The sequence below is a fragment of the Pseudomonas sp. FP198 genome, from assembly GCF_030687895.1.
Taxonomy (GTDB): Bacteria; Pseudomonadota; Gammaproteobacteria; order Pseudomonadales; family Pseudomonadaceae; genus Aquipseudomonas.
In genome coordinates this window covers 3782853-4013538 of sequence record NZ_CP117452.1, presented here as the reverse complement: position 1 = coordinate 4013538, position 230686 = coordinate 3782853, and the positions used below count along the sequence as shown (strand labels likewise).

At 62.3% G+C, this 230686-nt stretch carries 174 protein-coding genes, 8 tRNA genes and 7 pseudogenes (2 of these 189 only partly in view); 114 read left to right on the top strand and 75 right to left on the bottom strand.

The features are described 5' to 3' along the window. Nucleotides 1–941 carry the 5' portion of an AraC family transcriptional regulator gene (locus PSH78_RS18115; RefSeq protein WP_305495957.1) on the bottom strand. Its footprint begins 7 nt before the window's first position, so the window shows 941 of its 948 coding nt (coding positions 1–941); the start codon lies at nucleotides 939–941; its stop codon lies off the left edge, out of view. Nucleotides 942–1140: 199 nt separating this feature from the next. Here PSH78_RS18115 and PSH78_RS18110 point away from each other — a divergent pair, with 199 nt between their 5' ends. Together PSH78_RS18110 and PSH78_RS18105 are read left to right on the top strand one after the other, a co-directional pair. Next, on the top strand, nucleotides 1141–1878 hold the full coding sequence (locus PSH78_RS18110) for an SDR family oxidoreductase (RefSeq protein WP_305495956.1): 738 nt from the start codon (nucleotides 1141–1143) through the stop codon (nucleotides 1876–1878). A gap of 27 nt (nucleotides 1879–1905) precedes the next feature. Next, complete coding sequence (locus PSH78_RS18105) at nucleotides 1906–2163, top strand: Atu4866 domain-containing protein (protein ID WP_305495954.1); 258 nt, start codon at nucleotides 1906–1908, stop codon at nucleotides 2161–2163. A gap of 46 nt (nucleotides 2164–2209) precedes the next feature. Here the strand turns inward: PSH78_RS18105 and inhA are convergent, their stop codons facing one another. Next, on the bottom strand, nucleotides 2210–2896 hold the full coding sequence (gene inhA / locus PSH78_RS18100; RefSeq protein WP_305495952.1) for an isonitrile hydratase: 687 nt from the start codon (nucleotides 2894–2896) through the stop codon (nucleotides 2210–2212). Between the two features lie 101 nt (nucleotides 2897–2997). On the opposite strand from inhA, the gene PSH78_RS18095 reads away from it, so the two are divergent. After that, on the top strand, nucleotides 2998–3990 hold the full coding sequence (locus PSH78_RS18095; RefSeq protein WP_305495950.1) for a GlxA family transcriptional regulator: 993 nt from the start codon (nucleotides 2998–3000) through the stop codon (nucleotides 3988–3990). On the opposite strand, the gene PSH78_RS18090 is transcribed toward PSH78_RS18095, so the two are convergent. Both PSH78_RS18090 and PSH78_RS18085 read right to left on the bottom strand, forming a co-directional pair. Beyond that, on the bottom strand, nucleotides 3959–4861 hold the full coding sequence (locus PSH78_RS18090) for an alpha/beta fold hydrolase (RefSeq protein ID WP_305495948.1): 903 nt from the start codon (nucleotides 4859–4861) through the stop codon (nucleotides 3959–3961). The genes PSH78_RS18095 and PSH78_RS18090 overlap by 32 nt on opposite strands. 28 nt (nucleotides 4862–4889) lie before the next feature. Then, nucleotides 4890–5267, bottom strand: a complete 378-nt coding sequence (locus PSH78_RS18085; RefSeq protein WP_305495946.1) for a hypothetical protein — start codon at nucleotides 5265–5267, stop codon at nucleotides 4890–4892. 582 nt (nucleotides 5268–5849) lie between these two features. Here PSH78_RS18085 and PSH78_RS18080 point away from each other — a divergent pair. Then, the gene (locus PSH78_RS18080; RefSeq protein WP_305495944.1) at nucleotides 5850–6146 is read left to right on the top strand and encodes a DUF6124 family protein; all 297 of its coding nucleotides are present in this window, start codon (nucleotides 5850–5852) and stop codon (nucleotides 6144–6146) included. 149 nt (nucleotides 6147–6295) lie between these two features. Here PSH78_RS18080 and PSH78_RS18075 read toward each other — a convergent pair whose 3' ends face one another. Together PSH78_RS18075 and PSH78_RS18070 are read right to left on the bottom strand one after the other, a co-directional pair. Beyond that, nucleotides 6296–8119 (bottom strand): glycoside hydrolase family 15 protein, encoded by a 1824-nt coding sequence (locus tag PSH78_RS18075; protein ID WP_305495942.1) that lies wholly within the window; start codon nucleotides 8117–8119, stop codon nucleotides 6296–6298. After that, entirely contained in the window at nucleotides 8112–8912 is an 801-nt protein-coding gene (locus PSH78_RS18070; protein ID WP_305495940.1) for an SDR family oxidoreductase, read from the bottom strand. The genes PSH78_RS18075 and PSH78_RS18070 overlap by 8 nt, the downstream gene beginning before the upstream one ends. 158 nt (nucleotides 8913–9070) lie before the next feature. Between PSH78_RS18070 and PSH78_RS18065 the strand changes: the two genes are divergently transcribed. After that, nucleotides 9071–10243 (top strand): MFS transporter, encoded by a 1173-nt coding sequence (locus PSH78_RS18065; protein ID WP_305495938.1) that lies wholly within the window; start codon nucleotides 9071–9073, stop codon nucleotides 10241–10243. Nucleotides 10244–10384: 141 nt separating this feature from the next. On the opposite strand, the gene PSH78_RS18060 is transcribed toward PSH78_RS18065, so the two are convergent. Together PSH78_RS18060 and tam are read right to left on the bottom strand one after the other, a co-directional pair. Beyond that, a complete protein-coding gene (locus tag PSH78_RS18060) occupies nucleotides 10385–11518 on the bottom strand; it encodes a cupin-like domain-containing protein (protein WP_305495936.1) in 1134 nt (377 codons plus the stop codon). 82 nt (nucleotides 11519–11600) lie between these two features. Further along, nucleotides 11601–12371, bottom strand: a complete 771-nt coding sequence (tam, locus tag PSH78_RS18055; RefSeq protein WP_305495934.1) for a trans-aconitate 2-methyltransferase — start codon at nucleotides 12369–12371, stop codon at nucleotides 11601–11603. A 132-nt stretch (nucleotides 12372–12503) separates the two neighbouring features. On the opposite strand from tam, the gene PSH78_RS18050 reads away from it, so the two are divergent. From PSH78_RS18050 to PSH78_RS18020, 7 genes are all read left to right on the top strand, one after another. Next, nucleotides 12504–13238: a thioesterase II family protein gene (locus tag PSH78_RS18050; RefSeq protein WP_305495932.1), complete on the top strand. Its 735-nt coding sequence runs from the start codon at nucleotides 12504–12506 to the stop codon at nucleotides 13236–13238. Between the two features lie 267 nt (nucleotides 13239–13505). Beyond that, nucleotides 13506–25952 carry a non-ribosomal peptide synthase/polyketide synthase gene (locus tag PSH78_RS18045; protein ID WP_305495930.1) on the top strand — a complete coding sequence of 4149 codons (12447 nt, stop codon included), beginning with the start codon at nucleotides 13506–13508 and terminating at the stop codon, nucleotides 25950–25952. Continuing rightward, nucleotides 25952–34936: a non-ribosomal peptide synthetase gene (locus PSH78_RS18040; RefSeq protein WP_305495928.1), complete on the top strand. Its 8985-nt coding sequence runs from the start codon at nucleotides 25952–25954 to the stop codon at nucleotides 34934–34936. The genes PSH78_RS18045 and PSH78_RS18040 overlap by 1 nt, the downstream gene beginning before the upstream one ends. Then, nucleotides 34933–35499 carry an AMP-binding protein gene (locus tag PSH78_RS18035; RefSeq protein ID WP_305495926.1) on the top strand — a complete coding sequence of 189 codons (567 nt, stop codon included), beginning with the start codon at nucleotides 34933–34935 and terminating at the stop codon, nucleotides 35497–35499. Before PSH78_RS18040 ends, PSH78_RS18035 begins: the two co-directional genes overlap by 4 nt. Further along, nucleotides 35493–39536, top strand: a complete 4044-nt coding sequence (locus PSH78_RS18030; RefSeq protein WP_305495924.1) for a condensation domain-containing protein — start codon at nucleotides 35493–35495, stop codon at nucleotides 39534–39536. Before PSH78_RS18035 ends, PSH78_RS18030 begins: the two co-directional genes overlap by 7 nt. Then, complete coding sequence (locus PSH78_RS18025; RefSeq protein ID WP_305495922.1) at nucleotides 39533–42739, top strand: amino acid adenylation domain-containing protein; 3207 nt, start codon at nucleotides 39533–39535, stop codon at nucleotides 42737–42739. The genes PSH78_RS18030 and PSH78_RS18025 overlap by 4 nt, the downstream gene beginning before the upstream one ends. A gap of 331 nt (nucleotides 42740–43070) precedes the next feature. Then, complete coding sequence (locus PSH78_RS18020; protein ID WP_305495920.1) at nucleotides 43071–45539, top strand: TonB-dependent receptor; 2469 nt, start codon at nucleotides 43071–43073, stop codon at nucleotides 45537–45539. 300 nt (nucleotides 45540–45839) lie between these two features. Here PSH78_RS18020 and PSH78_RS18015 read toward each other — a convergent pair whose 3' ends face one another. The 5 genes from PSH78_RS18015 to pvdM all read right to left on the bottom strand — a co-directional run bounded on the left by PSH78_RS18015 (nucleotide 45840) and on the right by pvdM (nucleotide 55546). Further along, the gene (locus PSH78_RS18015) at nucleotides 45840–49967 is read right to left on the bottom strand and encodes an amino acid adenylation domain-containing protein (RefSeq protein WP_305495918.1); all 4128 of its coding nucleotides are present in this window, start codon (nucleotides 49965–49967) and stop codon (nucleotides 45840–45842) included. Nucleotides 49968–50004: 37 nt separating this feature from the next. Next, on the bottom strand, nucleotides 50005–51663 hold the full coding sequence (locus tag PSH78_RS18010) for a cyclic peptide export ABC transporter (RefSeq protein ID WP_305495916.1): 1659 nt from the start codon (nucleotides 51661–51663) through the stop codon (nucleotides 50005–50007). A 339-nt stretch (nucleotides 51664–52002) separates the two neighbouring features. Beyond that, complete coding sequence (locus PSH78_RS18005; RefSeq protein WP_305495915.1) at nucleotides 52003–52878, bottom strand: formylglycine-generating enzyme family protein; 876 nt, start codon at nucleotides 52876–52878, stop codon at nucleotides 52003–52005. A 20-nt stretch (nucleotides 52879–52898) separates the two neighbouring features. Continuing rightward, a complete protein-coding gene (locus PSH78_RS18000) occupies nucleotides 52899–54179 on the bottom strand; it encodes an aminotransferase class V-fold PLP-dependent enzyme (protein WP_305495912.1) in 1281 nt (426 codons plus the stop codon). After that, nucleotides 54176–55546 carry a pyoverdine-tailoring dipeptidase-like protein PvdM gene (gene pvdM, locus PSH78_RS17995; RefSeq protein ID WP_305495911.1) on the bottom strand — a complete coding sequence of 457 codons (1371 nt, stop codon included), beginning with the start codon at nucleotides 55544–55546 and terminating at the stop codon, nucleotides 54176–54178. Before pvdM ends, PSH78_RS18000 begins: the two co-directional genes overlap by 4 nt. A gap of 325 nt (nucleotides 55547–55871) precedes the next feature. On the opposite strand from pvdM, the gene PSH78_RS17990 reads away from it, so the two are divergent. Beyond that, nucleotides 55872–57488, top strand: a complete 1617-nt coding sequence (locus PSH78_RS17990; RefSeq protein ID WP_305495910.1) for a PvdJ/PvdD/PvdP-like protein — start codon at nucleotides 55872–55874, stop codon at nucleotides 57486–57488. A 102-nt stretch (nucleotides 57489–57590) separates the two neighbouring features. Here PSH78_RS17990 and PSH78_RS17985 read toward each other — a convergent pair. Beyond that, nucleotides 57591–57797, bottom strand: a pseudogene (locus PSH78_RS17985) (DUF6124 family protein); the annotation flags it as partial. Nucleotides 57798–58319: 522 nt separating this feature from the next. On the opposite strand from PSH78_RS17985, the gene PSH78_RS17980 reads away from it, so the two are divergent. Genes PSH78_RS17980 through PSH78_RS17970 form a run of 3 tightly spaced genes read left to right on the top strand, consistent with a single transcriptional unit; the run spans nucleotide 58320 to nucleotide 59669 of the window. After that, nucleotides 58320–58727: a DUF6088 family protein gene (locus PSH78_RS17980; protein ID WP_305495906.1), complete on the top strand. Its 408-nt coding sequence runs from the start codon at nucleotides 58320–58322 to the stop codon at nucleotides 58725–58727. Then, entirely contained in the window at nucleotides 58708–59337 is a 630-nt protein-coding gene (locus PSH78_RS17975) for a nucleotidyl transferase AbiEii/AbiGii toxin family protein (RefSeq protein ID WP_305495904.1), read from the top strand. The genes PSH78_RS17980 and PSH78_RS17975 overlap by 20 nt, the downstream gene beginning before the upstream one ends. Continuing rightward, entirely contained in the window at nucleotides 59334–59669 is a 336-nt protein-coding gene (locus PSH78_RS17970) for a hypothetical protein (protein WP_305495903.1), read from the top strand. Before PSH78_RS17975 ends, PSH78_RS17970 begins: the two co-directional genes overlap by 4 nt. 50 nt (nucleotides 59670–59719) lie before the next feature. Here PSH78_RS17970 and PSH78_RS17965 read toward each other — a convergent pair whose 3' ends face one another. The 3 genes from PSH78_RS17965 to PSH78_RS17955 are packed head-to-tail and all read right to left on the bottom strand — an operon-like array spanning nucleotide 59720 to nucleotide 64244. Continuing rightward, nucleotides 59720–61114 (bottom strand): efflux transporter outer membrane subunit, encoded by a 1395-nt coding sequence (locus tag PSH78_RS17965; RefSeq protein ID WP_305495901.1) that lies wholly within the window; start codon nucleotides 61112–61114, stop codon nucleotides 59720–59722. Nucleotides 61115–61124: 10 nt separating this feature from the next. Further along, nucleotides 61125–63095 carry a MacB family efflux pump subunit gene (locus PSH78_RS17960; protein WP_305495900.1) on the bottom strand — a complete coding sequence of 657 codons (1971 nt, stop codon included), beginning with the start codon at nucleotides 63093–63095 and terminating at the stop codon, nucleotides 61125–61127. Next, the gene (locus PSH78_RS17955; protein ID WP_305495898.1) at nucleotides 63096–64244 is read right to left on the bottom strand and encodes an efflux RND transporter periplasmic adaptor subunit; all 1149 of its coding nucleotides are present in this window, start codon (nucleotides 64242–64244) and stop codon (nucleotides 63096–63098) included. Nucleotides 64245–64710: 466 nt separating this feature from the next. Between PSH78_RS17955 and PSH78_RS17950 the strand changes: the two genes are divergently transcribed. From PSH78_RS17950 to PSH78_RS17930, 5 genes are all read left to right on the top strand, one after another. Then, nucleotides 64711–65193, top strand: a complete 483-nt coding sequence (locus PSH78_RS17950) for a sigma-70 family RNA polymerase sigma factor (RefSeq protein WP_305495896.1) — start codon at nucleotides 64711–64713, stop codon at nucleotides 65191–65193. A gap of 142 nt (nucleotides 65194–65335) precedes the next feature. Beyond that, nucleotides 65336–66670 carry a lysine N(6)-hydroxylase/L-ornithine N(5)-oxygenase family protein gene (locus PSH78_RS17945; protein ID WP_305495894.1) on the top strand — a complete coding sequence of 445 codons (1335 nt, stop codon included), beginning with the start codon at nucleotides 65336–65338 and terminating at the stop codon, nucleotides 66668–66670. Between the two features lie 264 nt (nucleotides 66671–66934). Continuing rightward, nucleotides 66935–70579 (top strand): transporter substrate-binding domain-containing protein, encoded by a 3645-nt coding sequence (locus tag PSH78_RS17940; protein ID WP_305495892.1) that lies wholly within the window; start codon nucleotides 66935–66937, stop codon nucleotides 70577–70579. Between the two features lie 172 nt (nucleotides 70580–70751). Beyond that, a complete protein-coding gene (locus tag PSH78_RS17935) occupies nucleotides 70752–71156 on the top strand; it encodes a hypothetical protein (RefSeq protein WP_305495890.1) in 405 nt (134 codons plus the stop codon). 134 nt (nucleotides 71157–71290) lie between these two features. Then, nucleotides 71291–71905, top strand: coding sequence for a response regulator transcription factor (locus tag PSH78_RS17930; protein WP_305495889.1), 615 nt, complete (start codon nucleotides 71291–71293; stop codon nucleotides 71903–71905). Between the two features lie 30 nt (nucleotides 71906–71935). Here the strand turns inward: PSH78_RS17930 and PSH78_RS17925 are convergent, their stop codons facing one another. Then, the gene (locus PSH78_RS17925) at nucleotides 71936–72841 is read right to left on the bottom strand and encodes a LysR family transcriptional regulator (protein ID WP_305501314.1); all 906 of its coding nucleotides are present in this window, start codon (nucleotides 72839–72841) and stop codon (nucleotides 71936–71938) included. A 108-nt stretch (nucleotides 72842–72949) separates the two neighbouring features. On the opposite strand from PSH78_RS17925, the gene PSH78_RS17920 reads away from it, so the two are divergent. The 3 genes from PSH78_RS17920 to PSH78_RS17910 all read left to right on the top strand — a co-directional run bounded on the left by PSH78_RS17920 (nucleotide 72950) and on the right by PSH78_RS17910 (nucleotide 76192). Beyond that, nucleotides 72950–73816 (top strand): pirin family protein, encoded by an 867-nt coding sequence (locus PSH78_RS17920; protein ID WP_305495887.1) that lies wholly within the window; start codon nucleotides 72950–72952, stop codon nucleotides 73814–73816. Nucleotides 73817–74040: 224 nt separating this feature from the next. Then, nucleotides 74041–75483 carry a mechanosensitive ion channel family protein gene (locus tag PSH78_RS17915; protein ID WP_305495885.1) on the top strand — a complete coding sequence of 481 codons (1443 nt, stop codon included), beginning with the start codon at nucleotides 74041–74043 and terminating at the stop codon, nucleotides 75481–75483. Nucleotides 75484–75751: 268 nt separating this feature from the next. Next, complete coding sequence (locus PSH78_RS17910; protein ID WP_305495884.1) at nucleotides 75752–76192, top strand: carboxymuconolactone decarboxylase family protein; 441 nt, start codon at nucleotides 75752–75754, stop codon at nucleotides 76190–76192. Nucleotides 76193–76204: 12 nt separating this feature from the next. On the opposite strand, the gene PSH78_RS17905 is transcribed toward PSH78_RS17910, so the two are convergent. Then, nucleotides 76205–76969, bottom strand: coding sequence for a helix-turn-helix transcriptional regulator (locus tag PSH78_RS17905; RefSeq protein ID WP_305495883.1), 765 nt, complete (start codon nucleotides 76967–76969; stop codon nucleotides 76205–76207). Nucleotides 76970–77067: 98 nt separating this feature from the next. On the opposite strand from PSH78_RS17905, the gene PSH78_RS17900 reads away from it, so the two are divergent. The 6 genes from PSH78_RS17900 to PSH78_RS17875 all read left to right on the top strand — a co-directional run bounded on the left by PSH78_RS17900 (nucleotide 77068) and on the right by PSH78_RS17875 (nucleotide 84152). Next, on the top strand, nucleotides 77068–78225 hold the full coding sequence (locus tag PSH78_RS17900; RefSeq protein WP_305495881.1) for an MFS transporter: 1158 nt from the start codon (nucleotides 77068–77070) through the stop codon (nucleotides 78223–78225). 65 nt (nucleotides 78226–78290) lie between these two features. Then, the gene (locus PSH78_RS17895) at nucleotides 78291–78713 is read left to right on the top strand and encodes an HPF/RaiA family ribosome-associated protein (protein ID WP_305495880.1); all 423 of its coding nucleotides are present in this window, start codon (nucleotides 78291–78293) and stop codon (nucleotides 78711–78713) included. 12 nt (nucleotides 78714–78725) lie between these two features. Continuing rightward, complete coding sequence (locus PSH78_RS17890) at nucleotides 78726–79901, top strand: hypothetical protein (protein WP_305495878.1); 1176 nt, start codon at nucleotides 78726–78728, stop codon at nucleotides 79899–79901. Between the two features lie 203 nt (nucleotides 79902–80104). Further along, nucleotides 80105–80605 carry a sigma-70 family RNA polymerase sigma factor gene (locus PSH78_RS17885; protein WP_305495876.1) on the top strand — a complete coding sequence of 167 codons (501 nt, stop codon included), beginning with the start codon at nucleotides 80105–80107 and terminating at the stop codon, nucleotides 80603–80605. A 38-nt stretch (nucleotides 80606–80643) separates the two neighbouring features. Next, nucleotides 80644–81615: a FecR family protein gene (locus PSH78_RS17880; protein WP_305495874.1), complete on the top strand. Its 972-nt coding sequence runs from the start codon at nucleotides 80644–80646 to the stop codon at nucleotides 81613–81615. A 98-nt stretch (nucleotides 81616–81713) separates the two neighbouring features. Next, nucleotides 81714–84152, top strand: coding sequence for a TonB-dependent receptor (locus PSH78_RS17875; protein ID WP_305495872.1), 2439 nt, complete (start codon nucleotides 81714–81716; stop codon nucleotides 84150–84152). Between the two features lie 197 nt (nucleotides 84153–84349). Here PSH78_RS17875 and PSH78_RS17870 read toward each other — a convergent pair whose 3' ends face one another. Further along, nucleotides 84350–85501, bottom strand: coding sequence for an MFS transporter (locus tag PSH78_RS17870; RefSeq protein WP_305495870.1), 1152 nt, complete (start codon nucleotides 85499–85501; stop codon nucleotides 84350–84352). Nucleotides 85502–85739: 238 nt separating this feature from the next. On the opposite strand from PSH78_RS17870, the gene PSH78_RS17865 reads away from it, so the two are divergent. After that, on the top strand, nucleotides 85740–86903 hold the full coding sequence (locus PSH78_RS17865) for an SRPBCC family protein (protein ID WP_305495868.1): 1164 nt from the start codon (nucleotides 85740–85742) through the stop codon (nucleotides 86901–86903). A gap of 102 nt (nucleotides 86904–87005) precedes the next feature. Beyond that, on the top strand, nucleotides 87006–87998 hold the full coding sequence (locus PSH78_RS17860) for a diaminopimelate epimerase (RefSeq protein ID WP_305495867.1): 993 nt from the start codon (nucleotides 87006–87008) through the stop codon (nucleotides 87996–87998). Between the two features lie 185 nt (nucleotides 87999–88183). Here PSH78_RS17860 and codA read toward each other — a convergent pair whose 3' ends face one another. The 5 genes from codA to PSH78_RS17835 form a co-directional block, all read right to left on the bottom strand. Next, complete coding sequence (codA, locus tag PSH78_RS17855; RefSeq protein ID WP_305495865.1) at nucleotides 88184–89431, bottom strand: cytosine deaminase; 1248 nt, start codon at nucleotides 89429–89431, stop codon at nucleotides 88184–88186. Between the two features lie 12 nt (nucleotides 89432–89443). Further along, complete coding sequence (gene codB, locus PSH78_RS17850) at nucleotides 89444–90715, bottom strand: cytosine permease (RefSeq protein WP_305495863.1); 1272 nt, start codon at nucleotides 90713–90715, stop codon at nucleotides 89444–89446. Between the two features lie 276 nt (nucleotides 90716–90991). Beyond that, nucleotides 90992–91822 (bottom strand): alpha/beta fold hydrolase, encoded by an 831-nt coding sequence (locus PSH78_RS17845; protein ID WP_305495862.1) that lies wholly within the window; start codon nucleotides 91820–91822, stop codon nucleotides 90992–90994. Nucleotides 91823–91879: 57 nt separating this feature from the next. Further along, a complete protein-coding gene (queD, locus tag PSH78_RS17840; protein ID WP_025212792.1) occupies nucleotides 91880–92236 on the bottom strand; it encodes a 6-carboxytetrahydropterin synthase QueD in 357 nt (118 codons plus the stop codon). An 82-nt stretch (nucleotides 92237–92318) separates the two neighbouring features. Beyond that, the gene (locus tag PSH78_RS17835; protein WP_305495861.1) at nucleotides 92319–93398 is read right to left on the bottom strand and encodes a patatin-like phospholipase family protein; all 1080 of its coding nucleotides are present in this window, start codon (nucleotides 93396–93398) and stop codon (nucleotides 92319–92321) included. A 216-nt stretch (nucleotides 93399–93614) separates the two neighbouring features. Between PSH78_RS17835 and PSH78_RS17830 the strand changes: the two genes are divergently transcribed. The 8 genes and pseudogenes from PSH78_RS17830 (at nucleotide 93615) to PSH78_RS17800 (ending at nucleotide 101188) form a co-directional block, all read left to right on the top strand. After that, complete coding sequence (locus PSH78_RS17830) at nucleotides 93615–93923, top strand: PepSY domain-containing protein (RefSeq protein ID WP_305495859.1); 309 nt, start codon at nucleotides 93615–93617, stop codon at nucleotides 93921–93923. Beyond that, nucleotides 93923–94234, top strand: coding sequence for a PepSY domain-containing protein (locus PSH78_RS17825; RefSeq protein ID WP_305495858.1), 312 nt, complete (start codon nucleotides 93923–93925; stop codon nucleotides 94232–94234). The genes PSH78_RS17830 and PSH78_RS17825 overlap by 1 nt, the downstream gene beginning before the upstream one ends. Continuing rightward, nucleotides 94234–94902, top strand: a complete 669-nt coding sequence (locus PSH78_RS17820; RefSeq protein WP_305495857.1) for a response regulator transcription factor — start codon at nucleotides 94234–94236, stop codon at nucleotides 94900–94902. Before PSH78_RS17825 ends, PSH78_RS17820 begins: the two co-directional genes overlap by 1 nt. Beyond that, nucleotides 94899–96212 carry an ATP-binding protein gene (locus PSH78_RS17815; protein ID WP_305495855.1) on the top strand — a complete coding sequence of 438 codons (1314 nt, stop codon included), beginning with the start codon at nucleotides 94899–94901 and terminating at the stop codon, nucleotides 96210–96212. The genes PSH78_RS17820 and PSH78_RS17815 overlap by 4 nt, the downstream gene beginning before the upstream one ends. A gap of 245 nt (nucleotides 96213–96457) precedes the next feature. Next, the gene (locus PSH78_RS17810; RefSeq protein ID WP_305501313.1) at nucleotides 96458–97774 is read left to right on the top strand and encodes a Na+/H+ antiporter family protein; all 1317 of its coding nucleotides are present in this window, start codon (nucleotides 96458–96460) and stop codon (nucleotides 97772–97774) included. A 111-nt stretch (nucleotides 97775–97885) separates the two neighbouring features. Continuing rightward, nucleotides 97886–98776: pseudogene (locus tag PSH78_RS26710) on the top strand (cache domain-containing protein); the annotation flags it as partial. 84 nt (nucleotides 98777–98860) lie between these two features. Further along, entirely contained in the window at nucleotides 98861–99682 is an 822-nt protein-coding gene (locus PSH78_RS26705) for a methyl-accepting chemotaxis protein (protein WP_370871133.1), read from the top strand. Nucleotides 99683–100126: 444 nt separating this feature from the next. Continuing rightward, on the top strand, nucleotides 100127–101188 hold the full coding sequence (locus PSH78_RS17800; RefSeq protein ID WP_305495852.1) for an AI-2E family transporter: 1062 nt from the start codon (nucleotides 100127–100129) through the stop codon (nucleotides 101186–101188). On the opposite strand, the gene PSH78_RS17795 is transcribed toward PSH78_RS17800, so the two are convergent. From PSH78_RS17795 to PSH78_RS17785, 3 genes are all read right to left on the bottom strand, one after another. After that, nucleotides 101185–101367, bottom strand: coding sequence for a hypothetical protein (locus tag PSH78_RS17795; protein WP_305495849.1), 183 nt, complete (start codon nucleotides 101365–101367; stop codon nucleotides 101185–101187). The two genes, PSH78_RS17800 and PSH78_RS17795, sit on opposite strands and share 4 nt — an antisense overlap. Nucleotides 101368–101456: 89 nt before the next feature. Next, nucleotides 101457–101651, bottom strand: a complete 195-nt coding sequence (locus PSH78_RS17790) for a hypothetical protein (protein WP_305495847.1) — start codon at nucleotides 101649–101651, stop codon at nucleotides 101457–101459. Nucleotides 101652–101905: 254 nt separating this feature from the next. Beyond that, a tRNA-Asn gene (locus PSH78_RS17785) sits at nucleotides 101906–101981 on the bottom strand. A 233-nt stretch (nucleotides 101982–102214) separates the two neighbouring features. On the opposite strand from PSH78_RS17785, the gene PSH78_RS17780 reads away from it, so the two are divergent. Next, entirely contained in the window at nucleotides 102215–102442 is a 228-nt protein-coding gene (locus PSH78_RS17780) for a hypothetical protein (RefSeq protein WP_305495845.1), read from the top strand. A gap of 238 nt (nucleotides 102443–102680) precedes the next feature. Here PSH78_RS17780 and PSH78_RS17775 read toward each other — a convergent pair whose 3' ends face one another. Continuing rightward, complete coding sequence (locus PSH78_RS17775; RefSeq protein ID WP_305495843.1) at nucleotides 102681–103877, bottom strand: amino acid aminotransferase; 1197 nt, start codon at nucleotides 103875–103877, stop codon at nucleotides 102681–102683. A gap of 332 nt (nucleotides 103878–104209) precedes the next feature. On the opposite strand from PSH78_RS17775, the gene uvrB reads away from it, so the two are divergent. From uvrB to PSH78_RS17720, 11 genes are all read left to right on the top strand, one after another. Next, nucleotides 104210–106225, top strand: coding sequence for an excinuclease ABC subunit UvrB (uvrB, locus tag PSH78_RS17770; RefSeq protein WP_305495842.1), 2016 nt, complete (start codon nucleotides 104210–104212; stop codon nucleotides 106223–106225). 243 nt (nucleotides 106226–106468) lie between these two features. After that, a complete protein-coding gene (gene gltX / locus PSH78_RS17765) occupies nucleotides 106469–107950 on the top strand; it encodes a glutamate--tRNA ligase (RefSeq protein ID WP_305495840.1) in 1482 nt (493 codons plus the stop codon). 146 nt (nucleotides 107951–108096) lie between these two features. Continuing rightward, nucleotides 108097–108172, top strand: a tRNA-Ala gene (locus PSH78_RS17760). A gap of 78 nt (nucleotides 108173–108250) precedes the next feature. After that, nucleotides 108251–108326: transfer RNA gene (locus PSH78_RS17755), tRNA-Glu, on the top strand. A 56-nt stretch (nucleotides 108327–108382) separates the two neighbouring features. Further along, a tRNA-Ala gene (locus PSH78_RS17750) sits at nucleotides 108383–108458 on the top strand. 76 nt (nucleotides 108459–108534) lie between these two features. Then, nucleotides 108535–108610, top strand: a tRNA-Glu gene (locus PSH78_RS17745). A 179-nt stretch (nucleotides 108611–108789) separates the two neighbouring features. Next, nucleotides 108790–109329 (top strand): TetR/AcrR family transcriptional regulator, encoded by a 540-nt coding sequence (locus tag PSH78_RS17740; protein WP_305495839.1) that lies wholly within the window; start codon nucleotides 108790–108792, stop codon nucleotides 109327–109329. A gap of 27 nt (nucleotides 109330–109356) precedes the next feature. After that, entirely contained in the window at nucleotides 109357–110190 is an 834-nt protein-coding gene (locus PSH78_RS17735; protein ID WP_305495838.1) for an alpha/beta fold hydrolase, read from the top strand. A gap of 45 nt (nucleotides 110191–110235) precedes the next feature. After that, nucleotides 110236–110721 carry a thioesterase family protein gene (locus tag PSH78_RS17730; protein ID WP_305495837.1) on the top strand — a complete coding sequence of 162 codons (486 nt, stop codon included), beginning with the start codon at nucleotides 110236–110238 and terminating at the stop codon, nucleotides 110719–110721. 109 nt (nucleotides 110722–110830) lie between these two features. Then, a complete protein-coding gene (locus PSH78_RS17725; RefSeq protein WP_305495835.1) occupies nucleotides 110831–111790 on the top strand; it encodes a tRNA-dihydrouridine synthase in 960 nt (319 codons plus the stop codon). Nucleotides 111791–111907: 117 nt separating this feature from the next. After that, nucleotides 111908–112360 carry an Hsp20 family protein gene (locus PSH78_RS17720; protein WP_305495834.1) on the top strand — a complete coding sequence of 151 codons (453 nt, stop codon included), beginning with the start codon at nucleotides 111908–111910 and terminating at the stop codon, nucleotides 112358–112360. Nucleotides 112361–112584: 224 nt separating this feature from the next. Here the strand turns inward: PSH78_RS17720 and PSH78_RS17715 are convergent, their stop codons facing one another. Together PSH78_RS17715 and PSH78_RS17710 are read right to left on the bottom strand one after the other, a co-directional pair. Continuing rightward, nucleotides 112585–115863 carry an EAL domain-containing protein gene (locus PSH78_RS17715; protein WP_305495832.1) on the bottom strand — a complete coding sequence of 1093 codons (3279 nt, stop codon included), beginning with the start codon at nucleotides 115861–115863 and terminating at the stop codon, nucleotides 112585–112587. A gap of 67 nt (nucleotides 115864–115930) precedes the next feature. Continuing rightward, complete coding sequence (locus PSH78_RS17710; RefSeq protein ID WP_305495830.1) at nucleotides 115931–116821, bottom strand: LysR family transcriptional regulator; 891 nt, start codon at nucleotides 116819–116821, stop codon at nucleotides 115931–115933. Nucleotides 116822–117031: 210 nt separating this feature from the next. Here PSH78_RS17710 and PSH78_RS17705 point away from each other — a divergent pair, with 210 nt between their 5' ends. From PSH78_RS17705 to PSH78_RS17615, 19 genes and pseudogenes are all read left to right on the top strand, one after another. Beyond that, nucleotides 117032–121702 (top strand): dermonecrotic toxin domain-containing protein, encoded by a 4671-nt coding sequence (locus PSH78_RS17705; protein ID WP_305495828.1) that lies wholly within the window; start codon nucleotides 117032–117034, stop codon nucleotides 121700–121702. A gap of 293 nt (nucleotides 121703–121995) precedes the next feature. Further along, nucleotides 121996–123414, top strand: coding sequence for a 3-isopropylmalate dehydratase large subunit (gene leuC / locus PSH78_RS17700; protein ID WP_305495827.1), 1419 nt, complete (start codon nucleotides 121996–121998; stop codon nucleotides 123412–123414). 11 nt (nucleotides 123415–123425) lie between these two features. Further along, nucleotides 123426–124070: a 3-isopropylmalate dehydratase small subunit gene (leuD, locus tag PSH78_RS17695; protein WP_030142033.1), complete on the top strand. Its 645-nt coding sequence runs from the start codon at nucleotides 123426–123428 to the stop codon at nucleotides 124068–124070. Between the two features lie 147 nt (nucleotides 124071–124217). Further along, nucleotides 124218–124982: a class I SAM-dependent methyltransferase gene (locus tag PSH78_RS17690; protein WP_305495825.1), complete on the top strand. Its 765-nt coding sequence runs from the start codon at nucleotides 124218–124220 to the stop codon at nucleotides 124980–124982. Nucleotides 124983–125030: 48 nt separating this feature from the next. Next, nucleotides 125031–126111 (top strand): annotated as a pseudogene (gene leuB / locus PSH78_RS17685) (3-isopropylmalate dehydrogenase). Between the two features lie 54 nt (nucleotides 126112–126165). After that, nucleotides 126166–127278, top strand: coding sequence for an aspartate-semialdehyde dehydrogenase (gene asd, locus PSH78_RS17680; RefSeq protein ID WP_305495823.1), 1113 nt, complete (start codon nucleotides 126166–126168; stop codon nucleotides 127276–127278). Nucleotides 127279–127527: 249 nt separating this feature from the next. Further along, complete coding sequence (locus PSH78_RS17675) at nucleotides 127528–128538, top strand: aspartate-semialdehyde dehydrogenase (protein WP_305495821.1); 1011 nt, start codon at nucleotides 127528–127530, stop codon at nucleotides 128536–128538. A gap of 208 nt (nucleotides 128539–128746) precedes the next feature. Then, entirely contained in the window at nucleotides 128747–131329 is a 2583-nt protein-coding gene (locus PSH78_RS17670; protein ID WP_305495820.1) for a FimV/HubP family polar landmark protein, read from the top strand. A 284-nt stretch (nucleotides 131330–131613) separates the two neighbouring features. Then, nucleotides 131614–132438, top strand: a complete 825-nt coding sequence (gene truA / locus PSH78_RS17665) for a tRNA pseudouridine(38-40) synthase TruA (RefSeq protein WP_305501312.1) — start codon at nucleotides 131614–131616, stop codon at nucleotides 132436–132438. Between the two features lie 63 nt (nucleotides 132439–132501). Next, nucleotides 132502–133125 (top strand): phosphoribosylanthranilate isomerase, encoded by a 624-nt coding sequence (locus PSH78_RS17660; protein ID WP_305501311.1) that lies wholly within the window; start codon nucleotides 132502–132504, stop codon nucleotides 133123–133125. 265 nt (nucleotides 133126–133390) lie between these two features. Then, entirely contained in the window at nucleotides 133391–134311 is a 921-nt protein-coding gene (accD, locus tag PSH78_RS17655) for an acetyl-CoA carboxylase, carboxyltransferase subunit beta (RefSeq protein ID WP_305495819.1), read from the top strand. Next, nucleotides 134308–135615: a bifunctional tetrahydrofolate synthase/dihydrofolate synthase gene (folC, locus tag PSH78_RS17650; RefSeq protein ID WP_305495817.1), complete on the top strand. Its 1308-nt coding sequence runs from the start codon at nucleotides 134308–134310 to the stop codon at nucleotides 135613–135615. The genes accD and folC overlap by 4 nt, the downstream gene beginning before the upstream one ends. Next, nucleotides 135599–136267, top strand: a complete 669-nt coding sequence (locus tag PSH78_RS17645) for an SPOR domain-containing protein (protein WP_305495816.1) — start codon at nucleotides 135599–135601, stop codon at nucleotides 136265–136267. Before folC ends, PSH78_RS17645 begins: the two co-directional genes overlap by 17 nt. Before the next feature lie 89 nt (nucleotides 136268–136356). Next, a complete protein-coding gene (locus PSH78_RS17640) occupies nucleotides 136357–136917 on the top strand; it encodes a CvpA family protein (protein WP_039593931.1) in 561 nt (186 codons plus the stop codon). 41 nt (nucleotides 136918–136958) lie between these two features. Beyond that, nucleotides 136959–138464 carry an amidophosphoribosyltransferase gene (gene purF / locus PSH78_RS17635; protein WP_305495814.1) on the top strand — a complete coding sequence of 502 codons (1506 nt, stop codon included), beginning with the start codon at nucleotides 136959–136961 and terminating at the stop codon, nucleotides 138462–138464. A 57-nt stretch (nucleotides 138465–138521) separates the two neighbouring features. After that, nucleotides 138522–139733, top strand: coding sequence for an O-succinylhomoserine sulfhydrylase (locus tag PSH78_RS17630; protein WP_305495813.1), 1212 nt, complete (start codon nucleotides 138522–138524; stop codon nucleotides 139731–139733). Then, nucleotides 139730–140503, top strand: a complete 774-nt coding sequence (locus tag PSH78_RS17625; protein ID WP_305495812.1) for an SDR family oxidoreductase — start codon at nucleotides 139730–139732, stop codon at nucleotides 140501–140503. The genes PSH78_RS17630 and PSH78_RS17625 overlap by 4 nt, the downstream gene beginning before the upstream one ends. A gap of 168 nt (nucleotides 140504–140671) precedes the next feature. After that, nucleotides 140672–140747, top strand: a tRNA-Val gene (locus PSH78_RS17620). Nucleotides 140748–140805: 58 nt separating this feature from the next. Further along, a tRNA-Asp gene (locus tag PSH78_RS17615) sits at nucleotides 140806–140882 on the top strand. A 199-nt stretch (nucleotides 140883–141081) separates the two neighbouring features. Here the strand turns inward: PSH78_RS17615 and PSH78_RS17610 are convergent. Next, nucleotides 141082–142365, bottom strand: coding sequence for an FAD-binding oxidoreductase (locus PSH78_RS17610; RefSeq protein WP_305495811.1), 1284 nt, complete (start codon nucleotides 142363–142365; stop codon nucleotides 141082–141084). 183 nt (nucleotides 142366–142548) lie between these two features. On the opposite strand from PSH78_RS17610, the gene PSH78_RS17605 reads away from it, so the two are divergent. The 3 genes from PSH78_RS17605 (at nucleotide 142549) to PSH78_RS17595 (ending at nucleotide 143646) form a co-directional block, all read left to right on the top strand. Then, nucleotides 142549–142625 (top strand) — tRNA-Val (locus PSH78_RS17605). Between the two features lie 132 nt (nucleotides 142626–142757). Continuing rightward, entirely contained in the window at nucleotides 142758–143402 is a 645-nt protein-coding gene (locus PSH78_RS17600) for a hypothetical protein (RefSeq protein WP_305495810.1), read from the top strand. A gap of 28 nt (nucleotides 143403–143430) precedes the next feature. Then, nucleotides 143431–143646 (top strand): hypothetical protein, encoded by a 216-nt coding sequence (locus PSH78_RS17595; protein WP_305495808.1) that lies wholly within the window; start codon nucleotides 143431–143433, stop codon nucleotides 143644–143646. Between the two features lie 125 nt (nucleotides 143647–143771). Here the strand turns inward: PSH78_RS17595 and PSH78_RS17590 are convergent, their stop codons facing one another. Both PSH78_RS17590 and PSH78_RS17585 read right to left on the bottom strand, forming a co-directional pair. Next, nucleotides 143772–144080 carry an addiction module antidote protein gene (locus PSH78_RS17590; RefSeq protein ID WP_305495807.1) on the bottom strand — a complete coding sequence of 103 codons (309 nt, stop codon included), beginning with the start codon at nucleotides 144078–144080 and terminating at the stop codon, nucleotides 143772–143774. 2 nt (nucleotides 144081–144082) lie between these two features. Then, entirely contained in the window at nucleotides 144083–144376 is a 294-nt protein-coding gene (locus PSH78_RS17585) for a type II toxin-antitoxin system RelE/ParE family toxin (RefSeq protein ID WP_305495806.1), read from the bottom strand. A gap of 244 nt (nucleotides 144377–144620) precedes the next feature. On the opposite strand from PSH78_RS17585, the gene PSH78_RS17580 reads away from it, so the two are divergent. Continuing rightward, nucleotides 144621–145142: an AAA family ATPase gene (locus PSH78_RS17580; protein ID WP_305495804.1), complete on the top strand. Its 522-nt coding sequence runs from the start codon at nucleotides 144621–144623 to the stop codon at nucleotides 145140–145142. A gap of 57 nt (nucleotides 145143–145199) precedes the next feature. Here PSH78_RS17580 and PSH78_RS17575 read toward each other — a convergent pair whose 3' ends face one another. Beyond that, a complete protein-coding gene (locus tag PSH78_RS17575; RefSeq protein ID WP_305495802.1) occupies nucleotides 145200–145613 on the bottom strand; it encodes a cytochrome c in 414 nt (137 codons plus the stop codon). Nucleotides 145614–145878: 265 nt separating this feature from the next. On the opposite strand from PSH78_RS17575, the gene PSH78_RS17570 reads away from it, so the two are divergent. Both PSH78_RS17570 and PSH78_RS17565 read left to right on the top strand, forming a co-directional pair. Beyond that, nucleotides 145879–146403 carry a hypothetical protein gene (locus PSH78_RS17570; protein WP_305495801.1) on the top strand — a complete coding sequence of 175 codons (525 nt, stop codon included), beginning with the start codon at nucleotides 145879–145881 and terminating at the stop codon, nucleotides 146401–146403. 357 nt (nucleotides 146404–146760) lie between these two features. Then, entirely contained in the window at nucleotides 146761–147153 is a 393-nt protein-coding gene (locus PSH78_RS17565) for a hypothetical protein (protein ID WP_305495799.1), read from the top strand. A 100-nt stretch (nucleotides 147154–147253) separates the two neighbouring features. On the opposite strand, the gene PSH78_RS17560 is transcribed toward PSH78_RS17565, so the two are convergent. Both PSH78_RS17560 and PSH78_RS17555 read right to left on the bottom strand, forming a co-directional pair. After that, nucleotides 147254–147832 (bottom strand): hypothetical protein, encoded by a 579-nt coding sequence (locus PSH78_RS17560; protein ID WP_305495797.1) that lies wholly within the window; start codon nucleotides 147830–147832, stop codon nucleotides 147254–147256. A 65-nt stretch (nucleotides 147833–147897) separates the two neighbouring features. Next, nucleotides 147898–148149, bottom strand: coding sequence for a hypothetical protein (locus PSH78_RS17555; protein WP_305495795.1), 252 nt, complete (start codon nucleotides 148147–148149; stop codon nucleotides 147898–147900). A gap of 389 nt (nucleotides 148150–148538) precedes the next feature. Between PSH78_RS17555 and PSH78_RS17550 the strand changes: the two genes are divergently transcribed. The 5 genes from PSH78_RS17550 (at nucleotide 148539) to PSH78_RS17530 (ending at nucleotide 151335) form a co-directional block, all read left to right on the top strand. Continuing rightward, nucleotides 148539–148751 (top strand): hypothetical protein, encoded by a 213-nt coding sequence (locus PSH78_RS17550; protein WP_305495793.1) that lies wholly within the window; start codon nucleotides 148539–148541, stop codon nucleotides 148749–148751. Nucleotides 148752–148972: 221 nt separating this feature from the next. After that, nucleotides 148973–149500, top strand: coding sequence for a DUF2867 domain-containing protein (locus tag PSH78_RS17545; protein WP_305495791.1), 528 nt, complete (start codon nucleotides 148973–148975; stop codon nucleotides 149498–149500). A gap of 9 nt (nucleotides 149501–149509) precedes the next feature. Beyond that, on the top strand, nucleotides 149510–150418 hold the full coding sequence (locus PSH78_RS17540; RefSeq protein WP_305495790.1) for a hypothetical protein: 909 nt from the start codon (nucleotides 149510–149512) through the stop codon (nucleotides 150416–150418). A 423-nt stretch (nucleotides 150419–150841) separates the two neighbouring features. Then, nucleotides 150842–151072, top strand: coding sequence for a hypothetical protein (locus PSH78_RS17535; RefSeq protein WP_305495788.1), 231 nt, complete (start codon nucleotides 150842–150844; stop codon nucleotides 151070–151072). Between the two features lie 59 nt (nucleotides 151073–151131). Beyond that, entirely contained in the window at nucleotides 151132–151335 is a 204-nt protein-coding gene (locus tag PSH78_RS17530) for a hypothetical protein (protein ID WP_305495786.1), read from the top strand. A gap of 1155 nt (nucleotides 151336–152490) precedes the next feature. Here the strand turns inward: PSH78_RS17530 and PSH78_RS17525 are convergent. The 3 genes from PSH78_RS17525 to PSH78_RS17515 all read right to left on the bottom strand — a co-directional run bounded on the left by PSH78_RS17525 (nucleotide 152491) and on the right by PSH78_RS17515 (nucleotide 153688). Then, complete coding sequence (locus tag PSH78_RS17525) at nucleotides 152491–152667, bottom strand: DUF3606 domain-containing protein (protein ID WP_305495785.1); 177 nt, start codon at nucleotides 152665–152667, stop codon at nucleotides 152491–152493. 105 nt (nucleotides 152668–152772) lie between these two features. After that, on the bottom strand, nucleotides 152773–153201 hold the full coding sequence (locus PSH78_RS17520; protein WP_305495783.1) for a DUF2628 domain-containing protein: 429 nt from the start codon (nucleotides 153199–153201) through the stop codon (nucleotides 152773–152775). Between the two features lie 289 nt (nucleotides 153202–153490). Continuing rightward, the gene (locus PSH78_RS17515; RefSeq protein ID WP_305495781.1) at nucleotides 153491–153688 is read right to left on the bottom strand and encodes a hypothetical protein; all 198 of its coding nucleotides are present in this window, start codon (nucleotides 153686–153688) and stop codon (nucleotides 153491–153493) included. A 355-nt stretch (nucleotides 153689–154043) separates the two neighbouring features. On the opposite strand from PSH78_RS17515, the gene PSH78_RS17510 reads away from it, so the two are divergent. Further along, entirely contained in the window at nucleotides 154044–154577 is a 534-nt protein-coding gene (locus tag PSH78_RS17510) for an anti-virulence regulator CigR family protein (protein ID WP_305495779.1), read from the top strand. A gap of 203 nt (nucleotides 154578–154780) precedes the next feature. Here PSH78_RS17510 and PSH78_RS17505 read toward each other — a convergent pair whose 3' ends face one another. Then, nucleotides 154781–156652 (bottom strand): sigma-54-dependent Fis family transcriptional regulator, encoded by a 1872-nt coding sequence (locus PSH78_RS17505; protein ID WP_305495777.1) that lies wholly within the window; start codon nucleotides 156650–156652, stop codon nucleotides 154781–154783. A 421-nt stretch (nucleotides 156653–157073) separates the two neighbouring features. Between PSH78_RS17505 and PSH78_RS17500 the strand changes: the two genes are divergently transcribed. Genes PSH78_RS17500 through PSH78_RS17475 form a run of 6 tightly spaced genes read left to right on the top strand, consistent with a single transcriptional unit; the run spans nucleotide 157074 to nucleotide 163028 of the window. Then, a complete protein-coding gene (locus PSH78_RS17500) occupies nucleotides 157074–158168 on the top strand; it encodes an ABC transporter ATP-binding protein (RefSeq protein WP_305495775.1) in 1095 nt (364 codons plus the stop codon). Then, on the top strand, nucleotides 158168–159277 hold the full coding sequence (locus PSH78_RS17495; protein ID WP_305495773.1) for an ABC transporter ATP-binding protein: 1110 nt from the start codon (nucleotides 158168–158170) through the stop codon (nucleotides 159275–159277). The genes PSH78_RS17500 and PSH78_RS17495 overlap by 1 nt, the downstream gene beginning before the upstream one ends. Beyond that, a complete protein-coding gene (locus tag PSH78_RS17490; RefSeq protein ID WP_305495771.1) occupies nucleotides 159274–160140 on the top strand; it encodes a carbohydrate ABC transporter permease in 867 nt (288 codons plus the stop codon). Before PSH78_RS17495 ends, PSH78_RS17490 begins: the two co-directional genes overlap by 4 nt. 10 nt (nucleotides 160141–160150) lie before the next feature. After that, complete coding sequence (locus tag PSH78_RS17485) at nucleotides 160151–160951, top strand: carbohydrate ABC transporter permease (protein ID WP_305495769.1); 801 nt, start codon at nucleotides 160151–160153, stop codon at nucleotides 160949–160951. Between the two features lie 10 nt (nucleotides 160952–160961). Further along, complete coding sequence (locus tag PSH78_RS17480) at nucleotides 160962–161234, top strand: DUF2160 domain-containing protein (RefSeq protein WP_305495766.1); 273 nt, start codon at nucleotides 160962–160964, stop codon at nucleotides 161232–161234. 51 nt (nucleotides 161235–161285) lie between these two features. After that, nucleotides 161286–163028, top strand: coding sequence for an ABC transporter substrate-binding protein (locus PSH78_RS17475; RefSeq protein WP_305495764.1), 1743 nt, complete (start codon nucleotides 161286–161288; stop codon nucleotides 163026–163028). A 181-nt stretch (nucleotides 163029–163209) separates the two neighbouring features. On the opposite strand, the gene PSH78_RS17470 is transcribed toward PSH78_RS17475, so the two are convergent. Beyond that, entirely contained in the window at nucleotides 163210–164151 is a 942-nt protein-coding gene (locus PSH78_RS17470; protein WP_305495762.1) for an alpha/beta hydrolase, read from the bottom strand. 171 nt (nucleotides 164152–164322) lie between these two features. Between PSH78_RS17470 and PSH78_RS17465 the strand changes: the two genes are divergently transcribed. Continuing rightward, complete coding sequence (locus PSH78_RS17465) at nucleotides 164323–164550, top strand: hypothetical protein (protein WP_305495760.1); 228 nt, start codon at nucleotides 164323–164325, stop codon at nucleotides 164548–164550. Nucleotides 164551–164646: 96 nt separating this feature from the next. Then, the gene (locus PSH78_RS17460; RefSeq protein ID WP_305495758.1) at nucleotides 164647–165189 is read left to right on the top strand and encodes a hypothetical protein; all 543 of its coding nucleotides are present in this window, start codon (nucleotides 164647–164649) and stop codon (nucleotides 165187–165189) included. 127 nt (nucleotides 165190–165316) lie between these two features. Here the strand turns inward: PSH78_RS17460 and PSH78_RS17455 are convergent, their stop codons facing one another. The 16 genes and pseudogenes from PSH78_RS17455 to PSH78_RS17380 all read right to left on the bottom strand — a co-directional run bounded on the left by PSH78_RS17455 (nucleotide 165317) and on the right by PSH78_RS17380 (nucleotide 183508). After that, nucleotides 165317–166111, bottom strand: a complete 795-nt coding sequence (locus PSH78_RS17455; protein WP_305495756.1) for a ChbG/HpnK family deacetylase — start codon at nucleotides 166109–166111, stop codon at nucleotides 165317–165319. Beyond that, nucleotides 166083–167255, bottom strand: a complete 1173-nt coding sequence (locus tag PSH78_RS17450; protein ID WP_305495754.1) for a GNAT family N-acetyltransferase — start codon at nucleotides 167253–167255, stop codon at nucleotides 166083–166085. The genes PSH78_RS17455 and PSH78_RS17450 overlap by 29 nt, the downstream gene beginning before the upstream one ends. 5 nt (nucleotides 167256–167260) lie before the next feature. Continuing rightward, complete coding sequence (locus PSH78_RS17445; RefSeq protein WP_305495752.1) at nucleotides 167261–167950, bottom strand: N-acetyltransferase; 690 nt, start codon at nucleotides 167948–167950, stop codon at nucleotides 167261–167263. Beyond that, nucleotides 167947–169923: a hypothetical protein gene (locus PSH78_RS17440; RefSeq protein WP_370870958.1), complete on the bottom strand. Its 1977-nt coding sequence runs from the start codon at nucleotides 169921–169923 to the stop codon at nucleotides 167947–167949. The genes PSH78_RS17445 and PSH78_RS17440 overlap by 4 nt, the downstream gene beginning before the upstream one ends. Nucleotides 169924–170171: 248 nt before the next feature. Further along, nucleotides 170172–171476, bottom strand: a complete 1305-nt coding sequence (locus PSH78_RS17435; protein WP_305495748.1) for a lipopolysaccharide biosynthesis protein — start codon at nucleotides 171474–171476, stop codon at nucleotides 170172–170174. Further along, complete coding sequence (locus PSH78_RS17430; protein WP_305495746.1) at nucleotides 171473–172477, bottom strand: polysaccharide deacetylase family protein; 1005 nt, start codon at nucleotides 172475–172477, stop codon at nucleotides 171473–171475. The genes PSH78_RS17435 and PSH78_RS17430 overlap by 4 nt, the downstream gene beginning before the upstream one ends. Nucleotides 172478–172489: 12 nt before the next feature. After that, nucleotides 172490–173626, bottom strand: coding sequence for a glycosyltransferase (locus tag PSH78_RS17425; RefSeq protein WP_305495744.1), 1137 nt, complete (start codon nucleotides 173624–173626; stop codon nucleotides 172490–172492). Further along, complete coding sequence (locus PSH78_RS17420) at nucleotides 173619–174578, bottom strand: glycosyltransferase (protein WP_305495742.1); 960 nt, start codon at nucleotides 174576–174578, stop codon at nucleotides 173619–173621. The genes PSH78_RS17425 and PSH78_RS17420 overlap by 8 nt, the downstream gene beginning before the upstream one ends. After that, nucleotides 174578–175946 (bottom strand): annotated as a pseudogene (locus PSH78_RS17415) (O-antigen ligase family protein). Before PSH78_RS17415 ends, PSH78_RS17420 begins: the two are co-directional and overlap by 1 nt. Continuing rightward, a pseudogene (locus PSH78_RS17410) lies at nucleotides 175943–177046 on the bottom strand (glycosyltransferase family 4 protein). The pseudogenes PSH78_RS17415 and PSH78_RS17410 overlap by 4 nt, the downstream one beginning before the upstream one ends. Then, on the bottom strand, nucleotides 177043–178635 hold the full coding sequence (locus PSH78_RS17405; protein WP_305495741.1) for a Wzz/FepE/Etk N-terminal domain-containing protein: 1593 nt from the start codon (nucleotides 178633–178635) through the stop codon (nucleotides 177043–177045). The pseudogene PSH78_RS17410 and the gene PSH78_RS17405 overlap by 4 nt, the downstream one beginning before the upstream one ends. Nucleotides 178636–178652: 17 nt before the next feature. After that, nucleotides 178653–179675 carry a polysaccharide biosynthesis/export family protein gene (locus PSH78_RS17400; RefSeq protein ID WP_305495739.1) on the bottom strand — a complete coding sequence of 341 codons (1023 nt, stop codon included), beginning with the start codon at nucleotides 179673–179675 and terminating at the stop codon, nucleotides 178653–178655. A 20-nt stretch (nucleotides 179676–179695) separates the two neighbouring features. Continuing rightward, nucleotides 179696–180340 carry a CpsD/CapB family tyrosine-protein kinase gene (locus PSH78_RS17395; protein ID WP_305495737.1) on the bottom strand — a complete coding sequence of 215 codons (645 nt, stop codon included), beginning with the start codon at nucleotides 180338–180340 and terminating at the stop codon, nucleotides 179696–179698. Further along, nucleotides 180341–181087, bottom strand: coding sequence for a sugar transferase (locus PSH78_RS17390; RefSeq protein ID WP_305495735.1), 747 nt, complete (start codon nucleotides 181085–181087; stop codon nucleotides 180341–180343). It abuts the gene before it with no gap. Next, nucleotides 181074–182156: an NAD-dependent epimerase gene (locus PSH78_RS17385; RefSeq protein ID WP_305495733.1), complete on the bottom strand. Its 1083-nt coding sequence runs from the start codon at nucleotides 182154–182156 to the stop codon at nucleotides 181074–181076. Before PSH78_RS17385 ends, PSH78_RS17390 begins: the two co-directional genes overlap by 14 nt. Then, a complete protein-coding gene (locus PSH78_RS17380; protein ID WP_305495731.1) occupies nucleotides 182153–183508 on the bottom strand; it encodes a UDP-glucose/GDP-mannose dehydrogenase family protein in 1356 nt (451 codons plus the stop codon). The genes PSH78_RS17385 and PSH78_RS17380 overlap by 4 nt, the downstream gene beginning before the upstream one ends. Nucleotides 183509–183885: 377 nt before the next feature. Between PSH78_RS17380 and PSH78_RS17375 the strand changes: the two genes are divergently transcribed. The 6 genes from PSH78_RS17375 (at nucleotide 183886) to PSH78_RS17350 (ending at nucleotide 190717) form a co-directional block, all read left to right on the top strand. Continuing rightward, nucleotides 183886–185583, top strand: a complete 1698-nt coding sequence (locus tag PSH78_RS17375; RefSeq protein WP_305495729.1) for a sulfatase-like hydrolase/transferase — start codon at nucleotides 183886–183888, stop codon at nucleotides 185581–185583. 294 nt (nucleotides 185584–185877) lie between these two features. Next, entirely contained in the window at nucleotides 185878–186546 is a 669-nt protein-coding gene (locus PSH78_RS17370) for an ABC transporter ATP-binding protein (RefSeq protein WP_305495727.1), read from the top strand. After that, on the top strand, nucleotides 186543–189014 hold the full coding sequence (locus tag PSH78_RS17365) for an FtsX-like permease family protein (protein WP_305495725.1): 2472 nt from the start codon (nucleotides 186543–186545) through the stop codon (nucleotides 189012–189014). Before PSH78_RS17370 ends, PSH78_RS17365 begins: the two co-directional genes overlap by 4 nt. Continuing rightward, nucleotides 189004–190074, top strand: a complete 1071-nt coding sequence (locus tag PSH78_RS17360; protein ID WP_305495723.1) for a lipocalin-like domain-containing protein — start codon at nucleotides 189004–189006, stop codon at nucleotides 190072–190074. Before PSH78_RS17365 ends, PSH78_RS17360 begins: the two co-directional genes overlap by 11 nt. Nucleotides 190075–190139: 65 nt before the next feature. After that, a complete protein-coding gene (locus PSH78_RS17355) occupies nucleotides 190140–190382 on the top strand; it encodes a hypothetical protein (protein WP_305495721.1) in 243 nt (80 codons plus the stop codon). Nucleotides 190383–190546: 164 nt separating this feature from the next. Further along, nucleotides 190547–190717: a hypothetical protein gene (locus PSH78_RS17350; protein ID WP_305495719.1), complete on the top strand. Its 171-nt coding sequence runs from the start codon at nucleotides 190547–190549 to the stop codon at nucleotides 190715–190717. A gap of 175 nt (nucleotides 190718–190892) precedes the next feature. Here PSH78_RS17350 and PSH78_RS17345 read toward each other — a convergent pair whose 3' ends face one another. From PSH78_RS17345 to PSH78_RS17320, 6 genes are all read right to left on the bottom strand, one after another. Further along, complete coding sequence (locus PSH78_RS17345) at nucleotides 190893–191411, bottom strand: Hcp family type VI secretion system effector (protein WP_305495717.1); 519 nt, start codon at nucleotides 191409–191411, stop codon at nucleotides 190893–190895. Between the two features lie 300 nt (nucleotides 191412–191711). Beyond that, nucleotides 191712–193088, bottom strand: coding sequence for a VOC family protein (locus PSH78_RS17340; protein ID WP_370870956.1), 1377 nt, complete (start codon nucleotides 193086–193088; stop codon nucleotides 191712–191714). 88 nt (nucleotides 193089–193176) lie between these two features. Further along, nucleotides 193177–194397, bottom strand: coding sequence for a glycolate oxidase subunit GlcF (gene glcF, locus PSH78_RS17335; protein ID WP_305495715.1), 1221 nt, complete (start codon nucleotides 194395–194397; stop codon nucleotides 193177–193179). After that, nucleotides 194398–195456, bottom strand: coding sequence for a glycolate oxidase subunit GlcE (gene glcE, locus PSH78_RS17330; protein WP_305495714.1), 1059 nt, complete (start codon nucleotides 195454–195456; stop codon nucleotides 194398–194400). After that, entirely contained in the window at nucleotides 195456–196955 is a 1500-nt protein-coding gene (glcD, locus tag PSH78_RS17325; protein WP_305495713.1) for a glycolate oxidase subunit GlcD, read from the bottom strand. The genes glcE and glcD overlap by 1 nt, the downstream gene beginning before the upstream one ends. A gap of 157 nt (nucleotides 196956–197112) precedes the next feature. Beyond that, the gene (locus PSH78_RS17320; RefSeq protein WP_305495711.1) at nucleotides 197113–198042 is read right to left on the bottom strand and encodes an alpha/beta fold hydrolase; all 930 of its coding nucleotides are present in this window, start codon (nucleotides 198040–198042) and stop codon (nucleotides 197113–197115) included. 281 nt (nucleotides 198043–198323) lie between these two features. Between PSH78_RS17320 and PSH78_RS17315 the strand changes: the two genes are divergently transcribed. Next, complete coding sequence (locus PSH78_RS17315; protein WP_305495709.1) at nucleotides 198324–199562, top strand: M20/M25/M40 family metallo-hydrolase; 1239 nt, start codon at nucleotides 198324–198326, stop codon at nucleotides 199560–199562. 216 nt (nucleotides 199563–199778) lie between these two features. Here PSH78_RS17315 and PSH78_RS17310 read toward each other — a convergent pair whose 3' ends face one another. The 5 genes from PSH78_RS17310 to xthA form a co-directional block, all read right to left on the bottom strand. Further along, entirely contained in the window at nucleotides 199779–200057 is a 279-nt protein-coding gene (locus PSH78_RS17310; protein ID WP_305495707.1) for a DUF6124 family protein, read from the bottom strand. A gap of 539 nt (nucleotides 200058–200596) precedes the next feature. After that, nucleotides 200597–200875 (bottom strand): DUF6124 family protein, encoded by a 279-nt coding sequence (locus PSH78_RS17305; RefSeq protein ID WP_305495705.1) that lies wholly within the window; start codon nucleotides 200873–200875, stop codon nucleotides 200597–200599. Nucleotides 200876–201304: 429 nt separating this feature from the next. Beyond that, nucleotides 201305–202180 (bottom strand): RHS repeat-associated core domain-containing protein, encoded by an 876-nt coding sequence (locus tag PSH78_RS17300; RefSeq protein WP_305495703.1) that lies wholly within the window; start codon nucleotides 202178–202180, stop codon nucleotides 201305–201307. Between the two features lie 254 nt (nucleotides 202181–202434). Then, nucleotides 202435–203769, bottom strand: a complete 1335-nt coding sequence (locus PSH78_RS17295; RefSeq protein WP_305495701.1) for a phosphate ABC transporter substrate-binding/OmpA family protein — start codon at nucleotides 203767–203769, stop codon at nucleotides 202435–202437. A gap of 217 nt (nucleotides 203770–203986) precedes the next feature. Continuing rightward, nucleotides 203987–204799, bottom strand: a complete 813-nt coding sequence (xthA, locus tag PSH78_RS17290; protein ID WP_305495699.1) for an exodeoxyribonuclease III — start codon at nucleotides 204797–204799, stop codon at nucleotides 203987–203989. 177 nt (nucleotides 204800–204976) lie between these two features. On the opposite strand from xthA, the gene PSH78_RS17285 reads away from it, so the two are divergent. The 7 genes from PSH78_RS17285 to PSH78_RS17255 all read left to right on the top strand — a co-directional run bounded on the left by PSH78_RS17285 (nucleotide 204977) and on the right by PSH78_RS17255 (nucleotide 216182). Continuing rightward, entirely contained in the window at nucleotides 204977–205621 is a 645-nt protein-coding gene (locus PSH78_RS17285) for an N-acetyltransferase (protein WP_305495698.1), read from the top strand. 65 nt (nucleotides 205622–205686) lie between these two features. Then, nucleotides 205687–207414 (top strand): autotransporter assembly complex family protein, encoded by a 1728-nt coding sequence (locus tag PSH78_RS17280; protein ID WP_305495697.1) that lies wholly within the window; start codon nucleotides 205687–205689, stop codon nucleotides 207412–207414. After that, on the top strand, nucleotides 207411–211085 hold the full coding sequence (locus PSH78_RS17275; protein ID WP_305495696.1) for a translocation/assembly module TamB domain-containing protein: 3675 nt from the start codon (nucleotides 207411–207413) through the stop codon (nucleotides 211083–211085). Before PSH78_RS17280 ends, PSH78_RS17275 begins: the two co-directional genes overlap by 4 nt. A 223-nt stretch (nucleotides 211086–211308) precedes the next feature. Continuing rightward, a complete protein-coding gene (locus PSH78_RS17270; protein ID WP_305495695.1) occupies nucleotides 211309–211782 on the top strand; it encodes a MarR family winged helix-turn-helix transcriptional regulator in 474 nt (157 codons plus the stop codon). Beyond that, nucleotides 211779–213248 (top strand): efflux transporter outer membrane subunit, encoded by a 1470-nt coding sequence (locus PSH78_RS17265; RefSeq protein WP_305495693.1) that lies wholly within the window; start codon nucleotides 211779–211781, stop codon nucleotides 213246–213248. The genes PSH78_RS17270 and PSH78_RS17265 overlap by 4 nt, the downstream gene beginning before the upstream one ends. Before the next feature lie 15 nt (nucleotides 213249–213263). Further along, complete coding sequence (locus PSH78_RS17260; RefSeq protein ID WP_305495691.1) at nucleotides 213264–214460, top strand: HlyD family efflux transporter periplasmic adaptor subunit; 1197 nt, start codon at nucleotides 213264–213266, stop codon at nucleotides 214458–214460. 192 nt (nucleotides 214461–214652) lie between these two features. After that, the gene (locus tag PSH78_RS17255; RefSeq protein WP_305495689.1) at nucleotides 214653–216182 is read left to right on the top strand and encodes a DHA2 family efflux MFS transporter permease subunit; all 1530 of its coding nucleotides are present in this window, start codon (nucleotides 214653–214655) and stop codon (nucleotides 216180–216182) included. Between the two features lie 115 nt (nucleotides 216183–216297). On the opposite strand, the gene PSH78_RS17250 is transcribed toward PSH78_RS17255, so the two are convergent. Then, on the bottom strand, nucleotides 216298–217065 hold the full coding sequence (locus tag PSH78_RS17250) for a UDP-2,3-diacylglucosamine diphosphatase (protein ID WP_305495687.1): 768 nt from the start codon (nucleotides 217063–217065) through the stop codon (nucleotides 216298–216300). Beyond that, a complete protein-coding gene (locus PSH78_RS17245) occupies nucleotides 217062–217565 on the bottom strand; it encodes a peptidylprolyl isomerase (RefSeq protein WP_305495685.1) in 504 nt (167 codons plus the stop codon). Before PSH78_RS17245 ends, PSH78_RS17250 begins: the two co-directional genes overlap by 4 nt. Before the next feature lie 250 nt (nucleotides 217566–217815). Between PSH78_RS17245 and PSH78_RS17240 the strand changes: the two are divergent. Both PSH78_RS17240 and cysS read left to right on the top strand, forming a co-directional pair. After that, nucleotides 217816–219515, top strand: a pseudogene (locus tag PSH78_RS17240) (glutamine--tRNA ligase/YqeY domain fusion protein). Nucleotides 219516–219536: 21 nt separating this feature from the next. Continuing rightward, nucleotides 219537–220919, top strand: a complete 1383-nt coding sequence (gene cysS, locus PSH78_RS17235; RefSeq protein WP_305495683.1) for a cysteine--tRNA ligase — start codon at nucleotides 219537–219539, stop codon at nucleotides 220917–220919. Between the two features lie 373 nt (nucleotides 220920–221292). On the opposite strand, the gene csrA is transcribed toward cysS, so the two are convergent. Then, on the bottom strand, nucleotides 221293–221487 hold the full coding sequence (gene csrA, locus PSH78_RS17230; RefSeq protein ID WP_003179932.1) for a carbon storage regulator CsrA: 195 nt from the start codon (nucleotides 221485–221487) through the stop codon (nucleotides 221293–221295). 247 nt (nucleotides 221488–221734) lie between these two features. On the opposite strand from csrA, the gene PSH78_RS17225 reads away from it, so the two are divergent. Continuing rightward, nucleotides 221735–222100: an SPOR domain-containing protein gene (locus PSH78_RS17225; RefSeq protein ID WP_305495682.1), complete on the top strand. Its 366-nt coding sequence runs from the start codon at nucleotides 221735–221737 to the stop codon at nucleotides 222098–222100. 135 nt (nucleotides 222101–222235) lie between these two features. Here PSH78_RS17225 and PSH78_RS17220 read toward each other — a convergent pair whose 3' ends face one another. The 3 genes and pseudogenes from PSH78_RS17220 to PSH78_RS17210 all read right to left on the bottom strand — a co-directional run bounded on the left by PSH78_RS17220 (nucleotide 222236) and on the right by PSH78_RS17210 (nucleotide 224481). Next, nucleotides 222236–222925 (bottom strand): endonuclease I family protein, encoded by a 690-nt coding sequence (locus tag PSH78_RS17220; protein ID WP_305495680.1) that lies wholly within the window; start codon nucleotides 222923–222925, stop codon nucleotides 222236–222238. A 5-nt stretch (nucleotides 222926–222930) separates the two neighbouring features. After that, nucleotides 222931–223230: a DUF1654 domain-containing protein gene (locus PSH78_RS17215; protein WP_305495679.1), complete on the bottom strand. Its 300-nt coding sequence runs from the start codon at nucleotides 223228–223230 to the stop codon at nucleotides 222931–222933. 161 nt (nucleotides 223231–223391) lie between these two features. Further along, a pseudogene (locus PSH78_RS17210) lies at nucleotides 223392–224481 on the bottom strand (asparaginase). Between the two features lie 311 nt (nucleotides 224482–224792). On the opposite strand from PSH78_RS17210, the gene PSH78_RS17205 reads away from it, so the two are divergent. The 6 genes from PSH78_RS17205 to rbsK all read left to right on the top strand — a co-directional run. After that, nucleotides 224793–225239, top strand: coding sequence for a hypothetical protein (locus PSH78_RS17205; RefSeq protein WP_305495678.1), 447 nt, complete (start codon nucleotides 224793–224795; stop codon nucleotides 225237–225239). 135 nt (nucleotides 225240–225374) lie between these two features. Beyond that, on the top strand, nucleotides 225375–226334 hold the full coding sequence (locus PSH78_RS17200) for a sugar ABC transporter substrate-binding protein (RefSeq protein ID WP_305495677.1): 960 nt from the start codon (nucleotides 225375–225377) through the stop codon (nucleotides 226332–226334). Nucleotides 226335–226389: 55 nt separating this feature from the next. Beyond that, nucleotides 226390–227943 (top strand): sugar ABC transporter ATP-binding protein, encoded by a 1554-nt coding sequence (locus PSH78_RS17195; protein WP_305495676.1) that lies wholly within the window; start codon nucleotides 226390–226392, stop codon nucleotides 227941–227943. After that, nucleotides 227940–228917 (top strand): ABC transporter permease, encoded by a 978-nt coding sequence (locus PSH78_RS17190; protein WP_305495674.1) that lies wholly within the window; start codon nucleotides 227940–227942, stop codon nucleotides 228915–228917. The genes PSH78_RS17195 and PSH78_RS17190 overlap by 4 nt, the downstream gene beginning before the upstream one ends. A 3-nt stretch (nucleotides 228918–228920) precedes the next feature. After that, complete coding sequence (locus tag PSH78_RS17185; protein WP_305495672.1) at nucleotides 228921–229940, top strand: LacI family DNA-binding transcriptional regulator; 1020 nt, start codon at nucleotides 228921–228923, stop codon at nucleotides 229938–229940. 23 nt (nucleotides 229941–229963) lie between these two features. Next, nucleotides 229964–230686, top strand: partial view of a ribokinase gene (gene rbsK, locus PSH78_RS17180; RefSeq protein WP_305495670.1) — the 5' portion only. It continues 192 nt past the right edge of the window; only the first 723 of its 915 coding nucleotides appear in the window; its start codon is at nucleotides 229964–229966; its stop codon lies off the right edge, out of view.

Genomic DNA, 230686 nt, shown 5'->3' with positions numbered 1-230686 from the left:
CTGCTCGCTTGCAACGCCTGGGCGCGAAGACGAGCGACGTCCTTGCTCGGTGAGGCGCCGAACAGACGGCTGTATTCACGGCTGAACTGCGAGGGGCTCTCGTAGCCCATCTTGTAGCCGATTGACGAAACATCGCTGTTCTCCGCCAGCAGCAGTCGTCGGGCTTCCTGCAGACGCAACTGTTTCTGGTATTGCAGCGGGCTCATGGCGGTCACGGCCTTGAAGCGATGATGCAGCGCCGAAGGGCTGAGATTGATCATCTGCGCCAGGCTATCGATGCTCAGTGGTTCGGCGTAATGGGTGTTGAGCCACTCGATGGCGCGGCTGATGCGGTGGGTCTGGGTGTCAGGAATAGCGATTTCGTGCAGGCGTCTGCCCTGGGCGCCCCGCAACAGTCGATAGAAAATCTCTTTCTGGGCCAGCGGCGCGAGGGTGGCAATGTCGTCCGGGCTGTCGAGCAGTCGCAGCAAACGCAGCATTGCGTCGAGCAGCGGCTCGTCGATGCGGTCCAGGAACAATCCGCGATCGGCTCTTTCGCTCGGTACGCCAATTGGGCTGGCATCGGCGATCAACTGGCAGATCTGTGCCGGGTCGATGTCCAGGCGTATGCACAGGTACGGTTGCTCGGGGCTGGCCTCGATCACCTGGCCGGCCAGCGGCAGCGTCACCGAGACCACCAGATAATTGAGCGGGTCGTAAACGTAGCGCTCGTCAGACAGGGTGACTTCCTTGCGCCCCTGGACAATCACGCACAGGCCGGGCTTGTGCACAACGTGCAAGGCCTCGGTAGGTTGGTCGCTGCGGATCAGGTGCAAGGCCTCGATGGCCGTTGCGTGGACACCGTATTCCGGTGCGAAGCGCTTCATCAGGTTCGCCAGCTCGGCGCGACGCTGATCTACGCCGTTAATGGGTGTGATGGTGATGGATGTGGATACCGACATGCCGATCAATCTCCCTGACCAATTTAATGGATCGCGCTAGTAAAGCTGATTGCAGCCGTAACGACCAGAGGCGTTATCGTTACAGGATCGTGCAAATGCGCAGGAGAATCCGGCTAACCGAAGCGCCTGACTCCCTCCTAATCTGGACCTGTCAAAACGCTCCCACCGGGAGCCAACGCATCCAGACGAGGAAACCATCATGTCCGATATTCAAAACAAAGTAGTGGTCATCACTGGCGCCAGCAGCGGGATTGGTGAGGCGGCAGCACGATTGTTGGCGGCCCGCGGGGCTTGCGTGGTGCTTGGCGCCCGGCGCGTGGAGCGCTTGCAAGCGCTGGTGGAGGAACTTGAAGCCGCCGGCCACCGCGCTGCCTGCAAAGCCGTGGACGTGACCCGTCGCGACGACGTCCAGAGCCTGATCGATTTCGCCGTCGAGAAATTCGGCCGGCTCGACGTGATCATCAATAACGCCGGCGTCATGCCGCTCTCCAAGCTTGAAGCGCTGAAGGTCGAGGAATGGGACCGCATGATCGACGTCAACATCCGTGGCGTGCTCCACGGCATCGCCGCCGGGCTGCCGTTGATGCAGCGCCAGCGCAGCGGACAGTTCATCAACATCGCCTCCATCGGTGCGTACACCGTCAGCCCGACTGCCGCTGTGTACTGCGCGACCAAGTTTGCCGTACGGGCAATTTCCGAAGGTCTGCGCCAGGAGGTGGGTGGGGATGTCCGCGTGACGGTGATTTCCCCTGGCGTGACCGAATCGGAACTGGCCGAAAGCATTTCCGACGAAGGCGGACGGGCCGAGATGCGCGAGTTCCGCAGGATTGCCATTCCCGCCGAGGCCATCGCTCGGGCAATTGCCTATGCGATCGAGCAACCGGCGGACGTGGACGTCAGCGAACTGGTGGTGCGGCCGACGGCCAGCCCTTTCTAAAACCTGACGACCGACAGGAGACGTCCCATGAGAAAGGCATTTGGAGTTCAGGACAAATTTGTCGGCCTGTGGGTGACGGCCGATGGCGTGATTCGCCATCGGTTGCTTCCGGGCGGGCGCTACGACGAAGCACGTGGCACTCGCGAGAGTGCCTACGAGGGCGACTATTGGCTGCAGGACGACCATATCGAATACCACGACGATACGGGTTTCACCGCCGACGGTGATTTTCGCGATGGCGTGCTGTATCACGCCGGAATGGTCCTGTATCGCCGGAAAGAGTAGGTCATCCAGCCAGGCACCGGATTGCTGTGCCTGGCTGAACCTGCCGCTACGCTGATTCCAAGCGTGCCGCAGCCCGCTGGGTGATCTGCGAGCGCACGCGGAACGATTCCGCCGAACGCCGGTTGGCCTCTTCGAGCACCAGCGTCGGCGCGGTGTCCGGGGAACCTGCGGCGAACGGCGGAGCCGGTGCGTATTCAAGCTGCAGTTGGACCAGCTCGGCGGTGTCCTGGTCGAACAGCTCGGCCGCCAGGGTCAAGGCAAAATCGATTCCCGCGGTGATGCCGCCACCGGTAAGCAGGTTGCCGTCGCGGACCACACGGTCCTTGACCGGCGTCGCCCCCAGCGGCTGCAACAAACTGTGGAAGGCCCAGTGGGTGGTGGCGCGCTTGCCGCGCAACAATCCCGCCGCGCCGAGTACCAGCGCACCGGTGCACACCGAGGTGATGTATTTGGCATGAGTGGCCTGGCGCTTGATGAAGGCCAGGGTCTGCTCGTCTTCCATCAACGGACCGACGCCGCTACCACCGGGGACACAAATGACGTCGAGCTTCGGACAGTCCTCGAAGGTGGTGGTTGGCAGCAGGACCAAGCCCGTGCTGGAGGTAACCGGCGCCAGGTCTTTCCAGATCAGATGCACTTTCACATCTGGCAGCGAAGCCAGCACGTCAAAAGGCCCGGTGAGGTCCAACTGCTGAACCTGGGGGAATAACAGAAAACCGATCTGCAACGTCATGTCGCTTGCTCCTTTGGATGATTGCCCGAGGGGGTGGACGGTTTGACTTTAGACTCGTAGGATCTGGCGTATTCGCCAATAAGCCCTCGAATCACGCCAATATGCCAAACACAGCAAAAACCGTTCATGTGCTGGCCTTCGCCAACGTACAAGTGCTGGATGTCACCGGGCCTCTGCAGGTCTTCGCCTCGGCCAATGATCTGGCCCGCGGGCAAGGCTTGCCGGGGCCGTATGCGCCGACTGTCATTGCTGCGGTTGGCGGGGCGGTGATGTCGTCGGCGGGGTTGGCGCTGATGGCCGAACCACTGCCCAGCGAGGGCAGTGACACCTTGTTGATTGCCGGCGGTTGGGGCGTGTATGAAGCCGCGAAAGATCCTGCACTGGTGGCCTGGGTCAAGGACCAGGGAGCGCGTTCGCGAAGGGTCGCATCGGTGTGTACCGGGGCGTTTCTGCTGGCGGCCAGTGGCTGGCTGGACGGACGCCGGGTGGCGACCCATTGGACCCGTTGTGAACAACTTGCCCGGCAACATCCAGAACTGCAGGTCGAACCCAATCCGATTTTCATCAAGGATGGTTCGGTTTGGACCTCGGCTGGCGTCACGGCCGGCATCGACCTGGCGTTGGCGCTGGTCGAAGAGGACCTTGGCCGGGCGATGGCGCTGGAGGTTGCGCGGCATCTGGTGGTGTTCCTCAAGCGCCCCGGGGGACAGTCGCAGTTCAGCGCTACCTTGGCGTTACAGGAGCAGGGTGGTCGCTTCGATAAACTGCACGCCTGGATCGCCGAAAACCTCACCCGCGACCTGGGCTTGTCGAGCCTGGCCGCCGAGGCCGGTATGAGCGAGCGCAGTTTTGTCCGTCATTACCGCGCCGAGACCGGCCAGACCCCGGCCCGCGCGGTGGAACTGATCCGCGTGGAAACTGCCCGGCGCCTGCTTTGCGACAGTGCGGTGCCGATCAAGCGCGTCGCCCTGCAATGCGGCTTCGGCAGCGAAGAAACGTTGCGTCGCAGCTTTCTGCGGGGCATGGGCGTGACGCCCCAGGCGTATCGCGAGCGGTTTGCGCTCAGCCCTCAAGCAAATCCAGCAATGCCTTGAGCGTGGCTTCAGGTGCTTCCTGAGGAATGTTATGGCCGACGCCGGCCAGCACGCGGCGCTCGTAGCGTCCGGTGAAATGCACGGCATCTTCGTCGTGCTCGGGCGCAGGTCCCACGCCGTCATCGGCACCGCACAGGGAAATGCTCGGCACGCTGATGGCCGGTTGCGCCGCCAACTGTTCCTCCATCCATTCAAGCGTCGGATCTCCCGGCGCGTACATGAAGCGATGGCGATAGGAATGAATCACCACCTCGACAAAATCCGGGTTATCAAACGAAGGCGCGCTCAGCGGATACAGCTCCGCACCGCGCGCCCAGGTCGGCGACCACAGGCGCCAGAGCAATTGGCACAGCTCGCGTCGGTTCTGCTTCAGGCCTTCGACGCCTCGGTCGGTGTGGAAGTAATACTGATACCACAAGCGGTATTCGGTTTCCGGGTCCAGTGGCTGGGTCGATCGAGGAATATTCTGCAGGTTGTAGCCATCGCCGGTGACCAGGCAGCGAACGCGCTCAGGCCACAATGCGGCGACAATGCACGCGGCGCGGCCACCCCAGTCATAACCGCACAGCGCTGCCTGGGGAATGTCGAGTGTGTGCATCAGGTCCAGCAGGTCCTGGGCCAGTGCCGCTTGCTGGCCGGAGCGGGCAATCGCGGGATTGTTGAACCGGGTCGGGCCGTAGCCGCGCAGGTACGGCACGATGACTCGATAACCGCGTTGGGCCAAGGGCGGCGCAACCTCGTCAAAGGCGCGCGGGGCGTAGGGAAAACCGTGCAGCAGGATAATCGGCTCGCCGCTGGCGGGGCCGTGTTCTTCATAGGCGATGCGCAGCAGCGGCGTTACCGCGAAATTGATCTTGGGCGCAGATGTCATGTCGGTCTCCGGCTTCACTCGGTTGGGGTCAGGCGGGTTCCTGGTTCACATATTTGGCCCGGTCTGGCGTGAATGTCACGATCATGCTCGTACTGGAACAGGTCAGGGTACGTTCCTCGGCCAGGTCAATGTCCAGGTCTTCGCCGCGCAGGCCCTGCCATTGGGCCAGATACTTGAGGCAACCGAACTTCGCGGTCTTCTTCAGGCTGCGGCTGACTCCGCCTTTCCAGCCCAACACCGGCAACTCTCCGGCCAGGCAGCGTTGCGCCAGTTCAGGGAACCTCTGCGCCCGGTCGCGGCCGACTTCCCAGCATTTGATCAAGCCCTTGTCCGGGCCGGCCCAGAGTTCTTCGCGGGTCAGCCCGGTTCGGGGTTCGGTGGTGATGGGACGTTGGATATGCGTCATGGTCGGGTCCTTGAGTCGGGTTCTTATCGGGCAGCTCCGCTGCACCCGTGAGTGCGTCGATATTAGGAGAGGGGGACGGGGCTGGCAACCGGAAGTGGGGCGTGACCATCAAATCGGTACAGCTTTGGTGGCGAGGGGATTTATCCCCGCTGGGCTGCGCAGCAGCCCCAAGTCTGCATCTCGGTGTACCAGGCTAAACGCGTAAACTTCTCGAGGGGCTGCTGCGCAGCCCAGCGGGGATAAATCCCCTCGCCACAAGGGTGATGTGGTCCTACAAAAAATTTGGCGAATCAGAATTTTCCGACGAGTCGTGGCGGTTGGTGGTTCGGAAGCGGTGGGGATAGGCTTTGGTCGTCGCTGCAAAATCAGCGACCGGGCTTGGTCACCTGTTAAATGTCAGGCGCACTTTGCGCAACTGAGCATCTAGGCGTTTTTGTCGGTATGCTTTGCGGCGGGCTGTGCGCGGGGCACTCTTGAGTGCGCCGGGTGCCTGACTTCCCGGTTGACCAACCTGCGTATAGCCCACCACCCTCGTTTGGTCACGAGGTGGGGTGAGCTCAAAATCAAGTCAGGAGTTTCACAATGGTCAAGATCACCCCCAATCCCCCAGAAAAAGCCGAAAACCTGTCCGGCCATACCAAGCCCGACACCCAGGACGGCCAGATATTTTCCGTCGTTGCGGACATCAACACCGAATCCATACTGACCACCCTCAGCGAAACCCTGGCCTCGGCCAACGCCATGGCCAGCGATCTGGCGTTCGATCTGGAAGGCTCCCGCCGGCATGTGGCGCTGGGGCTTCAGCAGTTGATCGAGTTGGGAATACTGCTCGCCAATAGAGCGCTGGATAACATCCAACTGGCGCAGCCACCGCGTTAGCCGGAACACCGCAGGCCCCCTGTGGCGAGGGAGCTTGCTCCCGCTCGGCTGCGCAGCAGTCGTCGCTTTTCAATCCGGAATTTTTGGGGTCGCTGCGCAACCCAGCGGGAGCAAGCTCCCTCGCCACCGGGGGATAATCCAAATCCCCCTCACGGCTGCCAATGATTTTTCTCCCCGCTCAACTTGCGGTCCAGGAAACTTGCCGCGCTGATCAGCGCCAGATGGCTCAAGGCCTGGGGCAGGTTGCCCAGGTGATAACCATGGCTGTCGAATTCCTCGGCATACAGCCCCAGCGGATTGGCGTAGCGCAGCAGCTGTTCGAATTCCAGTTGGGCTTTTTCCACGCGGCCGGCGCGGGCCAGGCATTCGACGTACCAGAACGAGCAGGCGACGAATGAACCTTCGGTGCCGCTGAGGCCGTCGATGGAGCCGTCGTCGGTGCGGTAGCGATAGACCATGCCGTCGCGCACCAGATCTTTCTCGATGGCGTCCAGCGTCGACAACCAACGCGGGTCGCGGGCACTGACGAAGCGCACCAGCGGCATCAACAGCATCGAGCCGTCAAGGGCGGTGCTGCCCAGGCGCTGGACGAAATGCTGGTGTTCGTCGTTCCAGAAATTCGTCCAGATGTCTTCATAGATGGCCTGGCGGGTCTCGTCCCAACGGGCGAACGGTGCGGGCAGCGAACGTTTGCTCGCCAGGCGGATGGCCCGGTCCACCGCCACCCAGCACATCAGCCGCGAATGCAGGAAATGTTGCTCCTCGCCGCGCATTTCCCAGATGCCGACGTCCTTGTCCCGCCAGATTTCGCACACCTGGTCGACCACATCGACCGTGTGTTTCCAGCCTTGGTGGGAGATGGCTTCGCCGTATTTGTTGACCAGGTACACCGCATCCATCAACTCGCCGAAGATGTCCAATTGCACCTGCTGGTAGGCGAGGTTGCCGATGCGCACCGGTCGCGCGTTGCCGTAGCCGCTCAGGTGAGTCAGCTCGGTTTCCGGGAGCTCGAGCCGGCCGTCCAGGCCGTAAAGAATGTTGAGCTTGGTCGGTTGTTCGCGGCAGTCGCTGACCCGGCCGCGCAGCCAGCGCATATAGGCGTTGGCTTCGTCGACAAAGCCCAGGCGCATGAACGCGTAGACGGTGAACGAGGCGTCGCGGATCCAGGTGTAGCGGTAATCCCAGTTGCGTTCGCCGCCGCGTGTTTCCGGCAGGCCGAAGGTGGCGGCGGCGAGGATCGCGCCCTGTTTGCGCGAGGTCAGCAGCTTCAGCGCCAACGCCGAGCGGTTGACCATTTCCCGCCAGCGACCACGGTAGTTGGATTGGCCGATCCAGCCGCGCCAGAACGCCAGGGTTCGTTCCAGGCACAGGGCACTGGTGTCGTCCATCAGGCGCGGGTCGTCGATGCCCCCCAGGAGAAATTCGGCGGTCTGGCCTTGGCCCAGGGTGAACTCGGCCACCGCCGCCTGGCCATCCAGGGTCATGGGCTGGTCGGCGCACAGGCGCAGGCTCGGTTGCTGCGGGGCCTCGAAGATGACGTGGTCGCCGTCCTGGCGCGCGGTAGTCGCGGCGCGTGAATAATCATGGCGCACCGCGCAGCGCATGCGAAACGTCGCGCTGCCGACCGTCATGCGCACCCGGCGCAGCAAGACCGGCAGATCATCCTCGCTGTCGCCAATGGGCAGCAGATCGGTGATCTCCACCACCACGCCATCGCTCAGCCAGCGGGTCTGCAGGACATTGGTGTCGGGCAGGTAGATTTGCTGGCGACGGGCATCCGGCAAATCCGGAGCAAGCTGGAAGATGCCCGCTTCAGGGGTGTCGAGCAGCGAGCAGAAGATCGACGGGCTGTCGAATTCCGGCCAGCAGAAAAAATCCACGCTGCCCCGATCGTTGACCAGCGCCGCTGTGCGCATGTCACCGATGATGCCGTGGTTCTCGATCGGGCTCTGCGGTTCGTCATGATCAGCCATTGCCGCGGAACCCCGGATAGAGGCTCATCCCGCCATCGATGAACAGCGTGGTGCCCACCACATAATCGGACAGGTCCGACGCCAGCCAGACCACCGCGTTGGCGACATCCTCCACATTGCCGACCCGGCCGTAGGGGATCAGCTGCAACAGCTGCTGTTCCTTGTCGCCCTCCATGGCTTCACGGTTGATGGCCGTGCGGATGGCGCCGGGAGCGATGCTGTTGATGCGGATGCGCTGGTGACTGGTTTCCTGGGCCAGGGTCTGCATGAGCTGATCAATGCCGCCCTTGGACGCCGCATAGTTGACGTGGCCGGCCCAGGGGATGCGCTGGTGCACCGAACTCATGTGGATGATCTTGCCGGCGGCCCGCGACACACCCTGGCGAATGCCCTGGCGGTTGAAAATGCGCAAGGCCGCGCGGGCGCAAAGGAACTGGCCGGTGAGATTGACGCCGATGACGGTGTTCCAGTCGTCCAGGCTCATGTCGACGGCGGCGGCATCTTTTTGCAGGCCGGAGTTGGCGACCAGGATGTCCAGCGTGCCGAACGCGTCCACGGTCTGGGCGAATAGCCGCTCGACGTCCTGTTCCTTCGACACATCGGCACCAATGGCGATGGCTCGGCCACCGCTGTCGTTGATCTCGCAGGCCAGGTCTTCGGCCGGGCCTGCGCTGGAATGGTAATTGAGCACCACGGCGGCACCGGCCGCCGCCAGCGCCCGGGCCGCACCTGCGCCAATGCCGGAGCTGGCGCCGGTGACCAGGGCAACTTGTCGGGCAAGAGAAATCTGCATGGGATAGCACCTTGAACTGAGGGCCTTACTTGCTGACTGACGACAGGCGCGCAGAGTTCATTTACAGGCGCCAGTCTTCACATTTCACCGACAGTTTTGCGCTTTCCCCGGCACCGTCCTTTGTGGCAAGTTGCAGGCCCTTGTTGAGACGGCATCCCATGGCAAATCCTTATCGTGAACTGTTCAGCGCACCTGGCAGCCGTGGCTTCGTGCTGGCGGGAATGATCGCGCGCATGCCGATATCGATGACCGGGATCGGCGTGATCACCATGCTTGCGCAGCTCAAGGGCGGCTACGGATTGGCCGGCGCGGTGGCGGCGACGTTTGCCTTGGCGACGGCGTTCTGCGCGCCGCAGGTGTCGCGGCTGGTCGACCGTTTTGGCCAGGGGAGGGTGTTGCCATTAGCGGCGCTGCTGGGCGGTGGGGCGTTGCTGATGCTGTTGTTGTGCACGCGCTTGCAGGCGCCCCAGTGGACGCTGTTCCTGTTCGCCGCCCTGTCCGGTTGCATGCCCAGCATGTCGGCCATGGTGCGGGCGCGCTGGACCGAGGTGTATCGCGGCCAGCCGCAGCTGCGCACTGCCTATGCGCTGGAGTCAGTGTTGGACGAGGTCTGCTTCATCGTCGGACCGCCGCTGTCGGTGGGGTTGTGCGTGGTGGCGTTCCCGGAAGCGGGGCCGCTGGCCTCGGTGCTGCTGTTGGCGATCGGCGTGACGGCGTTTGTCCTGCAACGCGGCACCGAGCCGCCGGTGCACCCGCATCAGGCGCATCACCAGGGCTCGATCATCGGCTCAAGCGACGTGCTTTTGCTGCTGCTGTTGATGATCGCCATGGGCGTCATCGTCGGGGTAGTGGACGTGGTCAGCGTGGCGTTCGCCCAGCATCAGGGGCAACCGGCGGCGGCGAGCATCGTGCTGTCGGTCTATGCCATCGGCTCGTGCCTGGCCGGCTTGGCGTTCGGCGCGCTGCGTTCGAAGTTGCCTTTGCCGCGATTGTTCCTGTACGGCGGGGTGGCGACGGCGGTAACCACGCTGCCGCTGTTGTTGGCGAGCAATATCCTCGGGCTGTCGCTGGCGGTATTTGTCGCGGGGTTGTTCTTCGCGCCGACGCTGATCGTCGCCATGGCCTTGGTGGAACGCATCGTGCCGCCGGCGCGGCTCACCGAAGGCCTGACCTGGCTGGTGACCGGGCTGAGCATCGGCGTGGCCATCGGCGCGGCCGGCTCGGGTTGGCTGGTGGATACGTATGGCGCGCGCAGTGGTTTCTGGCTGGCGATTGCGGCTGGAGCAGTGGTGCTGGGGGCGGCGGTGCAGAGTTATCGCCAGCAAAAATAACGCACAGTCTTTTGTGGCGAGGGAGCTTGCTTTTGTGGCGAGGGAGCTTGCTCCCGCTCGACTGCGCAGCAGGCGCGAATTTGGGGCCGCTTCGCAGCCCAGCGGGAGCAAGCTCCCTCGCCACAAGGGCAATGCTGGACGCTACCAACCCCGCCCCGAATTCACCCAGAAATTCACTGACAGCGAAGTGGACACCGATTCCACCTGATGAAACCAGCCCTCCGGCAAAAACAGCAAATCCCCAGCCTCCAGCGTCACCCGCAGGAATGTCACGTCGCGGGCGTGGGGGAAACGTTCGTAGTCCGGCGCGTCCGGGTTGAAGTCGCAACCGTCCAGCCCGCCCTGGGGCGCGGTCGACCAGGTGCCCAGGGCCTCGCGGTGGTGGGGGGCGGCGAGGGTGAAGGTTTTCTGACCCCAGACCTGGGCGAACAGGTTGTCGGTGTCGTCGCGGTGCAGCGGTGTGAGGGTGCCCTTGGGGCCGATCCAGATGCGCGGCGGAATGAACAGTGACGGATCGAAATAGGGCGGGTATTTGATCAGCTCCATCAGCTGCGCCGGCAAGATGTTGTTGCCCATGTAGGCTGGCGGTTCGCCGTCCGCACCCTTGGTGACCGGGTTGTCGAGGGACTCGATGAAGTCGGCCATGGAGGTCGAGCGGAAATCCCGCTCGGTGGAAAAGGTTTTTTTCACGTAGTCGCCGTGGCGGGTGATGCCTTGCAGCTGGGCAAAATGAACCAGGGATTCTTCACGGCTGAGCTTGAACAAGGGCCAGTCCTGCAGCGCGTCGCTGATCACCAGCGGAATGCCATGGGGCAGGTAGCGTGCCTGGAAATCCCTCACCGACAGTTCGCTTCGCGGTCGCCGCTCGACGCTGCGTTGGGTCGGCAGGCTCGCGGTGAGGGTTTCGCTGAAGCGCGGCGGGGTCGGGTAGCGCTTGTTCATGTCGACCTTTTCCGTCGGGCGACTGCCATTGCGGGCGTGATCGATGATCTGCGGCAGCAACGTCGCCAGGCCCATGTTGCCACCGATCTTCAGGCGGCCGCTGGCGAACAGTTCCTCGACATTGGCCAGGCCGGCCATGATCCCGAGAAAGTCCTTTTCCGCGATTTCGATGGTCACGTCGGGGCTGCTGTGCCGACCAGCCTGAGTGTGGCTGCTGGCTTTGACCTCGGACCAGTACGCCTGATGCGGGCCGAACACGAATTGGAAGACGCCGTCGATACCAACGGCGCCGGCGTTGGCGAACAGTTTGCCCAGGATGGTTTGCAGGTCCACGGCGGTCACTCTTGTGGGTTTTGGTCTTAGCAGGTAACGAGGGCCCGGATCAGAAATTTAGCCCTCGCGCCTGACCATCGCCCTAGCGTGTCGCGACGATGAACACCCTCGGGAACGGCAGCAGGACCGAACCATCGTCCAGGGCCGGATAGGCCTGTTCGATGGCCTTGAGGTATTGCTGCAGATAGTCCTCGCGCTGCGCTTCGTCCAACGGCTCGAGGAACGGTCGCAGGCCGCTGCCCTTGAACCACTCCACGACCCCCGAGGCGCCACCGGCCAGCGGGTGATGATAGGTGGTGCGCCACACATCGACGCGGGTGCAGTGGGGTTTGAGGATCGAGTAATAAGTGCTGGCATCCTCGACCTCGGTCCGCGAATCCGCCGCGCCGGCCAGTTGGCGGGCCCAGGGGCCGCTGGCGGCGATGTCACGCATCAAGCGATGGGACGGTTGGTGCAGGGTGTCAGGCATCTGGACGGCCAGGCTGCCGCCAGGGGCGAGTTTGTCCACCAGCGACGGCAGCAGGGTGGCGTGGTCGGGCAGCCATTGCAGCACGGCGTTGGCGAAGATCACGTCGAAGGGGCCGCTTTCGTTCCAGCGCCCGATATCGGCGGTGTCGAATGTCACGCCGGGCAAGCGCTTACGGGCGGCTTCGACCATGTCGGCGGAACTGTCCAGGCCGCGCACCGTTGCGCCGGGAAAGTGATCGACCAGCAGCTCGGTGGAGTTGCCGGGGCCGCAGCCCAGGTCGATGACCTGACGCGCCTGTACCGGCGGGATGGCCGCCAGCAGATCGCGGGACGGGCGGGTGCGTTCCTGTTCGAACGCGACATACTGTTGGGCGGACCAGCTCATTGTGTTCTCCTTAAGGGCAGACCAGGCCATCGGGCGTGCAGTATAAGACGCATCTGGGTGAGGAGCCGGTGACTAATTCTCAACGGCCCGGCCTCGTTATTCCTTTTATACAAACGATCGGAGAAAACCGCAGTGACCCAACTGACCCTGCTGTGTCTGCCGTATTCCGGCGCCAGCGCGATGGTTTACAGCCGCTGGCGGCGCAAGGTGCCGCAGTGGCTGACGGTGCAGCCGGTGGAGTTGCCGGGGCGTGGGGCGCGTTTCGCCGAGCCGCTGCACACCGACATGGGGCCCTTGGCAAAGCAATTGGCGCGGGAGCTGGCCCCGACCCTCCAGGCCCCTTATGCCTTGTTCGGCCACAGCCTGGGCGCGCTGCTGGCCGGTGAAATCGCCCACGCCTTGCGTGAGCTGGGCTGCCCGGAGCCGGTGGCGCTGTTTGCCTCGGGCACCGCGGCGCCGACGATGCGCGCCGACTATGACCGGGGCTTCGCCGAGCCGAAAACCGATGCTGAACTGATCGACCAGCTGCGCACCCTCAACGGTACCAGCGAGGAGGTGCTGGCCAATGAAGAGCTGATGGCTTTGACCTTGCCGGTGCTGCGCGCGGACTTCCTGCTCTGTGGCCGCTACCAGCCAAGGCTTCGGTCTCCGCTCAACTGCCCCGTGCACGTGCTCGGCGGCACCGCCGACAAGGCCACCACCGAGCAGTTGATCGGCTGGAGCCGCGAAACCAGCGGCAGCTTCTCCGTGGATATGCTGGCTGGCGGGCACTTCTTCATCCATGAACACGAGGCCAGGGTACTGCGGCTGATCAAGGATCAGCTGAGCGTGCATCACCGGCGACACGGGTTGGCGATCAGCGCATAACCGATTCAATACCCGCTTTTTGTGGCGAGGGAGCTTGCTCCCGCTGGGCGGCGAAGCCGCCCCAAAAGAAATGGCGCATTAAGCCAGGCAGACCGCATCAGCCGGTTTACGACTGCTGCGCAGCCGAGCGGGAGCAAGCTCCCTCGCCACGGTTTTTCTTCATTCCTGACACTTGTTCCCAATCGCTAATTTTTCCGGTTTGCATTCGTTTCATAGGGACGACTTGCCTTTGTGCCTCTGTGCCCACTGATTCCGGATACCCCAGAAATGAATGCTGAAGACGCCTTGAAACTTGCTCGCCGGTTTATCGGGTTGCCCCTGGACAAGCGCCAGATGTTCCTGGCAGCGCTGGACAAGGAGGGCGTGGATTTCAGCCGCTTCCCCATTCCCCAAGGCGTCGAAGCCGATGACCGCCAGGCCCTGTCCTATGCCCAGCGCCGCATGTGGTTTCTCTGGCAACTGGACCCCGACAGCGGCGCCTACAACTTGCCCGGCGCGGTGCGGCTCAAGGGCGCGCTGAGCCTGTCGGCGCTGGAGCAGGCCTTCGCCAGCCTGGTGGCCCGCCATGAAACCCTGCGCACAGTGTTTCAGCGCCAGGCCGACGACAGCCTGGTGCAAGTACCTACCGATGCGCCGCTGGTGATCGAGCAACAGGACCTCAGCGGCTTGCCGGAAGGCGAGCGCGAGCAGGCAGTACGTCAAGCCGCCGAAGCACAATCGATGCGCCCCTTCGACTTGTCGCGCGGCCCTTTGCTGCGGGTCGAACTGCTCAAGCTTGATCAGCAGGAGCATGTGTTGCTGCTGACCTTGCATCACATTGTCTCCGACGGCTGGTCGATGAACGTGCTGATCGACGAGTTCATCCGCTGCTACGACGCCCACGAGGCAGGCGTGGCCCCGCAACTGGCCGACCTGCCGATCCAGTACAGCGACTATGCCCTGTGGCAGCGTCGCTGGCTGGAGGCCGGCGAGCAGGCGCGGCAGCTGGCGTACTGGCAGGCACAACTGGGCGCTGAACATCCGGTGCTGGAGTTGCCCACCGACCATTCCCGCCCGGCGATGCCCAGCTATCGCGGCAGCCGCTATGAATTCGCCATCGACGCCGGGTTGGCGGAGCAACTGCGCAGCACAGCCCAGCAGCAAGGCGTCACGCTGTTCATGCTGCTGCTCGGCGCGTTCAACGTGCTGCTGCATCGCTACAGCGGCCAGTCCGATATCCGCGTCGGCGTGCCGATTGCCAACCGCAACCGGGATGAGGTCGAAGGGCTGATCGGCTTCTTCGTCAACACCCAGGTACTGCGTACCGAACTGGACGGCCAGCTCCGTGTCGACGAGTTGCTGCGCCGGGTCAAGGAAACCGCGCTCGGCGCCCAGGCCCATCAGGACCTGCCGTTCGAGCGTCTGGTCGAAGCGCTCAAGCTGGAGCGCAGCCTCAGCCATACGCCGCTGTTCCAGGTGATGTACAACCATCAGCCGCACGTGGCGGACGTCACCACGATCCGCACGGCGTCCGGGCTGGAACTGGGCATGATCGAATGGCAGGCGCGCACCACCCAGTTCGACCTGACCCTGGATACCTATGAAAAAGCCGGCACGCTGCACGCGGCGCTGACCTACGCCAACGACCTGTTCGAGGCGCCGAGCATCGCGCGCATGGCCCGGCATTGGCTGCGATTGCTCACCGCGATGATCGCTGATCCGTCCCGGCGCATCGGCGAACTGCCGCTGCTCGACGCTGACGAACACGCCACCCTGGTCCACGGTTGGAACGCCACGGCGCAACGCTACCCGACCGAGCGCTGCATGCATCAATTGATTGAAGCCCAGGTCGCGCGCACCCCGGACGCACCGGCGCTGGTGTATGGCGAGCAAACCCTGAGCTACGCCGAACTCGATGCCCGCGCCAACCGACTGGCCCACCTGCTGCGTGAGCGCGGCGTGCGGCCGGACAGCCTGGTGGGGATCTGCGTCGAGCGCTCGCTGGAAATGGTGGTGGGCCTGCTGGCGATTCACAAGGCCGGCGGCGCCTATGTGCCGCTGGATCCTGAGTACCCGCAGGAGCGCCTGGCCTACATGATCGAGGACAGCGCCATCGGCTTGCTGCTGACCCAGCGCTCGCTGTCGGCGGCGCTGCCAACCGAAGGCGTCGAGGTGATCGAGCTCAACCAGCCGGCCGGCTGGCTCGACGGCTACAGCGACCATCGTCCCGACATCACGCTTGATCCGCTGAACCTGGCGTACGTGATCTACACCTCCGGCTCCACCGGCAAACCCAAGGGCGCTGGCAACAGTCACGCGGCATTGGTCAATCGCTTGTGCTGGATGCAGCAGGCCTATGGCCTGGACGGCAGCGACGCGGTGTTGCAGAAAACCCCGTTCAGCTTCGACGTGTCGGTGTGGGAATTCTTCTGGCCGCTGATGACCGGAGCCCGACTGGTAGTCGCCGCGCCGGGCGTGCACCGCGATCCGCTGCAACTGATCGAGACCATCAAGCGCCATGGCATCAGCACGCTGCACTTCGTGCCGTCGATGCTGCAAGCGTTCATTCATGAGTCGGGCGTGGAAAGCTGCCAAGGCTTGAAGCGCATCGTTTGCAGCGGTGAAGCGCTGCCGCTGGACGCGCAGCACCAGGTCTTCGCCAAGCTGCCGAACGCCGCGCTCTACAACCTGTACGGCCCGACCGAAGCGGCCATCGATGTGACCCACTGGACCTGTGTCGATGAAGGCGCTGATTGCGTGCCGATCGGTGTACCCATCGCCAACCTGCGTACCCATGTGCTCGACGCCGATCTGTCGCCGGTGCCGTGGGGCGTGGCGGGTGAGTTGTACCTGGGCGGGGCGGGGCTGGCGCGCAGTTATCACCAGCGTCCGGCGCTGACCGCCGAGCGTTTCGTGCCGTGCCCGTTCCATGCCGGCGCACGCCTGTACCGCACCGGTGACCGCGTGCGCCAGCGCGCCGACGGCGTGATCGAATACCTCGGCCGCCTCGATCACCAGGTCAAGTTGCGCGGCCTGCGCATCGAGCTCGGCGAAATCGAAACCCGCCTCATGCAGCACCCGCTGGTGCGCGAGGCCGTGGTGCTGGTCCAGGACGGCAAGCAGCTGGTGGGCTACCTGGTGCTGGAAACCAGCGAGCCGCACGAGCAGTGGCAGCAGGACCTGAAGGCTTGGCTGCTGGCGAGCCTGCCGGAATACATGGTGCCGACCTATCTGATGCCATTGGCCAGATTGCCCGTTACCGCCAACGGCAAGCTCGACCGCAAGGCCCTGCCACAACCGGACGCCGCGCCCCGACAAACATTCGTCGCCCCGCAGGATGCGCTGCAAATCGCCCTGGCCGAAATATGGCAGGACGTACTCGGCGTGGAGCGCGTCGGCCTCGAAGACAATTTCTTCGAGCTGGGCGGCGACTCGATCATTTCCATCCAGGTGGTGAGCCGCGCGCGGCAGGCCGGTATCCGCATTCATCCCCGTGATCTGTTCCAGTACCAGACCGTGCGCAGCCTGGCGCTGGTCGCCACTCGCGCCAGCCAGAGTGCCGTGGATCAGGCGCCAGTCACCGGCAATGCTGTGCTCGGGCCGATCCAGCGGCAGTTCTTCTCCCAGGCGATGCAGGCCCGTGACCACTGGAACCAGTCGCTGTTGCTGACCGCCCGCGAGCCGCTGGATGCACAGCGGCTCGACGCGGCGCTGACCTGCGTCATCAACCACCACGACGCCTTGCGCCTGCGCTTTGTCGAAGGCGCCGACGGTTGGCGGCAGGGCCACGGGCCGCTTGTGCAAAACGCCGATCTTTGGCAACGCGATGCCCGATCCGTTGAAGAGCTCAATGCATTGTGCGACGAGGCGCAACGCAGCCTGAACCTGCAGCACGGTCCGCTGCTGCGCGCCATGCTGGTGAACCTGGCCGACGGGAGCCAGCGGCTGGCGCTGATCATTCATCACCTGGTGGTGGACGGTGTGTCGTGGCGCGTGTTGCTGGAAGATCTGCAGCAAGCCTACGAACAACTGGCGGCGGGCGGCGCCGCCACGTTGCCGGCCAAGACCAGCGCGTTCCAGAGCTGGACCGCGCGGCTGAGTGCCGAAGCGTCGCGCTTCGACGATCAGTTGGCTTATTGGCAAGCCCAGCACCAGGGCGCGGCGGACATTCCTTGTGACCGTCCGCAAGGCGGCCTGCAAAATATCCACGGCGCGAAGATCGAATGGCGCCTGGACGCCGAGCTGACCCGGCAGTTGCTGCAACAGGCCCCAGCGGCCTATCGCACCCAGGTCAACGACCTGTTGCTGACCGCGCTGGCCCGCACCATCAGCCACTGGAGCGGGCAGCCGGGCACGCTGGTGGAACTGGAAGGCCATGGCCGCGAAGAGCTGTTCGACGACATCGACCTGACCCGCACGGTCGGTTGGCTGACCAGCCTGTTCCCGGTGAAGCTCACCGTTGCCGACGACCTCGACGGTTCGATCAAGACCGTCAAGGAGCAACTGCGCGGCGTGCCGGACAAAGGCCTGGGGTATGGCGTGCTGCGGCATCTGGCGGCGCCTTCGGTACAAGCGGCATTGGCCGGTCTGGCGCAACCGCGCATCACCTTCAATTACCTCGGCCAGTTCGACCGTCAGTTCGACGAAACGGCGCTGTTGCTGCCATCCGGTGAAGGCAGTGGAGTCGCCCAGGACCCGACCGCGCCGCTGGCCAACTGGCTGACCGTGGAAGGCCAGGTGCATGGCGGCGAGCTCGCGCTGAGCTGGGGGTTCAGCCGTGAAATGTTCGACAGCGCGACCGTGCAGCAACTGGCCGATCAATACGCCATCGAGCTCAAGACGCTGATTCGACATTGCGTCAGTCTGGCGACGCCGCAAGCGACGCCGTCGGACTTCCCGCTGGCGCAAATCAGCCAGGCGCAGCTCGACCATCTGCCGGTGGCGGCTGGCCAACTCGACGATATCTACCCGCTGTCCCCGATGCAGCAGGGCCTGTTGTTCCACACGCTGTACGAGCAGGCGGCGGGCGAATACGTCAACCAGCTGCGGGTGGACGTGCAGGGCCTGGATGCCGAGCGATTCCGTGCGGCGTGGCAGGCCACCGTCGCCGCGCAAGACATCCTGCGCAGCGGCTTCGTCTGGCAGGGCGAATTGCCGCAGCCGCTGCAGATTGTCCACAGACAGGTGCAGCTGCCGTTCACGGTGCTCGACTGGCGCGAGCGTACCGAGCAGAGCCAGACCCAAGCCCGGGCCCTTGCCGCCCTGGCTGACGCCGAACGCGCGCAAGGTTTCGATCTGAGCCAGGCACCGCTGTTGCGCCTGGTGCTGGTGCAGACCGGCGCCGAGCAGTGGCATCTGATCTACACCCATCACCACATCCTGATGGACGGCTGGAGCAATTCGCAGTTGCTCGGCGAGGTCATGCAGCGCTACAACGGCCACCCGCCGGGCCGCATCGCCGGACGTTATCGCGATTACATCGCCTGGCTGCAACGCCAGGACGGCCAGCTCAGCCAGGACTTCTGGAGCGAGCAACTGGCCGCGCTGCAGGAACCGACCCGGCTCGCCCGCGCGGCTTTGGGTGATGCTGGCCAGAGCGGCCATGGCGATCACTTCCTGACGCTCGATGCGCCGCGCACGAAGGCCCTGGAGACCTTCGCCCGCCGGCAGAAAGTCACCGTCAACACGCTGGTGCAAGCGGCGTGGCTGCTGTTGCTGCAACGCTATACCGGGCACCAGACCGTGGCATTTGGCGCGACCGTCGCCGGGCGGCCGGCGGATCTGCCCGGCATCGAACAACAGGTCGGCCTGTTCATCAACACCCTGCCGGTGATCGGCACGCCGCGCCCCGACCAGACGGTCGGCCAGTGGCTGCAAGCGGTGCAGGCGCAGAACCTGAGCCTGCGGGATTTCGAGCACACACCGTTGGCGGACATCCAGCGTTGGGCCGGGCAGGGTGGCGAGGCGCTGTTCGACAACCTCCTGGTGTTCGAGAACTACCCGATCGCCCAAGCCTTGCAGCAAGGCACCGACAGCGATGTCAACTTTGGCGACGTGGCCAATCTTGAGCAGACCCACTATGCCCTGAGCGTGGCGGTCACCCTCGGTGAACAACTGGCGCTGCATTACAGCTACGAGCGTCGACAGTTTGCCGACGAGGTCATCCACCAGATCAGCGCTCACCTGCTGCACCTGCTTGAGCAATTCAGCCAGGACGCCGAACGCAGCCTGGGCGAAATCGCCTTGGCCAGCGTCGCGGAACACGCGCGGCAACAGGCCGACAATCACCCGCAGCTGTATCCGGTGGACATCGCCGTGCATCAGCGGATCGCCGCGTTGGCGACCGAGCGCCCGCAACGCACGGCGGTGATCTTCAATGGCCGGCACTTCAGCTACGGCGAGATCGACCAACGCGCGAACCAGTTGGCCCATGCCTTGATCGCCCGTGGTGTCGGCGCCGAAACCCGCGTCGGCGTGGCCCTGCCGCGCAGCGAAAGCGTGATCGTCGCGTTGCTGGCGGTGCTCAAGGCCGGCGGCGCCTACGTGCCGTTGGACATCAGTTATCCCCGGGAGCGCCTGGCCTACCTGATGGAAGACGCCGGCCTGGCCTTGTTGATCAGTGACTCGTCGGTGGCGGCGCAATTGCCAGTGGCCGAATCGCTGCCGCTGTTGGAACTGGATCGGATCGATCCGCGCGAGCTGCCGGTCAGTGCGCCGCAGGTGCGACTCGACCCGCAGAACCTTGCCTACGTCATCTACACCTCCGGCTCCACCGGCAATCCCAAGGGCGTCAGCGTGGCCCACGGTCCGCTGGCGATGCACTGCCAGGCCATCGGCGAGCGTTATGAAATGCGCGACAGCGATTGCGAGTTCCATTTCATGTCGTTCGCTTTCGACGGGGCCCACGAGCGCTGGCTCACCAGCCTGACCCACGGCGCCTCGCTGCTGGTTCGCGATGACAGCCTGTGGACTCCCGAACAAACCTACAACGCCATGCGCGAGCACGGCGTGACGGTGGTCGCGTTCCCGCCGGTGTACCTGCAACAACTGGCCGAGCACGCCGAGCGTGAAGGCAACCCGCCGAAAGTGCGCATCTACTGCTTCGGCGGCGACGCGGTGGCCAACGCCAGCTTCGAACGGGTCAAGCGCGCCTTGCAGCCTGAGTACATCATCAACGGCTACGGCCCGACCGAAACCGTGGTCACGCCGTTGATCTGGAAGGCCGGCCGCGAGGTGGCTTGTGGCGCGGCCTACGCGCCGATTGGCAGCCGCATCGGCGACCGCAGTGCCTACGTGCTCGATGCCGACCTGAACCTGCTGCCCCAGGGCATGCCCGGTGAGCTGTACCTCGGCGGCAGCGGCCTGGCCCGGGGTTACCTGAACCGTCCGGGGCTGACCGCCGAGCGTTTTGTCGCCGACCCGTTCAGCGCCGGCGGCTTGCTGTACCGTACCGGCGACCTGGTGCGCCAGCGCGCCGACGGCACCTTCGATTACCTCGACCGTATCGACAACCAGGTGAAGATCCGTGGTTTCCGCATCGAGCTGGGCGAAATCGAAGCCAGCCTGCAAGCCCTCGACGGCGTGCGCGAAGCGGTGGTCGTGGCCCAGGAGGGTGCTGCCGGCAGCGGCAAGCGCCTGGTGGCCTACGTCGTCGCTGATCAACGGGTGCCGGATGACTTCGCAGAGAATTTGCGCGAACAACTCAAGGCGACCTTGCCGGCGCACATGGTCCCGGCCTATCTGCTGTTGCTCGAACGGCTGCCGCTGACCCCCAACGGCAAGCTCGATCGCAAGAACCTGCCCAAGCCCGACGCCAACCAATTGCAGCAAACCTACAAGGCACCGCGCAGCGCGCTGGAGCAGCAACTCGCGGCGATCTGGCAGGACGTGCTCAAGCTTGAGCGAGTGGGCCTGCGGGATAACTTCTTCGAACTGGGCGGCGATTCCATCGTCTCGATCCAGGTGGTCAGCCGCGCCCGGCAGGCCGGGATTCACTTGACGCCCAAGGACCTGTTCCAGCACCAGACGCTTGAGCTGCTGGCGACCGTGGCCCGCCAGGGCGAAGCCGCGCACGTCATCGACCAGGGCCCGGTGACGGGTGAGCTGGCGCTGCTGCCGGTGCAACGCTTGTTCTTCGAGCAAGCGATACCGCAACGTCATCACTGGAACCAGGCGGTGCTGCTCAAGCCGACCGAGCCTCTGGAGGCATCGACTCTGAACCAGGCGCTGAGCGCGCTGGTGTTGCATCACGATGGCCTGCGCTTGAGCTTCACGGAGCAAGGCGAAGGCTGGAGGGCGGCTTACCGTCCTGCGGACGTTCATTGTGAAGACCTGCTCTGGACCGTGGACGCACCTGACGCCTCGGCGTTGCAAAGCATCGCCAACGAAGCCCAGCGCAGCCTCGATCTGCAAGACGGGCCGCTGCTGCGGGCGGTACTGGCGATCTTGGGCGATGGCAGCCAACGTCTGTTGTTGGCGGTGCATCACCTGGTGGTCGATGGCGTGTCGTGGCGGATTTTGTTCGAGGATCTGCAACGCGCCTACCGACAGCTGTCCAGCGGCGCAGCGTTGCAGCTAGCGGACAAAACCACTTCAGCGCAGGTCTGGGCCGAGCGCCTGCAAGACCATGCCCGCAACCCGGCGCTGCAGCAGCAACTGGCCTTCTGGCAGGCCCAGCTCGAGGACATCGATGCGCGCTTGCCGATGGATAATCCACAAGGCGGCCAGCAGAACCGCCTCGCGCTGACCGTGCGTACGCGACTGAACGCCGCACTGACCCGACAACTGCTGCAAGACGCGCCCAAGGCCTATCGCACCCAGGTCAACGACTTGCTGCTGACGGCGCTGGCGCGGGTCATGGTGCGCTGGACCGGCGCCGACAGCGCGCTGATCCAGCTCGAAGGCCACGGCCGCGAAGCGCTGTTCGACGATGTCGACCTGACCCGCACCGTCGGCTGGTTTACCAGCCTGTACCCGGCCCGACTCACGCCGCAGGCCGACCTTGGGAACAGCCTCAAGCAGATCAAGGAACAACTGCGGGCGATTCCCGACAAAGGCCTCGGTTTTGGTGCCTTGGCGCATCTGGCGGATGACGCCACGCGGGCAAGTCTGGCGCGGCTGCCAGCGCCAGGCCTGACCTTCAACTACCTGGGCCAGTTCGACGCCAGCTTCGACGCAGCCGACGGCGCCTTGTTCGTGCCGGCCAACGAAGCGGCCGGCGATGAGCTGGACGCTGAAGCACCGTTGTCGAATGTGCTGGCGTTGAACGGCCAGGTGTTCAATGGCGAACTGAACCTGGGCTGGACCTTCAGCCGCGAGCAGTTCAACGAGGCGACCATCCAGGCCTTGGCCGACGAGTATGCGCTTGAGTTGCAGCAGCTCATCGAGCATTGCTGCCAGGGCGGACATCACGGCGTGACGCCATCGGACTTCCCCCTGGCGAGCCTGAGCCAGCAGCAACTGGACGGGCTGGCGCTGCCGATGGCGCAGATCGTCGACCTGTATCCATTGTCGCCGATGCAGCAAGGCATGCTGTTCCACGGCGTGTATGGCGACGCCACCGACGACTACATCAACCAATTGCGCCTGGACGTGGAAGGGCTGGACCCGCAGCGTTTCCGCCAGGCCTGGCAAGCGGCGGTGGATGCCCACGACATCCTGCGCACGCGGTTCGTCTGGCAAGGGGATTTGCCCGCGCCGGTGCAGGTGGTCAGCAAATACCTGGAGCTGCCTTACAGCGTGCAGGATCTGCGCGGCGATCCGTTGCCTGAGCAGGCCTTGCAGGCCCTGGCCGATGCCGAACGCGAGCAACTGGACCTGAGCGCGCCGGCGCTGATACGCCTGATGATCGTGCGCCTCGACGAGCAGCGTTATCACCTGATCTACAGCCACCACCACATCCTCATGGACGGCTGGAGCAATTCGCAGCTGCTCGGCGAAGTGCTGCAACGCTACAGCGGCCAACCCGTCGCCGTGTCCGGCAGCCGCTACCGCGACTACATCGCCTGGCTGCAACGCCAGGACGCGGCGGCCAGCGAAGCGTTCTGGAAACCGGCGCTGCAGCAGCTGGACGCGCCAACACGACTGGCCGATGCGGTGGCCAAACCGGCCGACACGGGCGCCGGCTACGGCGATCATATGCAGCTTCTGAATGAAGCGCTGACCCGCCGCCTGGAAGCCTTCGCACGCGCCTCGAAAGTCACCGTCAACACGCTGGTGCAAGCGGCGTGGCTGCTGCTGTTGCAGCGCTACACCGGTCGAGAAACGGTAGCCTTCGGCGCGACCGTGGCCGGGCGTCCGGCGGATTTGCCCGGCATCGAGCAGCAGATCGGTCTGTTCATCAACACCTTGCCAGTGATCGCCAGCCCTCGGGCCGAGCAATCCCTGGACAGTTGGCTGCAAGCGGTGCAGGCGCAGAACCTGGCCCTGCGCGAGTTCGAGCACACCGCGTTGCTCGACATCCAGCGCTGGGCCGGGCAGGGCGGCGACGCGCTGTTCGACAGCCTGCTGGTGTTCGAGAACTATCCGATCGCCCAGACGTTGGAGCAGGGCGCGCCGGACGGTTTGCGCTTTGGCTCGCCGGTGACTCAGGAGCAGACCAACTATCCGTTGACGCTGCTGGTGGGGTTGGAGCGGCAGTTGTCGCTGCACATGAGTTATCAGCGGGCGAGCTTCTCGGCCGCTACGGTTGAGCGGCTGGCGGCGCATCTGGCGCAGTTGCTTGGGCAGATGAGCGCCAATGGCGAGCGCTGCCTGGGTGAACTGTCGATGCTGGAATTCGATGAGCATCAACGTTTGACCCATGACTGGAACCCGGTCGATGCGCCGTTCGAACAAGACCTGTGCATCCACCAACTGATCGCCCGCCAAGCGCAATCTACTCCTGACGCATTGGCGGTCACCTTCGCCAACACGCGCCTGAGCTACAGCGAACTCGACGGCCGGGCCAATCGCCTGGCCCACAAGCTCATCGAACTGGGCGTCGGCCCGGAAGTGCGGGTGGGCGTGGCGATGCCGCGTTCCGAGCGATTGCTGATCGCCTTGCTGGCGGTGCTCAAGGCCGGCGGCACGTACGTGCCGCTGGACCCGGATTACCCGGCCGAACGCATGGCCTACATGCTTGAGGACAGTCGCGCACGGGTGTTGCTGACCGAGCAGGCGGTGGCGCAGACGCTGACGGTTCCGGCCGAGACGCAAGTGTTGATGCTCGATCAGCTCGACCTTTCACGTTATCTACTGAGTGCGCCCGTTACAGGCGTCACCCCAGACAACCTCGCCTACGTCATCTACACCTCCGGTTCCACCGGCAAGCCCAAGGGCGTGGCCATCGCCCACCGAAACGTCCTGGCGCTGATCGACTGGTCCAGAACCGTCTACAGCCGCGACGACATCCAGGGCGTACTCGCTTCCACCTCGGTGTGCTTCGACCTGTCGGTATGGGAGCTGTTTGTCACCCTCGCCAACGGCGGCTCGCTGATCATCGCCCGCAACGCCCTGGAACTGCCGCACCTGCCGGCCCGCGACCAGGTGCGCCTGATCAACAGCGTGCCTTCGGCGATCGCCGCGTTGCAGCGCAGCGGCGAGATCCCGCACAGCGTGCGCATCATCAACCTGGCCGGTGAGCCGCTGAAGCAGAGTCTGGTGGATGCCCTCTACCCGACACCTATCACCTGTGGGAGCGAGCTTGCTCGCGATAGCGGTGGGTCAGTCGATGAGGGGCTAACTGCCAGGACGCCATCGCGAGCAAGCTCGCTCCCACAGGTGGTGGGTGCACAGGTCGGTGGGGTTGAGCATGTTTATGACCTGTATGGCCCCTCGGAAGACACCACCTATTCCACCTGGACCCGCCGCACCGCCGGCGGTACGGCGAACATCGGCCGCCCGCTCAAGCACACCGCCAGCTACCTGCTGGACGCCAACCTGCAAGCGGTGCCGCAAGGCGTCTCGGCGGAGCTGTACCTGAGCGGCGCGGGCATCACCCGGGGTTACCTCGGGCGTGCGGCGATGACCGCCGAAAAATACGTGCCGAACCCGTTCTCGACCACCGGCGAACGCCTGTATCGCACCGGCGACCTGTGCCGCTATCGCGCCGATAGCGTGCTCGAGTACCAAGGCCGACTCGACCATCAGGTGAAGATCCGCGGCTTCCGCATCGAGATGGGGGAAATCGAGGCGCGGCTGTTGCAGCAAGCCGAGGTAAACGACGTCGCCGTGCTGGCCCAGGAAGGGCCGGGCGGCCAGCAGTTGGTGGCTTATGTGGTTGCCCCGGCGCTGCAGCAGGACGCTAAAACGCTGCGCGACCAGATCAAGGCACACCTGCCGGACTACATGATCCCGGCCCACTGGCTGTTCCTCGATCACCTGCCACTGACCCCCAACGGCAAGCTCGACCGCAAGGCCTTGCCGGGCATCGAAACCGGGCGCTCAGAAAACGCCTACGAAGCACCGGTCAGCGACCTTCAACAGCAAGTCGCAGCGATCTGGGCCCAGGTGCTCACCGTCGAGCGCGTGGGCCTGCACGATCATTTCTTCGAGCTGGGCGGCCACTCGTTGCTGGCGGTCACCGCCGTTTCGCGCATGGCTCTCGAACTGGGGCTGAGCCTGACCCCGCAGCTGCTATTTCAGCACCCCGTCCTGAAGGATTTCGTCGCCCGACTCGACTGCGGCGACGGGCCGATCAACGAACAGAAACTGAACAAGCTGGACGCCCTGCTTGATGAAATGGAGGAAGTCTGATGGACAAGAGTGTTGCTTTGAGGGTTGCCAAGCGCTTTATCACTCTGCCGCTGGACAAACGCCGGCTGTACCTGGAAAAGATGCTGGAAGAGGGCGTCTCGCCGGCCAACCTGCCGATCCCCGAGGTGCGTTCCGGGTTTGAACATCTGCCGCTGTCCTACGCCCAGGAGCGCCAGTGGTTTCTCTGGCAGATGGACCGCCACAGCTCGGCTTACCACATCCCCAGCGCCCTGCGCCTCAAAGGGCAACTGGACGTGCCGGCGCTGGAGCGCAGCTTCAATGCCGTGGTCGAGCGCCACGAAAGCTTGCGCACCACGTTCGCCGAGCACGGCGAGCAAACCGAGCAAATCATTCATCAACATATGCCCTTGAGCATCGCGGTCGAGGCGCTGCCCGCCGGTTCGCCGGCCAGCCAGGACGAACGTATCAAGGCCTGCGTCGAAGGTGAAACCGCGCGTCCGTTCGATCTGCGCCAAGGGCCGTTGCTGCGGGTTTCGCTGTTGAAAGTTGCCGAAGACGACCATGTGCTGGTGCTCATCCAGCACCACATCATTGCCGATGGCTGGTCGATGCAGGTGCTGGTGGATGAGCTGGTCCGGCACTACGCCGCCGACATCGGCGGCCAGCCGCTGGCCTTGCCGGATCTGCCGGTGCAATACGCTGATTATGCGATCTGGCAACGGCACTGGCTGGAGGCCGGCGAGCGTGAGCGTCAATTGGCCTATTGGGTCCAGACCCTCGGTGACGAACAACCGGTGCTTGAACTGCCGTTTGATCATCCGCGCCCGCCGGTGCAGAGCTTTCGTGGCGCGCGCCTGGATTTGACCCTGGGCGCGGAACTGGCCACCGCGCTCAAGCAACTGGCCCAGCGTGAAGGCGCCAGTCTGTTCATGGTCCTACTGGCCTCGTTCCAGGCGCTCCTGCACCGCTACAGCGGGCAACCGCAGATCCGCGTGGGCGTGCCGACGGCCAACCGCAACCGGGTCGAGACCGAAGGGCTGATCGGCTTTTTCGTCAACACCCAGGTACTCAGTGCCGACGTTGAGGGGCAACTGCCGTTTGATCAGTTGCTCGCCCAGGTCAAGCAGTCGGCCATGGCGGCCCAGGCCCATCAGGACTTGCCATTCGAGCAATTGATCGAGGCCCTGCAACCTGAGCGTAGCCTCAGCCACAGCCCGATCTTCCAGGTCATGTTCAACCACCAGAACGCCGACGCCACTCGAAGCCGGCAGATGCACCTGCCGCAACTGCAGGTCGAGGACCTGGTATGGGAAGGGCGTACCGCCCAGTTCGACTTGACCCTGGGCACCTATGAGACCGCGCAGGGCATCGCTGCGGAACTGACCTACGCCACCGACCTGTTCGACGCGCCGACCATCGAGCGCCTGGCCGGGCACTGGCAGAACCTGCTGCACGGCATCGTCGATGCGCCACGCCAGCGTATTGGCGAACTGCCGCTGCTCGACTCGGCGCAACAGCAACTCACGCAGCAGCAATGGCTGCGGGTGGCCGACCACACTGACGAAGCCGTTTGCGTGCACCAGCACATTGCCGAACAGGTGCGCCGCAACCCCGAGGCGCTGGCGCTGACCATCGACGACCAGGCCCTGAGCTACGCACAACTGGACGCGCGCGCCAACCAACTGGCCCATCGCCTGATCGACCTGGGCGTGATGCCCGGCCAATTGGTGGGCATCGCGGTGGAGCGCAGCGTCGAGATGATTGTCGGCCTGCTGGCGATCCTCAAGGCCGGCGCCGCCTATGTGCCGCTGGATCCGGCGTACCCCGAGGATCGCCTGGCCTACATGATCGAGGACAGCGGCATCGGACTGCTGCTGACCCAGGCCCGTTTGCAGGCTCGCTTACCGATCCCGCCAAGTCTTCAGACGCTGTTGCTGGACCAGCCGGACGCCGCCCTGCAAGCAGCCCCGCAAACCTGCCCGGTGGTGCCGCTGACTGGCGAACACCTGGCCTACGTCATCTACACCTCCGGTTCCACCGGCAAGCCCAAGGGCGTGATGGTGCGCCATGGCGCCCTGAGCAATTTCATCCACAGCATGATCGCCGAGCCGGGTCTCGTGCCCGGCGACCGCATGCTGTCATTGACGACGTTCTCTTTCGATATTTTCGGCCTGGAAATCTACGGACCTCTGTCGGCCGGGGCCAGCGTGGTGCTGACCGGCCAGAACGTGCACCAGGACCCGCAAGCGGTGCTGGCGCTGATCGAACGACACGCTGTCAGCGTGCTGCAAGCCACGCCGTCGAGCTGGCGCATGTTGCTCGATCACGAGCAGGCTTCGCTGCTGGCCGGGCGGACCTTCCTCTGCGGCGGCGAAGCGTTGCCGCTGGAACTGGCGCAGCGCTTGCTGGCGCTTTCGCCGAACGTCTGGAACCTCTACGGCCCGACCGAAACCACCATCTGGTCGGCGCTGCATCCGCTGAGCCCGGAGCGCGACCGTCCGTTCCTCGGTAAACCGCTGGACAACACCGCGCTGTACATCGTCGGCAGCGACCTGAGCCTCAATCCGCCCGGTGCGCCGGGGGAGCTGCTGATCGGTGGCGCCGGCCTGGCCCGTGGTTATTTCCAGCGTCCGGCGCTGACCGCCGAACGCTTCGTGCCGGACCCGTTTTCCGCCACGGGCGAGCGCCTGTACCGCACCGGCGACCTGTGCCGTTATCGCGCCGAAGGCGTGGTCGAGTACCTCGGCCGGATCGACCATCAGGTGAAGATCCGCGGCCTGCGTATCGAGCTGGGGGAAATCGAAGCCGCGCTGCTGGCCCAGGACCGCGTGCGCGAAACCGTGGTGGTGGCCCACGAAGGCCCGACCGGCGCGCAATTGGTGGCTTATGTGGTGCCCGCCAGCGGCGCAGTGCCGGCGCCGGACGCGCCGTTGCGCACCGCACTCAAGGCGGCCCTCAAGGCGCAGTTGCCGGAATACATGGTGCCGGCGCACCTGTTGTTCCTGGCGCAACTGCCGCTGACGCCCAACGGCAAGATCGATCGCAAGGCTTTGCCAGCGCCTGAAGCCAGCGATTTGCAGCAGGCCTACGTGGCGCCGCGCAGTGAGGTCGAGCAACAGGTCGCGGCAATCTGGCAGGACGTGCTCAAGCTTGAACGCGTGGGGCTGGAAGACAATTTCTTCGAACTGGGCGGGCATTCGCTGCTGGTGACCCAGGTGGTCTCGCGGGTCCGTCGGGTGCTCGGCATCGAAGTGCCGCTGCGCAGCCTGTTCGAACACAGCACGTTGCAGGCGTTCGTCGCCGCCTTCGATACCACGACAGGCGAACAGGCCCCGGCCATGACGCCGGCGCCTCGCGACGCGCCGTTGCCGTTGTCCTTTGCCCAGGAGCGCCAGTGGTTCCTCTGGAAAATGGACCCCGACGGCGCCGCCTACAACATACCGACCGCGTTGCGCATGCGCGGCGCATTGGACAAGGACGCGCTGCGCAAGAGCTTTGCCGCACTGGTCCAGCGCCACGAAAGCTTGCGCACCGCATTCGTGGAAGAGGATGGACGCACCTGCCAGGTCATTTGTGAGCAGGGCGAAGTCGACTACACCGAGCAGCGTCTGGAAGGGCGCGATATCCAGGCCTTCCTCGGGCAGCAGACGCAACGCCCGTTCGATCTGCTGAATGACGCGCTGCTGCGCGTGGCGCTGTTGGAAGTGGCCGAGGAAGATCACCTGCTGGTGCTGACGCTGCATCACATCGTCTCCGACGGCTGGTCGTTGCAGGTGATGGTCGATGACCTGATGAGCCTGTACTCGGCTTTCGTCCAAGGTCAACCGGCACAGCTGCCGCCCTTGGCGGTGCAATATGCCGACTACGCGGTCTGGCAGCGGCAATGGATGGCGGCCGGTGAGCGGGACCGCCAACTGGCCTATTGGTCGACGCAACTGGGCGGCGAACAGCCGCTGCTGGAGCTGCCCACCGACCACCCGCGCCCAGCGCAACAAAGCCTGCGCGGCGCACGCCTGCCGATCGTGCTGGATCGCGCCTTGAGCGATGACCTCAAGGCCTTGGCCCGGCAAGAAAACGTCACGCTGTTCGTGCTGTTGCTCGGCTCGTTCCAGGCATTGCTGCATCGCTACAGCGGCCAGGCCGACATCCGCGTCGGCGTGCCGATCGCCAACCGCCAACGGCTGGAAACCGAGCGCTTGATCGGGTTCTTCGTCAACACCCAGGTCCTGCGCAGCGAATTCCCCGGCGACCTGACCGGCGCCGCTTTGCTGCAACAGCTCAAACAGACGGCCATGGCCGCGCAGATGCATCAGGACCTGCCCTTCGAGCAACTGGTGGATGCCCTGCAGCCGCAGCGCAACCTGAGCCACAGCCCGCTGTTCCAGGCGATGTTCAACCACCGCAACGAAACCGCCTCGGTGTTTGCCAAGGCCTTGCCGGGGCTCGACGTCGAACCCGTAGGCTGGACGCAGCGCACCGCGCAATTCGACCTGAGCCTGGACACCGTCGAAAGTCCCCAGGGCCTGCACGCTGCCCTGACCTACGCCACCGACCTGTTCGAGCCGGCGACCATCGAACGCATGGCCGGGCATTGGCTCAACCTGTTGCGCAGCCTGGTGCAGGACCTGCACCGCCCGGTGGCGCAATGGTCGCTGCTGGACGAGGACGAGCGTCGGCACATGCTCATCGACTGGAACGCCACGGCGCGGCAATACCCGCTTGAGCGCAGCGTCCAGGCGCTGATCGAGGAACAGATACGCCGGACCCCGGATGCGCCTGCGCTGGTCTTCGGCGAGCAGCGCCTGAGCTACCGTGAGCTCAACGCCCGGGCCAACCGTCTGGCCCATCGCTTGATCGACCTGGGCGTCGGCCCCGATGTGCTGGTGGGCATCGCCGTGGAACGTTCGGTGGAGATGGTGCTCGGGCTGTTGGCGATCCTCAAGGCCGGCGGCGCCTACGTGCCGTTGGACCCTGAGTACCCGCAGGATCGCCTGGCCTATATGTTCGAAGACAGCGGCATCGGTTTGCTGCTGACCCAGCAACACCTGCTTGATGCCTTGCCGATCCCGCAAGGACTGCGCAGTCTGCTACTGGACCTGCCCGCTGAGGAGTCGCATGCCAGTCGTGAGGAGAATCCCGACGTCAAGGTTCACGGCGAAAACCTGGCCTATGTCATCTACACCTCCGGTTCCACCGGCAAGCCCAAGGGCGCGGGCAATCGCCATTGCGCCCTGGTCAACCGCTTGTGCTGGATGCAGCAGGCCTATGGCCTCGATGCGACTGACAGTGTGTTGCAAAAAACGCCGTTCAGTTTCGACGTGTCGGTGTGGGAATTCTTCTGGCCGCTGCTGACCGGCTCGACGCTGGTGGTGGCTGCGCCGGGGGCCCATCGCGACCCGGCGCAACTGATCGAGCTGATCACCGCGCAGCGCATCACCACGCTGCACTTCGTACCGTCGATGCTCCAGGCGTTCGTGCAGGACCCGCGGGTCGCCGAATGCACCAGCCTCAAGCGGATCGTCTGCAGTGGTGAAGCGCTGCCGGTGGATGCCCAGCAGCAGGTGTTCGCCAAACTGCCGGATGCCAGTCTGTACAACCTCTACGGCCCGACCGAGGCGGCCATCGACGTGACCCACTGGACCTGCGTCGAGGAGGGCCGCGACAGCGTGCCGATCGGACAGCCGATCGCCAACCTTGGCACCTACATTCTCGACGATGAGCTGTCGCCGGTACCGGTCGGGGTGATCGGCGAGCTGTACCTGGCGGGCGAAGGGCTGGCGCGCGGTTACCATCGGCGCGCGGCGTTGACCGCCGAACGGTTCGTCACCGCGCCGTTCGGCGCTGGCCAGCGCTTGTATCGCACCGGCGACCTGGCACGTTATCGGGCCGATGGCGTGATCGAATACGCCGGGCGAATGGACCATCAGGTGAAAATCCGTGGCCTGCGCATCGAGTTGGGCGAAATCGAAGCGCGTCTGGCCGAACACGAGGCGGTACGCGAAACCGTGGTCCTGGCCCAGGACGGCACGTTGCTGGTGGCCTACGTGGTGCCGGCGCGCGCCGAGCTGCTGGCCGCCGATGACGCCGTTCGCCAGGCGCTGCAAGTGCGCCTCAGGGAACATCTGAGCCAGTCCTTGCCCGACTACATGGTGCCGCAACACTGGGTGTGGCTGGAAAAAATGCCGGTCAGCCCCAACGGCAAGCTTGAGCGCAAGGCTCTGCCGAAGGCCGATCCGAGCGCCAGCCCGAAGAGCTACAGTGCCCCGGTCACCGTCGTGGAAAACACTTTGGCCGCGATCTGGCAAAGCGTGCTCGGGCGCGAACGCGTAGGGCGGACCGACAATTTCTTCGAGCTGGGCGGCGATTCGATCATTTCCATCCAGGTGGTGAGTCGCGCCCGTCAGGCCGGGATTCATTTCAGTCCCAAGGACCTGTTCCTGCACCAGACCATCCAGGGCCTCGCCGGGGTGGCAACGACCGGAGACAACGGGCCGGTCATCGATCAGGGCCCGGTGGTCGGGCAGACGGTATTGCTGCCGTTCCAGCAGTTGTTTTTCGAACAAGCCATGGCCGAGCCTCATCATTGGAACCAGTCGGTGTTGCTCAAAAGCTTGCGCGCCGTGGATGCCGCGCATCTGGAGCAGGCGTTGCAGGCCCTGGTCGAGCATCACGATGCGTTGCGCCTGGCCTTCGTCTGCGAGGCAGGCACCTGGACCGCGCGCCACAATACCCTGGCCGAACAGCGTACGTTCTGGCAGCGCTCGCCGCTGTTGTGGACCGCCGAGGTGGCCGATGCGCCGGCCCTTGAACGCTTGGCCGAACAAGCCCAACGCAGCCTCGACCTGCAAGAAGGCACGCTGCTGCGCGGGGTGCTGGCGAGCCTGGCCGACGGCAGCCAGCGACTGTTGCTGGTGATCCATCACCTGGTGGTGGACGGCGTGTCCTGGCGTGTTCTGCTGGAGGACCTGCAACAGGCGTACGAGCAATTGCAGGCCGGCCAGACGCCAGCGTTACCAGCCAAGACCACTGCTGCGCAGACCTGGGCGCAGCGGTTGCAGGCTCATGCAGGCAGCGCGACGTTGCAGTCCCAGCTGAAGTATTGGCAAGAGCAACTGCAAGGCGCCGGTCAGGACTTGCCTTGCGACCGTCCAGAGGGCGATGTGCGCAGGTGCCACGCGACCCAGGTCCAGACGCGACTGGACAAGGACCAGACCCGACGCCTGTTGCAGCAAGCGCCGGCGGCTTATCGCACCCAGGTCAACGACCTGCTGTTGACCGCGCTGGCGCGGGTGATTGGCCGTTGGACTTCCCAGGCCTCGACCTTGATTCAATTGGAGGGCCATGGCCGTGAGGCGCTGTTCGAGGATGTGGACCTGAGCCGCAGCGTCGGTTGGTTCACCAGCCTGTTCCCGGTGCGCCTGACCCCGACGGCCACCACCGAAGGTTCGATCAAGGCGATCAAGGAGCAACTGCGGGCGATCCCAGACAAAGGGCTCGGCTTCGGCGTGTTGCGTTACCTGGGCGATGAACCGACGCGGCGCACCCTCGCGGCGCTGCCCGTGCCGCGCATCACCTTCAACTACCTGGGCCAGTTCGACAGCGGCTTTGCCGACGACGCCGACGGCCTGTTTGTCCCGGCCAGCGAATCGGCGGGCGCGGCGCAGAGTCCGTTGGCGCCGCTGGACAACTGGCTGACGCTCAACGGCAGCGTCTATGCCGGCGAGTTGAGCATCGACTGGACGTTCAGCTCGCAGATGTTCGACGAAGCGACGATCCAGGCGCTGGCCGAGGATTACGCCGGGGAATTGCAGACGCTGATCGACCACTGTTGCGAGCCGCGGCACCACGGGTTCACGCCGTCGGACTTCGCCCTGGCCGGATTGCAACAGCAACAGTTGGACGCCTTGCCGCTGGTGGCGCGCGACGTGGAGGACATCTATCCGCTGTCGCCGATGCAGCAGGGCATGCTGTTCCACACGTTGTACGAGCAGCAGGCCGGCCACTACATCAACCAGATGCGCGTGGATGTCGAAGGGCTGGACGTCGAGCGCTTCCGCCAGGCCTGGCAAGCGGCGACCGACGCCCACGACGTGCTGCGCAGCGGTTTTGTCTGGGAGGGTGATTTCAAGCGTGCATTGCAGGTGGTGCACAAGCGCGTGGAGGTCGCGTTGCAGCTGCATGACGCACGTACGCAGGCTGACCTGCCTGAGCACCTGAACGCCCTCGCAACGGCCCAGCGCGAGCAAGGATTTGCCCTGGATGCGGCGCCGTTGTTGCGGTTGGTGGTGGTGCGCGTGGCGGACGAACGTTATCACTTGATCTACACCTGCCATCACATCCTCATGGACGGCTGGAGCAACTCGCAGCTCCTCGGCGAAGTGTTGCAACGCTACAGCGGTCAATCCGTCGCCGTGTCCGGCAGCCGCTACCGCGACTACATCGCCTGGCTGCAACGCCAGGACGCGGCGGCCAGCGAAGCGTTCTGGAAACCGGCGCTGCAGCAGCTGGACGCGCCAACACGACTGGCCGATGCGGTGGCCAAACCGGCCGACACGGGCGCCGGCTACGGCGATCATATGCAGCTTCTGAATGAAGCGCTGACCCGCCGCCTGGAAGCCTTCGCACGCGCCTCGAAAGTCACCGTCAACACGCTGGTGCAAGCGGCGTGGCTGCTGCTGTTGCAGCGCTACACCGGTCGAGAAACGGTAGCCTTCGGCGCGACCGTGGCCGGGCGTCCGGCGGATTTGCCCGGCATCGAGCAGCAGATCGGTCTGTTCATCAACACCTTGCCAGTGATCGCCAGCCCTCGGGCCGAGCAATCCCTGGACAGTTGGCTGCAAGCGGTGCAGGCGCAGAACCTGGCCCTGCGCGAGTTCGAGCACACCGCGTTGCTCGACATCCAGCGCTGGGCCGGGCAGGGCGGCGACGCGCTGTTCGACAGCCTGCTGGTGTTCGAGAACTATCCGATCGCCCAGACGTTGGAGCAGGGCGCGCCGGACGGTTTGCGCTTTGGCTCGCCGTGACTCAGGAGCAGACCAACTATCCGTTGACGCTGCTGGTGGGGTTGGAGCGGCAGTTGTCGCTGCACATGAGTTATCAGCGGGCGAGCTTCTCGGCCGCTACGGTTGAGCGGCTGGCGGCGCATCTGGCGCAGTTGCTTGGGCAGATGAGCGCCAATGGCGAGCGCTGCCTGGGTGAACTGTCGATGCTGGAATTCGATGAGCATCAACGTTTGACCCATGACTGGAACCCGGTCGATGCGCCGTTCGAACAAGACCTGTGCATCCACCAACTGATCGCCCGCCAAGCGCAATCTACTCCTGACGCATTGGCGGTCACCTTCGCCAACACGCGCCTGAGCTACAGCGAACTCGACGGCCGGGCCAATCGCCTGGCCCACAAGCTCATCGAACTGGGCGTCGGCCCGGAAGTGCGGGTGGGCGTGGCGATGCCGCGTTCCGAGCGATTGCTGATCGCCTTGCTGGCGGTGCTCAAGGCCGGCGGCACGTACGTGCCGCTGGACCCGGATTACCCGGCCGAACGCATGGCCTACATGCTTGAGGACAGTCGCGCACGGGTGTGCTGACCGAGCAGGCGGTGGCGCAGACGCTGACGGTTCCGGCCGAGACGCAAGTGTTGATGCTCGATCAGCTCGACCTTTCACGTTATCTACTGAGTGCGCCCGTTACAGGCGTCACCCCAGACAACCTCGCCTACGTCATCTACACCTCCGGTTCCACCGGCAAGCCCAAGGGCGTGGCCATCGCCCACCGAAACGTCCTGGCGCTGATCGACTGGTCCAGAACCGTCTACAGCCGCGACGACATCCAGGGCGTACTCGCTTCCACCTCGGTGTGCTTCGACCTGTCGGTATGGGAGCTGTTTGTCACCCTCGCCAACGGCGGCTCGCTGATCATCGCCCGCAACGCCCTGGAACTGCCGCACCTGCCGGCCCGCGACCAGGTGCGCCTGATCAACAGCGTGCCTTCGGCGATCGCCGCGTTGCAGCGCAGCGGCGAGATCCCGCACAGCGTGCGCATCATCAACCTGGCCGGTGAGCCGCTGAAGCAGAGTCTGGTGGATGCCCTCTACCCGACACCTATCACCTGTGGGAGCGAGCTTGCTCGCGATAGCGGTGGGTCAGTCGATGAGGGGCTAACTGCCAGGACGCCATCGCGAGCAAGCTCGCTCCCACAGGTGGTGGGTGCACAGGTCGGTGGGGTTGAGCATGTTTATGACCTGTATGGCCCCTCGGAAGACACCACCTATTCCACCTGGACCCGCCGCACCGCCGGCGGTACGGCGAACATCGGCCGCCCGCTCAAGCACACCGCCAGCTACCTGCTGGACGCCAACCTGCAAGCGGTGCCGCAAGGCGTCTCGGCGGAGCTGTACCTGAGCGGCGCGGGCATCACCCGGGGTTACCTCGGGCGTGCGGCGATGACCGCCGAAAAATACGTGCCGAACCCGTTCTCGACCACCGGCGAACGCCTGTATCGCACCGGCGACCTGTGCCGCTATCGCGCCGATAGCGTGCTCGAGTACCAAGGCCGACTCGACCATCAGGTGAAGATCCGCGGCTTCCGCATCGAGATGGGGGAAATCGAGGCGCGGCTGTTGCAGCAAGCCGAGGTAAACGACGTCGCCGTGCTGGCCCAGGAAGGGCCGGGCGGCCAGCAGTTGGTGGCTTATGTGGTTGCCCCGGCGCTGCAGCAGGACGCTAAAACGCTGCGCGACCAGATCAAGGCACACCTGCCGGACTACATGATCCCGGCCCACTGGCTGTTCCTCGATCACCTGCCACTGACCCCCAACGGCAAGCTCGACCGCAAGGCCTTGCCGAGCATCGAAACCGGATCATCGCAGGGCGGTTACGAGGCGCCGGCCAACGAGCTGGAGCACCGGATCGCCGGCATCTGGCAAGAAGTGCTGGAAGTGCAACAGGTCGGGCGCAACGACCATTTCTTCGAGCGCGGCGGTCACTCCTTGCTGGCGACGCAGGCCGTCTCCCGGCTGCGCAAGCTGACGCGTTATCCGCTGAGCCTGCGCGACCTGTTCGACCATCCGCAACTCAAGGCACTGGCCGCGCTGATGAGCGAGACCGGCGACGGCGCGGAGCGGGCCGGCGATTCCAGCCAGGTCCGACTCAAGGCCCATGGGCCACGGCAATCGGCACCGCTGTCGCTGGTGCAGCGGCGGTTGTGGATCGCCGAGCAGTTGGCTGGCGGCACCTCCGCCTATGGCATGCCCATGGCGCTGCGGTTGTGCGGCGAGTTGTCGGTCGAGCGGCTGATGAGCAGCTTCGCCGAAGTGACACGCCGTCACGCCGTGCTGCGCACCGCGTATGTCCAGGATGACGAAGGCGATCCGCTGGCGCTGATTGCCGACGAGGTCCGGCTGGATTTCCCGCTGGTCGATCTGTCCGAGTTGTCGCCCGGTGCCCGGCAGGAACAAGTGGCCCAGGCGATCCTGGACAACGCCAGTACGCCGATTGACCTGGAGCAGGCGCCACTGCTGCGCGGGCGGATCCTGCGCCTGGGGCCGACCGAGCACGTGTTGTTGTACGCCATGCACCACATCATTTCCGATGGCTGGTCGATGGGGCTGTTGATCAATGAATTGGTGCAGATCTACGGAGCGTCCCTGCGCGGCGAGCCCATGCCGCTGGCGCCGCTGGAGGTCCAGTACCACGACTTCGCCTTGTGGCAGCAGGCGCTGGAAGACCAGGGCGTGCTGGCGCGCCAGGGCGATTATTGGAAGCAGCGGCTCGACGGTTACCACGGGCGTCTTGATTTGCCTTTGGATAATCCGCGCGGCCAGACGGCCTCCTATGCGGGCGATGCGCTGCAGTTCGAGCTGCCTGCCGGGCTGAGCGCGGCGTTGCGCCGGGTGTCGAGCGCGGCCGGCGTCACGCTGTACAGCACGTTGCTGGCGTCGTTCCAGGTGTTGTTGCATCGCCTCTGCGACGCGCAGGATCTTGTCGTTGGCGCTGACGTGGCCGGACGCGAACAACCCGAGCTGGAGCGCCTGATCGGTTTCTTCGTCAACGTCCTGCCGTTGCGTTCGCGCTTTGCCGCCGATGTGGCCTTCAGCCGGTTCCTGGCACAGACCCAGGATCACCTGCTCGGTGCGCTGGAGCATCAGGACCTGCCGTTCGACCAGATCGTCGAGGCCGCGGGCGTGCCGCGGCACAAGGGCATGAACCCGTTGTTGCAGGTGCTGTTCGTGATGAACAACGTGCCGGTGCGCACGCGTTCCATGGCCGGCTTGAGCGTCGAGTTCCTGCCGGCGCTGCAGAACCATTCTAAATTCGACATGGCATTGTTCGTTGACGAAGAAGAAGGGCAGTTGCGCGGTAATTGGCAATTCGCCACAAGCTTGTTCGGACAAGAGCGCATCCAGTACCTGATCCGGGCCTGGACGGCCCTGTTGGAACAGATCGTCGCTGATCAGGACATTCAATTGGGAGCTATCAGCATGCCAGTCGACAACGTGGCGACAGCCGCCACGCCTGCCAACGTCCCGGGGCCCAAGGCCGACAAACTGGGCAAGTTTCTCAAGCGTTCGGCGACCCCGGCCGCGCGGCCACGTCCGGCGTTGGTGCGCGAATCGCTGGTGGCGGCGCCCCAGCGTTTCCCGCTGATGCTGGAGCCCGGCGAGCCGCACCTGGACGTCATCGAGTGGATCCGCCAGAACCGGCCATTGATCGAGCAGAAGCTGGCCGAGCACGCCGGCATCCTTTTCCGTGGCTTCGAACTGGACGGTATCCAGGGCTTCGAAGCGTTCGCCGAAGCCATCCAGCCGGGGCTGTACGGCCAGTACGGCGACCTGCCGAAGAAGGAAGGCGGCAAGAACACCTACCGTTCCACGCCGTACCCGGAACGCAAGATGATCCTGTTCCACAACGAGAGCTCCCACCAGGACCGCTGGCCGCGCAAGCAGATGTTCTATTGCGAGCAGGCCGCACCCGTGGGCGGCGCGACCCCGGTAGTGGACTGCCGCCTGATGTACGAAAAGCTGCCGGCGGACCTTCGCGAAAAGTTCGAAGACAAGGGCTTGCTGTACGTGCGTACCTTCACCGACAAACTCGACGTGTCGTGGCAGCACTTCTTCAAGACCGAGGATCGCCTTGAAGTGGAGGCCCGCTGCCGGGCCGGCGGCATCCAGTGGCGCTGGCTCGATAACGATGAGCTGCAGACCCGCACGCCGGGGCCGGCGGTCATCACGCACCCGATCACCGGGGAAAAATCCTTCTTCAACCAGGTGCAGCTGCACCACATCCATTGGCTGGAGCCGGACGTGCGCCAGGACCTGTTGTCGATGTACGGCCTGGAGCGGATGCCCCGGCACGTGTACTACGGCGACGGCACACCGATCGAAGACGAGGTGATGGCGCGTATCGGTGAGTTGTACGAAGCCTGCGCGGTGCGTTTCGACTGGCACAAAGGTGACGTGATCCTGTTGGACAACATGCTCGTGGCCCACGCCCGCGACCCGTACGAGGGACCGCGCAAGATCGTCGTCGCCATGGGCGATATGTACGACCACGCCAGCCTGGAGCGTCCAGCGGGCGCCGGGCGATCGGTCCGTGGCGCATTCAATACCGAGGAAAGCGGAGCATGAACGAGGTGACGATGGACACGCAGGAAGCGGGTTTCGCCCTGACGCCCGAGCAGCAACGGGCACTTGAGCAACTGTCGGGCACGGTGACCTGTGGCGAGGCCTTGCGTTGGCTGAGCGTGGTCATCGACGGTGATCTCGACCCGCAGCGATTGCAGGTCGCCTTCGACACGCTGGTGGCACAGCAGCCGATGTTGCTCGCGCGACTGACCAAGGTCGGCGGTTTCCACGGTTTGCGTCAGGTGGCCCATGCGGGACGCTTCCCACTGACGATACAGGCCAGCGAACAACCGGCCGAGGAAGTCCGGGCGCAGATCAGCGAGACGCTCGGCCGGGCTTTTGTGCTCGGCGAATCGGCCAGTGCCCAGGCTGTGCTTTATCGCCTGGCGTCGCGGCAATGGCAATTGCTGCTGGGCGTCGCCCGCCACAGCGCGGATGCGCCGTCGATGAGCCTGCTGCTTGAACAGCTACGGCAGGCTTACGCCGGCGATGCGGCGGAGGAAGAAGCGCCCGGCGAGTTTGCCCAGTACCTGGAGTGGCGCAGCGAAGTGGTGCTGGATGAAGATGCCGGCACTGCAAGAAATTACTGGCAGCAGCATTTGCACGGCCTGCAGACGGCGATCGACACGCCGTGGCTGGCTGCGCGTCGTGCTGGCGGTGGAACCGCCGATGCGCAGATTTCGCTGATCGTCGAGCCGGCCCGACGCGACGCCTTGCGACGGTTGGCCGAGCAGCTCGGCCAACCGCTGGCGACGTTGCTGCAAGGCGCATGGTGGGTGTTGCTGGGACGCCTGGGTGGCCTTGAGCAGGCGCTGGTCGGCGTGCGCCACGACAGCCGTGGCGACTATGACTACTTTGCCAATGCCTTCGGCGTGTTCGAAAAGAACCTGCCGCTTTGCGTTCCATTGCCCGCCGACGCGCCGTTCAGCGAGTGGCTGGCGGAGCTGGCGACGCGTCTCGAAACCCATCGCACCTGGCAGGAATACTGGACGCCGGAACTGGCGTCGGAGGTGGCGTATCCGGCCTATGGCTTCGCGATTGCCCCGGCGAATCCTGTCCGCAGCAGCGCTGGCCTGACGTGGGCGACGGAGCCCTTGCCTGGGCGGGATGCGTTCGAACTGCTGCTGCAGATTCAACTGGACGACACCCAACAACTGGTTGCGGTCGACCTCTGCTACGCCCGCTCGGGTTATTCGCAAGCCGCGGTCCGCAACGTGCTCGAACAATACGAGGTGCTGCTGGCCTCGATCCTCGCGGCTGCGCATACGCCACTGGCGCAGCTCAACTTGCTCGGTGACCCCGAGGAGCAGCGTTTGCGGGCGATCAACCCGGCGATGCAGGCATTGGTGGATAACCGTTACCTGCCGCAGCGCATCGCCGAGCTGGCGCTGCAAACGCCGGACGCCATCGCCCTGAGCGACGCGGGTCAATCGCTGAGCTACGGTCAGTTGAAAGATCAGGTCGAGCGCATCGCACAGGGCCTTATGGATCAAGGCCTGGGCGAAGGGTCGATTATCGCCCTGGCCTTGCCGCGCTCGGCAGAACTGGTGATCGCGATGCTGGCAAGCTGGCGCATCGGCGCGGCGTATCTGCCGCTGGATATCCAGTGGCCCCAGGCCCGTCAAGCGTTGATGCTGGAGCAGGCCGGCGCCGCTGTGTTGCTCACCGATGCAACGCATTTGCCGGCCTGGCAGGCGCAGCCGTTCAAGGCGCTGGCAATCGCCGAGCTTGATCGTGCTTCAAACACGCCGTTGCCGGCCCTCACGACCAAGGGCAATGACATCGCCTATGTGTTGTTTACCTCAGGTTCCACCGGCGTGCCCAAGGGTGTGGTGATCGAGCATCGGCAATTGCTCAACTACACCGCCCAGGCCAGTCAGGCATTGGGGCTGAGCCAGTGCAAACACGTCGCTTTGAGCTCCACCGTGGCGGCGGACCTGGGCAATACGGCGCTGTTCGGCGCGTTGTTCAATGGCGCGACCTTGCATGTGGCCAGTGATGAACAGATGCAGGACGGCGCGCTCTTTGCCGGGTTCCTGCGAGAACAGCAGATCGACTGCCTGAAAATCGTGCCGTCGCACCTCGCGGCGTTGCTCGACAGTGAGCAGGCGATGCTGCCGCAGCTGCTGGTGCTCGGCGGCGAGCCGATTGCGCCGACGCTGGTCGAGCGTATCGCCCGGTTGCGCGGCGATTGCCGGGTGTTCAACCACTATGGGCCGACCGAAGCCACGGTCGGAGTGATGATCCATCGGTTGGCGCTGGACGGCGCTGCCGATGATTGTTCGGCCCTGACCCAGGTGCTGGGCAATAACCAGGTCTATGTGCTGGACGCTGACAGGCGCCTGGCGCCGGTGGGTGTGCTGGGCGAGGTGTACCTGGGGGGCGCGCAGTTGTGCCGGGGCTATGTGAATGCCGAGGCGGACGAGCAGACGTTCATCCCGAGCCCGTTCGACCCGGCGCAGCGCCTGTACCGCACCGGCGACCTGGCGCGTTATCGCGCGGACGGCGGGATCCAGTTGCACGGTCGCCGCGATCAACAGGTCAAGGTGCGCGGGTTCCGCATCGAACTGGCGGAGATCGAGGCCGAGCTACTACGTGTACCGCAGGTGGCCGAAGCGCTGGTATTGCCCGGCGAACAGGGCTTGTTGGCATTTGTCGTGCCTCGGCAAGGCCTGTCTTCGGGCGTGCTCGACGCCGCGCGCGTCGAACTGAGCGCGCGCCTGCCCGGCGTGATGGTGCCGCAGCAGCTGCAACTGATCGAACGTTTCCCACGGCTGGCCAACGGCAAGATCGATCGCAAGGCGTTGCAGCAGTTGGCGGTCGCGATCAGCGATGAGGAGGATGCCGCGCCCCGCGATGCGCTGGAGCAACTGCTGGCCGCGCGCATGGCGCAATTGCTTGGGCTTGAACGATTGGGCATCGAGCGCGACTTCTTCGCCGCCGGCGGCCATTCGCTGCTGGTGATCAAGTTGGTGGCCGGCATTCGCAAGTTGTTGCAGTGCGACATCCATCCTGGGCTGGTCTTCGATCATCCGACCGTGGCGTCCCTGGCCATGGCCTTGCGAGCCGTGGAAGGCAGTCCGGGGCAACTGGAAAAAATCGCTCAGGTGCGTTTGCGCATGGAAGCGCTGAGCCCCGAGGAAAAGGCCCGGCTGACCGAACAGGCTCAACAGCTGCAAGCCGCCAAGGCTGCGCAAGGCCGCTGAAAGGGAGATCGTTCCCACGCTCCGCGTAGGAACGATCGCTTCAATCAACAAGAGGCCGGTGCCCTTCGCATCGGCTTTTTTTTGAGTTTTTGCGCGAATGATAAATAAACTCATTCCGGTTTTTCCCAGGTGCTGCGTCTTACTAAGGTATGCGGGCAAATCGGCCCGGGCAGGGCTGCCCAGGCGCCGGTTGTGTCCAGGAAAAATTTAGCTGTCGTCCAGCCGGATGACCGTACCCGGGGAGGGGTCGGTCAGCGGTACACCGTGCTGGCGAGCGGCAGGCCCTTCGGCCCCCATGGACTTTTCACTTCTACCAATAATAGAGAGCACGATGTCGGCAATTCATGAGTTGAAACCGCTGTTCAAGGCATTGGTCATGTCCCGCGGCCTGCGTTCGCGCCGGGTGTTGACGGGCCTGGGTCTGGTCTGCGTGTTGCCGTTGAGCGCCCAGGTGATGGCTGAAAACGTCAGCATCAACATCCCTGCGCAACCGCTGCCGCAGGCATTGCAAGCGTTCGGCGAGCAGACCAACCAACAAGTGATCTATAACGCCGACGAACTGGCCGGCCTGAAAAGCAATCGCGTCAGCGGCAAGATGAGCCCGCAAGCGGCCATCGCCGAATTGCTCAAGGGCACCGGCGTGCGCCACAGCCTCGAGGGCAATACCCTGATGCTGGTAAAGGGCTCCGGCGCAGGCCTGGAGCTGGGCGCGACCACCATCAACGCGCAGCAGCCGGAGGCCACCACTGAAGGCAGCAACTCGTACACCAGTAATGCCGTGACCATCGGCAAGGGCACTCATACCCTGAAGGAGATTCCGCAGTCGATCACGGTGATGACGCGCAAGCAGATGGATGACCAGAACCTGGTCAGCCTCAAGGACGCCGTCAACCAGACCACCGGCGTCGTCGGCCTGCAGGGCGTCGGCCAGGGCATGATCCTGTCGTCGCGCGGTTTCCAGATCGACGACTGGCAGTACGACGGTGTGCCGATCCCGCGTAACACCTACTCGCTGGGCAACTGGGCGACCCAGGACCTGATCTTCTTCGACCGCCTGGAAATCCTCCGTGGCGCGTCCGGCCTGCTGCAAGGCACCGGCAGCCCCGGCGGCGCCGTCAACCTGGTGCGCAAGCGTGGCCAGAGCGCCCCGACCGTGACCCTGACCGGCAAGGCCGGCTCCTGGGATCACTACGGCCTGCAACTGGACGCCGGCGGCCCGCTGAACGAGGCCGGCAACATCCGCGGCCGTATCGTCGCCGACGAAGACCAGAGCAATTCCTTCGTCGATCATGCCTGGAACAAGACCCACTCGCTGTATGGCTCGCTGGACATCGACCTGAGCGAAGACACCACCCTGGGCTTCGCGGCCAGCCAATCCAACGGCGAGTCGCGCGGCAACATCCGCGGCTTGCCACGCTACGCCGATGGCTCGATGCCGGACGTGTCGCGCTCGACCTACACCGGCGCGCGCTGGAACCGTTCCGATATCGACGTCACCACGCTGTACGCCGACCTGGAGCATCGCTTCAACGAGGATTGGGCGTTCAAGGTCGGTGCCGTGCAGATGACCGAAGACAACCAGGCGAAAAACCAGCGCACGCAAAGCCCCGGTGGCCTGCTACCGGATGGCAGCCGCGTGCAATATGCCGACTTCGTCACCGACTTCCAGTCCACCAAGGTGGGCCTGGACATGAACCTGGTGGGCAAGTTCGAAGCCCTGTCGATGGAGCAGGAGGTCATGCTCGGCGGCAACTACTCCCAGCTGGAGACGGACGACAAATACGCCCGGACCTTCAACAGCAGCACCGACAATATCTTCGACCTCGACAACAACCGTCCGGACATCAGCTATGAGGGCCTGATCAACAGCCCGGGTGGCATGGGCACACTGAGCAAGTACGACATCCGCCAGAAAGGCGTATACGGCACCTGGCGCGTCAAGCCGGTGGACGACTTGACGCTGATCCTGGGCTCCCGGGTCAGCTGGTATGACTTCAGCTACAAATCGAAAACCGAACGGGCAACCGGTATTACCCCCAACGCGCCGAGCACTGGAAGTGAGACGGGGGAGGTCACGCCATACGCCGGTATCGTCTACGATTTGACTCGTGAGTGGGCGGTGTACGCCAGTTACACCGACGTGTTCCAGCCGCAGACCAACGTTGATGCCAACGGCTCCGTGCTCAAGCCCGTCATTGGCACCAACTATGAAGTGGGTCTTAAAGGTGAATTGATGGACGGTCGGGTCAATACTTCCCTGGCTGTCTTCCGCTACGACCATGAAAACCGTGCGGTCAATGACGGCGGTTCGGGGTGTGGTGGCTTCGGTTGCTCGACAGCCTCGGGCAAGGTGCGCAGCCAGGGCATCGAGGCCGAGATCAGCGGTGAGGTGATCGACAATCTGCAGCTGTTCGCGGGCTATACCTACAACACCACCAAATACCTGGAAGATCCGGATAACGAAGGCAGTGTCTTCAGTACCTGGACGCCGAAACACATGTTGCGGGTGTGGGGCAACTACCAGTTCACTGGCGACTGGAACCGTGCCAGTGCCGGCCTGGGCTTCACCACTCAAAGCCATACGCAGGTCTTCGACCTCAACTATGACGTACCGGGTTATACCGTTTGGAATGCCCGTGTCGGCTATCAGTTGACGCCGGAGATCGGGTTGGCGGTCAATGCCAACAACCTGTTTGACAAGACGTATATCACGCCGGCTTACAACCAGATCAACGGTAACAACAACTTCGGTGATCCGAGGAATCTGATGTTTACCGTGAAGTACACGCCGCAGTTCTGATTTTCTACGGCAATAGAAAACCGACCCGCCTTGTGCGGGTCGGTTTTTTATAGGGTCAATTTCGCTGGAAACGCAAACCCCGTGGCGCGGGAGCAAGCTCCCTCGCCACGGGGTTGTCTTTTCCTCGGGACAACGGCTATTTGCTTGTGGAATTGGAGGCCTGGGCACATTTGCCGTCGATGCAAGATGACCCACCGCCTTCGCGAGCAGGCTCGCTCCCACAGTGGATCTTCAGTGAATATAAAACCCAGCGACACCACATAACCCATGTGGGCTGGACACGTCACTTAAACTGCCGAGTTATTTCCCTTGCGCCACGCTCGTCAGTAACACCTCAACCAACGAATCAAGCAACCCGTCATCAAAGATCATGCCCCGATGACGCAACGGAGAATGCACTGAACACTGCAACTCGCCAGTCAAGCTATGTTCTCTGACCAACGCCTCGCAAAACGCCAGCTCTTGCGGTGTTTTCTCCGCCTCGGTCCACCAGCAGCTGGGACGTACCCGTACCGGCTTGAAAGTGAACCCTTCAAAGGCCTCCAGCAACCGGTCATGCACCGAAAACGCCTGGGCATTCATGACCTCTTCCTTGACGCTCTGCACGACCGACAGCAAGTCGCCTCGCTCAGGCTCGATCTGCCCGGCAGCCCACTCATGGAAGGCCTTGACCGAGCTGTCAGGGTGTTCCCGTCGAAAGGCCGCGGTGCGTTCCGTAAGAGCAGGGAACAGCAGGTCGAAATACTCGATTGCCTCATGCAGATCCTGCGAGGCCGGGTCGGTTTTTTCCTCCGCAAGCCGTTCTCGATGACGCGGCAACGTCGCGGGATACAGGTGCTCGGGAATCGTGCTGTCCACCAGCCCCAGGAAACCCACCGTATGACCCTGGCTTTCCAGGGTTGCCGCGATGTCCAGCGCAATCGCCCCGCCCAGGGACCATCCCATCAGGTAATACGGACCCTCTGGCTGAGCCGCGACGATTTCCTGGCTGTAGTCGGCAATCATCTGGTGCCAGGCCTCGGGGCCCGCATGGGGTTCGCTGAAGCCGCGGTGCATGACGCCGAAGGTGCGCGCGCGATTTTGCAGTTTGCGCGCCAGTGGCTGGTAGCAGAAGACGATGCCCCCGCTGGGGTGCAGGCAGAACAGCTGCGGTGCGCTGGCGGGCGCGTTGTTCAGGGCGACGAGGCACTGCGTCTGCTCGCGGTGTTTTTGCGAAATGAATCGGGCCAGTTCGGCGATGCTCGGGTTGGCCAGCAGTTCTTGCAGGCGCACCGTGTGGTTCAGGCGTGCCTTGAGGTTGGCGATGAGCTCGATCGCCAGGATCGAATGCCCACCCAGCTCGAAGAAACTGTCGCTGATGCCCACGCGCTCGACCTTCAGCGACTGTTGCCAGAGTTGCACCAGGGCCTGTTCCAACTGCGTGCGGGGCGCCACGTAGGTCGAATGCCGGAGGTCGGCGTCCGGTTCCGGCAAGGCCTTGCGATCGAGCTTGCCGTTGGCATTGAGCGGCAGGTGATCGATGAATAACAGATGGCTGGGCACCATGTAGTCCGGCATCTGCGTTTTCAGCGCAGTCAGCAGGTCTTCGCGCAACCCGGCCGAGGCCGGTTGCGTCGGGATGACGTAGGCGATCAATTGCAGGCCGCCCGGGCCTTCATGGGTCAACACCACGCAATCGCGGACCGCCGAGAGCATTTGCAGGCGGGCCTGGATCTCGCCCAACTCGATGCGGAAGCCGCGGATCTTGACCTGATGATCGAGGCGTCCGACGTATTCGATGCTGCCGTCGCTGAGGTAGCGGGCCAGGTCGCCGGTGCGGTACAGGCGTCCGCCCGGCAGTGGGTCGAACGGGTCCGGAATGAAACGGCTGGCGGACAGGTCGGCGCGCTGGTGGTAACCACGGGCCAGGCCCGCGCGACCGACGTACAGCTCGCCGATGCAACCCTTGGCCACCGGGTTCAGGTGCGCATCGAGCAAATACCAGGACAGATCGACGATGGGCTCGCCGATGGGGCTGGCGGCCTCGCCATGCAAATCCTGCAACGACAGCGGCCGCCAGGTGACATGTACCGTGGTTTCGGTGATGCCGTACATGTTGATCAATTGTGGTGTCCGGTCGCCGAAACGTTCGAACCAGGGGCGCAGGCTCTGCACATCAATCGCTTCACCGCCGAAAATCACTTGTCGCAACCGGTGGATGAGCGTCTGTTGAGGGTCGCAGGCCACCTGCAGCAATGACTTGAATGCCGATGGGGTCTGGTTGAGCACCGTGACCTTTTCCTGGCAGAGGAGGGCGTAGAAATCCTCGGGCGAACGGCTCACGGCGTGGGGCACGATGACCAGTCGACCGCCGTGCAGCAGGGCACCGAAGATCTCCCACACGGAAAAGTCGAAAGCGTAGGAGTGAAACAGGCACCACACGTCCTGCTGGCCGAAACCGAACCAATGGTCGGTGGCCTGGAACAATCGACTGACGTTGTGGTGGGCGAGCAGTGCGCCTTTGGGTTTGCCGGTGGAGCCGGAGGTGTAGATCACGTAGGCCAGGTTGTCCGGATCCATCGGCACGTGCGGATTGTGTTCGGGGTAGGTGCTGACGGCATCGACCGGATCCAGTAACAGGCAGTCGACGCCGACGGGCAGCGCCAGCGAATCAAGCAGGTGGGCCTCGGTGAGGATCTGCCTGACGCCGCTGTCCTCGATCATGTAGGCCAGGCGATCGTCCGGGTAGGCCGGGTCCAGTGGCACGTAGGCGCCGCCGGCCTTGAGAATCGCCAGCAGGCCGATGATCATCCGTGGCGTGCGTTCGACGGCGATGCCGACCAGTACGTCGGGCCCGACGCCTTGTCCGATCAAACGATGGGCCAATTGGTTGGCGTGTCGATTGAGCTCGGCATAGCTTATGTGCTGCCCTTCGAATGTCAGGGCTATCGCCTCTGCGGTGTTGGCGGCGTGGGTTTCGATCACCTGGTGCAGGCACTCTTCCTGGCGCAACCGGGTCGGCCGGCGATTCCAGTCGTTCAGGGTCAGCCGCTGTTCATCGGCGCTCAACAACGGTAGCTCGCCGAGGGCGCATCCGGGCATTTCGATCAGGCCGCGCAGCAGGTTCTGCCAATGCCCGACCATGCGCTCGATGGTTTGTGTGCGGTACAGGTCACGGCTGTATTCGAAGGTCGCCACGGTCAGCTGTGGTGAATAGTCGACATCCAGCGACACGTCGAACTTGGCCTGGTTTTCGCCGGTGTCGAGAAACTCCAGCATGAATTGATCCGGACTCGGCAGCGACGCGGCCTGTGATCCGGTGCGCCAGTTGAACAGCACCTGAAACAGCGGGTTGGCGCCCAATTGATCGAGGATCAACTCCAGCGGGTAATCGGCATGCTCCAGCGCGGCGAGGGATTGCGCGCGCAGATCGCGGAGAAAATCCAGCGCGCTGCGGGTCGAGTCGATCCGCGCCCGGTACACCTGGCTACTGACAAAAAAACCTACCAGGTCCTGGCTTTCATGGTTGTTGCGGTTGGCATTGGGAACGCCGACGGTGAAGTCGTTCTGGCGGCTGTAGCGGGCCAGCAGCAATTGCCAGGCACCCAGCGCTACCACGAACGGCGTCAGCCCCTGGCGTTGGCAGAACGTCTCGAGCGCCTGGACCATCGCCGGGGCCAGCGCCACCTGCACACGTCCGGCCATGTGTGTCTGGCTCGCATTGCGCGCAAAGTCCTGTGGCAGTTCCAGTGTGGGCAGGTCGTGGCCCAGGTACTCGCTCCAGTATTCGCCACCGCGCTGGCAGGCCAGGCTCTGCAAGTACTCGCCGCGTTGCCACGTCGCGTAGTCGGCGTATTGCAGGGGCAACGGCGGCAGCGGTGACGGATCGCCCAGCAAGCCCTGGGCATAGGCCTGGGTCATGTCCTGCATGAGGATCGTGTTGGACCAGGCATCGGACACGATGTGATGCATATTCAGCAACAGCACATGTTCCGCAGGGCTCAGCCTGAGCAGGGTGGCCCGCATCAGCGGCGCCTGGGTGAGATCGAACGGTTGCCGGGCGTGTTGCTCGATGCGCTGCGAAAGCGTCGGCTGGTCGAGCCCGGCGAGGTCTTCGCGATGCAGGACCAGGCAGGCGTTGCGCTCAACCACCTGGGTGGCGGCGCCGTCGATTTCGATGAATGCGGTACGGAGGATGTCGTGCCGGTCGATGACCTGATTCAGCGCTTGCTCCAGGGCATCGGCATTCAGCTCGCCCGTCAGGCGCAGGGCACGTGGCAGGTTGTAGGCCGACCGGGTCGGGTCGCGCTGTTGTTCCAGCCACAAGCGTTGCTGGGCGAAAGACAAGGGCGCGCGGTCCAGCCGGCTGCGGTGGGACCGCGCGTGCAGATCGTCGGCGGCCTCATCGAGCAGCAGCGCCAGCAGATCATCATCTAGCAATTCGTTCATGGTGTTCTCGCGGTAGACAGCATTGCGTCGGGCAGGCTCAGGCGAAGGCTGCCGGGACCTTTTCAGTGACGACCTGACCGGCCTGCATCCGCACCAGCTGATCGGCGATGTCGAAGTAACGGTCGTCGTGGGAAATGACGATGATGGTCTTGCCCAGGGCCTTCAGCTCCGGCAGCAGCTCGGTGTAGAAGACCCGCCGGAACACCGGGTCCTGGTCGGCGGCCCATTCGTCGAAGACCAGCACCGGGCGTTCTTCCAGCCAGGCGTTGAGCAGGGCCAGGCGCTTGCGCTGGCCGGTGGAGAGATCGGTGGTGCTGAAAGCGCCGTCGCGAATGCTGACCTTGTGGGCAATCTCCAGGCGCTCCAGGTAGCGATTGGCGGTCCCCGGCACTTGCTGGTCGCCTTGCACCAGTTCATCGAACAGGTAGTAGTCGGCAAAAATCGTCGTGAACAACTGGCGATAATCGTCACGCTGCGCAGCCAGCACCGGCTTGCCATCGAGGACAATCTCGCCGCCTTGGGGCGCATAGAGGCCCAGCAGCAATTTGATCAGCGTGGTCTTGCCCCCGCCGTTCTCGCCGACGATGAATACGATCTCGCCCTGGGCGATGGACAGGTTGACCGGTCCCAAGGCGAAGGCCTGGCTGCCGTCGACCGCCGGGAAGGCGTAGTGCACGTCACGCAATTCAAGCTGCTGGATCGTCGGCTTGGGCACGCTCTTATCGTTGAGCAGCAGGTGCGGCTCCGGCGAGGAAAACTGCTCGGCCAACTCCGCGATGCGCTTGAACGCAATGTTGGCGCGGCTGATCACCGGTAAGGTCATCACCAGGTATTCAAGAGGCCCTTTCATGTACAACAGCACCAGCACGAAACCGCTGAGCACCGCCTTGTCGATGCCCAGCCACAGCGATTGCAGGGCTAGCACCAGGCCGATGACCACGAAGAACAGCATCGAGCCGAAGGTCTTGGCGACCACGAAGGTGTTGACCGAGCGGATGTTGGTAGCGCAGATCTGCTCGGCGGTGGCTTCGATGCGCTGGCTGAACATGCGTTGGCGACGAGGCCGATGGATGCGCAATTCCTTGGCGCCGGCGGCGATCGCGCTGTAGTGCTTTTGCAGGGCGTCTTCAGCCTCGCGGGCCGCTTCGAAACCGCGAATGCCACGGGCTCGCGCCACGTACTGAATGACCGTGCCGATCACCAGTGCCACCAGCAGCAGCGCAAACATCGGCAATGACAGGTAGGCCAGGTAGGCCAGGCAGCCGAGGGTGACGGTGAAGGCAATCGCCAATGGCGCAAAGGAAAAAGCGAAGTTGCTGACCATGTTGACGTCGTGGGTCAGTATCGGGATGAGCCGATGACTGCGAAAACGCTCGATCTGTTCGATCGGTGCCAGCAAGACTTTCTGACCGAGGGATTTGCGCAGGCTGGCGATGATGTTCTGGCCGACATGGTTGGTGCCGATGTCCGACAGGATCGAGGTCAGCAGCGCCGCCGCGCAAAGCCCGGCGAAGGTGCCGAGCATTCGAGGCGAGGGGCCGGCATCGGTGTTCAGCGCGTCGTTGATGGTTGCCAGCAGGGCGGTGATGCTCAGGCCACCGAGCATGCCCAAGAGGATGGAGCCTACGACAATCAGCCGGAAGGGTTTGAGCAGGATGAACAATTCAGCGATCACCCCGCGTTGTGGTTGGCTCATGGAGGTTTCCCTGCTAGATAAAAAGGGCGAAGGCCATCGGGGGCATTCACCGCATGGGCTGGAGGACGGCGGCACGCCGGTTGGGGCGCGCCCACCTATGGAACGATTGGCGGGGAAGGGGATTTAACGAGGAATCACCTGACACACATATTGTGGCGAGGGGATTTAGCGAAACGTCGCACCGCCCCGCTGGGCTGCAAAGCAGCCCCAATGGAATCGCCGCGTTATCTCTTGCTGATCGGTGTTGCCTGCTTGGGGCCGCTTCGCGACCCAGCGGGGATAAATCCCCTCGCCACAGAGCCACCATGTCCAAAGAGGTATTTGGGTGGGCAGGTTGATTTACATATCCCGGGCGACCCGGAACCCCAGCCAATCGCCGCGGGCATCGGAAAACACCGCGTTGCGGTTGCCCGAACGGGAGAACACCGGTGCTTCGCCCCAGTCGTTGCCACGGATGCGCCGCACTTTGCAGTTGCCCGTCAGTGCGGCGCTGCCGTCGTCTGGAGCATTGAGGTAGTTTTCGTTGAAGCAATCGGCGGTCCATTCGTAGACGTTGCCGTGCATGTCGTACACGCCGAAGGCATTGGGCGCGAAGCTGCCGGCCGGCGCGGTGAAGTTGTAGCCATCGGCGGCGCCGTAGGTATTGGCGTGCTGGGCGATGCTGTAGTCCTTGCCTTCATCGAACGGGAAGGGAAACGGGCCATCGCTGCCGCCGCGCGCTGCGTATTCGCGCAGGGACTCGCTGACCAACCGATACGGCTTGCCGGTTTTTTTCGACAGCCACGCCACGTAGGCGCTGGCCTCGGCGAAATCCATGCACACCGCCGGGTGCCGGTCGGTGTATTGCTTGCGCGGATCGCTGCCCTGGTAATCCGGGACGCCGGCCTGGCACGCGCGGCCGGGGCGCTTGTCGCCGTCAGGCATCACGTAGCCGCTGTCGCGCAGGTAGGCGAACCACTCGCCTTTGAGCACCTGGAAGCGGCTGATTGCCACCGGCTTGTCGAACTTCACCGGGTGCATCGGGCCTTCGTCGGGCTCGCGGCCGACCTCGTTGTCCGGCGTGCCCATCTGGAAGGTGCCGGTGGGCAGCACGACCATTTCCGGGCAGTCCTTGCAGTCGCGAAATACCTGGCCCGGTTGCGAGGCCTGGGCATTGGAGGGTAGCAGGGCTGTGAGGGCCAATGCCGGAAGCGTCTTCAGTAAAAATCGGTTCATCGATTGCTCTCGATCAGTCATCAGAGTGTTTTGCTCAACAGCGCCATGAAACGGTCGATTTCGACTTCGGTGTTGAGCAGCCCCGGCGCGGTGCGGATCACCGGCCCGGCATCGCGGTGCACGGCGTCGGCGATGACGCGGTTTTGCATCAGGTAGGCAGCGATCTCATCGCTTTTGCGATTCTTGACCCGGAAGAAGGTGAAGCCGGCCGACAGCTCCGGGCTCAGCGGCGTGACCAGCTCGATCTGCGGCAGCGCCAGCAGGTGTTTCTTCAGGTAGCTGTTGAGCGCGTGAATGCGCGCCTGCACCTCGGCCTTGCCCAGTTGCAGATGCAGCTTGAAGGCCTCGTCCGCCGCCCAGCGATGCTCGAAGGCGTGGTAACCGCCCGGGGTCATGGTGGTGGAAAACGCCGTCGCCTCGGAGAAGGTCGGGATGATCGGCGTGACGTACCTGACCTCTTCCCAGCGGCTGCACACCACACCGGTGCCCCGCGGGCCGAACATCCATTTGTGGGTGCCGGCGATGAAGAAGTCGCAATTCATCTGCGGGAAATTCAGGTCCTCGACACCGAAACCGTGCACGCCGTCCACCACATAAACGATCCGCTGCTCATCGCCGCGGCCCTGGTTGTGCTTGTCCACCAGGGCGCCGATCTTGCCGATCGGCAGCTTCACGCCGCTGCCCGAGTGCACCCAGGTCATGCCCAGTACGCGGGTCTCGGGGCGGATGTTGCGGTCGATGGCCGCGAGGATTTGCGCCTCGCTGGCGTCGCGGGCGTTTTCGAACAGCTTGATCTTGCGCACCCGGGTGCCGTCCCGTTGCTTGCGCAAGTCGAGGATGGTGTGGGTGGCATAGTGTTCATGGGCGGTGGTGAGGATTTCCTGGTCGGGCCGTACATGGACGCCGCCATAGATCATCGCCAGGCCTTCGGTGGTGCTGCCGGTCAGGGCGATCTGTTTCGGTGTCGCTTGCAGGTAGCGCCCGGCCCAGGTCCGCACGTTTTCCTCGCGCTCTTCGGTGACGCCCAGGTCCCAGTCCATCAACAATCCCGGGTTTTTATCGAGGGCGGCGCGGTGGCGTTCGATGGCCTCGCGCACCGGACGCGGGTGAGTGGTGATGAGGAAATTGGAGAAGTGCAGGTAGTCCGGGTCCTGGTTGAACAACGAGCGCAGTTGCACCCATTTGTCCCGGGGCAGCGGCGGCAATGGATCGGCAGCGGCGAGGGACGGCAGGCTGGCGGCAAACGGCAGGCCGGCAGTCAGGATCCCGGCTTGCTTGAGAAAGGTACGGCGCTCGTTCATCGCTCGGCCGCCTTCTGCGTCGCGGCAATCGCGGGCTGGGCGGCTTTCTGCACCTGGTCCCAGACGCGCAGGAAGTTGCCGCCCCAGAGTTTGGCGATGTCGGCTTCGGAGTAACCGCGCGTCAGCAGTTCGGCGGTCACGTTGCGGATGTCGCCGACGTCTTCCCAACCCTTTACGCCGCCGCCTTCGTTGAAGTCCGAGCTGATGCCGACGTGGTCGATACCGATCTTGCGCACGGCGTAGTCGATGGCGTCGCCCAGGTCCTTGAGGCTGGCCTTGGGTTCTTCTTCGAGAATGGCGTAGAGCTGGCCGGCGTATTCGCCGAATCGCTGTTCCGGCCACGCGGCGATGATCGGATCGCCGGGCATCAGCGCCATCGCCAGGTTGGGCAGTGGCGGCAGGTCGAAGCGCTCGCGCAGGTCGTTGAGTTTGTCCTGGGTCTTTTGCGTCAGCGGTCGAAGGTACTGGGAGAAACCGACAATCTGCACCACGCCGCCGCTGGCCTTGATCAGCTGCATTTCCTTGTCGCTGAGGTTGCGCGGGATGTCCACCATGGCCCGTGGCGCCGAGTGAGAAGCTACCAATGGAGTGCGGCTCAGTTGTGCGACTTGCTCCAGGGCCAGGGTCGACATTTGCGATACGTCAATGATCACGCCCAGGTCGTTCAGGCGTTTCACTGCTTGCTTGCCAATGTCCGAGAGGCCGCCAAGGGCGTCGGGCGAATCGTTGAAGAACGGCAGCGGTCGCGAAGAATCGGCCCAGTCGTTGTTGCCGATGTAGCTGAAGCCGAACATGCGCATGCCCCGCGCCGTCCACAGGTCCAGCAGGCTCAGGTCGTGGCCGAGGGGATAGGCGTTGAGCATGCTGATGAAAATCGCGAACTTGCCTTCGCCGTGCAGGCGACGGAAGTCGTCGGGGGTATAGGCGATGGCAACCTGGTTGGGGAAATCCCGGACTATGCCGGTGATGATCTTGTAGCGCACTTCCTGTTGGTTGCGCGCTTCCTCGACGAAGCCGGCGGTGGGCTTGTGCGGCGCGTTGGGGCCGTTCCACAGTTCGGGCCAGCCGAATATGGTCAGCGCGGCGCCGGAGAGGTGACCGCGATTGGCTTTCACCAGGTCGAACTGGCCGTTGCCGTCCTTGTCCGCCTCATTGCCGGCGGTGCCGAAATCCAGCGGCACGGTGATGTGGCTGTCGAAGGACAACAGGCGCTCGTGCAACTCCCGGGCTTCTTTCATCACCTTGACCGGGTAGCCGGGATTGTCCCGCCACCAATGGTCCCAGGCCGCGAGCCCACCACCGACGACCAGCGCCAGGGCCAGGGATACGCCGGTGAAAAGAGCCTTTTTCGAACGTGGTGTGGTCATTGCCGATCTCAGTCTGGTTCGCCTTGGAAGGACAGGCGCGGGGGCCTTTGCTATCTGGGGGGAACGAGTGGTCGGCGGGGAAATTTAGGCGCCCTCGAGGGCCTCTTCGCGAGCAGGCTCGCTCCCACATTGGAATGCAATCCACCGGTGGGAGCGAGCCTGCTCGCGAAGGCGGCCTCGAAACCAACCCATCCGAATGTACCAAGATCCATTGTGGGAGCGAGCTTGCTCGCGATGAGGCCCTTGCAACTCGCTATAAATTTGTCCGCCCAGCCATCGTCCTAGCTTGGATAAAGCCCGTGCGAGGGCGAACACAGGTAAGGCAATGACGATTTCTCGACGATGGTTCATGGCAGGCCTGGCGCTGACCGGTGCCGCCGTGCCTGCGGTGTATTACGGGCACCGTGAACTGACCCGGCCGGACCCCACCATCACCCCCGGCGAGGCCTCGTTCGATGTGGCGGATGTGGCGGGCCAGCGCCGGGCCAACACGCTGCGGGGTATCTGGACGATCCGTTTCACCGGTCGCGATGCCGGTCTCGACGGTTTGCCCGGCGACGACCTGCAAGTGTTTCTCGACATCGCCCACAAAGGCCGCGGCCTGGTGGGTTGCCTGGACACCGCCGAACGCCTGCGTGCCGGGGACGAACCGCGTTATCGGGTCTTGGGCGACCTGGCCGGCAGCGACCCGAAGCAGTTGAGTTGGCGACTGATCGGCAGCGAACATGCCGCGCCGGACTACGAGTTCATCATGACCCTGGACGAAGTCTGGGCCGGTTTCGGCAATGCCGGCACCGCCACCCTCAGTGGCCGGGTGTTGCGCCTGGACCGACCGCTGGCCGAGCCGGAACTCGACAGCCAGTTCATCGCCGTCAAGCAGCGCTTTCCCGAAGCCAGGGAGCGCATACCGCTGAGCCCGAAGTTCTTGGCCTGGCTGGTCTCGCCCGAGCACCGCCTGTTTCACCAGCTCTGGCACGCCTCGCGGGACAAATGGCACACCCTCGACGAAGACAAACGCAACGCCCTGCGCGGCCTGGGCTGGCAGCCCGGGCCGCGAGACAACGAGCGTGACGCCCGTGGGCCGCGCAAGGATCGCAACGGCTCGGGGGTGGATTTCTTTTTCATGCATCGGCACATGCTCGGCACGGCGCGTTCGTTCCAACTGTTACCGTCGTGGCCGCGTTTCCCCTTGCCGCAACCGGAGCTGGAACGCGATCGCCTGGGCTTTGCCCGGTATTTCGATAACGTCGACGGCACGGCGCTGCCGCCGACCTGGCTGGCCCGTGGCGACGAGCAGTACGCGCAATGGGTCAGCGACATCAAGACCGCCGAGACCTACCACAGCAATTTCCAGGTCTGGGAGTCGCGCTATCGCGACCCGCGCTACCTGTCGAAGCTGACCTTGGGCCAGTTTGGTTCCGAGGTGGAACTGGGCCTGCATGACTGGCTGCACATGCGCTGGGCCTCGGTGCCCAGGGACCCGTCCAACGGCCATCCGGTGCCGTTCGCCCGTGATCAGGCGGACTTCGCCCTGCGCTGGTTCGAACCGGAGAACGATTTCCTCGGCGATCCGTTTTCGTCTCACGTGAGCCCGGTGTTCTGGGCCTTCCACGGCTGGATCGACGATCGCCTCGAAGACTGGTTCCGCGCCCACGAGCGTTTCCATCCGGGCGAAGTCAGCCGGCTGCAAGTCAACGGCGTGCCCTGGTTCGCCCCGGGCCGCTGGGTGGAAATCGCCGACCCCTGGCTGGGCCCGGACACCCATGGTTGCAGCACCACGCCGGGGCTGCAGGTCGGCCGCTCGGTGGAAATGGACCCGGAAACCATGAAACTGGCGCTGCGCATCACCTTTGGCAGTGATGACGACAAACTCTCCAGACTGTTGCGCCGCGTGCCGCAACGGCCGTGGTACGCGCGTAATCTGAAGTCCAAGCCGGTTTGACTGTTCCTTCGCGCGACACCTGCTTTTGTGGCGAGGGAGCTTGTGCTTTTTGTGGCGAGGGAGCTTGCTCCCTCGCCACGGGTTTCACGTGGCTTGAGGTGGCTAGCGCGGTGCGGCGATGTCCAGGGCGCGGTTTGCCAGCAGCTCACCGAGCTCGATCATCTGCTGGATCCCCAACGCCAAATGCCGTCGCGAGCCTTCCAGGGCGAAGGCAAGGTCGCTGGCCATCGCATTCGCCGAGGCGAGGGTTTCGCTGAGGTTGGCGAGCAGGCATTCGATGTCGGCGTCTGGTGCGACGGTGAATAACGGGCTGGGGGATTCTTCGGGGGGATTGGGGGTGGCTTTGAACATTGTGCAGCTCCTGGTTATGAACAAGGCGCTGCCAGAACATCACTTGCAGATGATGGGTGGCAGCTATGCGCGGGTCTGCAAGACCGGGAAACCAGGAACCCGGCAGACCCGAAGGTCTCCCGCACACAGCCGCCATTGAGCGACACGGATATGTCGATTGGCTTGTGGCTATGCGCCTGGTATTTCGCCGGGCTTGCAGACCCGATCACTGATGGGCAGTGACGAGGTACAAGTTATCGACAGAGTGGCAGGCGCACAAGCCGGCGGATTCTGGCGTAGTTGTGGGCAATGACGCAAGGCAACGTAGCCTCGCTCGGACGTCTTACATGGCCGGTTAAACAGAACCAGAGCCGAATGAATTGGCCTGTACTCCTCATGCTGATCTATACTGAGCGTGCATGAGCACAGTTCGTATTAAAAAACCAATATAAAACAGACGCTTATGTTGTTTTTTTACCTAGGTGCTATTTGAGGCGAAGCATGGTTATCGAAGAGCGTATCAGGAGATCAATCGCCTTGCGAAAGGACGATGTATTTCTGCGCTCTGAATTTTCCAAGTTCGGCAGCTCCGCGCAAGTATCCCGAGCATTGCGTCATCTGGTAGCTAGCGGTGTATTGGTCAGACTTGGCATTGGTGTTTTTGCAAAAGCTAAAACCAGCGTCCTCACCGGCAAGCCGATTCCCATACGCCCGCTTGAAGTTCTAGCGCCTCTGGCTCTGCAAAAGCTTGGCGTGAAGATCACGGCAGGGCGCGCATTGCGTGAATACAATGCCAGCGACAGTCTGCAGCTACCCGCCGGCATTGTTTTTGACACAGGCTTACGCCGTATTAATCGCAAGCTCGGCTTCGGTGGGCGTTACGTAGTCTATGAAAACCATCACGCCTGAGCAGGTCGAGTTAATTGACGCGGTACTGGCTGAGGTTGACGTCGGCTTTCTAACCGCCAGCATCCTGGAAAAAGACATCCACGTAACAGATGCCTTGCAGCGCCTGATGGAAATACGGTTCCCAGGCATTCGACTAGTGTTTTGTGGTGGGACGAGCCTGTCCAAGGCTTATCGATTGATCGAGCGCATGTCAGAAGATCTGGACTTGAAGATCGTATGGGATGAGTCGAACACGTTCAGTGCTTCGGCTCAGAAGCGGCACCTCAGCCAACTGAAGGCTGAGGTCTGCCAAGTCCTCGCTAAGCTTGGCTTCGAAGAAATCATGGACGCGCGTATTGCCCGCAATGAAAACCGATACTTCTCCAGTCGTTGGCAATATGCTCCGCGATATCCCCACGATGCCAGTCTACGGCCTTATCTGAGCCTCGAACTGACCGCACGAACTCCCCAATTTGAAGTGACTAGGCGACCGTTGGAACACCTCGTGGATAGACTCGCCGCAAGGCCTGGCTACTTGGGGACCATTCCCTGTGTAGCGGTTGAAGAAACGCTTGCGGAAAAGTCATTTCGTTTCTTCGACGTTATGCCCAACATCAAGGCGGGGCCATGATCCAACCATGGGACGATACATTGGTGCGTCATATCTATGATGTCTATTGCATAAGCGCTGGCGATCCTACTGTCGGCGAACGAGCCGCCAACGGTTTCAAAAAGCTGGTCCGGTTCGATGCCATCGAATTTGGGCGGCAGTTTCCTCCGTTCGCCGCCGACCCAGGGAAAGTCATGCAGGGCGCCTTGGATCAAATAAACTCGGACGCGCTGATTCGTGGCCAGTATGAGACGAGGCTGATGCCGTTGATTTTTGGCTCTGTCCGCCCAAGCTTCGATGAGGCTTTTGCTGTGTTTCGTGAGCACGCCGAGGCGTTAATTCGGACTCTTTAAGTTGCTGGCAGGATAGCTGGCCCGGAGCTCTCGATCTCACTTGGCTTTACTTACATCACCCGCCAACCCCCACCCAGCGCCTTGTACAACGCCACGCTTGCCTGCACTCGTGCCAGGCGCAACTGCACGTTCATGTCCTGGGCGGCGTACAGCGTGCGTTGGGTTTCGAGTACGGTGAGCAAGTCTTCGGCGCCGGCCTGGTAGCGGCTCTGGGCGATGTCGAAAGCGGTCTGCGCCTGGTGCAGTTCTTCGCTCTGCCATTGTCGCTGCTGGTCCAGGCCCTGAATGCCGTTCAGGGCTTTCTCGACGTCGGCAAAACCGTTGACGATCGCGGCACGGTAGGTTTCCAGCAGTTCTTCCTGGCGCGCGGTGGCCCTGTCTCGTTCGGCCCGCAGGCGACCGTTGTTGAAGATTGGCGCGGCCAGGCCGGCGCTGAGGTTGTAGACGTTGTTGCGCAACAGCTGGTCGGCGATGTCGGCGCCGGTGGCCAGGCTCAGGCCCAGGGTGACCGAGGGCAGCAGGGCGGCGCGGGCCACGCCGATGTCGGCCTGGGCGGCGGCGAGGCGTGCTTCGGCGGCGGCGATGTCGGGGCGACGGCGCAGCAGGTCACTGGGCACGCCGGCATTGATGGCGGGCCAGTGCAAAGCATCGAAGGTTTCATCGTCGAGCTTGAGCGATTGCACCGGCTGGCCCAGCAACGCCGCCAGGGTGATCAACGCCTCCCGCGCCTGTTGTTGCACTTGGGGCAATCGGCGCCGCTGTGTCGCCACCAGGCTTTTTTGCTGGGACAGTTCCAGCGCCGTGGCGCTGCCGGCGTCGTAGCGGGTCTGCACCAGGTCGAGGACGTTTTGCGCGTTGGCCAGGTTCAGTTCGGCGATGCGCTGTTGTTCGCGCAGCGACAAGGCCTGGGTGTAGCTGTTGGCGACAGCGCTGAGCAAGGTCAGCTCCACGGTCGCCCGGTCGAACCGGCTGGCCGATAACGCGCTCAGCGCACTGTCCCGCGCCGCCCGCTTGCCGCCCCAGAAATCCACTTCATAACTGGCGCTGAGGTGGGCATCGTAGTAGTCGATGGTGCGGTTGTTCCGATCCACGTCCAACTGGCTGTAGCCCTTGCCCCGCAGCAGCTCCTGGCGATTGCCGTTGAGCCCGGCGCTGATTTCCGGCAGCAGCGGTGCGCCGGCGATCACCGCGCTGGCCTGGGCCTGGCGAACACGGGCCATGGCGGCCGCGAGGTCGAAGCTGCCTTGGCGCGCCTGTTCGATCAAACGATCAAGTTGCCGGCTACCGAACTGCTTCCACCATTGTTGGTTATCGACACGCGCATCGGGCGTATCGGCAGTTTGCCAGGCTTGCGGCGGCTCGATGCCGCTGTCGGGTGCCGGCAGGGGAGTGCCGCAGGCCGCCAGCAGCAGGCTGGCGGCCAGGAGGGTCAGGTGCGCTTTCATAGGGAAGGGTTCATTCACTGGTAAGGGCCGCGACCGGGTCGAGGCGAGCGGCCTTGCGGGCCGGCATGAAACCGAAGACGACGCCGGTGACCAGCGCGCAACCGAAGGCGCCGAACACCGCCAGCCATTCGAACGCCACGGCGATTCTGCCCAGCAGCAACGCGCCGCCCACCAGCAGGGCCAGGCCGATGCCGGCCAATCCACCGACTACCGAGAGCATCACCGCTTCGGTCAGGAACTGGCGCAGGATGTCGCGCTGGCGGGCACCGGTGGCCATGCGGATGCCGATTTCCCGGGTCCGCTCGCGCACTGTCATGAGCATGATGTTCATCACGCCGATGCCGCCCACCAGCAACGAGATTGCCGCAATGGCCCCGAGCATCAGCGACAGCGTGCCTTGGGTGCGGGCCTCGGCCTGGATCATAGCGGCGTTGTTGGTCAGCTCGAAATCCTGCTTGCCGTTGTGCAGTCGCAGCAAGGTACGGGAAACGGCCTGCTCGGCCTCCTTGACCTTGGCCGCGTCGCGAGCGGCGATCACCACGTATTCAGGATGACGGCTGCCGAACAGACGCACGCTGGCGGCGGAGTAGGGCACGGCGATGCGATTGTCGGCGTCCGAATCCCCCGAGCTGGCGCCTTTTTCGGCAAGTACGCCGACCACCTGGAACGGCACGTTTTCGATCAGGATGTAGCGGCCGATGGGATCGGCGACGTCCTTGAGCAGCTTCTGCCGGACCTTGTGGCCGATCACCGCCACGGCCGCCGCGCTGCGCTCATCGGCGTCACTGAAATAGCTGCCCTGGGCCACCGGCCAGTTGAAGATGGTCGGGAAACTGGTGTCGTTGCCGCCCACATAGCTGGTGTGGTCGAGGTTGCCGAAACGCACGTTGGCGTTGTTGCCATTGACCGGCATGATGCGTTGCACTTCGGGCAGGGCGGCGAGGGCGGCAATGTCCTGTTCGCTGATGATGCCCTTGGCGGCGCGCGGGTTGGGCGCGATGCCGTTGAGGTAGATGATGTTGGAGCCGAAGGCGCCCATCTGGGCCATGACCTGGCGCTTGCTGCCTTCGCCCACCGCCAGCATTACCACCACCGAGGCCACGCCGATGACGATGCCGAGCAAGGTCAGGGCGGTGCGAAAACGGTTGATCCACATCACTCGCCAAGCGGCCTGGACGGCGTCCACCAGTTCGCCTTTCCAGGCGCCGTTGTGCTCGCTGCCGGCGCTCAGGCGCTGGCGCAGATCCACCGCCTGCAACGCCTTGGGGTTGGCTTGTGGTGCGATGGCTGCAGTGGTGGCGCTGTCGCTGATGATCAGCCCGTCGCGGATTTCAATGATGCGTTTGGCCCGGGCCGCCACCTCGCGGTCGTGGGTGATCAGGATCACCACGTGGCCCTGGCTCGCCAGTTCGTCGAGCAGCGCCATGACTTCGATGCCGCTCTGGCTGTCGAGGGCGCCGGTGGGTTCGTCGGCGAGGATAATGTGGCCGCCGTTCATCAAGGCCCGGGCAATCGACACTCGCTGTTGCTGCCCGCCGGACAGCTGGTGGGGACGATTGCCGGTGCGGCTCGCCAGGCCCAGGCGTTCGAGCAGGGCGCTGGCCCGGGCATGACGCTCGGCGGCCGAGGTGCCGGCATAGATGGCCGGCATCTCGACGTTTTCCTGGGCCGTGCCGGACGGGATCAGGTGATAGCCCTGGAACACGAACCCGAACGCCTCCCGGCGCAGCCAGGCCAGTTCGTCGCTGCCCAGTCGGGCGACGTTCTCACCGGCAAAGCGGTACTCGCCGCTGGTGGGACGGTCGAGGCAGCCGAGGATGTTCATCAGCGTCGATTTGCCGGAGCCGGACGCCCCGACGATCGCCAAAAATTCCCCAGCGTGAATCGACAGGTCGATACCCCGCAGCACTTCCACCCGTGGGCTGTCGCCACCGCCGTAGGCCTTGCGAATGTCCCGCAGTTCGATCAGGGGCGTACTCATTCAGCCTCCGCTGCCGCTGGCCGGGCCGATCAGCACGCGATCGCCTTCGCTCAGGCCGTCGAGGATCTGCGTGCGCAAGCGGTCGCTGACGCCGGTGCGAACGGTCCTTGGCTGGATGTCGCCATTGTCGGCCAGCACCCGCACCTGGCTTGCGTCCTGCAACGCGGCGATGGGCACGGTCAACACGTCCTTGGCCTGGGCCGCGACGAAAAATACCTGGGCGGTCATGTCGGTCATCAGGGCGCGGTCGGCGTTGTCCACGTCCAGCAGAACGGTGTAGAGCACCACCCGTTCGCTGCCGCTGCGGCCACCGGAGGGGCTGCCGCCCTGGCTGGCTTCCAGCGGACGCGGCGGCACCGGCAGGATCTGTCGCACGGTGCTGCTCCAGCGCCGGTTACCGCCGGCCAAGGTGGTGAAGTAAGCGGTCATGCCCGGCTTGACGTGGCCAATGTCGGCTTCCGAGACTTCGGCCCAGACCGTCATCGGTGACAGCCGGGCGATGCGCAGGATCAGCGGGGTTTGCTGCTGGGCGTTGAGGGTCTGGCCTTCCCGGGCGCCGACGGCAACCACGGTGCCGTTCATCGGCGCGTAGATCCGGGTATAGCCCAATTCGGCCTCGTCGCTGCGCAGATTGGCCTGGGCCTGGCGGATCTGCGCCTGGAACATGTCGATGCGCGCCTGGGTCGCCCGTACCTCGGCCTGCGCCGTCTGCACATCCTCTTCGCGAGTAGCTCCGCCGGCCTTGAGCTGTTGTTGACGGCGGAATTTCTGTTGCGCCAGGTTGTGCTGGGCGCGTTGTTCCTGGAGTTGTGCCTTGAGGTTTTCGATGGAAAAACGTCCGGCGTCGAGCCGGGCTTTCTGCGTGGACGGGTCGATTTCCACCAGCAACTGGCCTTCGCGAACCTCGTCGCCGGCCTCGACATGGATCTTCTGGATCTGCCCGGAGGCCTGGGCGCCGACATCTACATAACGCCGCGGTTGCAATGTGCCGAGGGCAGTGACGCTATTTTCGATATCGCCACGGGTGACGGCTGCGGTGGCGACGGGGCCGTGGTCCGGCGTAACCGCTTGCCACGCGGCGAAGGCCACGGCCGGTAGCAGGGCGAAAGTCAGGAGCCAGGCGGGGCGGGTGAGGCGGGGACGTTTCATGCAGGGTTCCGGCCGGTGATATCGGGTCCGTCGCAAGAGCAGCAGGGACGGGGGCTGTTCTGGTAAACGAGTGTTCCGGGCGGGAATTTAGCGGGGGAAATACTGCGTAACAGTTGAAACAACACCCACCCGATAGCAGGTGAGGGGATTTATCTGTGGCGAGGGGATTTATCCCCGCTGGACTGCGAAGCAGTCCTCTTAATTTGCACCTCGGTCTGTCAGATGTTTTGAGTGAGCTGGTTTGGGGCTGCTTCGCAGCCCAGCGGGGATAAATCCCCTCGCCACGAAAGCAACACCTTGCGCCACTGGAACTGAACGATTCGGCCTTGATACAAACCAACGCTTTAAATCTATATGAGAATTACTATAAATTACGCTATTGAGCCTGCCACTATCCTGCCATGCCTTTTTCAGGCATGCCTAGTGGCACAGGGATAGCTGTCGCAGTCGCTGCGCACGGGGAGTCATGTTGGAAAACTACTATCGCGAACTGGTGTGTTTCCTCAACGCCAGGCTAGGCAACCGCCAGGCGGCCGAAGATGTGGTGCATGACGCCTATGTGCGGGTGCTGGAGCGCGCCAGCGATACCCCCATCGAGCAGCCCCGGGCGTTCCTTTATCGCACCGCGCTGAACCTGGTGATCGACGGGCATCGGCGCAACACCCTGCGCCAGGTCGAATCCCTCGATGTGCTCGACAGCGAAGAACGGTTCTTCACCCCATCGCCCCATACCAGCCTGGACCACGGCCAGCGCCTGGACATGCTGCAACGGGCCCTGGCCGAGTTGCCGCCGCTGTGCCGCGAGAGTTTCCTGCTGCGCAAGCTCGAAGGCCTTTCCCACTCGCAGATCGCCGGGCGCCTGGGCATTTCCAGGGCGCTGGTGGAGAAACACATCGTCAATGCCATGAAGCATTGTCGTATTCGCGTACGGCAGTGGGACGCGTCCTGATTCACCCTCGCTGATTCTCGGTGGTAAATTTTCCTTCATTGTCCTCGTTCCTCTCAACAGACGACTGACGGCCTAGTGTGGGCCGCTCAAGTCACCCAGGCTTTCGCGCCCTGTTGAGGGGCTTCTCCAGAGGACACTGGACATGACTCAGGCAATTGCAGCGCCCACCGTTCACGATCTGATCGGCATCGGCTTCGGCCCCTCGAACCTGGCGCTGGCCATCGCGCTTCAGGAACGTGGCCCGGTCCAGGGCGAACTGGATGTGTTGTTCCTCGACAAACAGGCCGACTACCGCTGGCACGGCAATACATTGGTGACCCAGAGCGAATTGCAGATTTCCTTCCTCAAGGATCTGGTGACCCTGCGCAACCCGACCAGCCCGTACTCGTTCGTCAATTACCTCAAGCACCATGGCCGCCTGGTGGATTTCATCAACCTTGGCACCTTCTATCCGTGTCGCATGGAGTACAACGACTACCTGCGCTGGGTGGCGGCGCAGTTTGCCGGCCAGAGCCGCTACGGCGAAGAGGTGCTGCGCATCGAGCCGGTGCTGCACAACCAGCAGGTTGAAGCGCTGCGGGTGATTTCCCGCAACGGACGGGGTGAGGAGTATGTGCGCACCACGCGTTCGGTGGTGGTCAGCGCTGGCGGCACGCCGCGCATTCCCGAGGCGTTCAAGGGGTTCAGGGAAGATGCGCGGGTGTTCCATCACTCGCAGTATCTGGAGCGCATGGCAACCCAGCCGTGCGTGAGCGGCCAGCCAATGAAAATCGCGATCATCGGCGGCGGCCAGAGCGCAGCCGAAGCCTTCATCGACCTCAACGACAGCTTCCCATCGGCACAGGTCGACATGATCCTGCGCGGCTCGGCCCTCAAGCCGGCCGACGACAGCCCGTTCGTCAACGAAGTGTTTTCGCCGGAGTTCACCGACCTGGTGTTCCAGCAACCCCACAGCGAGCGCGAGCGGCTGGTCAATGAGTACCACAACACCAATTATTCGGTGGTCGACATCGACCTGATCGAACGCATCTACGGGATCTTCTATCGCCAGAAAGTCTCGGGCATCGCCCGCCATGCGTTCCGTACGCTGACCACGATCGAGAAAGCCACGGCCACGGAGAATGGCGTGGAGTTGGCAATGCGCAACAACGCCACCGGCGAGCTGACAAACCGGCGCTATGACGCCGTGGTGCTCGCCACCGGCTACGAGCGCCAGATGCACCGCACCTTGCTGGAGCCGCTGGCGCAATACCTCGGCGATTTCGAGGTGGATCGCAACTACAAGTTGATCACCGATGAGCGCTGCAAGGCCGCCATCTATATGCAGGGCTTTTGTCAGGCCAGTCATGGTTTGAGCGACACCTTGCTGTCGATCCTGCCGGTGCGCGCCGACGAAATCGCCGGCTCGCTCTATGAGCACGGCAAGGAACGCGGCTTGGGCCAATCGGTACGGGAACAATTGCGGGCCACTGCATAAGGTCTGCCGCAGGCGGCGATCCCGGGCTGCGCTTGAGCGCAATACCACGGATCGCCGCCTGCGCCTGAGCGACGTTATTTCACGATAGCTCGTCAGGAAATTCCTCAGAAACTCCCTACACTCCAGTCACGCTTGCTGTATTTTCGACAGGCACGCTGACGGTTCGCTGTTCCCTCGCTTTGGCAGGCAGAACCTTATTTTTCACCCAGGTTCGGTGGCGCTCCCGCGCCGACTTTGCCAAGGCCAGGCGAAACCCTTTAATCGATGATTGTGTTTTCACGCATGAGCCTGGCGGCGTTGTCGCTGGGTTTATTGAGCATGGCACCGCAGGTCGTCGCTGCGCCCGAGTCGCTGCAGATGCTTGGGCGCTCCACCGTGAGCGGTTATTCGGTGTCGCTGGACGCAGCCGACCGGGCCTGGCTGCGCGACAAGGGCACGTTGCTGCTCGGTGCCTCGGCGCCGGATTATGCGCCGTTCGGTATCACCGGCAATGGCCATGAATACGAAGGCCTGACCGCCGATTACGCCGGGTTGCTCGGTCAGTTGTTGCAGGTCGAAGTGCAGGTGCGCCGGTACCCGTCACGGGCCGAGGCGCTGCAGGCCCTGCGCGGCGGTGAAATCGACATGCTCGGCAGCGCCAATGGCTTCGAGGCTGGCGACCCGGAACTGGCGATGTCCCAGGCCTACGCCGATGACCAGCCGACCCTGGTGACCCGTGCCGGTGACAATCGCAAGCTCGCGCCGGACCTGGCGGGCAAGCGGGTGGCGATGCTTTATCACTATCTGCCCCCTGAAGCGGTCAAGGCTTTTTACCCCAAGGCTTCGCTGCAGCTGTACCCGTCGACTCTGAGTGCCATCGGTGCGGTGGCTTTCGGCCAGGCCGACGTCTATCTGGGGGACTCGATCAGTGCCCATTACCTGATCACCAAGAACTACCTGAACAACGTCCAGTTGGCCGATTTTTCACGCTTGGAGGTGCAGCCATTCGCGTTTGCCCTGGGGCGTGACAACACGCGCCTGCTGCGGATCATCAACAGCGCCTTGCAAGCCATCCCCGGCACCGAGCGCATGGCGATCCTGCGTCGCTGGAGCGCCGGTGGCGCAAGCATGCCCGGCCACCAACGGCTGCATTTCAGCGTCAACGAACAACGCTGGCTGGACACGCATCCGCGAATCAGGGTGGTGATCAATGATCATTTCATGCCGCTCACGTTCATTGACCAGCAGGGGCACTTTCGCGGCATCAGCGCCGATGTGCTGGCGAAAATCAGCCTGCGCACCGGGCTGAAATTCGATATCCGCCACGGTGAGTCGCTTGAGGATCTGATCGCGCAGGTCAAGGCCGGCGAGGCCGACGTCGTGGCGGCGTTCCCGCCGGGTTCCGACTACGCCGATGAATTGAGTTCCACCCGACCCTATTTGAGCAATCCCTACGTGCTCGTGGCCGCCCTGGATGCCCAGGCCCCCGTCACGCCGGAGCAGATGGCCGGCAAGCGCCTGGCGCTGGTGCGCGGCAATGTGCTGCGCGATTACCTGCTGCAGCAGTTTCCCGAGGTGCAACTGGTGCCGGCGCAAAACGCCGCCGATGCCTTGGCCATGGTGGCTTCCGGCGCGGTGGACGCGGCGATCAGCCCGCTGCTCAGTGCCAGCTACATGATCTCCCGTCAGTACCGCGACACGCTGCAGATCACCTGCACCGTCGGCACCGAGCCGGCGCTGATCGCCCTGGGTACCCGCCGGGACGCGCCGCAGCTGCATTCGATCCTGGACAAGGCGCTGCTCAGCGTTGCCCCTGAGGAAATGGACGAACTGACCAACCGCTGGCGTACGGAAATCGTTGTGGAAGACAGTTATTGGCTGCGCCATCGCGCCACTGTTCTTCAGGGCTTCGCCATCGCTGCACTGCTGTTGCTCCTGGCACTGGGCTGGATCGGCTATCTGCGCCAGCTGATACGCAAGCGTCGGCAGGCCGAAGTCGCCCTCAACGACCAACTGGAATTCATGCGGGTATTGATCGACGGCACGCCGCATCCGATCTATGTCCGTGACCGCGAGGCACGGCTGGTGTTGTGCAACAGCGGCTACCTGGAGGTATTCGGTGCCGAACGGCAGAGCGTTGTCGGCAGGACCCTGCTCGAAAGCGCGCCGGGGGATCCAGTCGAAGCGCGGCTCTACCACAATGATTACCTGCGGGTCATGGAGCAGGGCTTGCCCCGGGTCCAGGACCGCCGCCTGACTGTGGCCAGCGGCGAGGTGCTGACCATCTATCAATGGATGCTGCCGTATCGCGGCAGCGACGGCGTGGTCAGCGGCATGATCGGCGGCTGGATCGACGTCAGTGAACGCCAGCACCTTCTCGAACAATTGCGCATTGCCAAGGACGGTTCGGATGACGCCAACCGGGCCAAGACCACCTTCCTGGCGACGATGAGCCACGAGATCCGCACGCCGATGAATGCGGTGATCGGCATGCTCGAACTGGCGCTGAAAAAGGCCGAAGAAGGCATTGTCGATCGGGCGGCCATCGAGGTCGCTTCGGGCGCCGCCCATGGCTTGCTGGCGTTGATCGGCGACATCCTCGATGTTGCCCGTATCGAATCCGGGCGGATGTCGCTGGCGCCGGAGCGCGCCAACCTGCGGGAGCTGGTCGAGTCGGTGGCGCGGGTTTTCGAAGGCCTGGCCCGGCAGAAACACCTGGGCCTGCAACTGGCCCTGGAAGATGAACTCGACCGCGACGTGCTGATCGATCCGTTGCACTTCAAGCAGGTGCTGTCGAACCTGCTCAGCAACGCGATCAAGTTCACCGATCAGGGCCTGGTGCGCTTGATCGCCGAGGCCGTCCCCGGCAGCGAAGACCGGCGACTCGCTGTTCGCTTGCGGGTGGAGGACACCGGCAGCGGGATTTCCCTTGAAGACCAGCAACGGCTGTTCCAGCCGTTCACCCAGGTCGGCGACAACCGCGAGTCGACCCGCGGCGGCTCCGGGCTGGGGTTGGTCATCAGCCGGACCTTGTGCGAAATGATGGGCGGCACCCTGACGATGAGCAGCCTGCCGGGGGAGGGCACGCAGGTCGAGATCCGGCTGGATCTGCCGCTGCTCGACGCCTTGCGCCAGGCTCCACTTGCCGGGGGCGAGGCGCCGTTGCCGATGCGGGCGCTGTCTATCCTGGTGGTCGATGACTATCCGGCCAATCGCCTGTTGCTGTGCCAGCAACTGAGTTACCTGGGCCACCGCGTGGAGGAGGCTGCGGAGGGTGTGGAAGGCCTGCAAGCGTGGCGCGCCGGGCACTTCGACATGGTCATTAGCGACTGCAACATGCCCCTGATGGATGGCTACGCGTTGACCCGAGCCATTCGGGAAGAGGAGCGCGCGCGAGGCCTGTCGCCGATATTGATACTGGGGTTCACCGCGAATGCCCAGCCAGAAGAAAAGCAGCGTTGCATCGACGCGGGAATGAACGATTGCCTGTTCAAGCCCATCGGGCTCGAAGCCCTCGGCGCGCGTCTGGCGCAGGTTTTTCCGGAACCGGTCGCAGGGTTTCCTGGAACGGAGGCCGAGGCGCCCGCGGAGGATTTTGACCTGGACGGCCTGGCGCAGTTGACCGGCGGCGATACGGAGGCGCTGAACAGCCTGATCAGCGAACTGGTCACCTGCAATACCGAAGACGCCGCGCAGTTGCTGCGCTTGTCCGCCCGGCATGATCTGCCCGGACTCGCCGACCTGGCGCATCGGATCAAGGGCGGGGCGCGGATGGTCAGGGCGCAAGGTCTGGTTAGCGCGTGCGATGCCCTGGAAGACGCTTGCCGGGGCCGGGATGCGTCGTCGTTGGCCGATGCGGTGGGCGACTTGCAGCAGGCGCTCGAACATTTGACCGGGCGGCTGCGTGCTTCGTCGCTCTGGTCAGGTTGAGGTGGTTGCTGACCGACATGAGGGAATATTGACCGCAGGAAGGCGCCATGGGCGCCATTTACCCGGTTTTTTAAGATTTTTCCTACAGCGTCCTTGAGAGGCTTTCTCTAGCCTGACGCCTCCTGACGTTCATGGGCCGCCGTACCCGTCGCGTTGCCATTGGATGCCCGTCATGCCGAACAAAGCATTACGTATCATGATCGCCGATTCAGAGCATTTTCATCGAATGAAGCTTGAGCGCCTGTTCAACCAGCAGGGTTATTTCCGGATTGCGCCGGTGAACGACATGGAGGAATTGTTGCTGCTGGTGGAGTATGGCTGCGAGCCGTTCGACGTGATCGTCGCCAATGCCCGACTGGCAAGTGGCGGAGTGGCGTTAGCCGATTTCCTGGTCGACAACCCCCAGGTGCTTCACGGGTTGATCTACAACGTGCCACAGGCTGGCGTGTCGCGGCAGGTGGGTGGGCGCCGGTCTCACGTGCAACTGAGCCAGGCCGCGTTGCCCGACCCTGTTGCACTGGCCTGCCTGATGGCTCGTGCCGAGGGAGCGCGTATCAGCGAGCGGGCGCGCTCTTGACGAGAGGGCTGTCGCCGGGCCAATGACCGCTGGTCGCACCTGTCAGATCTGACAGGTGAATCCTGCCCACCGCTTGTGCAAGAGTTCGATGCCGTCTGGCACCAATGTCATTTGTAATTACCCAGGGAGCTGCCGTGAAAGACGTGTTGATCGTGGACGACCACCCTGTCATTCGAGGAGCGTTGCGGCTCATTTGCCAGAATGAAGGGGCCGCGCAGGTCCGCGATGCCAGCAGCGTGGCGCAAGCCAGGGCCTTGATCAAGGAAGGCATACCCGACCTGGTGATCCTGGACCTGGTAATGAACGGTTTCGACGGCCTTGAACTGTTGAGCTGGATCATGGCCGAGTTCCCGTCATGCGGGGTGCTGGTGTTTACCTCCCAGGATGCCCAGCATTTCTGCAACCGCTGTATCTCGGCGGGGGCCCGAGGGTTTGTCACCAAGAAAAGCGACCTGAAGGAATTGACCAAGGCCATTCATGCATTGAAGTCCGGTTACTCCTATTTCCCACAGATGTCCGTGCGCCTGGATTTCCAGCAGCGCACCGAACAGCAGGCGCTGGAGAGTCTCTCGATCCGCGAGTTGTCAATCCTGCGGATGCTGGCCATGGGCATGCGCGGCAAGGACGTCGCCGAAGCTTTGTTCCTGAGCCCCAAGACGGTCAGCACCTACAAGACCCGCCTGCTGGAAAAGCTTGGCTTGAAAACCCTGGTGGGCCTGTCGGATTTCGCCAAGCGCAATCACTTGTAGGGCACCGTGGGGAGCGCCTTGCCGCATGCGCTAGGCCATGTCGCTCTGGCTGAACTCCTCGGCGAGGAAGTCGATCAGGGTTCGCACCGAGGGCAGCAAGCCACGGCGTGAGGCGAATATCGCATGGACGATCCCGCATTTCGGTGTCCAGCCCGGCACCAGTTCCACCAGGCGTCCGGCGGCCAGGTCTTCGCGTACCACGACCGTGGGCAGGTGAGCGATGCCGATGCCCGCCAGCACCGCATGACGCAAGGCCAGCAGGTCGTCGGTGACCATGCGCGGTGCGTGGCGGATCAGCGCGCGGGTGCCGTCCGGGCCGAACAGCTCCCATTGGTATTCACGTTGCGCCGACCCCCAGTGGACGCTGGGCAGGCCATTGAGGTCCGCCGGCGAGGCGGGGGACGACAGGCCTTCACGATAGACCGGGCTCCCCACCAGGCACTGGGTGCTGTTGCTCAGCACCTTCATGACCATGTCGGTGTTTTCCAGCGGGGGGAAACGAACCCGCAACGCGATATCGAACCCTTCGTGGAGCAGGTCGACGCGGCGGTTGGTGCTCTCGATGAACAGCTCCACGCGCGGGTACTTGACCATGTAGCGGGTCAGCATCGGTCCGACCCAGCTGTTGAGCAGCGCCGTCGGGCAACTGATGCGCACCAGCCCCTGGGGTTCCGAGCGGTTGCGTTCGATCACTTCGGCGGCACTTTCAGCCTCGACCCGCATGGCCAGGCAGCGCTGGTAATAGGCCTGGCCGATTTCCGTCAACGAACAATGCCGGCTGGTGCGATGGATCAGCCTGACGCCCAGGCGCTCCTCCAGCTGGGCGATACGCCGGCTGAGCTTGGACTTGGGCATGTCCAGCGCCCGGCCAGCGGGGGCGAAGCCGCCGTGTTCGACCACTTGGGTGAAGTAATACAGGGTGTTGAGGTCTTCGATGATCGTTCTCCTGGTGGAACGCTGCGGCCGATTTTTGCAGTCTAGCGCATCAAGGGGTGCGGTTTTAAGCTGTTCCATCGAATGGCAACACCCGATTGGAGACTCAGCATGAAAAACATCACCGGCGTCTATACCAGTCCGCGGCCTCATTGGGTCGGCGACGGCTTTCCGGTTCGCACGCTGTTTTCCTACGACAACCTGGGTAAACATGTCAGCCCTTTCCTGCTGCTCGATCATGCGGCCCCCAGCGAATTTGCACCGACCACCGAGCGACGCGGCGTAGGCCAGCACCCTCATCGTGGTTTCGAAACCGTGACCATCGTCTACCAGGGCGAACTGGAACATCGCGATTCGACTGGCAGCGGCGGCAAGATCGGCCCCGGTGACGTGCAGTGGATGACCGCTGCGTCCGGCATCATTCACGAAGAGTTCCACTCCGAAGCCTTCGCCCGGCAGGGCGGGTTCATGGAAATGGTCCAGCTGTGGGTCAACTTACCCGCCAAGGACAAGATGGCGCCGGCCGGCTACCAGACAATTCTCAAGGGCGACATCCCACAGATCGCGCTGAAGGACGGAGCTGGTAGCTTGCGCCTGATTGCCGGATCCTTCGAAGGACATCAAGGCCCTGCGAAAACCTTTACCCCGATCGATGTCTGGGACATCCGCCTGAACGCCGGGAAGCACCTGGCCGTGGCCGTGCATGACGGTTACAACAGCGCACTGGTTGTGCTGCGCGGCACCGTCCAGGTCAACGGCCGTGAACGCGTCGAGCAAGGGCAACTGGCCCTGTTCGAACGGGCCGGCGACCAATTGAGCCTGCAAGCCGACCATGACGCGGTGGTCCTGCTGCTCAGTGGCGAGCCCATCGATGAACCCATCGTCGGCCATGGCCCGTTCGTGATGAACAGCCAGCAGGAAATCCTCCAGGCTTTCGAGGATTTCCATTCCGGGCGCTTCGGCCGGATGGACGGCTGAATGGTCGCATAGCCCTGTAGATCTCACCTGTGGGAGCGAGGCTGCTCGCGAATGGGCTGGTTCAGCTTGCATCAATGTTGAATGGACCGCCGCCTTCGCGAGCAGGCTCGCTCCCACATGGGGTCTGCGGTGTACCTGGGTTTTGTGTTTGCACTGTGCGGTGATCTCTACAGAGCGTCCATTGTGTGCCAATCTTCGCCAATGGCCTTCCTGGAGCTGTCCCGATGCTGTCTCTGTTCACCGACCACCCGCTGCTGTGTGCCCTGGCACTGCTTGTGCTCGATCTGGTGTTGTGGCGGCTGGTCAGCGCCGACCGGACCTACTGGAAAATCGGTGTACGGCTGCTGATCTTTTCGTTGTTCAGCGTGCTGCTGTTCAACGAAGGCCTCAATCCCATGGAGAAAGCCCAGTGGGTCGACGACGTGCCCCGGCACCTGGCGGCGACCGGCTTGCAGATTGGCTGGTGGTTGTTCGCCGCGCGCACCCTGACGGTGATGATCGGTGCGGTGATGATGCAACGGGTCGGCCATACCGGGCGGCTGTTGCAGGACCTGCTCGGTGCGGTGATTTTCCTGGTCGCGGTCATCGCCGCGTTGGCTTACGTGCTCGACCTGCCGGTCAAAGGCGTGCTGGCGACGTCCGGCGCGATGGCAATCATCGTCGGCCTGGCGTTGCAGAGCACCCTCAGCGACGTTTTCTCCGGCATCGTGCTCAATACCACCAAGCCCTATCAGGTTGATGACTGGATTTCCATCGACGGCACCGAAGGCCGGGTCACCGACATCGATTGGCGGGCTACACGGCTGCAGACCTCCCAAGGGAGCATGGCGGTGATCCCCAACTCGCTGGCGGCAAAAGCCAAGATCATCAATTTCAGCCGACCCAGCGATGTCCATGGCTTGTCGATCAGCATCCAGGTGAGCCCTCACGCACGGCCGCAAACGGTAATCGACGCACTGGAGCGGGCGATGGTCGGCTGTCGTGCGTTGCTGCCCAGCCCGGAGCCGTGCGTGGCGCTCAAAAGCACCGGCAGTGGCGGGGCGGAATACGAGATCAGTGGGTTCGTTGCCTCGATGTCCCAGAAGCGCGGGGTGCGCAACCAGTTGTTCGACCTGGCGTTCCGGCATCTGCAGGCGTCCGGCGTGAGCCTGCTGTCCACCAGTGAAAGCGCGGCTCCCCCGGTGGTGTCGCGGCCCCGGGCATTGCTGGAGAGCTCGAACATTTTCTCGACCCTGCGCCAGGATGAAAAAGACACCTTCAGCCAGAACATGACCCTGCAAACCTTCCGCGCCGGCGACGTGATCCTGGCGGCCGGGGAGGTCAGCGATCATCTGTTCATCATCGAGTCCGGGGTGGTCAGCGTGACGCTCATGCGTAACGGCCAGCCGCTGGAGGGCGGGCGCATGGGACCGGGGGAAGTCATCGGCGAAGCCGGAATCGTCGCCGAACAAGCCGCACTGGCGAACTTCTCCGCCAAGACTTTCTGTACCCTGTATCGCATCGAGAACAGCTACCTCAAGCCCTGTCTCGAAGCCCGTCGCGACATCAATGACGCGATGAAGAACCTGCTGGACGTGCGCATGCACCTGGCCCAGAACCTGACTCGCGATGTGCCCAAGCCGGTGGCCAAGAAGCGTTTTCTGCAGTGGTTGCGTAGCCGGGCCTGAAGACCTGTGGCGAGGGAGCTTGCTCCCGCTGGGCTGCGCAGCGGCCCCAGAACCAGACACCTCGGTGGGGCAGGTAAACCGAGTCAGCCGGTTTACGACTGCTGCGCAGCCGAGCGGGAGCAAGCTCCTCGCCACGAAGCCTGCATCCATTTCCAGAGGATAGGCTTTGGCCGCCATTGGCCACCCGAACTTCCCAACAATTGGCTATTTGTCCAGCGCCGGGGCAGGGCTAACTTAGCGCCACACCCAATTGTTCCAGGAGTTCACCATGCAACCGCGTATCGATTTCTACACCGCTTCCCCCGACGCCTACAAAGCCATGCTGACGCTGGAAAACACGGTGTCGAAACTGGGCCTGGAAAAGTCCCTGCTGGAGCTGGTCAAGCTGCGTTCCTCGCAGATCAACGGCTGCGCGTTCTGCATCGACATGCACACCGCCGATGCGCGCAAGGACGGCGAGACCGAGCGGCGCCTGTATGCCGTGACCGCTTGGCGCGAAGCGCCATTCTTTACCGGCCGTGAACGCGCCGCGCTAGCCTGGACCGAAGCGCTGACTCGCCTGAGCGAGACCCATGCGCCGGACGCGGACTACGCGCTGCTGAGCGAGCATTTCACGCCCAAGGAGATGGTCGACCTGACCGTGGCGATCAACACCATCAACGGCTGGAACCGGCTGGCGGTGGGCTTCCGGAAAATGCCCGAGGCTTGATTCAAGCCCTGCTCACCTCAGGTAGTTCTTGGGCGTGAGTCCGGTCATGAGCTTGAAGAAAGCGATGAAGGCACTGTCGCTGGCAAAGCCCAGTTCGAAAGCGCAATAGCTCAGGCTGCGACCGGTGGCGAGCAGCTCAATGGCGCGCATCAAACGCCATTGCTGACGCCACTGCTGATAGCCCATGCCGGTTTCGCGTTGCAGGATCCGCCCGATGGTCCGGCCACTGGCGCCGATCTGCTGCTCCAGCACAGCCAGCGCCGGTGGCAATTGTTCCAGTGTCCTGAGCAGCGGCGCCAGGCGCTTGTCTTGAGGTAGAGGCAGCAGCATCGGTTGCGGTGCCGCCTGGCGGATTTCCTCCAGGCACAGGCCCAGCAGATGCGCGTTGCGGCCTTGCGTCCAGTCGCTGTCAAACGCAGCATCGGCGATCGGTTCAAGTACGGCGCGCAGCAGTGGCGAAACCTCGATGATGCGCACTTGCGCAGGCAAATCGGCGCACAGGGCCGGCGTCAGGTAGATCGATCGATACTCCACGCTCTGTTGCATCACCGCGCGATGCGGCGTGCCCGGTGGAATCCAGGCCGCTCGTGAGGGGGGCAGCAGGCAAAGCTGCCGTTGCAGGGTGATGCGCGTGCAGCCCTGGAAGGTGAACAGCAATTGTCCACGCCGGTGGGCGTGCAAGCCGGAATCGTGATGACCCAGCGTTGCAGCGACGCCAACGACCGGCGCGTGATGGCGGTCGGGGTCGAAGCGGGCGTGAGCGTCGAGCCAAGCCATGAGTTTGTCCGATTTCAGCGATTTATTGTCAGGCCTCGGATAATACGACAGCCATAGCGTTTATAGACTGCTCGCCATTCTTTCAGCGAGCACTTTCCATGACATCCCGTCCTCTGCTTCATCTGGCGATCGCCCTGGTCATGTTTCCCCAGATCGCCCAGACCCTTTACAGCCCTGCATTGGCAGACATCAGTCAGGCCTTTGCCGTCAGCGCCCAAATGGCGGCGCAGACGCTTTCGGTGTTTTTCCTGGGGTTCGCCCTCGGCGTGGTTGTATGGGGGCGCCTTTGCGATCGCGCCGGCCGTCGGCCCGTCATGCTGGCCGGCCTCGCGTTGTACGGGGCTGCGACCGTGCTCGGTTTGAACGCCTCCAGCTTTGACGCGTTGCTGGCCTTTCAGGCCTTGGCCGCGTTCGGCGCCGCAGTCGGTTCGGTGGTGACCCAAACGGTTTTGCGTGACCGCTTCCAAGGCGCCGAACTGGGCCAGGTCTTCTCGATCATCGGCATCGCATTGGCGGCCAGTCCGGCTATCGGTCTGTTCAGCGGCGCGGGCCTTGTGGGGCTTTTGGGCTATCAAGGCGTACTCGGCGCACTCCTGCTGCTGTCGTTGACCCTGCTGCTGTGGTGCGTGTGTGCCTTACCCGAAACCTTGCCGGTCCGACTGCCTCCACCGCCGCTGTTGAAAACCCTCTGGCGCATGCTGGCGGACCCGGCGATCTGGCGTTCGGCATGGCTGGTGGCTGCGTTCAACGTTGCACTGTTCAGCTACTACAACCTCGCACCGTTCCAGTTCGAACGACTCGGCTTGAGTCCCGCCATGTTCGGTTACAGTGGGGTGGTTCTGGCGTTGGGTTCAGGCTTGGGCGCCTGGCTCAACAAGCGCCTGCTGGCACGCGGATTCGACGGCAATCAATTGTCGGCTCTGGCGGCGCTTGTCCTGCTGGTGGGCGGTTTGGGCGTGCAAGGCCTGCTCGACAGCGGCACCTTTGTCGCACCGATGTTGCTGGTAGTGCTGGCGTTCGGCATGGCGATCCCCAACGTCCTGGGTGCGGCGCTCGTACATTACAAGGATTGCCTGGGCACCGCTGGCGCGCTGTTCGGCCTGTTCTACTACGTGCTGATCGGCGGTGCGTTGATGCTCGCCGCCTGGTTCCAGGCGCTGGGCTGGACCTTGATCCTTTGCGGCACGCTGGCGGTGGGCTTGACGCTGCGCCAGTTGCTGCGTGCCAAACGCCAGTCATCCCGTGCCGGGAACTAAGCCCGATCACTTTTCTTCTACCCACAATAGGCGGCCCAAAGCCGCCTTTGTCAGAGGAGTCGATCATGCAAGTTCAAGTCAACAGCAACCATATCGAAGGCAGTGTCCGATTGCAGGAGTGGGTCGGCAGTACGGTGGTGGACGCGCTACAGCGTTTCGAAGACCAGTTGGCCCGGGTTGAAATCCACGTCAGCGACGAGAACGCCCAGAAGGGTGGCGCCGCGGATAAACGCTGCCAGATCGAGGCGCGTCTGCAAGGCGTTGCGGCCATTTCCGTGAGCCACAAGGCCGAAAGCCTGGAGCTGGCGGTCGAGGGCGCCGCCGAGAAAATGCTGCATGCGCTCGATCATCAGGTCGGCAAGCTCAACCCCGCCGTCGAATCCATGGGACGCGTGACCGCCCCGGTGGATGAAGCACCACCGGAAATGGTGGACGCCATGCTGGAGGAAGACTTCCTCGCAAACCAAGAGGCTCGTGGCAAAGAATAAAAGGAGACGATCATGACCGCTCATCAACCCTTCAGCCGGCAGGTATTGGCCGAGCTTCTGGCGTTCGACGAACAGCCGAGCCTTTCGTTGTATATGCCCACCCACCGTACATTCCCTGAACGCAGCCAGGACCCGATCCGCTACAAGAACCTGGTGCGCGAGCTGCAGACGCAACTGGAACAACAGCATCCGGGCGTCGATTGCGCGCCATTGCTTGAGCCTTTCCATGCACTGGTGGACGATCAGGAGTTCTGGAACTCCAATCGGGACGGCATCGCGGTATTCGGCGCCCGTGACTACTTCAAGGTCATCGCGGTGAACCAGCGCCTGCCGCAATGCGCATTCGCCAATAGCCACCCTTATCTGAAACCATTGTTGCGTCTGGTCCAGTCGACCGAACGTTATCAGGTGCTGTGCCTGACTCGTAACGAGGTGTGGTTGTACGAGGGCTCCTCCCAACAACTGGAAAAGATCGAGCTGGCCGACGAGGTGCCGCGCAACCAGAACGAGGCGCTCGGCAATGAGCTGACTTCAGGTGACCAGCAGGGTTTTCCCAACGGCTTCAGCCGCAGCAGCGAGCGCGGCGATCCGATGATGCATGAGTCCGCCGGCGGCGGTAAGCAGGACGAAATCAACCTCGACCGCGAGCGGTTTTTTCGCGCCGTGGACAAAGCTATCCTGGAACACCATTCGCAGCCCTCGGGCTTGCCGATGATCCTCGTGGCGCTGCCGGAAAACCAGGCGGTGTTTCGCGCGGTCAGCCATAACTCGCAGTTGTTGGCCCAGGGCATCGATGGGGACCCTTCGAGGTTGGGCGTGGAGGAGTTACGCGTCCAGTGCTCCAAGGTCATGGCCCACAGCCATTCGGATAGGGTCGTCGACAGCCTCAATCGTTATGGCGTCGCGGTCGGCCAGGGACGGGCGCTGGACAATCTCGCCGAGATAGCCAAGGCCGCCTGGGAAAGCCGCATTGCGCTGTTGCTGGTGGAGGCGGAGCGCCAGGTGCCCGGCCAGCTCGACGCGGACAAGGGCCGCTTGCTCATTGACGAGACCGGCGATGAACAGGCGCCTGACGTGCTGGACGAATTGATCCTGGCCGTGACCCGGCAGGGCGGCGAAGTCGTCGTCGTGCCGCCTGAGCATGTCATGCCGACCGATACGGGGGCGGCGGCGGTGTGCCGGTTCTAGGCAACCCCAGACGCAGTGTCGAACCCTGTGGGAGCTTGCTCGCGATAGCGGACTGACCTTCAACATAAATGTTGACTGATACACCGCCATCGCGAGCAAGCTCGCTCCCACGCTGTCTTTTTGCACCCAGGTGGTCGGACGGCGTTTGCTTCCTATTAATAAGAACGATTACTATTCGTGCCCCGTCCCCCAAGCACGCCGCGATGATCCCCAAGCTGCCTCGCAGACCCGGCTTTTTCGAGCATTACGAAGAGTTGATCGGCACCTGGACCCGCCGCCTGCGCAATCGCGATCAGGCCGAGGACCTGGCCCATGACACCTTCGTGCGCGTGCTCGAGTCCGATTCGGCGCAGGTCGAGCAGCCACGGGCCTATTTGCACCAGACCGCACGCAATATTGCAGTGGACGGCTATCGGCGTGAAGATCGACGGGGCGCCATGGAGGAAGCGGCGCTTGACCCTGGTTATTCGTTTGCGGGCGACCCGGAGCACTACATGCACGCGATCCAGCTGGCGGACTCCATCGAACGGGCGCTTGCCGAGCTGCCGGCCCATTGCCGCACGGTGTTTGTCTGGCAGAAGATCGAAGGCCTGACCCAGGCGGAAATCGCCGAGCGCCTGGGCCTGTCAAAAAACATGGTGGAAAAGTATATGATCCGCACCCTGCGCCATTTGCGTGATCGCCTCGACGGACCGGATCAATGAGCGGTCGTCCTTTTCCACCCGAGCCACAGGACCCTTCCATGATGGATAGCCGTGACTGCCCCTGCGGGCAGAGCAGGGTTCGCGACGAGGCGGCGCAATGGTTCGTGCGTCTGCAGGACCCGGTCATGAGCCTCGACGAGCGTCAGCGCTTCGAGGCCTGGCTGGGCGAACACCCCAACCACCGCGATGAAATTCAACTACTGCAAGGGATCTGGAGCGCAACGGACCTGCTGTCCATGGAGCGCTTGCAAGCGCTGTGCGAGCGGCCCGCCGGACGCCCGAGACGCAGGCCTTTGCTGCGCTATGCGGTGGCCGCCGGATTGGTGGCGGTGGCGGTCGGGCTGGGGTTGTTCAGCGGCCTGGGTGCGTCGAGCGATTACCGCAGCGAATTCGCCACCGCCCTCGGTGAGCGTCGGCATGTCGCGCTGCCGGATGGCTCGCTGATCGACCTCAACAGCCGCAGCCATGTGCGCGTTGTCTTCGAACATCGCCAACGTCGGGTAGAGCTGGTCGAGGGGGAGGCGCTGTTCAGGGTCGAGCATGATGCCGAGCGCCCGTTCACCGTTGACGCGGGCAACGGCCAGGTGACGGTGACCGGGACGCGCTTCGACGTGCGCCGCGATGCCGGCAGCACCCGGGTGGCCGTGGAGGAGGGTAGCGTCAAGGTTCAGGGGCGTGATTTCCCGATCAGTCTCACGGCCGGGCTGGGTATCCGGATCGATGCTCAAGGCAAGGTCGCCTCACCGTACCCGATCAACGCCGATGAACTCACCGCGTGGCGCAATGGCAAGCTGGTGTTCAACAACGCGCCGTTGAGTGAAGTCGCCGAGGAGGTTTCCCGTTATCGTGCCAAGCCCCTGCGGGTCGCCAGTGCCGCGGTGGGCAACCTGCGCTTGACCAGTGTGTTTCGTTCGGACAATCCCGAGGCGCTGCTCAAGGCCTTGCCGAACATCCTGCCGGTGGCCGTGCGCACACTCGACGACGGCAGCCAGGAAATAATTGCGAAATAGATTCAGGTTTTTTTCGAGTTCTTCGTCTTCTTGTCCAACTGCAACTGGTTTGCATTAACAGACGCGTATTCTTGCGATTCGACAGGACAAGGTTCGACGTGAAAACTTCCGCCAAGAACAACAAACGTACCTCCACCCGTTGGCTACCGCTGGCCCTGACCCTGGCGGTCAGCGCCGGGTTGCCCGAGGCTTTTGCCGACCAGACCGCCAACGCAATTCACATTCAGGCGCAACCTCTGGGCCAGGCGCTGAGCCAGCTTGGCCAGCAGACCTCATTGCAGGTGTTCTTCAGCCCGGACCTGGTGGCCGGCAAGCAAGCCCCGGCGGTGCAGGGCAACCTGTCTCCCGAGGCGGCCCTGGGGCAATTGCTTGAGGGCAGCGGTTTGCAATACCAGATTGATCAGGGCTCGGTGACGGTGTTGCCGGCTCCTTCGGCGTCTACCGATGGCCCGCTGGAACTGGGCGCCACCGAGATCCAGGTGGTCGGCGACTGGCTTGGCGACGCCAATGCCGAAGTGGTGCAGAACCACGCCGGCGCGCGGACGGTGATCCGCCGCGAAGCGATGGTCGAGCAGGGTGCCATGAACGTTGGCGATGTATTGCGGCGGGTCCCGGGCGTGCAGGTGCAAGACGCCAACGGTACCGGCGGCAGCGACATCGCCCTGAACGTCGGCGTGCGTGGCCTGACCTCGCGCCTGTCGCCGCGCTCCACGGTATTGATCGACGGCGTACCGGCGGCCTTCGCGCCGTACGGCCAGCCGCAACTGTCCATGGCGCCGATCTCATCGGGCAACCTGGACAGCATCGACGTGGTACGCGGTGCCGGCTCGGTGCGCTACGGCCCGCAGAACGTCGGCGGCGTGATCAACTTCGTGACCCGTGCCATCCCGGAAAAAGCCACCGGGGAAATCGGCAGCACCCTGGAGACCTCCCAGCACGGCGGCTGGAAGCACATCGACACGGCGTTCCTGGGCGGTACCGCCGATAACGGGCTGGGCGTGGCGCTGCTGTATTCGGGTGTCAACGGCAACGGATATCGCAAGAGCAACAACGATAACGACATCGACGACGTGATCCTCAAGACCCACTGGGCGCCGACCGACGTCGACGATTTCTCGCTGAACTTTCACTACTACGACGCCGAGGCCGACATGCCCGGCGGCCTGACCCAGGCACAGTACGACGCCGACCCGTACCAGTCCGATCGCGACTGGGACAGTTTCAGCGGCCGCCGCAAGGACGTGTCGTTCAAGTGGATCCGCGAAATCGGCGAGCGCACCCAGGCCGAAGTGCTGACCTATTACTCCGACAGCTTCCGCGGCAGCACCATCGCCTCGCGGGACCAGCGTAACCTGGTGTCCTACCCGCGTAGCTATTACACCTTTGGCATCGAGCCGCGGGTGTCCCATGTGTTCGACCTGGGGCCGACCACCCAGGAGGCCAGCGTCGGTTATCGCTACCTCAAGGAAGGCATGCACGAGGAGGCCAGCCGCCTGGCGCTGCGCAACAACGAGCCGGTGGTGCGTCCGGGGGCCGACGGTCACGTCTATCAGGACCGGACCGGTGGTACCGAAGCCCATGCGGTCTACATCGACGACAAGATCGACGTGGGCAAGTGGACCATCACTCCGGGCATCCGTTTCGAAAGCATCAGCACCGAATGGCACGACCGCCCGGTGCTCGACACCGCCGGCCGCCCGGTGCAGGAAAAGCGCCGCAGCATCGACAGCAACGAACCGTTGCCGGCCTTGAGCGTGATGTACCACCTGTCCGACGCCTGGAAGCTGTTCGCCAACTACGAGACCTCGTTCGGCAGCCTGCAGTATTTTCAACTCGGCCAGGGCGGCGACGGCAACAACACCGCCAATGGCCTGAGCCCGGAAAAGGCCAAGACCTACGAGATCGGTACGCGCTACAACGATGACGTGTGGGGCGGGGAAGTGACGCTGTTCTACATCGACTTCGACGACGAGTTGCAATACATCAGCAACGATGTGGGCTGGACCAACATGGGCGCCACCAAGCATCAGGGGCTGGAAGCGTCGGTGCATTACGACATGGCCGCGTTGGACCCGCGTCTCGATGGCCTGACCGCCAGCGCCGGTTTCACCTACACCCGCGCCACCTATGAAGGGGACATCCCGAGCTTCAAGGGCCGTGACCTGCCGTTCTATTCGCGCCAGATTGCTACCGTGGGCTTGCGCTACGAAGTCAATCGCTGGACTTACAACCTCGATGGTTTTGCCCAGTCCGGGCAACGTTCACCGGGCAACAGCGTGAACCCCGATGGCAGCTTCGGCGACAACTACATCACCGACGGCACCGCCGATGGGCAGTACGGCGACATGCCTGGCTATATGCTCTGGAACGTTCGGGGCGGCTATGATTTCGGCTCGCAGCTGTCGAACCTGAAACTCGGCGCGGGGGTGAAGAACCTGTTCGATCATCAGTACTACACGCGTTCCAGCGACAACAACTCGGGTATCTACGTCGGCGCGCCGCGTACGTTTTTCGTGCAGGCGAGTGTGGGGTTTTGATTCAGTCTTCTGTGGCCTGAAACACAGTCCCAACGTTCAGATCCATTCCCGTGGCAAGGGAGCTTGCTCCCGCTGGGTCGCGAAGCGGCCCCAAAACCTGTCGAACGCGGAGCATCAGGTACTCCGCGTCCGACAGGTTGCGACTGCTTCGCAGCCGAGCGGGAGCAAGCTCCCTCGCCACGGGGAATCTGCAGGGCTTAGACCTTCAACACCTTCCCACTGCCCGCCACCGCCACCAATGACAGCGCAATCAATCCGAACGCAATGGCCAGGCTGCTGCCATGGGCGACAAAGCCGATCAGTGCCGGCCCCGCGAGGATGCCGGCATAACCGATCGTGGTGATGGCCGGCACGGCGATGGCTTCGGGCATCAGGGTCTGTTTGCCGACGGCGGTGTACAGCACTGGCACGATGTTCGAACACCCGGCGCCGACCAGCGCATACCCCAACAGCGCCGCTTGCCACATCGGTGCGAGGGTCGCCAGGAAGAACCCCGCTGCCGCGATCGAGCCGCCGTAGATGATCACGCGCTTGGCACCCAGGCGATGCACCACCGAATCGCCTGTCAACCGGCCGACGGTCATGGTCAGCGCAAACGCGGCATAACCCAACCCGGCGTAGGCGGTATCCACCGCGCGCTCGGTGGTCAGGAACACCGCGCTCCAGTCCAGTACCGCGCCTTCGGCCAGGAACACGATAAAGCACAGGATGCCGATGAACAGCACCACGCCATGCGGAATGGCAAACGCCGGTCCCGAGCTTTCACTGCCGTAGGGCAACAGGTGCGGTGCGGCCTTGAACAACGCCACCAGCAGGACCGCGTTGACCACCAGGGTTGCCGCCAGCGGTGAAAGCCCGAGGCCGAGCAGGGCGCTCACGCCGGCCGCGCCGATGATTCCGCCGAGGCTGAACATGCCGTGAAAACCCGACATCATGGTCTTGCCGCTGGCGCGCTCGACGATCACCGCTTGCAGGTTCACGGTCGAATCGACGGTGCCGAGCCCGGCGCCAAACACGAACAATGCCGCCACTAACCAGGGCAATGAACTCATCGACGCCAGCAGCGGCAGCGCCAGGCAGATCAGGATCGTGCCGCCACTGAGTACCCGACGGCAGCCGAACCGCGTCGCCAGCGCACCGGAAATCGGCATCGCCAGAATCGACCCGACCCCAAGGCATAACAGCAGCAAGCCGAGGGTCCCTTCATCCAGGTTCGCCCGCGCCTTGGCATAAGGCACCAGCGGCGCCCAGGCGGCAATACCGATTCCGGCAATGAGATAGGCGATGCGGGTGGACATCTGTTCCAGGCGTCCGGGAACAAAAGTGGGTGGGGGCGTGATGGCAGTCATGAAACGTCCTTGGCTTTGGTGCGGTGCGGTGATGCAGGCAGGGGCCTATGCTTGCATATCCACTGACCGCACCGCGACCCCAAGGTGCCGACACCTTCTTCATGCATACGGTCGATTCCATTCGCACCTGTCGAACCTGACAGTTTACGGCTCGCTACTTTGTGCCTATCAATGCGCAACGGTTTTCTTACCATTGAAACCCGTGGGCTTTGGGCTCAGGGGCGGGCAGGAGGCGAAGGTGGATCGTCAGACTCAACTCAGGCTGGCTCGGGAACTCTTCAACCTCATTGACTGCAATGGAACCAGTCAAGCCGAGTCATTTGCTCTCAACCCGGTGACCCACTACACGTGCGTGGCCCATCTTGCGCGCGAGCAGGCCCGGCTCTTTCGCGCTGTTCCGATGATGGTCGGCCTGTCCAGCGAGTTACCCTGCTTTGGGGATTACCTGACCGATGATCGGTGCGGCGTGCCTATCGCTGTCGTCCGGCTTGCGGATGGCGGGCTCAGTGCATTCATCAATGTTTGCCGCCATCGCGGCGCGCGTGTTCTGGAGGATCGGGGGACGTTGGCGGGCTCGATGGTTTGTCCCTATCACGGTTGGGTCTACGATCTGGCTGGCCACCTGAAAACACTGGGGCCCGCCGAGGATTTCCAAGGCCTGACGTGTGCCGAGCGCAACCTGACGCGACTGGTCACGCACGAGCTGCACGGGCTAATCTGGGCCACTCCGATGTCAGGACCCGCGCTTGAGCCGGTGGCCCCGATGGGCTCGCTGGCGGAGGAAATCGCCAGCTACCATTTCGAGAACTTCGCCCTTTATCGACAAGTCCAGCTCGATAAATCCTTCAACTGGAAGATGGTCATAGAGACGTTCCTGGAGAACTGGCATTTCCCGTTCGTGCATCGCAGAACGGTGCTGCCAATTTTCCTGCCTTCACTCAGCCTGTTCGAGGCATTCGGTCGCCACGGGCGTTTGATCATGCCCCGTCGCTCGATCCTGCAGATGCGCGACGAACCTGTTGATCAATGGAATCTGCTCAAACATTCGCTGGTGATCTATTGGCTGTTTCCCAATACCCTCCTGCTCTGGCAGGGCGATCATCTGGAAACCTGGCAGGTCTTTCCCGACCAGGAACGTCCTGAGCGGTGCATGGCACAGGTGTCGCTTTATACGCCGCAGGCCGCGACATCGGCTCGCGAGTGTAAATACTGGGACAAAAACATGGCGCTTTTGCTTGAAACGGTGGACGGCGAAGATTTCGAAATCAGCAAGCGTATCCAGTGCGGCTTGCGTTCGGGCGCTCAGGAGCACCTCACGTTTGGCCGTCATGAACCGGCGCTGCAGCATTTTCATCGGCAGATCTGGCTGGCTTTGGAAGAGGGCCCGGCGCCGGCCGATTAAATGGGGGGCATGGAACAAACACGATAGACCTTGCCTGAGTGTGTTTTATAGCGTCAGCGTCTAGAGTATCGACGCCTTCTCGCTTGCTTCGGATTTGATTCCATGACGCAGTTCTACAACGCACGCGGCAACCTCTACGGAGTCGTTTCACCGCAGCAGGTGCGTGCCCTGGGCATCGGCCTGCCGTCGTCCGCCGCCGAGGCGGCCTCGTTACGCCAATCCTGGGCCAGCGCCGCCGTGCAGGCCTTCTGCGCCTGGGCGCCGGGGGAGGCGCCGCCGGATGCCAAGGCTCATCGCAGTGATGGGCTGCTGGTCGGCCCGTTCCAGGACACGCCGCCCTTCGACCTGCTGATCGTCAATACCGACGGGACGCTGGCCGAGCGTAGCGGCAATGGCCTGACGATTTTTTCCCTGGCGCTGCAAGAGCGAGGGTTGCTGGTGGGCGATGACGATTGCGTACTGCAGGTTCACCACGACAAACCCGACGGTATCTCACCGCTGCGGACATCGGTTCGCGCCGCTGAGTTGGGCGGCGTCCCAGGCTTCTGGCTGGACCTGGGGACACCGCTGTTCGGGCCCGCTGCCGTGGGCGCTCAAGGTGTAGCAGCGGTGACCTTCAACCAATGCGCGGTAAGCCGGGTGCCCGCGCTGCATGGCTTGAACCCGGCGTGGGGCAACAGCCAATTCGTACGCATCGGCAATCCTCATTGCGTAACGCTGGTGGATGACGTGGAGGCGTTGCCAGGTCTTGCGCAAATGCGCGCCGAGGCGCTGTCGCAAAGCCTGACCGGCATTGCCTACGCAGCGCCTGGCGGGGCGGGGATTCCTTGTCCAGCGGGGGTCAACCTGCAATGGGCCTGGCGCGCCGCCGACGGACAGATCGCCGCCCGGGTGTTCGAGCGGGGCGAAGGCCCAACCGCGTCCTCCGGCACCAGCGCCAGCGCCGTCGCGTGTGCCGCGTGGCGGGTGGGCTGGGTGCAGGCCGGGACGGTGAGCGTCATGATGCCCGGCGGGACTGCGCCAATCCTGTTGCAAGAGCGGGAGGGTGAGTTGGTACGGGTCAGCCTGTTTGGCACGGCGCGGCTTGTCCCGTAGGGGCTTTCGGATGTTGTGCGGCGCGGCGATTTCCGCCATCGCGAGCAAGTTCGCTCTTACAGTTTGATCGGCTACGGCCACGAAATTTGTGTACGGCACAGAACCCTGTGGGAGCGAGCTTGCTCGCGAAGACGGTGGCAAGTCCAACCTTGCTGTAACCGAACCGCTGCTATTGCGAGCAGGAATCAACCCCGTTGCGGCCCAAACTCCACCACCGGCATCTGCCGCTTCATCAACACTTCACCATTGCGAATCGAGTAAAGCGGCAGGCCCTGGCTGCGGATCACTTCGTAGTCGCTGTCGGCCGAGAGGATCAGCAGGTTCGCCGGGCGTCCGGGTTCCAGTCCGTAACGTTCGCCCAGGGCCATGGCCTTGGCGCTGTTGTCAGTGACCAGGTCCAAAGCGCTTTGCAGGTTGCGGTAGCCGAGCATATGGCAGATGTGCAGCCCGGCTTCGAGCACGCGCAGGATGTTGCCGTTGCCCAACGGATACCATGGGTCGACGATCGAGTCCTGGCCGAAGCAGACGTTCATCCCGGCTTCGAGCAATTCGTTGACCCGGGTGACGCCGCGGCGTTTGGGGAAGTTGTCGAAGCGCCCTTGCAGGTGAATGCTTTCGGTGGGGCACGATACAAAGCTGATGCCCGAGTGCCCGAGCAGGCGGAACAGCTTGGCGCAGTAGGCGTTGTCGTAGGAGCCCATGGCCGTGGTGTGGCTGGCGGTGACCCGGGCGCCCATGTCGCGGCTGCGGGCCTCTTCGGCGAGCACTTCCAGAAAACGCGAGTGCGGGTCGTCGGTTTCGTCGCAGTGCACATCCACCAGGCAACCGGTGCGCTCGGCCAGGTCCATGAGGAACTTCACCGAGCTGACGCCCTGGTCGCGGGTGTACTCGAAATGCGGAATGCCGCCTACCACGTCGGCGCCCATGCGGATGGCTTCTTCCATCAGTTCGCGACCGCTGCGGTAGGACTCGATGCCCTCCTGGGGAAACGCGACGATCTGCATGTCGACCAGATGACGGCTTTCCTCGCGCACTTCCAGCATTGCCTTGAGCGCGGTGAGCGTCGGGTCGGTCACGTCGACGTGGGTGCGCACATGCTGGATGCCATGGGCGGCGAGGGCCTGGAGCGTTTTCCTGGCGCGGATCCTGGTGTCTTCGTGGGTGATGGTGGCCTTGCGTTCGCCCCAGCACTCGATGCCTTCGAACAGCGTACCGCTCATGTTCCAGCGCGGTTCGCCGGCAGTCAGGGTGGCGTCCAGGTGAATGTGCGGCTCGACGAAGGGCGGCACCACCAGGTTGCCGCCGGCGTCGAGGTCTTCGGGGCCCAGGCTGGGGGCCTCGGTCTGGCGGGCGATGCTGGCGATCAGGCCGTTTTCCAGGTGCAGTTCATGCAAGCCTTCGCGGTTGCGCAGGCGGGCGTTGATGATGTGCATCAAGCGAGTCCTTTATAGGTCTTGTAGGGGCGCGTCAGCGGTGCGAATACCCATCACGCCGATCAATAGCACATACGTTAGCGCGCCGGTGGCGATTCCTACCAGCGGCGCAACCCATGGTGAATTGAAGGCGGCCACCGTGCCGACGCCGTAGGCACACAGCCCGGGCCAGTTGAAGGCCGGCAGTTGCGCCGCGGCCAGGCGCGGATAGCGGCCACGCCAGCGGAAGAAGAAGTCGGCCATGATCACCCCGCCAATCGGCGGGATCACGGTGCCGAGCAGGATCAGGTACGGCACCAGCAAATCGTACATGCCCAGCAGCGCCAGCAGCGTGCCGATCACCGCGCCGGCCAGTGTGACGGTCTTGCGTCGGCGGGTGCGCAGCAGGTTGCAGCCGGCCACGGCAAAGTTGTAGATCGTGTTGTCCTGGGTGCTCCAGATGTTGAGCAGAAGCATCGCCATCGCCGCCATGGCGAAACCTTGCAGCAGCAAGACTTCGACCACATCGGGCTGCTGGTAGACGATGGCTCCGTAGGCGCCGATCAGCACCATCAGGCCATTGCCGAGAAAAAAACCGATCAGGCTGGCCAGCACCGCGACCTTTGCCGAACGGGAAAAGCGCGTCCAGTTGGTCGCCTGGGTGGCGCCGCTGACGAACGTGCCGAACACCAGCGTGATCGCGGTGGACCAGTCCAGGCTGCCGGTGGGCACAACCGCGAGCAGACCATCGAGGCCACCGACCTGCTGCGTGGCGACCCACATCGAGAGGATCAGCAACAGCATCATCGCCGGCACGGCGACGTACGAGAGGATTTCCAGTCCGCGATAGCCGATGTAGGCCGTGGCGCAGAAGCCCAGCCCGAACAGCACCATCAACCCCAGGACGGTGCCCTGGCTCAATTCGAAATACTTGCCCAGCACCACCGCCGCGGTGGCCGTGCCCCAGGCGTACCAGCCGATCTGAGTGAAGCCCAGGATCAAGTCGCTGAGCTTGCTGCCCACCTCGCCAAAACAGAAGCGGCCCATCAACACCGAATTGAGCCCGCTCTTGAAAGCGATGTAACCCAGGCTCGCCGCGTACAGCCCCAGCAGCAGGTTGCCGATGACAATCACGCCGAGCATCTCGGCGAAACCGAATGCCACGCCCAACTTGCCGCCGGCAAACATGGTCGCGGTGAAAAAAGTGAAACCCAGCAGCACCATGGCGGTGGAGGCTAGGCCCTTGCGGGCATGCATCGGGACTTCGCTCAAGGGATAGTCGTTACCGGGATCGTTCTGAGTCATGTGGCGGTCCTTGCGGAGGAGGGAATGTCGCAAGCGTGCAGCGGCCGTGCCAAACGAGTGATCGCCGGTTATTTATAGCCAATGGGTGGATATCGGGTGGGCTTCGAGGAGCAAAAGCGGTGCAGGGGTGGTTCAAGTTGGAACACGGATCGTGTTACTCAGAAGTACCTTGTGGGGGCGAGCCTGCTCACGAATGCGCTGCATCAGTCGATGGCTATGTGACTGATCGGACGCTTTCGCGAGCAGGCTCGCTCCTACAAAGGTTGCAGGGGGCCCTCAGGTGGGCGAGTGCAGCGGCAAAAACCGCATCACCGCCGCGACGATCGCTTCCGGCGCGTCCTCCTGGACCAGATGCCCGGCATTCGGCACAGGATGGAACAGCGCCCCCGGGATCATTTTGTGCAGCGCCCGGCCGCGCTCGATGGGGATCCACTGGTCATCCTCGCCCCAAAGGATCTGCGTCGGGCAGCGCACCTTCGGATACAGGCCCTGGACCTCGTCGGTGTAACGCTCGTCCATCTGCGCAATCTGCCGGTAGAGCGCAGCCTGGCCGGTTTCGCCGAGCCAGGGCTGGACGTACGGGGCGAGTTCTTCATCGGTAATGCAGCGCTTGATCGCGCCACGGATATAGGTCGGCACGATGGCCCGCTGGATGTAGTCGGGCAGGCCGCTGAACGCCGCTTCGTGCTGGCGTACGTGTTGCACGAACGCAGAGCCCCACGGCGACAAGGCTACCGGGTCGATCAGGGTCAGGCTGCGGTAATCCTTGCCATCGAGCAGATGGGTGCGCAGGACCGTCGCGCCGCCAAAGTCATGGGCGATGACGTCCGGGCAATCCAGCTTCCAATGCTCCAGCAGTCGGGCAAGCAGCTGGTTCTGAACGCCGAGGGACACGTCTGCATCGGGTTGCGCGGATTGGCCATAACCCAACAGGTCGAAGTAATGAACCTTGTGCGTGGCGAAAAACAGCGGGGCGATCCGGTGCCATACATAAGAGGAGAACGGCGTGCCATGGACAAACACCAACGGCGGGCCGTCGCCGTGGATGGCGTAGCGGATGGGGTGCCCGTTGAAGTCGTATTCCTGATCCAGCGGCCAGTCGGTCATGATGGTGTCCTCTTGGTATATCCGAACCAAGGAGGATAGACACAAAGGCCGCCAGGTTCATTCGCCGTGGTAGATGCAGCCGCTGGTGCAGGTCTCGTGGATGCGAATGGCGCTGAGTTCCGGCAGCAGCGGCTTCAACTCGTTCCAGATCCACTTGGCCAGGACTTCGCTGGTGGGGTTTTCCAGACCGGGGATGTCGTTGAGGTAGTTGTGGTCCAGGCGCTCGTAGAGCGGCTTGAAAATCGCCTTGATTTCCGAGAAGTCGCGAATCCAGCCGGTGTGCGGGTCGATGTCGCCGCTGAGGTGGATCGCCACCTTGAACGAATGACCATGCAGGCGTCCGCACTTGTGGCCTTCCGGCACGTGGGGCAGGCGGTGGGCGGATTCGAAGGTGAACTCTTTGAAAATTTCCACAAATTTGGCTCTTTAAATGGACGGTCGCGAGGCAGGCGGCGCAGTTTATCAGTTTGATCCCCGCGTTGCGCGAGCGTGCTGACTAAAGGGTCAGCAAACGCTCGCCCAGCCCACCGTTGGCGGTCAGTTCGAGGAACTCGTCGCCGAGGCGGCGGCTTTCGTCCATTGCGGTGCGCCAGTATTTGCGGCGGCCCGGGTCATCGCCCATGAAGCGCTTGAAGTCGTTGCGGTCCGGCAGTTTGCCGAAGGGCAGGCGAGCCAGGTATTCGCGGGACGGCGCCAGCAGCAGTACATCCTGCAAGCGCGAGGTATCGCCTCGGCGCCATGGCAGGCCTTTGTCGAACCAGCCGGGAATGACCCGATCGGTGAAGTGCGGATAGAGCACGATGTCCTCGCCGCTATAGGGCAGGTCAAGGTGGTAGTCCAGCAGGCCGCCATCGCGGTAGGTGCCCGCGCCGGCGCCGGGCAGGTCGCGCACGCCTTCCATGATCATCGGGATCGAGCCCGACGCCAGCAGTGCCTGGCGCAGGTTGCCGGCCTCCAGCGGCACGAAGCGCGAGGGGAAATCCGTCAGCGGATGGAGCGGGGGAGCCAGGCGCGGGTCGTGGATGATCAGCCTTTCAAAATGCCGCGACAGCCGCGCCCGGCCGCGCAGGTTGTCGGCGATCACCGAGGACAGCCCCAGGCCCAGCCGGCCGCGATGGTCCTGCGCCAACAGGCCATGACTCTTGACTACCATGATGTTGAGCCGGTAATGCGGATTGTCGAGGATCGTCAGGTCGCGACCTTCAAGCAGGTCGTCGAGCATGCGCTGCGAGCTCTGGCTGACCCCGGCCATGGTCACGCCTTTGGCGAAGCTCTGCTCGTTGTACAGGATGCCCAGGCGGCGGATGCCCTCGGCGGCGTCCGGCAGACAGGCGCTGGCGAAGCGCCAGGAGCCGACCGATGCACCGATCAGAGAGCGCTCCCGCGGCGCGGCGGGCAGCCATTCACCGAACAGCGCCAGGTCCAGCCCCTGGATACCCAAGGCCTTCGGCCCTCCGGCGGCGCCCGGCAGGATGCCGACATCGGCGGCCTGAAGGCCTGCCTGGCGGATGCGCTTGAAGGCGCGAGGGCCGGCCTTCAGAGTCAGTGCGGGGAACTTGATGTGAATGGCGGTCATACCGGTCTCGAATACGTGCAAGCGGCTGATTATAGCGACACAAAAACCCGTGGGAGCGAGCTTGCTCGCGATGACGCTGTGTCAGTTGTCAGTTTTGATGACTGACCTGACGCTGGCGCGAGCAAAATTGACCTGGATTCAATGATGGCAATTCAGTTTCAGTTAAGTTCGTCCCGATACAGTTCCCCGCTGAAGATTATAAAAAGGAGATAACCCGTGAACCGCCTCACTGCCTTTTGCATCGCGACGCTCATGGTCATCGGTACGGGTCTGGCCCAAGCCCGGGACCTCAGTGCCACTGAGGCCCAAAAACTGCTGGACGCTGGTACCATCCTGCCTTTTGATCAGCTCAACGCCGCTGCCCTGGCCAAACACACTGGCGCCACGGTGACCGATACCGAGCTGGAAGAGGAATACGGCAAGTACCGGTACAAAGTGGATCTGCGTGATGCCAAGGGCATCGAGTGGGATCTGGAACTCGACGCCGTCACTGGCGAGGTGCTGAAGAATCATCAGGATACGTAATGAAGCTTAATCTGCGCGCCCGCAACCGTTGGGCGCTGGCGCTGCTGGTGTGTTGTTCGGTGGCCGTGGCCCGCGACCTGGACCAGGACGAAGCCCTGCAACTGCGCCAGCAGGGCGTGATCCTGCCCTTGGAGCATCTGCTGCAACAGGCGCTGGACCTCCACCCTGGCGCCAAGTTGCTGGAAGCCGAGCTGGAAGAAAAGCACGGCATCTACATCTACGAAGTCGAGCTGCTGGACACCGACGGCGTCGTGCGCGAACTGGACCTGGAGGCCGCGACCGGCCGTTTACTCAAAGATAAGGAAGACTGATGCGCCTGCTACTGGTGGAAGACCATGTTCCCCTGGCCGACGAACTGATGGCCGGGCTCGCCCGGCAGGGCTACGCGGTCGATTGGCTCGCCGACGGGCGCGACGCGGTGTATCAGGGCAGCAGCGAGCCCTACGACCTGATCATTCTCGACCTTGGGCTGCCAGGGGTGCCGGGGCTCGAGGTGCTGGCGCAATGGCGCGCTGGCGGCTTGACCACCCCGGTACTGATCCTCACCGCGCGAGGCTCCTGGGCCGAGCGCATCGAAGGGCTCAAGGCCGGCGCCGATGATTACCTGACCAAACCCTTTCACCCCGAAGAGCTGCACCTGCGCATCCAGGCACTACTGCGTCGCTCCCATGGCCAGGTCAACCAGCCGACGCTGCAAGCAGCGGGGTTGCACCTGGACGAAGGCCGGCAATGCGTGATTCGCGACGGCGCCGAGATCCAGCTGACCGCCGCCGAATTCAGGCTGCTGCGCTATTTCATGCTCCACCCCGAGCAGATCCTTTCCAAGAGCCACCTCGCCGAGCATCTTTATGACGGTGAAACCGAGCGCGATTCGAATGTGCTGGAAGTCCACGTCAATCACCTGCGCCGCAAGCTCGGACGCAGCGTGATCGAAACCCGTCGCGGCCAGGGCTACCTGTTCGGCGGGCAGGCGCAGTGAGATCCATCCAGCGGCGCCTGAGCCTGGGCCTGATCGGGGTGATGGTGGTGGTCGGCCTGGTGCTCGCGCAGACCAGTTTGTGGCTGTTCGAGTTGGGTTTGCAGCGCTACCTCGAAGCCGGGTTGCGCAATGACAGCGAGAACCTGCTGGTGGCCCTGGTCCGTGGCCCGCAAGGGTTGCAACTGGACGAGCGACGCTTGTCGCCGGCTTACCTGCGGCCGTTTTCCGGGCATTATTTCCGCATCGATTTTGCCGACGAGCATTGGCGCTCCCGTTCCCTCTGGGACCAGGAACTGCCGCGGCTCGACCATCCGGGGCTGCACAGCAACCTGCAACTGGGTCCCGAAGGCCAGAAACTGCTGGTGCTGCGCACTGACTACCGGCGCCTGGGCCAGGCGATTTCCATCAGCGTAGCGCAGGACTACACGCCTGTGCGTGACAGCTTCCTGCGGATGCAGCAGGTCGGCCTCGGCCTCGGCTTGGCGGGGTTGCTGCTGATCCTGCTGTTGCAGCGGCTCACGGTGCAGCGCGCCTTGCGGCCGTTGGAGAGGGCCCGGGAGCAGATTGCCCAACTGCAACGGGGCCAGCGTTCACAACTCGACGAACAAGTGCCCAGGGAACTGGAGCCGCTGGTGGCGCAGATCAACCATTTGCTGGCCCATACCGAAGACAGCCTCAAGCGTTCGCGCAACGCCCTGGGTAACCTTGGCCATGCCTTGAAGACACCTCTGGCGGTGCTGCAGAGCCTGGCGTCGAACGAGAAGCTCGACCCTTATCCGGAGCTGCGCAAGTTGCTGCTGGATCAACTCGAGCAGGTTCGCCAGCGCCTGAACCGCGAACTCAACCGTGCCCGCCTGTCCGGCGATGCCTTGCCCGGCGCGCATTTGGATTGCGACGCCGAACTGCCGGGATTGCTCGCGACGTTGAACATGATCCACGGCGAGCATCTGCATCTGGCTTATGTCGCGCCGCCCGGCTTGCACCTGCCCTGGGATCGGGAAGACCTGCTGGAACTGCTGGGCAACCTGCTGGACAACGCCTGCAAATGGGCTGATGCCGAAGTGCGCCTGACCGTGAGCGAGACGCTCGTGGGTTTCCACCTGGCAGTGGAAGACGATGGCCCCGGCATCCCGCCGGATCGCCGCGACCAGGTCTTCAGCCGCGGTACGCGCCTGGATGAGCAGACCGACGGCCATGGCCTGGGGCTGGGCATCGTGCGCGACATCGTCGACACCTGGGGTGGGACATTGGCGTTGGGCGACAGCGAGTGGGGCGGGTTGCAAGTAATGATTGAGCTGCCCAAGCGCTGAAATCATGGCCGCATCTCCTGTGGGAGCGAGCTTGCTCGCGATAGCGGCTTGTCAGTCGATACTTTTGTAACTGACCCGACGCCATCGCGAGCAAGCTCGCTCCCACAGGGGCAATGTGGTGGATTCAAACGCTGCGAGTGATTGCAAAACCCGCCGCATGACCCTTGCAGCTTGCCGCCGCTTGCTGCAAAGTCGCGACCTTTTTGTCCGGTGGCTTTCCATCGCTGTGCTTTGAGGTAACGATGATAAATGCAGTAATTGCCGCGGTTGGCGTCATGCTGGTGCTCAGCCTGTCCCGCGTGCATGTGGTGATCGCGCTGATTATCGGCGCGCTGGTGGGTGGCCTGGTAGGCGGCCTGGGGATCGAGGCAACACTCAAGGCCTTCAACGCGGGCCTTGGCGGCGGCGCGACGGTGGCGTTGTCCTACGCTCTGCTGGGCGCCTTTGCGGTGGCGATTGCCAAGTCCGGCATGGCCCATGCCTTGGCCGACAAGGTCCTGGCCATGGTCGACCGCCAGGACGCGGCTGGCGGCACCAGCGTCAAATGGCTGTTGATCGGCCTGCTGGGTACGGTCGCGGTGGCCTCGCAGAATATCCTGCCGATCCATATTGCCTTCATTCCGCTGCTGGTGCCGCCACTGCTTTATGTGCTGACCAAGCTGCAACTCGACCGTCGGCTGATCGCCTGTGTCATGACTTTCGGCCTGATCACCCCCTACATGTTCCTGCCGGTGGGCTTCGGCAACATCTTCCTCAACGAAATCCTGCTCGCCAACATCGCCCGCAGCGGGGTCGATGTCAGTGGCATCAACGTCACCCATGCCATGGGCATCCCGGCGCTGGGCATGGTCTTCGGGCTGCTGCTGTCGTTTATCAGCTACCGGAAGAAACGCGTCTACGACCTGAAAAAGATCGCCAAGGCCGAGCAGGTGGCCGTGCGCTACAACCCGTTGAGCCTGCTGGTGGCCGGGTTGGCAATCGCGGCGGCATTCGCCATCCAGCTCTTGCTCGATTCGATGATCATCGGCGCCCTGGCCGGTTTCCTGATTTTCTCGGTGTCGGGCGTGGTGCGCTGGCGCGAGACGGACGACCTGTTCACCGAAGGCATGAAGATGATGGCGATGATCGGCTTCATCATGATCGCCGCCTCGGGCTTCGCCGAAGTGATGAAGGCCACCGGTGAGGTGCAAAGCCTGGTGGAAACCTCGGCGGCCTGGATCGGCCACAACAAGGGCATCGGTGCGCTGTTGATGTTGCTGGTCGGGCTGCTGGTGACGATGGGGATCGGCTCGTCGTTTTCCACGGTGCCGATCCTGGCGACCATTTTTGTGCCGCTGTGCCTGCAACTGGGTTTCAGCCCGCTGGCGATCGTCTGCATCGTCGGCACCGCTGGCGCCCTGGGCGATGCCGGCTCGCCTGCCTCGGATTCGACCCTCGGCCCGACCTCCGGCCTGAACATCGACGGCCAGCATCACCACATCTGGGACACCGTGGTCCCGACCTTCCTCCACTACAACCTGCCATTGCTGGCGTTTGGTTGGGTGGCGGCGATGGTGTTGTAGCTTCAGCGACCGGGTTGTCTTCTTCGCGAGCAGGCTCGCTCCCACAGCGGATCGGTGTGAACACAGCAGTTGTGGACACCACCGAACCCTGTGGGAGCTAGCGTGCTCGCGATGGGGCCCGTGAATCCAGCGACCCTGCCAACCGGCTGTCCACCTTGTCCTACAGTTTTATCGTGCGCTGCCGTTAACCCAGCTAACCACGCCATAAAACCAACAAGAGTGAACAGCATGCGCCTGAGTCTGAAGGCTAAAGTCCTGTCCCTGGCAATTCTGCCGGTATTGCTGTCCGCGGTGATCATCAGCCTGACCACGGCGTTCATCTTGAAGGAACAGGCCAGCAAGGAAGTCCAGCAAACCCGCGAACGTCTGCTCAGTGAAGCCAAGGCCACGCTGCAGAATTACGTCGCGGTCGGCCTTACCGCCATCAAGCCGCTCTACGATGCCGCCGCGCCTGGCGATAACGAGGCGCGCGCCCAGGCAATCAAGTTGCTGTCGAACATCAGCTACGGCAAGGACGGCTACTTCTTCGGCTACGACTCCGAGACCATTCGCCTGTTCAAGGCCAACAGCCCCGACGGCGTGGGCAAGAGTTTCAAGGACAACCGCGACCCGAACGGTGTCTACGTCAACCGCGACCTGGTGAAAGTCGCCAAGGACGGCACGCATTATCTGGAATACAGCTCACCGCTGCCCGGTAGCAAGGACCTGGTGCCCAAGCTCGGCTACACCGAATACCTGGCCAAGTGGGACCTGGCGGTCGGCAGCTCGGTCAACCTGGACGGCATCGAAGGCCAGGTGGCGCTGGTGGAAGCCAAGGTCCACGATCGCCTGCAGGGCGTGATCCTGAGTATCGTCGGGATCGCCGCCGTGGTGCTGCTGGTGATCGCGGTGGTCGGCCTGGTGCTCGCCAATACCATCCTGCGTCCTCTGCACCTGATGAAGGACAACCTCGATGACATCGCCGCGGGCGAGGGCGACCTGACCCGGCGCCTGGCGATTACCAGCCAGGACGAACTGGGCCAACTGGCCGGTTCCTTCAACCGCTTCGTCGACAAGATCCACGGCCTGGTGCGGCAGATCACCGACATGACCTCGCAACTGACCGGCCTGGTGACGCAGGTGTCCGAGCAGGCCCAGCGTTCCGAGCAGGCCATGGAGCGCCAGCGCCACGAGACCGATCAGGTCGCCACGGCGATCAACGAAATGTCCTCCGCCGCCCAGGAAGTTGCCCGCAGTGCCCAGGGTGCAGCCGTTGCGGCGCAGCAGACCGATGAAGAAGGCCAGTCCGCCAAGCGCGTGGTGGCCGGCAGCATCCAGCAGATTCATGCGCTGGTGAACGATATCCGCAGCAGCGGCGTGTCCCTGGACAGCCTGCAACAGGACGTGGCCTCGATTGTCAGCGTACTCGGTGTGATCCGTTCGATTGCCGAGCAGACCAACCTGCTGGCGCTCAACGCGGCCATCGAGGCTGCGCGTGCCGGTGAGGCGGGCCGCGGGTTTGCGGTGGTGGCCGACGAAGTCCGCGCCCTCGCCAGCCGGACCCAGCAAAGCACCCAGGAAATCCAGGGCATGATCGATCGCCTGCAATCGGGTACGCATGCCGCGGTGGAAGCGATGCGCCGTTCCAGCGAGGCCGGTGACGGCACCTCGGAACGGGCCAACGAGGCGGGCGCTTCCCTGGACACCATGGCGCAACTGATCGGCACCATCAACTCGATGAACGCCCAGATCGCCAGCGCCGCCGAAGAGCAGACCGCGGTGGCTGAAGAAATCAACCGTAGCGTGCATCAGATCGCCGTGGCGGTGGACACTGTCGCCGACGAAACCCAGCTCAGCGCCCAGACTTCCCGCAGCCTGGCTGATCTGGGTCAGCGCCTGGGCAAACTGGTGGGGCAGTTCCGGATCTGATCCGAGCGCAGCAGGAGCTGCCGAAGGCTGCGATCTTTCGCTTTCGATCCAGATGTTTTCGCCTGGGCTACCAGGCCCTATCGGAAGCGGAGGATCGCAGCCTTCGGCAGTTTCTGCCGGGCAAATCGTTCCGTCGATTCATGTCATGCACTGTTGTGGCGAGGGGATTTATCCCCGTTGGGCTGCGAAGCGGCCCCAAAAAAAGCCAATACGACTTGCCTGATGTTCCGCGCAGTCTGTCTTAGGGGCTGCTTCGCAGCCCAGCGGGGATAAATCCCCTCGCCACAGTAATCAGGCAGGCAGCTCGCGCGCATCGCGCATCAACAGCCCGAACCACATGCCCATCCCCCGACTCGTGCTCGAATGCCGGCATATGGCAGACGCGACGGCACTCCGGCGAGTCCTGGCGGACTAACGTCTATCTGCCAATGACATGGAAAGCACATGAACCGAAAGAACCTCCAAAACAAGTCGCAGATGCTGTTGCTGATCCTGGTCAGCATTGCCTTCGTCTGGATTCTGCTGCCGTTTTATGGGGCGGTATTCTGGGCCGTCATCCTGGGCATCGTCTTTGCGCCGCTGCAACGTCGCTTGCAGTTCAAGTTCGGCTGGCCGCGCAATGTCACGGCACTGTTCACCCTGAGTATCTGCGTGGTGATCGCCATTTTGCCGGTGATCGTCATCAGTACCTTGCTCGTCCAGGAAGGGGCGGCGCTGTACAAGAGCCTGGAAAGTGGCGAGCTGGACGTCGCCGATTACCTGGCCCGTTTCAAGGAGGCGTTGCCGCCGTTCTTCCAGCACCTGCTCGACCGCTTCGGCCTGGGCAACCTGAGTGGCTTGCGAGACAAGATCGTCAAGAGCGCCATGCAGGGCAGCGAATTTTTCGCCACCCAGGCGTTCAGTTTCGGCCAGGGTACGTTCCAGTTCCTGGTGAGCTTCTTCGTGATGCTCTACCTGTTGTTCTTTTTCCTGCGTGACGGCGCGGAGCTGGTCCGCAAGGTGCGCTCGGCCGTTCCGCTGGCCGAGCACCAGAAGCGCCGCCTGCAATTGAAGTTCAACCGGGTGGTGCGGGCGACGGTGAAGGGCAACCTGTTGGTGGCGATCACCCAGGGCGCCTTGGGCGGCCTGATTTTCTGGATCCTGGGTATCCCGACGGTGCTGCCGTGGGCGGTGCTGATGGCGTTCCTGTCGCTGCTGCCGGCGGTGGGGGCGGGCATTGTCTGGGTGCCGGTGGCGGTGTATTTCCTGCTGTCGGGGGCGATCTGGCAGGGCGTGGTGCTGGCGCTGTTCGGGGTCTTCGTGATCGGCCTGGTGGACAACTTCCTGCGCCCGATCCTCGTCGGCAAGGACACCAAGATGCCCGACTACATGGTCCTGATTTCGACGCTCGGCGGGTTGGCCGTATTTGGCCTCAATGGTTTTGTCATCGGGCCGCTGATCGCCGCGCTGTTCATGTCCTGCTGGGCGCTGTTCGTCGAGGGCAAGCCGCGGGTACAGTTGCCCTAGGCGCTCAACAGGTACGGACCGATACGTTGTGACAGGGCCTGGGCGGCGGGCAATGAAGTCAGCGGACCGCTGACAGTAACGCCGTCCTGCACCAGATACCAGCAAGCCAACAGTCCGCGCTCCCGAAGTGGGGCGGGGACGGCGCTGCCAATGACAGACATGATTTGAACCTTGGGCATGGGAAACCTCCATCAGTCGATGGGGTTACCTTACGGCTCATGCGGGATGGGGAAAAATCAACCGCTTCAATAGTAGGAATCGATGCTGCTCAATCGACCACCAGGTCGAGCATGTGCACCACTTCCTGTTCGTTGAGCAGGCCCTTGCGAACCAGGTTTTCCGCGAGCAGGGAAAGGAACTTGGCGCTGCGGTGGCCTTCCAGGTGCTTGAGCTCGGTCAGTACGTTGTAGACCTTGCTGGAAGTGCACAGGCCGACGATGCGGTGGGGATTTTGTGTGGGCATGGCTTCGTCCTTGTTGTTATGAGCTGCGGCGGCGGACGTTGACAGTTTGCGGCACTGCCATGACACGCTCGTGACAGCTTGAGTCGTCGAAAAATAAAGCAGGATTCAGACCATAGTGCCTGGTTGGCGCCAGATTATTGTTCCGGTAGCGACCTCAGCCAGGCGGTATGCGGCGATCAGTCGCCGTTTGGCTGAAAAACGCCCACAAAAAAGCCCCTGGATCTTTAGATTCAGGGGCTTTGATTATTGCTGTCTGGCTCCACGACCTGGACTCGAACCAGGGACCCAGTGATTAACAGTCACTTGCTCTACCAACTGAGCTATCGCGGAATGGCGCGTATGTTACTGATTGGAAAAGAGAAGTCAAGCATCTATTGCGCACGGAGCGGCCTGAAGCCCAGCGGTGAGCAATCAACGATTGGCAGTTACCGCGACGGCGAGAGAGGGCTACCATGGACGCCCGGAAGTGGCAGGACGCGCTGCCGGCCATTCGCCGAGATCAAGGGACGCGCCATGAACCATCTGTTACCACTTCACACAATCGATTGCGCCAAGGTGTTCCTATGAGCACCGCCCAGATCAGTCTGCCCAAGGGCGTGGGCCCTCACGCTGAAAAACTGTACGACGCCATCACCCAGGCCAGCACCCCCGAAGAACTGAACCGCGCCGGTGGCAAGGCCGAGGGTTTTGTCCTGGGGCTCGAAAGTACCAAGGCGATCAAGAGCCAGGTCGCCGAGTCGTTGTATGTCATCTACGACGATGCGGCGAGCCAGCGGGCGACGGAGCTGTAGGCTCGACGAGCATTGCGTTCGCTGCTTTGTGGTCCGCTTGTGTGGCGAGGGAGCTTGCTCCCGCTGGGTTGCGAAGCAGCCCCAGGCTGTTCCAACCAACCAGGCTGATATCCCGCGGCGGCTGATTTTGGGGCTGCTCTGCAGCCCAGCGGGAGCAAGCTCCCTCGCCACGGGGGGCGGATTCAACCGAAAAAAAACGGGAAGCTCGAAGGCTTCCCGTTTTTCATTTCATCGAGCGTCAGATCACCTGGACGATGGCCTTGGTCACCGCATCGATGTTGTTCTGGTTCAACGCGGCCACGCAGATGCGGCCGGTGTCCAGGGCATAGATGCCGAACTCGTTGCGCAGGCGGGTCACTTGTTCAACGGTGAGGCCGGAGTAGGAGAACATCCCGCTCTGGCGGGCGACGAAGCTGAAGTCGTGATGCGGCGCGGCCTTGGCCAGCATGTCGACCATCTGCTCGCGCATGCCACGAATGCGCAGGCGCATTTCGGCCAGCTCTTCTTCCCACTGCGCGCGCAGCTCAGGGCTGTTGAGCACGGCGGCGACGATACTGGCGCCGTGGGTCGGCGGGTTGGAGTAGTTGGTGCGGATCACGCGCTTGACCTGGGACAGCACGCGGGTGCTTTCTTCCTTCGACTCGCTGACGATCGACAGCGCGCCGACACGCTCTCCGTACAGGGAGAACGACTTGGAGAACGAGCTGGAGGCGAAGAAGGTCAGGCCCGACTCGGCGAACAGGCGCACGGCCGCCGCGTCTTCGTCGATGCCTTTGCCGAAGCCCTGGTAGGCCATGTCCAGGAACGGCACATGGTTCTTGGCCTTGACCACCGCCAGGACGTTTTTCCAGTCTTCCGGGCTCAGGTCCACGCCGGTCGGGTTGTGGCAGCAGGCATGCAGCACGACGATCGAACGGTCGGGCAGGGCGTTGAGGTCTTCCAGCAGGCCGCTGCGGTTCACGTCGTGGGTAGCGGCGTCGTAGTAACGATAGTTCTGCACCGGGAAGCCGGCGGTTTCGAACAGCGCGCGGTGGTTTTCCCAGCTTGGGTCGCTGATGGCCACGACCGCGTCCGGCAGCAATTGCTTGAGGAAGTCGGCACCGATCTTCAGTGCGCCCGTGCCGCCCACGGCCTGGGTGGTGATGACGCGGCCCGATGCGATCAGCGGGGAGTCCTTGCCGAACAGCAGGGTCTGGACTGCCTGGTCATAGGCGGCAATGCCGTCGATCGGCAGGTAACCGCGGGAAACGTGCTGAGCCACGCGAATCGTCTCGGCTTCGACCACGGCGCGCAGCAACGGAATGCGCCCTTCCTCGTTGCAGTAAACACCCACGCCCAGGTTGACCTTATTGGTACGGGGGTCGGCATTGAAAGCTTCGTTGAGGCCCAGGATGGGGTCGCGTGGTGCCAATTCGACAGCGGAAAACAGGCTCATTATTGCGCGGCTCTGAATGGAGGGTGAGAGGACGTGTCGCGCTCCAGCCGAATGCACTAGAGCGGTGCACAAACGGGGAGCTAGTATAGAGGCCATCACCGGACAGGGCGACAGGCTATTCGGCGTTTAGCGTAAGTATTTTCGATTTTTTTCGACCGTTAGTCCCTTCGCAGCGTCAAAGTCTGCAAGGCGTGTAGGACGTTCGTCTTGAAAGCGAAGGCAATCACCTCCACATTGTGTGCATTCCAGCTTTTTCCTCGGGCGACGTCAGTCGTTTCGGTCTTTCTCGTTCCTGTCGCCTGGCCGACGGGGGTGAACCCAGGGGTTATGTCATGTCTGAATTCCAGCTAGTCACTCGCTTCCAGCCCGCCGGCGACCAGCCGGAAGCCATCCGCCTGATGGTGGAAGGCATCGAGGCCGGGCTGGCGCACCAGACCTTGCTCGGTGTGACCGGCTCGGGCAAGACCTTCAGTATCGCCAACGTGATTGCCCAGGTGCAGCGGCCGACCCTGGTGCTGGCGCCGAACAAGACCCTGGCGGCGCAGTTGTATGGCGAGTTCAAGGCGTTTTTCCCGAACAACGCCGTCGAGTATTTCGTCTCCTACTACGACTATTACCAGCCCGAGGCTTATGTGCCTTCGTCGGACACCTTCATCGAGAAGGACGCCTCGATCAACGACCACATCGAACAGATGCGGCTGTCGGCGACCAAGGCGTTGCTCGAGCGCAAGGACGCGATCATTGTCACCACGGTGTCGTGCATCTACGGTCTGGGCAGCCCGGAAACCTATCTGAAAATGGTCCTGCACGTGGACCGTGGCGACAAACTCGACCAGCGCGCCTTGCTCCGGCGCCTGGCGGACTTGCAATACACCCGCAACGATATGGACTTCGCCCGGGCCACGTTCCGGGTGCGCGGCGACGTGATCGACATCTATCCGGCCGAATCGGACCTGGAAGCGATTCGTATCGAGCTGTTCGATGACGAAGTGGAGAGCATCTCGGCGTTCGATCCACTGACCGGCGAGGTGATCCGCAAGCTGCCACGCTTCACCTTTTATCCCAAGAGCCACTATGTGACACCACGGGAAACCCTGCTGGGCGCCATCGAGGGCATCAAGGCCGAGTTGCAGGAACGCCTGGAATACCTGCGTTCGAACAACAAACTGGTGGAAGCCCAACGTCTGGAGCAGCGGACCCGGTTCGATCTGGAAATGATCCTGGAGCTGGGCTACTGCAACGGCATCGAGAACTACTCGCGCTACCTGTCGGGCCGTCCGGCGGGTGCACCGCCGCCCACGTTGTATGACTATTTGCCGGCCGATGCCCTGCTGGTGATCGACGAATCCCACGTCAGCGTGCCTCAGGTCGGCGCCATGTACAAAGGCGACCGTTCGCGCAAGGAAACCCTGGTGGAATATGGCTTCCGCCTGCCCTCGGCGCTGGATAACCGGCCGATGCGCTTCGACGAATGGGAAAGCGTGAGCCCGCAGACGATTTTCGTCTCGGCCACGCCCGGCAACTACGAAGCCGAGCATGCCGGGCGGGTGGTCGAGCAAGTGGTGCGGCCGACCGGGCTGGTGGACCCGCAGGTGGAGGTGCGCCCGGCGCTGACTCAGGTCGATGACCTGCTCTCGGAGATCACCAAGCGCGTGGCGGTGGAGGAGCGGGTGCTGGTGACCACGCTGACCAAGCGCATGGCCGAAGACCTCACCGACTACCTCGCCGACCACGGCGTGCGGGTGCGTTACCTGCACTCGGACATCGACACGGTGGAGCGGGTCGAGATCATCCGCGACCTGCGCCTGGGCACCTTCGATGTGCTGGTGGGGATCAACCTGCTGCGCGAAGGCCTGGACATGCCCGAGGTATCGCTGGTGGCGATTCTCGACGCGGACAAGGAAGGTTTCCTGCGCTCCGAGCGCTCGTTGATCCAGACCATCGGTCGCGCCGCGCGTAACCTCAACGGCCGGGCGATCCTGTATGCCGATCGCATCACCGGCTCGATGGAGCGCGCCATCGGCGAGACCGAACGCCGTCGCGACAAGCAGATCGCTTTCAACCTGGCCAATGGCATCACGCCCAAGGGCGTGTTCAAGGATGTCGCCGACATCATGGAAGGCGCCACCGTGCCCGGTTCGCGCAGCAAGAAGCGCAAGGGCATGGCCAAGGCCGCCGAAGAGAGCGCCCGCTACGAGGCCGAACTGCGCTCACCGAGCGAAATCGCCAAGCGTATCCGGCAGTTGGAAGAGAAGATGTACCAGCTCGCCCGGGACCTGGAGTTCGAGGCGGCCGCGCAGTTGCGTGACGAGATTGGCAAGCTGCGTGAGCGGTTGCTGACTGTCTGAGGTTTTGCAGGGCTCCAGGGCCTCTTCGTCGGAACGCCGCCCGGAGCAGGCTCGCTCCCACAGTAAACCGAGTCGTCCGAACTGGATGCGGTTCAGTGTGGGAGCGAGCCTGCTCGCGAATGGCTCAACTCGGTCTGACGACCGGCCACACAAATCCCCCTCTCACTGGAGCCCGCCCACCATCGCCTGTTACCATTCGCCCCCTGTTTCATCTTCGCTTTTATATTCTTTCCGAGACATGCCATGACCACCGTCCGTACCCGCATCGCGCCTTCGCCTACTGGCGATCCCCATGTCGGCACCGCTTACATCGCCTTGTTCAACTATTGCTTTGCCAAGCAGCACGGCGGTGAGTTCATCCTGCGGATCGAGGACACCGATCAGCTGCGTTCGACCCGCGAGTCGGAACAGCAGATCTTCGACGCCCTGCGCTGGCTCGGTATCGACTGGAGCGAAGGTCCTGACGTCGGCGGGCCACACGGTCCGTACCGCCAGAGCGAGCGTGGCGAGATCTACAAGCAGTACTGCCAGCAACTGGTGGACATGGGCCACGCGTTTCCTTGCTTCTGCACCGCCGAAGAACTGGACCAGATGCGCGCCGAGCAGATCGCCCGGGGCGAGACGCCGCGCTACGACGGCCGTGCGCTGCTGCTGTCGAAAGAAGAAGTCGACCGTCGCCTGGCCGCGGGCGAGCCTCATGTGATCCGCATGAAGGTGCCGAGCGAGGGCGTCTGCGTGGTGCCGGACATGTTGCGTGGCGACGTCGAGATCCCGTGGGATCGGATGGACATGCAAGTGCTGATGAAGACCGACGGCCTGCCGACGTACTTCCTCGCCAACGTGGTCGACGACCATCTGATGGGCATCACCCATGTGCTGCGCGGCGAAGAATGGCTGCCCTCGGCACCGAAACTGATCCTGCTCTACGAATACTTCGGCTGGGAGCAACCGCAGTTGTGCTACATGCCGCTGCTGCGTAACCCGGACAAGAGCAAGCTGTCCAAGCGCAAGAACCCGACCTCGGTGACCTTCTACGAGCGCATGGGCTTCATGCCCGAGGCGATGCTCAACTACCTGGGCCGCATGGGCTGGTCGATGCCGGACGAGCGCGAGAAGTTCTCGCTGGAGGAGATGGTCGAGCACTTCGACCTGTCCCGCGTCTCCCTGGGCGGGCCGATCTTCGACGTCGAGAAGCTGTCCTGGCTCAACGGCCAGTGGCTGCGCGACCTGCCGGTGGAAGAGTTTGCCGCGCGGGTGCAGAAGTGGGCGTTCAACCCCGAGTACATGATGAAGATCGCCCCGCACGTGCAGGGCAGGGTAGAAACCTTCAGCCAGATCGCGCCATTGGCCGGGTTCTTTTTTGCCAGCGGCGTGACCCCGGATGTGAAGCTGTTCGAATCGAAGAAACTCTCCGGCGATCAGGTGCGGCAGTTGATGCAATTGATCCTGTGGAAACTGGAAAGCCTGCGCCAGTGGGAAAAGGACAGCATTACCGCGACCATCCAGGCGGTGGTTGAACACCTGGAACTGAAATTGCGCGATGCGATGCCGCTGATGTTCGCCGCCATCACCGGCCAGGCGAGCTCGGTGTCGGTGCTCGATGCGATGGAAATCCTCGGGCCGGACCTGACCCGTTTCCGTCTGCGCCAGGCCATTGATCTGCTCGGTGGCGTGTCGAAGAAGGAGAACAAGGAGTGGGAAAAACTGCTGGGCGCGATTGCCTGAGCGGTCGATGGAACAAGGCATCCCCCGGTTTTCCGGGGTTTGTCGGTAAGTGATTGTTATCCCGGCAAAAAATTTTCAATTTTGTTGAAAATAAATTTGACAGCCCTCGGATACGCCCTTAAGATTCGCCCCGTCCTCAGCGATGAGGGGCTATAGCTCAGCTGGGAGAGCGCTTGCATGGCATGCAAGAGGTCGACGGTTCGATCCCGTCTAGCTCCACCAATTTACACTTCAAGGCCTGGCCGCACTGGTCTTGAAGCGATCAACACTCGGTGTTGATCAGATGTTAGAAGGGTTTGCGTCCCCTTCGTCTAGTGGCCTAGGACACCGCCCTTTCACGGCGGTAACAGGGGTTCGAGTCCCCTAGGGGACGCCAGTTTTACAGAAGCGATGTTGCAACAGGATGTCGCTCCGCCGCGAGGCGAAAAATCCGGGGCTATAGCTCAGCTGGGAGAGCGCTTGCATGGCATGCAAGAGGTCGACGGTTCGATCCCGTCTAGCTCCACCAATTTACACTTCGAGGCCTGGCCACACCGGTCTTGAAGCGATCAGTTCTCAGCACTGATCATGTTCAGAAGGTTTGTGTCCCCTTCGTCTAGTGGCCTAGGACACCGCCCTTTCACGGCGGTAACAGGGGTTCGAGTCCCCTAGGGGACGCCACGATTACCCGCTCTGCGGGATTTTATAAGGGTCATTCAATTCTTGAATGGCCCTTTTGTTTGTCTGGCGTTCAGCCAATTCCCCTATCCTCGATGAATCCTTCCGACCAGCGGTGAAGATTTCGCTTGCGGAAATTTATTATGGGAATAATATTTCAATCGTAATATTCGGAGGCAACGATGAGCGATAAAAAAGCACAAACCCGAGAACGCATTCTCAAGGCCGCCAGCGATGCGCTGATCCAGCGCGGGCCGGCCGAGCCGAGCGTGGGCGAGGTGATGGGTGCGGCCGGGCTGACGGTGGGCGGTTTTTATGCCCACTTCGAAAGCAAGGACGCCTTGATGCTGGAGGCGTTCAAGCAACTGCTCAATCGCCGCCGTGGCTTGATCGCCGACATGGATGCCGAGCTGACAGGCGAAGAGCGGCGCGCGTTGGTCGCGGCGTTCTACCTGTCGCGCAAGCATCGTGATTCCACCGAGCAGGCGTGCCCGATCCCGGCCTCGGTCGGCGAGCTCGGACGACTGCCGGACGCGTTTCGTGAGGTTCTCAGTGAGCATATCGAGCTGATGGTCGCGCAGTTGGCCGCCAGCCCCGAGGATGCGGACAAAGCCCTGGCCGACATCGCCTTGATGGTCGGCGGCCTGGCCCTGGCCCGAGCGTTGGGCCCGGGCGAGTTATCGGATCGTTTGCTGCGCGCCGCCAAGTCGGCGGTGCGCTGAGCTAAGGCGCAAGCCCTGGAGATGAGCATGGATAGGTTGAGCTGGATTCGTGGTGTCAATGGCACGCTTGGCCGGATAGCCCCGCGCCTGGTAGCGAAACAGATGCGCAGGGTGTTCATGAGTCCTCGGGCCCTGCCGCCGCGGGACTGGGAGCTGCCATTACTGGCCTCGTCCGAGCGCATCACTTTGCGCTTCGGCCTGTCTGCGTTGCGCTGGGGCAAAGGCCCGGCGGTGCTGCTGATGCACGGCTGGGAAGGGCGCCCGACGCAGTTCGCGGCACTGATCAATGCGCTGGTGGACGCCGGTTATACGGTGGTGGCGCTGGATGGGCCGGCCCATGGTCGCTCGCCGGGTCGCGAGGCCAATGTGCTGCTGTTCGCCAGGGCGATGCTCGAAGCGGCAGCCGAGTTGCCGCCGTTGCAAGCGGTGATCGGCCACTCGATGGGCGGCGCCAGTGCCATGCTGGCGGTTCAGCTTGGGTTGCGGACCGAGACACTGGTCAGCATCGCCGCGCCGGCGCGTATCCTCGGCGTCCTGCGTGGCTTCGCCCGGATGGTGGGTTTGCCACCCAGGGCGCGTTCGGCCTTTATTCGCCAGGTGGAGCAGGACGTCGGTATGCAGGCTTCGAAGATGGATGTCGCGCAATACCAGCTGGATATTCCGGGCTTGATTGTCCACGCCGAGGACGATACGTCGGTATCGGTCAAGGAATCGCAACTGATCCATGAAGCCTGGTTCGACAGCCGCTTGCTGCGCCTGGGTCAGGGCGGGCATCAACGGGTACTGGCCGATCCCCGGGTCATTGATGGTGTGTTATCACTGTTGGCCGGACGCAGCCTGCAGGCGCGGCAATCGGCCTGAGCTTCCGGTACACTGCGCCCATCCAAATTCGACCAGGAGACGGGCATGGGCTGGGATCGGGCAACGCCGTTCATCATTGAGCTTCAGGTGAATGCCGAAGACATCGACGGGCTGGGCCACGCCAATAACGCGGTGTACGTCACCTGGCTGGAACGTTGCGCGTGGCGCCATTCCCAGCGCCTGGGCCTGGACCTGGTGGAGTACCGCCGGCTTGACCGGGCCATGGCGGTGGTACGGCATGAAATCGATTACCTGGCGGCAGCCTATGAAGGCGACGAATTGCAGTTGGCGACCTGGATCGTCGACTGGGATCAGCGGCTGAAAATGACCCGGCATTTTCAACTGGTTCGCCCCAGTGATAACGCCACATTGCTGCGCGCCCAGACCACCTTCGTCTGCATCGAACTGTCCACCGGCAGGCCCAAGCGCATGCCGCCGGAGTTTATCGAGGGCTACGCAGTGGCGCTGAACCCTTGTGGGAGCGAGCCTGCTCGCGAAGGCGGCGGTACATCCAACAGCTTTGCAAGCTGACCCACCGCTTTCGCGAGCAGGCTCGCTCCCACAGGTTTTATGGTGAATGCCGGATAGGTGAGCAAAATCCGCTAAACTGCCGCACGTTTTTTCGTTGAGTGTGTTTTCCATGCAAATTGCCCTGGCGCCCATGGAGGGGTTGGTCGACAACATCCTGCGGGACGTCCTGACCCGTGTTGGCGGTATCGACTGGTGTGTCACCGAATTCATCCGCGTCAACGACCGTCTGCTCACGCCGGCCTATTTTCATAAGCTCGGTCCTGAACTGCTGACCGGTGCCCGGACGGCTGCCGGCGTGCCGTTGCGGGTGCAATTGTTGGGTTCCGATCCGGTGTGCCTGGCGGAGAACGCCGCGCTGGCCTGTGAGCTGGGCTCGGCAGTCATCGACCTGAATTTTGGTTGCCCGGCCAAGACGGTGAACAAATCCCGGGGCGGGGCGGTGTTGCTCAAGGAGCCGGAACTGCTCAACCAGATCGTCGAGCATGTCCGTCGCGCGGTGCCGAAACACATCCCCGTCACCGCCAAGATGCGCCTGGGCTTCGACAGTCCGGACGGCGCGCTGGTCTGCGCCACGGCCCTGGCCGAGGGCGGCGCGGCGCACATCGTCGTGCATGCGCGGACCAAGGTCGATGGCTACAAGCCGCCGGCCCACTGGGAATGGATTCCCCGGGTCCAGGACGTGGTCAAGGTGCCGGTGTTTGCCAACGGCGATATCTGGAGCGTCGAAGACTGGCGTCGTTGCCGGGAAATCAGCGGCGTCGAAGATATCATGCTCGGCCGCGGCCTGGTTTCCCGCCCTGACCTGGCCCGGCAGATCGCCGCCGCCCGGGCCGGCGAGGAGGTGGTCGAGATGTCCTGGGCCGAACTGCAACCGATGCTCCAGGACTTCTGGGTGCAAGTGGTCGACCAACTGACGCCACGCCAGGCGCCCGGTCGGTTGAAACAGTGGCTGGCGATGTTGACCCGCAACTACCCCGAGGCGGTCGAGCTGTTCAGTGCCCTGCGCCGGGAAACCGACCTGGACGCAGTGGGTCGTTTGCTGGGTGTGCAGCGCACGGAAGCGGCCTGAAAAAATTTCCGAAAAAGCTCTTGAAAAGTATTTGGTGGTCCCTAGATAGGGAGTACGCGATGCCGAATTCGGGTCGCGGAGACAAAAACCTTGCTGAACTTTCAGGAGATTTGAATCATGAGTACTGCATTTTCGCTGGCCCCTCTGTTCCGTTCCTCGGTGGGCTTCGACCGTTTCAACGACCTGTTCGAAACCGCCCTGCGTAACGAACCGGGCAGCAGCTATCCACCCTACAACGTGGAAAAACATGGCGATGACGAATACCGCATCGTAATCGCCGCCGCCGGGTTCCGCGAAGAGGACCTGGATCTGCAAGTGGAAAAAGGTGTGCTGACCATCAGCGGCGGCAAGCGCGAGGCCAGCAACGACAGCGTGACCTACCTGCACCAGGGCATCGCCCAGCGTGCGTTCAAGCTGTCCTTCCGGTTGGCGGATCATATCGAGATCAAGTCCGCCGGCCTGAGCAACGGTCTGTTGAGCATCGACCTGTTGCGTGTGGTGCCGGAAGAGGCGAAAGCCAAGCGCATCCCGATCAACGGTGCGCAACAGCAAGCCGCGCTGGAAAATTGATGCATCGCAGTTGAAGAAGGGCGCCGAAAGGCGCCCTTTTTCATTTTGAGTATCAGTAGAAGACAAAGTTGTGGCGAGGGGATTTATCCCCGCTGGGTTGCGAAGCAGCCCCAACAAAACAGGCGACGCTGTTTAGCCTGACATGCCGAGGCGACGGTTTTTAGGGCTGCGTCGCAGCCCAGCGGGGATAAATCCCCTCGCCACAGCAAGCTCCTTGGCAACCGCTAAGGCAACAACCGCTCGAACGCCTCCAGCGGCAACGGCCGGCTGTGCAGGTAACCCTGGTACAAATGACAATCGAGCCCCTGCAGGAACTTCAACTGCTCCAGCGTCTCGACGCCTTCGGCAATCATTTCCAGGTTCAGGCTGCGGGCCATGGCGACGATGGCGCGGATGATCTCGGCGTCGTTGGGGTCACTGGTGGCGTCGCGTACGAACGACTGGTCGATTTTCAGCGTATCCACCGGCAGGCGCTTGAGGTAGGTCAGCGATGAATAACCGGTACCGAAGTCGTCCATGGCAAAGCTCACCCCCAATTTCTTGAGGCGGCGCATCTTGCCGATGGTGTCGTCCAGGTTGTGGATCACGATGCCTTCGGTGATCTCCAGCTTCAACAGGGAATAGGGCAGGCCATGGCTGGCGAGGCTGGTTTCGATGCGCTCGACGAAGTCGCTCTGGCGGAACTGCCGGGGGCTGATATTCACGCACAGCTTGAACCGTCGGGGGTCGACCTTGCCCTTGGCGATCAGTTGCTTGAAGCCGTCGCAGGCTTCGTCGAGGATCCAGGTGCCGACTTCCAGGATCAGGCCGCTGTCCTCCAGCACCTTGATGAACTCATTGGGTGATTGCGCGCCCAGGTCCGGATGATGCCAGCGCACCAGGGCCTCGGCGCCGACGATGCGGTTGTCCCGGGCATCGACCTGTGGCTGGAAATGCACGCTGAACTCGTTGCGAGCCAGGGCCTGGCGCAGGTCGGTTTCCATGCGCAGCCGTTCGCTGGCGGCTTTCTGCATGGTGGCGTGGAACATCTGCGAGGTATTGCGTCCCGAATCCTTGGCGCGGTACAGGGCGATATCGGCACGCTTGAGCAGGTCAGTGGGCGTGGAGCCGTGGTCCGGTATCAGCGCCATGCCGATGCTGGGGGTGACTTGCAGTCGTTGCCCATCGAGGAACATCGGCTCGGAAAGCAATTCGCGAAGGGTGTCGGCCAGGGTCTGCACCTGCTGGCTGACCACGCCACGCGTGCCTTCCAGGCCGCTGAGCAGCACGACGAATTCATCGCCACCCAGGCGCGCCACGGTGTCTTCGAGGCGCACGCTGGCTTCGAGGCGCGCGGTGATGATCTTCAGCACCGTGTCACCAACCGGATGGCCGAGCGAATCATTGATGTGCTTGAAATGGTCAAGGTCGAGGAACAGCAAGGCCCCGCGCAGGTTATGGCGCTTGAGCAAGGCGATCTGCTGGCTGAGCCGGTCCAGCAGCAGCGCGCGGTTGGGCAGGTTGGTCAGCGGGTCGTGATAGGCGAGGTGACGGATCTGCGCCTCGGCGTTGCGCAGCAGGCTCACGTCACGGGCCGTCAGCAGCAGGCATGCGGTTTCGTTGAGCGTGATGGGCTCGACCGATACTTCCACCGTGAGGATTTCCCCGCGCTTGTTGCGCCCGAGCATTTCCTGGTGAAGGACGCGGCCCTTGAGCTGCAATTCGGCGAGCAGCGCCGTCCGTTGCTTTTCTTCGGCCCAGATGCCGACCTCGTAGACGGTATGGCCGATGACTTCGTCGGCGCGATAACCGGTCAGGCGACAGAAACCATCGTTGACCTCAAGGTAGCGGCCGCTTTCGCATTCGGTAATGGTGATCGCGTCGGGGCTGGAGTGGAATGCCTTGGCGAATTTTTCCTCGCTGGCCTTCAGCGCCGCTTCGGAGCGTTGTTGCTGGGTGATGTCCCGCAGGGTGGTGACGATGCAGGGCTGGTTGCCGACGCTGATCTGCCGGCTGGAGATCACGCAGGTCAGCGGCTGGCCGTTCTTGTGGTGGACGACGATGGCGACATTGCTCAGCGACTGCTCGCGGATGACCCGTTCGATGCGCTGCAGGCTGCTGCCCGAGGCTTCCCAGAGGCCGATCTCGTCGGCGCTGCGGCCCAGCACATCATTGGCTGCCCAACCGAATGTCTGGGTAAAACTGGAGTTTATTTCCAGGAACGTGCCGTCGTCCTGGTGGGTAAGGCAAATCGGATCGGGGCTGACCTGGAACAACGTGGCGAATTTTTCTTCCGAAGCCGCCAGGCTCTGTTCGCGCTCCACCTGGTCGGTGATGTCGAGCAAGGTGCCGGCCATGCGCAGCGGGCTGCCGTCGTCGTTGCGGTAGAGACGGGCGCGGCTTTCCAGGTAACGCGAGCTGCCGTCCGGCAGTTGCACGCGGTAGGTCAGCTGGTAATTGCCCGCCGGGCCTTCTCGCAGGCTGCGGTAGGCGTTGCGCATGTTGTTGCGTTCTTCGGTAGGCACGCCCTCGAAAAACGCATCGAACGATTCGTGGAACGGCTGGGGCTCCAGGCCATGGAGCTGCGCGGCCCGGGCCGAGCCGTAGAGCATGCCGCTGGGGATGTGCCAGTCCCAGGTACCCAGTTGCGCCGAGTCGAGGGCCAGGTCCAGGCGCTCCTGGCTGTCCTTGAGGGCCTGTTCGGCAAGTTTGCGTTCGGTGGTGTCGAGGAAGGTGCTCAATAGATAAGGCTGGCCTTCGAGTTCGACTTTCTGGGCGCTGAGGATACCGTTGTGGACCTGGCCGTTACTGGCACGAAATTCCACTTCCATGCTCACCAGTTCGCCCTTGGCCTTGGTGGCCTCCACCAGTCTGGCGCGCTGCGTGGGGTCGACCCACAAGCCCAGTTCCAGGGTGGTGCGGCCGATCACATCGTGGACCGGCCAGCCGAACAGGCTTTCGAAGTACTGGTTGGCTTCGCTGATCAGCCCATCCTCCTGGCGGGTCAGCAGGACCATGTTCGGGCACAGGTGGAAAAGCGTGGCGAAGCGTTTCTCCGAGCTGCGCAGCGCCTGTTCCCGTTCGCGCTGGTGGGTGATTTCGCGGATCACCCCGATCATGCGCGGGCGACCGTGCTTGTCGGGCAATACGCTGCCACTGATTTCCAGCCAGTGCAGGCTGCCATCGGGCCAGACGATGCGGTGGTGCATCGCCTGTTCCAACGGCATGCCGGAAACGGCTGCATGAAAGGCCCGCACGGCCCTGGCCCGATCTTCGGGCAGCAACAGGTCGAGGTAGTCGACGTCCGCCGGCAATGGCTGGCGCGGGTCGAAGCCGAACAACGCCTGGGTGCCTCGGGACCAGCTGATCTGGCCGGTATCGATGTCCCACGACCAGGCCCCCAGCCGCGCTCCGTTCAGGGCGGCGAGCAACTGTGGCGCGCTTTCCCAGCTTTGCTCGGACCGTTTCGGGTCGAGTGCCTGGATACGCGGCAGGGGCGGAGTACGGTCGGCGGGTGTGGGCATTCTCTAGCGGGCCTTGGGCGATTGGGTGTTATGCGCAGGCGTAATGGCCCTGTAGGAGTAGCACAACTTATGCCCTTGTCCCTGGCAGATCGATTTGTGCGTCCAATAGAGCCATGAAAGCCCGTGCAGCGTTCGACAGCGTCCGTTCGGTGTGCAGGATATAGCCTAGCTGGCGACTGAGCTGTATGCCCGGCAAAGGCACACGCGCCACCTGATCATCAAGCATCGTGCGCGGCAAAACGCTCCAGGCCAGGCCGATGGAGACCATCATCTTTATGGTTTCCAGATAATTCGTGCTCATTGCGATGTTCGGCGTCAGGCCCTGGGCTTCGAACAGCCGCTGCACGATGTGGTGGGTAAACGTGTTGCCTCCCGGGAAAACCGCCGGATGAAGGGCAATGTCCGCCAGGCTGACCGCGTTGTTTTCCAGCAGGGCGTGTTCCGGCGCCACCACGAAATCCAGCGGGTCGTCCCACACCGGCGTGGCCCGTACCAGCGTGTGGGGCTCGGGGGCGAGGGTGATGACCGCCAGTTCCGCCCGGCCATGGAGAATTTCCTCGTAGGCCACTTCCGAATCCAGGAACTGAATATCCAGTGCCACCTGTGGGTAGCGTCGGGTGAACTCCCGCAACAGCGGTGGCAGCCGGTGCAAGCCGATATGGTGGCTGGTGGCGAGGGTCAGGCGCCCGGTCACTTCGCCGGTCAGGTTGGTCAGGGCGCGGCGGGTGTCGTCCAGCACGTTGAGGATCTGATAGGCCCGTGGCAGCAGGGCCCGACCGGCTTCGGTCAGGCTCACTTCCCGGCCCAGACGGTCGAACAGGCGCACATTGAGCTGCTGCTCGAGGCCGGCGATACGCTTGCTGATGGCCGGTTGCGTCAGGTGCAGGCGTTCACCGGCACCGGAAAAACTGCCGGTTTCAGCGATGGAAATAAAGGCATTGAGGTTGGCGAGGTCCATGGCGATTCGGGTCGAATTCGAGTGGGTTATAAATGATACCAAAACCATGAATTCTGGTTATTCATCCGGCGGGCAACCGATTCTGCCAGGAGGGGTAGCCAGTAAAGTCAATTTTCTTTCACTGCTATAAATATGTACCACCTTGTGTTGAGTATTCCTGGCGTAAATACCTGCAGGTCATGTGGCCTTTTCGGATTTAAAAGGACTTTTATGCCGATTCCTTATTCAACAAAACCACAATTTACAATCGAAGATTCGATGCGAGCGCAGTTCGCCACTCGCCCAACCCTGGAAAACGTTACCCAACAAATACTCACCGCTGCGATTAATAAAAAATACCCCTCGCTGAGCATCGATTTGGCGAAGACCTGGCTGGCAACGCCCGAGTCGACTGGAAGCTGGTTATTGGTGCCGTTGATGGGTCGAGTGATGGATTACCTGGCCAACGGTACTGCACTTGATCTGGGGCCGCTCTACTCTTGGCCCCAGAAGTTGACCGATGGGGCGGGGTTGGAGCTGGGTTCTCCCTCCGACAATCCTGATATGAAAGTGATCGAAGGGCTGATCAAAGAGCTGCCATGGATCATCCCGGTCGGCATGCAGAATGCCCTGATGGATTATTGGACCCAGGCTGCGGATACGGGCCTCAGTCGTTGGCGATGGGTCAGCGATGTGCTTAGGGACACACTGAGCATTCACGCAGCCCGCCAGGATGACTTGAGCGATTTCGCCCGTGAAACCATCAATCAAGTGATCCAGTGTCCTGAGAATGAAGAACAAATCCGTCGATTCGGTGAAGATCATACGCGTGTCTTGTGTCTGGAAATCACGCTCAGCAGCGATAGTCCCAATGCCACCGCGCTAAGTTCCACATTTGTGCTGACGCGCGGTAACTTGGCATTGCAATGCCCGCCCGCTGGGAAAATCGCTGTCTTTTCTTCAATGGACGCGGTTTTTGAGCAGTTGAGGCGTGAGGTGGCTGAAAAATATTCAGTCGATGAGGTTCTTATCAATCGCTACGTCGTTGACGGCAATATTTTCGATGCTCAGGCAGGGGTTGTTCTGAACAGGCAACTACATACTCTTGGCACACTGAAACTGCCGGCCAGTATCGGGGTGGAGGCATTGGAGGTGTTATCTAAAAAGCTGACTGACCCCACCAGCTATTTTCGCGGAGCGCCTCTCGCTGACCGGCAAGCCCTTGATTCGCTAAAAACTCATCTGCCCGAATGGTTGCTTCAGGCTTGCCCTGCTGATAAGGCCCTCTATCGCCATTACAGTCTTGAATTGGCTCGCGTCAAAAAAGCCAAGTGGGGTCGTAATTTCCTCAGCGGAATTTCGGATATACGTCAATTTGCGAAAACTGCTCTCTGGATAAAAATGCTGAGTGACCGCGGGCGGTTCGAACCCCGTTCATCAGTACAGACATCCTCCGTCCTGAATATCGATGATATCGAGTTGATTTTTTTCAAGTTTGCCGCCTCAGGAGGGAGCATCGGCAGTCCTGGCCCCGTCAGTGGTGTTGTGGAGCCGGTGACAATGAGCCTGACGGATCTGGCACTGAAAAACCTGTCGGGTTCACCGGGTAGTTTAGCAACCGTGCGCCATCGCCTTGGATTGTCGCTGCCTGCATGGCTGACACCTGGATATGTAACGGGGTTGATCCAACAGGTTGATATTGGCAGGGTTTACCCTCAGGAACTTCAGGCGCGCTTATTAGGCGATACCCCTGACGCAGGCGAGCGTGAACGGTTATTTGGTGACCAACTCAGCGCGCAGCTTCCATTGCAGGCTCTGGAATTGAGCCTCAAGAAAGAAAACGGTTTGACCCCGCTGGGCGTGCGTTATGTCGCGGCGCTGATGCAGCCCGAAGGCGTTGTCCAGCAGGTCGGTGATGAGCCGGTGGTCATTCGTCATCTGGCGTTGCTGCGTGAACCCGATGCAACCCCTGATATTGTCAGCAACATGTTCATTATTGAACCGGCCAATATCGAGGCAGGCCCGCACTTGCTGTACCGGCCGTTTTATTCGCCCGTACTGCACGAGTTCAGTTCTCGCGCAGCCCTATTAGAGGCCATTTCAAACCCCGGGCCGTTGCAAGACAGCGTCCTGGTCTGGTTGGACGATAGCGCTCGGTCGGTTTATGCCAATGGAGGTTTTCATGAACCCCATTTCGTGCGTTATGGCCTGGGTATCGAGTACGCGCCAATCGATCTGACCCCCCCTGCGGCCAGTCTGTCCACCAGCGACTCCAATGACGAGTTGCAGACGTACCTGCAGAACGGAAAGTTGCATCAATACCTGTATGGCAGCAATGCCAGAGCTTTGGTGGAACAGGCGGACAGAGACTCGGTGTCCAACAGCGAAAACCGATGGGCCGCCCTGTTTGAAGGGGGAAGCCTGATATTCAATACCTTGTTGTCTCTACCTTTTCTAGGCGGCCCGGTGATGGTAACGGCTTGGTTGCTCAGCTTGATATCCGTCGTCAAGGACATTCCAGCGCTTTATAGCGAGGACCCGGTTGCGCGCGAGCTGGCCCTCGTCGATTTGTTGCTCAACGTAGGAATGTCGCTGTTCCATGTGGGTTCGAGCGTTCTACAGAGCCAGCCCAGGTTGGCCCCAGGGACAAGGGCCAAAGTCGTGCCCTTGCCGGCCCCTCTGAGGATTGCCAAGCAATTGCCGGAGCCACTCCTGCCGAAAGTTGTCGCAGGAACTGTCAGTTTGGCGGGAGAGCTGCCCAAGACGCACAGTATGCTTCTGGATTTCAGTTTTGCCAGTGCCCGAAATCGTCTGACGCCCAGCCAGCGTGAAAATTTGTCGCGCTTCGAGGTGATGGTTGAAGGGCCGCTGCCCGATCCGATACCCGACGGCATGTATGTAATAAACGGCAAGCGACATGTCATGGTCGAGAATCAGCTGTATCAGGTCCAGGATGTGCAGGATGGAGCCGTTGCCATTGTTAATCCGCGCAACGTCAATCAGCAGGGCCCCTATTTGCAGCGGTCAAACGGAATGTGGTCACTGGACTTGCGTTTGGGATTGAAGGGCGGCGCGCCCTCGAAGCGCTTGGGCGCTTTGGCTCTGGCAAACGTTGAAAAACAAAACGAGTTGGCAACCTTTGCTAAAAAGTTCAATGAAGAGTCGCCGAGGCTGGAAGAAAAATACGAAAAGTTGGTAACGCTTATAAAACGCGCAAAAAATGATCCACGCAAGCCTTTTAGCGAGGAGCAGATTAACCAAATGCATCAAAAGCTTTCGCCTATCGCCCAGGAGCAAATAAATTTATATGAGAGTTTTCTGGAAAAAGCGCTGAGCCTGTTTGAGAAATCCAAACACTGGCAGCGTATGGCATTCGAGCGCAGTGACGTGGGCGAAGTCGTCAATAAACTGGCCAGAGCTTGTGATGCTGTCGTATCGGTTAATTCTCTAGGGCGTGTAGCGTTGGGGAAGGCGTACCCGGAGTTTGATATCCCCATGGGCCCGGAGTTGATAGAGGTTATTAGAAAAAACCACGCTAGATATAAGGAGCTCAGCAGGGAGTTGACCAAGCTTGACAAAAGCAGTCTCGCGATGACTGATCTCAAGGAACGCTTTCTGCAGCGCCGGGAAAAGTTGAGTTCATCAGGGTTCGAGGGCACCCATCCCTATGTGATCGCTGCATCCAGCTACACGCCTCTTGGCATGAGAGCCTTTATCTTGCGCAGCAAGTTATTCCAAGGCTTGAAACAATGGCATAGCGCTGCGCGAATAATGCTGGAGGCGGTATTCGAGCCGCTGCAAGAACACATCCAGACGCACACCGAGCTGAACAGCATTAATCTAGGCGCTGCGGAGCGTTTGGATGTGCTAGGTAGCCTGGTTGAGCGTTACGGCGAGGCTCAGGATGTAATGGCTAATCTTGATGGCCAGTTGGACAGTGACGTTTCGAGCCAGGTCAACGACGTTCTGAAATTTTTGAAACAGGATGCGTTCAGTAAACTGAGCGTTGAAATAGAACAGCTTGAGTGGGTGGGCCAGCAGTCGGCGTCTCCGGCCAAGTCCAAGCCTGCCCTGCAAGTTACGCAGCGCAGGGTCATCAAGACCCGTCACAAAGGCACCTTGATTGGCCGGCTGAGGCCGCTTGTGCGCGAAGCCCAAAATGAAATGGTCGAAATCCGATCTGAACCTGATAACAAATTGCTTTCCACGTATTCAAAGCAAGGGGATATATGGGAGGAAGTTAACGTTCAGGCGCCCGAACCACAAAATATCGACATTTTGGTGGGGAATGCTCGCAAACTCGCTGCCGAACAAGTGGATTTTTTGAAGGGACTGGAGGGATTCAAACAGGTTAGCGAGCACGCCGTCGCGGTCGAAGAGATTGCCGACCACCAGGCACAATGTCTCGATGAGGCTGCCAGAGGGCTCAAGAATGCACTCAAAGGAGCGCTGGACGATAACGAAGCGCGTTATCAGCCGCTGATTGACGAACTGGTTGGAAAGTCCAAGGCACTGAGGGCCAAGGGCCTGGAGTTTCGCAAGGAGCTAAGCCTCAGGTTGCCCCCCACGCATGGCAACCTTCAATTTCTGCTTGAGAACAAGTTTCTGCAAATCCATAAGCTGGGACCGCGCCAGAAAATGCGAAGGGACTTTTTGCAGGAATATGCGCTCTATGAAACCGGTAAGGGCCTCGCGGACGCCCCTTGGTATGCACATTTTCATTACCGCGCAGCCGATACGCCGAAGGACGCCTATACAGCTGCACATTTGAAAACCCGGGAGCAACGTAGGCAAGGCACGTATGCGACCGGAACAGAGGCCGCACAAGTGAGGATCAATGTGTATCGGGGCCAGATTGGCTCGAATCTGATTCATCAGTGGTTCTTGCCGCTGGCAACCTGATCAGAAGCTGATTGATCACACCGCTCGAAGCCGGGTTGCCCAAGAGTCCCGCAACCCGGCGCAGCGGGTTCAGAGTTACCCCCATCAGCATCTTTAACCGGATCAGTAGCCATGGACGGTGGACGGCACGTGAATGCTGTTTATCTCCTGGATTCCAGTTGGTTATGCAAAGCATGAAAAATATGAATTTGAGTTATTTAATGTAGCCTCTTACCATCAGCCTCACAAGCCAAGGGGTTATTGATCCGCTCAGGACCCAGGGCATAGAAACAAGCTGATGAGGAAACCGTCTGATGGCCGGCAAAACGCTCTACGACAAGCTCTGGGATTCGCATTTGGTCAAGCAGCGCGACGATGGCTCGGCGCTGATCTACATCGACCGCCACATCATTCACGAAGTGACCTCGCCGCAAGCCTTCGAAGGTCTGCGCCTGGCCGGGCGCAAGCCTTGGCGCATCGATGCCAACATCGCGACCCCGGACCACAACGTGCCGACCACGCCGGAGCGCAAGGGTGGCATCGAAGCCATTGCCGACCAGGTTTCGCGGCTGCAAGTGCAGACCCTTGACGACAACTGTGATGAATACGGCATCGTCGAATTCAAGATGAATGACGTCCGCCAGGGCATCGTCCACGTGATCGGCCCGGAGCAGGGCGCGACCTTGCCGGGCATGACCGTGGTCTGTGGTGACTCGCATACTTCGACCCACGGCGCCTTCGGTGCGCTGGCCCATGGCATCGGTACTTCCGAGGTCGAGCACGTGCTCGCCACCCAGTGCCTGGTCGCCAAGAAAATGAAAAACATGCTGGTGCGCGTCGAGGGCAAGCTGCCATTCGGCGTGACCGCCAAGGACATCGTCCTGGCCGTGATCGGCAAGATCGGCACCGCCGGCGGTAACGGCCACGCGATCGAGTTTGCTGGTAGCGCGATCCGCGATTTGTCCGTCGAAGGCCGCATGACCATCTGCAACATGTCCATCGAAGCCGGCGCGCGCGTCGGGTTGGTGGCGGCCGATGAAAAAACCGTGGAATACGTCAAGGGCCGGCCGTTCTCCCCGAAAGGCGCCGAATGGGACATGGCGGTCGAAGCCTGGAAAGACCTGGTCTCCGACCCGGACGCCAGGTTCGACACCGTGGTCGAGCTCGACGCGACGCAGATCAAGCCGCAAGTCAGCTGGGGCACTTCGCCGGAAATGGTTCTGGCGGTGGACCAGAACGTGCCGGATCCAGCCAAGGAAATGGATCTGGTCAAGCGTGACTCCATCGTCCGTGCCTTGAAATACATGGGCCTGAGCGCCAACCAGGCGATCACCGACATTCAGCTCGACCGTGTGTTCATCGGCTCCTGCACCAACTCGCGGATCGAAGACCTGCGCGCCGCCGCCGTGATCGCCAAGGGCCGCAAGGTGGCCTCGACGATCAAACAGGCGATCGTGGTGCCGGGCTCGGGGCTGGTGAAAGCCCAGGCCGAAGCGGAAGGGCTGGACAAGATTTTCCTCGAGGCCGGTTTCGAATGGCGCGAGCCGGGGTGCTCGATGTGCCTGGCGATGAACCCGGATCGCCTGGAGTCGGGCGAGCACTGCGCCTCGACGTCCAACCGAAACTTCGAAGGTCGCCAGGGCGCCGGTGGGCGTACGCACCTGGTGAGCCCGGCGATGGCCGCCGCCGCTGCCGTCAACGGCCGTTTTGTCGATGTCCGCGAATTGATCTGAAGGAGCGCAGCATGAAAGCTTTCACCCAGCACACCGGTCTTGTCGCGCCTTTGGATCGTGCCAACGTCGACACCGACCAGATCATCCCCAAGCAATTCCTGAAGTCCATCAAGCGCACCGGCTTCGGCCCGAACCTGTTTGACGAATGGCGTTACCTGGATGTGGGCCAGCCGTACCAGGACAACTCCAAGCGGCCGTTGAACAAGGATTTCGTGCTCAATGCCGAGCGTTACCAAGGCGCCAGCGTATTGCTGGCCCGCGAGAACTTCGGTTGCGGTTCGAGCCGCGAGCACGCGCCATGGGCCCTGGAAGAGTACGGTTTTCGCAGCATCATCGCGCCGAGCTACGCCGACATCTTCTTCAACAACAGCTTCAAGAACGGCTTGCTGCCGATCATTCTCAGCGACGCCGAAGTGGACGAGCTGTTCCAGCAGGTCGAGGCCAACCCTGGCTATCAACTGCAGATCGACCTGGCGGCGCAGACCGTGACCCGTCCCGACGGCAAGGTACTGGGTTTTGAAATCGACGCGTTCCGCAAGCACTGCCTGCTCAACGGCCTGGACGACATCGGCCTGACCCTGCAGGACGGCGAGGCGATTGCCGCGTTCGAAGCCAAGCACCGGGCGAGCCAGCCTTGGTTGTTTCGTGATGCTTGATTGATGTGAGGTTGATGTAGTCAGTGCTGGCCTCTTCGCGAGCCGGCTCGCTCCCACAGGGATGGCGCAAATCCAGTGTGGGAGCGAGCCCGCTCGCGAAGACGGCGGTGCTGACACCACAAGGCTACAGCCCAAAAGGAAGTCCCCATGACCAGCACCGCCCACAGCCAAGTCGTACAAAAGCAATTCGGCGAACAGGCCTCGGCCTACCTGAGCAGCGCCGTGCACGCCCAGGGCGCCGAATTTGCCCTGCTGCAGGCCGAGCTCGCCGGTCACGCCAATGCCCGTGTGCTGGACCTGGGCTGTGGCGCCGGGCATGTAAGTTTCCATGTGGCGCCGCTGGCCGGTGAAGTGGTGGCCTACGACCTGTCCCAGCAGATGCTCGACGTGGTTGCCGCGGCGGCGGCCGAGCGTGGCCTGGGCAATATCGGCACGGTACGTGGCGCCGCCGAGCGGCTGCCGTTCGCCGACGGTGAGTTCGACTTCGTGTTCAGCCGCTATTCGGCGCATCATTGGAGTGACCTGGGCCTGGCGTTGCGGGAAGTGCGCCGGGTGCTCAAGCCGGGCGGCGTAGCGGCGTTCATTGATATCCTGTCGCCGGGCATGCCGCTGCTCGATACCTACCTGCAAAGCGTCGAAGTGCTGCGGGACACCAGTCATGTGCGCGACTATTCGGCCGCCGAGTGGTTGCAGCAAATCAGCGACGCGGGGCTGCACACTCGTAGCACCTCGCGCCAGCGTCTGCGCCTGGAATACCGTTCGTGGGTCGAGCGCATGCGTACCCCGGAGGTAATGCGGGCGGCGATTCTCGAGCTGCAGCGCTCGATGGGCGATGAAGTGCGTGAATATTTTCAGATTGAGGCCGATGGTTCGTTCAGTACGGATGTACTGGTGCTGTGGGCCGAGCGATAGCATTTTTTCCCGGCTAGCCCAAGGGCGCCGACAGTTAACGAGGAAAGCATGAGCAAGCAGATTCTGATTCTCCCAGGTGATGGCATCGGCCCGGAAATCATGGCCGAGGCGGTCAAGGTCCTGGAGCTGGCGAACGCCAAGTACGGCCTGGGTTTCGAACTCAGCCACGACGTGATCGGTGGCGCCGCCATCGACAAGCGGCGTGCCGCTGGCTGATGAAACCCTGGACCGGGCCCGTGCCGCCGATGCCGTGCTGCTGGGCGCCGTGGGCGGGCCGAAATGGGACAAGATCGAACGCGACATCCGCCCCGAGCGCGGGCTGCTGAAGATCCGCGCGCAACTGGGCCTGTTCGGCAACCTGCGTCCGGCGATCCTTTATCCGCAACTGGCCGATGCATCGAGCCTGAAGCCGGAAATCGTCTCCGGCCTGGACATCCTCATCGTTCGCGAGCTGACCGGCGGTATCTACTTCGGTGCCCCGCGCGGTACCCGTGAGCTGGAAAACGGCGAGCGCCAGGCCTACGACACCCTGCCGTACAGCGAAAGCGAAATCCGCCGTATCGCCCGGGTCGGCTTCGACATGGCCCGCGTGCGTGGCAAGAAGCTGTGCTCGGTGGACAAGGCCAACGTGCTCGCTTCCAGCCAACTGTGGCGCGAAGTGGTCGAGCAGGTGGCCAAGGATTACCCGGACATCGAGCTGAGCCACATGTACGTCGACAACGCCGCGATGCAACTGGTGCGCGCGCCGAAGCAGTTCGACGTGATCGTCACCGACAACATGTTCGGCGACATCCTGTCCGACGAAGCGTCGATGCTCACCGGTTCCATCGGCATGCTGCCGTCGGCCTCCCTGGATGCCAATAACAAGGGCATGTACGAGCCGTGCCACGGTTCGGCGCCGGACATCGCCGGGCAGGGCATTGCCAACCCGTTGGCGACCATCCTGTCGGTGTCGATGATGCTGCGCTACAGCTTCAACTTGAACGATGCCGCCGACGCGATTGAAAAAGCCGTCAGCGTGGTCCTGGACCAGGGCTTGCGCACCGGTGACATCTGGTCACAAGGTTGCACCAAGGTCGGTACGCAGCAAATGGGCGATGCAGTAGTCGCCGCGCTGCGGAATCTGTAATCTTTCGGGCCCACTGCTTCGACGGTGGCCCACTTTTGTATAGGTGTAGTTGCGATGAAACGTGTAGGTCTGATCGGTTGGCGCGGCATGGTCGGTTCCGTGCTCATGCAGCGGATGCTGGAAGAGCAGGATTTCGATCTCATTGAGCCGGTGTTTTTCACCACCTCCAACGTCGGTGGCCAAGGCCCGTCCGTGGGCAAGGACACCGGTGTGCTCAAGGATGCCTACAGCATCGAAGAGCTCAAGAGCCTCGACGTGATCCTGACCTGCCAGGGCGGCGACTACACCAGCGAAGTGTTCCCCAAGCTGCGTGAAGCCGGCTGGCAGGGTTACTGGATCGACGCCGCTTCCAGCCTGCGCATGCAGGACGACGCGGTGATCATCCTCGACCCGGTCAACCGCAAGGTCATCGACCAGCAACTGGACGCGGGCACCAAGAACTACATCGGCGGCAACTGCACCGTCAGCCTGATGCTGATGGGCCTGGGCGGCCTGTTCGAGGCTGGTCTGGTGGAATGGATGAGCGCCATGACCTATCAGGCGGCTTCCGGTGCCGGCGCGCAGAACATGCGCGAACTGATCAAGCAGATGGGCGCGACCCACGCCGCTGTCGCCGATGACCTGGCCAACCCGGCCAGCGCCATCCTCGACATCGACCGCAAGGTCGCCGAGGCGATGCGCAGCGATGCCTATCCGACCGAGAACTTCGGCGTGCCGCTGGCTGGCAGCCTGATCCCGTGGATCGACAAGGAACTGCCTAACGGCCAGAGCCGTGAAGAGTGGAAGGCCCAGGCCGAAACCAACAAGATCCTCGGTCGCTTCAAGAGCCCGATCCCGGTGGACGGCATCTGCGTGCGCATCGGCGCCATGCGTTGCCATAGCCAGGCGCTGACCATCAAGCTGAACAAGGACGTGCCGATCGCCGACATCGAAGGGTTGATCAGCCAGCACAACCCTTGGGTCAAGCTGGTGCCGAACAACCGCGAAACCAGCATTCAAGAGCTGAGCCCGACCAAGGTCACCGGCACCCTGAACGTGCCGGTGGGCCGCCTGCGCAAACTGAACATGGGCTCGCAGTTCGTCGGTGCTTTCACCGTCGGCGACCAACTGCTGTGGGGCGCGGCCGAGCCGCTGCGGCGGATGCTGCGGATCCTGCTCGAGCGGTGATCGGTTGCTGCTGTTGAAGAACCCGTGCCTTGCGAGAGGTGCGGGTTTTTTATTGGAAAACAGCGCTGAGGTGTTGGGGTATCTGACCCGGCCTCTTCGCGAGCAGGCTCGCTCCCACATGGGATCTCTGTAGAACACAAAACCCGTGTGCGAGCCTGCTCGCGAAAGGGTCATTCCAGGCACCGCAATTGCTTGCCTACCCACCACCCGGTAAAGTGCCGCTCCCCACGTTTTACCTGAGGTAGACCCATGAGCCAGTCCTTTGATATTGCCGTGATCGGCGCCACCGGTACTGTCGGCGAAACCCTGGTGCAGATTCTCGAAGAGCGAAATTTCCCGATCGGCACCCTGCACCTGCTGGCGAGCAGCGAGTCGGCGGGGAGCTCGGTAATGTTTCGCGGCAAGAACGTGCGGGTACGCGAGGTCGATGAATTCGATTTCGCCAAGGTCCAACTGGTGTTCTTCGCCGCCGGCCCGGCGGTCACCCTGAGTTTTGCCCCGCGCGCCACGGCCGCCGGTTGCGCGCTGATCGACCTCTCCGGCGCGCTGCCGCCGGAACAGGCGCCGCAGATCGTGCCAGAGGCCAACGCCGAGTTGCTGGCCGGCCTGGGCAAACCCTTCCAGGTCAGCAGCCCCAGCGCCTCGGCCACCGCGCTCGCCGTGGTACTGGCGCCGCTGCGCGAATGCCTGGACCTGCAACGCATCAGCCTGACCGCCAGCCTCGCCGTCTCCGCCCAGGGGCGCGCAGCGGTGAGCGAGTTGGCGCGCCAGACCGCCGAGTTGCTCAATGCCCGTCCGCTGGAGCCGAAATTCTTCGATCGGCAGATGGCGTTCAACCTGCTGGCCCAGGTCGGTGTCCCGGATGAGCAGGGTCATACGCTGCTGGAGAAGCGCCTGGTCCGCGAGCTGCGCCAAGTGCTTGCGCAACCTTTGTTAAAGATTTCCGTCACTTGCATTCAAGCGCCGGTGTTTTTCGGCGATAGCTTTAGCGTGACCGTACAGTCCGCGAGCGCCGTTGACCTGGCGAAGGTCAACGCAGCCCTGGAGGCGGCGCCCGGCATTGAGCTGGTGGAGGCGGGCGATTACCCGACGCCGGTGGGCGATGCGGTCGGCCAGGATGTGGTTTATGTCGGGCGCGTGCGCGGTGGCGTGGACGATCCGGCGGAACTGAATCTGTGGCTGACGTCGGATAACGTGCGCAAGGGCGCGGCGCTCAATGCCGTGCAGGTGGCTGAGTTGTTGATAAAAGACTTGCTGTAAAAGATACTTGGCAACAATTTGTCGAATGAGTCTAGCTGGGCGCTATGCTTGGCCAGAGTGCTGAAGGCGAACCTCCTCCCCGGGGCGTCCTCGGGCATGAGTGAAACGATCGCGCGCGCCGTCGCTTCGGGGCTGCGCGCAATGCCTTACGGCAGCGGCATCAACACCTTCTCGCTGGCCGAGGAATGTTCAAACAAAGGAAGAGGCTATGGTTCAAGTTCGCAAACTGGTGTTAGCAATAGCGGCCGCCTCGGCGCTGTCCTCCGGTATGGCGCAAGCGCTCGGGCTCGGGGAGTTGACCCTGAAGTCGCCGCCGAACCAGCCTTTGGTCGCCGAGATCGAGCTGCTCGATGTCCAGCAACTGACCGCCGCCGAAGTCGTGCCGAGCCTGGCTCCCCCCGAAGAGTTCGCCAAGGCGGGCATCGACCGCCAAGCCTTCCTCAATGACCTGAGCTTCACCCCGGTGATCAACGCCAACGGCCGCAGTGTCCTGCGGGTGACGTCCAGCCGGCCGCTGTCCGAGCCGATGGTCAAGTTCCTGGTGCAGGTGATGTGGCCCAACGGCCGCTTGCTGCGCGACTACAGCGTGCTGCTCGATCCGTCCAAATTCTCGCCGCAGGCCGCCGATGCTGCGCGGGCGAAGCCGTCCCAAGCGGTTTCCACACCGGTCACCGGGGCCACCAAGCCGTCCCAATACACCACCACGCCGCGCGACACCCTGTGGGAAATCGCCGCCAAGGTGCGCAATGGTGGCTCGGTGCAACAAACCATGCTGGCGATTCAGGCGCTGAACCCGAACGCCTTCATCAACGGCAATATCAACCTGCTCAAGACCGGCCAGGTGTTGCGCCTGCCGGATCCGGTGCAAAGCACGGCGCTGCCGCAACCCCAGGCCATCGCCGAAGTGGCTGCACAGAACGCCGCCTGGCGCCAGGGGCGTCGGGGTGTGGCGGGTAACGGCCGGCAACAGTTGGACGCGACCAAGCGGGGCGCTGCCGAGGGCGCGCCAGCCCAGGCCGCCGCGCGCGACAACCTGAGCCTGGTTTCCGCCGAGTCGGCGAAGGCCGGCGCCAAGGGCAAAGGGCCGGCCGGGGATGCCCAGGCACTGAGCAATCAGCTTGCAGTGACCCAGGAAAGCCTCGATGCGGCTCGCCGCGACAACGAAGAACTGAAAAGCCGCATGGCCGATCTGCAGAGCCAACTGGACAAGCTGCAGCGCCTGATCGAGCTGAAGAACAACCAGCTGGCGAAAATGCAGGCTGATGGCGCTGCTGTCCCACCCGCGGGCGAGTCGACCCCGACGATGTCGGCCGAGCTGACCCCGGCGCCGACGGCACAGCCACCGGTGCCAGCACCCGCACCCGAGGCCGCTCCGGAAGCGACGCCGCCCGCCGCACCGGTCGAGCCGACACCTGCCGCTTCCGATGAAAAGAAATACAACGACCTGTTGACCAATCCGATCCTCCTGGGACTGATTGGCGGCGGCGCGTTGATCCTGTTGCTGCTTCTGTTGCTGCTTGCCCGTCGTCGCAAGGCCCAGCAGGAAGCCGAGAAACATCTGCGCATGGCCCGAGCCCTCGAGGAGGAGGCCGACTTCTCCCCGGAGCTCGATCTGCCCCCGAGCAGCTTCGAGGGCATTGAGGTTCCACCACCCAGCGTAAAACTCGAACCCAAGCCAGCCCCGGCGCCAGTGCCCAAGCCGGCTCCGGTGATTGCGCCGGTGATTGTCACGCCGCCCATTGCCGCCCCGTTGGTGGCCCCGGCCGCCGATCGTTCCGACGACGTGCTGCCTCAGGCCCAGTCGCACATCGATCGCGGTCGTTTGAACCAGGCGGCCGATCTGCTGGAGCAAGGCATCAAGGCCGAGCCGCAGCGCAGTGACCTGCGCCTGAAATTGATGGAGGTCTACGGTCAACAGGGCGATCGAGACGCCTTTGTTGCCCAGGAACGCCAACTGGTGGCCAATGGTGAGAACTACGCCCAGGTCGAACAACTCAAGAGCCGTTTCCCGGCCATGGCGGTCGCCGCTGGCGCAGGCCTGGCGGCCGCAGCCGTGGCTGCCGAACTGGATGCGCAGTACGTCAAGGAACTGCTGGAAGACAAGCCGGCGACCGATGAAGAGCTCGACAACGCTTTTGACCTGAGCCTGGACGACTTTGATACGACGCCCGCAGCGCCGGCACCCGAGCCGCTCAACGAGCTGGACGCGTTTCCGGAAGACGATGACCTGAGTTTCGAGTCGGTGCTCAAGCAGCAGACCGAGGCCAACGAAAGCCTCGACGACCTGTCGGAGTTCGACCTGGACCTGGGCGCCGATGCGCCGGCACCCGCGCTGGAGGATGAAGACTTCCTGCTGGATCTGGAGGATGACCTCAAGGGCCTGGACGTCCCGGCTGCCGAAACGCCAGCCCTGAACGACACCCCGGCCGACGATCTTGAGCTGCCGGCGGATTTCGACCTGTCCCTGGCGGACGAAATGGATGCCCATGACCAGCCCAAGGATGCCTTCGAATCCGAGCTGGACGATGTCAACGCCGAGCTGGATCGTTTGTCCGACAGCCTCGGCCAACCGACCTTCACGGCCGATGATGCCTTGGCAACTGCTGACGACGAGCCGGATTTCGACTTCCTCAGCGGCACCAACGAAGTGGCGACCAAGCTCGATCTGGCCCAGGCCTATATCGACATGGGCGACGACGACGGCGCCCGGGATATCCTCGGCGAAGTCCTCAACGAAGGCGATGCCACGCAGAAGAGTGAAGCGCAGGAAATGTTGTCGCGCCTGGCTTGAGGTGATGGGTTAAACAACAACGGCAGCCGGTGAGGCTGCCGTTTTTGTTTGCAGGGGATTGGATGTGTCTGGGCTGACGCTTTCGCGAGCAGGCTCGCTCCCACAGGGTTCTCTGAGCGCCGCAAAACAATGTGGGAGCGAGCCTGCTCGCGAAAGCGCCAGTAGTTCCAGCGCAGAACCACCGGTTGCACTGGCATCGCGCCTCACCGGCCTTATAATGCCCGCCTTTGCGTACCTCAGCAGGCTGTAATTCCTTGGCAAACATAGACAACCCGGCCGCAGAAATGGCGGCCGACGGCTTTTTCCGGATCGCCCTGGGCGTTGAATACAAAGGCTCGCGCTATCGCGGCTGGCAGCGTCAGGCCTCCGGCGTCCTGACGGTGCAGGAAACCCTTGAAAATGCCCTGTCCAAAGTCGCCGACTCGCCCGTGTCGCTGCATTGCGCCGGGCGTACCGATGCCGGCGTGCACGCGTGCGGGCAGGTGGTGCATTTCGATACCCAGGTCGAGCGCTCGATGAAGGCCTGGGTCATGGGCGCCAATATCAACTTGCCGCACGATGTCAGCGTCAGTTGGGCCAGGGCCATGCCGGCGCATTTCCATGCCCGCTTCAAGGCTATCGCCCGGCGTTATCGCTATGTGATCTACAACGACCAGATCCGCCCGGCGCACCTGAACGAAGAAATCACCTGGAACCACCGCCCGCTGGACGTCGAGCGCATGGCCGAGGCCGCGCAATATCTGGTCGGCGTCCATGACTTCAGCGCCTTTCGCGCCGGCCAATGCCAGGCCAAGTCGCCGATCAAGGAACTGCATCACTTGCGCGTGACCCGTCACGGCAAGATGATCGTGCTCGACATCCGTGCCAGCGCCTTCCTGCATCACATGGTGCGCAACATCGCCGGCGTGTTGATGACCATTGGCGCGGGCGAGCGACCGGTCGAGTGGATCAAGGAAGTGCTGGAAAGCCGCATCCGTCGTTCCGGTGGCGTCACGGCGCATCCGTTTGGCCTGTACCTGGTGCAGGTGGAATATCACGATGAATTCGAACTGCCGGAGCGTTACATCGGGCCGCATTTCCTGACAGGCTTCTCGGAACTCGACGGCTGACGCCTTCCGTTGCATTTGTTACCATCCGGGACTTTCATGGAATTGCCTGAGGTTTTCACCAGCATGCCGGTCGTTCGCAGCAAGATATGCGGGATCACTCGCGTCGAGGACGCGCTGGCGGCGGTCGAGGCCGGGGCGGACGCCATCGGGCTGGTGTTTTACGCCAAGAGTCCGCGGGCGGTGACGGTGCAGCAGGCGAGGGCGATCATCCAGGCCTTGCCGCCATTCGTGACGCCGGTCGGTCTGTTCGTCAACGCCAGCCGGTGCGAGCTGGGCGAGATACTCGATGCGGTGCCGCTGGCGCTGTTGCAGTTTCATGGCGACGAGACGCCAGCCGATTGTGAAGGCTGGCATCGCCCTTATATCAAGGCCCTGCGGGTCAAGGCCGGCGACGACATTGCCGCGGCTTGCGAGGCCTTTGCCGGTGCCAGCGGGATCTTGCTGGACACCTACGTCGAGGGCGTTCCCGGCGGGACCGGCGAAGCGTTCGACTGGTCGCTGGTCCCCCAAGGCCTTGCCAAGCCGATCATTCTTGCCGGTGGCCTGACGGCGGACAACGTGGCGGCAGCCATTGCCCAGGTCCGCCCCTATGCGGTGGACGTCAGTGGTGGCGTGGAGCAGGCCAAGGGCCTCAAGGATCCGGCAAAGATTCGCGCATTCATGGCTGCTGTGCGCAGCAGCCAGTAGTCAATGTGACGGCTGGCAGACTGCCGCCGTCCATACCTGCACTGTACAAAGCAGGCAGGCGCCGCCTCCGGGCGGGCCGATAGCGTAGTGGCAATCGCCGTGCAGCGGTTGTCGGGATGGCAGGGGATGGCGGGGCTGGACGCAGGTCATGTTTCGCGCTGACCGCGACGGTCCGCAACCCTCGCCGCACAATGAATTTGAGCTCAAGGGCATACGCGGGGCCGCGAACCAGAGCGTTCGGGCCGCCGGTACTGGAGAAAGAAGCATGAGCAACTGGTTGGTAGACAAACTGATCCCTTCGATCATGCGTTCCGAGGTGAAGAAAAGCTCGGTGCCTGAAGGTCTGTGGCACAAATGTCCATCCTGCGAAGCGGTGCTTTACCGCCCCGAGCTGGAAAAGACCCTGGACGTTTGCCCCAAGTGCAACCACCACATGCGCATCGGCGCGCGTGCCCGTATCGATATTTTCCTCGACGCCGAAGGCCGTGTTGAACTGGGCGCCGAACTGGAGCCCGTGGACCGCCTGAAATTCCGCGACGGCAAGAAATACAAGGACCGCCTGACCGCCGCCCAGAAACAGACCGGCGAAAAAGACGCGCTGGTGTCCATGAGCGGCACCCTGCTGGGCATGCCGGTGGTGGTGTCGGCGTTCGAGTTCTCCTTCATGGGCGGTTCCATGGGCGCCATCGTCGGCGAGCGCTTCGTTCGCGCCGCCAACCATGCCCTGGAAAACCGTTGCCCGATGATCTGCTTCGCCGCATCCGGCGGTGCGCGGATGCAGGAAGCGCTGATCTCGCTGATGCAAATGGCCAAGACCTCCGCGGTGCTGGCGCGTCTGCGTGAAGAAGGCATTCCGTTCATTTCGGTACTGACCGACCCGGTCTACGGCGGCGTCTCCGCCAGCCTGGCGATGCTCGGTGACGTGATCGTCGGCGAGCCGAAAGCGCTGATCGGCTTTGCCGGCCCTCGCGTGATCGAACAGACCGTGCGGGAAAAACTGCCGGAAGGTTTCCAGCGCAGCGAGTTCCTGCTTGAGCACGGCGCCATCGACATGATCATTCACCGCCAGGAGCTGCGTCCACGCCTGGGCAACCTGCTGGCGCAACTGATGGGCCTGCCGACGCCGAAGTTCGTCGCCACGCCGATCGAACCGATCGTGGTTCCGCCGGCGCCTGCCGGTCTATGACCCAACGTACCCTGGGCGACTGGCTTGCCTACCTTGAGCAATTGCATCCATCCGCCATCGACATGGGGTTGGAGCGCTCGCAAGCGGTAGCGTCCCGCATGGGACTGGCCAGGCCGGCGCCCCGGGTCATCACGGTTACCGGCACCAACGGCAAGGGTTCGACCTGCGCCTTCCTGGCTTCGCTGTTACGGGGCCAGGGCCTGAGTGTCGGTGTCTACAGTTCGCCGCACCTGCTGCGCTACAACGAGCGGGTGCAGGTCAATGGCGTCGAAGCCTCCGATGCCGAACTGTGCGAAGCCTTCGCGGCGGTGGAAGCCGGGCGGGGCGAGACTTCCCTGACGTATTTCGAAATGGGCACGCTGGCAGCGTTCTGGCTGTTCGCCCGTGCCGGCCTGGATGCGGTCGTGCTGGAAGTCGGCCTGGGCGGACGGCTGGATGCGGTCAACCTGGTGGATGCGGACATCGCGCTGGTCACCAGTATCGGCGTGGACCATGCCGATTACCTGGGCGATACCCGCGAATCCGTGGCTTACGAGAAGGCCGGTATCTTCCGCCCGGGCGCGCCTGCGCTGTGTGGCGACCTTGATCCCCCGCAGCCCTTGCTCGACAAGGTTCGCGAGCTTGATTGCCGATTTTTTCTGCGTGGGCGGGATTTCGACCTGGCCATGACCGAGCAGCACTGGCAATGGCGCGGCAGTGACGCCAAGGGCAATCCGGTGGAGCTGCACGACCTGCCGCTCCTGGACCTGCCGATGGAAAACGCTGCGCTGGCGCTTCAGGCCTATTTGCTCGCGGATCTGCCGTGGGACGCGGGACGGATTGTCCAGGCGTTGCAGGCGACTCGCGTCGTCGGTCGTCTTGATCGTCGTTCGTTCGATTGGCAGGGCAAGCGTCTCAACCTGCTGCTCGATGTCGGCCACAACCCTCATGCCGCCCAGTACCTGGCGGAGCGCCTGGCGCGGCGGCCGGTGGCGGGCAAGCGCCTGGCGGTGTTCGGGCTGCTGTCCGACAAGGACCTCGATGGCGTGGTCGATGCCTTGGATGGTACTGTCCAGCACTGGGCCGTCGCTCCGCTGGATTCGCCGCGTTCCCGTCCGGCCAGCGAGTTGCAGGCAGCCTTGCAGGGTCGTGGCGCTTCGGTTGATGCTTACGCCAGTGTGGCTGACGCGCTGGAAGGGCAGTGCGCCCTGGCGACGGCCGACGACGAGATTCTGTTGTTTGGATCATTTTTTTGCGTAGCCGAGGCCCTCCAATGGTTGGCCCGGCGCTCCTCGGAGGAAGCTGCAGATGGCATTGCTGGATAAGGCGTACAAGCAGCGCATGGTCGGGGCCCTGGTGTTGGTGGCCCTGGCGGTGATCTTCCTGCCGATGCTGTTTTCCCGTCAGGACGAGCAGCGCCAGGTCACGGTCGATGCGCCCGCCGCGCCCCAGGCGCCCGCCGTGCCGCCGGTGCAGGTCGAGCCGGTGGCGGTGCCCGAGCCGCAAGCGTTGCCTCAGGAGCCGGTTCCGAGTGACGAGGAATTGGCCGAGGAGCCCGCCGCGCCGTCTGCGCCCATCGCGCCCGCGCCGACGGCACCGGCTCCGGCCACGCCGAGCAAACCGGCTGCCGCGCCAACGCCTGTTCCAGCTGCGCCAGCAGTCAAGCCAGCCCCGACCCAGCCGATCACGGCGGCACCGAAACCGGACACCACGCAAAGCCGCGTCGATGCCAATGGCCTGTCGGTCAGTTGGTCGGTGCAACTGGCCAGCCTGACCAGTCGCGAAAGCGCGGAAAAACTGCAGAAGAACCTGCGCAGCCAGGGTTACAACGCCTATATCCGTTCCGCCGATGGCAAGAATCGGGTGTTTGTCGGTCCGCTGATCGAGCGTGCCGAGGCTGACCGCCTGCGCGACTTGCTCAATCGCCAGCAAAACCTCAAGGGTTTCGTGGTGCGCTTCCAGCCTGAGCGTGGTTGAACGCCATTTGGCTGATTTGAATCACGCAGCTTACCGACAGCCCTGCGCTCTGCTAAAATGCGCCGCCTTATCCGTCTGTAGGCTGCACCGTGCCATTTACCTGGGTTGACTGGGCGATCGTTGCAATCGTCGCCATCTCTGCATTGATCAGTCTGAGTCGCGGCTTCGTCAAGGAAGCGCTCTCGCTGCTGACCTGGATCATTGCGGGAGTCGTGGCCTGGATGTTTGGTGGCTCGCTGTCCCAGTACCTCGCCGGATACATCGAAACACCGTCGGCCCGCGTCATCGCGGGCTGTGCCATCTTGTTTATCGCCACCTTGCTGGTTGGCGCAATGATCAATTATCTGATCGGCGAACTGATTCGCGTCACCGGGCTTTCCGGGACGGACCGGTTCCTGGGCATGGCCTTCGGCGCGGCGCGTGGCGCGTTGCTGGTGGTCGTGGCCGTCGGGCTGTTGAGCCTGGGGCCGGTACAGCAGGATACGTGGTGGCAGGAGTCCCGGCTCGTGCCACAATTTCTATTGGTCGCAGACTGGTCCAAGAACCTGATCCTGGGTTGGAGCAGTCAGTGGCTTGCCAGCGGTATCAGCGTACCCGCTGAAATACCGTTCAAGGAACAGCTCTTGCCGATGGCCAAAACGCCGCAGTGAGTGTTGTTCAGTTCAGATCCATTAAGTAGGGGTTGCGTCGCATGTGTGGCATCGTCGGTATCGTCGGTAAGTCGAACGTCAATCAGGCGCTGTATGACGCGCTAACCGTGCTCCAGCACCGCGGCCAGGACGCTGCCGGTATCGTGACCAGCCATGACGGCCGGTTGTTCCTGCGCAAGGACAATGGCCTGGTGCGTGACGTGTTCCATCAGCGTCACATGCAGCGCCTGGTCGGCCACATGGGTATCGGCCATGTGCGCTACCCGACAGCGGGCAGCTCGACCTCGGCCGAGGCCCAGCCGTTCTACGTCAACTCGCCGTACGGCATCACCCTGGCGCACAACGGCAACCTGACCAACGTCGAGCAGTTGGCCAAGGAAATCTACGAATCCGATCTGCGCCACGTCAACACCAGTTCCGACTCGGAAGTGATGCTCAACGTGTTCGCCCACGAGCTGGCCCAGCGCGGCAAGCTGCAGCCAACCGAAGAAGACGTGTTCGCCGCCGTGACCGACGTGCATAACCGTTGTGTCGGTGGCTACTCGGTGGTGGCGATGATCACCGGCTACGGCATCGTCGGTTTCCGCGACCCGCATGGCATCCGCCCAATCGTGTTCGGCCAGCGCCACACCGACGAAGGTGTCGAGTACATGATCGCCTCCGAGAGCGTGTCCCTGGACGTGCTCGGCTTCACCCTGATTCGCGACCTGGCGCCGGGCGAAGCGGTCTACATCACTGAAGACGGCAAGCTTTTCACCCGCCAGTGCGCGACCAACCCGAGCCTGACCCCGTGCATCTTCGAACACGTCTACCTGGCGCGTCCGGACTCGATCATCGACGGTATCTCGGTCTACAAGGCGCGCCTGCGCATGGGCGAGAAACTGGCCGACAAGATCCTGCGCGAGCGTCCGGACCACGACATCGACGTGGTCATCCCGATCCCGGACACCAGCCGCACCGCGGCCCTGGAACTGGCGAACCACCTGGGTGTGAAGTTCCGCGAAGGCTTCGTGAAGAACCGCTACATCGGCCGCACTTTCATCATGCCGGGCCAGGCCGCGCGGAAAAAATCCGTACGCCAGAAGCTCAACGCCATCGAGCTGGAATTTCGCGGCAAGAACGTGATGCTGGTGGACGACTCCATCGTGCGCGGCACCACTTGCAAGCAGATCATCCAGATGGCCCGCGAAGCCGGCGCCAAGAACGTGTATTTCTGCTCCGCGGCCCCGGCCGTGCGTTACCCGAACGTCTACGGCATCGACATGCCGAGTGCCCATGAGCTGATCGCTCATAACCGCACGACTCAGGAAGTGGCCGACCTGATCGGCGCCGATTGGCTGATCTACCAGGACCTGCCGGACCTGATCGAAGCGGTCGGTGGCGGCAAGATCAAGATCGAGCAGTTCGATTGCGCGGTATTCGACGGCAAGTACGTTACCGGCGATATCGACGAGGCCTACCTGAACCGGATCGAGAACGCCCGTAACGATGCGTCCAAGGCCAAGACCCAGGCGGTCAGCGCGATCATCGATCTGTACAACAACTGAGTAACGAACCGGCCCCGAGGGGCCGGTTTGCGTTCAAGCGATAGAAGGAGTGGCAGCATGAGTCAGGATTGGGATGCCGGTCGGCTGGACAGCGACCTTGAGGGCGTAGCGTTCGATACCCTGGCGGTTCGCGCGGGCCAGCACCGTACACCGGAAGCCGAACATGGCGATCCGATGTTCTTCACCTCCAGCTACGTCTTCCGCACCGCTGCCGATGCCGCGGCGCGATTTGCCGGTGAAGTGCCGGGCAACGTCTATTCGCGTTATACCAATCCCACCGTGCGGGCTTTCGAGGAGCGCATTGCCGCCCTGGAAGGCGCCGAGCAAGCGGTTGCCACCGCCACCGGCATGGCCGCGATCATGGCCGTGGTCATGAGCCTGTGCAGCGCCGGTGATCATGTACTGGTGTCGCGCAGCGTCTTCGGCTCGACCATCAGCCTGTTTGAAAAGTACTTCAAGCGCTTCGGTGTCGAAGTCGACTACGTGCCGCTGGCGGATTTGTCGGGTTGGGATGCGGCGATCAAGGCCAACACCAAACTGTTGTTCGTCGAATCGCCGTCCAACCCGCTCGCCGAGTTGGTGGATATCGCCGCGTTGGCGGAAATCGCCCATGCCAAAGGCGCCATGCTGGTGGTCGACAACTGCTTCTGCACGCCGGCGCTGCAGCAGCCGCTCAAGCTGGGCGCGGACGTGGTGGTGCACTCAGCCACCAAGTTCATCGACGGCCAGGGTCGTTGCATGGGCGGCGTGGTCGCCGGTCGTGGCGAGCAGATGAAAGAAGTGGTGGGCTTCTTGCGCACCGCAGGACCGACCCTCAGCCCGTTCAACGCCTGGATCTTCCTCAAGGGCCTGGAGACCCTCGGCCTGCGGATGAAAGCGCATTGCGCCAACGCCCAGGTCCTGGCCGAGTGGCTGGAACAGCAGGACGGCGTCGAGAAAGTCCATTACGCCGGCCTCAAGAGTCATCCGCAACATGACCTGGCGGCACGTCAGCAGCGTGGTTTTGGCGCGGTGGTGAGCTTCGAGGTCAAGGGCGGCAAGGAGGGCGCCTGGCGTTTCATCGATGCCACCCGGTTGATTTCCATCACCGCCAACCTGGGTGACAGCAAGACCACCATCACGCACCCAAGCACCACCTCTCACGGGCGTCTCTCGCCGCAAGAGCGTGAAGCGGCGGGCATCCGTGACAGCCTGATCCGCGTCGCGGTCGGCCTGGAAGACGTAGCGGACCTGCAAGCCGACCTGGCCCGCGGGTTGGCGGCCTTGTGATCGAGCTGGCAACGCCGCCGAGCGGTACTCATGGCCGGGTTGCCCTGGTAACGGGCGCGGCACGGGGGATCGGCCTGGGCATTGCCGCCTGGCTGATCTGCGAAGGTTGGCAGGTCGTCTTGACCGACCTGGACCGCCAGCGCGGCTCCAGGGTGGCGAAGGCCTTGGGCGACAATGCCTGGTTCATCGGCATGGACGTGGCGGATGAAGGGCAGGTCGCCACCGGCATCGCCGAAGTGCTCGGGCAGTTCGGCCGGCTCGACGCGCTGGTATGCAACGCGGCCATTGCCGACCCGCACAACATCACCCTGGAAAGCCTCGACCTGGCTCACTGGAATCGGGTCCTGGCGGTGAACCTGGGCGGGCCGATGCTGCTGGCCAAGCACTGCGCGCCTTACCTGCGAGCCCATAACGGCGCCATCGTCAACCTGGCCTCGACCCGCGCCGCGCAATCGGAGCCCGACACCGAGGCTTATGCGGCGAGCAAGGGTGGCCTGTTGGCGCTGACCCATGCCCTGGCGATCAGCCTTGGGCCGGAGATCCGGGTCAATGCCGTCAGCCCCGGCTGGATCGATGCGCGAGACCCCTCGCAACGTCGTGCGCAGCCGTTGACCGACGCCGATCATGCCCAGCATCCGGCGGGCAGGGTAGGCACGGTGGAGGACGTGGCGGCGATGGTGGCGTGGCTGTTGTCGCGCAACGCCGGTTTTGTTACCGGGCAGGAGTTTGTCGTGGACGGTGGCATGACCAAGAAAATGATCTACGAATAAACGGCAGCTGCAAGTGGCGAGCGACAAGCTGCAAGCGATTGGGTGCTGCTGGTGGTTCTGACTTGCAGCTTGAGGCTTGCCGCTCGAAGCTGTTTTTGAAAAAAACTCAATCCTGCTATTGACTTAGCATCGGTACCTGCGTAAATTTCGCGGCCTCAACGCAGCAAAGGGTGATTAGCTCAGCCGGGAGAGCGTCTGCCTTACAAGCAGAATGTCGGCGGTTCGATCCCGTCATCACCCACCATGTTTCTTGAGAGTCTTGCGAAAGCAAGATGGAAGCTGTCAAAAGCCTCCACCGACGCGCAGCGGTAGTTCAGTCGGTTAGAATACCGGCCTGTCACGCCGGGGGTCGCGGGTTCGAGTCCCGTCCGCTGCGCCATATCTGCTTCGAGGCCCACTGAACGCCTTGAAGCTAGGAAGAAAGCTGAAAAGCTTCTTCCAATCGATAGCAAAGACCCTGGTCGAAAGACCGGGGTTTTTTGTTTCTGGGATTTGAAGATCGGAACAAGCCCCTGTGGCGAGGGAGCTTGCTCCCGCTGGGCTGCAAAGCAGCCCTTCGGTGAAATGTCGAACTCGCCTCAGAACCCCAGCCGATCCCGCAACCCGTAATACCAGGCCCCCATCGCCGCAAACGGCGTACGCAACAACTGCCCGCCCGGGAACGGGTAGTGAGGCAGGTCCGCAAACGCATCAAAACGCTCCGCCTGACCTCGCAGTGCCTCGGCCAGGACCTTGCCCGCCAGATGCGTATACGTCACGCCATGGCCACTGCAGCCCTGGGAATAATAAATGTTATCCCCCAGCCGTCCGACCTGCGGAAGACGCGACAGTGTCAGCAGGAAATTTCCGGTCCAGGCGTAATCGATCTTCACATCCTTGAGTTGCGGAAACGCCTTGAGCATCTTCGGCCGGATGATCGCTTCGATATTCGCTGGATCCCGCGCGCCATACACCACGCCGCCACCGAAGATCAGACGCTTATCGCCTGTCAGCCGGTAGTAATCGAGCAAGTAGTTGCAGTCTTCGACGCAATAATCCTGGGGCAGCAGACGTTGAGCCAACTCATCGCCCAACGGCTCGGTGGCAATCACCTGCGTACCGCAAGGCATGGACTTGGCCGCCAGCTCAGGCACCAGGTTGCCCAGGTAAGCATTACCCGCCACGATAATGAACTTGGCCCTGACCTTGCCCTGCGGGGTATGCACAACCGGACTGGCGCCGCGCTCGATGCGCACCGCCGGCGATTGTTCATGAATCACCCCGCCCAGCGACTCGACCGCCGCCGCTTCGCCCAGGGCCAGGTTGAGCGGATGAATATGCCCGCCGCTCATGTCCAGCATCCCGCCGACATACTCGTCGCAAGCCACCACCTCGCGGATACGCCGCTGATCCAGCAGTTCCAGCTGGGTATGCCCGAAACGCTCCCATAAACGCTTCTGCGACTCCAGATGGCCCATCTGCTTGGCGGTGAGAGCGGCGAACACACCGCCGTCCTTCAAATCACACTGAATCTGATACTTCGCCACCCGCTCACGAATGATCCGGCCGCCCTCGAACGCCATGTTGCCCAGCAACTGTGCCTGCCGAGGGCCGACACTGCGTTCGATCACATCAATGTCGCGGCTATAGCTGTTGACGATCTGCCCGCCGTTACGACCCGAGGCGCCAAAGCCGACCCTGGCCGCCTCGACAACCGTGACCTTGAAGCCGTGCTCCAGCAGAAACAATGCAGCAGACAACCCCGTATAGCCCGCGCCGATGACGCAGACATCGGTTTCAACGTCATCCTGCAGGGCAGGGCGCGACGGCGCCGGATTCGCCGATGCGGCGTAATAGGACGCTGGGTAGGATGTGTTCGCCATTCTGGAACCTCTGTTTTATATTTTTTACGAATGCGCCGATCCTACCCGAGATAAAAATCCGCCGCCAGCCAGCGCAAAATCTTCGTCGCGTTGGCGCAATTAAATATTTTGCATATTCATAGGGTTAGGTGAAAAAAAGGTGTTGACACCCTTTTGGAATTCCGTAGAATGCCGCCTCACAGCAGGCACGTAGCTCAGTTGGTTAGAGCACCACCTTGACATGGTGGGGGTCGTTGGTTCGAGTCCAATCGCGCCTACCAAACAAAATCCGCTCTGCTGGGCGGTCTAGAAGGGCTCACCGAAAGGTGGGCCCTTTTTTGTTGGCTGAAGCTCGTACGGCTGGGTTGTTCCATTTTCCAATGGACGAACTTCGAATACATAAGGAAATGGTCATGCGGGTTGTCACTCTCATAACGCTTTTTGGTGTAGTACTTGCGGGTTGTTCTGGAATTCCCTCAGTTCCATACGAAGAGCCTGCTCAATCAGAGGCAATTGCGCGTGTTCGCGTTATCACCAACTCCGATGTGTACGGCGATAGCATCGTTGGCAGTTGTGCTCCTGCTACCCGGCACAAGATGGCTGAAGCCGGACGTTTCGGGCGTGACGGGACGGCGAATATCAACTATCCGCAGTATCCCCTGAAATCGTCAGACCTTGGCATGCCGAAAAGAATCTGGCCCAGTCTTACCCAGTACATCCCTGCGATTCGGATGGGGGAAGGGGCATATAAAGAAGTCGTAACCGAGTATCGCGTCAGGACGGATCTGCCATTCCAAATTGCGACCTGGGGCGCGACCATCGCGGGCAATGGCAGCTCCTACAGATCCTGCGCTGGCCAGGCGCTTGTTTACAAGCTGGAACCAGGGAAAGACTACGAAGCTGTGGTAGGGGTGGATAGCAGACCAGGCAAAGATGGCGAGCAGGCGCTTATTTGCGTGTTGGCGGTTCTCGAAGTGACACCTTTGCCAGGCACTTCAATGGTGATCCCACAAACGCTGACGCCTGCTGCGTCTCCGCAGGTGGCTTGCAAAATTTGATGACTGGGAATTAAGCGGGATCTGGCCTTTGAGTGAACTATTGGGTGTGCTGGTTGACTACGTTTTCCAAGCGATTTGCTTCCCTATCGGCTGGCCTTTAATGAAGGCCCTCACCTTAGGGAAGTACCCCGCCAAAGGCTCTTGGTTTTCAGAAAGCCCTTCAGCCCAATGGACGTCGGCGATAGGGCTAGCCATTTTGGTCATTGCCATGATGGCGGCGATGAAGCAGTTCGTCCTTGTTTAGTAAAAGATAAGAAAAAGGGACAGATTTGTTTTTTGCTCCGGCGCTCTGAGAGTTCTCATAGAATGGACTCACTCGGAACTGGCAACCGGTTAGAAAATAAATCCGTCCCCTTTTTCGCCGCATACTTATGTAGGCGAATGTACGGCTCCATGCCCAGGCTGCGCATGAAGATCAATGCCTAGCGCATGAATGACCTTGAGCACGGTATCAAATCTCGGTTTTGATCCAGGTGCGAACGCCTTGTATAAGCTTTCTCGCCCCAAGCCGGAGTCTTTGGCGATCTGGGCCATGCCGCGGGCCTTGGCTACGTAACCTATCGCTCGAAGAAACTCCTCGCTGTCACCGTCAGCCAACACCTGAGAAAGGTATTCGCTGATTGCTTCATCGCTATCGAGCAGCGCAGCCATATCAAATGTCGTCAGGTTTTGGCTCATGTTCAAATCTCCTTTGCCAATTTTTTCGCTCGCCGAATATCAGCATTTTGTGAAGATTTGTCACCACCTGCCAGTAGCACGATGACCACTCCACCGCGCATGGTGAAATAGACCCTGTACCCAGCGCCTACGTCCACGCGCAACTCTGAAATCCCATCACCGACCGCTTTCACATCGCCCAAGTTGCCTGCTGCGGCACGATCAATGCGGCGGGCGATGGCGATTTTTGCTCGCAGGTCACGGATCGATGAATGCCAAGCAGAGAATGTCTGCGTTTGCTGGATGAGATAGTTCATGCGCTGACCGTATCCAGTTGGATACTGTAAGTCAAGATGCTGATGCGCAGCATCCTTCAATGTCCGGGACGATCAGGGCTGCGTTTGGCGCGCGATGATCCGTTTGGCAATCCGCCGTGAGCTGCCGGAAGAAGGCGGATAGGGGGTAGTGCTGGCGTCCCCTTTTTCACCTTTTCTATTTTCTGAGGCCGCCTCGGGAAAACGACTGCCTGCACTGGATTAGCCCACTATCAAAGGAAATGGAATGCTTATCGTCTTCAGCGGCCTTCCCGGCACCGGAAAAACGACTATTGCCAAGGATCTTGCCGTTACGACGGGCGCCGTGTACCTGCGCGTCGATACGATTGAGCAGGCGATTCGAAACTCTGGCGCTTTTGCGCAAGATGTGGGGCGCAGTGGTTACATGGTTGCTAATGAGCTGGCCCTGAGTAATCTACGCTTGGGCGGCATCGTCATCGTTGATTGCGTCAATCCCGTCCTGGAAAGCCGAATCGCGTGGAGCGACATCGCCTTACGGGCTGGTAGCCTATTGGCAAACATTGAAGTGATCTGCTCCGATAAACACGAACATCGACGCCGGGTCGAAACAAGAGCGGGTGATATTCCCGGGCTGATACCATCCACTTGGCAGTCAGTCCTGGATCATGAATATGAGCCATGGGTCAAAGCACCGTTTTGCATAGACACGGCCTCTGCCTCTCCGGTGCAAGCGGTCTCGATGATCATCAATCGATTCCTGTCTGGCGGTAGCGTCGGCGATGTCTAATTGCATAAACAGCTAAGCGCGTGGGCCCCGGATTCAAGCGCTGCTTTTCGTTTCAATTCACCGATTTCTCCCAATCACCCCGCTCATATACTGATTCAAATCGCGCAGATCCATAACGCTCCAAGCATGTGGCGGTAACCTGACACCGTTCTCTCGCAACGTGTTTGGAATCAAGTCGCCATTCGGACGAAGGATTATCGAGGACACGATAACGCCTGGATAATCACTCAGTCGCTTTTGGAAGGCGGACGTCGTGAGGTCTGGTGTGGGTGGGTTGCTTTTTCTAGCCAGTGGTCCCGTTGCCTTGAGGTCTGTTCCATGGCACATGGCACACCTCTGCAAATAGAGGGTCTTGCCGTTGGCGTTATCCGCAAAGGAAGACAAAGGCTGGATGAGCGATAAGATTCCTAGCGCAGCGATGTACAACATTTTCGTAATAGGCGAAAAAGTGTTCGGCAAGCGTTTGCTCATAATGACCGTCCATGGTTCGAGGGGGCCACAGGATGACGCATCTAGCCGCTACCTTGCAAAAATAGGTACCCCCCATGCCGGACGCCCGCTAGCATGAAGGCGCTTCGTAGGAAACGGAGCGGTCCATAAAAAAGGGGACCGATTTATTTTTCTTCCGGCGTTTGTGAGTTCTTATCGAATGGATTCGCTTGGAACTGGCAGTTGGTTGGAAAATAAATTTGCCCCTTTACCTATCTTTTCCTTCAGGCTGCAGCAGAGATTACGGATGACACCACTTGGCTCCAACGAGGTTTTCATCATCCGGCCGAAGATCGGCATCGGTCGTTTATTTTTTGTCCCACTGCTTCGCCAGACACCTTGGGCAATCACGGCGATCTTTTGTATCAGCTTGTCGACCGGCCTGTCGTTGCCGGGGAGGGAATGGCCGGGCATCATCCTCGCGAGCCTGGTTGTGATGTGGTGGGTATATCAACTGGGCAGAGATATCAGCGAGCGCGCTCCACTGGCGGTGCAGGCGTCTGGTGTGGCTTTTCTCGGGCGGTATCCACTAACGAAACGCACACCGCTGCGAATAGTGCTCAAACCCGACGGCCACCTGGCTATTTTTAGCAAGTCCTACGGTATTTATGTCGAGTATGAAAACGGGCGCTTGTTAATCGCTCGCCGTGTCGGCGGAAAAGAAGTCAACCAACAGAAACAGCTCGCCCGCGAGCTCGCTGCGTTTCTGGGTTTATCTGCATACGTGGATGATGGCTCTGGAAAGCTGAAGAAATTAGCCGGCCAACGGTGAGGTTTTCTCCGCGAGCAAGCAAACGAAGCCCTGTTGAGGCACGCACCCGCGCATTGCTGGCCAAGCCCTATGAGTTGGCGCTCTGTGAGTGATAGCCTGCGAGTTCTTCTTTAAGTGGTATTGGATACAGTCATGGAAAGCTGTTTGAGGACGCTCGGAGTTAGCCTCGCTAACAGGATAGTGGTTCCTGCCGCTTGGTTATCGGGGCTGGTAACGATAGGACTCGTGTGGGGCATGATACGGTTTTCGCCCGATAAGCTTACAGTCGAAGGACGTCAGCTCTTCGGGGCTTCTTTTTCTATTTTTTGTCTCGCTATAGGGTATTTGATATGGCGTAAGCGACGAGCAAAAGCACTGGTGACATCCATCAACCTAAAAGAAGGTCTGAGCCTGGACGGTGCTCAGATGCTCGGCTATCCGAACGCCCTGTTTTTTGTCTTTGACCTGTCCAACAAGAAACTCGCTCAATGCCAAAGTGTCACCGGCGACTATCAAATTCGAGACTTTACGTGGGTAACAGGCTGGCAGTTCGAGTGGCAACAGATTGACAGCTGGGTATCGGGCGGCGTTCTTCAAATAGTCGATGGGGCAGGCATGAGCGTCCCAACTGACGAAATTCGGCGTAGGTTCATAAAATTCTCACTGGTTTTGACGGTTGCCGATACAAGTCATCCTCTCTTCCGTTTTCCAATGAACCGGAGCGCAGCTGAAGGCTGGTGTAGCCGGTGCAATATACTTTTCAAGCGCTAAACACGAAGCATCACACCAGAAGATAATTTATTTAGAACTCGCGGCAGCACTGATGTCGGAAGAAAGCCCCGGCGGATTGCACTGGGGCCTTCTTTGCAGATTACTTGGCCTCGAAATCCGGATGGGACTCTTCGAGCTTTTCGTCAACTGCCCCAAATGCCTTCTCGATATTCCCTCGGCAGTAGGCGTCGATGGCATTGCAAATCGGGAAGAGGGGATGCGTGCCTAAGGCGCCAGGGTCATTTTTTTCGTAGATATAACGCCACTCTACGAAAACCTTGTCATATTGCCGTAGTCCGTAGGCGATATCGCCACTGTATCCTTCTTTAATGGCGAATGTCTTGATTGATTCTTTAGCCTCGTCTGGCAGCTTTTCGTATAGTTTGCTGAGATGATGTCCTTGTCCGCCAGGTGCGATTTTGAGAGACTCATCACGTCCTTGGGATATCGCAATCCCGTCAGGCAGTTCGTCCTCTTCATCGAGAACATAAGTCATCGTTGCGTTGATTGATTTTAAAAATATTTCCGTGGCAAGACAGATATTGATCATTCCTGGCACGAACAGATTACTCTGCTTCGAGTCAATTAGCTTTCGCCCTGCTTCACCAAATGCCAAGCCTTGATGATAAATAGTTCCAAGGCAGCGATAAGTCACCACGCGCTTATAAACTGAAGTCACTAACGAATCCTTTTGTTGGTTTTGAGGCGGTCAATGGCAGGCCAAACGTCTGCGGGAGGTTTTATTCAGGCGCAGCTGTTAACACGCGCCCAAACGCACGCCTCCCAGCCTTTCGTGCAAAGGTTGTCGACGAGCTCCTTGCATAACCACCAGTGGCTTGATAGATCATCTGGATTGACGTCGTATTCGTTAACCTCAATCTTTCTGTAGATTTCCTGAATATTGCCAGGGAGGCTCTCGAAGGGTGTTTCGGCCGTGCGAACCAAGTGAATTCTATTCCCTTCGTCGTTGAAAGAGGCGTAGAAAAATACTTTCATGGCTGATCCTTGTTTTTTGGTTGACTGTTTTTTTGCGATCATGATCTGGGAAGTTGTTCCAGAACTTCAATGCATATCATGATTTGAAGCGTTAGCAAATGTTACGCGGTGTTCCGCTTCTGGCGTCGAATACATCTGTATTGGTTTTCTTCGTTTCTGATATGTAGGCACTATCCTTCAGATGAGTTCGCCGTCAGGTGTTCTTAGCGAGGTAGTAACCATCGTTTTTCCTGGTCTTCTTAGCAAGCCAAGTCCGCGGGTTGTGAACATTGCCTCGAAATGAATTTACCGGCGGTCCGGTCGTTCGGAATTACTGCGGCTCGGGGGACTCCACTTATCGAGGAATATGTATTTCTCAATTGCGGTGAACACCGCCCGAGGCAAATGCAATGACGTCGTTCGAAGAATTCAGGGCCACATCCCATGAGCTTCTCAAAGAGCTGGATGCTGCGACGATAAAGATGATGATGCTGGTCTCTGCGAAAGAGGTATCCGGTCCTTTTTGGGAGGACGCTGCCCAGCGGCATCATGACGCTGTAGATGCCTGGCATTCCTTTCTCAATATTCCGACGGGTTTCGTGTCGGATCCGCCTCTGCCCTAAGAGTCAGGTTTATCGCCGGTTATTTCGCTCGATATTTCGCGCCATACAGACTGCGTATGGTGCGCAGTTGATTGCTATGCTTCGCACACCAGCAAACGTTAACAAGCTCAGTGCGACGTCGCTTTCTGGTCTGCCTGTAGCGGGCACCAAGAGCTCTACCTCGCATTTATCGACATGGCATGTCATCCAATTCGTAGCTGGAAACTAAGGAAGGATCCCCGATGCGAGAATTCGAGTTCATTAAGTCCGTGCCTGTCCCCTCAAGGTCCGGTATTACCCACCTTTACAAGCCGATGGACCTGGCGGATGCCTTTGCGATTCGGCTCCCGGCGGGCACATCCTGTAGCCCGGATTTACTGGCTCGATTCATCCTTTCCCACCAGCCCTCCTGGATCGGATGGCTCCTGACAGTCCGGGACACTATCGTTGCCTGTTTTGGACTCAAGACAGCCAGACATCTGGCCTCACTGGCCAATCGGGTTGGCGCCTTCAAGGTCTACAGCACAGACCAGACTGAAATCGTGTTGGGAGAGGACGACAAGCACCTCGACTTTCGGATATCGATCCTGTGTTCTGAAGAAGCGGAGCCAGAAGGCAGTCGCCAACTGGTGTTTTCAACCGTGGTCCGGTGCCACAACCGTTTTGGCCGGGCCTATATCTTCGTTATTGCCCCATTTCACCGTTTGGTGGTCAGGGCCAGCCTGCTCCGTGCAGCACGCATCGGTTGGCCTCTGGCTGCCTGCGCCTGAGACCGGGAGTTGTATGCCCCTCTTGAAGGTAAGTTTTCCAGCGGACACATCAGCAGCCAGGCAAGCAACCGCCAGAAGATAATGAGCATCGGTAGTCCTGACCTGATAGCGTTGTGGGAAAGGGGCATGGGTGTGCAGGGAATGGGTAAACTGGAACCGTTAACGCCGTACAACTACACGAACGGCCGCTACCTGGTCTTCAAAGGCAATGGCAGCGATGGGGCGCCCTTGGGCCGGATTCACCAGGACGGTAACGTTCGAAACCTCTTGGGTGAGCCGCTGTACTACATAAACATGGACGAACATGCGTTCTGTTCAATGGACTTTACCTTTCAGGGCAATATACAAAAAATTCGCGGCACGTTTTACGTGCTCAGCGACAGAACGTTGTTCACGTTTTCCGAGATGAACGTTAAACCGCTGGAAAACGAAACCGAGGAGCAGGCGCTTCAAAGGGTGTTCAAAAAGACGGCGATAAACCTGGCAAGGCAAATCGTTCAGGCAAAGAACGAGATGGCGCAGGAACGGATAGAGATGACCCTGTCCGATTCAAACCCTTTGCGCCGTTTCCGTGCCTTCTTCAAAAGCCGAGCCCGCAGGGAGCGAGCATCACCAGATTGGCGTCACAGTGAGTTGGAAAACGATCATGTGTTCAAATCGAGGTCTGCCGCTGTTTCCTCATTGTCACTCGCGCCAATGATCTTATGGGCGACAGATGCAAGGACGAGGAAAACGCGGCCATACAACAATTACGCGACGGTCCGGTTACAGGTGAACTCCTATTACGGCTTGTCCCTGTCTTTCCGCTTTCCGCCAGTCAAGGTGGGTTGTACTGCGTCACTCGCAGGAGCTCTTCGTCGTAGCTCACGTTGGGAAAACACCCCATCCGTCTATACCCCGCGTTTCCAGCCGCGGTAAATCTCAAGAGCGCGGTGTGCTATACACGCCTTCCAATTGACTGGAATTCATATGAAAACGGTAGTCTTGGCATTGTCGCTGGTAGTACTGGCAGCCTGCATGCCTTATAGGACAGTCACCTCGCCAGATCCAAACTGGATGCGCCTGGGTGGATATGAGCCTGAGGGTTATCCAAGGACATTTGTCGAGACCTGGGAGGGCAAATGCTATGCGGTTACCGAGGCATGGTTCAAGAGTGCAATCAACGGTCGTACCTTGTGGACCAAGCGGCAGTCTCACGAGACTGTTACCTGTCCATAGGCACCCCCGAAAGCAGATTGGAGGGTCCGGGATCCTGCAATCATGAGGTGCAGGCGATCAAGCCGTTGAAACTTCAACCATTACGAGACGATCTTCTAAGCATCGGCTAACAGGAGATCAGGTATGAGATGTTATCTATGCGGGCTGGAAGCACAACAGTCCGAAGAGAACCAAGGTGGTGAGCTCGTCAACTGCGCTGACTGCGGCACCTACAAGATTTCAGGCCTTGTTCTGAAAGAACTGGGGGCCAGGAAATTCAATTACCCTAAAATGCGCGATGATCTGCACCGTCAGCGGCAGTTCAACGCTACGTCTGTCGCCGAGATCAATACCGAGACGGCCATCTGGGCTTGAGCGGGGCGGTGCCTGGCGATTCATCGAAGAGACCGATCAACTTAAGAAGCGCCAAGGTAATGCCAAAGAAACAGCCGGATGACAACACGACAGCGAGTGCTGCCGAAATCGAGCGATCAATTCTGGCGCTCAACAAAATGGCTGAGCGCCTGTGGGGCGATGGCCGGGAAGTTGAAGCCGAGGCACTGTTAAAGGCGCTGGATGCGTTAAACCGTGCGCTTGATCGCATCAGGATCGGAGAGAGCCGTAGAGTCCTTCACTGAAGTCCGGCTTGGCCCCGGGCTTTCCCGGGCGCCCCGCCCATAACCGCAAATGCTGTTCGATCCACTGCGCGACACTGGTCGTTTCGATTTTCTTTCGTGAGTTGTAACTGTCCGCTTTCGGCCATGCGACGCCTTTGCCTTCGGCGAACACTGCGCGGTACTTGCGGATCGGGTCAGCGGGCGCTGTCGCGAGGTCGGCCTTGAGCACTGGCAGCGTCCATTCCTCGCGTTTTACCTGGCGGATTTTCGCGCGGCCCGCGTTCGATTTGGCGAGGTCTGAGCGTACGTCGGTTCCGCTCGACAACAAACCGGAACACTGAAGCACCGTGGCGTATCTACCGACAACACAATCGGAGCGCCTGGCAGTGGATGTGTACAGGATCGAGTTCGAAAACGACCGTTGGACACTTTATAAATCTCATGGCTACAAACCGATCCTGCAGGCTGACAGTCAAGGTGAGTTGATCGACCATGTGCTTGCCTTGACGCGGGGGGAGGGTGTCGTGATTCGATTCATGGGCAACAGCGGACTGCGAGAATTGAGACTGGGGGGCGTGCGGGACGACGTACCGTAGCGGACCTGTGAACCGCGTATTGATTGAACTGCCACCGGCCTGATGTGCCCAACCTGTTATCAACGAGAGGGCAAACCCATGACCGACGAGAAGAAAAACGAACAACCCAAGGACGACACGCCCGCCCACTCCACCGAGCAGGAGCGTGAGCGTTTGAAGGACTTCAACAAAGAGGGTATTCCACCGGGGTCTTCATGATCGGCCTCGGAAATTGCGCACTGCCTCAGTGCGGATTTACATCCCGTTAGACGGAGGCTGGCGGCGCAAACGTTATCAGCGCCGCCAGTACAACTTGCCGATTATTCCACCATGCAAATCCAATGATGATCCTCCCTGTAAGGCGCTCGGATAAACGCCACGTCGGATACCAGCACCATCCCACGCTTCTGAAGTGCTTCGGTCAGTTGTACGAGTGTCTCTGCTTCGATAGTCATCGCTGTTACCTCGTCAGATTACTGCGTTCATAATTGTTGACCGAACGCCTTGACGGGTAATTCATTTTTTCTAACGAGCTGATCGAGCGACGCCAAGACGAGGTACGTCGTTACAAAAAAGCCCTACAGTGATGTAGGGCTTTATTTTATTTCTTCAGTTGCCTGCGAACATCATCGGCCACCGGCCCAACGGCCTTGACCGCTGCCTTGAGCTGGTCTTCGGTCACGCCGAATTCTTTCGCCCAATATCTTAATTCCCAATCTTCGGAAGTGTTGATGCGGTTCCGGTCCTGGGGCCCGCGATTGCTCAAGTCGTCAGCCATTGTCGAGTTCCTGTGAAAGGCCTGGAAACGCCAGGCGACATCCAATGGACCATCAGGCGGGGCTGTTTGCGTCATTTTTATAGGGCGCTGCGACTGAGCCGGAAATCAGAGACGCATGCCTTTGAGCGGATTCCAGCCTTGCTCGCCTTTGATTTCCTTCAGGTAGTAGGCGTAGTTGGTCATTAGCGCATACATCATCGACATGGCGATGTTCAGACCCATGCTCAACGGCCGCGGAAAATCCATGCCGATGATGGCGAAAATCACGCTCAATACGATGTTGATCGCCAGGAAGATTCCGAGCAGCGCCAGGTTCTTCTTCCACAGGCCCAAGACAAAAAGGTAGATAGGACCAAAGAAAAACGCGATCACGTTGGCGTTGATCAGGATTTTCTTTTTGAAGTCCGGCAGGGTCTTGACGGCTTCCTTGTAGCGCGGGTCGTTTGGCGCGCCATAGGTATCAAAGAAGTCGAAACGTTCCTGCCATTTGGCGCTGTATTTTCCGCTGCTTTGTATTTGTTCAGTCGTGCTCATTTTTCGCTGCTCCTGGTGTTCCATCAAAAAGATCGTTCTTCCGAGAATCCTGCGCTGTTTTTCTTGGTCTTTGGCTAATGCGCTATTGCTGCCCGCTTTATAAGCGTTCGCGCGCAAAAATACCGCAACAGTTGCTTAAATGGCTTTCTGATCTGTGATGGGCATCACGCTGGTCTTGCGAGGGCAGACGGGAAGTTCACGACGGCGCTGGAAACCGCAAAGGCAGGTCATGCCGAATCGCCCGCTCAATCAAACGGGCGACGGGTTTCATCCAACATTCAGGACGCACTCAGAGCATGGCATCTGCAAAAGCGTGGTCTGGGACGATTGTCAGAAAGTGCAGCGGCATCTGCTGTTCCGTTTGCGTCGCTGGCAACTCAAGACTGCCAACTATCTGGCTTTGAAGCGCGCTCAACCGCATCGACTCTTCTTCCTTTAATTTTGCCATTCTCGCGTGGTTCGCTGCGATTTCATTGAGAGTTGACACGGTACATCTCCGGTGGCTGACCAAGCGTTGAGAATTTGCTGCCGCGCCAGAAAGACGTCGTCCTGCGCTGCGTACAAGGTCCGCTGCAAACCTTGAGCCAGACGTGCCTGTGTCATGCGCACGGCTTGTCACAGGCGACCGGTGGCAAGTGTCGACGCCTGTCGAGGCGGCAGCGTTTCAACCATGCCTCAGGAATAAGTCACTGATACGACAAAACCGGGTCAGTTGCCGCCTGACCGCGTGGTTCAGGGCGGCATCGTGTGCAGGTAACCGACACGTAGCGTGATATGGAACTAACATCACCGTTAGTCTCTATATCTTTACAGGGACTCTTCCCTTTTTTGAGAGTACTGCCATGTTCAAATCGCGCTCGTTGATTGCTGCAGTGACCTGTTTTGCCTTGGTGGCGGGCCCCGGCCTTGCTGTCGCGGACCCGGGCAATGGCAAGGGCAACGCTCAGGTCGATCAAGGTCAGGGACAAGGAGGCAAGGGCGGGCAGGGCAACAAGGGCGGCCAGGGTAATGCTGGCAATAAGGGTAACCAAGGCAATGCTGGCAATAAAGGCAACCAGGGAGGCAAAGGCAACCAGGGCGGTGGTGGCAGCGATTGGCATAACGGGCCGAGCATCGACCGTGGCGGTGTTCTGGGTGTGATTGGCGGTTATCGCGATTACTGGAGCCCTGGCTCGGCACTGCCGCCGGGGATCCAGAAGAACCTCGCCCGGGGCAAGCCGCTGCCCCCCGGCATCGCCAAGAAGCTCGACGGACGTTTGCTGGGACATCTGCCGCGCTATGACGGTTACGAATGGCAGCAGGTTGGTACCGATTTGATTCTGGTGGCGATCGCCAGCGGCATCATTTACGAAGTGCTCAACGGTGCCTTCGACTGATCTGTTGCTTGATAATGCCAGTCAAGTAAGAAACGCAATCTGTGGGCTTGCTCGCGAAAAGCGGTGTGTCATTCAACGTTGATGTTGGCTGACCCGACGCCTTCGCGAGCAGGCCCGCTCCCACATTTTTTCTGCGTTGTTCTCAGGTTTCGCATTCACCCCAAGCCCCATGTGGGAGCGAGCTTGCTCGCGAAAGCGGTGCATCAGTCACCGTTGATGCCGGCTGATCCGACGTTTTCCAACTGCCGCAGACGTTTGTACAAGGTATTGCGGCTGACGCCGAGGCGTCGTGCCAGGTGGGAAATATTGCCGCCGACGGCCTGCAACTGGCGGTTCAGGTCTTCGGCGTCGTTCAGGTCCACTGCCAGCGGTTCCGGTGTTTCCACCGGCTCCATTTCCAGGTCGACAAAAAAGTCATCGGGCAGATGTTCCGGGCGGATCGGTTGTTCTTCGGCCATTGCCAGGGCCACTTGCAGCACGCTGCTGACTTGCCGCAGGTTGCCCGGCCAGGGGTGGCGTTCGAACAGCTCCAGGACTTCGCGGCTCAGGCCGGCCCATTGGGTCGGCTCGCGGTGGTGTTCCCAGAGGCGCTTGAACAGCGCCTGCTTGTCGCTGCGTTCGCGCAGGGGCGGCAATTCCAGGGTCAGACCGCCGATGCGGTAGTAGAGGTCTTCACGAAATCGCCCCAGTTGCACCTGTTCGCGCAGCGAGCGGTTGGTGGCGGAGATGATGCGGATGTCCACCGGGAACAGCTCGGCGCTGCCCACCGGTTGTACGCAGCGTTCCTGCAGGACCCGCAGCAAGCGGGCCTGGGTCGGCAGCGGCATGTCGCCGATTTCATCGAGAAACAACGTGCCGCGATCAGCCTTGCGGATCAGGCCGATGCTGCCCTTCTGGTTGGCGCCGGTGAAGGCGCCTTTTTCATAACCGAACAATTCCGACTCGACCAACTCGGCGGGGATCGCCGCGCAGTTGACTGCGATAAACGCCTGCTTGCAACGCGAACTGGCCTGATGCAAAGCCTTGACGAAGACTTCCTTGCCGACGCCGGTCTCGCCGTGGATCAGCAGCGGAATGTCTTTCTCCAACAGGCGCTCGGCCTGGCGCACGGCTTTTTCCACGCGACTGTCGCCAAAGTGCAGGGTGTTGAGGCTGATCCCGGTATTGGCGGGCGCTGGCGAGGGCGTCGTTTCGGCAAAGATGCGCGGCTTGACCGACACCTGCTTCGGCCGATTGAGCAGGCACTGGAACCGATTGCGCCCGGACGCCTGCAAGGCGAACGGCAGGCCGTCGGGTTGATTGAGCAGTTCCATCAGCGAAACCTTGAACAGGCTTTCGATGCTTACCCGTGACAGGCTGAGGCCCAACAGGTTGTCGGCGCGGCGGTTGGCCGAGAGCACCTGGCCGCTCTCATCGAAAATCAACAGCCCGGCCCATTGGCTGTCGAGGTTGTTCAGTCCGGTGTTGAAGGTGAGCTGGAAGTGTTCACCGCGAAACAGATTGAGGATCAGCCGGTTCTCCACCGTCTGGCTCATCATCTTGACCATGCCCAGCGTATGGGATGGCGGCAGGTAGCTGTCGCTGGAGACGTCCAGCACCGCAATGACCTTGCGCTCGGCATCGAAGATCGGCGCGGCGGAGCCGGTCATGAAACGGTTGGCCTTGAGGAAATGTTCATCGTGTTCGATGTGTACCGCCTGTTCACAGGCCAGCGCGGTGCCGATGGCGTTGGTGCCGGTGCAGCGCTCCATCCAGCTCGCTCCGGCGCTGAAACCGTGGGCCAGTTTCGGCTCGATGAAGCGCTGGGTGCCCCAGGAGGTCAGCACCTGGCCCTGGTTATCGGCCAGCATGATCAGGCAGTTGGAATTGCTCAGGATGTTCTCGTAGTACGGCAGGACTTCCTGGTGAGTGGTCTGCACCAGTGAATGCTGGCTTTCCAGTAACTGGGCGATGCCCTCGGCCGGCAATGGGTCGAACGCCGGGACGCTCTGGTGATTGAGGCCAAAGGCGCGGCAACGGGACCAGGAAGCCTGAATGATGGCCTCGTGGGACAAGGCAGGAGCAGGTGCGGCCATGGGGCACTCTCGCAGGTGCTGTTTTTATTGTTGTGGCAAGTCTCGCACAGAGTCCTTGTGCTGGGGCAGGCCTGAATATCAATCCATACACAGATTCTGTGGGAGCGAGCCTGCTCGCGAAGGCGGTGGACCAGTTGCATTGATGTCGGCTGACACACCGCTTTCGCGAGCAGGCTCGCTCCCACAAGGGCGGTGACCAGGCCAGCCGGTAGCGTTCATTCAGTGTTGTTCAAAATTGTTCATTGTCAACCGGCCCGTTGTTCAATTGTTCATCCCTGATTGTTCACTTCTGTTCAGCAATGAACGCCAGTTTTACCGTCAGAAAAAGAAAGCCAAGCATAATCAACAGCTTGTGATTTCTGGCACGGCTTTCGCTTTTGCACTCGGGTCGCTTGACTCCAAATAATAAAAAGGCCGAGCCATGTCATTACAGCTTGAGCACATCTGTCGCACCGTCGAAGGCCAGACCTGGATCGACGATGCCAATCTGAGTTTCGAACCCGGATCCTTCAACGTTCTGCTGGGCCGCACGCTGTCCGGCAAGACCAGCCTGATGCGCCTGATGGCCGGTCTGGACAAGCCCGACAGCGGCCGCATCCTGATGAACGGCGTCGATGTCACCAAGCGGCCGGTGCGGCTGCGCAATGTGTCGATGGTCTACCAGCAGTTCATCAACTACCCGACCATGACCGTATTCGAAAATATCGCCTCGCCGCTGCGCCAGGCCGGTATTTCCGAAGAGATTATCCAAGGCAAGGTCCTGGAAACCGCGAAGATGCTGCGGATCGAAAAATTCCTCAAGCGTCATCCGCTGGAGCTGTCCGGTGGTCAGCAGCAACGGACCGCCATGGCCCGTGCGCTGGTCAAGGATGCCGAACTGATCCTGTTCGACGAGCCGCTGGTGAACCTCGACTACAAGCTGCGTGAAGAACTGCGCCAGGAAATGCGCGAGCTGTTCCAGGCTCGCCACACCATCGCCGTCTACGCCACCACCGAGCCGAACGAAGCGTTGGCCCTGGGTGGCACCACGACGATCCTGCATGAGGGCCGGGTGATCCAGAGCGGCAAGTCATCTTCCGTTTATCACCAACCGCAAACCGTGCTGGCCGCCGAGCTGTTTTCCGAACCACCGATCAACCTCATGCCGGGACGCATTGCCGGCAATGAAGTCAGCTTCGCCAACTTCGTGCACTTCCCGCTGAACGTCGACCTGCGTCCGGTGGGCGAGGGCGAGTTCCGTTTCGGTGTGCGCCCCAGCCATATCTCCCTGGTGCCGAGCAACGATGACGACCTGGAACTCGCGGTCACCGTCGAGGTGGCCGAGATCAGCGGTTCCGAGACCTTCCTGCACGTGCGCAACGAACACTTCCTGCTGGTCCTGCATTTGCCCGGCGTGCACGAATACGACGTCGACGCGCCGATCCGCATCTACATCCCGACCCACAAACTGTTTGTCTTCGATGCCCAGGGCAAGCTCGTCCAAGCCCCGGGGCAACGTATCGCGAGGGTTGCCTGATGGCCGAAATTCGTTTGCAGAACCTCGCCCACAGCTACACCAGCACCCCGGCGGGCCCCGAGGACTACGCGATCCGCGAGATGAACCACATCTGGGAGCAGGGCGGCGCCTATGCGCTGCTCGGGCCTTCGGGTTGCGGCAAGTCGACCTTGCTCAACATCATTTCCGGCTTGCTCAGCCCTTCCGAAGGGCAGGTGATGTTCGACAGCAAAGTCGTCAACGAACTGTCCCCGGAGCGGCGCAACATCGCCCAGGTGTTCCAGTTCCCGGTGGTCTACGACACCATGACGGTGTTCGATAACCTGGCGTTTCCACTGCGCAACCAGGGCATGGCCGAGGCGCGGATCCACACCAAGGTGCAGGAAATCGCCGATGTTCTCGACCTGCAGAGCCTGCTGGACAAGAAGGCCCGCAACCTCACCGCCGATGAAAAACAGAAAGTCTCCATGGGCCGTGGGCTGGTGCGCGACGATGTCTCGGCGATCCTGTTCGACGAGCCGCTGACGGTGATCGACCCGCACCTGAAATGGAAACTGCGGCGCAAGCTCAAGCAGATCCACGAGCAGTTCAACATCACCATGGTCTACGTGACCCACGACCAGTTGGAGGCCTCCACCTTCGCCGACAAGATCGCGGTGATGTACGGCGGCCAGATCGTGCAGTTCGGCACGCCGCGTGAACTGTTCGAGCGCCCGAGCCACACCTTCGTCGGCTACTTCATCGGCAGCCCCGGCATGAACCTGATCGAGGTCCAGGCGCAGCCCGGTGGCGTCGGTTTCGCCTCGACCCACTTGCCGCTGTCCGAAACCCTCCAACGGCGTGTCGCCGACGCGCAAGGCAAGAGCCTGAAGGTCGGCATCCGCCCGGAATTCATTCATGTCTGGGACGGCCCTTACGACGACGCGATGCGGGCTGAGGTGGTGCATGTCGAGGACCTCGGCACCTACAAGATCCTGACCCTCAACCTTGATGGCGCACCGCTGAAGGTCCGCCTCGCCGAAGACAAGCCCGTGCCGGAAGGCACCGCGTACATCAGTTTTCCGGGCCAATGGCTGATGGTCTATGCCGATGAATATCTGCTTGAATCCGCAGGCGAGGTGCAGCCATGAACAAGGTGCAGAACAACAAGGCCTGGTGGCTGGTGCTGCCGGTGTTCCTGCTGGTGGCCTTCAGTGCCGTGATCCCGATGATGACCGTGGTCAACTATTCGGTGCAGGACATTTTCGACCAGTCCAGCCGCTACTTCGTCGGCGCCGACTGGTACCGGCAGGTGCTGCTCGACCCACGGCTGCACGATTCGCTGTTGCGCCAGTTCATCTACTCGGCGTGTGTCCTGCTGATCGAGATTCCCTTGGGCATCGCCATCGCCCTGACCATGCCGACCAAGGGCAAGTGGTCGTCCCTGGTGCTGATCATCCTGGCGATTCCGTTGCTGATTCCGTGGAACGTGGTGGGCACCATCTGGCAGATTTTCGGGCGCGCCGACATTGGCCTGCTGGGCTCGACGCTCAATGCGATGGGCATCAATTACAACTACGCGGCCAACACCATGGACGCCTGGGTCACGGTGCTGGTGATGGACGTCTGGCACTGGACTTCGCTGGTGGCGCTGCTGTGCTATTCGGGGTTGCGGGCGATTCCGGACGTCTATTATCAAGCGGCGCGAATCGACCGGGCGTCGAACTGGGCGGTGTTCCGGCACATCCAGTTGCCGAAGATGAAGAGCGTGCTGCTGATCGCGGTGATGTTGCGCTTCATGGACAGCTTCATGATCTACACCGAGCCGTTCGTCCTCACCGGCGGCGGGCCGGGCAACGCCACCACGTTCCTCAGCCAGACCCTGACGCAGATGGCTATCGGTCAATTCGACCTGGGCCCGGCGGCGGCGTTTTCCCTGGTGTACTTCCTGATCATTCTGTTGGTGTCCTGGCTGTTCTATACCGCCATGACGCACTCCGACGCCAACCGTTGAGGCCCGCACAATGAGCAAGAGAAAGCTGATCCCGCTTTTGATCTACATCCTGTTCCTGCTGGTGCCCATCTACTGGCTGCTGAACATGTCGTTCAAGAGCAACACCGAAATCCTCGGCGGCCTGACGCTATGGCCACAGGATTTCACCTTCCAGAACTACAAAGTGATCTTCACCGATCCGAGCTGGTACACCGGTTACCTCAACTCGCTGTACTACGTGAGCCTGAACACGGTGATTTCCCTGGCGGTCGCGCTGCCGGCGGCCTATGCGTTCTCGCGCTACCGCTTTCTCGGCGACAAGCACCTGTTCTTCTGGCTGCTGACCAACCGCATGGCGCCACCGGCGGTGTTCCTGTTGCCGTTCTTCCAGCTGTACTCGTCCATCGGCCTGTTCGACACGCATATCGCCGTGGCTTTGGCCCACTGTCTGTTCAACGTGCCGTTGGCGGTGTGGATCCTCGAAGGCTTCATGTCCGGCGTGCCGAAAGAAATTGACGAGACCGCCTACATTGACGGCTACAGTTTCCCCAAGTTCTTCGCCAAGATCTTTATCCCGTTGATCGGGTCCGGCATCGGCGTCACGGCGTTTTTCTGCTTCATGTTCTCCTGGGTCGAGCTGTTGCTGGCCCGGACACTGACCTCGGTGAATGCCAAGCCGATCGCGGCGGTCATGACCCGCACGGTGTCGGCGTCCGGTATTGACTGGGGCGTGCTGGCAGCAGCAGGGGTGTTGACCATCCTGCCGGGCATGCTGGTGATCTGGTTCGTTCGCAACCACGTGGCCAAGGGCTTTGCCCTGGGCCGGGTCTGAGGAGTCGATGATGGAATGGATGAACTGGACCGCCCCGACGGCGACGTTTTTTGGGGTCATCGCCTTGCTGCTGGCGGGCATGACGACGTGGGAACTGCGTTCGCCGAGTATCCCTCGGCGTGGTTTCCTGCCGATTGCCACGACCCGTGGCGATCGGTTGTTTATCGGTCTTCTCGGTAGCGCCTACCTGCACCTGCTGGTGATCGGCGTTACCGACTGGAGCATCTGGATAGCGTTCGCGTTGTCTCTGGTGTGGCTGTTGGCAGTGATGCGGTGGGGCTAGTCGCGACAATTCGACGACGATCAGGCTCTTAAACCCAAACAGGAGGTCTCTATGTTCGATAAAAACAATAAGCTGCGACATAGCGTTTCATTGGCAGCCATGCTGGCACTCAGCGGGCTGAGCGCTACGGCCTGGGCCGACGCCTATGAAGACGCCGCGAAAAAATGGATCGGCAGCGAATTCAAGCCGTCGACCCTGACAGCCGAGCAGCAGCTCGAAGAACTGAAGTGGTTCATCAAGGCCGCCGAGCCGTTTCGCGGGATGAAAATCAACGTGGTCTCGGAGACCATCGCTACCCACGAATATGAATCCAAGGTACTGGCCAAGGCTTTTAACGAAATCACCGGGATCCAGCTGACCCACGACCTGCTCCAGGAAGGCGACGTGGTGGAGAAGCTGCAGACCCAGATGCAGTCCGACAAGAACATCTACGACGGCTGGGTCAATGACTCGGACCTGATCGGCACGCACTTTCGCTACGGCAAGACCGAGTCGATCACCGACCTGATGGCCAACGAGGGCAAGAATTTCACTTCGCCGACCCTCGACCTCAAGGACTTCATCGGCATCTCCTTCACCACCGCGCCGGACGGCAAGGTCTATCAACTACCCGACCAGCAGTTCGCCAACCTCTACTGGTTCCGCGCCGACTGGTTCGAGCGTGCGGACCTGAAGGCCAAGTTCAAGGAAAAATACGGCTACGAGCTGGGCGTACCGGTGAACTGGTCGGCCTATGAAGACATCGCCAAATTCTTCTCCGAAGACGTCAAGGAGATCGACGGCAAGCGTGTCTACGGCCACATGGACTACGGCAAGAAAGACCCGTCCCTGGGCTGGCGCTTCACCGATGCCTGGTTCTCCATGGCCGGCGGCGGTGACAAGGGCCTGCCTAACGGCTTGCCAGTGGACGAGTGGGGCATTCGCGTCGAAGACTGCCATCCGGTCGGCTCCAGCGTCACCCGTGGCGGCGACACCAACGGCCCGGCCGCCGTGTTCGCCACCACCAAGTACGTCGACTGGATGAAGAAATACGCGCCACCGGAAGCGGCGGGCATGACCTTCTCCGAGTCCGGTCCAGTGCCGTCCCAAGGCAACATCGCCCAGCAGATTTTCTGGTACACCGCTTTCACCGCCGACATGACCAAGCCGGGCCTGCCGGTGATGAACGCCGACGGCACGCCGAAATGGCGCATGGCGCCGTCGCCACGCGGTCCGTATTGGGAAGAGGGCATGAAGCTGGGCTATCAGGACGTGGGTTCCTGGACTTTCATGAAGTCAACGCCTGAGAAACAGCGCCTCGCGGCCTGGCTCTACGCGCAGTTCGTGACGTCCAAGACCGTGTCGCTGAAGAAAACCATCGTTGGCCTGACACCGATTCGCGAATCGGACATCAACTCCCAGGCGATGACCGACCTGGCGCCGAAACTCGGTGGCCTGGTGGAGTTCTATCGCAGCCCGGCCCGTGTGCAATGGTCGCCAACCGGGACCAACGTGCCGGACTATCCACGCCTGGCGCAACTGTGGTGGAGCCACATCGCCGAGGCGGCCAGTGGCGAGAAAACCCCGCAACAGGCTCTCGATGGGCTGGCCAAGGATCAGGACGCGATCATGACGCGTCTGGAACGCTCCAAGGCCCAGGCCACCTGCGCACCTAAGATGAACCCTGAGCGCGACGCGCAATACTGGTTCGATCAACCGGGCGCACCGAAGCCGAAACTGGCGAACGAGAAGCCTAAAGGCGAGACGGTGAATTATGCCGAACTGCTGAAATCGTGGGAGGCGGCGCGTAAGTAAATCTGCACTCGCAATGAAAAAACGGCACCGAAAGGTGCCGTTTTTTTTGCTCCCAGTTCTGAAGTAAACCCAATCCCCTGTGGGAGCGAGCCTGCTCGCGAAAGCGGTCTGTCAGTTCGCCCCGATGTTGAATGGATTGGCCCCTTCGCGAGCAGGCTCGCTCCCACAGGGCAATGATGGTTTAACCGGCCTTGGCCGGGCTTGCCTGGGCGTTTCCGGCCACCGGGGATGGGCGGGTGTTCATCAACGCATCCAACGCCTGCCGATACGTGCGGCCCGCCAGGCTCATGCTGTTGTTATGCGTGGCGCCCGGCACCAACAACAAACGCTTGGGTTCCCGGGCAGCGTTGAACAGCTGCTCGCTGAAGCGTGGTGGTACGTAGCGGTCGGCGGCGCCATGGACGATCAACAACGGCATGTTGATCTCGCCGATCTTGTCGATGGAATCGAACTTCTGCGACAACAGCCAGCGCACCGGCAGGGAAGTGTTGGCCATGGCGGTGGCGACATCGCCCAGGGACGTGAAGGTCGATTCGATGACCAGGCCTCGGGCGGGCACGGGGGTGCCATTTTTTGCCGCCTCCTGACCCAGCTCCGCCGCAAGATCCACCGCGACGGCACCGCCCAGGGAATGGCCGTAGATCAGGCGCAGGGCCGGGTCTGGTTGCAGCACCGCAAGACGTTCCCAGGCGATTCTTGCATCCTCATACACGCTGGCTTCAGAGGGCAGCCCCCCTTGGCTTTTGCCAAAGCCACGGTAATCGATCGCCATGACCGAATAGCCCAGAGCCCGCAATTGCTGGATGCGAAACAGCTGGCCGGTCAGGTTCCAGCGCACGCCGTGCAGGTAGAGGATGGCGGGCGCGTTCTTGCGTTCGGCCGGCCACCACCAGCCGTGGATATTTTCCCCGGCCTTGAAGCTCTTGGGCTTGAGGTCGAACTCCTGCACACCGCTGGGAAGGCCACTGAACCAGCTCGCCGTCCCCGGCTCGATGCGGAACACCAGCTCGCGTTCCTTGTGCTGCAACACCGCGCAGCCCACCGGCAGGCCGACCACCATCGCGGCCATGAACAACCAGGCCAGCCAGCGTTGCCTGAGGCGAGAAAGTAAGGATGAAGGCATCGACGCGATTCGCTACTCGGGGACAGAAGCTGCGTTTTAGCAGATTCCTCGGCGGGCGCGCAGGGATTTCGGACGGTTTGCCTGTGGCAGGGGTCTTCATGCAACCCGATCGAACTCTCGCCGTTTCGCCCCACTCGAAATTCAATACTCAATCCTGTCGAGGACGATGTCATGACGAGCGAACATTCGAAAACAGTCAGCCAAGTCGGCAACAATGCGCCAGCGAAGGATGCCGCCGGCGATCCGGTGGACGTCGTGGAGCGCGATGTGCACCACCCGGATCCGGCCACTGACAAAGTCGACAAGACGATCACGCCCAAGTCGATCAAGAGCCATGAGCAGGACGCTGAGAAATTGCGCGACAAGGTCGGCCAGGTGGAGAAAAAGCTCGGCCGCTGAGTGGCGACTGTCATTCGTCAGAAGCCCGCTTTGCAGCGCTGGAAATTGTCCCATCCGTGTGCCTTACTCCCTGTTCCTTAGGGGGAGGGCAACGGGATGCGACGTAGAAGCGCAGCGTATTGGCTGTGGGTGAACCGTCGGCTGGCGGGGCGCAACCACGAAGAGGTCCTGGAAGACGGCACGCAGGTCGAGGTCCAGGCGCGGATCAACCAGCAGAGCGTGACGCAACTTTTCATCTGTGTTTATCGGCCGAACGGATCCGTCTGGGTCGAGGAATTCCATGATCGCGCGTTGCGCGAACCGTTGTGCCAAGCGCTCGAATGGGGCCTGGGCCGGGCCCGGGACATCGTTGCCGGTAGCGCATGTTTCAAGGCACCCCACAAGATCCAGATGACCCTCGGGCCATTGATCCGGGACGAATGCACCCTGGCCCTGAGGCGCATGGACATGAGCGATGAAGAGCGCCGCAATCTCAAGATCCGGGATGCCTGGGCAGAGTACGTCCATGCCAAGGAAGCGATGCTGGCGCTGATGCGTTCGGCCCGGGTCGAGGCTGACGTCTGGGAGACGCAGAAGCGTCGGCTGTGTGAAGCCATTGATCGGCGGGCCTCCCTGGCCCGAGCGTGCCTGGGCAATTGAAACATTACCGCCTCCGTGGCGAGGGAGCTTGCTCCCGCTGGGGCGCGTAGCGGCCCCCTCCGGTTCCAGCATTCGCCTCGTCGGGGCCGCTGCGCAGCCCAGCGGGAGCAAGCTCCCTCGCCACGGGTCAATACAGATCTCCAAACTCAACTCGCTCAAACTCCCGCCCACTCTCGCCATACCCCACCTTCGGCACCCCCGCCAGGCGCCTGTGCAGCACTTGGGTCAGCGAGTTGTCGAGGGCCAGGCTAGCGTCGCCAAAATCCCCGTCCAGCTGCAGCGGATGAACGATCACTTCCAGCGAACCATGCTTCGGTGGGGCCGCGTGATGCAGGTCCGCTGGCGTGCAGACATAATCCGCCGTTGCGCCGCAGAGCCTGCGCAAGCGGCGGTTGAGCAGGGTTTTGAAGATGCGTTTGGCCACGCTCAGGTTCGGTCCCAGGTTACGTGCCAGGCGCATGGGCACGCCTTGCCGAGCGGCGAAGCGAGCCACCAGTTCGCCGACGGGCCAGATGTTGTGTACATGCTGATGAGAGTCCAGATGGCTCGGACGCAGGCCACGGTCCAGGCAGTATTGCCACTGCGCCTGGAGTTCTTCTTCCACGGCCGCCAGATCGTCCGTCCCCAGTCGCAGGCTGTAGCGCGACAGATTGAGGTCGAATTCGCCGGTTGCATTGCAGAACGTCTGCCGTGTCCTGATTGCCTGACTCAGCGGCGGTCCGTAACTGAGATTGAAATGCAGGCCGATGCGCCCTTCAAGCAGTGGGTGTCGGGCCAGTTCACACGCCTGGTCAAACCCCGGCATGTTGGCCATGGCCGTGGCGGAGCTGATCACGCCCGCCTCGAAGGCTCGCAGAATCAACTGGTTTTCATCGAGGCTGAGCCCGAAGTCATCAGCGTTGACGATCACTTGGCGAGGCATGCGTGTCCTCCGGCTTTTGGGCAGTGGGCGACGTCGTCGCGGACGGTTTGGCGCGGCGCTTGCCGAGCCAGGGCTTCAGGCTTTTCCATAGCCGCAGGGCGAACCCCAGGAGCAGGCCATCGGGCCGCCAGGAATAGAAACTCCAGCGCCAGTGCTCAAGTTGGCCGGTCATGCGTTCGTGCAGTTGATGGCTGGAATTCTCCAGACTGACGCGCGATGCATCGATCCACCGCCAGTTCTCGTCCAGCCCCCAGCGGATCCACTCTTCGAGCAAGACCCGACCGCTGCCCAGGTCGGCGTGCCGCGGCAGGAACGCCAGGTTGTAGTCATACAGCCGTCCCTGGTCGAGGAGGCCGAGGCGATAGCTGATGCACTCGCCGTTCAGCTCCAGCATCACCACCCGCACCAGGCCTTGAGCGGCGAGGGCGGTGAAGGCAAGGTTCATCCATTGCCGGCGCCCGGGGTCGGCGAAGATGCCGACACCTTCTTCGCCTTTCCAACTGGCCGCCTCGACTTCAGCGAGAGCCCGCAGCAGATGCCCCATGCCGATGGCATCTGGCGTCACCCGACGTATTTCGGCACCGCAAGCGGCGATCCGCTTGCGCGCGCGGCGCAACTTGTAACGCGGATCGCCGGTGATTTCCTGATGGTCGCTGTCGCTGATCAGATGCACCGGGACCCGGCAACCGAGCCGCCGTTCGCCGGTGGAACTCAGCGCCATCCAGGCACTGAGCACGCTTTGTTCGCCGACCGGCTCGATTACTTCATTCAATTGCAGCAACGCGTGGGGCACCTGCTGGCGGATCTGCACCAGCGCCTGGCCCATGGCTTCGGCGTCCAGGCGCACCAGCAGGGCGATCCGGTCAGCCAGTGGAAACCCCAAGTGATGCAACACCCGAAAGCGCAGCCCGCCGATGCGCTCGCGGCCCGCGACCAGCGGCAGGCACAGGCACAGTGTCTGGTCCTGCCAGCCCAGCAGCACATGGAGTTGCTGGTCGGGCGCGAGGGCGAATTCCGCCGCTTGCAACCAGGCCAGCGTATTGAACGGCGTAGCGTCGACCACCTGGGTCCGCAGCTCTTCATAAGCCGTTGCAGGAAACTCCGCCGCGCTCATGGAGCGACACCACTGGAACCGGATCGCCATGGACGTCAGGCCGCCGCAGCCGATGCAACCGGCCGCGCCGGTTTACGGAAGCCGTCGAGTACCGAGCCGCTGTAGAACGTGTCGCGGAAGAACCGGAAGCGACCGAACAGGCAATACACATGGGTGATCTGGCCGCGTTCCTGGAAGTCCATGCGGATGTGCATCTTGATCGCTGGGGTGTTCTCCAGGTCGCAGACATCGACCATCTTGTCGCAGCCCTTGTCCGCCATGACTTTCCAAATGTCGGTTTGTACATCCGCCGACAATTGGGAGCCCCAGTACGCACGGATCATCTCGCCACCGAACTGGAAGTATTCACCCGGCTTGATCGGGAACCAGCAGCCATAGAAGTGGCGATCAAAATAGTCTCGTGTACTGGCCCAGGCGAAACCTACGGTGTCGCCCTTGTCGTCCAGGTACATCAGGCCGGTATAACCTTCGGCGGCCAGCTCGCGCATGGTTTCGACGCGGTCGCCGAAATGCCTGGCGAAAGCGTCGGCGTTTTCGACAGTGATGAACTCGCGACGTACCGGTGGGTAGGGCCTGAGGGTATGCGGCCGCAGCGGGATTCTCACATCGTGCTCCAGCCATACCAGTTGCGAATGGAAAAACACGAAGCGGCGTATCAGCAATTTGAAAACGGAACGCAGGCCTTTTTTCTGAATGCGATCACGCAGTTTTTGCAGAGCGTTCATGGAGCCTCCTGACGGATAGCGGGTTGGGGGGTAAGGGTGGCAGTCCAGCGCAGGGCGAACACGGTTTCTCCTGGGAGGAGAAATCCGATCTGGCCGGCCTTGCAGTCGAACGGGACGTTGCGGCTGATGTTGTCCGGGCCGAAATACACCAGACTGGCGCCGGGCTGCGGGCAGGTTGCGCCCTGCAGGCTGACTTGATGGGCGCGGGTGCTTTTGTTCACGCCCAGCAGGCTGCGCTGCTGCCCGGTAGACATGGCCAGCGCGTCGACTTCAAACGCGTCGTTGTCCAGGCGCAGCACCTGGTCGAGCCAGTGCTGCTGGATGAATTGCTGGGCCAGGCCCACCGGCTTGAGTTCGAAGCGCTGGTTGTCCAGCACTCGCACCATGCCTTTGGGGTATTCCGGCTCGTCGGCGGACTGGAACCAATTGAGCATGTCCAGCCAGCCGTCGGCGGAGGCGTTGATCGCCACCGACGTCCACCACAGCGCGGCGTAGTGGGTTTCCTGATCGTAGGGGCTGAGGCTCGAGCCGCTGGAGATGTTGGTCTGATCCAGCAGCAAAGCCTTGCGCGGCCGGCCCTGGCCGTCGAGGCCCACCAGGTCGGCGGCCTGGCGGACGCTGTTGCGATAGACCCGGGTTGCCAGCAAGTCGCGGACCATCCATTCATGCCAGGCTAGGGCGTCGATCCGGTCGCCGGAGGTTTCCAGCAGGCGCCGTGCCCAATCGATGCCGCGCCGATCCGCCGCGTTTTCGGCCAGCGGGCCATTGGTGAATCGGGAGCTGGCCGGCATGGCGATGCGCACTCCGGCGCGGGCGTTGGCGTCGTTGGCGCGGACCTGGGCCGCCAGGCTTTCGAACATCTGCTGGAAGCTGGTGAAGTCCGGATAGTTGAGGTTCGGCTCGTCGGCGAAACTCAGGTAATGGAGGCCCTTGCCGCCCAGGGCGCGGGTCGTGTCGAGCCAGGCTTGCAAGCCGCTGTTGCTGGTCCGGTCGGCGCGCAGATCGGCCTTGCGTTGGCTGCCGGCCAAGAGGGTAATGTCCCGGGTGATGCCGAAGCGATCCTGGTACAGGCGCCGGAACGCATCTTCGTGGTCGGCCTTGGCCGCCGTGACATCGACGAAGCTGTAGTAGGTGGCCGCTCGGGGCTTGAGGGTATCGATCACCGCGTAGGCGGACGCTGGCGGCAACACGTAGGGCAGGGACATGCCCAGGCTGGGGGTGGGGCCGAGCACATCGTCATGGAGGGTCAGGTGGGTTTGGCCCCGATCCTGGCGCACCGGCTGCAACTGCGCCGGGTCCTGGGCGAACAGGTTGGCGCTACCGTCGAGCCAGAACGCTACCTTGCCGTTGCCTTGCAAGTGCAGGCGCCAGGTCTGCTCGACATCCGCCACCGGCAGGGCGATCTGGTCGAACTGCCAATAGGCGCGATACGGTTTGAGATTCAGCTGGAGCTGTTTGCCGTCGCCGACGCGCCGGGCTTGCAGCGCGTGCACACCGCCATGGAATTTACCCGCCAGCACTGCGCGTTCGCCGGCCGCCACCTTGAAGTACAACTCGTCGCCATCGTGGGCTTCGGCGCTGAAATGCACTTTCGCCGGAGCGAACAGGGCACGGGTGCGCGCGTCGTGCTCTACCGTATAGCGGCGGAAACTGTAGCCGGGAATTTCCAGGCGATAACTGGCGGCACCAGGCTGCAGCGGCCACTGTTGCTCGCCACGGGTCTGTGCCGCCTCGACCAGGCGTTCACCGGCCAGGCGCCCCTGGCCGTCGAGCAGGTAAAGATGTTCGGCATTGGCATCGGCCTGCCAGGCGGGCACCCAGCGCACGGTCACATTGCTCGGCTGGTCGGTTTGCAGGTACAGGCTGCCGTCGCGGATGCCGGTCCATTGCATGGACGCGCCATGGGCCGAGGCTGCGAGGGCCAGAAGGCATAGACCGACGCCGATTTTTCGCATGCACCGTGCGGGCCCCATCGCGAGCAAGCTCGCTCCCACAATTGAAATGTGGCGAACACAAATACCCTGCCCAACCCCAAACCTATGTGGGAGCGAGCCTGCTCGCGAAGGGGCCGTCACCCTCAACATCCCAGCCATCTGACCCAGCGCTTTCGCGAGCAGGCTCGCTCCCACAGGTGATCTGCGGTGAACACAAATACCGAGCCCAACCCTGGACCCTGTGGGAGCGAGCTTGCTCGCGATGGCGGTCTGGCGGGCGGCGGTGTTCACGCGGATTTCCCCAGCAGCATCTGGCGCATCGGCAGCAAATCGCTGGGCAGGATGATCAGTGTCTGCCACAGCGCCACGCCGCTGAGGCGGCAGTACATGCCCAGCAGCGCCAGCGTTACCCCCAGATAGGCGATCGACGACGCGGCGGCCGCGCCGACGATGCCGTAGCGCGGTATCAGGACCAGGTTCAGCGCCAGGTTCAGCAGCGCGCCGACGCCCATCAGCAGCGACACCGTGCCGGGTCGGTCCTTGCCCAGCAGATCCAGGCGCAGGATGCTCGCGTAGCAGAGCCCGAACAGCCCCGGCAGCAGCGCCAGCAGGGCCGGGTAGGCCGGTTGATAGGCGACGCCGAACAGCGTGACGATCAGCCACTCGCCAATCAGCGCCATGCCCAGGCAAGCGCCAAGCATCACCGTGGCGGTCAGGCGCAAGGCCAGCGGGGTCAGGCGCTGCATGTCGCGGTCTTGCTGCAGCAGGCGTTTCATCAGCGGCGTGGTGACCGCTTCCGGCACGATCAGCAGCAGTTCCGCCGCGGCGCTGGCCATGGCGTAGTGCCCCAGCGCCGTGCTGCCCAGCAGGGCGCCGATGAACAGGAAATCCGAGCGCAGCACCACTTGCTGGAACAACAGGTCAGGATGGCTGCGGGCGCCGTAGCGCAACAGCTCGTTCTGGCCAGCGCGATCCCACTGCAGCTCGACCGCATGATCGCGGCGCAACCACATCCAGCCGGCCAGCACCACCAGGCTCAAGCCCGCCAGCCAACTGATCAGTGCCGCCTCCAGCGCCTTGTCTTGCCACATCCAGAACAGCGCCACGAACAACAACAGCGGTGCCAGCGACTCCATCAGCCGCAACGCGTTGAACGCGCCCACGCCGCCCGAGGCATTGTGCAGCGTCAGCAGGCCACTCTTGAGCACGGTCAGCGGTACGGCCAGCAACAGCAGCCAGGCCAGCAATCCCAATTGCGTGGTGATGTCCAGCTCACCACCGAACTCACGCACCAGCGCCACCACCAACAAGGTCAACAACCCGGCCAACAGACAACCGAACACCAGCACCTGGCTGAGCAACAAGCCCATCGAGCGCTGCTGCGCCGCCTGGTAACCGACGGCGGAATTCAGGCCACCGCTGGTGGCCGCGCTGATCAGGTCGGGCAGGGTACTGAGCAATGCAAACAGCCCACGCTCGCTGGGCCCCAGGATCCTTGCCAGCAACACGTTGCGCAGCAGGCGCAGAGCGATCATCGCCAGGCGCGTGCCCATGCTCAGTGCCAGGTGCTTGAGGTAATGGGCTCGGCTCATGAGCGGGCTCCTCGACGAATGCGCCAGGCCAGCAACTCGGGGTGGCAGGCATTGCGCTGGCTGACGCCGAAGCGTGGCAGGTTCAAGGGCTCGCCATCGTGGCGATACAGCCCGGCCTCGGTGCCCAGTGCAAACGGAAAACCGTGGGCCGCCACCTGCTCGCGTACCCGTGCATCATGATCACCGTTGGGGTAGCAATACACCGGCAGGGGTTGCGCGCAGCCATTTTCCAAAGCTATCCAGCTGCGGGTCAGTTCCTCGTGCAAGCGCTGGTCGTCCAGCCCGGTCAGGATCGCATGGCTGGCACCGTGGGGGCCGAAGCGGATCAGGCCGGAATCTTCGAGCATGCGCACCTGGGTCCAGTCCAATGCCTGGGGTTGCGAGCCTTGCGGACAGGCCTCGGTGAGATCGCTCAGGGTTCGCGCATCGAGGGTTTTCAGGCTTTGCAGGAAATGCAGCAACGCCAGGCTGCGGCGTTCGTCGTCGATGTCATCGAGCAGCACCGGCAATGGCCGGCCGACCTGCTGCAAATGCTCGATGAGCGAATGCCGCGCCAGCTGCCCATGGCTGCCCCAGAGGGTTTCGCCGATGCTTTCCCACCAGAAATGCTGGCGGCTGCCAACAAAATCGGTGGACAGGAAAATGCTCGCCGGCACTTGGTACTGGCGCAGCAGGGGAAAGGCATTCATGGCGTTGTCGCGCCAGCCATCGTCGAACGTCAGGGCCACCCGCGGACGGTTCGGAACGCTTTCCGGGTCGGCCAGCAGCAAGCTCATCAACGGCACGCATTCAAAATGCCGTTGCAGCCAGATCAACAGGTGCTCGAACGCTTCAGGCCCCACGCACAGCTCGTTGCGATGCGGCAGTTCGGCGGCGCGGTCGTTGTTCAACACCCGGTGCAACATCAGGATCACGCCGGCGCCACGCAAGGGATGGCGCCCCATCGACGTGTTCAGGTACAGCCAGCCGCCGGTGCGCTTGAAGACGTGTTTGATCGACATCGGCGTTGCTCCTTAGCGGTTCTGCTCGGGATTCCATTGGCTATAGCGGTGGCCGCGCAGAAACTGCCACAACCCGATGCTCATGCCCGCCAGCGTCACCAGCACGAACGCGGCTAGGCGGAAAGGCCTGGGCAGGCGGTGGCCGACGTCCAGCAACCCGATCAAGGCGATGGCGTAGCCGAGCAACTGCGCCACCAGGCTCAGGCGATAGAACCCGTGCTCGCTCCACAGCCAGGCGTTGCTCAGCAACAGCGGCACCAGCAACACCGGCGCCAGGCGGCGGATCAACTTGTGGCTGATCAGCCCGATGGCGTAGAGCCCATGCCGCAAGGGATTGAGCAGTTCGCGGCGCTGGGCCAGGCTCTGCAACCCACCGACGGTGACCCGCTGGCGCCGGCGGAACTGTTTGTCGGCTTCGTCCACGCCCTGGTCGGTCACTCGGGCGAGCGGGGCGTAGACGATCGCCTTGCCGGCCACCGGCGCACAGGTGCTGAGAAAAAAGTCGTCGTTGACTTGCGCCGGTATCGCCTGGAACAACTCCCGGCGCAGGGCCAGCAGAGCACCGTCAGCGGAGACCATGCAGCCGGTGCGGCTCTCGACCCGACGCAGCCAGCCTTCGTAGTGCCGATACAGGCTGTCGCCCAGGCTCAGGCCCTTGCCTGGCACGGGGATTTCCATGTGCCCGGCGCAGGCGCCGACTTCCGGGTCGGCCAGCGGCGCCAACAGATGGCCGAGGGTATCGTGGGCCCATTGATTGTCGGCATCGGTGAACACCAGGATTTCGCCGCTGCTGTGGGCCACGCCCGTGTTGAGGGCGGCAGCCTTGCCTTGGCGCGGCAGGTCGAGCACGCTGATCCGCGGATCGCTGACCTTGCGTGCGCAGGCCACCGTGTCATCGGTGGAACCGTCGCTGGCGAGGATGATTTGCAGCGAGCGCGCGCGATAATCCTGAGCCAGCAGCGTGCGCAATTTTTCTTCGATGTGCCGCGCCTCGTTGTGGGCGGCAATCACAATGCTCACGTCCATCGGCACTGCCGTGGTGTAGCGCCGTAGCGGAAAGAGCGGCGCCAGCAAGGTCAGCAACAGCGGGTAGCCGAGGTACGCGTACACCGGCAGCAACAGGCAAGACCAATAGAAAAACTCAGCCACGGGCAGGTCTCCTGACGTTCCATTGAAAAAGATTGAGCAACAGCGCCGCGCCGGTCAGGTGCAGGCGCACCCCATGCAGGGCCCACAGTTGCAAGGTCAGGCGCAGGTCGCGCTGGCTCTGGCGCAAGCTCAGAACCAGGGCCGGCAATGTGCTGATCAACAGCAGCATCAGCCCCAGGCGCGGCTGGCCCTGGAACAGCGCGACCAGCGCCACGAAATCCAGGCCCCAGGCACCGATGGACAAGGCGGGGAAGCGCAACAGCCGCAGGCTCGGCCCGTGGCTGCGCAGCAGCTGCCAGTGACTGCCCTGGCGCCACAGTTCCTTGCTCATCCACTCGCGCCAGCTGCCTTCGTAACCCCAGTGCAAGGCGAGGCTTTCGCTCACCAGCAACAACTGCGCTCCGGCCTGGCGCAGGCGCAGGGAAAAATCCTTGTCCTCACCGGTGCGCAGGGTTTCATCGAAGCCATCGACGCGATCGAACCAGGCGCGACGCATCAGCAGATTGGCGCTGGGCAACCATTGCACCCGGTGCAGCGGACGCGACCCCGGGCGTTGGCCGCGCCGCTGCCAGGCCCGGGCGAACCACGGCGCCTGCTCGGGCGTATCCAGGTCGAGACCGAGCACATCGCCCTGGCGACCTTCGATTTCGATCAACAACCTGAGCCAGTCGGCGGGCATTTCGATGTCGGCATCGATGAACGCCAGCCAGTCGCCGCTGGCGGCCGCCGCGCCACGATTGCGCAGGGCGCCGATGTGCACGCCGGGCACGATCAGCACCCGTGCGCCCAATTCGTTGGCAATGCGCGGGCCATGGTCGTCCGAGCCGTTGTCGACCACGATCAGCTCGCACTCCAGCTGCGCGTGGCGCGCCGCTTCTTGCGCCGCCAGCAAGGTGCGGCCGATGTGCCGGGCCTCGTTGTACATCGGGATCACAATGCTCACGCGTTTCATCAACGGGTCTCCTGCGGCGCGGACCGTTCGGCGTCGTAGCGCAATACGCTGGTCAAGCCCAGCATGATCCACAGCAACTTGTGGTTCGGTGCACTGAGGAACATCAGGAACAACGCCAGCGACAGGAAACTCATGCCCAGATGCGTCAGCAGGTCGGCCTGCACCCAGTCCCGACGCTGGAGCCAGAGCTGGCGTGCGCGCAGCAGGTTGTAGAGACCCAGGCCGATCATGCCGACAAACATCAACCCGCCGGGAATGCCGATCTCGCTGAAGATTTCCAGGTAGGTGTTATGCGCCCGGCGATACAGGTCCCCCAGCTTGCGGTTGGCCGAGAAAGCCTTGGCGTAACCGGTGGGGGCGTAGTGCAGGGGAAACGTTCCGGGACCTGAGCCGAGCAGCGGATTTTCGCGAAGCATCTGGCTGCCGACGACGATGTACGAGGCGCGGCGGCCGAGGGATTCGTCCTTGTGCGCGCTGGCACCAGCGCTGAGGATGCTCAGTGACTGGATGCGCGCCACGTAGCCGGCCGGCATCACCGCGATTGCCAGGGGAATCAGCAGCGCCAGCCCGAGCATCGCGAAGCCCAGGTGCCGTGGGCGGATGCGCGGCAGCTGCGCGCGGTAGTGATACAAGCCGATCATCAGGCTGAGCAGCAGCACTACCAGTCCCGAACGCGATTCGGTCTTGGTCATGCCGCCCAGCAGCAGGATGAAGCAGCCACCCCAGAACAACCGGTGCAGCAGGTTCGGACTGCGCACCACCAGCAACAACGCCAGCGGCACGGTGAAGGCGATCAGCAGGGCGAAGGTGTTCGGATCTTCCAACAGGCCGGAAGCGCGGCCCTGATCCTGGTACCGGGCGGAGAACATCGCCAGCACGCAGGTCGTCGTGACGCTCAGGGTGACCAACCGGCAGAACAGGTCCAGGTTCAGCTCGCGGCCGATCAGCAGGGTGATCGCGAACAGCACCAGGCCCACCGCCAGTTCCCGGAAGTGGGTGGTGGAAAGGCCCGGATTTTCCGACAGCAGCAGGCTCAGGCCATAGAACAGCATGAAGCCGATCAGCGGCTTCCAGATGTTGCTGCGCAGGCGAGTGGCGGGAATCTGGTGCAGGGCCAGTTGCAACGCCAGGATCAGGATCAGCGCCAGTCCGAGGAACTTGCTGCCGGAAAAGGCGTTTTCCTTGAACAGGCCTTCGAACGGCACCAGCGCGGCAATGCCCAGCAAACCCCAGCCAGGCTTGCGATAGAGCACGGCGACGCCGACCAGGCCGAGCACCGCGCCGGGTGCCAGGTACGGATAAGGACTGGCCAGCAACATGAGGCAAACCAGGGCCCAGGAGGCTGACGATCGAGAGCGGGACAATCATGGCCGAGCCTCCCGTGCCGTGCGGATATACAGTTGCGACCAGCGTTCGGCCAGGGTGCGAAGGTCGTAGCGGTCACGTTGGGTGCGCCGCGCGTTGTCGGCGAGGATTTGCGCCAGCGGTGGTTCGCTGAACAGCGTCTCGATCTGCCGGGCCAGCTCGTCGCTGTCGGCGGGTGTGGCGAGCAGGCCGTTGTGGCGGTCCTGTACGACATCGGGGAATGCCGCCGACGCCGAACGCCACCACCGGCACTCCGGCTTGCATGGCTTCGAGCAGAATCATCGGCGTGCCCTCGGTGCGCGAGCTGATCACCAGTACATCGAGGCGGCTCCACCAGGCATTCATGTCGGTCTGGTAGCCGGGCAATTCGATGCGTGTGGGCAGCCCGGCGTCGGCGATGCGCTTGAGCAGGGTCTGGCGTTCCGGGCCGTCGCCGAGCATCACCGCGTGCAGCGAAGCATGGCGCTGGCACAGCGGGATCATGGCGTCGAGAAATAGGTCCGGGCCTTTTTCGCTGCTCAAGCGGCCGACGTAGCCGACCCGCCAGCGCTGCCGGTCATTGCGATGCGGCAGGGGCGTCGCGACCGCCGGCAGGCCGTTGGGAATCACGTCGAGTTTGTCCGCCTGCACGCTGGCCTGGCGGTGCAACGCCGCGATGCTTTCGGCCACGCATACCACTCGCTTGACCGAGGCGGTGCGGCACAGTTTGCAGGCTCAGCCAGGTATAGAAACGCTGCTTGGTGCTGCGCGGCGTAAAGCCGTGCTGGGTAATCACCAGGGGCAGGCGCAGCAGCGTGGCCGCGGCCCAGCCGAACAACAGGCCTTTGAAGTTGTGCGTGTTGATCAGCGGTCGCTCGGCGCGGCGTTGCCGCAAATGCCGCAGCAGCTCGGCCCAGTTGGCGCAGTGGCGGCAGTCGACCCCGGCCTGGCGAAAGCGTGATCAAGGTCGGCGGCGCCGCCAAAAACACCACCTGGTGCTGGCCGGGCGTTGCCAGGCAATGATCGAGCAGCATCCGCTCGGCCCCGTAGAAGCCGCCGCTGTCGAGCAGATGAATGATCGACAGGGGGCTGCTGCGGTGGGACGGGCCGAACGGCGCGTTCAATTTCTCACCCAATGGACAAGGCTGGGCAAGCTCCAGTTGCGATGCGGATTGACCTGCTCGGGTGACTGCTCGTTGATCACCAGCAACACCGGCAGATCCAGTTGCTGGGTGATCTGCGCCGGATGCTTGAAGCGATGGTCGAAGAACTCACGCACGTAGACTAGGGCGATGGCCAGCAGCAGCCCGCTGAACAGGCCGAACACAATGATCAGCATCGGCTTGGGAAATGCCGCGGCGGTCGGTTCGAAAGGCGGGCTCAGGACCCGCGCGTTGGACAGGTCGTTGTCCAGCGAGCGGGCGGTACTGGCTTCGGCGAATCGCTGGGCGTAGGTGGAGAACGCCGCATGCAGAGCGTTGATCTCGGTGTCCATCTGCCGCAGCTTGCTCTGGGTTTCCTGCAACTGATGGATGCGCTCCTTGAAGGCCCCGATGCGCGCTTTTTTCTGCTCGATCACCGAGCTGACCACCGCAAGATCGGTGGTGCGTTCCTGGATGCGGTTGGTCACCACTTTCAGGAACTGCTGGCGGGTGCGCACGATCTGCTCCCGGGCCAGCAGCATCGGTTCGCTGCCGGGCTGGAAAATCGCCAGGTCATTCATGTAGCGGCTGACCTGGCCGGTCAGTTGCTCACCCAACTGGCGGATTTCCCGGTCCTCGAAGGCGATGTTGTCCACCGTGGTGGTGAAGGTGAACGGGAAGGTGTAGTCGTTGAACCGCGAGCTGGTCGTCGCCGCCAGGCTGCTCTTGAGGTAGTCGAGCCAGCGTTGGCTTTGCAGCAGGCGATCCTGATAGAGGTTCAGCGCCTGCTCTTCGGTATTGATGGCGTTCAGGCGGAACGTGACTTCTTCCTTCGGATCGGACGAACCGATGCCTTCGAGCAGCCCGAGTCGTTTGTCTTCCAGGCCGTCGAGACGCGTCTGGTATTGGGCTTTTTTCTGCTCGTAGAAGGTCTGCGGCAGTTCGATCGATTGCAGTTCCTGGCGGCCGGTGAGGTAGTTCTTCAGCAGTTGCGCGACGAACCGCGTGCCCTGGGCCGGGTCACCGAAGCTGTAGACGATGGAGATGACATTGGAGCCGGGGAGGGTTTCGATCTTCAGGTTCTCGATGGCCTGGTCGGTCAGCGTATCGAGCATCGTGTCGCGCACCGGATCGACCTCAAGCCCCAGGCCGTCGCGCAACGGGTTGACCACATACTCACGCAGCGGCTGGGTGATGTAGCGCTTGAGCGGCTCGCTGACCCATTTGTTGAGGATGCCTGGGCTTGGCGTGTACTCGCCCTGGTCGCGCAGGGTCTGGATGGTCTGGCGAATCAACGCCGGCGAGCGGAGGATATTGCTCTCGGTTTCCATGTCCGCCAGGGACGGCGGGATGAACGTGGCGTTTTCCTGGTTCAGCGACGTGGTGGCGTCGCCCTGGGAGAGTTTTTTCGACTGGACGATCACCTGGGCGGTGATATCGAAGCTCTGCTTGAGCATCAATGGCAGCACCAGGGCGATCACGGCGAAAATCAGGAAGATGCGCTTCACCCATTGCTTGTTGGCAAAGAAGATCCTGAAAAACTCGTGCAGATAATTTTCCTTGGGGTTCATGATCGGTCACCTGAATTTCAGTTGTCGCTGCCTTTGTTGTCGACGCGGTAGCCGAAGCCGAACCCCACGCCCTGGAACAGCACCACGTCGGCCAATTGGCGGGCCGTTTCGCCGGCTTTGGCCAGCCCGGTCTTGGGCACGAAGAGCATGTCTTCGGGCTGCAGGTAGGCGATTTGCGTGGCGTCGCCGCTCAAGGCTTTTTCGACGTCGTAGTGGCGGGCTTCGACCTGATTGCCGTTGCGGCGCATGATCACCACTGAGTCGAGCCGGGCCTTGACGTTCGGGCCACGGGCCAGGGTCAGGGCTTCCAGTACCGAGATGGGCCGGCGGATCGGATAGGAACCGGGCTGGGCCACTTCACCGAGGACATAGATTTCATTGCCGGCGGTGGACTTGAGCAGCACATCGACGGTCATGCGTCCGGGCAGATTGGCGTAACGCTCGTTGAGGAAGGTTTCCAGCTGGGTGACGGTCATGCCTTGCAGCGGTACGGCGCCGATTTCCGGAAAGCTGGCGTAGCCGTCCCGGCCCACGGTGATTTCCCGGCTCATGCCGGTGCCAGGGTGGGTCAGGGTGTTGCGCAGGGTCGTCTCGCCGGCCAGCGGACTGGTCACCAACACCGTCAACTGGTTGCGATTGGGCTGGAACAGCATCTTCTGCTCATAGGCTCGCTGTACCGCCAGGCGGGCCTCGTCGGTGCTCAGGCCGGCGACTTTCACCGAGGTGTTGGCGCCCGGCAGTTCGATGCTGCCGTCGGGCATCACCTGTTGCGTGCCATTGAGCTGGCTGGCGGCGGTAAAGTTCAGCGCTACCTGGTCGCCCGGCTGTACCCGATAAGCCTGGGAGGCGGTGGTGCTGATATGAAAAATCACATCCAGCACGTCCTGGGGCCGCAGGGTCTGTTCGACCTTGGGCATGTCGGTGGCCTGGGCGTTGGCCGGCGCGGCCGTGAGGATCTGCACCGGCATCGAGCGGGTATCGGTGGTGCTGGAGCAACCGGCAAGCGGCAGCAACAGCAGGACAAGCATTCTGGCGTTCATCTCGTCATCCTTTTGCAGGCTTACAGGTTGTTGTAGAGCCACTTGGGCATGTAGTACTTGCGGCGATTGAAGACGCTGCCGACCACCTTCGCACCGGCCTGGGCCAAGCGTTGCCGGGCGGCCTGGGCGACTTCCCAGCGGGTGTCCTCGCCGCGCACCACCAGCACCACGCCGTCCACCTGAGTGCCCATGACCAGGGTGTCGGTGGCCGAATACACCGCGTCGGCGTCGATCACCACGAAGCGGTACTGCGCGGCCAGTTGCCTGAACAGCGGGCGCAGTCGCTCGGGGCTCAGGCGCTCGGCGTTATGGCCCAGGCGGCCGTTGGGCAGCACGTCGAAGGGCAGGCTGGAAACCTGCACCACGCAGTCCTGCAACAATGGTGGGGAAAGGCTGTTGAACAACAGGTCGCTGAAGCCGCGCTCTTTTTGCAGCGACAGCTGCTGGCTGAGGTTGCGCGGCGACCGGCTGGCGTCCACCAGCAGCACACGGCCGCTGCTCATCTGCGCCAACTGGGCGGCCAGCGCCATGGCGCTGGTGCTCGTGCCGGTGCCGATGTTCGCCGACGTCAGGAGCAGGATCCGCAAGGAAGGGTCGAGCACGGTCGAGGTCAGGTTGGTCTCGCTCGGGCTTGCTATGGTCAGGATATTCGTTGAACCGTCCATTTAACTCGCTCCGTGGCCGCTGAAGACTTTGAAAGGGGTGATCATCAGGATCTTCAAATCCAGCAAAAGGCTCTGCTCGGCGATATAGCTGAGGTCCAGTTCCACGCGCTGGTCGAAGTCGATATTGCTGCGTCCGGAGATCTGCCAGAGGCCGGTGAGGCCGGGGTAGATGCTCAGGCGCACCAAATGGTTGTCCTTGTAGCGGTAGGCGTTGAACGAGGTCGGCCGCGGGCCCACCAGGCGCATGTCGCCGGTCACCACGTTGATCAGGTTCGGCAATTCATCGAGGCTGCTGCGGCGCAGGAACCGGCCAATGGGGGTGATGCGTGGATCGTTGTCGATCTTGAAGTCGATGGCGTCGGCGCCGTGCTTGTTGAGGTGGCGCAGCGATTCTTTCAAGGCCTCGGCGTCGGCGACCATGGTGCGGAACTTGTACATGCCGAAAACGCGGCCGCGATAGCCGGTGCGTTTCTGCACGAACAGCACCGGGCCAGGGCTGGAGAACCTCACCAGCAGTGCCAGACCCAGCAGCAGCGGACTGAGCATCAGCAACAGGGCCAATGCGCCGAGGCAGGCCACCACCCGGTTGGTGCGCGAGACGGTCCAGGGCCGGCCGCCGTCGCGGCCGGTCATCCAGCCACGACCCTGGCGGTGGATAGCCGCGTCCAGGCGCCTGCGGTGCTCGGGGTCGACTCGTTTGTCGCGGCCGAGGGTCCGGGTCGGGATGTCTTGCTCATGTCGGGTCATAGACTCCTCCGTTGAGGTTGGGCCGCAAGCGTTCTGTCGCAAGCGGTGCGTGGGCGATGGGCGGTGCGTAGTAATCGAGGAACCAGTCGATGAAACGGCCGAGGCCTTCATCCAGTTCGATGCAAGGCTGGAAACCGGTGGCCCGGGCCAGGTCGCTGGCATCGGCGCAGGTGTTCAGCACATCGCCCGGTTGCAGGGGCAGCAGCTCGACTCGCGCGCTCCGGCCCAGGTGTTTTTCCAGCAGCGCCACGTAGGCCCGCAGCGTCACCGGATGCTGTCCGCCAATGTTGAAGACGCGCCACGGTGCCAGGCTGGTGGCCGGGTCCGGCTGGTGGCGATTCCAGTCCGGGTTTGCCAGAGGTGGGCGCTCGATCAGCCGGGCGATGCTCTCGATGATGTCGTCGATGCAAGTGAAGTCGCGCTCGTGCTGGCCATGGTTGAACAGCTTCAGCACCTGGCCTTCGGCAATGGCCCGGGCGAACTGGATCGGCGACATGTCCGGCCGGCCCCAGGGGCCATAGACGGTAAAGAAACGCAGGCCGGTGCAGGGGATGCCGAACAGATGGCTGTAGCTGTGGGCCATCAGTTCATTGGCCTTTTTGGTGGCCGCGTACAACGACAACGGATGGTCGACACCGTCCTGTACCGAATACGGCGTGCGCTGGTTGGCGCCGTACACCGAACTGGAAGAGGCGTAGATCAGGTGCCTGACCGGATGGCGGCGGCAGCTCTCCAGAATGTTCAGGAACCCGCTGAGATTACTGTCGACATAAGCCCGCGGATTTTCCAGCGAATAACGCACGCCGGCCTGGGCTGCCAGATGGATCACCACGTCGGGGCGATGGGACCGGAACAGTTGGTCGAGGGCCGATGCGTCGGTCAGGTCGATTCGCGCCAGGTGGAAGTCGCCGGCCTGGCCTTTGACCCAGGCCACGCGGTCGTGCTTGAGCTGCGGATCGTAGTAGTCGTTGAAGTTGTCCAGTCCGCACACGTCATGGCCGTCGCGCAGCAGTCGCAACACGCAATGGGCGCCGATGAAACCGGCCGCGCCGGTCACCAGGATGTTCACGCTTGTGGCCCTTGAACGGGCACGGTGTGGCGCAGCCCGATGCCGCGATACAGCAGCCCGGCGGCGGCCAGGTGTTCCGGGTTGTACAGGTTGCGACCATCGATGATGACCCGCGCGCGCAGCTTGCTCGCAAGCAGGTCGAAATCGACCACGCGAAAATTCTTCCACTCGGTGCAGATCACCAGGGCGTCGGCATCTTCCAGCGTGTCGTCGCGGGTAGCGCAAAGGTTCAGGTCCTTGCGATAGCCATAGAGGCGCCGGCATTCGGACATGGCTTCCGGGTCGTAGGCCTGGACGCGGGCGCCTTCGCGCCAGAGTGCCTCCATCAGGTAGCGGCTGGGAGCTTCGCGCATGTCGTCGGTGTTCGGTTTGAATGCCAGGCCCCAGATGGCAATCGACTTGCCGGCCAGGCCGTCGGGGAACTGCAGCGTGAGTTTTTCGAAAAGAATGTGCCGCTGGCTGTCGTTCACATCGGTGACGCTGCGCAGCAGGCGCAGTGGCATGCCGCTTTGTTCGGCGGTGTGCAGCAGGGCACGCAGGTCCTTGGGGAAGCACGAGCCGCCAAAGCCACAGCCGGGGTAGATGAAGTGGTAGCCGATGCGCGGGTCCGAGCCGATGCCCTTGCGCACGGCCTCGATGTCGGCGCCCAGGTGTTCGGTGAGGTTGGCCAGTTCGTTCATGAAACTGATGCGCGTGGCGAGCATGGCGTTGGCGGCGTACTTGGTCAGTTCCGCGCTGCGGTTGTCCATGAACATCAGCTTTTCGTGGTTACGGCAGAAGGGCGCGTAGAGCTCGCTCATCTGGTCGCGGGCCAGGGCGTCGACGGTGCCGACGATGATCCGGTCCGGGCGCATGCAATCGGCCAGTGCGCTGCCTTCCTTGAGGAACTCCGGGTTGGACACCACGCGCACATTCAGTTGTTGCAGGCCACGACGGGCCAACGCCTGGCGGGCGCATTCGGCGACCTTGTCGGCCGTGCCGACCGGCACGGTCGACTTGATGATCAGGGTGCGGTCGCTGTCCATGAAATCGGCGATCTGCCGGGTCACGGCCAGAACATGGCTGAGGTCCGCCGAGCCATCTTCATCAGCGGGCGTGCCGACGGCGATGAAGATCAGCTCGCCATGGTTGACCGCATCACTGGCCTGGCAACTGAACGACAGGCGCCCGGCCTTGATGTTGTCTTCGAGCAACCCGGACAGTCCCGGCTCGCTGATGGGCGGCACCGCCTGTTGCAGTTGCCGGATCTTGTTCGGATCGATATCGACACACAGGACGCGATGTCCGACGTCTGCCAGCGCCGCCGCTTGAATCAGCCCAACGTACCCCGTTCCAAATACGCTCACGTCCATTCTTGGCGCGCCTCGCAGACCCGTTGATGTAACTCGGATGAAACTGTTTAGAGGGGTATAGCGCAGCCTCAGAAAAGCGTGTCAGCAAAATGACAGTTGTCACTGTTGGCAAACTCGAAAGAGTAGGGCTTTTTGATATCAAGTCCTTGACGGAATTGGAAATGTGCCGTTTTTAAAGGGCTTCAAAGCAGTTTGAGTAGCCGATGAACGGTATTCATCCATAGATTTTTATATTTTTAGCGGTTATTAGGTGTCATTTTTGAGCTAACTTTTTTTTGACGCTGTAGCCGTTGATCGGCTTTCTTGCGCTTTGCAAACCCGCTGCTAGTGTGCAGAAACAAAGCCGTTTTCAACCGCCTCGTAACGCTGGGAAAAACATGGCCCGATACCTCAAGGAACTGCTACTGCTGCTGTACCTGCTCAGGGCACATGACTATTACCTCGACCGTCTGGCGGCGCTGGGTTTTGGCTTTGCAACGCTGCTGTTCGGCGCGATGTTCGTTGCGCTGGTGCTGGCTCTGTGGATAACCGCGTACATCCGCCAGGCATTGGTGCGGCATCTGTTTGCCCTGGCGATGTTTGCCTCGGCGGTGTTCTTCGAGGTCTACACGCGCGTAACCGACAGCTACCTGACCTACAGCCAGTTCGTGTCGATGGTGTATTCCGGCGGGTTCATCCAGGAGGCGGCTTATCAGTACCGCGAGGTGATCATCAGTGCGGTTGCGTGGGGCTTGTTGCTGTTGCTGGGAATCGGCCTGAAGCCTCGGCGTCATCTGCCGTTGCCCGGCTACGTTGCGATCAGCGCACCCCTGCTCGGCGTGCTACTGCTCAGTGGCGTGCTGTTCGTACGGGCAGGCGAGGGCGCGCGCGGTTTACCGATCATGTACACGCCGCTGGCCTATCTGAACCTGTTCATCTATGAAGCCCTGCACAACACTGTGGGTCCACGGGCGCCAGTCAGTCTCGTGCGGCAAACAACGGCAATCGGCCACGATATCGTGCTGATCATCGACGAAAGCATTAGCGGGAATTATCTTGATATCAACACGCCGTCCGGCGTCGCCACCGGCCTCAAGACCCCCCCTCCTGGGGTGGAAATCCTCAATTACGGCTACGCCGCCTCGATCGCCAATTGCAGCGCTGACACCAACGTTACGCTGCGCTATGGCGGCACCCGTGGCGACTACATGCGCATCAACAGCACCCAGCCGTCGATCTGGCAGTACGCCCGCAACGCCGGGTTGCGCACCGTCTATATCGACGGCCAGAACACCGGCGGCAAGCGGCAGAACCTGATGACCGAGCTGGAACAACAGGACATCGACGAATTTGTCCAGTTCGACCAGATTCGTGTGCGCGACCGTGACATGGCGGCTGCGGCGAAACTGATCGAGCTGATGGACAATGACCGGGCCGAACTGGTGGTGGTCAACAAAGTCGGCGCGCATTTCCCGGTCCACGACAAATACCCCGATGCTTTCATGACCTACCGTCCGGCCTTGCCGCGAGGGCAGTTCGAGGAGGTGGCCGACACCGGCCGGCGCGACGGCTTCAGTGGCGAAGCGAATGATTGGGTGCTGTATCGCAATGCTTACCAGAACACCTTGCTGTGGAACGTCGGCGAATTTTTCCAACGCCTGTTCCGACAGGGCACTCTCGACAATGCGGTGTTGATCTACACCTCCGACCATGGCCAGGACCTGCACGAACGCGGCAACCCCGGCCTCAACACCCATTGCGGCGGAGATCCGGTGGAAGAAGAAGGGCTGGTGCCGTTGCTGGTGATCCAGGGGAGCGGGGTGCAGACCCTCGATTGGCGCAGCGCCTGGGCGCAGAACAAGGACCGCTCCAGCCACTACAACATCTTTCCGACGCTGCTGCGCTTGATGGGCTACGAGTCGGCCGGCGTCACGGCGCTGTATGGAAAATCCCTCGACCAGCCGACCGAAGACGACTTCACCTTCAACTACCGTTTCAACGCGCGGCTGGGGGCCAAGCCGGCGTGGAAGCACATTGACCTGGGCAACATCGTCACGCCGAAACCGGTTCAGGGTGAAATGGCGGTGGGGCATTGAACTGGCGGGTGGGAAACCTGAATCCTCGGGGGCGCTGCATCAGTGGCTTTGGTGGCGACTGGTGCATCGCTATCGCGAGCAAGCTCGCTCCCACATTTGATTTGTGTTGAGTCAGATTCTGGATTCACTGGACTAACCTGTGGGAGCGAGCTTGCTCGCGATGGCGTCCGGTCAGCTTGCAATTCCCCTGGGCTTGCCGCTATTACAAACAAACCCGCATCACATGTTTTTGGAACTCTGCGCACAGCGCAACCTCCGCTATCCTGATGCCCTTGTCGATCAGCCGAGTTGCCCATGCTTGAGGTCCGAAACGTCTTCAAAAGCTACACCACGCCCCAGGGCCCCCTGGCGGTGCTGCAAGGTATCGACTTGACGCTGCCTCCCGGCAGCAGCCTGGCGCTGATGGGGGAATCCGGCAGCGGCAAGAGTACCTTGCTGCATCTGGTCGCCGGCCTCGACAAGGTCGATCGGGGCAGCATCCACAGCGCGGGGCACCGGCTCGAAGACATGAGCGAAAGCCAGTTGGCGAACTGGCGGCGCACCGAAATCGGCCTGGTGTTCCAGCAGTTCAACCTCATCAGCAGCCTTGCGGTGGAAGACAATCTCGCGTTCCAGGCGCGCCTGTGCGGTCGTTTCGACGCTACGTGGCAAGCGCATCTGGTGCAGCGGCTCGGGTTGTCGGAGCTGTTGCGGCGTTATCCCGAGCAGCTTTCCGGTGGTCAGCAACAACGGGTGGCCCTGGGCAGGGCGCTGGCTTCACGGCCGCCGTTGTTGCTGGCCGATGAACCTACCGGCAGCCTCGACGAAGCCACCAGCGATGAGGTGCTGCAATTGCTCCTGGAATTGCTCGATGGCAGCCCGACCAGCCTGTTGATGGTTACCCACAGCCAGCGGGTGGCGGCGCGCCTGGCGCATCGCGTGGTATTGCAAGGCGGGCGCCTGGCGCAAGCGGGCCCGGCGTGATGATCTTTCGCCAGACCCTCAAGGCGCTGCTCAGTCACTGGCGTCGGCACCCAGTGCAATTTTTCAGTGTGTTGACCGGGCTTTGGCTGGCCACCAGCCTGCTCACCGGCGTGCAGGCCTTGAACAGCCAGGCCCGGGACAGCTACGCCCGGGCCAGCCAACTGATCGGCGGCGAACCCCAGGCCAGCCTCAGTGCTCCCGGCGGGGGCTCGTTCCCACAGCAATGGTTTGTCGACCTGCGGCGTCAGGGCTGGCCCGTATCGCCGGTGTTGCAGGGGCGGCTGACGCTTGCGGGGCATGAAGACCAGCGCTTGCAATTGATGGGCATCGACCCGGTGTCGCTGCCGCCGGGTTCGGCCGTGGCGGGGCAAGCGCGGGAGATTGCCGAGGTGGTGGATTTCTTCACCGGGCCCGGTCGTACCTGGATCGCCCCGCAGACGTTGCAGGCCCTCGGGCTGAAGGTGGGCGACCGGCCCCGCAGCGCCGACGGCCAGGCCTTGCCGCCGCTGCAGGTACAGCCGGACATGGCGCCAGGCATGCTGTTGATGGACATCGGCTTCGCCCAGCAGCTCCTGGGATTGCCGGAGCAGGTCTCGCGATTGCTGTTGCCCGCGACGTTCACCGCGCCCTTGCCCGAGGCGTTCAACGGCCTGTTGCAACTCAAGCGCGCGGACGAGGAGAACAACTTGACGCGCCTGACCGAGAGCTTTCATTTGAACCTCGATGCGCTCGGGTTCCTGTCATTCGTGGTGGGACTGTTCATCGTTCATGCCGCCATCGGCCTGGCCCTGGAACAACGGCGCAGCCTCCTGCGCACCTTGCGCGCCTGTGGCGTCAGTGCGCGGGTACTGGTCGCCAGCCTGGCGCTGGAGTTGGGCGCGCTGGCCTTGCTCGGCGGGGTTGCCGGGGTGCTCAGCGGTTACTGGCTGGCGAGTCTGCTATTGCCTGATGTCGCGGCGAGCCTGCGCGGTCTGTACGGCGCCGAAGTGCCTGGGCAGTTGCACCTCAGCCTTTGGTGGTGGCTCGGCGGCGTGGGCCTGGGCCTGCTCGGTGCGTTGCTGGCCGGGGGCCAAAGCCTGTTGCGGGCGGCGCGCCTGCCCTTGCTGGCGCTGGCCAATCCCCAGGCCTGGCACCAGGCCCACGCGCGGTGGTTGCGGCGCCAGGGCGGGGTGGCGCTGTTGGCCGCGCTGATCGCCGTGGCGGCGCTGGTCTGGGGCGACAGCCTGGCGAGCGGTTTTGTCCTGATGACGGCGTTGTTGCTGGGCGCGGCGCTGGCGCTGCCGGTGTTGCTCAACGCTGTGTTGGACCGGTTGTTGCGCGGCAACCGTTCCGTGCTCGGCCAATGGTTCCTCGCCGATTGCCGCCAGCAATTGCCAACGTTGAGCCTGGCGCTGATGGCGTTGTTGCTGGCGCTGGCGGCGAATATCGGTGCCGGCAGCATGACCGCAGGTTTCCGCCAGACCTTCAGCGACTGGCTCGAACAGCGGCTCACCGCCGAGCTGTACATCAACCCACAGACCCCGGCCCAGGCAGGCGAGTTGTACGAATGGCTCAAGCAACAACCGAGTATCAGCGCCGTGCTGCCGAACTGGCAGGTATCGGTCCCTCTGCAAGGCTGGCCGACGGATATCTACGGCATCATCGATCACCCTTCCTATCGCCTGCACTGGCCCTTGCTGGAGGCGGCCGGTGAGCAGGCCTGGGACCAACTGGCCGGCGCCGACACGCTGATGCTCAGCGAACAACTGGCCCGGCGCCTGAAAGTGGAGGTCGGCGACCGGTTGACCCTGCCGACCCCACAAGGGCCATGGACACCGCGGGTTGTCGGGATTTATGCCGATTACGGTAATCCCAAGGGGCATGTGCTGATCAACGCCGATCACCTACTGGCGCACTGGCCGCAATTGACGCCAAATCGCTTCAACCTGCGCATCGAGCCGTCCGCCATCGGGCCATTGCTGGCGGCGTTGCAAAGCCGGTTCAGCCTGGATGACAGTCACATCGTCGACCAGGCTCGCCTCAAGGGCTGGTCGACCCAGGTATTCGAGCGCACCTTTGCCGCTACCGCCGCGCTGAACAGCCTGACCCTGGCGGTCGCCGGAGTGGCGTTGTTCATCAGCCTGCTGACCCAGAGCCAGAGCCGTCTCGGTCAGTTGGCGCCGTTGTGGGCCGTGGGGGTAACGCGTCGGCAACTGATGCTGCTCAACCTCGGCCAGACCTGGTTGCTGGCGCTGCTGACCTTACTGCTGGCCGTGCCGCTGGGCATCGCCCTGGCCTGGTGCCTGGATGCGGTGATCAACGTGCAGGCGTTTGGCTGGCGCCTGCCGTTGCGGGTGTTCCCGCTGCAATTGGCGCAGCTGCTGGGCTTGGCAATGTTCGCCACGCTGCTGGCGTCGGCGTGGCCGCTGTACGCGCTGTACCGCACGCAACCGGCGGATCTGCTCAGGACCTTTGCCCATGAAAATTAGAATCGGCCTGATGCTGCTGGCCTTGCTCGGCGGCTGCGACGACTCGTCGGCGCCGGAAAAAGGTTTTGCCGGCCTTGGCAACCAGGCCGTTGCATTTACGCCCGTGGTGCCCGGGCGCGTGTTCAGTTTTCCGGCCGATCATGGTGCCCATGACGGGTTTCGTATCGAGTGGTGGTATGTCACCGCCAATCTCAAGGATGCCGAAGGTCGGGATTTCGGCGTGCAGTGGACGTTGTTCCGCAGCAGCCAGGATGCCGCCCCCCAGGCCAGTGGCTGGCGTAACCAGACCATCTGGCTCGGTCATGCCGCGGTCACTTCCGCGACCGTCCAACATGCCGCCGAACGTTATGCCCGGGGCGGAGTGGGGCAGGCCGGAGTGCGCACGACCCCGTTCGATGCCTGGATCGACGATTGGCAATTGACCACCCGAAGCGCGGGCACCGATCCCTTGGCGGCGATGCAGCTCAAGGCGCGGGATGCACGTTTCGGCTATGAGCTGCAACTCACTTCGACGCGCCCGCTGGTCCTGCAAGGCAACCAGGGTTTCAGCCAGAAATCCGAGCAGGGCCAGGCGTCGTATTACTACAGCCAGCCTTTCTTCCAGGCCAACGGCCATCTGGAAATCGATGGCCAGCGTTATCAGGTCAGTGGTCCGGCCTGGCTCGACCGGGAATGGAGCAGCCAGCCGCTGACCGAGAACCAGACCGGATGGGACTGGTTTTCCCTGCATCTGGATAATGGCGAACACGTCATGCTCTACCGCATGCGGCACAAGAAGGGCGCGCCGTACCTCACCGGCACCTGGATCGATGCCCAGGGCCAGGCAACGACTCTGAGCGCCAGCGAAATCAGCCTCGAACCGCTGGACACCGCCGAGGTTGCGGGACGCTCGATGCCGGTGCGCTGGTCGATCAGGATTCCCACCAGGCAGCTCGAGATCACCACTCAGGCGCTGAACCCCGCTGCCTGGATGAACCTGCGTATTCCCTATTGGGAAGGGCCGGTGCAACTGAGCGGCAATCGTGGCGGCATCGGCTACCTGGAAATGACCGGCTACTGACAATCACCGGAACTCCCGACATTCGTCGCCTCTCATACTTTATGAATGCCTCGCGGGAGCCCCTCATGAGCGATGACCTCAAACCTCCGTCGCTGGCCGACTGGCAGCGGCTGTTCGACGACAAAGCCTACTTCCAGCAGTCGCCCGACGCTCATTTCACCGAGCTGATGCGGCTGGCCGACGACCTGTTTGGCCAGGGAGCCATTGACCTGGACCGCTGGCAGGCGCTGAAGACCAAGGCCGAGGAACTGCACCAGCGCTCGCCGGATGCGAATGTGGCGGAGGAAGTGGCCGATCCTGACGCCTGATTCTTCGTGGGCTGCCTTCGCGAGCAGGCTCGCTCCCACAGGAGAACGCGTTTCAGTGTGGGAGCGAGCCTGCTCGCGAAGAAGACCACCCGGTCCTGGATGACAGCCCTCGCCGCCATCCAACCAAACGCCAGCCACTGGCACCACCACCCAAGGAGTCCACCATGAAGACCGGTCCCGATCAGACGCAACACAACCCCGACGAGCCGGCTCTGCCCGGCGAAGTGGAGCGAGACAACGACGCGCTACGGCCGAACGACCCGGCCAAGCGAGAACAGCAAGGCAATGCCGAGGCGCAGGAAACCGATGCGCAAAAAACGGCACGGCGCGATTGAGTCCTTGGTGGCGAGAAACAAGGTCCCTCGCTACGCTACGTGAATAATTATTTAAGCGGGCCTCACGGACAGCCCCGGCAAGCTCCACTATCATTGTTTTCGTTCGCCCAGTGCCAGGCTCTTTACCAGTGCATGGAATGCCGAGGCCGTCACACTGGGCGAACACCTGCATGACTCAGCCCGCTGTCGGGGTGCGCCAGTCATCCGAGCCCGAAGTGCCGCTGACTTCGTGAGTCCAGGTGATCTTCCGATAGCTGAAATGAACATCCTCCAGATGGGTGAAGTGGCTGTTACCCGGGTCCTGGCAGTTGAGCATGTAGTCTTTCATGTCGACAATGATCGCGTCCTCCAGGGTGGTGGTGTAGTAGTGCTCCTGGGTGCCTGCGGCCGATGTGCGGTACCACTGGATTTCCACCTTCGTCAGGCGTTCGCCGCTGGTCAGGGCTGCCAGCAGCAGGGGCGAAGCCTTGTCGAAGACTTTGGTGATGACCAGCGGCTTGTGCACGCGCTGGCCGGTTGGCTGGCCCGATTGAGGGTCGCGGGGGATGTTCACCTGATGCTCGAAGCCCTGCACCATGACCTGGTCTTCATGACCTTCCTGATAGGTATTGCCAACCGAGTCGGCGGTGAACGCACCGGCAGTGATCAGGCCTTGTTTTTCACTGGTGACGGACATGTAAGCGGGGGTAGCCAATGGATGCTCTCCTTCCTGGATAAACTGAGAAGCCCCGGGACGCGAATCGTCCTGAGGCGGTCTGAGCGTTATCAAGAGCCGTGCCATCGACAAGAAAATACAGCCAGATCAAGGCATTAGCTTGTTTTCGGGGCGAACGTCGGGTCACGCGCCCGGCAAATCACGCAAACGGCTGCACGCTGCGTCGCATTGATCTGCCCACGCACCAGGCACCGTGTTGCCGGGAGCAAGGCGCGTAAGTCGAGCGGATGCTGCTGTCGGACTTGCGCAACTTGCTGCTTCTGCTTCCTGCGCTGGTTTTCAGAGCCCCAGCGTGTGCAGACATTCATCGACGGAGCGCTGCTGCGTCTCGGCATACAGCCCCAGTTCATCGATGGTCGGCCGCCCCAGCGCCGTTTCGAAGGCATGCCGATTGGACTGTCCGGCGTAGTGATTCTGCGCGGCATCGCCCAGGTTCGACTGGAAGATGCCGGCGGCGCTGACCGGAAGAAAGTCTTCGTACACCAAGGGTTCGGCGCGCAGGTATTGCTGCTCAAGCAAGTGTTCCAGCGAGCTCGACCGTTCAATCGCGCCCTTGGCGGCCAGCCCCGCTGGCGTCACGAAATAACGAAAGTACGCCAGCGCTTGTCGGCGCAGTTCGTCGAGGGTGTCAGGGAAGTCGGCGAAGTGTTCAGCCATCAGCGTGTTGTAGCGTTCGGCATTGGCCTCGTTGGGAAATGCGCCCAGGGCGTCCCGCGCCGCATTCAGCAGTTGGTCGTAGAGCGCCCGGCCCTTGGGCGTGAGGGCCGCGCCGCGTTGCTCGATTTCGCCAAACCGGGCGCTGTGGCTGCCTTGGGATTGTGGTTGGTCGGTGAACGCGACGGGTTCATCGAGCGCCTTGAAACTGGTCTGGCGCAGCAGGATCGGGCATTGGCGACGTGGCGGGCCTTCGATTACGGCCTTGGGCGTGATGCCGTGCACCGGCATCTGGGCCTGGACAATGTCGATGTCCAGGGTGCGCGGCGTCAGGTGATTGATATGCGGACCCTTGAACGCCACCACGTCGGCGATCAGCCGGTGCTGGGCGCTCAGTTGGCGGTATTGTTCGGCGGTGACGGTGGCGCTGTGGTGCCAGCGAAAGGTTTCCAGCGCTTGCAACACGAATTCCTCGGCCTGGGGCTCGGTCAGGCCGCCCTGGCGTTCGGCCAGCTCGATGAGTTCAAGGGCGCCGGGGGTAAAGATCTGCCGTTTGCCCAGCACCGATTCGGCAAAGGCCCGAAGCTCGGTGTTTTCAATCAGTTCCAGGCGCAACAGCGACGTGAACACGCGAAAGGGGCTGACTTGCAGTGCGGTTTCATGCACGGCGCGAAACGCCGTGGAATGCACCGGCACCCCGGCCGGCGTGAGGTCGTAATAGCCCACCGGCTGCATGCCCATGACCGCGAACAGCCGACCCAGCATCGCCAGCTCGGCGGCGGTGCCGACGCGGATCGCGCCATGCCGTTCCAGATCCAGGCGCTGCAGTTCGCCGGTGTTGCGCAGGTGTTCGGCCAGTTGTGGATCGTTGCCCAACACGCGGGCGTTGGTTTGCTCCACCAGGTTCATCAACGCGCCGTACAGCGGGACTTCGTCGCGGTACATGTCGGACATCGCCCTGGAGAAGCGTTGGCGGATCAGGTCGGGGCTGACGAAGCTCATCGTGGGAATTCCTGGCGAGGGCTGTGGGAAAGATGGACAAAAGATCGCAGCCTTCGCCAGTGTCGGCAAACGAAGAATCTTCACGACTTCATTCTGCCAGGGACTGATCCACCAGCTCGATCCAGTGCCGCACGGGCGTGCGACCAGCACCGTCAAGGTGGCTCTGGCAGCCGACATTGGCGGTGACGATCAACTCCGGCCGGCCGCTTTCCAGCGCGTTGAGACGGTTGTCCCGCAATTGTCGCGCCAGCGCCGGCTGGGTCAGCGAATAGGTCCCGGCCGAGCCGCAGCACAGGTGGCCGTCGGGCACCTCGGTGAGGTTGAAGCCCAGCCGTGTGAGCAGGGCTTCGACGGTGCCGCCGAGTTTTTGCGCGTGTTGCAAGGTGCAGGGGCAATGGACGGCGATGCGTTGATCCCTGGCGGCGCAGATTTTTTCCAGCGGTTCGTTGCCGAGTACCTCCACCAGGTCCAGCGCACGTTCGCTTACGTGTTTCGCCTTGGCGGCATAGGCGGGATCGTGTTCCAACAGATGCCCGTAGTCCTTGATAAACGCGCCGCAGCCGCTGGCGGTCTGGACGATCGCCTCGGCGCCGTCCTGCAGGTGCGGCCACCAGGCGTCAATGTTGCGCCGGGCGCGGTCCAGCCCGGTGGGTTGAGCGTCGAGATGATAATCCAGCGCGCCGCAACAGCCGGCTTCAGGGCTGGCAACGACGCTGATGCCGAGCCGGTCCAGCACCCGGGCGGCGGCCGCATTGGTGTTGGGCGACAGGCCCGGCTGCACGCAGCCTTCAAGCATCAGCACGCGGCGCGAATGCCGCACGGCCGGGCGCGTGCCGGGGGACGCCGCCGACCGTGGAAACTTGGCCTCCAGGTTCGCCGGCAGCAGCGGGCGGAATAGCGTTCCCAGACGCAGCAGATTCTTGAATCGTTCGGGACTCGTGGCCAGGCCCCGCAAGCCGAGACGCAGGGCGCGTTGGCCGGCGGGGCGGGGCACGGCCGCGTCGACCACGGCCCGGCCGATGTCCAGCAGGTTGTGATAGTCGACGCCGGACGGGCAGGTGGTTTCGCAGTTGCGGCACGACAGGCAGCGATCCAGGTGCAGTTGGGTGCTGGCGGTTGGCGGCTGGCCTTCGAGCACCTGTTTGATAAGGTAGATGCGTCCGCGCGGGCCGTCCAGTTCATCGCCGAGCAGTTGGTAAGTGGGGCAGGTGGCGTTGCAGAAGCCGCAGTGCACACAACTGCGCAGGATCCGTTCGGCCTCTTCGGCGCGAGGCAGGCGTTGGCTTTTTTCACTGAACCGGGTCTGCATCTAGAACTCCGCGTACATTCGGCCAGGATTGAACAGTCCCTGGGGATCAAGCTTCGCCTTGAGTTGACGGTGGTAGCGCAGCAGCGCCGGGGCCAACGGTTGGAACGGCGTTGAGGTAGCGCCAGGACGATAGCAGACGGCATGGCCGCCCCATTCCCGCGCCAGGGCCTGGACCGTATTGGCGTCGGTTTTCAGCCAGCGCTGCGCGCCCGCCCAATCGATCAGTTGCGCACCGGGCAAGTCGAGCGGGCTGGTAGCGTTGGGCAGCGACAGGCGCCACAGGGGCAGGTCTTCAGCGAAGAACGGCAGGCGATGTTCGTTCAGCTCGGTCCAGTATTGATCGTCGATGGCTTCGCCGCCCAGGCGCTGATGGGCCGCGCTGACCGAACCCTCGCCGCCTTCCAGGCGCAGGCGCAGACAATCGCCGTCGTGGCTGGCGGCGCTGATGGGCAAGGGTTGTCGGCCCCATTCGGCGAGTTTTTCCAGGGCTTCGCGGCTGTCCATTTCCAGGCGGATGCTCAAGCCGTGGCGGGGCTTGGGCAGCACTTTCAAGGACACTTCGGTGATCACCCCCAGACAGCCGAAACTGCCGGCCAGCAGGCGCGACAGGTCGTAGCCGGCAACGTTTTTCATCACCTCGCCGCCGAAGCGCAACAGGTTGCCGTGGCCGCTGATCATCCGCGTGCCGAGCACAAAGTCGCGCACCGAGCCGGCCCACGGACGGCGCGGCCCCGACAATCCGGCGGCGACCATGCCGCCCACCGTGGCGTCCGCGCCGAACGCCGGCGGCTCGCAGGGCAGCCGCTGCCCGGCGGCGTCCAGCGCGGCCAACAGTTCCCGCAGCGGGGTGCCGGCGCGGGCGGTGATGACCAGCTCCGTGGGGTCGTAGTCAACGATGCCGCGATGCGCACGGGTGTCCAGCACCTCGCCGGCCACCTGGCGTCCCAGGAACGCCTTGCTGTTGGAGCCCTGGATGCGCAGCGGCGTATCGCTCGCCCGGGCGCGGTTGACCTGCTCCAGCAGCAGCTCGCTGGCGTCGCGGTCGACTTGCGCGGTCATCAGAATCGCTCCAGTTCAGGAAACGGCAATTGCCCGCCATGGATATGCATCGCGCCGAACTCAGCGCAGCGGTTCAGGGTTGGTATGTTCTTGCCGGGGTTGAGCAGGCCAAGCGGATCGAACGCGGCTTTCACCGCGTGGAACAGCAGCAGTTCGTCGCTGTTGAACTGCGTGCACATCTGGTTGATTTTCTCCCGGCCGACGCCGTGTTCACCGGTGATGCTACCGCCCACCTGGACGCACAGTTCGAGAATCTTCCCACCCAGGGTTTCGGCGCGCTCCAGCTCGCCCGGCTGGTTGGCGTCGAACAGGATCAGCGGGTGCATGTTGCCGTCGCCGGCATGGAATACGTTGGCCACCCGCAGGCCATGTTCGCGGCCCAGGCTGGCGATGCGCTGCAAGACCTCGGGCAATGCCCGCCGGGGGATGGTCCCGTCCATGCAGTAATAGTCCGGCGCCAGGCGGCCTACCGCCGGAAACGCATTCTTGCGTCCGGCCCAGAACCGCAGGCGTTCGGCCTCGTCCCGGGCCAGGCGCACCTCGGTGGCACCGGCCCGTTGCAGCACCTGGCGGACCCGTTCGCAGTCATCGTGGACATCGGCCTCGACGCCATCGAGCTCGCACAGCAGGATCGCTTCGGCGTCGACCGGGTAGCCGGCGTGGATGAAATCCTCGGCGGCGCGGATCGCCAGGTTGTCCATCATTTCCAGGCCGCCGGGAATGATCCCGGCCGCGATGATCTCGGCCACCGCCCGTCCGGCCTTGTCCACCGAATCAAAGCTGGCCAGCAAGACCTTGGCGACCTGGGGGCGAGGCAACAGCTTGACGGTGACTTCGGTGATGATCCCCAACAGGCCTTCGGAGCCGGTGAACAACGCCAGCAGGTCCAGGCCTGGCGAGTCCAGGGCCTCACTGCCCAGCACCAGGCGTTCGCCTTCGATGGTGAGGATTTCCAGCTTCAGCAGGTTGTGCACCGTCAGGCCGTATTTCAGGCAATGCACGCCACCGGCGTTCTCCGCGACGTTGCCGCCGATGGAGCAGGCGATCTGCGAGGAAGGGTCCGGCGCGTAGTACAGCCCGTACGGCGCCGCCGCCTGGGAAATCGCCAGGTTGCGCACCCCTGGCTGCAGGCGCGCGGTGCGGGCGTCGGGGTCGACGTGCAGGATCTGGTTGAAGCGCGCCATCACCAGCAACACGCCGTTTTGCAAGGGCAGGGCGCCACCGGACAGGCCGGTCCCGGCGCCCCTGGCCACCACCGGCACATGCTGTTCATGGCACAGCTTGAGCAAGGCCTGCACCTGCTCGACCCGCCGCGGCAGCACGACCAGCAGCGGCGTGGTCCGGTAGGCAGACAGCCCATCGCATTCGTAGGGCCTGAGGTCTTCATCGCGGTGCAGGATATCCAGGTCCGGAATACGTGCCTGCATGGCGTCGAGCAAGGCCTGCTTGTTCACGTTCGGCAGCGGGCCGTCGAGCTGCTCGTCGTAGAGGATGTTCATGGCAATCAGATACCTCTGAGTCGGCGCGGAACCCCTGTGGGAGCGAGCTTGCTCGCGATGGCGGCGGGTCAGCTTGCATCAATGTTGGATGTGCCTGCGCTATCGCGAGCAAGCTCGCTCCCACAGAGTGGATTTACTTGAGTACTCGTTATTGTTTTCACTGCCCCAACCCCTTCAGAAAATCCCGGTACAACGCCGCAGTCTTGCGCGGTTTTTCAACCATCGGCATATGCCCGACCCCGTCCCAGATTTCCACCCTGAGGTCGGCGATGCCCTTGCTCCATACCGGTACGCTGCTGACGTCGATCAACCGGTCCTTGCGCCCCCAGAGTAGCAACGAAGGGGCGCGGATGTCGGCCAGGCGCGGTTCCATTGGTGGGCTGGCGCGTAAATCGACGAAGATCTCCGCCAGTTCCTCCCGGCGCTGTTCATAACGCTCGGCCAGCGCCGCCAGCACCACACTGGGCAGCCAGGGCGGCGAGGCCATGGTCATGGCGTAGAACGGCGCGAAATCGTCTCGAGAATCAACCAGGAACGGGTTGTGGCCGGCGGCCAGGTGGCGTTCCATGTCGCTGGGTTCGGGGGCGGTGACCCCGGCCGGATCGATCAGCGCCAGGGTCAACACCCGCTCAGGCGACGTCGCCGCCAGCCAGGCTGCGAGGTAACCACCCATGGAGTTGCCGATCACATGGACCTTGTCCAGGCCACAGGCATCGAGCAATTCGATCACTCGCCGCGCCTGGGTCGGGATGTCATAACCGCCGCCGGCCTTGAAGCCGGTTTCGCCATGGCCGGCCAGGTCGGGAATCACCACCCGGTAATCGCCGACAAAATGCCGGGCGAAGCGCAACCAGAGGTTCTTGTCGGCGCTGTAGCCATGCAGCATCAGCACGCTGCCGGACGCTTCATAGGGCCCGCCCTGCCAGGTCGACACCGTCATTTCGCTGATGGGCACGGTAATCTTGTGCAGCCGGTAGAGACGCGCTTCCAGGGCCATGCCCAGGTCATACAGCACATGGCCGATGCCCGGATACGTCAACCAGCTCCAGGCGATGAACACCGCAAGGACCACCCACAACACCAGCATATGTTGCCTCCATACCAAGACAAGGCGATCGAGACCCCGTACCAATGAATTTCCCTTTTTCATGTATAGCCAAAATCCGCGGGGAGCCACGTTGATCGGTCGGAATAAATGCCCTTGTATCGATAAAGGCTATTTGACGAGCAGCGGACGCAACCGGGTTGTCTGTCAGCGACATCGGCCGGTGCTGGAGGCGTCCGCGGTCTAGAGCCGTGGCGAATTGTCGGGTAGGGTGCTGGTTGACCTTCCCGATGATGCTTTCCAGATGAAACAAGGATGAACTCATGACCGTTATCGTTCGTCGCTCCCGTCTCGCCATCGGCCTCGGCCTGAGCCTGGCCCTTGGTGCCTTCGCCCCGGCGGCCCTGGCGCAACCTCATCAACAGGTGCTGGCCGATGCCGAGCAGTACAAGGGCGAGGCGCTGAAACTGCTTGAACGCCTGGTGAACATCGACTCTGGTTCCGGCTATGTGCCGGGGCTGACCCAGGTTGGCGACATCGCGATCGACGAGTTGCAGAAGCTCGGCGCCACCATCGAAAAAGTGCCCAATTCGGACGGCACCCAGCATGTCCTGGCAACCTTCAAGGGTACCGGCAAGGCGAAAATCCTGTTGATGGCCCACATGGACACGGTGTTCAAGGAAGGCTCGGCGGCCGAACGTCCCTTCCATATCAAGGATGGCCGCGCCTACGGGCCGGGGGTGATGGATGACAAGGGCGGCATCGTCGCCGGCATCTATGCGCTGAAGGTGCTGAAGAATCTGGATTTCAAGAATTACGCGCAGATCACGTTCCTGCTCGATGCCAGCGAAGAGACCGGTTCGGACGTCGCCACCGACCTGATCAAGAAAACCGCCAAGGTCCATGACGTGACCCTCAACCTTGAACCGGGGCGCCCGGCCGACGGCCTGGTGGTGTGGCGCAAGGGCAGCGCAACCGCGCTGGTGGAAGTCAAGGGCAAGGCGGCCCACGCCGGCGTCGCACCGGAACTGGGGCGTAACGCGGCAATGGAAGCGGCGCATCAGATATTGCAACTGGGCAAGCTGGGCGACGCGGAAAAGAAGACCACCATCAACTTCACCGTGCTCAAGGCCGGTGACCGGACCAACGTGATTCCCGACCAAGCCACCGCCAAGGCCGACGTGCGCGCAGCGGTGCCGGAAGAATTCGACCGCATCGAAAAAGACCTGGCCCGGGTCTCGAAGGACAAGCTGATCGCCGACACCGAAGTCACCACCAGCCTGCAGCGCGGCTTGCCGCCGATGCCACAGACCGCCGAGTCGGACCGGTTGATGGCCATGGCCCAGGGCATCTATGGCGAGCTGGGCCGCAAACTGACCGAGGAAGGCAGCGGCGGCGCGGCGGACGCCAGCCTGTCCGCCGGCGTTGGTACACCCACGCTGGACGGCTTTGGCATCGTCGGCGGCAATATCCATACACCCGAGGAATATGCCGAGGTCGAAAGCGTGGTGCCGAGGATTTATCTGCTGACGCGGATGATCATGGAATTGGCCGCACGGTAGCAGCCCGGGAAGAAAGGCTTTTGTGGCGAGGGAGCTTGCTCCCGCTGGACTGCGCAGCAGGCCTGGTCTTTTGTTTTGACACAAGGGGTGGATCAACACCTAGAAACCCTGTGGGAGCGAGCTTGCTCGCGATAGCGATCTGCCTGTCCAGCAGATGTTGACTGACCTACCGCCATCGCGAGCAAGCTCGCTCCCACAGGGGATGTGTTGAAGCGGCTAGCGTGGGTCGACGTTGTCCAGCGCGCGGTTTGCCAGGAGTGCGCCCAGTTCGATCAGCTGCTGGATGCCCAGGGCAATGTGGCGTCGTGAGTCTTCCAGGTCGAAGGCCAGGTAGCCGACCATGGCGTTGGCCGAGGCGAGGGTTTCGCTGAGGTTGGCGAGCAGGGATTCGGTGTCGATGCCGTTGATGACGGTGAAGAGTTGGCCGGGATCGGTTTCTTTTGGATGGGCGGCGGCCGGATCTGTGTCCGGTGGGTTGGGTGTTGGTTTGAACATGGTGAATCTCCGATGCGTCAGAAGGAGCCGTAACCCTCTCGCTACCAAACGAAGGGTGGTGGCCATACGAAGGTTGGTAGACCGGGCATCGGAAGCCGGCGTCTCCGGAGAGACCCTGCGCAGGGCCACCATAAAGCGAGGCACATGATTGCACTCACAAGAGGTGACGCTATGCACCGAAAGCCCGGGCTACCAAACCCGATCGCTGATTTTTCAACGACCGGGCCACAGTAAAGCCCAACCCCAAGGCGCACAAGCCGGCGGATTCTGGCGTAGTTGTAGGCAAAGGCGCAAGACGCGGTAGTTCGGTCCTACACAGAGGCCCGCGCGGTAAACCCTGAGGCTTTTCGTGGCGAGGGAGCTTGCTCCCGCTGGACTGCGCAGCAGGCCCAGTTTTGTTTTGATACAAGGGCGGACCAACACCTAGAAACCTGTGGGAGCGAGCTTGCTCGCGATAGCGATCTGTCTGTCCAGCAGATGTTGACTGACCTACCGCCATCGCGAGCAAGCTCGCTCCCACAGGGGATGTGTTGAAGCGGCTAGCGTGGGTCGACGTTGTCCAGCGCGCGGTTTGCCAGGAGTGCGCCCAGTTCGATCAGTTGCTGGATGCCCAGGGCAATGTGGCGTCGTGAGTCTTCCAGGTCGAAGGCCAGGTAGCCGACCATGGCGTTGGCGGAGGCGAGGGTTTCGCTGAGGTTGGCGAGCAGGGATTCGGTGTCGATGCCGTTGATGACGGTGAAGAGTTGGCCGGGATCGGTTTCTCTTGGAGCGGCGGTGGCTGGATCGGTGTCCGGTGGGTTGGGTGTTGGTTTGAACATGGTGAATCTCCGATGCGTCAGAAGGAGCCGTAACCCTCTCGCTACCAAACGAAGGGTGGTGGCCATACGAAGGTTGGTAGACCGGGCATCGGAAGCCGGCGTCTCCGGAGAGACCCTGCGCAGGGCCACCATAAAGCGAGGCACATGATTGCACTCACAAGAGGTGACGCTATGCACCGAAAGCCCGGGCTACCAAACCCGATCGCTGATTTTTCAACGACCGGGCCACAGTAAAGCCCAACCCCAAGGCGCACAAGCCGGCGGATTCTGGCGTAGTTGTAGGCAAAGGCGCAAGACGCGGGAGTTCGGTCCTACACAGAGGCCTGCGCGGTAAACCCCGAGGCTTTTCGTGGCGAGGGAGCTTGCTCCCGCTCGGCTGCGCAGCAGCCGTCAAAAATGATTGGAGAGGTTCGCCTGCCTTGCAGGAATTCAATCGCTGTCGACACTGGTGTCGCTGGCTGCATCCTCGCCATATATCTCCTTTCTTCTTGTTCTGCTGGCTTCCTTCCTGATCCGTTCGCGATGGATGCGAAAGTCTCTTAGTTCCCCGTCGGGTAGTTCCTGGCCCTTGGCGATGGCCGCATAGCGTCTGTCCCCAATGACTTGGGCGGGAAGATAGCCTTGCTTCTTGCCAAAGGAAATGTCTGATAATCGTTGTGCCTGGTCGACTGTCCCTGGCTCGGTATTTGCCACTACTTTTTTCATGGGAAGGCGACTGTTCTTTACGTTCCTGTACATTTTTGAGGACGTCATGGCCAAGGATTTGACGTCGTTGCCATTGAGGTAACCCAGTACGTTTTTTAACGGTATGTCAGGCATTCGCTCCAACTTGAACAGCGCTCGGTTTTTCCATTTCTTCAAGGCGCTTGTAAGTTTCACAATCATGAAAAAGGAAAAATGGCCGCCGGGGTCATTTTTATTCACCGGATCGCCGTCGAACGCCGCATAGGCATTTATGCCGCCCTTGCCGAAAGGGCTCCAACTGTCGGGGCTGTTAAATCGCATCAAGACAGGGTTGTAGGCTCTATAGCCATTGCCTAACAGATAGTGCCCGGTCACGAAATCAGGCCGTTCACCCTTGAAGCCGAGCAGGTTCGCCCGGGATCTTTCCGTAGGGAGATAGCCATAGGGAGCAAAGGCGGGCGGTTGAAGCGATCCGGCGCCAAGACTGTTCAATAATGAGCGCTGCTCATCGGTGATCAACAGTCGGGGGCTGATTTTTTGGTCTTCGTGTAGAAGCAACGCCAGCAGACGATCACCGTCCTGTACGACACTGATGTGCCTCGTCCCTTGAGACTCAGTCACCAGTCGGTCTTTTCTATAAAACCGCAGAGCGCCCGTATTCTCATAAGGCGTGACTTGCCCCAAGCGATCCAACGGGTCGTAGTGGTACAGGCACAAAACGGTTGCAGCAGACGGGTCAGGCACTGGCCGTTACTCGAAGTGAAGTTGGCTTTAGGCTCAGCGATTCTTCGGCATTTGGCTACTATCAGAACTGTCAGTAGTTCCGGCGTAATCAGGCACGCCGCCAGGCTTTATTGCATTGTGCTGGCCGAGTTTCAATAAACCCAAACCTCCACCCGCCGATTGCGCACCCGGCCTTCGTCTTCATTGTTGGCCGCCACCGGCATCAACGCGCCGAAGCCGCGGACCTCGCGCAACGTCACGCCGTACTTGACCAGTTCCCGCCGCACCGCCATGGCGCGCAACTTCGACAGCAGGTCGGCTCGCGCCGGGTCGTCCTTGAGGTCGCCAAAACCCACCAGGGTCACGCGCCGGTCGAGTTTTCCGTGTTGCCTTATATAGTCGAGTACCCGACCGAGGTCTTGATGGGCCTTGTTGTCCAGGCTGGCGCTGCCTTCCTCGAAGCGGAAATTCACGGTCAGGCGCTGGGCATGGCGGCTCAAGGCCTGGTAACCCTCCGGCATCAGCGCGTTGGGCGTGACGGACATGGCCTGGATGGTCTGGGCGATAAATCCGTTGGCTGCGACGATGGCCTGGCCTTGTTCACTTTGGCTGAAGTCGACCAGGGCTTCGGCCCATGGGTTGGTTTGCGCTGGCGGCAAGTAGAAGAACAAGCGCCGGGACAGAGGATAGTCCTCGGTGGCGATCAGGTTGTTCAGCGGCAGCATGGGCTGCGAGGCGCCGTCGACGAGCGCCAGGGGTTTGGCCTGACGTACATAGGGCAAGCCGATGAAGCCGATGCCTTGCGGATCCTGGCTGACCGCATCGGACAATTGCTCACTGGATTCGAAGCGCTGGGCCGTAGGATCGAGCTTTTTTCCTTGTCGGTTGAGTACCAGTTCCTTGAAGGTATCGTAGGTGCCGGACTGTTCGTCCCGCGCGTATAAATGAATGGCCCCGCCGACGCTGCCCACCGCTTCCCAGGTCTTTGCCTCACCGCTGAAAATGCGCGCCAGTTGCACGGTGTCGAGCTGACGCAACGGGTTTTGCGGATGCAGAATAATTGCCAGGCCGTCGATGGCGATGACCTGCTCGGCCATCGGGCTTTTCAAGTCGCCGAGCGCCGACAGGTCCTTCAGTTCACCGTCCTTGATCGGTCGGGAAGAGGCTGCCAGGTCAGCGCTGGCTTGCTTGAGGGCGGCGAATCCGGTGCTGGAACCGTGGGCCGCGATGTCGATCTGGACGCGCTTGCCTTCGGCGGTCCAGCCAACGATCCGTTGCTCATTGTCCCGGCCGGTTATTTCGCTGCTGACCCTGAGCAATCCCTGGCCTAGCATCAGGCCCTTGACCAGGGCTGGCCCCAGTGCCGCGCCGATGGTATTGGAGCCCTGGATGCGCAGGGCCGGGCCGTGTTCGGGCACGGGCAAGGCGCCGGCCCATGCCATGAGCGGCAGCCAGAAGCTCATGAAAAACACAACGCACAGCCGCATGCCGGCACCTTTTCGAACCAGGGAGGTGCCGGAAGATTAAGTCAGTCAGGTTGCTGAAAGATGACAGGGTTGCGACGCGGAGCGAATGACCGACCCGGTCGAATGTGGGAGCGAGCCTGCTCGCGAAAGCGCTGTGTCAGGCGCCATCATTTTCGACAGGAATACCGCTTTCGCGAGCAGGCTCGCTCCCACAGGGGATGGAGTGGAAGGCTGCTATTCAGCTCAGTTCCAGCCAGATCGGCGCGTGGTCCGAGGGTTTTTCCATGCCGCGCAATTCATAATCCACGCCGGCGTCCTTGACCCGTGGCAGCAGGCCTTGGGACGCGAGGATCAAATCGATGCGCAGGCCGCGCTTGGGCTCGTCCTCGAAACCGCGGCTACGGTAGTCGAACCAGCTGAAGCGGTCGCTGACGTCCGGGTTCAGGTGCCGGAAGCTGTCCACCAGGCCCCAGTTCTTCAGGCGCGCCATCCATTCGCGTTCTTCCGGCAGGAAGCTGCATTTGCCGGTCTTGAGCCAGCGCTTCATGTTGTCCGGGCCGATGCCGATGTCGCAGTCTTCCGGGGAGATGTTCACGTCGCCCATCACCACCACCGGCTGGTCGTTGCTGAAGCGGGTTTCCAGCAGTTGCTGCAGATCGCTGTAGAAGCGCTCCTTGGCCGGGAACTTGGTCGGGTGGTCGCGGCTTTCACCTTGAGGGAAATAGCCGTTCATGATGGTCACCGGCACGCCATGGGCATCGGCGAAGGTGCCCCAGATGAAACGCCGCTGGGCGTCTTCGTCGTCAGTTTCGAAGCCTTTGTGCAAGGTCAGCGGCGGCTGGCGCGAGAGCAGGGCGACGCCGTAATGGCCTTTCTGCCCGTGGTAATGCACGTGATAACCCAGGGCTTGCACCTCGGCCAGGGGAAATTGTTCGTCGTGAACCTTGGTTTCCTGCAACCCGATGACGTCCGGCTGGTGCTTGTCGATCAGTGCCGCCAACTGATGGGGGCGGGCACGCAGCCCGTTGATGTTGAAGGAGACGATCTTCATGGTCGGCTGTCCTGGCAAAACTGCGATGCTAGCTGACATGTCGGAAGGGAGCCAGCGTGGCGGTAGGACAAATGCACTGCTAATGTCCTCTGGCATGTAGGAACGATCGCAGCCCTGACGGGTTCGTAGTCAATAAGAGCAGGGCCTCACCGAGCCTCGCCCAGGAGATCCACCACCATGCCTGACACCATTACCGCTGATATCCACATGCTCGACAGCGGCTATTCCCGCGAAGCGCGTTCATTGCTGTACCAGGCCTACCGCCATGAGCCGACCTTCAGCTACCTGTTCGAATCCGAGCGTCCCGGTTACGAACAGCGGGTGCGGGCGACGGTGCGTGAACTGGTCAAGCAGCATTTCTTCCAGGACCTGCCAGCCATCGGCCTGTTGGTCAACGACCGCCTGATCGGCATCGCCCTGATTGCCCCGCCGCAGCGGCGCCTGGGCATTACCGAAAGCTGGGCCTGGCGCCTGCGCATGGTCTTGAGCACGGGGTTTCGTTGCACCCGGCGTTATCTGGAATATCACGCCGCGGTGCTGGCCTGCCTGCCATCGGACGCGGTCCATGTGCTGCCGCTGCTGGGGGTTCATCCGCAGTTCCAGGGTCAGCATTACGGCGAGCAGTTGCTTGCGGCAGTCCATAACTGGTGTGCGGTGGACGAGCATTCCCAAGGCGTCGTGCTCGATACCGGCAACCCGCGCTACCTGGAATTTTATAAACGCCAGGGCTATGAGGAAATCGGCGAAATCGCGGTAGGACCGGTCCGCGAGCATGTGTTCTTTCACGCCAACCCGCAGGTTTTACACAGCGCGACGGCATAATCGGACGAACTTTTGCGAAGCGTCCGGCTCTATCAGGCTCCCAAGCTCGTGATAGCATCCGCGCCATGAATTTCCCAGGACGAATGACCAGTGGCGCGCTCTTGCTGTCCCTCAGCTGCGCCGCGCTGGCACAAAGTGAATTGGATGTACGGGTCAAACCGTCCAACGACGAGCTCAAGGCCAATGTAGAGGGCTATATCGGTGGCCTCGGTGAGCGTGACGAAGAGGCACTGCTGCGTTTCAGTCGCGGCGCCGAGGAGCAGGCGCGCAAGGCGGCCCAGGCGCTCGGCTATTACCAGCCGCAGATCGACAGCGAGGTCAAGGCTGGCAAGAACCCGCGCCTGATCCTGACCATCGACCCCGGCGAGCCGGTGCACCTGCGCAATGTCACGATCCGCGTCGACGGCCCGGCGGCCTCGCTGAAGAGTTTCCGGGTGCCGGACAACGCCGGTCTCAAGCCGGGTGCGGTGCTCAATCACGGACGCTATGAAGACGCCAAGCGAACGATCCAGAACCAGGCCTCGCGTTATGGTTTTTTCAGCGGAAAGTTTGTCAGCCAGACATTGCGCGTGGATCCCAAGGCCGGCGTTGCCGATGTCGAGCTGATCTACGACAGCGGCCCGCGTTACGCACTGGGCCCGGTCAGTTTCGACGGCGATACGCCGTTCGACGAGGACCTGCTGCAGCGCATGGTGCCGTTCAAGGCGGGCGCGCCCTACGATTCCGAATTGATTGCCGAACTCAACCAGGCCTTGCAGTCGAGCGGTTATTTCGAAGGCGTGCGCGTTGATGCGGCGCCGACCGCGGCCACCGACAATGTGATCCCGGTGGCGGTCCGGCTCGACACCCGCAAGCCGCGCACCATGGGCCTGGGCCTGGGGTTTTCCACTGACGTCGGCCCGCGCGCCAAGGCCAACTGGACGCGTCACTGGGTCAATCCCCAGGGCCACAGTTATGGCTGGGAAGCGGAAATATCGGCGCCCCGGCAAAACGTCGGCCTCTGGTACGACGTGCCGCTCGACCCCCCGCTGACCGACAAGCTGCGCTACGCCGGCGGCTATCAATATGAAGAACTGTCCGGCACCGACACCCTCAGCAAACTGCTGACCGTGGGCCCCGAATGGCACAGCAAGCTGCCCAGCGGCTGGCAGCGGGTGGTGTCGCTCAAGTGGCAGCGCGAGGAATACCGCCTCGGCGACGATTCGGGCCTGAGCACCTTGCTGATGCCCGGCGTCAGCTATTCGTACCTGCGCAGCGACAATCGCATCGACCCGCACAACGGCTATCGTCTGCAATTCGACACCAAGGTCGCCAAGGAAGGACTCGGCTCGGACAACAACCTCTTGTATGGCACGGCCATGGTCAAGGGCCTGACCACGGTGTTCGACAAGCATCGCCTGTTGGCCCGGGCCCAGGTGGGCGGCAGCGCCACCAACGGCTACAAGTCGATCCCGCCGTCCCTGCGCTTTTTCGCCGGTGGCGACCAGAGCGTGCGCGGCTACGACTACCAGAGCCTGTCGCCGGAAAACTCCGAGGGCGATCGCATCGGTGGCCGCTACATGGTCGCCACCAGCGTCGAGTATCAATATTCGGTCGCGGAGAAATGGCGCGTGGCGACCTTCGTCGACCAGGGCAACTCCTTCAACAGCCTTGAGCTGCCAAGCCTCAAGACCGGCGTCGGCGTCGGCGTGCGCTGGGTCTCGCCGGTCGGCCCGATCCGTCTCGACCTGGCCCATGCGATGGACGACGACGGCGGCATTCGACTGCACTTTTCCATGGGGCCCGAGTTGTGAATCGCGGTTTGAAAATAACGCTCCTGGCGCTCGCCGGGTTGCTGCTGACGGTCGTCCTGGCCTTGAGCATGGTGTTGGGCACGGCCTTTGGCAGCCGTTGGGCCCTCGGCCTGGTGCCGGGCCTGAGCGTGGAGAATTTCCAGGGACGGCTGGGCGGGCAGTGGAGCGCCGATCGGGTGCTGTGGCAGCAAGATACCCGCCGGGTGGCGCTGGAGCGGCCGAACTTCGCCTGGTCGCCGGCGTGCCTGCTGCGCATGACCCTGTGCATCGAACAGCTCAAGGCCGACACCATCGCCGTGCAGTTGCCAGCCACCGCCGATGAACCGAGCAGCGGCCCGATCAGCCTGCCGGACCTGGACTTGCCGTTGGCGATCGAACTGGGCGATGTCCAGGTAGGCAGCTTGTCGTTCAACGGCAGCGAGCAGCTCAAGGGGCTGCAACTGGTGGCGCACTGGAGCGCCGAGGGTTTGCAGATCGACTCGGTGCAGTTGCAGCGCGACGAACTGAGCCTGAAATTGTCCGGCTTGCTGCAACCGCGCGGCGACTGGCCGCTGAACGCGACGGGCCAGTTGACCCTGCCGGCGCCGGGCGCGACGCCTTGGGCACTGGAGCTGAAAGTCGCCGGCGACCTGCTCAAGACCCTCAACCTCACGGCCGACAGCAGTGGTTATCTGCAAGGCCACCTGACGGGCGAACTGCAACCGCTGGCGGATAACCTGCCGGCCAAGGTGCGCATCACCGCCGACGGCTTCAAGGCCAGCGCCGATCTGCCGGACACGCTGCTGCTCAACCAACTGGAACTGACCGGCGAAGGCGACCTGAAGAACGGTTATCAACTGCTTGGCAAGGCGACTCTGCCCGCCGAAAAGGGGCCGGTGGCGTTGCTGCTGCAAGGCAAGGTGGACGCCAATGGCGCGCAAGTCGCCGGGCTGGATCTCGACGCCGGCAATCAGCAGACCCTCAAGCTCACCGGGCAGCTGGATTGGCGTGAAGGGCTGAACGCCGAAGCAAAAGTCGCCTGGCTGGATTTCCCCTGGCATCGCCTTTATCCGCTGATCGACGAGCCGCAAGTCACACTGCGCAGTTTTAATGGCGAAGTCTCGTACACCGACGGCCAGTACCTGGGCAATTTCCAGGCGGCGCTGGACGGTCCCGCCGGGGCGTTCAGCCTGGGCAGCCCGTTCAGCGGCAACCTGACGCAAATCCACTTGCCGGAACTCAAGCTCGCCGCCGGGCAGGGCAAGGCCGAAGGACATCTGGACCTGCAATTTGCCGACGGCATCGCCTGGGACACCGCGCTGCAACTGTCATCGGTCAATCCGGCGTACTGGCTCGCCGAACTGCCCGGCACGCTGGCCGGACCGTTGCGCAGTAAAGGCTCGATGAAAAACCAGCGCATGGAACTCGACGCGGACGTGGACCTCAAGGGCAAGTTGCGCGGCCAGCCGGCGCTGTTCCAGGCCAAGGCCAGCGGCGCCGGCGAACAATGGAAGCTCGGCGCACTGGATATCCGCCTCGGCGACAACCGCATCAGCGGCACGGGCAGCCTGCAACAGCAACTGACCGGCCAGATCGACATCAAGCTTGCGCGCCTGGCCCAGCTCTGGCCGCAGTTGCGCGGTCAGGTCAGCGGGCGTGTCGACGTGGCCGGCACGCTCAAGGCCCCCCAAGGCAAGCTCGACTTGCAAGGCACGCAGCTGGCGTTTCAGGACAGTCATCTGCAAAGCCTGAACCTGGACGCGACGCTCGACGGCGCGCAACGGGGCAAAGTCGATCTCAAGGCCAGCGGTATCCGCAGCGGCGACACCGCCCTTGGCGTCCTGACGCTGAGCGGACAGGGCGATATCAAGCAACAGAAACTGCAGGTCGACCTGCAAGGGCCCCAGTTGAAAACCAGCCTGGCCCTTGATGGCACGCTGGATCAAGGCAACTGGCGAGGACGTCTGGCCAGTGGCGACCTGCAGGTCGGCGGTCAGGACTGGCGCCTGCAAGCGCCAGCGAAGCTGGAACGGTTGGCCAATGGCACGTTGAATTTCGGTGCCCACTGCTGGCGCTCCGGCCAGGCCAGCCTGTGCGGCGAAGACCAGCGGCTGATGCCGGAGCCGAAGCTGCGCTATCACCTCAAGCAATTCCCCATCGAAAGCCTGGCCCAGTGGATGCCCAAGGATTTTGCCTGGCAAGGCCGGCTCAACGCCGACCTGCAACTGGACCTGCCGGCCAGCGGCCCGAATGGCCGGGTGCTGGTGGATGCCAGCGGCGGCACGTTGCGCATTCGGGATAAAGAACAGTGGCTGGACTTCCCCTACCAGACCCTGACGCTCGACAGCCGCCTGACACCCACGCGCATCGATACCGATCTGAATTTCGTCGGCGCCAGGCTCGGCGAACTGATGGTCCAGGCGCGGATCAATCCGTTGCCAGCGAGCAAGCCGCTGAGCGGTTCGTTCCGCCTGAGCGGCCTGGACCTGTCCGTCGCCCGTCCGTTCGTGCCGATGGTGGAAACCCTGACGGGCCACTTGAACGGCAGTGGCACGCTGTCCGGCGGGTTGCTCGCGCCGCAGGTCAACGGCAACCTGGTGCTCAGTGACGGCGAAGTGTCCGGCCCGGAACTGCCGGTCAGCGTCGAAGCCTTGCAACTGCGGGCGATGATCGCCGGTGAAACGGTGCGTCTGGATGGCGATTGGAAAAGTGGCAAGAACGGGCAGGGCCGCCTGACCGGGAACATCGGCTGGGGCGACGCGCTGACCATGGACCTGGCCCTCAAGGGCTCGCAGCTGCCAGTGACCGTCGAGCCCTATGCGGTGCTGGACGTGGCGCCGAACTTGAAGATCACGCTGCAGGGCGAGCGGCTGGCGATTGCCGGCAAAGTCCTGGTGCCGAAGGGCGAGATCACCATTCGCGAACTGCCGCCGTCGACCGTCAAGGTTTCGGACGACACGGTGATCGTCGGCCACCAGACCGAAGAGGGCAAGGCACCGATGGCCATGGCGATGGACATCGACGTGATCGTCGGCCAGGAGAAGCTCGCCTTTTCCGGATTCGGGCTCACCGCCAACGTCCAGGGACAGGTGCACATCGGCGACAACATGGACACGCGCGGCGAGCTCTGGCTCAACGACGGCCGCTATCGGGCCTATGGGCAGCGGTTGACGGTGCGCCGGGCGCGCTTGTTGTTCGCCGGGCCTATCGATCAGCCGTACCTGGACATCGAGGCGATCCGCCAGACCGACGATGTGATTGCCGGCATCCGCTTGAGCGGCAGCGCCGAGCAACCCACCACGCAAATCTTCTCGGAGCCGGCCATGAGCCAGGAGCAGGCGTTGTCCTATCTGGTGCTGGGCCGGCCGCTGAGTACCACCGGCGAGGACAACAACATGGTCGCCCAGGCTGCACTGGGCCTGGGCTTGATGGGCAGTTCCGGCGTGACCACCAGCCTGGCCAACAACCTCGGGATCGAGGATTTCCAACTCGACACTCAGGGCAGCGGCAACGAAACCAGCGTGGTCGCCAGCGGCAACCTGTCGGAAAAACTCAGCCTGCGCTACGGCGTCGGGGTGTTCGAACCGGCCAATACCATCGCCCTGCGCTACAAGCTGAGCAAGAAGGTCTACCTCGAAGCCGCCAGCGGCGTCGCCAGCTCGCTGGATATCTTCTACAAGCGCGATTTCTGACCTTTCCCCAAGTCCCTGTGGGAGCGAGCTTGCTCGCGATAGCGGTATCACATTCAACCTATTCGCAGGCTGACAGACCGCTATCGCGAGCAAGCTCGCTCCCACATGTGTTTTCTCATTTCTGTTGGTTATGCATAGCTAACTAACTATTTGTTTGACATTTGCTGCCTAAGCAGTAACATCTCGACATACATTCACTGCCTAGGCAGCTAACGGTATCCCGATGAAGCATTTCACCCCGGACGAATTCCACAATTGCCATCTTGGCATGCTCCTTGGCCGCGCCGCGGCGCTCAAGGACCGGATCATCGACACCCACATGGAGCCCGTCGGCATCACTGCCGCGCAGTTCAAGGTGTTGATCATCATGGCCCAGCACGGCATCGATACGCCGGTTGAGCTGTGCCGGTACCTGTCGCTGGACAGCGGCTCGATGACCCGCATGCTCGACCGCCTGGAGCAGAAGGGCTTCCTGGTTCGCCAGCGCTCGGCACAGGATCGGCGCCAGGTTCGTCTGGTGCTGACCGACGCCGGCCAGGCCCTCGCCGATCGCCTGCCGTTCATCGGCGCCGACGCCATGAATCAACTGGCGGGCGCCATCAGCCGCGAGGAGCTGCAAACCCTCGAAGACATCCTCAAGAAAATACTGCTCGCCGCCGGTGACCCCATCACCGTCTTGCGATTGGGGGCCAAATGAAACATCAAACCTTGCGTACCCGCCTGAGCCTGGTGCTGTTGGCCATGAGCCTCGCCGGTTGTGCCAGCTATAGCGGCCTGAAGACCGAGGGCGTCAGCCTGGAGGCCAAGAGCCTGCAGGCTGGGCAATCGCTGACCGGGGTCAAACTGTCGCCCGCCGCGTGGCCGAAAAGCGACTGGTGGAAAAGCCTTGGCGATCCGCAGCTCGACGGCTTGATCCGAGAAGCGCTGCGCGACAGCCCGGACATGCAGATCGCCAGCGCCCGGGTGCACCAGGCCAGTGCCGCTGCCTATGCCGCGAATGCCGCGCGCCTGCCGACCCTCGACGCCAGCGGCAGTGTCAGCCGTTCGCGCCTGGCCCGTGACCAGGACCCGCAAGGGCAGGGCGGGGCCTATAGCACGCTGCGTTCGCTGAGCGTGGATTTCAATTACAACTTCGACCTCTGGGGCGGCCAACGTGCCGCCTGGGAAGCGACCCTGGGCCAGGCCCGCGCCGCCGAGATCGATCGCCAGGCCGCGCAACTGACCCTCGCCGCCGACGTGGCCCGGGCCTACAGCGACCTGGGCCAGGCCCACATCATTTATGACCTGGCCAATGAAGACCTCAAGCGCACGCGGCAGATGCTCGACCTGGGCAAGCGCCGTCTCGGTGCCGGGATCGACAGCGAATACCAGTTCCAGCAGACCGAAAGCCTCGAAGCCAGCGCCGATGCGACGCTGATCGACGCGGAAAAGCGCCTGCAAAGCACAAAGATCGCCTTGGCGGTGCTGCTGGGTAAAGGCCCTGACCGGGGCAACGAAATCGCCCGGCCCAACGTGCTGCAGGCCAGCGCGGTGGCACTGCCGTCTAATCTGCCGGCCGAGTTGCTCGGCCGCCGTCCGGACCTGGTCGCGGCGCGGTGGCGGGTCGAGGCGGCGAGCAAGAACATCGAGGCCGGCAAGACTAACTTCTACCCCAACCTCAACCTGAGCGCGGCGGCGGGGGTGCAATCGCTGCTGGGTGACGCGATGTTCGGCGCGCCCAGTCGTTTCTTCAACGTGGCGCCGACCGTGTCGCTGCCGATCTTCGACGGCGGCCGACTGCGGGCGGACCTGGATGCCCGGGACGCCGACTACGACCTGGCGGTGGCGCAATACAACAAGAGCCTGGTCACGGCCCTTGGCGACGTCAGCGACACCATCAACCAGTTGCGCGACATCGGTCGGCAGCTCGGCGCCCAGCAACACGCGGTGGATATCGCCCGCAACTCCTACGACACCGTGGTCCAGCGCTACGGTTCCGGTATCGGCAATTACCTGGACGTGTTGAGCATCGAGCAACAACTGCTCCAGGCCCAGCGCCAACTGGCGACCCTCAATGCCGAGCAGATCGATCTGTCGATCCAACTGATGCAGGCCCTGGGCGGTGGTTTCGATACCCAAACCATCGCTTCGGCCACTCCGGCCGCCACCGCGCCGACTCACTGATTCGAGGTACTTGTCATGGCAACTGCCGAAACTACCCAAGAAACCCAACAGGACAGCGGCAACCCGCGCAAGCGCAAGGTGTTGCTGCTGGCCCTGGCCCTGATCGTCATTCTCGCCGGCGTCGGTGTCTGGGCCTGGCATGAACTGTATGGACGCTGGAGCGAAAGCACCGACGATGCCTACGTGAACGGCAACGTGGTGGAAATCACCCCGCAAGTCACCGGCACCGTGGTGAGCATTGGCGCCGATGACGGTGACCTGGTGCGCGAAGGCCAGGTGCTGGTGCAGTTCGACCCGAACGACGCCGAGGTTGCCTTGCAAAGTGCCCAGGCCAACCTGGCCCATACCGTGCGTCAGGTGCGTGGTTTGTACAGCAATGTCGACGGCATGAAAGCGCAGGTACATGCGCAGGAAGCGGAAGTGCAGAAGGCCCGGGAAAACTACAACCGACGCAAGAACCTGGCGGCCGGCGGGGCGATTTCCCAGGAAGAACTGTCCCACGCCCGGGACGACCTGACCTCGGCGCAGAACGCCCTGGCCAATGCCCGGCAACAACTCATGACGACCAGCGCGCTGGTGGATGACACCGTGGTGTCGAACCATCCCGACGTGCAGGCGGCGGCCGCGCAACTGCGCCAGGCTTACCTGAGCAATGCCCGCAGCACCTTGATTGCGCCGGTGACCGGTTACGTCGCCAAGCGCACCGTTCAGCTCGGGCAACGCGTGCAGCCGGGCACGGCGCTGATGGCGGTGATCCCGTTGGACCAGCTGTGGATCGACGCCAACTTCAAGGAAACCCAGCTGCGTGACATGCGCATCGGCCAGCCGGTGGACATCGAGACCGACCTTTATGGCAGCGACGTGAAGTACAGCGGCACGGTGGACAGCCTGGGCGCCGGCACCGGCAGTGCGTTTGCCTTGCTCCCAGCGCAGAACGCCACCGGTAACTGGATCAAGATTGTCCAGCGGGTGCCGGTGCGCATTCATATCAATGCCGAGGAGCTGGCCAGGCATCCGCTGCGGGTCGGCCTGTCGACCCAGGTCAACGTCAATCTCCACGACCAGAGCGGCCCGGTACTGGCGCAGCAGCCACCGCAAAAAGCCTCGTTCAGCACCCAGGTCTACGACCGCCAGCTGGCCGACGCCGACGCGATGATCACTCGGCTGATTCATGAGAACAGCGCGGCGGCGAGCAAGACCGCGCAGCGTTGAAGGCTGTCGTAGGCAGACCTTGTGCATTATCAGGAAAGGAGCAGGACTTGTGGGAGCGAGCTTGCTCGCGATGGCGGCGGGCCAGCTTGCATCCATGGTGACTGACACAGCGCTTTCGCGAGCAGGCTCGCTCCCACAGGGTTTGTGTCTTGCCCAGACAAATTTCACCACCTCCGATTCAGGATTCTCGCAATGAGCAATAACGCGTCCTTCACGCCGCCCAGCCTGTTGCTCAGCACCATCGGGTTGTCGCTGGCGACGTTCATGCAGGTGCTCGACACGACCATCGCCAACGTCGCCTTGCCGACCATTTCCGGCAACCTGGGCGTCAGTTCGGAGCAGGGCACCTGGGTCATCACCTCGTTTGCGGTGAGCAATGCGATCGCGCTACCGCTGACCGGTTGGCTGAGCCGCCGGTTTGGCGAGGTGAAACTGTTTTTGTGGGCAACGATGCTGTTCGTCCTGGCCTCGTTCCTCTGCGGGGTTTCCACGTCGATGCCCGAGCTGATCGGTTTTCGTGTGGTTCAGGGCCTGGTGGCCGGGCCTCTGTATCCGATGACCCAGACCTTGCTGATTGCCGTGTACCCGCCGGCCAGGCGCGGCATGGCCTTGGCATTGCTGGCGATGGTCACCGTGGTGGCGCCGATCGCCGGGCCGATCCTGGGTGGCTGGATCACCGACAGCTACAGCTGGCCGTGGATTTTCTTCATCAACGTGCCGATCGGGATATTCGCCGTGCTGGTGGTGCGTCAGCAGCTCAAGGCGCGACCGGTGGTCACCAGTCGCCAGCCGATGGATTACGTCGGGTTGATCACCCTGATCATCGGTGTCGGGGCGTTGCAGGTGATCCTCGACAAGGGCAACGACCTGGATTGGTTCGAGTCGAACTTCATCATCGTCGGCGCGCTGATTTCGGTCGTTGCGCTGGCGGTGTTCGTGATCTGGGAAATGACCGACCGCCATCCGGTGGTCAACCTGCGGCTGTTTGCCTATCGCAACTTTCGCATCGGGACGATTGTGCTGGTGGGTGGTTATGCCGGGTTCTTCGGCATCAACCTGATCCTGCCACAGTGGTTGCAGACCCAGATGGGTTATACCGCCACCTGGGCCGGCCTGGCAGTCGCGCCCATCGGGATCCTGCCGGTGTTGATGTCACCTTTCGTTGGTAAATACGCCCACAAGTTCGACCTGCGCCTGCTGGCCGGGCTGGCTTTCCTGGCGATCGGCCTGAGTTGCTTCATGCGCGCCGGGTTTACCAACGAGGTGGATTTCCAGCACATTGCCCTGGTGCAGCTGTTCATGGGCATTGGCGTGGCGCTGTTCTTCATGCCGACCCTGAGCATCCTGATGTCCGACCTGCCACCCCAGCAGATCGCCGATGGCGCGGGGCTGGCGACGTTCCTGCGGACCCTGGGCGGCAGTTTTGCCGCGTCGCTGACCACCTGGATCTGGATCCGCCGCGCCGACCAGCACCATGCCTACCTGAGCGAAAGCATCAGCACCTTCGAACCGGCCACGCGCGAGACGATCAACCAGCTTGGCGGAGCGAGCACGCCGGTGTACGCGCAGCTCGACCAGATCCTCACCAGCCAGGCGTACATGCTCTCCACCGTGGATTATTTCACGCTGCTGGGCTGGGCGTTCATGGGGTTGATCCTGCTGGTGTGGCTGGCGAAACCGCCGTTTGCGGCGAAGGCCGGGCCTGCTTCGGCAGGGCATTGACTGGGTAATGCAATTCCAATGTGGGAGCGAGCTTGCTCGCGATTGCGGACTCATATCCAACATTTTCGTTGGCTGATGCACCGCTATCGCGAGCAAGCTCGCTCCCACAGGGGATTTATATTGGATCGGAGATTGTGTCCGGTGCCGGCAGTTGTGGCGGCGGCGCAAACTCGAACGGCGCCAGCGAAAAGCCCTGCTCATCCATCTGTAACGCCCAGCCCTGCTTGTCCCAATCCCCGAGCACGATGCGCCGGGCGGCGTGTTCGCCCAGTTGCAGCTTGTGGATGGCGGGGCGGTGGGTGTGGCCGTGGACCAAGGTTTTCACGCCATAGTGCTGCATCACGCGCGGGACCTCTTCTGGCGTGACGTCAACGATGTCGTTGGCTTTCATCCTCACCTGCGTGCGGCTTTCACTGCGCAGCTTGCGCGCCAGTTTCTGGCGGCTGCGCAAGGGCAGGTGGCGCAGGATGAACAGCGTGACCGGGTTGCGCAGCCAGCGCCGCAGTTTCATGTAGCCGACGTCCCGCGTGCACAGGCTGTCGCCGTGCATCAGCAGCACCGGCTCGGCATTGAATTGCACGACGGTCGGATCCTTGAGCAGGGTGCAGCCAGCGGCTTTGCAGAAAGCCTGCCCGAGCATGAAGTCGCGGTTGCCGTGCATCAGGAAAATCGCCGTGCCGCTGTCGCTCAATTCGCGCAGGGCCTGGCAGATGGAACGCTGGAACGGCGTCATGGCATCGTCGCCGATCCAGGCTTCGAAGAAGTCGCCCAGAATGTATAACGCTTGCGCCGAGCGGGCGCGTGTGGCGAGTAAATCCAGAAACGCCCGGGTGATGTCCGGGCGCTCCTCTTCCAGATGCAGATCTGAAATCAGCAATATCACTCAATGATCTCGGCTTTCTCGATGATCACGTCTTCTGCCGGGACGTCCTGGTGGCCAGCCTTGGAAGTAGTGGAGACGCCTTTGATCTTGTCGACCACGTCGGTGCCTTCAACTACTTTACCGAATACGGCGTAGCCCCAGCCCTGTACGGTCTTGCCGCTGTGGTTCAGGAAGCTGTTGTCGGCGACGTTGATGAAGAACTGCGCGGAAGCCGAATGCGGCTCCATGGTACGGGCCATGGCAACGGTGTATTTGTCGTTGGAAAGGCCGTTGTCGGCTTCGTTCTGGATGCTCGGGCGCTTGTCTTTCTTTTCTTTCATGCCAGGTTCGAAACCACCGCCCTGGATCATGAAGTTGCCGATGACACGGTGGAAAACGGTGTTTTCGTAGTGGCCGGCCTTGACGTATTCAACGAAGTTGGCAACGGTAATCGGTGCCTTCTCGGCGTTCAGCTCCAGGACGATGTCGCCATGGTTGGTGGTCAGTTTGACTTGGGTCATGATCACTACTCTTTCAAGGAATTCGTGGGTTTCGGGGGCGCAGACGCCCGCAACCGGTCTGGCTGTAATCGGCCAGGCTGGGCAGTTTAGCGCGCCATGCGCGAATTTCGAGGCTGTTTTTCATCTGGCTGTCGAATAAATTCAGTCGTTTGCCGGCCTGGCCTGTCAGGTGCTTGACAGCATCGGCTATGATACGGGCTTTGATTTATCAGGCCGCACCCGGCCGCGCACTTGTATGTTCAAGGATCCTATGAGCAAGCCCACTGTCGACCCTACCTCGAATTCCAAGACCGGCCCGGCCGTGCCGGTCAATTTCCTGCGCCCGATCATCCAGGCGGACCTGGATTCGGGTAAGCACACGCAGATCGTCACCCGTTTTCCGCCGGAGCCCAACGGCTATCTGCACATCGGTCACGCCAAATCCATTTGCGTGAACTTCGGCCTGGCCGAGGAGTTCGGCGGCGTCACGCACCTGCGTTTCGATGACACCAACCCGGCCAAGGAAGACCAGGAATACATCGACGCGATCAAGAGCGACGTCAAGTGGCTGGGCTTCGAATGGGCCGGCGAAGTGCGCTACGCCTCGCAGTATTTCGACCAGTTGCATGACTGGGCGGTGGAACTGATCAAGTCCGGCAACGCCTATGTATGTGACCTGACGCCGGAGCAGGCCAAGGAATATCGCGGCAGCCTGACCGAGCCGGGCAGGAACAGCCCGTTCCGTGACCGCAGCGTGGAAGAGAACCTCGACCTGTTTGCCCGCATGCGCGCCGGTGAGTTCGCGGACGGTGCCCGCGTGCGCTGCGCGCGAAGATCGACATGGCCTCGCCGAACATGAACCTGCGCGACCCGATCATGTACCGCATCCGTCACGCTCATCACCACCAGACCGGCGACAAGTGGTGCATCTACCCGAACTATGACTTCACCCATGGCCAGTCGGACGCCATCGAAGGCATCACGCACTCGATCTGCACCCTGGAATTCGAAAGCCATCGTCCGCTGTACGAGTGGTTCCTCGAGCATCTGCCGGTGCCGGCCAACCCGCGCCAGTATGAATTCAGCCGCCTGAACCTGAACTACACGATCACCAGCAAGCGCAAGCTCAAGCAACTGGTGGACGAGAAGCACGTGAACGGCTGGGATGACCCACGCATGTCGACGCTGTCGGGTTTCCGCCGTCGTGGCTACACGCCGAAGTCGATCCGCAATTTCTGCGAGATGGTCGGCACCAACCGTTCCGACGGCGTGGTCGATTTCGGCATGCTGGAATTCAGCATTCGTGAGGACCTGGACCACAGCGCACCGCGCGCCATGTGCGTGTTGCGTCCGCTGAAAGTCGTCATCACCAATTACCCGGAAGGCCAGGTCGAGAATCTCGAACTGCCGTGCCACCCGAAAGAAGACATGGGCGTGCGCGTCCTGCCGTTTGCCCGGGAAATCTACATCGACCGTGACGACTTCATGGAAGAACCACCAAAGGGCTACAAGCGCCTGGAGCCGGCCGGCGAAGTGCGCTTGCGCGGCAGCTACGTGATCCGTGCCGACGAGGCGATCAAGGACGCCGACGGCAATATCGTCGAGCTGCGTTGCTCGTACGATCCCGACACCCTGGGCAAGAACCCGGAAGGTCGCAAGGTCAAGGGCGTGATCCACTGGGTGCCGGCCGCCGCCAGCGTCGAGTGCGAAGTGCGCCTGTACGATCGCCTGTTCCGTTCGCCGAACCCGGAGAAGGCCGAGGACAGCGCCAGTTTCCTGGACAACATCAACCCTGACTCCCTGCAAGTACTCACCGGTTGTCGTGCCGAGCCTTCGCTGGGCAACGCACAGCCGGAAGACCGTTTCCAGTTCGAGCGCGAAGGCTACTTCTGCGCGGATATCAAGGACTCGAAACCCGGTGCTCCGGTGTTCAACCGTACCGTGACCTTGCGCGACTCCTGGGGTCAGTGATCAAGTCTTAAGGGAAACCCTGTGCTTACGATCTACAACACGCTCACCAAGAGCAAAGAAGTCTTCAAGCCGCTGGATGGCAACAAGGTCCGCATGTACGTCTGCGGCATGACCGTGTACGACTATTGCCACCTCGGCCATGGCCGCAGCATGGTTGCCTTCGACCTGGTGACCCGTTGGTTGCGCTTCAGCGGTTATGACCTGACCTATGTGCGCAACATCACCGACATCGACGACAAGATCATCAATCGGGCCAACGAGAACGGTGAAGCGTTCGATGCGCTGACCGAGCGCATGATCAAGGCGATGCATGAGGACGAGGCGCGCCTCAACATCCAGAAGCCGGACCTGGAACCGCGTGCCACGGACCACATCCCGGGCATGCTGGCGATGATCCAGACCCTGATCGACAAGGGCTACGCCTACGCACCGAGCAACGGCGACGTGTACTACCGCGTCGCCAAGTTCATGGGGTACGGCAAGCTGTCGCGCAAGAAGATCGAAGATTTGCGCATCGGCGCACGCATCGAAGTCGACGAGTCGAAAGAAGACCCGCTGGACTTCGTGCTGTGGAAAGGCGCCAAGCCGGGCGAGCCGAGCTGGGATTCGCCGTGGGGCGCCGGGCGTCCGGGCTGGCACATCGAATGCTCGGTGATGTCGACCTGCTGCCTGGGCGAAACCTTCGACATTCATGGCGGCGGCAGCGACCTGGAGTTCCCGCACCACGAAAACGAAATCGCCCAGAGCGAAGCGGCCACCGGCAAGACCTACGCCAATGCCTGGATGCATTGCGGCATGATCCGCATCAATGGCGAGAAGATGTCCAAGTCCCTGAACAACTTCTTCACCATCCGCGATGTGCTCGACAAGTATCACCCGGAAGTTGTGCGTTACCTGCTGGTGTCCAGCCACTACCGCAGCGCCATCAACTATTCGGAAGACAACCTCAAGGACGCCAAAGGCGCCCTGGAGCGTTTCTACCATGCGTTGAAAGGCCTGCCGTCCGTGCCGCCTGCCGGTGGCGAAGCGTTTGTGGCGCGGTTCACCGAAGTGATGAATGACGACTTCGGCACGCCGGAAGCCTGCGCGGTACTGTTCGAGATGGTGCGTGAGATCAACCGCCTGCGCGAGAGCGATCTCGATGCGGCGGCGGGCCTGGCAGCGCGGCTGAAGGAATTGGCCAGCGTGTTGGGCGTGTTGCAGCTTGAAGCCGACGACTTCCTGCAAGCCGGCGCCGAGGGCCGGGTGAACGCCGCCGAGGTCGAGGCCTTGATCCAGGCGCGCCTGACCGCGCGGGCCAACAAGGACTGGGCCGAATCCGACCGCATCCGCGACCAGCTCACCGCCATGGGCGTGGTGCTCGAAGACGGCAAGGGCGGGACGACCTGGCGATTGGCGGACTGAGTCCTTCCAGCCCTCGCAATACCCCTGTGGGAGCGAGCCTGCTCGCGAAAGCGCAATATCAGCCAACAATGGTTTGACTGGTATAGCGCATTCGCGAGCAGGCTCGCTCCCACAGTTTTTTGTATGCCCACTCTGGAATAGGTCGCTTCGACCTTCGCGCTGACAGCAGTCCCCATGCCGGAACCGGTCACGAACGCCTGCTTCGTCGCCATTAAAACGAAACGTCTGACAGCCATGCTGTGAGACATGCCAGTAGTATCGGTTTTAACGGAACGTCAAAGGCGGGATAGAGCAGGGTGAGGCTCGGTCGGCCTGATCTTTAGCCAGCCACTGCGCTGCTGCAAACGGGCTGGCTGCGGATTGCGGCAGGGGCTCAGGGCGTTTGTGGCTTGTCAGGAGCAGTCAGGCCGGCCTGGATACGCTGATAGATTTCTTCGCGGTGCACCGCAACGTTTTTCGGGGCGTTGATGCCGATCCGGACTTGTTGGCCGCTTACGCCCAGAATGGTGATCGTGATGTCGTCACCAATGTTTATGCTTTCACCGACTTTGCGGGTGAGTATCAGCATGGTGTTCTCCTTGATTGCTTTATAGGGCACCTGATTCAGACAGTGCAGATGTCGGTACTGCTTATAGATTAGTGCTAAGTGTCACAATGTGGGTGCCTCTTTCTGACGTGCAGATGCTGCATTAATTCCCAGGGTGCGACTATACAGAGACGCCGGAGAGGTTTCTCGTGTTTTGAGCTCCGTTTGCGGCGTTTTTGGCGACAGTGAGTGCTAAAATTCCCGCCTCATGTCTTTCGGGGGAATCGTTGTGCGTAAATTGGCTTGGGTAATGGTGGTATTGGCGCTGGCGGGATGTGGTGAAGGACGTGACGTCGAGGCGCCGAAGTCCAAGCCCGTGGCGAGCGCCACGCCGGCCGCCGCTGCCGCCCCGCAGTGGGCCGTCGAGGTTCGAGGCCAGACGCCCCAGGCCGTCAGCGACCTGACCGGATGGCTGATCGAGCACAGCTTCATGTCCACCGTCGTCAGGGAAAACGGCAAGGACCGCGTCCTGGTAGGGCCGTTAAGCTCCAAGGCTGAAGCCGAAGCGAAGCAGGAGCAGATCACCGCTGCCCTGGTCCGTGCGAAGAAACGCAACATCGAGGCCTTGGTGGTGGACTTCCCGCCAGCCCAATAATCGGTCAATACAGAACCTGTGGGAGCGAGCTTGCTCGCGATAGCGGTATATCAGTCGACAAACCTGTTGTCTGTCACTCCGCTATCGCGAGCAAATTCGCTCCCACATTGTTTTCTGCTGTTAACGAATGCCAGGTCAGCCGCAGGCCTTCAGGTCCACCGGGCCGACGAATTCGTTCCCGCGACCCATGACACACGCCACGCTCTGGTTGCGCTGGCGTTCCCAGGCCTGCACCGGATAGGTCTTGTCCCAGGCCTCATACAGGCGCCGGTCCTGTTTGGAGAGGCGCAAACCGTATTGTTTGCTCATGTAGAAATAGGTCCTGGCGATCATCCCTCGAATGGACGGGCGCGGCATGACCTTCTTGGCCTTGAAATCCACCTGGGTCAGGCATGAGCCGTACTGGCCTTTCTGCACCGGCAACCAGCCGAAGCTGAAGTTGCTGCGATCACCATTCACCTCGCCAATGCTCGGCACCAGGTTATGCAGATCCGCCTCGGCCCGTTGATAGACCGGGTCGTAGCGGGTGCACTGCTTGCGCCCGCCCTGTTGCCAGCATTGGCGCTGATGGCCGATCTGCCAGGCCGGGACAATATGCTCCCACTCGATGCGGGCGGCGCGATTGGCGTTCTTGCGCGGTACATAACCGCAGGCCGCCAGGTTCACCCGGTTGCCGGTGTATTTGCACCCGCAGTAGAACTCGGTGGATTGCGGCGCATAGAGTTTCCAGGCGACTTTCTTGGCTTCGTTGAAGGTGCGCGGCGCACCAGCCTGTGTCCCCGTGGCAACGAAGACGAGCAATAAAGCTAAACAGCGAACAATCATCGGGCTCAATCTTCCTTCGGCACAACCCAGAAAACCTGCACACCGCCATCGTCGCGATAAGCGAGGGTGACGTTGTCGTTCTCGTCGATTCCTTCGAGCAGGCGTTCCCACTCGTCGATCGGCTCGTCGGGCAGGCGGAAGATCAGCGCGGCCTTGGCCTTTTGCGCGGTGGGCGAGTTGATGATTTTCGAGACGCGCAGGCCGAGTCGTGTGTAGGAATCTAAAGGGGTAGTTGCAGCGAGAGGCGTTGCCACAGGATTATCCTTATTAAGCTGTACGGGCATACAGTATTTAACCGTAGGCAATTACGCAACTGCTTAAAATTCAAGAAAATCGTCTGACAACACTTTTCCGACTTTGGTGTAGGAGAAATACGTTTTTTTAGCGGGTGTGTAGGCGAAGCGCCACCTTCTCGTAGGAAGCAGGTGGCGAAACAGCCCGGCCGGAAACGGCCGGGCATGAGGTATCAGTATTCCCAGAATATCCGCTGCAATTCTTTGCTGTCCTGAGTCCTGGTCAGGGCGACCATGGCCAGGATGCGCGCCTTCTGCGGATTCAGGTCGTGGGCCACGACCCAGTCGTATTTGTCGTCAGGCTGTTCGGCGTTGCGCAGCACGAAACCGCCGGCGTTGGCGTGGGACGAACGAATGATCTGCACGCCTTCCTTGCGCAAGGCCTGCAACGAAGGCACAACCCGCGACGACACCGAACCGTTGCCGGTACCGGCATGGATGATCGCCTTGGCGCCGGACTGGGCGAGGGCCTTGTAAGCCGTGTCGCTGACGTTGCCGTAGGAAATAAGCGATTTCCACGTCCGGCAGGCTCTTGATGGTCTTGATGTCGAATTCCGAGTCGAGGGTGTGGCGCTTGGCCGGCAGGCGGAACCAGTAGGATTTGCCTTCGACTACCATGCCCAGCGGGCCCCATGGGCTCTTGAAGGCTTCGGTCTTGATGTTGATCATCTTGCTGACATCGCGACCGGACTGGATTTCATCGTTCATGGTCACCAGCACGCCCTTGCCCCGTGCTTCCTTGCTGCTGGCCACGGCCACGGCATTGTAGAGATTGAGCATGCCATCGGCCGACATCGCAGTGCCGGGACGCATCGAGCCGACGACGATGATCGGCTTTTCGGTCTTTTCCACCAGGTTGAGAAAGTACGCGGTTTCTTCCAGCGTGTCGGTGCCATGGGTGATGACAATGCCATCGACGTCATTGCTGTCGGCGAGCTCCGCGACGCGCCGGCCCAGCTGCAGCAGATTGTCGTTGGTGATGCTTTCCGAGGCGATTTGCATGACCTGTTCGCCACGCACATTGGCCAGTCGGCTGAGCTCGGGCACGCCGGCGATCAGTTGTTCGATGCCCACCTTCGCCGCCTGGTAAGTGGCGCTGTTGGCCGAGCTGGCGCCCGCGCCGGCGATGGTGCCGCCGGTGGCGAGGATGACGACGTTGGCGAGCTTTTGCTCAGTTTGGGTTTCTTTTGCCTGGAGTGCGCCGGGCAGCAGGAGCAGAAGGGCCAAGGCGCCCGGAACAAGAGTCTTGAAAGCAGATGTCATTATTTTTCTCTCTAGTCATGAGGATTCATCTAGATGTTCCGGCAGACCTGAATGCCGGGAACACAGCTGGAGGAGCATGATCCGTACCAGCCCGGTCGGTGCCGCCGATCAGGGCCTAAGGCGTTGATATCCATAACGATGTGCATTGAGTGAGGGGGCCGGGCAAGCAGTCCGGGGACGGGTTTCCGAATGTCGCGAGTGTTTACTGTTCGGTTACCCGAAAGGGAAAGGGCTGAAAGAAAGGTCTGAAGCGCTAAAGAAAAAGCTCTGACGGACGATGCCTTTGTAGGAATTCATTCACGGAGCGAGACATGTCCTTTTCCATCGGCTTTCCCAATGCCGCGACCATCACCATCGGTGGTAGATCCATCTCCACGCTGAATGCCCTGAGGGAGGCGAGCGCCGACGCGGCTGACGAGGCGCTTGGCGAAACGCAGGAAACCGGCCCGGTCCGTGCGAACCTGGCAACCGAAGCCGAGGGCAAGACCGAGAAAAGTGGCAGTACGCAAAGTATCGCTATGCAAGTGCTGCTCAAGCGAATGCAGGAACTCCAGCAGCAATTGCGGGAGCAGCAGCAACAACTTGCCGCTGCACAGACGCGTGCGTACTCAACGCCCGAGGCCAAGACGACCGCTGTCATGGCTATCCAAGGGCAGATCGCCGATACCACCGGCGCGCTGCAACAGGTCACCGGCAACCTGATCAAGGAGCTGGCCAAGGATTCGGGTTCGGGGGCGCTGGTGAATACCACCGCATGACGTTTTCAACGTTGCGGAGGAAACCGCAACGTTGACAAAACCCTGATGCTTTACCATAGTTCATTCCACGCAAACGTTTGCGCGGCTGTCGTGCGACGATTTTGCTCACAATAATCATAAAATCGGAGTGAACCCATGAAGCTGCCATTCGCTGGACGCCTTCTCGCCGTCGCCATGCTCGCGGCCGCATCCGCAGCACTGCCATTCTCCTCGGCGCTCGCCCAGACCACCGAAAAACCCAAGGTCGCCCTGGTCATGAAATCCCTGGCCAACGAATTCTTCCTGACCATGGAAGATGGCGCCAAGGCTTATCAGAAGGAACACTCCGCCGAGTTCGACCTGATCTCCAACGGGATCAAGGATGAAACCGACACCGCCAACCAGATTCGCATCGTCGAGCAGATGATCGTGTCCAAGGTCGATGCGCTGATTATCGCGCCGGCTGATTCCAAGGCCATGGTGCCGGTGATCAAGAAAGCCGTGGATGCCGGCATCACCGTGATCAACATCGATAACCAGCTCGATCCGGCCGTGGTCAAGAGCAAGAACATCAACGTGCCGTTCGTAGGCCCGGACAACCGCAAGGGCGCCCGCCTGGTGGGTGAGTACCTGGCCAAGCAGCTCAAGGCCGGTGACGAGGTCGGCATCATCGAAGGCGTGTCGACCACCACCAACGCCCAGGCGCGCACCGCAGGCTTCAAGGATGCGATGGAAGCGGCGCAGATCAAGGTCGTCTCCCTGCAATCCGGTGACTGGGAAATCAACAAGGGCAACCAGGTTGCCGCGTCGATGCTCAGCGAATACCCGAACATCAAAGCATTGCTGGCCGGCAACGACAGCATGGCGGTCGGTGCGGTCTCGGCCGTTCGTGCCGCTGGCAAGGCGGGCAAGGTGCAAGTGGTCGGCTACGACAACATCAACGCCATCAAACCGATGCTCCAGGACGGTCGCGTCCTGGCGACAGCCGACCAGTTCGCTGCCAGGCAGGCGGTGTTCGGCATCGCAACCGCGCTGAAGATGCTCAAGGGCGAAAAAGTCGACAGCGGCACCAACGGCGTCATTGAAACTCCGGTCGAGCTGGTGACCAAGCCGTAACCCTGGCGACACAACGGCGCTCGCCCGTCCGGGCGGGCGCATTGGAGAGTTTGTTATGTCCGTTCGTGATCCGAACGCTGTCCTTTGCGTCAGCGGTATCGGCAAGACCTATGCGCAGCCGGTACTGAGCGATATCACCCTGACGTTGATGCGCGGTGAAGTGCTGGCGCTGACCGGCGAAAATGGCGCCGGCAAAAGTACCTTGTCCAAGATCATCGGCGGGCTGGTCACGCCGACGACCGGGCAGATGCAATTCCAGGGGCAGGATTACCGTCCCGGCAGCCGGACCCAGGCTGAATCGTTGGGCGTGCGCATGGTGATGCAGGAGCTCAACCTGCTGCCGACCCTTTCCGTGGCTGAAAACCTGTTCCTCGACAACCTGCCCAGCCACGCTGGCTGGATCAGCCGCAAGCAATTGCGCAAGGCGGCAGTCGAGGCCATGGCCCAGGTGGGGCTGGATGCCATCGATCCGGACACGTTGGTCGGTGAGCTGGGGATCGGTCACCAACAGATGGTCGAGATCGCTCGCAACCTGATCGGCGATTGCCATGTGCTGATCCTCGACGAACCGACCGCCATGCTGACGGCCCGTGAAGTCGAGATGCTGTTCGAACAGATCACCCGTCTGCAAGCCCGCGGCGTGTCGATCATCTACATTTCCCATCGCCTCGAAGAACTGGCGCGGGTGGCCCAGCGCATTGCGGTCCTGCGCGACGGCAACCTGGTCTGCGTCGAGCCGATGGCCAACTACAACAGCGAGCAACTGGTGACGCTGATGGTCGGTCGCGAGCTGGGCGAGCACATCGACCTGGGCCCGCGCCAGATCGGCGCACCGGCACTGACGGTCAAGGGCCTGAGCCGTTCCGACAAGGTTCGCGATGTGTCCTTTGAAGTTCGCAGTGGCGAAATCTTCGGTATTTCCGGCCTGATCGGGGCAGGGCGCACCGAGCTGCTGCGGCTGATCTTCGGCGCCGATGCGGCCGACAGCGGCACGGTGGCGCTGGGTTCACCGGCGCAGGTGGTGAGCATTCGCTCGCCGGCCGACGCGGTAGCTCATGGCATCGCCTTGATTACCGAGGATCGCAAGGGCGAAGGCTTGCTGCTGACCCAATCCATCGCGGCCAATATTGCCTTGGGCAACATGCCGGAGATTTCCAGTGGCGGTTTCGTCAACGGCAGCGAGGAACTCTCGCTGGCGCAGCGGCAGATCGATGCCATGCGCATCCGCAGCTCCAGCCCGACGCAGCTGGTGTCGGAGCTGTCCGGCGGCAACCAGCAGAAGGTCGTGATCGGCCGCTGGCTCGAACGCGATTGCTCGGTATTGCTGTTCGACGAGCCGACCCGGGGCATCGACGTCGGCGCCAAATTCGACATTTATGCGCTGCTCGGTGAGTTGACTCGCCAGGGCAAGGCGCTGGTCGTGGTGTCCAGTGACCTGCGGGAACTGATGCTGATCTGCGACCGGATCGGCGTGCTGTCCGCCGGGCGCCTGATCGACACCTTCGAGCGCGACAGCTGGACCCAGGATGACTTGCTTGCCGCCGCGTTCGCCGGCTACCAGAAACGTGATGCGTTGCTCAACGAAGCAGCGCCTAGGGAACTCTCATGAAAACCGCTCCTGCCGTCGGCAAATCGAATGGCAACTTTTATGGCCTTGGCACCTACCTGGGCCTGGCCGGCGCCTTGCTGGCCATGGTCGCGCTGTTCTCGGTCCTGAGCAGCCATTTCCTTTCCTACGATACCTTCAGCACCCTTGCCAACCAGATTCCGGATTTGATGGTACTGGCGGTCGGCATGACGTTCATCCTGATCATCGGCGGCATCGATCTGTCGGTGGGCTCGGTGCTGGCGCTGGCGGCCTCGACGGTCAGCGTGGCGGTGCTCGGCTGGGGCTGGAGCGTCTGGCCGTCGGCCTTGCTCGGCATGGCCGTGGCGGCGCTGGCCGGGACGGTGACCGGATCGATTACCGTGGCGTGGCGCATCCCGTCGTTCATCGTCTCGCTGGGCGTGCTGGAAATGGCCCGTGGCCTGGCGTACCAGATGACCGGCTCGCGGACCGCCTATATCGGCGACTCCTTCGCCTGGCTGTCCAACCCGATCGCCTTCGGCATTTCCCCTTCGTTCATCATTGCCTTGCTGGTGATTTTCATTGCCCAGGCCGTGCTGACCCGTACCGTGTTCGGTCGCTACCTGATCGGCATCGGCACCAACGAAGAGGCCGTGCGTCTGGCCGGAATCAATCCCAAACCCTACAAGATCCTGGTATTCAGCCTGATGGGGCTGCTGGCCGGTGTCGCCGCGCTGTTTCAGATCTCGCGCCTGGAGGCAGCGGACCCCAACGCCGGTTCAGGGCTTGAGCTGCAAGTCATCGCCGCGGTGGTCATCGGCGGTACGAGCCTGATGGGCGGACGTGGCTCGGTCATCAGTACCTTCTTCGGTGTGTTGATCATTTCGGTGCTGGCGGCGGGCCTGGCCCAGATCGGCGCGACCGAGCCGACCAAAAGGATCATTACCGGCGCGGTGATCGTGGTGGCGGTGGTGCTCGATACGTACCGCAGCCAGCGCGCCAGTCGGCGGGCTTGAGGCATGGCAACGATCAAGGATGTGGCGGCGCTCGCGGGGATCTCCTATACGACGGTGTCTCACGTCGTGAACAAGACGCGGCCAGTCAGTGACGAAGTGCGGCGCAAAGTCGAGGCGGCCATCGAGCGCTTGGACTACGTGCCCAGCGCGGTGGCGCGTTCACTCAAGGCCAAGACCACGGCGACCATCGGCCTGCTGGTGCCCAACAGCCTCAACCCGTACTTCGCCGAACTGGCTCGCGGGATCGAGGATTACTGCGAGCGCAATGGCTACTGCGTGATCCTGTGCAATTCCGACGACAACCCGGACAAGCAGCGCAGTTACCTGCGGGTGCTGCTGGAAAAACGCATCGACGGCCTGATCGTGGCGTCGGCCGGCGGCGATGTCGGCCTGGCCGAGGGCTTGGCCAACGTGCGCACGCCCATGGTGATCGTCGACCGCGGGCTCGATGGGGTGGACGCCGACCTGGTGCGTATCGACCACGAATATGGCGCGTACCTGGCGACCCGGCACCTGCTGGAGCTGGGGCACCGCGACATTGCCTTTATCGGTGGGCCGGCGGACACCAGTGTGGCGCAGATGCGCCTGGCGGGTTACTGCCGTGCGCTGAAAGAGGCGGGGATCGAGTTGCCCGTCGAGCGCATGCTCGAAAGCGATTTCACCAGTACCGGCGGCTACCGCGCAGCGGCTCAACTGCTAGAGCAGCAGCCGCCCAGCGCGATCTTCGCCGCCAACGATATGATCGGCATCGGTGCGCTGCGCGCCGCCGCTGAACGCAACGTGCGGGTGCCCGGCGAGCTGTCGATCATCGGCTTCGATGACATCCAGATGAGCCGCTACGTCTACCCGGCGCTGACCACGGTGGGGCAATCGATCCTGCAACTCGGCGAGATGGCGGCCGAAGTGCTGCTACGCCGGATCGCCACGCCGACGCTTGCCACCGACCAGCGGATCGTGACGCCGAGCATTGTCTTGCGAGAATCGACTGCACCGCTGTCCGGTACATTCGCCCAATACCGCTGAACCGAATTGACGAGTAATGATGTATGCCAGCAAAAGTAGTGGTAATAGGCAGCCTGAACATGGACCTGGTGACGCGTGCGCCACGTCTGCCTCGTGGCGGTGAAACGCTGATCGGGGAATCGTTTTCCACCATCCCCGGCGGCAAGGGCGCCAACCAGGCGGTGGCTGCCGCGCGCCTCGGGGCGCAAGTGTCCATGGTCGGTTGCGTGGGCGGTGATGCCTACGGTCAGCAATTGCGCGGTGCGCTGGTGGCCGAAGGCATTGATTGCCAGGCCGTCAGTGTCGTCGAGGGTTCCAGCGGCGTGGCGCTGATCGTGGTCGATGACAACAGCCAGAATGCAATCGTGATCGTCGCCGGCGCCAACGGTGAGCTGACGCCGGCCGTGCTCGACAGTTTCGACGCGGTGCTGCAAAGCGCCGAGGTCATCATCTGCCAGCTCGAAGTGCCGGACGCCACCGTCGGCCATGCACTCAAGCGTGGTCGTGAACTCGGCAAGACCGTCATCCTCAATCCGGCGCCCGCTTCTCGGGCATTGCCGGCCGACTGGTATGCCTGCGTCGATTACCTGATTCCCAACGAAAGTGAAGCGGCGATCCTCAGCGGCCTGGCCGTGGATTCCCTGGAAAACGCCGAAGCCGCCGCGACCCAGTTGATCGCCGCCGGTGCCGGCAAGGTGATCGTGACCCTGGGGGCCCAAGGGCTGATGTTCGCCAACGGTTCGAGCTTCGAGCATTTCCCGGCGCCG

Bases quoted from the DNA above. Each gene is read 5' to 3' on its own strand.
- PSH78_RS18110 (WP_305495956.1), top strand. From the start codon at position 1,141: ATGTCCGATATTCAAAACAAAGTAGTGGTCATCACTGGCGCCAGCAGC.
- PSH78_RS18105 (WP_305495954.1), top strand. From the start codon at position 1,906: ATGAGAAAGGCATTTGGAGTTCAGGACAAATTTGTCGGCCTGTGGGTG.
- inhA (WP_305495952.1), bottom strand. From the start codon at position 2,896: ATGACGTTGCAGATCGGTTTTCTGTTATTCCCCCAGGTTCAGCAGTTG.
- PSH78_RS18095 (WP_305495950.1), top strand. From the start codon at position 2,998: ATGCCAAACACAGCAAAAACCGTTCATGTGCTGGCCTTCGCCAACGTA.
- PSH78_RS18090 (WP_305495948.1), bottom strand. From the start codon at position 4,861: ATGACATCTGCGCCCAAGATCAATTTCGCGGTAACGCCGCTGCTGCGC.
- PSH78_RS18085 (WP_305495946.1), bottom strand. From the start codon at position 5,267: ATGACGCATATCCAACGTCCCATCACCACCGAACCCCGAACCGGGCTG.
- PSH78_RS18080 (WP_305495944.1), top strand. From the start codon at position 5,850: ATGGTCAAGATCACCCCCAATCCCCCAGAAAAAGCCGAAAACCTGTCC.
- PSH78_RS18075 (WP_305495942.1), bottom strand. From the start codon at position 8,119: ATGGCTGATCATGACGAACCGCAGAGCCCGATCGAGAACCACGGCATC.
- PSH78_RS18070 (WP_305495940.1), bottom strand. From the start codon at position 8,912: ATGCAGATTTCTCTTGCCCGACAAGTTGCCCTGGTCACCGGCGCCAGC.
- PSH78_RS18065 (WP_305495938.1), top strand. From the start codon at position 9,071: ATGGCAAATCCTTATCGTGAACTGTTCAGCGCACCTGGCAGCCGTGGC.
- tam (WP_305495934.1), bottom strand. From the start codon at position 12,371: ATGAGCTGGTCCGCCCAACAGTATGTCGCGTTCGAACAGGAACGCACC.
- PSH78_RS18045 (WP_305495930.1), top strand. From the start codon at position 13,506: ATGAATGCTGAAGACGCCTTGAAACTTGCTCGCCGGTTTATCGGGTTG.
- PSH78_RS18040 (WP_305495928.1), top strand. From the start codon at position 25,952: ATGGACAAGAGTGTTGCTTTGAGGGTTGCCAAGCGCTTTATCACTCTG.
- PSH78_RS18025 (WP_305495922.1), top strand. From the start codon at position 39,533: ATGAACGAGGTGACGATGGACACGCAGGAAGCGGGTTTCGCCCTGACG.
- PSH78_RS18020 (WP_305495920.1), top strand. From the start codon at position 43,071: ATGTCGGCAATTCATGAGTTGAAACCGCTGTTCAAGGCATTGGTCATG.
- PSH78_RS18015 (WP_305495918.1), bottom strand. From the start codon at position 49,967: ATGAACGAATTGCTAGATGATGATCTGCTGGCGCTGCTGCTCGATGAG.
- PSH78_RS18010 (WP_305495916.1), bottom strand. From the start codon at position 51,663: ATGAGCCAACCACAACGCGGGGTGATCGCTGAATTGTTCATCCTGCTC.
- PSH78_RS18005 (WP_305495915.1), bottom strand. From the start codon at position 52,878: ATGAACCGATTTTTACTGAAGACGCTTCCGGCATTGGCCCTCACAGCC.
- PSH78_RS18000 (WP_305495912.1), bottom strand. From the start codon at position 54,179: ATGAACGAGCGCCGTACCTTTCTCAAGCAAGCCGGGATCCTGACTGCC.
- pvdM (WP_305495911.1), bottom strand. From the start codon at position 55,546: ATGACCACACCACGTTCGAAAAAGGCTCTTTTCACCGGCGTATCCCTG.
- PSH78_RS17990 (WP_305495910.1), top strand. From the start codon at position 55,872: ATGACGATTTCTCGACGATGGTTCATGGCAGGCCTGGCGCTGACCGGT.
- PSH78_RS17980 (WP_305495906.1), top strand. From the start codon at position 58,320: ATGGTTATCGAAGAGCGTATCAGGAGATCAATCGCCTTGCGAAAGGAC.
- PSH78_RS17975 (WP_305495904.1), top strand. From the start codon at position 58,708: ATGAAAACCATCACGCCTGAGCAGGTCGAGTTAATTGACGCGGTACTG.
- PSH78_RS17970 (WP_305495903.1), top strand. From the start codon at position 59,334: ATGATCCAACCATGGGACGATACATTGGTGCGTCATATCTATGATGTC.
- PSH78_RS17965 (WP_305495901.1), bottom strand. From the start codon at position 61,114: ATGAAAGCGCACCTGACCCTCCTGGCCGCCAGCCTGCTGCTGGCGGCC.
- PSH78_RS17960 (WP_305495900.1), bottom strand. From the start codon at position 63,095: ATGAGTACGCCCCTGATCGAACTGCGGGACATTCGCAAGGCCTACGGC.
- PSH78_RS17955 (WP_305495898.1), bottom strand. From the start codon at position 64,244: ATGAAACGTCCCCGCCTCACCCGCCCCGCCTGGCTCCTGACTTTCGCC.
- PSH78_RS17950 (WP_305495896.1), top strand. From the start codon at position 64,711: ATGTTGGAAAACTACTATCGCGAACTGGTGTGTTTCCTCAACGCCAGG.
- PSH78_RS17945 (WP_305495894.1), top strand. From the start codon at position 65,336: ATGACTCAGGCAATTGCAGCGCCCACCGTTCACGATCTGATCGGCATC.
- PSH78_RS17940 (WP_305495892.1), top strand. From the start codon at position 66,935: ATGATTGTGTTTTCACGCATGAGCCTGGCGGCGTTGTCGCTGGGTTTA.
- PSH78_RS17935 (WP_305495890.1), top strand. From the start codon at position 70,752: ATGCCGAACAAAGCATTACGTATCATGATCGCCGATTCAGAGCATTTT.
- PSH78_RS17920 (WP_305495887.1), top strand. From the start codon at position 72,950: ATGAAAAACATCACCGGCGTCTATACCAGTCCGCGGCCTCATTGGGTC.
- PSH78_RS17915 (WP_305495885.1), top strand. From the start codon at position 74,041: ATGCTGTCTCTGTTCACCGACCACCCGCTGCTGTGTGCCCTGGCACTG.
- PSH78_RS17910 (WP_305495884.1), top strand. From the start codon at position 75,752: ATGCAACCGCGTATCGATTTCTACACCGCTTCCCCCGACGCCTACAAA.
- PSH78_RS17905 (WP_305495883.1), bottom strand. From the start codon at position 76,969: ATGGCTTGGCTCGACGCTCACGCCCGCTTCGACCCCGACCGCCATCAC.
- PSH78_RS17900 (WP_305495881.1), top strand. From the start codon at position 77,068: ATGACATCCCGTCCTCTGCTTCATCTGGCGATCGCCCTGGTCATGTTT.
- PSH78_RS17895 (WP_305495880.1), top strand. From the start codon at position 78,291: ATGCAAGTTCAAGTCAACAGCAACCATATCGAAGGCAGTGTCCGATTG.
- PSH78_RS17890 (WP_305495878.1), top strand. From the start codon at position 78,726: ATGACCGCTCATCAACCCTTCAGCCGGCAGGTATTGGCCGAGCTTCTG.
- PSH78_RS17885 (WP_305495876.1), top strand. From the start codon at position 80,105: ATGATCCCCAAGCTGCCTCGCAGACCCGGCTTTTTCGAGCATTACGAA.
- PSH78_RS17880 (WP_305495874.1), top strand. From the start codon at position 80,644: ATGATGGATAGCCGTGACTGCCCCTGCGGGCAGAGCAGGGTTCGCGAC.
- PSH78_RS17870 (WP_305495870.1), bottom strand. From the start codon at position 85,501: ATGACTGCCATCACGCCCCCACCCACTTTTGTTCCCGGACGCCTGGAA.
- PSH78_RS17860 (WP_305495867.1), top strand. From the start codon at position 87,006: ATGACGCAGTTCTACAACGCACGCGGCAACCTCTACGGAGTCGTTTCA.
- codA (WP_305495865.1), bottom strand. From the start codon at position 89,431: ATGCACATCATCAACGCCCGCCTGCGCAACCGCGAAGGCTTGCATGAA.
- codB (WP_305495863.1), bottom strand. From the start codon at position 90,715: ATGACTCAGAACGATCCCGGTAACGACTATCCCTTGAGCGAAGTCCCG.
- PSH78_RS17845 (WP_305495862.1), bottom strand. From the start codon at position 91,822: ATGACCGACTGGCCGCTGGATCAGGAATACGACTTCAACGGGCACCCC.
- PSH78_RS17835 (WP_305495861.1), bottom strand. From the start codon at position 93,398: ATGACCGCCATTCACATCAAGTTCCCCGCACTGACTCTGAAGGCCGGC.
- PSH78_RS17825 (WP_305495858.1), top strand. From the start codon at position 93,923: ATGAAGCTTAATCTGCGCGCCCGCAACCGTTGGGCGCTGGCGCTGCTG.
- PSH78_RS17820 (WP_305495857.1), top strand. From the start codon at position 94,234: ATGCGCCTGCTACTGGTGGAAGACCATGTTCCCCTGGCCGACGAACTG.
- PSH78_RS26705 (WP_370871133.1), top strand. From the start codon at position 98,861: ATGACCTCGCAACTGACCGGCCTGGTGACGCAGGTGTCCGAGCAGGCC.
- PSH78_RS17800 (WP_305495852.1), top strand. From the start codon at position 100,127: ATGAACCGAAAGAACCTCCAAAACAAGTCGCAGATGCTGTTGCTGATC.
- PSH78_RS17795 (WP_305495849.1), bottom strand. From the start codon at position 101,367: ATGCCCAAGGTTCAAATCATGTCTGTCATTGGCAGCGCCGTCCCCGCC.
- PSH78_RS17790 (WP_305495847.1), bottom strand. From the start codon at position 101,651: ATGCCCACACAAAATCCCCACCGCATCGTCGGCCTGTGCACTTCCAGC.
- PSH78_RS17780 (WP_305495845.1), top strand. From the start codon at position 102,215: ATGAGCACCGCCCAGATCAGTCTGCCCAAGGGCGTGGGCCCTCACGCT.
- PSH78_RS17775 (WP_305495843.1), bottom strand. From the start codon at position 103,877: ATGAGCCTGTTTTCCGCTGTCGAATTGGCACCACGCGACCCCATCCTG.
- uvrB (WP_305495842.1), top strand. From the start codon at position 104,210: ATGTCTGAATTCCAGCTAGTCACTCGCTTCCAGCCCGCCGGCGACCAG.
- gltX (WP_305495840.1), top strand. From the start codon at position 106,469: ATGACCACCGTCCGTACCCGCATCGCGCCTTCGCCTACTGGCGATCCC.
- PSH78_RS17740 (WP_305495839.1), top strand. From the start codon at position 108,790: ATGAGCGATAAAAAAGCACAAACCCGAGAACGCATTCTCAAGGCCGCC.
- PSH78_RS17735 (WP_305495838.1), top strand. From the start codon at position 109,357: ATGGATAGGTTGAGCTGGATTCGTGGTGTCAATGGCACGCTTGGCCGG.
- PSH78_RS17730 (WP_305495837.1), top strand. From the start codon at position 110,236: ATGGGCTGGGATCGGGCAACGCCGTTCATCATTGAGCTTCAGGTGAAT.
- PSH78_RS17725 (WP_305495835.1), top strand. From the start codon at position 110,831: ATGCAAATTGCCCTGGCGCCCATGGAGGGGTTGGTCGACAACATCCTG.
- PSH78_RS17720 (WP_305495834.1), top strand. From the start codon at position 111,908: ATGAGTACTGCATTTTCGCTGGCCCCTCTGTTCCGTTCCTCGGTGGGC.
- PSH78_RS17715 (WP_305495832.1), bottom strand. From the start codon at position 115,863: ATGCCCACACCCGCCGACCGTACTCCGCCCCTGCCGCGTATCCAGGCA.
- PSH78_RS17710 (WP_305495830.1), bottom strand. From the start codon at position 116,821: ATGGACCTCGCCAACCTCAATGCCTTTATTTCCATCGCTGAAACCGGC.
- PSH78_RS17705 (WP_305495828.1), top strand. From the start codon at position 117,032: ATGCCGATTCCTTATTCAACAAAACCACAATTTACAATCGAAGATTCG.
- leuC (WP_305495827.1), top strand. From the start codon at position 121,996: ATGGCCGGCAAAACGCTCTACGACAAGCTCTGGGATTCGCATTTGGTC.
- leuD (WP_030142033.1), top strand. From the start codon at position 123,426: ATGAAAGCTTTCACCCAGCACACCGGTCTTGTCGCGCCTTTGGATCGT.
- PSH78_RS17690 (WP_305495825.1), top strand. From the start codon at position 124,218: ATGACCAGCACCGCCCACAGCCAAGTCGTACAAAAGCAATTCGGCGAA.
- asd (WP_305495823.1), top strand. From the start codon at position 126,166: ATGAAACGTGTAGGTCTGATCGGTTGGCGCGGCATGGTCGGTTCCGTG.
- PSH78_RS17675 (WP_305495821.1), top strand. From the start codon at position 127,528: ATGAGCCAGTCCTTTGATATTGCCGTGATCGGCGCCACCGGTACTGTC.
- PSH78_RS17670 (WP_305495820.1), top strand. From the start codon at position 128,747: ATGGTTCAAGTTCGCAAACTGGTGTTAGCAATAGCGGCCGCCTCGGCG.
- truA (WP_305501312.1), top strand. From the start codon at position 131,614: ATGGCGGCCGACGGCTTTTTCCGGATCGCCCTGGGCGTTGAATACAAA.
- PSH78_RS17660 (WP_305501311.1), top strand. From the start codon at position 132,502: ATGCCGGTCGTTCGCAGCAAGATATGCGGGATCACTCGCGTCGAGGAC.
- accD (WP_305495819.1), top strand. From the start codon at position 133,391: ATGAGCAACTGGTTGGTAGACAAACTGATCCCTTCGATCATGCGTTCC.
- folC (WP_305495817.1), top strand. From the start codon at position 134,308: ATGACCCAACGTACCCTGGGCGACTGGCTTGCCTACCTTGAGCAATTG.
- PSH78_RS17645 (WP_305495816.1), top strand. From the start codon at position 135,599: ATGGCATTGCTGGATAAGGCGTACAAGCAGCGCATGGTCGGGGCCCTG.
- purF (WP_305495814.1), top strand. From the start codon at position 136,959: ATGTGTGGCATCGTCGGTATCGTCGGTAAGTCGAACGTCAATCAGGCG.
- PSH78_RS17630 (WP_305495813.1), top strand. From the start codon at position 138,522: ATGAGTCAGGATTGGGATGCCGGTCGGCTGGACAGCGACCTTGAGGGC.
- PSH78_RS17610 (WP_305495811.1), bottom strand. From the start codon at position 142,365: ATGGCGAACACATCCTACCCAGCGTCCTATTACGCCGCATCGGCGAAT.
- PSH78_RS17600 (WP_305495810.1), top strand. From the start codon at position 142,758: ATGCGGGTTGTCACTCTCATAACGCTTTTTGGTGTAGTACTTGCGGGT.
- PSH78_RS17590 (WP_305495807.1), bottom strand. From the start codon at position 144,080: ATGAGCCAAAACCTGACGACATTTGATATGGCTGCGCTGCTCGATAGC.
- PSH78_RS17585 (WP_305495806.1), bottom strand. From the start codon at position 144,376: ATGAACTATCTCATCCAGCAAACGCAGACATTCTCTGCTTGGCATTCA.
- PSH78_RS17580 (WP_305495804.1), top strand. From the start codon at position 144,621: ATGCTTATCGTCTTCAGCGGCCTTCCCGGCACCGGAAAAACGACTATT.
- PSH78_RS17575 (WP_305495802.1), bottom strand. From the start codon at position 145,613: ATGAGCAAACGCTTGCCGAACACTTTTTCGCCTATTACGAAAATGTTG.
- PSH78_RS17570 (WP_305495801.1), top strand. From the start codon at position 145,879: ATGACACCACTTGGCTCCAACGAGGTTTTCATCATCCGGCCGAAGATC.
- PSH78_RS17555 (WP_305495795.1), bottom strand. From the start codon at position 148,149: ATGAAAGTATTTTTCTACGCCTCTTTCAACGACGAAGGGAATAGAATT.
- PSH78_RS17550 (WP_305495793.1), top strand. From the start codon at position 148,539: ATGACGTCGTTCGAAGAATTCAGGGCCACATCCCATGAGCTTCTCAAA.
- PSH78_RS17545 (WP_305495791.1), top strand. From the start codon at position 148,973: ATGCGAGAATTCGAGTTCATTAAGTCCGTGCCTGTCCCCTCAAGGTCC.
- PSH78_RS17535 (WP_305495788.1), top strand. From the start codon at position 150,842: ATGAGATGTTATCTATGCGGGCTGGAAGCACAACAGTCCGAAGAGAAC.
- PSH78_RS17530 (WP_305495786.1), top strand. From the start codon at position 151,132: ATGCCAAAGAAACAGCCGGATGACAACACGACAGCGAGTGCTGCCGAA.
- PSH78_RS17525 (WP_305495785.1), bottom strand. From the start codon at position 152,667: ATGGCTGACGACTTGAGCAATCGCGGGCCCCAGGACCGGAACCGCATC.
- PSH78_RS17520 (WP_305495783.1), bottom strand. From the start codon at position 153,201: ATGAGCACGACTGAACAAATACAAAGCAGCGGAAAATACAGCGCCAAA.
- PSH78_RS17510 (WP_305495779.1), top strand. From the start codon at position 154,044: ATGTTCAAATCGCGCTCGTTGATTGCTGCAGTGACCTGTTTTGCCTTG.
- PSH78_RS17505 (WP_305495777.1), bottom strand. From the start codon at position 156,652: ATGGCCGCACCTGCTCCTGCCTTGTCCCACGAGGCCATCATTCAGGCT.
- PSH78_RS17500 (WP_305495775.1), top strand. From the start codon at position 157,074: ATGTCATTACAGCTTGAGCACATCTGTCGCACCGTCGAAGGCCAGACC.
- PSH78_RS17495 (WP_305495773.1), top strand. From the start codon at position 158,168: ATGGCCGAAATTCGTTTGCAGAACCTCGCCCACAGCTACACCAGCACC.
- PSH78_RS17490 (WP_305495771.1), top strand. From the start codon at position 159,274: ATGAACAAGGTGCAGAACAACAAGGCCTGGTGGCTGGTGCTGCCGGTG.
- PSH78_RS17485 (WP_305495769.1), top strand. From the start codon at position 160,151: ATGAGCAAGAGAAAGCTGATCCCGCTTTTGATCTACATCCTGTTCCTG.
- PSH78_RS17480 (WP_305495766.1), top strand. From the start codon at position 160,962: ATGGAATGGATGAACTGGACCGCCCCGACGGCGACGTTTTTTGGGGTC.
- PSH78_RS17475 (WP_305495764.1), top strand. From the start codon at position 161,286: ATGTTCGATAAAAACAATAAGCTGCGACATAGCGTTTCATTGGCAGCC.
- PSH78_RS17470 (WP_305495762.1), bottom strand. From the start codon at position 164,151: ATGCCTTCATCCTTACTTTCTCGCCTCAGGCAACGCTGGCTGGCCTGG.
- PSH78_RS17465 (WP_305495760.1), top strand. From the start codon at position 164,323: ATGACGAGCGAACATTCGAAAACAGTCAGCCAAGTCGGCAACAATGCG.
- PSH78_RS17460 (WP_305495758.1), top strand. From the start codon at position 164,647: ATGCGACGTAGAAGCGCAGCGTATTGGCTGTGGGTGAACCGTCGGCTG.
- PSH78_RS17455 (WP_305495756.1), bottom strand. From the start codon at position 166,111: ATGCCTCGCCAAGTGATCGTCAACGCTGATGACTTCGGGCTCAGCCTC.
- PSH78_RS17450 (WP_305495754.1), bottom strand. From the start codon at position 167,255: ATGGCGATCCGGTTCCAGTGGTGTCGCTCCATGAGCGCGGCGGAGTTT.
- PSH78_RS17445 (WP_305495752.1), bottom strand. From the start codon at position 167,950: ATGAACGCTCTGCAAAAACTGCGTGATCGCATTCAGAAAAAAGGCCTG.
- PSH78_RS17440 (WP_370870958.1), bottom strand. From the start codon at position 169,923: ATGGGGCCCGCACGGTGCATGCGAAAAATCGGCGTCGGTCTATGCCTT.
- PSH78_RS17435 (WP_305495748.1), bottom strand. From the start codon at position 171,476: ATGAGCCGAGCCCATTACCTCAAGCACCTGGCACTGAGCATGGGCACG.
- PSH78_RS17430 (WP_305495746.1), bottom strand. From the start codon at position 172,477: ATGTCGATCAAACACGTCTTCAAGCGCACCGGCGGCTGGCTGTACCTG.
- PSH78_RS17420 (WP_305495742.1), bottom strand. From the start codon at position 174,578: ATGAAACGCGTGAGCATTGTGATCCCGATGTACAACGAGGCCCGGCAC.
- PSH78_RS17405 (WP_305495741.1), bottom strand. From the start codon at position 178,635: ATGAACCCCAAGGAAAATTATCTGCACGAGTTTTTCAGGATCTTCTTT.
- PSH78_RS17400 (WP_305495739.1), bottom strand. From the start codon at position 179,675: ATGAACGCCAGAATGCTTGTCCTGCTGTTGCTGCCGCTTGCCGGTTGC.
- PSH78_RS17395 (WP_305495737.1), bottom strand. From the start codon at position 180,340: ATGGACGGTTCAACGAATATCCTGACCATAGCAAGCCCGAGCGAGACC.
- PSH78_RS17390 (WP_305495735.1), bottom strand. From the start codon at position 181,087: ATGACCCGACATGAGCAAGACATCCCGACCCGGACCCTCGGCCGCGAC.
- PSH78_RS17380 (WP_305495731.1), bottom strand. From the start codon at position 183,508: ATGGACGTGAGCGTATTTGGAACGGGGTACGTTGGGCTGATTCAAGCG.
- PSH78_RS17375 (WP_305495729.1), top strand. From the start codon at position 183,886: ATGGCCCGATACCTCAAGGAACTGCTACTGCTGCTGTACCTGCTCAGG.
- PSH78_RS17370 (WP_305495727.1), top strand. From the start codon at position 185,878: ATGCTTGAGGTCCGAAACGTCTTCAAAAGCTACACCACGCCCCAGGGC.
- PSH78_RS17360 (WP_305495723.1), top strand. From the start codon at position 189,004: ATGAAAATTAGAATCGGCCTGATGCTGCTGGCCTTGCTCGGCGGCTGC.
- PSH78_RS17355 (WP_305495721.1), top strand. From the start codon at position 190,140: ATGAGCGATGACCTCAAACCTCCGTCGCTGGCCGACTGGCAGCGGCTG.
- PSH78_RS17350 (WP_305495719.1), top strand. From the start codon at position 190,547: ATGAAGACCGGTCCCGATCAGACGCAACACAACCCCGACGAGCCGGCT.
- PSH78_RS17340 (WP_370870956.1), bottom strand. From the start codon at position 193,088: ATGAGCTTCGTCAGCCCCGACCTGATCCGCCAACGCTTCTCCAGGGCG.
- glcF (WP_305495715.1), bottom strand. From the start codon at position 194,397: ATGCAGACCCGGTTCAGTGAAAAAAGCCAACGCCTGCCTCGCGCCGAA.
- glcE (WP_305495714.1), bottom strand. From the start codon at position 195,456: ATGACCGCGCAAGTCGACCGCGACGCCAGCGAGCTGCTGCTGGAGCAG.
- glcD (WP_305495713.1), bottom strand. From the start codon at position 196,955: ATGAACATCCTCTACGACGAGCAGCTCGACGGCCCGCTGCCGAACGTG.
- PSH78_RS17320 (WP_305495711.1), bottom strand. From the start codon at position 198,042: ATGCTGGTGTTGTGGGTGGTCCTTGCGGTGTTCATCGCCTGGAGCTGG.
- PSH78_RS17315 (WP_305495709.1), top strand. From the start codon at position 198,324: ATGACCGTTATCGTTCGTCGCTCCCGTCTCGCCATCGGCCTCGGCCTG.
- PSH78_RS17310 (WP_305495707.1), bottom strand. From the start codon at position 200,057: ATGTTCAAACCAACACCCAACCCACCGGACACAGATCCGGCCGCCGCC.
- PSH78_RS17305 (WP_305495705.1), bottom strand. From the start codon at position 200,875: ATGTTCAAACCAACACCCAACCCACCGGACACCGATCCAGCCACCGCC.
- PSH78_RS17295 (WP_305495701.1), bottom strand. From the start codon at position 203,769: ATGCGGCTGTGCGTTGTGTTTTTCATGAGCTTCTGGCTGCCGCTCATG.
- xthA (WP_305495699.1), bottom strand. From the start codon at position 204,799: ATGAAGATCGTCTCCTTCAACATCAACGGGCTGCGTGCCCGCCCCCAT.
- PSH78_RS17285 (WP_305495698.1), top strand. From the start codon at position 204,977: ATGCCTGACACCATTACCGCTGATATCCACATGCTCGACAGCGGCTAT.
- PSH78_RS17280 (WP_305495697.1), top strand. From the start codon at position 205,687: ATGAATTTCCCAGGACGAATGACCAGTGGCGCGCTCTTGCTGTCCCTC.
- PSH78_RS17270 (WP_305495695.1), top strand. From the start codon at position 211,309: ATGAAGCATTTCACCCCGGACGAATTCCACAATTGCCATCTTGGCATG.
- PSH78_RS17265 (WP_305495693.1), top strand. From the start codon at position 211,779: ATGAAACATCAAACCTTGCGTACCCGCCTGAGCCTGGTGCTGTTGGCC.
- PSH78_RS17260 (WP_305495691.1), top strand. From the start codon at position 213,264: ATGGCAACTGCCGAAACTACCCAAGAAACCCAACAGGACAGCGGCAAC.
- PSH78_RS17255 (WP_305495689.1), top strand. From the start codon at position 214,653: ATGAGCAATAACGCGTCCTTCACGCCGCCCAGCCTGTTGCTCAGCACC.
- PSH78_RS17245 (WP_305495685.1), bottom strand. From the start codon at position 217,565: ATGACCCAAGTCAAACTGACCACCAACCATGGCGACATCGTCCTGGAG.
- csrA (WP_003179932.1), bottom strand. From the start codon at position 221,487: ATGCTGATACTCACCCGCAAAGTCGGTGAAAGCATAAACATTGGTGAC.
- PSH78_RS17220 (WP_305495680.1), bottom strand. From the start codon at position 222,925: ATGATTGTTCGCTGTTTAGCTTTATTGCTCGTCTTCGTTGCCACGGGG.
- PSH78_RS17205 (WP_305495678.1), top strand. From the start codon at position 224,793: ATGTCCTTTTCCATCGGCTTTCCCAATGCCGCGACCATCACCATCGGT.
- PSH78_RS17200 (WP_305495677.1), top strand. From the start codon at position 225,375: ATGAAGCTGCCATTCGCTGGACGCCTTCTCGCCGTCGCCATGCTCGCG.
- PSH78_RS17195 (WP_305495676.1), top strand. From the start codon at position 226,390: ATGTCCGTTCGTGATCCGAACGCTGTCCTTTGCGTCAGCGGTATCGGC.
- PSH78_RS17190 (WP_305495674.1), top strand. From the start codon at position 227,940: ATGAAAACCGCTCCTGCCGTCGGCAAATCGAATGGCAACTTTTATGGC.
- PSH78_RS17185 (WP_305495672.1), top strand. From the start codon at position 228,921: ATGGCAACGATCAAGGATGTGGCGGCGCTCGCGGGGATCTCCTATACG.